The 223,659-nt window shown below is 69.4% G+C and carries 213 protein-coding genes, 3 tRNA genes, 1 pseudogene and 1 CRISPR repeat array (2 of these 218 cut by a window edge); of the genes and pseudogenes, 146 read left to right on the forward strand and 71 right to left on the reverse strand.

Annotation, left to right across the window (positions count from 1 at the left end; translation table 11 throughout):
- The 6 genes in view from GGR16_RS02205 to GGR16_RS02230 are tightly spaced (at most 22 nt apart) and all read left to right on the forward strand, a layout consistent with a single transcriptional unit that may run on beyond the window.
- Positions 1-523: the end of a DNA-packaging protein gene (locus GGR16_RS02205; protein WP_053193783.1), read on the forward strand. Its footprint begins 800 nt before the window's first position; only the last 523 of its 1,323 coding nucleotides appear in the window; its start codon lies beyond the left edge, outside the window; it ends in the stop codon at positions 521-523.
- 22 nt (positions 524-545) lie between these two features.
- Positions 546-1,757: a phage portal protein gene (locus tag GGR16_RS02210; RefSeq protein ID WP_183315587.1), complete on the forward strand. Its 1,212-nt coding sequence runs from the start codon at positions 546-548 to the stop codon at positions 1,755-1,757.
- A gap of 8 nt (positions 1,758-1,765) precedes the next feature.
- Positions 1,766-1,957 (forward strand): hypothetical protein, encoded by a 192-nt coding sequence (locus tag GGR16_RS02215; protein ID WP_055459110.1) that lies wholly within the window; start codon positions 1,766-1,768, stop codon positions 1,955-1,957.
- Positions 1,954-2,133: a hypothetical protein gene (locus GGR16_RS02220; protein WP_183315588.1), complete on the forward strand. Its 180-nt coding sequence runs from the start codon at positions 1,954-1,956 to the stop codon at positions 2,131-2,133. The genes GGR16_RS02215 and GGR16_RS02220 overlap by 4 nt, the downstream gene beginning before the upstream one ends.
- Positions 2,130-2,690, forward strand: a complete 561-nt coding sequence (locus GGR16_RS02225; RefSeq protein ID WP_343059496.1) for an HK97 family phage prohead protease — start codon at positions 2,130-2,132, stop codon at positions 2,688-2,690. The genes GGR16_RS02220 and GGR16_RS02225 overlap by 4 nt, the downstream gene beginning before the upstream one ends.
- Positions 2,687-3,925 (forward strand): phage major capsid protein, encoded by a 1,239-nt coding sequence (locus GGR16_RS02230; RefSeq protein ID WP_183315589.1) that lies wholly within the window; start codon positions 2,687-2,689, stop codon positions 3,923-3,925. Before GGR16_RS02225 ends, GGR16_RS02230 begins: the two co-directional genes overlap by 4 nt.
- Positions 3,926-3,932: 7 nt before the next feature.
- On the opposite strand, the gene GGR16_RS02235 is transcribed toward GGR16_RS02230, so the two are convergent.
- A complete protein-coding gene (locus GGR16_RS02235; RefSeq protein ID WP_246372777.1) occupies positions 3,933-4,733 on the reverse strand; it encodes a S1 family peptidase in 801 nt (266 codons plus the stop codon).
- A 66-nt stretch (positions 4,734-4,799) separates the two neighbouring features.
- Between GGR16_RS02235 and GGR16_RS02240 the strand changes: the two genes are divergently transcribed.
- From GGR16_RS02240 to GGR16_RS02355, 24 genes are all read left to right on the forward strand, one after another.
- Positions 4,800-5,354 carry a head-tail connector protein gene (locus GGR16_RS02240; protein ID WP_183315590.1) on the forward strand — a complete coding sequence of 185 codons (555 nt, stop codon included), beginning with the start codon at positions 4,800-4,802 and terminating at the stop codon, positions 5,352-5,354.
- Position 5,355: 1 nt separating this feature from the next.
- Complete coding sequence (locus GGR16_RS02245; RefSeq protein ID WP_183315591.1) at positions 5,356-5,691, forward strand: phage head closure protein; 336 nt, start codon at positions 5,356-5,358, stop codon at positions 5,689-5,691.
- Positions 5,688-6,104: a DUF3168 domain-containing protein gene (locus GGR16_RS02250; protein ID WP_019401024.1), complete on the forward strand. Its 417-nt coding sequence runs from the start codon at positions 5,688-5,690 to the stop codon at positions 6,102-6,104. Before GGR16_RS02245 ends, GGR16_RS02250 begins: the two co-directional genes overlap by 4 nt.
- Positions 6,105-6,139: 35 nt before the next feature.
- On the forward strand, positions 6,140-6,547 hold the full coding sequence (locus GGR16_RS02255) for a phage major tail protein, TP901-1 family (RefSeq protein WP_063187544.1): 408 nt from the start codon (positions 6,140-6,142) through the stop codon (positions 6,545-6,547).
- A 7-nt stretch (positions 6,548-6,554) separates the two neighbouring features.
- Complete coding sequence (locus GGR16_RS02260) at positions 6,555-6,887, forward strand: gene transfer agent family protein (protein WP_183315592.1); 333 nt, start codon at positions 6,555-6,557, stop codon at positions 6,885-6,887.
- Positions 6,884-7,132: a rcc01693 family protein gene (locus tag GGR16_RS02265; RefSeq protein WP_183315593.1), complete on the forward strand. Its 249-nt coding sequence runs from the start codon at positions 6,884-6,886 to the stop codon at positions 7,130-7,132. Before GGR16_RS02260 ends, GGR16_RS02265 begins: the two co-directional genes overlap by 4 nt.
- A complete protein-coding gene (locus GGR16_RS02270) occupies positions 7,129-7,701 on the forward strand; it encodes a phage tail tape measure protein (RefSeq protein ID WP_019401028.1) in 573 nt (190 codons plus the stop codon). The genes GGR16_RS02265 and GGR16_RS02270 overlap by 4 nt, the downstream gene beginning before the upstream one ends.
- A gap of 10 nt (positions 7,702-7,711) precedes the next feature.
- The gene (locus GGR16_RS02275; RefSeq protein WP_019401029.1) at positions 7,712-8,353 is read left to right on the forward strand and encodes a DUF2460 domain-containing protein; all 642 of its coding nucleotides are present in this window, start codon (positions 7,712-7,714) and stop codon (positions 8,351-8,353) included.
- 22 nt (positions 8,354-8,375) lie between these two features.
- Positions 8,376-9,269 carry a DUF2163 domain-containing protein gene (locus GGR16_RS02280; RefSeq protein ID WP_183315594.1) on the forward strand — a complete coding sequence of 298 codons (894 nt, stop codon included), beginning with the start codon at positions 8,376-8,378 and terminating at the stop codon, positions 9,267-9,269.
- Complete coding sequence (locus GGR16_RS02285) at positions 9,266-9,709, forward strand: NlpC/P60 family protein (protein ID WP_019401031.1); 444 nt, start codon at positions 9,266-9,268, stop codon at positions 9,707-9,709. Before GGR16_RS02280 ends, GGR16_RS02285 begins: the two co-directional genes overlap by 4 nt.
- The gene (locus tag GGR16_RS02290) at positions 9,709-13,638 is read left to right on the forward strand and encodes a baseplate multidomain protein megatron (protein WP_183315595.1); all 3,930 of its coding nucleotides are present in this window, start codon (positions 9,709-9,711) and stop codon (positions 13,636-13,638) included. Before GGR16_RS02285 ends, GGR16_RS02290 begins: the two co-directional genes overlap by 1 nt.
- 33 nt (positions 13,639-13,671) lie before the next feature.
- Entirely contained in the window at positions 13,672-14,451 is a 780-nt protein-coding gene (locus GGR16_RS02295; RefSeq protein WP_183315596.1) for a glycoside hydrolase family 108 protein, read from the forward strand.
- A gap of 51 nt (positions 14,452-14,502) precedes the next feature.
- Positions 14,503-14,847 carry a PepSY domain-containing protein gene (locus GGR16_RS02300; RefSeq protein WP_183315597.1) on the forward strand — a complete coding sequence of 115 codons (345 nt, stop codon included), beginning with the start codon at positions 14,503-14,505 and terminating at the stop codon, positions 14,845-14,847.
- Positions 14,848-14,879: 32 nt separating this feature from the next.
- A complete protein-coding gene (locus tag GGR16_RS02305) occupies positions 14,880-15,545 on the forward strand; it encodes a response regulator transcription factor (protein WP_019401373.1) in 666 nt (221 codons plus the stop codon).
- Positions 15,545-16,936, forward strand: coding sequence for an ATP-binding protein (locus GGR16_RS02310; protein ID WP_183315598.1), 1,392 nt, complete (start codon positions 15,545-15,547; stop codon positions 16,934-16,936). The genes GGR16_RS02305 and GGR16_RS02310 overlap by 1 nt, the downstream gene beginning before the upstream one ends.
- Positions 16,937-17,023: 87 nt before the next feature.
- A complete protein-coding gene (gene ccmI, locus GGR16_RS02315; protein ID WP_183315599.1) occupies positions 17,024-18,130 on the forward strand; it encodes a c-type cytochrome biogenesis protein CcmI in 1,107 nt (368 codons plus the stop codon).
- Entirely contained in the window at positions 18,127-18,606 is a 480-nt protein-coding gene (ccmE, locus tag GGR16_RS02320) for a cytochrome c maturation protein CcmE (RefSeq protein WP_026015313.1), read from the forward strand. The genes ccmI and ccmE overlap by 4 nt, the downstream gene beginning before the upstream one ends.
- A gap of 6 nt (positions 18,607-18,612) precedes the next feature.
- The gene (locus tag GGR16_RS02325) at positions 18,613-20,586 is read left to right on the forward strand and encodes a heme lyase CcmF/NrfE family subunit (protein WP_019403222.1); all 1,974 of its coding nucleotides are present in this window, start codon (positions 18,613-18,615) and stop codon (positions 20,584-20,586) included.
- 4 nt (positions 20,587-20,590) lie between these two features.
- Positions 20,591-21,064: a cytochrome c-type biogenesis protein gene (locus GGR16_RS02330; protein ID WP_183315600.1), complete on the forward strand. Its 474-nt coding sequence runs from the start codon at positions 20,591-20,593 to the stop codon at positions 21,062-21,064.
- A 157-nt stretch (positions 21,065-21,221) separates the two neighbouring features.
- The gene (locus GGR16_RS02335) at positions 21,222-22,394 is read left to right on the forward strand and encodes a M20 family metallopeptidase (RefSeq protein WP_183315601.1); all 1,173 of its coding nucleotides are present in this window, start codon (positions 21,222-21,224) and stop codon (positions 22,392-22,394) included.
- 112 nt (positions 22,395-22,506) lie between these two features.
- A complete protein-coding gene (locus tag GGR16_RS02340) occupies positions 22,507-24,042 on the forward strand; it encodes a Do family serine endopeptidase (RefSeq protein ID WP_183315602.1) in 1,536 nt (511 codons plus the stop codon).
- Positions 24,043-24,167: 125 nt separating this feature from the next.
- Positions 24,168-24,851, forward strand: a complete 684-nt coding sequence (locus GGR16_RS02345; protein ID WP_026015311.1) for a response regulator transcription factor — start codon at positions 24,168-24,170, stop codon at positions 24,849-24,851.
- Positions 24,835-26,226 (forward strand): ATP-binding protein, encoded by a 1,392-nt coding sequence (locus GGR16_RS02350; protein WP_183315603.1) that lies wholly within the window; start codon positions 24,835-24,837, stop codon positions 26,224-26,226. The genes GGR16_RS02345 and GGR16_RS02350 overlap by 17 nt, the downstream gene beginning before the upstream one ends.
- 242 nt (positions 26,227-26,468) lie before the next feature.
- Positions 26,469-29,444 (forward strand): bifunctional [glutamine synthetase] adenylyltransferase/[glutamine synthetase]-adenylyl-L-tyrosine phosphorylase, encoded by a 2,976-nt coding sequence (locus GGR16_RS02355; RefSeq protein WP_425486551.1) that lies wholly within the window; start codon positions 26,469-26,471, stop codon positions 29,442-29,444.
- A 177-nt stretch (positions 29,445-29,621) separates the two neighbouring features.
- On the opposite strand, the gene GGR16_RS02360 is transcribed toward GGR16_RS02355, so the two are convergent.
- The 4 genes from GGR16_RS02360 to GGR16_RS02375 all read right to left on the reverse strand — a co-directional run bounded on the left by GGR16_RS02360 (position 29,622) and on the right by GGR16_RS02375 (position 37,232).
- Positions 29,622-29,909, reverse strand: a complete 288-nt coding sequence (locus GGR16_RS02360; RefSeq protein WP_019403214.1) for a GIY-YIG nuclease family protein — start codon at positions 29,907-29,909, stop codon at positions 29,622-29,624.
- A gap of 711 nt (positions 29,910-30,620) precedes the next feature.
- Positions 30,621-32,924: a PAS domain-containing sensor histidine kinase gene (locus GGR16_RS02365; protein WP_183315604.1), complete on the reverse strand. Its 2,304-nt coding sequence runs from the start codon at positions 32,922-32,924 to the stop codon at positions 30,621-30,623.
- 196 nt (positions 32,925-33,120) lie between these two features.
- The gene (pepN, locus tag GGR16_RS02370) at positions 33,121-35,757 is read right to left on the reverse strand and encodes an aminopeptidase N (protein ID WP_183315605.1); all 2,637 of its coding nucleotides are present in this window, start codon (positions 35,755-35,757) and stop codon (positions 33,121-33,123) included.
- A 23-nt stretch (positions 35,758-35,780) separates the two neighbouring features.
- Positions 35,781-37,232, reverse strand: a complete 1,452-nt coding sequence (locus GGR16_RS02375) for a cation diffusion facilitator family transporter (protein WP_183315606.1) — start codon at positions 37,230-37,232, stop codon at positions 35,781-35,783.
- 76 nt (positions 37,233-37,308) lie between these two features.
- On the opposite strand from GGR16_RS02375, the gene GGR16_RS02380 reads away from it, so the two are divergent.
- Positions 37,309-37,749: a VOC family protein gene (locus tag GGR16_RS02380; RefSeq protein WP_183315607.1), complete on the forward strand. Its 441-nt coding sequence runs from the start codon at positions 37,309-37,311 to the stop codon at positions 37,747-37,749.
- A 256-nt stretch (positions 37,750-38,005) separates the two neighbouring features.
- Here the strand turns inward: GGR16_RS02380 and GGR16_RS02385 are convergent, their stop codons facing one another.
- The gene (locus GGR16_RS02385; protein WP_156332756.1) at positions 38,006-38,161 is read right to left on the reverse strand and encodes a hypothetical protein; all 156 of its coding nucleotides are present in this window, start codon (positions 38,159-38,161) and stop codon (positions 38,006-38,008) included.
- Between the two features lie 191 nt (positions 38,162-38,352).
- On the opposite strand from GGR16_RS02385, the gene GGR16_RS02390 reads away from it, so the two are divergent.
- The 7 genes from GGR16_RS02390 to GGR16_RS02420 all read left to right on the forward strand — a co-directional run bounded on the left by GGR16_RS02390 (position 38,353) and on the right by GGR16_RS02420 (position 46,995).
- Positions 38,353-39,408, forward strand: a complete 1,056-nt coding sequence (locus tag GGR16_RS02390; protein WP_183315608.1) for an aldose epimerase family protein — start codon at positions 38,353-38,355, stop codon at positions 39,406-39,408.
- Positions 39,409-39,758: 350 nt separating this feature from the next.
- A complete protein-coding gene (gene xdhA, locus GGR16_RS02395) occupies positions 39,759-41,234 on the forward strand; it encodes a xanthine dehydrogenase small subunit (RefSeq protein WP_183315609.1) in 1,476 nt (491 codons plus the stop codon).
- Between the two features lie 190 nt (positions 41,235-41,424).
- Positions 41,425-43,728, forward strand: coding sequence for a xanthine dehydrogenase molybdopterin binding subunit (xdhB, locus tag GGR16_RS02400; RefSeq protein ID WP_183315610.1), 2,304 nt, complete (start codon positions 41,425-41,427; stop codon positions 43,726-43,728).
- A gap of 6 nt (positions 43,729-43,734) precedes the next feature.
- Positions 43,735-44,652: a xanthine dehydrogenase accessory protein XdhC gene (xdhC, locus tag GGR16_RS02405; RefSeq protein ID WP_183315611.1), complete on the forward strand. Its 918-nt coding sequence runs from the start codon at positions 43,735-43,737 to the stop codon at positions 44,650-44,652.
- A gap of 69 nt (positions 44,653-44,721) precedes the next feature.
- Positions 44,722-45,645, forward strand: coding sequence for a sugar kinase (locus tag GGR16_RS02410; protein ID WP_183315612.1), 924 nt, complete (start codon positions 44,722-44,724; stop codon positions 45,643-45,645).
- 81 nt (positions 45,646-45,726) lie between these two features.
- The gene (locus GGR16_RS02415) at positions 45,727-46,122 is read left to right on the forward strand and encodes a c-type cytochrome (RefSeq protein ID WP_183315613.1); all 396 of its coding nucleotides are present in this window, start codon (positions 45,727-45,729) and stop codon (positions 46,120-46,122) included.
- An 84-nt stretch (positions 46,123-46,206) separates the two neighbouring features.
- Positions 46,207-46,995: an enoyl-CoA hydratase-related protein gene (locus GGR16_RS02420; RefSeq protein ID WP_183315614.1), complete on the forward strand. Its 789-nt coding sequence runs from the start codon at positions 46,207-46,209 to the stop codon at positions 46,993-46,995.
- A 1-nt stretch (position 46,996) separates the two neighbouring features.
- Here GGR16_RS02420 and GGR16_RS02425 read toward each other — a convergent pair whose 3' ends face one another.
- Positions 46,997-47,317: a c-type cytochrome gene (locus tag GGR16_RS02425; protein WP_183315615.1), complete on the reverse strand. Its 321-nt coding sequence runs from the start codon at positions 47,315-47,317 to the stop codon at positions 46,997-46,999.
- A 234-nt stretch (positions 47,318-47,551) separates the two neighbouring features.
- Here GGR16_RS02425 and GGR16_RS02430 point away from each other — a divergent pair, with 234 nt between their 5' ends.
- Positions 47,552-48,394: an IclR family transcriptional regulator gene (locus GGR16_RS02430; protein ID WP_183315616.1), complete on the forward strand. Its 843-nt coding sequence runs from the start codon at positions 47,552-47,554 to the stop codon at positions 48,392-48,394.
- Between the two features lie 7 nt (positions 48,395-48,401).
- On the opposite strand, the gene otnC is transcribed toward GGR16_RS02430, so the two are convergent.
- Genes otnC through GGR16_RS02445 form a run of 3 tightly spaced genes read right to left on the reverse strand, consistent with a single transcriptional unit; the run spans position 48,402 to position 51,457 of the window.
- Positions 48,402-49,079 (reverse strand): 3-oxo-tetronate 4-phosphate decarboxylase, encoded by a 678-nt coding sequence (gene otnC / locus GGR16_RS02435; protein WP_183315617.1) that lies wholly within the window; start codon positions 49,077-49,079, stop codon positions 48,402-48,404.
- Positions 49,076-50,380 carry a 3-oxo-tetronate kinase gene (otnK, locus tag GGR16_RS02440; RefSeq protein ID WP_183315618.1) on the reverse strand — a complete coding sequence of 435 codons (1,305 nt, stop codon included), beginning with the start codon at positions 50,378-50,380 and terminating at the stop codon, positions 49,076-49,078. Before otnK ends, otnC begins: the two co-directional genes overlap by 4 nt.
- A gap of 33 nt (positions 50,381-50,413) precedes the next feature.
- Positions 50,414-51,457, reverse strand: coding sequence for a LacI family DNA-binding transcriptional regulator (locus tag GGR16_RS02445; protein WP_183315619.1), 1,044 nt, complete (start codon positions 51,455-51,457; stop codon positions 50,414-50,416).
- 125 nt (positions 51,458-51,582) lie between these two features.
- Between GGR16_RS02445 and ltnD the strand changes: the two genes are divergently transcribed.
- Positions 51,583-52,503: an L-threonate dehydrogenase gene (gene ltnD / locus GGR16_RS02450; protein WP_019401537.1), complete on the forward strand. Its 921-nt coding sequence runs from the start codon at positions 51,583-51,585 to the stop codon at positions 52,501-52,503.
- A 30-nt stretch (positions 52,504-52,533) separates the two neighbouring features.
- Entirely contained in the window at positions 52,534-53,316 is a 783-nt protein-coding gene (otnI, locus tag GGR16_RS02455) for a 2-oxo-tetronate isomerase (RefSeq protein ID WP_183315620.1), read from the forward strand.
- A gap of 247 nt (positions 53,317-53,563) precedes the next feature.
- Here the strand turns inward: otnI and GGR16_RS02460 are convergent, their stop codons facing one another.
- Positions 53,564-54,016 carry a MarR family winged helix-turn-helix transcriptional regulator gene (locus GGR16_RS02460; RefSeq protein WP_019401535.1) on the reverse strand — a complete coding sequence of 151 codons (453 nt, stop codon included), beginning with the start codon at positions 54,014-54,016 and terminating at the stop codon, positions 53,564-53,566.
- Positions 54,017-54,178: 162 nt separating this feature from the next.
- On the opposite strand from GGR16_RS02460, the gene GGR16_RS02465 reads away from it, so the two are divergent.
- On the forward strand, positions 54,179-54,613 hold the full coding sequence (locus GGR16_RS02465) for a VOC family protein (RefSeq protein ID WP_183315621.1): 435 nt from the start codon (positions 54,179-54,181) through the stop codon (positions 54,611-54,613).
- Positions 54,614-54,851: 238 nt separating this feature from the next.
- Here GGR16_RS02465 and GGR16_RS02470 read toward each other — a convergent pair whose 3' ends face one another.
- A complete protein-coding gene (locus GGR16_RS02470) occupies positions 54,852-55,895 on the reverse strand; it encodes a LacI family DNA-binding transcriptional regulator (RefSeq protein ID WP_019400565.1) in 1,044 nt (347 codons plus the stop codon).
- Between the two features lie 185 nt (positions 55,896-56,080).
- Between GGR16_RS02470 and GGR16_RS02475 the strand changes: the two genes are divergently transcribed.
- Genes GGR16_RS02475 through GGR16_RS02495 form a run of 5 tightly spaced genes read left to right on the forward strand, consistent with a single transcriptional unit; the run spans position 56,081 to position 61,875 of the window.
- On the forward strand, positions 56,081-57,139 hold the full coding sequence (locus GGR16_RS02475) for a sugar phosphate isomerase/epimerase family protein (RefSeq protein WP_019400566.1): 1,059 nt from the start codon (positions 56,081-56,083) through the stop codon (positions 57,137-57,139).
- Between the two features lie 3 nt (positions 57,140-57,142).
- On the forward strand, positions 57,143-58,312 hold the full coding sequence (locus tag GGR16_RS02480; RefSeq protein WP_183315622.1) for a Gfo/Idh/MocA family protein: 1,170 nt from the start codon (positions 57,143-57,145) through the stop codon (positions 58,310-58,312).
- A 4-nt stretch (positions 58,313-58,316) separates the two neighbouring features.
- The gene (locus GGR16_RS02485; RefSeq protein WP_019400568.1) at positions 58,317-59,867 is read left to right on the forward strand and encodes a sugar ABC transporter ATP-binding protein; all 1,551 of its coding nucleotides are present in this window, start codon (positions 58,317-58,319) and stop codon (positions 59,865-59,867) included.
- Positions 59,860-60,867, forward strand: a complete 1,008-nt coding sequence (locus tag GGR16_RS02490; protein ID WP_183315623.1) for an ABC transporter permease — start codon at positions 59,860-59,862, stop codon at positions 60,865-60,867. The genes GGR16_RS02485 and GGR16_RS02490 overlap by 8 nt, the downstream gene beginning before the upstream one ends.
- Positions 60,868-60,921: 54 nt before the next feature.
- Positions 60,922-61,875, forward strand: coding sequence for an ABC transporter substrate-binding protein (locus tag GGR16_RS02495; RefSeq protein WP_082312519.1), 954 nt, complete (start codon positions 60,922-60,924; stop codon positions 61,873-61,875).
- A gap of 45 nt (positions 61,876-61,920) precedes the next feature.
- Here GGR16_RS02495 and GGR16_RS02500 read toward each other — a convergent pair whose 3' ends face one another.
- Entirely contained in the window at positions 61,921-62,844 is a 924-nt protein-coding gene (locus tag GGR16_RS02500) for a LysR substrate-binding domain-containing protein (RefSeq protein WP_183315624.1), read from the reverse strand.
- Positions 62,845-62,975: 131 nt separating this feature from the next.
- On the opposite strand from GGR16_RS02500, the gene GGR16_RS02505 reads away from it, so the two are divergent.
- Positions 62,976-63,689 (forward strand): FMN-dependent NADH-azoreductase, encoded by a 714-nt coding sequence (locus GGR16_RS02505; protein ID WP_019400572.1) that lies wholly within the window; start codon positions 62,976-62,978, stop codon positions 63,687-63,689.
- 18 nt (positions 63,690-63,707) lie between these two features.
- On the opposite strand, the gene GGR16_RS02510 is transcribed toward GGR16_RS02505, so the two are convergent.
- Positions 63,708-64,676 (reverse strand): LysR family transcriptional regulator, encoded by a 969-nt coding sequence (locus GGR16_RS02510; protein WP_183315625.1) that lies wholly within the window; start codon positions 64,674-64,676, stop codon positions 63,708-63,710.
- Between the two features lie 111 nt (positions 64,677-64,787).
- Here GGR16_RS02510 and GGR16_RS02515 point away from each other — a divergent pair, with 111 nt between their 5' ends.
- The gene (locus tag GGR16_RS02515; protein WP_026014844.1) at positions 64,788-65,408 is read left to right on the forward strand and encodes an FMN-dependent NADH-azoreductase; all 621 of its coding nucleotides are present in this window, start codon (positions 64,788-64,790) and stop codon (positions 65,406-65,408) included.
- 101 nt (positions 65,409-65,509) lie between these two features.
- A complete protein-coding gene (locus tag GGR16_RS02520) occupies positions 65,510-66,337 on the forward strand; it encodes a deaminated glutathione amidase (RefSeq protein ID WP_040403506.1) in 828 nt (275 codons plus the stop codon).
- Between the two features lie 395 nt (positions 66,338-66,732).
- Here the strand turns inward: GGR16_RS02520 and GGR16_RS02525 are convergent, their stop codons facing one another.
- The 4 genes from GGR16_RS02525 to GGR16_RS02540 all read right to left on the reverse strand — a co-directional run bounded on the left by GGR16_RS02525 (position 66,733) and on the right by GGR16_RS02540 (position 68,301).
- Positions 66,733-67,098 carry a hypothetical protein gene (locus tag GGR16_RS02525; protein ID WP_019400577.1) on the reverse strand — a complete coding sequence of 122 codons (366 nt, stop codon included), beginning with the start codon at positions 67,096-67,098 and terminating at the stop codon, positions 66,733-66,735.
- Positions 67,099-67,115: 17 nt separating this feature from the next.
- Complete coding sequence (locus tag GGR16_RS02530) at positions 67,116-67,427, reverse strand: I78 family peptidase inhibitor (protein WP_246372782.1); 312 nt, start codon at positions 67,425-67,427, stop codon at positions 67,116-67,118.
- 81 nt (positions 67,428-67,508) lie between these two features.
- On the reverse strand, positions 67,509-67,781 hold the full coding sequence (locus tag GGR16_RS02535) for a hypothetical protein (RefSeq protein WP_183315626.1): 273 nt from the start codon (positions 67,779-67,781) through the stop codon (positions 67,509-67,511).
- Positions 67,782-67,971: 190 nt separating this feature from the next.
- Complete coding sequence (locus GGR16_RS02540; protein ID WP_019400579.1) at positions 67,972-68,301, reverse strand: hypothetical protein; 330 nt, start codon at positions 68,299-68,301, stop codon at positions 67,972-67,974.
- A 262-nt stretch (positions 68,302-68,563) separates the two neighbouring features.
- Between GGR16_RS02540 and dusA the strand changes: the two genes are divergently transcribed.
- The 3 genes from dusA (at position 68,564) to GGR16_RS02555 (ending at position 71,085) form a co-directional block, all read left to right on the forward strand.
- Entirely contained in the window at positions 68,564-69,604 is a 1,041-nt protein-coding gene (dusA, locus tag GGR16_RS02545) for a tRNA dihydrouridine(20/20a) synthase DusA (protein WP_183315627.1), read from the forward strand.
- A 90-nt stretch (positions 69,605-69,694) separates the two neighbouring features.
- The gene (locus GGR16_RS02550) at positions 69,695-70,144 is read left to right on the forward strand and encodes a PaaI family thioesterase (RefSeq protein ID WP_019400581.1); all 450 of its coding nucleotides are present in this window, start codon (positions 69,695-69,697) and stop codon (positions 70,142-70,144) included.
- Between the two features lie 86 nt (positions 70,145-70,230).
- Entirely contained in the window at positions 70,231-71,085 is an 855-nt protein-coding gene (locus GGR16_RS02555) for a sulfite exporter TauE/SafE family protein (protein ID WP_183315628.1), read from the forward strand.
- Positions 71,086-71,102: 17 nt separating this feature from the next.
- Here the strand turns inward: GGR16_RS02555 and GGR16_RS02560 are convergent, their stop codons facing one another.
- Both GGR16_RS02560 and GGR16_RS02565 read right to left on the reverse strand, forming a co-directional pair.
- The gene (locus GGR16_RS02560; protein WP_183315629.1) at positions 71,103-71,801 is read right to left on the reverse strand and encodes a retropepsin-like aspartic protease family protein; all 699 of its coding nucleotides are present in this window, start codon (positions 71,799-71,801) and stop codon (positions 71,103-71,105) included.
- 10 nt (positions 71,802-71,811) lie between these two features.
- A complete protein-coding gene (locus tag GGR16_RS02565; RefSeq protein ID WP_343059502.1) occupies positions 71,812-72,672 on the reverse strand; it encodes an adenosylcobinamide-GDP ribazoletransferase in 861 nt (286 codons plus the stop codon).
- An 87-nt stretch (positions 72,673-72,759) separates the two neighbouring features.
- On the opposite strand from GGR16_RS02565, the gene cobT reads away from it, so the two are divergent.
- A complete protein-coding gene (cobT, locus tag GGR16_RS02570; protein ID WP_183315630.1) occupies positions 72,760-73,812 on the forward strand; it encodes a nicotinate-nucleotide--dimethylbenzimidazole phosphoribosyltransferase in 1,053 nt (350 codons plus the stop codon).
- 16 nt (positions 73,813-73,828) lie between these two features.
- On the opposite strand, the gene GGR16_RS02575 is transcribed toward cobT, so the two are convergent.
- A complete protein-coding gene (locus GGR16_RS02575) occupies positions 73,829-74,767 on the reverse strand; it encodes a LysR family transcriptional regulator (RefSeq protein WP_246372784.1) in 939 nt (312 codons plus the stop codon).
- 391 nt (positions 74,768-75,158) lie between these two features.
- Here GGR16_RS02575 and GGR16_RS02580 point away from each other — a divergent pair, with 391 nt between their 5' ends.
- The 3 genes from GGR16_RS02580 (at position 75,159) to GGR16_RS02590 (ending at position 77,330) form a co-directional block, all read left to right on the forward strand.
- Positions 75,159-75,692: a thermonuclease family protein gene (locus tag GGR16_RS02580; RefSeq protein ID WP_082312520.1), complete on the forward strand. Its 534-nt coding sequence runs from the start codon at positions 75,159-75,161 to the stop codon at positions 75,690-75,692.
- A 317-nt stretch (positions 75,693-76,009) separates the two neighbouring features.
- Positions 76,010-76,753, forward strand: a complete 744-nt coding sequence (locus tag GGR16_RS02585; RefSeq protein ID WP_183315631.1) for an MBL fold metallo-hydrolase — start codon at positions 76,010-76,012, stop codon at positions 76,751-76,753.
- 196 nt (positions 76,754-76,949) lie between these two features.
- On the forward strand, positions 76,950-77,330 hold the full coding sequence (locus GGR16_RS02590; RefSeq protein WP_246372786.1) for a Panacea domain-containing protein: 381 nt from the start codon (positions 76,950-76,952) through the stop codon (positions 77,328-77,330).
- A gap of 608 nt (positions 77,331-77,938) precedes the next feature.
- Here GGR16_RS02590 and GGR16_RS02595 read toward each other — a convergent pair.
- The 4 genes and pseudogenes from GGR16_RS02595 to GGR16_RS02610 all read right to left on the reverse strand — a co-directional run.
- Positions 77,939-78,826: pseudogene (locus GGR16_RS02595) on the reverse strand (NAD(P)-dependent oxidoreductase); the annotation flags it as partial.
- A 34-nt stretch (positions 78,827-78,860) separates the two neighbouring features.
- Positions 78,861-79,571: an ABC transporter permease gene (locus tag GGR16_RS02600; RefSeq protein ID WP_019400554.1), complete on the reverse strand. Its 711-nt coding sequence runs from the start codon at positions 79,569-79,571 to the stop codon at positions 78,861-78,863.
- Positions 79,568-80,287: an ABC transporter permease gene (locus tag GGR16_RS02605; RefSeq protein WP_019400553.1), complete on the reverse strand. Its 720-nt coding sequence runs from the start codon at positions 80,285-80,287 to the stop codon at positions 79,568-79,570. Before GGR16_RS02605 ends, GGR16_RS02600 begins: the two co-directional genes overlap by 4 nt.
- Positions 80,288-80,523: 236 nt before the next feature.
- Entirely contained in the window at positions 80,524-81,300 is a 777-nt protein-coding gene (locus GGR16_RS02610) for an ABC transporter substrate-binding protein (protein WP_019400552.1), read from the reverse strand.
- A 215-nt stretch (positions 81,301-81,515) separates the two neighbouring features.
- Between GGR16_RS02610 and apbC the strand changes: the two genes are divergently transcribed.
- From apbC to GGR16_RS02630, 4 genes are all read left to right on the forward strand, one after another.
- A complete protein-coding gene (gene apbC / locus GGR16_RS02615; protein WP_019400551.1) occupies positions 81,516-82,634 on the forward strand; it encodes an iron-sulfur cluster carrier protein ApbC in 1,119 nt (372 codons plus the stop codon).
- Between the two features lie 160 nt (positions 82,635-82,794).
- Positions 82,795-83,883 (forward strand): TRAP transporter substrate-binding protein, encoded by a 1,089-nt coding sequence (locus GGR16_RS02620; RefSeq protein WP_019400550.1) that lies wholly within the window; start codon positions 82,795-82,797, stop codon positions 83,881-83,883.
- A 256-nt stretch (positions 83,884-84,139) separates the two neighbouring features.
- Positions 84,140-85,228, forward strand: a complete 1,089-nt coding sequence (locus GGR16_RS02625; protein ID WP_026014838.1) for a TRAP transporter substrate-binding protein — start codon at positions 84,140-84,142, stop codon at positions 85,226-85,228.
- 185 nt (positions 85,229-85,413) lie between these two features.
- Positions 85,414-86,502: a TRAP transporter substrate-binding protein gene (locus GGR16_RS02630; RefSeq protein WP_019400548.1), complete on the forward strand. Its 1,089-nt coding sequence runs from the start codon at positions 85,414-85,416 to the stop codon at positions 86,500-86,502.
- 70 nt (positions 86,503-86,572) lie between these two features.
- Here the strand turns inward: GGR16_RS02630 and GGR16_RS02635 are convergent, their stop codons facing one another.
- The 6 genes from GGR16_RS02635 to moaA form a co-directional block, all read right to left on the reverse strand.
- Positions 86,573-88,240, reverse strand: a complete 1,668-nt coding sequence (locus tag GGR16_RS02635; protein WP_019400547.1) for a TRAP transporter large permease — start codon at positions 88,238-88,240, stop codon at positions 86,573-86,575.
- 29 nt (positions 88,241-88,269) lie between these two features.
- The gene (locus GGR16_RS02640) at positions 88,270-88,872 is read right to left on the reverse strand and encodes a TRAP transporter small permease subunit (protein ID WP_019400546.1); all 603 of its coding nucleotides are present in this window, start codon (positions 88,870-88,872) and stop codon (positions 88,270-88,272) included.
- Positions 88,873-89,058: 186 nt separating this feature from the next.
- Positions 89,059-90,264, reverse strand: a complete 1,206-nt coding sequence (locus GGR16_RS02645; protein WP_183315634.1) for a Bcr/CflA family efflux MFS transporter — start codon at positions 90,262-90,264, stop codon at positions 89,059-89,061.
- Positions 90,261-91,193, reverse strand: a complete 933-nt coding sequence (locus GGR16_RS02650) for a DMT family transporter (RefSeq protein WP_183315635.1) — start codon at positions 91,191-91,193, stop codon at positions 90,261-90,263. The genes GGR16_RS02645 and GGR16_RS02650 overlap by 4 nt, the downstream gene beginning before the upstream one ends.
- Positions 91,194-91,223: 30 nt before the next feature.
- Entirely contained in the window at positions 91,224-92,369 is a 1,146-nt protein-coding gene (solA, locus tag GGR16_RS02655; protein ID WP_183315636.1) for an N-methyl-L-tryptophan oxidase, read from the reverse strand.
- A gap of 73 nt (positions 92,370-92,442) precedes the next feature.
- Positions 92,443-93,483, reverse strand: coding sequence for a GTP 3',8-cyclase MoaA (gene moaA, locus GGR16_RS02660; RefSeq protein WP_019400542.1), 1,041 nt, complete (start codon positions 93,481-93,483; stop codon positions 92,443-92,445).
- Between the two features lie 143 nt (positions 93,484-93,626).
- Between moaA and GGR16_RS02665 the strand changes: the two genes are divergently transcribed.
- From GGR16_RS02665 to GGR16_RS02685, 5 genes are all read left to right on the forward strand, one after another.
- Positions 93,627-94,004, forward strand: coding sequence for a gamma-butyrobetaine hydroxylase family protein (locus GGR16_RS02665; RefSeq protein WP_183315637.1), 378 nt, complete (start codon positions 93,627-93,629; stop codon positions 94,002-94,004).
- Between the two features lie 97 nt (positions 94,005-94,101).
- Complete coding sequence (locus tag GGR16_RS02670; RefSeq protein ID WP_026014837.1) at positions 94,102-95,346, forward strand: PQQ-dependent sugar dehydrogenase; 1,245 nt, start codon at positions 94,102-94,104, stop codon at positions 95,344-95,346.
- A 55-nt stretch (positions 95,347-95,401) separates the two neighbouring features.
- Positions 95,402-95,731 (forward strand): c-type cytochrome, encoded by a 330-nt coding sequence (locus GGR16_RS02675; RefSeq protein ID WP_019400539.1) that lies wholly within the window; start codon positions 95,402-95,404, stop codon positions 95,729-95,731.
- Between the two features lie 123 nt (positions 95,732-95,854).
- Positions 95,855-96,778, forward strand: coding sequence for an alpha/beta fold hydrolase (locus GGR16_RS02680; RefSeq protein WP_183315638.1), 924 nt, complete (start codon positions 95,855-95,857; stop codon positions 96,776-96,778).
- Positions 96,775-97,146 carry an antibiotic biosynthesis monooxygenase family protein gene (locus GGR16_RS02685; protein WP_019400537.1) on the forward strand — a complete coding sequence of 124 codons (372 nt, stop codon included), beginning with the start codon at positions 96,775-96,777 and terminating at the stop codon, positions 97,144-97,146. The genes GGR16_RS02680 and GGR16_RS02685 overlap by 4 nt, the downstream gene beginning before the upstream one ends.
- Before the next feature lie 40 nt (positions 97,147-97,186).
- On the opposite strand, the gene GGR16_RS02690 is transcribed toward GGR16_RS02685, so the two are convergent.
- Complete coding sequence (locus GGR16_RS02690; RefSeq protein WP_019400536.1) at positions 97,187-97,756, reverse strand: L,D-transpeptidase; 570 nt, start codon at positions 97,754-97,756, stop codon at positions 97,187-97,189.
- 283 nt (positions 97,757-98,039) lie between these two features.
- Between GGR16_RS02690 and GGR16_RS02695 the strand changes: the two genes are divergently transcribed.
- Complete coding sequence (locus GGR16_RS02695) at positions 98,040-98,489, forward strand: hypothetical protein (protein ID WP_183315639.1); 450 nt, start codon at positions 98,040-98,042, stop codon at positions 98,487-98,489.
- A 337-nt stretch (positions 98,490-98,826) separates the two neighbouring features.
- On the opposite strand, the gene GGR16_RS02700 is transcribed toward GGR16_RS02695, so the two are convergent.
- Positions 98,827-98,901: transfer RNA gene (locus tag GGR16_RS02700), tRNA-Val, on the reverse strand.
- 150 nt (positions 98,902-99,051) lie between these two features.
- On the opposite strand from GGR16_RS02700, the gene GGR16_RS02705 reads away from it, so the two are divergent.
- The 3 genes from GGR16_RS02705 (at position 99,052) to GGR16_RS02715 (ending at position 100,709) form a co-directional block, all read left to right on the forward strand.
- Complete coding sequence (locus GGR16_RS02705) at positions 99,052-99,432, forward strand: DUF2946 family protein (protein ID WP_183315640.1); 381 nt, start codon at positions 99,052-99,054, stop codon at positions 99,430-99,432.
- Positions 99,433-99,528: 96 nt separating this feature from the next.
- Positions 99,529-100,092, forward strand: a complete 564-nt coding sequence (locus tag GGR16_RS02710; RefSeq protein ID WP_183315641.1) for a copper chaperone PCu(A)C — start codon at positions 99,529-99,531, stop codon at positions 100,090-100,092.
- A gap of 11 nt (positions 100,093-100,103) precedes the next feature.
- Positions 100,104-100,709 carry an SCO family protein gene (locus tag GGR16_RS02715; RefSeq protein ID WP_183315642.1) on the forward strand — a complete coding sequence of 202 codons (606 nt, stop codon included), beginning with the start codon at positions 100,104-100,106 and terminating at the stop codon, positions 100,707-100,709.
- A gap of 6 nt (positions 100,710-100,715) precedes the next feature.
- Here GGR16_RS02715 and gph read toward each other — a convergent pair whose 3' ends face one another.
- Complete coding sequence (gph, locus tag GGR16_RS02720) at positions 100,716-101,411, reverse strand: phosphoglycolate phosphatase (RefSeq protein ID WP_183315643.1); 696 nt, start codon at positions 101,409-101,411, stop codon at positions 100,716-100,718.
- A 127-nt stretch (positions 101,412-101,538) separates the two neighbouring features.
- On the opposite strand from gph, the gene GGR16_RS02725 reads away from it, so the two are divergent.
- The 3 genes from GGR16_RS02725 (at position 101,539) to GGR16_RS02735 (ending at position 103,413) form a co-directional block, all read left to right on the forward strand.
- Positions 101,539-101,982, forward strand: coding sequence for a hypothetical protein (locus tag GGR16_RS02725; RefSeq protein ID WP_246372788.1), 444 nt, complete (start codon positions 101,539-101,541; stop codon positions 101,980-101,982).
- 124 nt (positions 101,983-102,106) lie between these two features.
- Positions 102,107-102,808, forward strand: a complete 702-nt coding sequence (gene rpiA, locus GGR16_RS02730) for a ribose-5-phosphate isomerase RpiA (protein ID WP_183315645.1) — start codon at positions 102,107-102,109, stop codon at positions 102,806-102,808.
- A gap of 104 nt (positions 102,809-102,912) precedes the next feature.
- Positions 102,913-103,413 carry a DUF2059 domain-containing protein gene (locus GGR16_RS02735; RefSeq protein WP_183315646.1) on the forward strand — a complete coding sequence of 167 codons (501 nt, stop codon included), beginning with the start codon at positions 102,913-102,915 and terminating at the stop codon, positions 103,411-103,413.
- Positions 103,414-103,490: 77 nt separating this feature from the next.
- On the opposite strand, the gene GGR16_RS02740 is transcribed toward GGR16_RS02735, so the two are convergent.
- The 3 genes from GGR16_RS02740 to GGR16_RS02750 all read right to left on the reverse strand — a co-directional run bounded on the left by GGR16_RS02740 (position 103,491) and on the right by GGR16_RS02750 (position 106,665).
- Positions 103,491-104,993, reverse strand: a complete 1,503-nt coding sequence (locus GGR16_RS02740; protein ID WP_183315647.1) for a tripartite tricarboxylate transporter permease — start codon at positions 104,991-104,993, stop codon at positions 103,491-103,493.
- Positions 104,994-105,004: 11 nt separating this feature from the next.
- Positions 105,005-105,496, reverse strand: a complete 492-nt coding sequence (locus tag GGR16_RS02745; protein WP_019400732.1) for a tripartite tricarboxylate transporter TctB family protein — start codon at positions 105,494-105,496, stop codon at positions 105,005-105,007.
- A gap of 200 nt (positions 105,497-105,696) precedes the next feature.
- Positions 105,697-106,665 (reverse strand): Bug family tripartite tricarboxylate transporter substrate binding protein, encoded by a 969-nt coding sequence (locus GGR16_RS02750; protein ID WP_019400731.1) that lies wholly within the window; start codon positions 106,663-106,665, stop codon positions 105,697-105,699.
- A gap of 197 nt (positions 106,666-106,862) precedes the next feature.
- Between GGR16_RS02750 and GGR16_RS02755 the strand changes: the two genes are divergently transcribed.
- The 3 genes from GGR16_RS02755 to GGR16_RS02765 all read left to right on the forward strand — a co-directional run bounded on the left by GGR16_RS02755 (position 106,863) and on the right by GGR16_RS02765 (position 110,688).
- Entirely contained in the window at positions 106,863-108,119 is a 1,257-nt protein-coding gene (locus GGR16_RS02755) for an O-antigen ligase family protein (protein WP_183315648.1), read from the forward strand.
- Complete coding sequence (gene gor, locus GGR16_RS02760) at positions 108,112-109,473, forward strand: glutathione-disulfide reductase (RefSeq protein WP_183315649.1); 1,362 nt, start codon at positions 108,112-108,114, stop codon at positions 109,471-109,473. Before GGR16_RS02755 ends, gor begins: the two co-directional genes overlap by 8 nt.
- Positions 109,474-109,749: 276 nt before the next feature.
- Positions 109,750-110,688 carry a hypothetical protein gene (locus GGR16_RS02765; RefSeq protein WP_183315650.1) on the forward strand — a complete coding sequence of 313 codons (939 nt, stop codon included), beginning with the start codon at positions 109,750-109,752 and terminating at the stop codon, positions 110,686-110,688.
- Between the two features lie 66 nt (positions 110,689-110,754).
- Here GGR16_RS02765 and GGR16_RS02770 read toward each other — a convergent pair whose 3' ends face one another.
- Positions 110,755-111,957, reverse strand: a complete 1,203-nt coding sequence (locus GGR16_RS02770) for an MFS transporter (protein ID WP_019400727.1) — start codon at positions 111,955-111,957, stop codon at positions 110,755-110,757.
- A 144-nt stretch (positions 111,958-112,101) separates the two neighbouring features.
- Here GGR16_RS02770 and GGR16_RS02775 point away from each other — a divergent pair, with 144 nt between their 5' ends.
- From GGR16_RS02775 to GGR16_RS02785, 3 genes are all read left to right on the forward strand, one after another.
- Positions 112,102-112,314, forward strand: coding sequence for a hypothetical protein (locus GGR16_RS02775; protein WP_157672211.1), 213 nt, complete (start codon positions 112,102-112,104; stop codon positions 112,312-112,314).
- Entirely contained in the window at positions 112,311-113,282 is a 972-nt protein-coding gene (locus GGR16_RS02780) for a DMT family transporter (protein WP_019400726.1), read from the forward strand. The genes GGR16_RS02775 and GGR16_RS02780 overlap by 4 nt, the downstream gene beginning before the upstream one ends.
- Before the next feature lie 69 nt (positions 113,283-113,351).
- A complete protein-coding gene (locus tag GGR16_RS02785; RefSeq protein ID WP_183315651.1) occupies positions 113,352-114,737 on the forward strand; it encodes a class II 3-deoxy-7-phosphoheptulonate synthase in 1,386 nt (461 codons plus the stop codon).
- A gap of 51 nt (positions 114,738-114,788) precedes the next feature.
- On the opposite strand, the gene GGR16_RS02790 is transcribed toward GGR16_RS02785, so the two are convergent.
- Positions 114,789-115,805: a zinc-binding alcohol dehydrogenase family protein gene (locus tag GGR16_RS02790; protein WP_183315652.1), complete on the reverse strand. Its 1,017-nt coding sequence runs from the start codon at positions 115,803-115,805 to the stop codon at positions 114,789-114,791.
- Between the two features lie 147 nt (positions 115,806-115,952).
- Between GGR16_RS02790 and GGR16_RS02795 the strand changes: the two genes are divergently transcribed.
- From GGR16_RS02795 to gltX, 5 genes are all read left to right on the forward strand, one after another.
- The gene (locus GGR16_RS02795) at positions 115,953-116,306 is read left to right on the forward strand and encodes a winged helix-turn-helix transcriptional regulator (RefSeq protein ID WP_183315653.1); all 354 of its coding nucleotides are present in this window, start codon (positions 115,953-115,955) and stop codon (positions 116,304-116,306) included.
- 71 nt (positions 116,307-116,377) lie between these two features.
- Entirely contained in the window at positions 116,378-116,722 is a 345-nt protein-coding gene (locus tag GGR16_RS02800) for a diacylglycerol kinase (RefSeq protein ID WP_026014874.1), read from the forward strand.
- A gap of 242 nt (positions 116,723-116,964) precedes the next feature.
- The gene (locus GGR16_RS02805; protein ID WP_246372790.1) at positions 116,965-117,759 is read left to right on the forward strand and encodes a DODA-type extradiol aromatic ring-opening family dioxygenase; all 795 of its coding nucleotides are present in this window, start codon (positions 116,965-116,967) and stop codon (positions 117,757-117,759) included.
- Positions 117,760-117,858: 99 nt separating this feature from the next.
- On the forward strand, positions 117,859-119,601 hold the full coding sequence (locus GGR16_RS02810) for an NAD+ synthase (protein WP_183315655.1): 1,743 nt from the start codon (positions 117,859-117,861) through the stop codon (positions 119,599-119,601).
- Between the two features lie 283 nt (positions 119,602-119,884).
- Positions 119,885-121,225, forward strand: a complete 1,341-nt coding sequence (gene gltX / locus GGR16_RS02815; protein ID WP_425486552.1) for a glutamate--tRNA ligase — start codon at positions 119,885-119,887, stop codon at positions 121,223-121,225.
- Between the two features lie 9 nt (positions 121,226-121,234).
- Here gltX and GGR16_RS02820 read toward each other — a convergent pair whose 3' ends face one another.
- The 4 genes from GGR16_RS02820 to GGR16_RS02835 all read right to left on the reverse strand — a co-directional run bounded on the left by GGR16_RS02820 (position 121,235) and on the right by GGR16_RS02835 (position 124,745).
- Positions 121,235-121,768, reverse strand: a complete 534-nt coding sequence (locus GGR16_RS02820) for an SRPBCC family protein (RefSeq protein ID WP_183315656.1) — start codon at positions 121,766-121,768, stop codon at positions 121,235-121,237.
- Positions 121,765-122,130 (reverse strand): ArsR/SmtB family transcription factor, encoded by a 366-nt coding sequence (locus GGR16_RS02825; protein WP_183315657.1) that lies wholly within the window; start codon positions 122,128-122,130, stop codon positions 121,765-121,767. The genes GGR16_RS02820 and GGR16_RS02825 overlap by 4 nt, the downstream gene beginning before the upstream one ends.
- Before the next feature lie 806 nt (positions 122,131-122,936).
- Positions 122,937-124,091 (reverse strand): DUF2865 domain-containing protein, encoded by a 1,155-nt coding sequence (locus GGR16_RS02830; protein WP_053193806.1) that lies wholly within the window; start codon positions 124,089-124,091, stop codon positions 122,937-122,939.
- 141 nt (positions 124,092-124,232) lie between these two features.
- Positions 124,233-124,745, reverse strand: a complete 513-nt coding sequence (locus GGR16_RS02835; RefSeq protein ID WP_183315658.1) for a MarR family winged helix-turn-helix transcriptional regulator — start codon at positions 124,743-124,745, stop codon at positions 124,233-124,235.
- Positions 124,746-125,002: 257 nt separating this feature from the next.
- On the opposite strand from GGR16_RS02835, the gene GGR16_RS02840 reads away from it, so the two are divergent.
- The 3 genes from GGR16_RS02840 (at position 125,003) to GGR16_RS02850 (ending at position 127,518) form a co-directional block, all read left to right on the forward strand.
- Complete coding sequence (locus GGR16_RS02840; protein ID WP_183315659.1) at positions 125,003-126,013, forward strand: fumarylacetoacetate hydrolase family protein; 1,011 nt, start codon at positions 125,003-125,005, stop codon at positions 126,011-126,013.
- A gap of 200 nt (positions 126,014-126,213) precedes the next feature.
- On the forward strand, positions 126,214-126,606 hold the full coding sequence (locus tag GGR16_RS02845) for a VOC family protein (protein WP_183315660.1): 393 nt from the start codon (positions 126,214-126,216) through the stop codon (positions 126,604-126,606).
- A 390-nt stretch (positions 126,607-126,996) separates the two neighbouring features.
- Positions 126,997-127,518 (forward strand): CreA family protein, encoded by a 522-nt coding sequence (locus GGR16_RS02850; protein ID WP_040403285.1) that lies wholly within the window; start codon positions 126,997-126,999, stop codon positions 127,516-127,518.
- Positions 127,519-127,554: 36 nt separating this feature from the next.
- On the opposite strand, the gene GGR16_RS02855 is transcribed toward GGR16_RS02850, so the two are convergent.
- Positions 127,555-127,887: a hypothetical protein gene (locus GGR16_RS02855; protein ID WP_183315661.1), complete on the reverse strand. Its 333-nt coding sequence runs from the start codon at positions 127,885-127,887 to the stop codon at positions 127,555-127,557.
- A 315-nt stretch (positions 127,888-128,202) separates the two neighbouring features.
- Between GGR16_RS02855 and cysS the strand changes: the two genes are divergently transcribed.
- The 3 genes from cysS to cimA are packed head-to-tail and all read left to right on the forward strand — an operon-like array spanning position 128,203 to position 131,827.
- The gene (cysS, locus tag GGR16_RS02860) at positions 128,203-129,720 is read left to right on the forward strand and encodes a cysteine--tRNA ligase (RefSeq protein ID WP_183315662.1); all 1,518 of its coding nucleotides are present in this window, start codon (positions 128,203-128,205) and stop codon (positions 129,718-129,720) included.
- Positions 129,717-130,229, forward strand: coding sequence for a GNAT family N-acetyltransferase (locus tag GGR16_RS02865; protein ID WP_183315663.1), 513 nt, complete (start codon positions 129,717-129,719; stop codon positions 130,227-130,229). Before cysS ends, GGR16_RS02865 begins: the two co-directional genes overlap by 4 nt.
- Complete coding sequence (gene cimA / locus GGR16_RS02870; RefSeq protein WP_019400053.1) at positions 130,226-131,827, forward strand: citramalate synthase; 1,602 nt, start codon at positions 130,226-130,228, stop codon at positions 131,825-131,827. The genes GGR16_RS02865 and cimA overlap by 4 nt, the downstream gene beginning before the upstream one ends.
- A 148-nt stretch (positions 131,828-131,975) precedes the next feature.
- Here cimA and GGR16_RS02875 read toward each other — a convergent pair whose 3' ends face one another.
- Complete coding sequence (locus GGR16_RS02875) at positions 131,976-132,581, reverse strand: LOG family protein (protein ID WP_026014759.1); 606 nt, start codon at positions 132,579-132,581, stop codon at positions 131,976-131,978.
- Between the two features lie 210 nt (positions 132,582-132,791).
- Here GGR16_RS02875 and GGR16_RS02880 point away from each other — a divergent pair, with 210 nt between their 5' ends.
- From GGR16_RS02880 to GGR16_RS02915, 8 genes are all read left to right on the forward strand, one after another.
- Complete coding sequence (locus GGR16_RS02880) at positions 132,792-134,222, forward strand: LysM peptidoglycan-binding domain-containing protein (protein WP_183315664.1); 1,431 nt, start codon at positions 132,792-132,794, stop codon at positions 134,220-134,222.
- Between the two features lie 123 nt (positions 134,223-134,345).
- Complete coding sequence (locus GGR16_RS02885; RefSeq protein ID WP_281380521.1) at positions 134,346-136,271, forward strand: ABCB family ABC transporter ATP-binding protein/permease; 1,926 nt, start codon at positions 134,346-134,348, stop codon at positions 136,269-136,271.
- Positions 136,272-136,460: 189 nt separating this feature from the next.
- Positions 136,461-137,174: a phosphatidylserine decarboxylase gene (locus tag GGR16_RS02890; RefSeq protein WP_256374251.1), complete on the forward strand. Its 714-nt coding sequence runs from the start codon at positions 136,461-136,463 to the stop codon at positions 137,172-137,174.
- 39 nt (positions 137,175-137,213) lie between these two features.
- A complete protein-coding gene (gene pssA, locus GGR16_RS02895) occupies positions 137,214-138,092 on the forward strand; it encodes a CDP-diacylglycerol--serine O-phosphatidyltransferase (protein WP_183315665.1) in 879 nt (292 codons plus the stop codon).
- A gap of 81 nt (positions 138,093-138,173) precedes the next feature.
- A complete protein-coding gene (infA, locus tag GGR16_RS02900) occupies positions 138,174-138,392 on the forward strand; it encodes a translation initiation factor IF-1 (RefSeq protein WP_026014757.1) in 219 nt (72 codons plus the stop codon).
- Between the two features lie 55 nt (positions 138,393-138,447).
- On the forward strand, positions 138,448-139,089 hold the full coding sequence (locus GGR16_RS02905; protein WP_183316313.1) for a Maf-like protein: 642 nt from the start codon (positions 138,448-138,450) through the stop codon (positions 139,087-139,089).
- Between the two features lie 10 nt (positions 139,090-139,099).
- The gene (gene yacG / locus GGR16_RS02910; protein ID WP_019400045.1) at positions 139,100-139,354 is read left to right on the forward strand and encodes a DNA gyrase inhibitor YacG; all 255 of its coding nucleotides are present in this window, start codon (positions 139,100-139,102) and stop codon (positions 139,352-139,354) included.
- Between the two features lie 269 nt (positions 139,355-139,623).
- Positions 139,624-139,699: transfer RNA gene (locus GGR16_RS02915), tRNA-Phe, on the forward strand.
- 371 nt (positions 139,700-140,070) lie between these two features.
- On the opposite strand, the gene GGR16_RS02920 is transcribed toward GGR16_RS02915, so the two are convergent.
- From GGR16_RS02920 to GGR16_RS02935, 4 genes are all read right to left on the reverse strand, one after another.
- On the reverse strand, positions 140,071-140,736 hold the full coding sequence (locus tag GGR16_RS02920) for a hypothetical protein (RefSeq protein ID WP_183315666.1): 666 nt from the start codon (positions 140,734-140,736) through the stop codon (positions 140,071-140,073).
- 326 nt (positions 140,737-141,062) lie between these two features.
- Positions 141,063-141,329: a hypothetical protein gene (locus tag GGR16_RS02925; protein ID WP_019400043.1), complete on the reverse strand. Its 267-nt coding sequence runs from the start codon at positions 141,327-141,329 to the stop codon at positions 141,063-141,065.
- Between the two features lie 176 nt (positions 141,330-141,505).
- Positions 141,506-142,129, reverse strand: a complete 624-nt coding sequence (locus GGR16_RS02930) for a LysE family translocator (protein ID WP_183315667.1) — start codon at positions 142,127-142,129, stop codon at positions 141,506-141,508.
- Positions 142,126-142,773, reverse strand: a complete 648-nt coding sequence (locus tag GGR16_RS02935) for an FMN-binding negative transcriptional regulator (RefSeq protein WP_019400041.1) — start codon at positions 142,771-142,773, stop codon at positions 142,126-142,128. Before GGR16_RS02935 ends, GGR16_RS02930 begins: the two co-directional genes overlap by 4 nt.
- Before the next feature lie 188 nt (positions 142,774-142,961).
- Between GGR16_RS02935 and GGR16_RS02940 the strand changes: the two genes are divergently transcribed.
- From GGR16_RS02940 to GGR16_RS02990, 11 genes are all read left to right on the forward strand, one after another.
- A complete protein-coding gene (locus GGR16_RS02940; RefSeq protein ID WP_019400040.1) occupies positions 142,962-143,564 on the forward strand; it encodes an ANTAR domain-containing response regulator in 603 nt (200 codons plus the stop codon).
- Positions 143,561-144,799: a CmpA/NrtA family ABC transporter substrate-binding protein gene (locus GGR16_RS02945; protein ID WP_183315668.1), complete on the forward strand. Its 1,239-nt coding sequence runs from the start codon at positions 143,561-143,563 to the stop codon at positions 144,797-144,799. Before GGR16_RS02940 ends, GGR16_RS02945 begins: the two co-directional genes overlap by 4 nt.
- A gap of 493 nt (positions 144,800-145,292) precedes the next feature.
- Entirely contained in the window at positions 145,293-146,603 is a 1,311-nt protein-coding gene (locus GGR16_RS02950; protein WP_246372792.1) for a CmpA/NrtA family ABC transporter substrate-binding protein, read from the forward strand.
- Between the two features lie 53 nt (positions 146,604-146,656).
- On the forward strand, positions 146,657-147,553 hold the full coding sequence (gene ntrB, locus GGR16_RS02955) for a nitrate ABC transporter permease (protein WP_183315669.1): 897 nt from the start codon (positions 146,657-146,659) through the stop codon (positions 147,551-147,553).
- A gap of 12 nt (positions 147,554-147,565) precedes the next feature.
- Positions 147,566-148,363 carry an ABC transporter ATP-binding protein gene (locus tag GGR16_RS02960; RefSeq protein ID WP_183315670.1) on the forward strand — a complete coding sequence of 266 codons (798 nt, stop codon included), beginning with the start codon at positions 147,566-147,568 and terminating at the stop codon, positions 148,361-148,363.
- A gap of 501 nt (positions 148,364-148,864) precedes the next feature.
- Positions 148,865-150,154, forward strand: coding sequence for an MFS transporter (locus GGR16_RS02965; RefSeq protein ID WP_026015064.1), 1,290 nt, complete (start codon positions 148,865-148,867; stop codon positions 150,152-150,154).
- 17 nt (positions 150,155-150,171) lie between these two features.
- Positions 150,172-152,619 carry a nitrite reductase large subunit NirB gene (gene nirB / locus GGR16_RS02970; protein WP_053194068.1) on the forward strand — a complete coding sequence of 816 codons (2,448 nt, stop codon included), beginning with the start codon at positions 150,172-150,174 and terminating at the stop codon, positions 152,617-152,619.
- Positions 152,620-152,624: 5 nt separating this feature from the next.
- Complete coding sequence (gene nirD, locus GGR16_RS02975; RefSeq protein ID WP_026015066.1) at positions 152,625-152,975, forward strand: nitrite reductase small subunit NirD; 351 nt, start codon at positions 152,625-152,627, stop codon at positions 152,973-152,975.
- Between the two features lie 11 nt (positions 152,976-152,986).
- The gene (locus GGR16_RS02980; RefSeq protein ID WP_183315671.1) at positions 152,987-155,662 is read left to right on the forward strand and encodes a nitrate reductase; all 2,676 of its coding nucleotides are present in this window, start codon (positions 152,987-152,989) and stop codon (positions 155,660-155,662) included.
- Positions 155,634-157,142: a siroheme synthase CysG gene (gene cysG / locus GGR16_RS02985; RefSeq protein ID WP_183315672.1), complete on the forward strand. Its 1,509-nt coding sequence runs from the start codon at positions 155,634-155,636 to the stop codon at positions 157,140-157,142. The genes GGR16_RS02980 and cysG overlap by 29 nt, the downstream gene beginning before the upstream one ends.
- A 308-nt stretch (positions 157,143-157,450) precedes the next feature.
- Positions 157,451-158,896 (forward strand): MATE family efflux transporter, encoded by a 1,446-nt coding sequence (locus GGR16_RS02990; protein WP_019400985.1) that lies wholly within the window; start codon positions 157,451-157,453, stop codon positions 158,894-158,896.
- A gap of 245 nt (positions 158,897-159,141) precedes the next feature.
- Here the strand turns inward: GGR16_RS02990 and GGR16_RS02995 are convergent, their stop codons facing one another.
- Positions 159,142-159,876, reverse strand: coding sequence for an SIMPL domain-containing protein (locus tag GGR16_RS02995; RefSeq protein ID WP_019400984.1), 735 nt, complete (start codon positions 159,874-159,876; stop codon positions 159,142-159,144).
- 166 nt (positions 159,877-160,042) lie between these two features.
- Between GGR16_RS02995 and GGR16_RS03000 the strand changes: the two genes are divergently transcribed.
- From GGR16_RS03000 to GGR16_RS26375, 4 genes are all read left to right on the forward strand, one after another.
- Positions 160,043-160,600 carry a DUF2478 domain-containing protein gene (locus tag GGR16_RS03000; RefSeq protein WP_183315673.1) on the forward strand — a complete coding sequence of 186 codons (558 nt, stop codon included), beginning with the start codon at positions 160,043-160,045 and terminating at the stop codon, positions 160,598-160,600.
- A 17-nt stretch (positions 160,601-160,617) separates the two neighbouring features.
- Positions 160,618-161,547, forward strand: a complete 930-nt coding sequence (locus GGR16_RS03005; RefSeq protein ID WP_183316315.1) for a formate dehydrogenase accessory sulfurtransferase FdhD — start codon at positions 160,618-160,620, stop codon at positions 161,545-161,547.
- Complete coding sequence (mobA, locus tag GGR16_RS03010; protein ID WP_183315674.1) at positions 161,540-162,172, forward strand: molybdenum cofactor guanylyltransferase MobA; 633 nt, start codon at positions 161,540-161,542, stop codon at positions 162,170-162,172. Before GGR16_RS03005 ends, mobA begins: the two co-directional genes overlap by 8 nt.
- 80 nt (positions 162,173-162,252) lie before the next feature.
- Positions 162,253-162,387 (forward strand): hypothetical protein, encoded by a 135-nt coding sequence (locus tag GGR16_RS26375; RefSeq protein ID WP_019400980.1) that lies wholly within the window; start codon positions 162,253-162,255, stop codon positions 162,385-162,387.
- A 14-nt stretch (positions 162,388-162,401) separates the two neighbouring features.
- Here GGR16_RS26375 and GGR16_RS03015 read toward each other — a convergent pair whose 3' ends face one another.
- Positions 162,402-162,653, reverse strand: a complete 252-nt coding sequence (locus GGR16_RS03015; RefSeq protein ID WP_183315675.1) for a sulfurtransferase TusA family protein — start codon at positions 162,651-162,653, stop codon at positions 162,402-162,404.
- A 17-nt stretch (positions 162,654-162,670) separates the two neighbouring features.
- Here GGR16_RS03015 and GGR16_RS03020 point away from each other — a divergent pair, with 17 nt between their 5' ends.
- Positions 162,671-163,990 carry a c-type cytochrome gene (locus GGR16_RS03020; RefSeq protein WP_246372793.1) on the forward strand — a complete coding sequence of 440 codons (1,320 nt, stop codon included), beginning with the start codon at positions 162,671-162,673 and terminating at the stop codon, positions 163,988-163,990.
- Between the two features lie 198 nt (positions 163,991-164,188).
- A complete protein-coding gene (locus GGR16_RS03025; RefSeq protein ID WP_183315676.1) occupies positions 164,189-165,178 on the forward strand; it encodes an LLM class flavin-dependent oxidoreductase in 990 nt (329 codons plus the stop codon).
- A gap of 6 nt (positions 165,179-165,184) precedes the next feature.
- On the opposite strand, the gene GGR16_RS03030 is transcribed toward GGR16_RS03025, so the two are convergent.
- On the reverse strand, positions 165,185-167,263 hold the full coding sequence (locus GGR16_RS03030; protein ID WP_246372795.1) for a 4Fe-4S dicluster domain-containing protein: 2,079 nt from the start codon (positions 167,261-167,263) through the stop codon (positions 165,185-165,187).
- A 71-nt stretch (positions 167,264-167,334) separates the two neighbouring features.
- On the opposite strand from GGR16_RS03030, the gene GGR16_RS03035 reads away from it, so the two are divergent.
- From GGR16_RS03035 to GGR16_RS03090, 12 genes are all read left to right on the forward strand, one after another.
- Positions 167,335-168,114, forward strand: coding sequence for a biotin/lipoate--protein ligase family protein (locus GGR16_RS03035; protein ID WP_245258849.1), 780 nt, complete (start codon positions 167,335-167,337; stop codon positions 168,112-168,114).
- Entirely contained in the window at positions 168,111-168,641 is a 531-nt protein-coding gene (locus GGR16_RS03040) for a DUF6505 family protein (RefSeq protein WP_019400974.1), read from the forward strand. Before GGR16_RS03035 ends, GGR16_RS03040 begins: the two co-directional genes overlap by 4 nt.
- Positions 168,638-169,660 (forward strand): DUF6352 family protein, encoded by a 1,023-nt coding sequence (locus GGR16_RS03045; RefSeq protein WP_183315677.1) that lies wholly within the window; start codon positions 168,638-168,640, stop codon positions 169,658-169,660. Before GGR16_RS03040 ends, GGR16_RS03045 begins: the two co-directional genes overlap by 4 nt.
- A 12-nt stretch (positions 169,661-169,672) precedes the next feature.
- Entirely contained in the window at positions 169,673-170,182 is a 510-nt protein-coding gene (locus tag GGR16_RS03050; RefSeq protein ID WP_019400972.1) for a DUF3305 domain-containing protein, read from the forward strand.
- Positions 170,179-170,862 (forward strand): DUF3306 domain-containing protein, encoded by a 684-nt coding sequence (locus GGR16_RS03055; protein ID WP_019400971.1) that lies wholly within the window; start codon positions 170,179-170,181, stop codon positions 170,860-170,862. Before GGR16_RS03050 ends, GGR16_RS03055 begins: the two co-directional genes overlap by 4 nt.
- Before the next feature lie 179 nt (positions 170,863-171,041).
- Positions 171,042-171,824 (forward strand): molecular chaperone TorD family protein, encoded by a 783-nt coding sequence (locus tag GGR16_RS03060; RefSeq protein WP_183315678.1) that lies wholly within the window; start codon positions 171,042-171,044, stop codon positions 171,822-171,824.
- A gap of 26 nt (positions 171,825-171,850) precedes the next feature.
- Entirely contained in the window at positions 171,851-172,048 is a 198-nt protein-coding gene (locus GGR16_RS03065; protein ID WP_019400969.1) for a twin-arginine translocation signal domain-containing protein, read from the forward strand.
- Positions 172,049-172,061: 13 nt separating this feature from the next.
- Positions 172,062-174,968, forward strand: coding sequence for a formate dehydrogenase subunit alpha (locus tag GGR16_RS03070; RefSeq protein ID WP_053193812.1), 2,907 nt, complete (start codon positions 172,062-172,064; stop codon positions 174,966-174,968).
- 11 nt (positions 174,969-174,979) lie between these two features.
- Positions 174,980-175,576 (forward strand): formate dehydrogenase FDH3 subunit beta, encoded by a 597-nt coding sequence (gene fdh3B / locus GGR16_RS03075; RefSeq protein ID WP_019400967.1) that lies wholly within the window; start codon positions 174,980-174,982, stop codon positions 175,574-175,576.
- A gap of 37 nt (positions 175,577-175,613) precedes the next feature.
- Complete coding sequence (locus GGR16_RS03080; RefSeq protein WP_053193815.1) at positions 175,614-176,645, forward strand: formate dehydrogenase subunit gamma; 1,032 nt, start codon at positions 175,614-175,616, stop codon at positions 176,643-176,645.
- Positions 176,646-176,942: 297 nt separating this feature from the next.
- Positions 176,943-177,482, forward strand: a complete 540-nt coding sequence (gene mobB / locus GGR16_RS03085) for a molybdopterin-guanine dinucleotide biosynthesis protein B (RefSeq protein ID WP_183315679.1) — start codon at positions 176,943-176,945, stop codon at positions 177,480-177,482.
- Positions 177,466-178,716 carry a molybdopterin molybdotransferase MoeA gene (locus tag GGR16_RS03090; protein ID WP_183315680.1) on the forward strand — a complete coding sequence of 417 codons (1,251 nt, stop codon included), beginning with the start codon at positions 177,466-177,468 and terminating at the stop codon, positions 178,714-178,716. Before mobB ends, GGR16_RS03090 begins: the two co-directional genes overlap by 17 nt.
- Here the strand turns inward: GGR16_RS03090 and GGR16_RS03095 are convergent.
- Genes GGR16_RS03095 through osmF form a run of 4 tightly spaced genes read right to left on the reverse strand, consistent with a single transcriptional unit; the run spans position 178,698 to position 182,540 of the window.
- Positions 178,698-179,450 (reverse strand): ABC transporter permease subunit, encoded by a 753-nt coding sequence (locus GGR16_RS03095; RefSeq protein ID WP_183315681.1) that lies wholly within the window; start codon positions 179,448-179,450, stop codon positions 178,698-178,700. The genes GGR16_RS03090 and GGR16_RS03095 overlap by 19 nt on opposite strands.
- A complete protein-coding gene (locus GGR16_RS03100; RefSeq protein ID WP_183315682.1) occupies positions 179,447-180,433 on the reverse strand; it encodes an ABC transporter ATP-binding protein in 987 nt (328 codons plus the stop codon). Before GGR16_RS03100 ends, GGR16_RS03095 begins: the two co-directional genes overlap by 4 nt.
- Positions 180,430-181,593 (reverse strand): ABC transporter permease, encoded by a 1,164-nt coding sequence (locus tag GGR16_RS03105; RefSeq protein WP_343059514.1) that lies wholly within the window; start codon positions 181,591-181,593, stop codon positions 180,430-180,432. The genes GGR16_RS03100 and GGR16_RS03105 overlap by 4 nt, the downstream gene beginning before the upstream one ends.
- Positions 181,594-181,634: 41 nt before the next feature.
- Positions 181,635-182,540, reverse strand: coding sequence for a glycine betaine ABC transporter substrate-binding protein OsmF (gene osmF, locus GGR16_RS03110; RefSeq protein WP_183315684.1), 906 nt, complete (start codon positions 182,538-182,540; stop codon positions 181,635-181,637).
- A gap of 272 nt (positions 182,541-182,812) precedes the next feature.
- On the opposite strand from osmF, the gene GGR16_RS03115 reads away from it, so the two are divergent.
- The 5 genes from GGR16_RS03115 (at position 182,813) to GGR16_RS03135 (ending at position 186,275) form a co-directional block, all read left to right on the forward strand.
- Positions 182,813-183,445 carry an exopolysaccharide biosynthesis protein gene (locus GGR16_RS03115; protein WP_183315685.1) on the forward strand — a complete coding sequence of 211 codons (633 nt, stop codon included), beginning with the start codon at positions 182,813-182,815 and terminating at the stop codon, positions 183,443-183,445.
- Positions 183,446-183,553: 108 nt separating this feature from the next.
- On the forward strand, positions 183,554-184,060 hold the full coding sequence (locus GGR16_RS03120; RefSeq protein ID WP_019404672.1) for a hypothetical protein: 507 nt from the start codon (positions 183,554-183,556) through the stop codon (positions 184,058-184,060).
- Between the two features lie 44 nt (positions 184,061-184,104).
- A complete protein-coding gene (locus GGR16_RS03125) occupies positions 184,105-184,731 on the forward strand; it encodes a L,D-transpeptidase (protein ID WP_425486553.1) in 627 nt (208 codons plus the stop codon).
- Positions 184,732-184,755: 24 nt separating this feature from the next.
- A complete protein-coding gene (locus GGR16_RS03130) occupies positions 184,756-185,778 on the forward strand; it encodes an amino acid ABC transporter substrate-binding protein (RefSeq protein WP_183315686.1) in 1,023 nt (340 codons plus the stop codon).
- A gap of 164 nt (positions 185,779-185,942) precedes the next feature.
- The gene (locus GGR16_RS03135; protein WP_026015575.1) at positions 185,943-186,275 is read left to right on the forward strand and encodes a hypothetical protein; all 333 of its coding nucleotides are present in this window, start codon (positions 185,943-185,945) and stop codon (positions 186,273-186,275) included.
- 394 nt (positions 186,276-186,669) lie between these two features.
- Positions 186,670-189,298: a CRISPR direct-repeat array (repeat unit 32 nt; unit sequence GTCGCTCCCCATGCGGGGGCGTGGGTTGAAAC).
- 623 nt (positions 189,299-189,921) lie between these two features.
- Here the strand turns inward: GGR16_RS03135 and GGR16_RS03140 are convergent.
- A tRNA-Ser gene (locus GGR16_RS03140) sits at positions 189,922-190,010 on the reverse strand.
- 250 nt (positions 190,011-190,260) lie between these two features.
- Between GGR16_RS03140 and pyc the strand changes: the two genes are divergently transcribed.
- The 4 genes from pyc (at position 190,261) to GGR16_RS03160 (ending at position 196,837) form a co-directional block, all read left to right on the forward strand.
- Entirely contained in the window at positions 190,261-193,704 is a 3,444-nt protein-coding gene (pyc, locus tag GGR16_RS03145; RefSeq protein WP_183315687.1) for a pyruvate carboxylase, read from the forward strand.
- Positions 193,705-194,112: 408 nt separating this feature from the next.
- Positions 194,113-194,601 (forward strand): cold shock domain-containing protein, encoded by a 489-nt coding sequence (locus tag GGR16_RS26380; protein ID WP_019404666.1) that lies wholly within the window; start codon positions 194,113-194,115, stop codon positions 194,599-194,601.
- A 248-nt stretch (positions 194,602-194,849) separates the two neighbouring features.
- Positions 194,850-196,019 carry a patatin-like phospholipase family protein gene (locus GGR16_RS03155; protein ID WP_019404665.1) on the forward strand — a complete coding sequence of 390 codons (1,170 nt, stop codon included), beginning with the start codon at positions 194,850-194,852 and terminating at the stop codon, positions 196,017-196,019.
- Between the two features lie 80 nt (positions 196,020-196,099).
- The gene (locus tag GGR16_RS03160; protein WP_019404664.1) at positions 196,100-196,837 is read left to right on the forward strand and encodes an acetoacetate decarboxylase; all 738 of its coding nucleotides are present in this window, start codon (positions 196,100-196,102) and stop codon (positions 196,835-196,837) included.
- 4 nt (positions 196,838-196,841) lie between these two features.
- Here GGR16_RS03160 and phnF read toward each other — a convergent pair whose 3' ends face one another.
- A complete protein-coding gene (phnF, locus tag GGR16_RS03165; RefSeq protein WP_183315688.1) occupies positions 196,842-197,567 on the reverse strand; it encodes a phosphonate metabolism transcriptional regulator PhnF in 726 nt (241 codons plus the stop codon).
- Between the two features lie 235 nt (positions 197,568-197,802).
- Here phnF and GGR16_RS03170 point away from each other — a divergent pair, with 235 nt between their 5' ends.
- Positions 197,803-198,693: a PfkB family carbohydrate kinase gene (locus GGR16_RS03170; RefSeq protein WP_183315689.1), complete on the forward strand. Its 891-nt coding sequence runs from the start codon at positions 197,803-197,805 to the stop codon at positions 198,691-198,693.
- Between the two features lie 79 nt (positions 198,694-198,772).
- Positions 198,773-199,810, forward strand: a complete 1,038-nt coding sequence (locus GGR16_RS03175; RefSeq protein WP_183315690.1) for a LacI family DNA-binding transcriptional regulator — start codon at positions 198,773-198,775, stop codon at positions 199,808-199,810.
- Positions 199,811-200,154: 344 nt separating this feature from the next.
- Here GGR16_RS03175 and GGR16_RS03180 read toward each other — a convergent pair whose 3' ends face one another.
- The 6 genes from GGR16_RS03180 to GGR16_RS03205 form a co-directional block, all read right to left on the reverse strand.
- On the reverse strand, positions 200,155-200,931 hold the full coding sequence (locus tag GGR16_RS03180) for an ATP-binding cassette domain-containing protein (RefSeq protein WP_019404660.1): 777 nt from the start codon (positions 200,929-200,931) through the stop codon (positions 200,155-200,157).
- A complete protein-coding gene (locus GGR16_RS03185; RefSeq protein WP_183315691.1) occupies positions 200,928-203,231 on the reverse strand; it encodes an ABC transporter permease in 2,304 nt (767 codons plus the stop codon). Before GGR16_RS03185 ends, GGR16_RS03180 begins: the two co-directional genes overlap by 4 nt.
- Positions 203,232-203,327: 96 nt before the next feature.
- Complete coding sequence (locus tag GGR16_RS03190; protein WP_019404658.1) at positions 203,328-204,410, reverse strand: substrate-binding domain-containing protein; 1,083 nt, start codon at positions 204,408-204,410, stop codon at positions 203,328-203,330.
- 72 nt (positions 204,411-204,482) lie between these two features.
- Positions 204,483-205,418, reverse strand: a complete 936-nt coding sequence (locus GGR16_RS03195; protein ID WP_019401533.1) for a sugar-binding protein — start codon at positions 205,416-205,418, stop codon at positions 204,483-204,485.
- Between the two features lie 172 nt (positions 205,419-205,590).
- The gene (locus GGR16_RS03200) at positions 205,591-206,646 is read right to left on the reverse strand and encodes an ABC transporter permease (protein ID WP_183315692.1); all 1,056 of its coding nucleotides are present in this window, start codon (positions 206,644-206,646) and stop codon (positions 205,591-205,593) included.
- Entirely contained in the window at positions 206,646-207,386 is a 741-nt protein-coding gene (locus GGR16_RS03205; protein ID WP_183315693.1) for an ATP-binding cassette domain-containing protein, read from the reverse strand. The genes GGR16_RS03200 and GGR16_RS03205 overlap by 1 nt, the downstream gene beginning before the upstream one ends.
- Positions 207,387-207,654: 268 nt before the next feature.
- Between GGR16_RS03205 and GGR16_RS03210 the strand changes: the two genes are divergently transcribed.
- The 4 genes from GGR16_RS03210 to GGR16_RS03225 all read left to right on the forward strand — a co-directional run bounded on the left by GGR16_RS03210 (position 207,655) and on the right by GGR16_RS03225 (position 212,257).
- A complete protein-coding gene (locus GGR16_RS03210) occupies positions 207,655-208,413 on the forward strand; it encodes an SDR family NAD(P)-dependent oxidoreductase (RefSeq protein ID WP_183315694.1) in 759 nt (252 codons plus the stop codon).
- A 653-nt stretch (positions 208,414-209,066) separates the two neighbouring features.
- Positions 209,067-210,590 (forward strand): porin, encoded by a 1,524-nt coding sequence (locus GGR16_RS03215; RefSeq protein WP_246372797.1) that lies wholly within the window; start codon positions 209,067-209,069, stop codon positions 210,588-210,590.
- Between the two features lie 378 nt (positions 210,591-210,968).
- Positions 210,969-211,250 (forward strand): porin, encoded by a 282-nt coding sequence (locus tag GGR16_RS26385; protein ID WP_183315695.1) that lies wholly within the window; start codon positions 210,969-210,971, stop codon positions 211,248-211,250.
- Positions 211,187-212,257: a porin gene (locus tag GGR16_RS03225; protein WP_183315696.1), complete on the forward strand. Its 1,071-nt coding sequence runs from the start codon at positions 211,187-211,189 to the stop codon at positions 212,255-212,257. Before GGR16_RS26385 ends, GGR16_RS03225 begins: the two co-directional genes overlap by 64 nt.
- Before the next feature lie 77 nt (positions 212,258-212,334).
- Here the strand turns inward: GGR16_RS03225 and GGR16_RS03230 are convergent, their stop codons facing one another.
- Together GGR16_RS03230 and GGR16_RS03235 are read right to left on the reverse strand one after the other, a co-directional pair.
- Entirely contained in the window at positions 212,335-213,225 is an 891-nt protein-coding gene (locus tag GGR16_RS03230) for an alpha/beta fold hydrolase (RefSeq protein WP_183315697.1), read from the reverse strand.
- A gap of 64 nt (positions 213,226-213,289) precedes the next feature.
- Positions 213,290-215,383, reverse strand: coding sequence for a lytic transglycosylase domain-containing protein (locus GGR16_RS03235; RefSeq protein WP_183315698.1), 2,094 nt, complete (start codon positions 215,381-215,383; stop codon positions 213,290-213,292).
- A gap of 218 nt (positions 215,384-215,601) precedes the next feature.
- On the opposite strand from GGR16_RS03235, the gene dapA reads away from it, so the two are divergent.
- The 3 genes from dapA to GGR16_RS03250 are packed head-to-tail and all read left to right on the forward strand — an operon-like array spanning position 215,602 to position 217,445.
- The gene (gene dapA / locus GGR16_RS03240; RefSeq protein ID WP_183315699.1) at positions 215,602-216,495 is read left to right on the forward strand and encodes a 4-hydroxy-tetrahydrodipicolinate synthase; all 894 of its coding nucleotides are present in this window, start codon (positions 215,602-215,604) and stop codon (positions 216,493-216,495) included.
- A gap of 49 nt (positions 216,496-216,544) precedes the next feature.
- On the forward strand, positions 216,545-217,033 hold the full coding sequence (smpB, locus tag GGR16_RS03245) for an SsrA-binding protein SmpB (RefSeq protein ID WP_019401525.1): 489 nt from the start codon (positions 216,545-216,547) through the stop codon (positions 217,031-217,033).
- A 28-nt stretch (positions 217,034-217,061) separates the two neighbouring features.
- On the forward strand, positions 217,062-217,445 hold the full coding sequence (locus GGR16_RS03250; protein WP_183315700.1) for a VOC family protein: 384 nt from the start codon (positions 217,062-217,064) through the stop codon (positions 217,443-217,445).
- A gap of 9 nt (positions 217,446-217,454) precedes the next feature.
- Here the strand turns inward: GGR16_RS03250 and GGR16_RS03255 are convergent, their stop codons facing one another.
- Positions 217,455-218,456: a bile acid:sodium symporter family protein gene (locus GGR16_RS03255; protein WP_183315701.1), complete on the reverse strand. Its 1,002-nt coding sequence runs from the start codon at positions 218,454-218,456 to the stop codon at positions 217,455-217,457.
- Positions 218,457-218,558: 102 nt separating this feature from the next.
- On the opposite strand from GGR16_RS03255, the gene GGR16_RS03260 reads away from it, so the two are divergent.
- On the forward strand, positions 218,559-219,413 hold the full coding sequence (locus GGR16_RS03260) for a LysR substrate-binding domain-containing protein (protein ID WP_019401522.1): 855 nt from the start codon (positions 218,559-218,561) through the stop codon (positions 219,411-219,413).
- 6 nt (positions 219,414-219,419) lie between these two features.
- Here the strand turns inward: GGR16_RS03260 and GGR16_RS03265 are convergent, their stop codons facing one another.
- The 4 genes from GGR16_RS03265 to rpoZ form a co-directional block, all read right to left on the reverse strand.
- Complete coding sequence (locus GGR16_RS03265) at positions 219,420-220,052, reverse strand: uracil-DNA glycosylase (RefSeq protein ID WP_183315702.1); 633 nt, start codon at positions 220,050-220,052, stop codon at positions 219,420-219,422.
- Positions 220,053-220,066: 14 nt separating this feature from the next.
- Positions 220,067-220,714, reverse strand: coding sequence for a LabA-like NYN domain-containing protein (locus GGR16_RS03270; protein ID WP_019401520.1), 648 nt, complete (start codon positions 220,712-220,714; stop codon positions 220,067-220,069).
- Between the two features lie 477 nt (positions 220,715-221,191).
- Positions 221,192-223,399, reverse strand: coding sequence for a RelA/SpoT family protein (locus tag GGR16_RS03275; RefSeq protein WP_019401519.1), 2,208 nt, complete (start codon positions 223,397-223,399; stop codon positions 221,192-221,194).
- Positions 223,400-223,568: 169 nt separating this feature from the next.
- Positions 223,569-223,659 carry the 3' end of a DNA-directed RNA polymerase subunit omega gene (gene rpoZ, locus GGR16_RS03280; protein ID WP_019401518.1) on the reverse strand. Its footprint extends 293 nt past the window's final position, so only the last 91 of its 384 coding nucleotides appear in the window; its start codon lies off the right edge, out of view; the stop codon is at positions 223,569-223,571.

Here is a 223,659-nt window from a genome sequence, read left to right on the forward strand (position 1 = left end):
CGACGAGACGCCGCCTCTGGAGCGGGTCGTCGTCGCCGTCGATCCGCCGGCCTCCTCGGGCCGGCGGGCCGACGCCTGCGGCATCGTTGCCGCCGGCTGTGACGGTGCGCGGACGATCTACGTGCTGGAGGATGCGACGCTGCCGCGCGCCAGGCCGCTCGCCTGGGCGGAAGCCGCCATCGCGGCCTATCATCGGCACGAGGCCGACGCCCTCGTCGTCGAGGTCAACCAGGGCGGCGAGATGGCCGCCGCCGTGCTGCGCGACGTCGATCCCACTGTTCCGGTCACCAGCGTCAGGGCAACGCGCGGCAAATACCTGCGGGCCGAGCCCATCGCCGCCTTGTCGGCGCAGGGGCGGCTGAAATTCCGTGGCGCCTTTCCGGCGCTCGAGGACGAGATGACCGATTTCGGGCCGGGCGGCCTGACGAGCGGGCGCTCGCCCGACCGGCTCGACGCGATGGTCTGGGCGGCGACCGCCCTCATCGGCGCCAGCGGCTCGGGGCCGCGCGTGCGCCGCATCTGACTGTTACCCGACGAGAGACGACATGATGGCAGCCTGGATCGACCGCTGGACGCGGCGGCGCGCCCCCGCGCGCCTTGCCGACGCCGTCCCGGAGACGAAAGCCTCGCGCGTTGCGCCCCTTCTCGCGATCTACGGCGTCGGCCGGCCGGTCTGGACGTCGCGCGAGTTCGAGGCGCTCGCCCGCGAGGGCTTTTCGCGCAATCCCGTCGTGCACCGCTGCGTGAAGCTGGTGGCGGAGGCCGCCGCCTCGGTGCCGTGGGTCCTGCACGACGGCGCCACGGAACCCGAGCGGCACCCGCTGCTCGATCTCGTCCGGCGGCCGAACCCGCGCGAGGACGGCGGCTCGTTCCTGGAGAGCCTGTTCAGCCACCTGCTCGTCGCCGGCAATGCCTATGCGGAGGCGGTGTGCATCGGTGAGGCGCCGCGGGAGCTCTACGTGCTGCGGCCCGACCGCATGCGCGTCGTGCCCGGCGGCGACGGCTGGCCCGCGGCCTATGACTATACGGTGGGCGGACGCACGGTGCGCCTGGCGCGCCGCGAGGGCAGCCCCGTCGAACCCGTGCTGCACCTGCGCCTGTTCAATCCCGTCGACGACCACTACGGCCTTTCGCCGATGGAGGCGGCGGCCGGGGCCGTCGACATCCACAATGCCGCAAGCGCCTGGAACAAGGCGCTCCTCGACAACGCCGCCCGTCCCTCGGGCGCGCTCGTCTACAAGGGGCCGGACGGTGTCGGCCTCACCGATGCGCAGTTCGAGCGCCTGAAGGGCGAGCTCGAGCAGCAGTTCCAGGGGCGGGACAATGCCGGCCGGCCATTGCTGCTCGACGGCGGGCTCGACTGGCGGCCGCTGTCGCTGTCGCCGAAGGACATGGACTTCGTGGAGGCCAAGGCCGCGGCGGCGCGGGAGATCGCGCTCGCCTTCGGCGTGCCGCCGATGCTGCTCGGCCTGCCGGGCGACAACACCTACGCGAATTTCGCCGAGGCCAACCGCTCCTTCTGGCGCCAGACGGTCATCCCGCTCGCCCAGCGCGCGGCGGCGAGCGTCGCGCATTGGCTCGCGCCGGCTTTCGGCGGCGAACTGCGCTTCGAGGTCGACCTCGACCGCATCGACGCCCTGGCGGGCGAGCGCGAGGCCCTGTGGCGGCGCATCTCCTCCGCCGATTTCCTGAGCGAGGACGAGAAGCGCGAGGCCGTCGGCTACGGGCGGCGCGAGCGCCTTCCCCAGAACGAATGAGGCCTGCGATGGACGCCGTGACGGACAGCATCATCGCGCGCGGCGACCTCGCCCATCTGGCGCTGTTCCTGTGGGCGAGCGGCGCCTCCGCCATGCTCGCCATCGTGCTGCGCGAGCTCGCGGCGGCGAACCGGCGCTTCGACCATTTCGTGCGCGAGCTCGCGCGCTTCAACAGACGCTATTCGGGAGACGATCCATGAGCCGCAAGCGATCGAACGGCCCGGCGCGCCCGCGCGCCGAGCCGCGGGTGACGGCGCGCGCCGGGGAGACGCGCTTCAAGGAGACGATCGCCGGCTTCGTCCGCACGCTCGAGAGGCTCGACGGCGAGCGCCGCCGCGGCGCGGCGCCTCCCGCTCAACCGGGACCGGCCACGTGAGCGCCGGCGCGATCGTGCCGGGCCCCTCCCGGCCGGACGACGATCCTCTGGTCTTCGAGGGCTATGCGAGCCGCTTCGGCGTGCCGGATCTCGGCCGGGACGTCGTCGAGCGCGGTGCCTTCGCGGCGAGCCTCGCCCGTCGCGGTGCCGGCGGCATCCGCATGCTCTTCCAGCACGATGCCGCCCAGCCCATCGGCACATGGCTGGCCCTGCGCGAGGACGTGCACGGCCTCTTCGTGCGCGGACGGCTCAACGCCGGTGTCGCCCGCGCCCGCGAGATCGCGAGCCTGATCGCGGAGGGCGGCCTCGACGGCCTCTCCATCGGCTTCCGCGCACGGCGGGCGGTCAACGATGCGGCCGGCCGGGTGCGTCGCATCCTCGAGCTCGACCTGTGGGAGATCTCGCTCGTCACCTTCCCCATGCAGCCGGGGGCGCGGGTCATCGCGCGCCCCAGCTACCACAAGGCCGCGGCGCAGGGCGCCGATGCCGGCGGCCTCGCGCGCCTCATCCGGGACGCCGCGCGCCGCATCAATCCAAGCGAAAGGACCCTTGCATGAACGACGCTCCGGAGACGAAGGCGCTCGGCACCGATGTCGGCGCGGCCTTCGAGGATTTCTCGCGTGCCTTCGAGGCTTTCAAGGAGACCAACGATCAGCGCCTCGGCGCGCTGGAAACCCGGCGCCCGGTCGACGTCCTCGTCGAGGAGAAGCTCGCCCGTATCGATGCGGCGCTCGACGAGGCCAGGAGCCGGCTCGACCGGCTGGCCCTCGATGCGCGCCGGCCGCCGCTCGGCGGCGCGAGCGAGCCGGCGGCGCCGCTGGTCGGCGAGCACAAGAGCGCCTTCGACGCCTATGTCCGCACCGGCGAGGCCGGCGGCCTCAAGGCACTGGAGGAAAAGGCGCTCAGCGCCGGCTCCGGTCCCGACGGCGGCTACCTGGTGCCGGCGCAGGTGGAAAGCGAGGTGCTGCGCCGCCTCGCCGCCGTCTCCCCCATCCGCGCCATCGCCTCGGTGCGCGTGATCTCGACCGGCACCTACAAGCGCGCCGTTGCCACGGCGGGGCCGGCTACCGGCTGGGTCGGCGAAGAGGCGCCCCGGCCGCAGACGAGCGGCCCGACGCTCGCCGAGCAGTCCTTCCCGGCCATGGAGCTCTACGCCATGCCGGCCGCGACGCAGACGCTGCTCGACGATGCGGTGGTCGACATCGACGCCTGGCTCGCCGAGGAGGTGGAGACGGCCTTCGCCGAGCAGGAGGGAGCGGCCTTCGTCAACGGCGACGGCATCAACAAGCCCAAGGGCTTCCTCGCCTACGACCGCGTCGCCAACCAGAGCTGGAGCTGGGGCCATATCGGCACCATCGCGACCGGGGTTGCCGGCGCCTTTTGGGAGGAGGCTCCGGCCGACGTGCTCATCGACCTCGTCCACGCGCTCAAGGCGGGCTACCGCCAGAACGCCTCCTTCGTGCTCAACCGCAAGACGCAGAGCGTCATCCGCAGGATGAAGGACGAGGAGGGCCGGTATCTCTGGCAGCCGCCGGCCGGTGCAGGCCAGCAGGCGTCGCTCATGTCCTTCCCCGTCGTCGAGGCCGAGGACATGCCGGACATCGCGGCCGATGCCGCGGCGGTCGCCTTCGGCGACTTCCGGCGCGGCTACCTCGTCGTCGACCGTGCCGGCGTGCGCGTACTGCGCGATCCCTATTCCGCCAAGCCTTACGTGCTCTTCTACACGACGAAGCGCGTCGGCGGCGGCGTGCAGGATTTCGACGCCATCAAGCTGCTGACCTTCTCCGCGTAGGCGGGCGTCACTCGGCCCAGTTGGCCTCGCGTCCCCAGCGCCTGAGCGTGCCGTCGATGAAGGCGCGCTCGGGCGCGACGAGCGTGCCCTGCGTCATCAGCCCGCAACGGTCGCGGCCCTCGCCGCGGGCAAAGCCCGTCACGGCGACGACGAGGCCGGCGGCATCGGCGATGGGGCCGCCGGAATCGCCGTCGCAGGCACCGCCGCGGCGCTTCGGCCCGTTGGCGAGCCAGACGAGGATCCGTCCCGGCCCGTAGGGTTCGACGACGGACATATCGAGCGCGCGGAAGGTGCCGGTGCTGCGGTGGTCGCCCTCGGCGGCGACGCCCCAGCCGCCGAGCGTCATCGGGGCGCCCTCGCGTGGCGCCGCCGCGCGCGACAGGGTCGCCGCCGCGAACGTGGGCGGCAGCGGCTCCGGCAGCCGCACGAGGGCGAGATCGACCGATTGCCGCCGGGCCTTGATGGCGTCACGGTCGTAGCGCGGGTGGATGATGACCTCCCGCGGCACGATCAGCACCGGCTCGCCGGCCCCGTCGCGGAAGTGCACGCGATAGGCGTCCGCCCCCGTCACGCAATGGGCCGCGGTCAGCACCGCATCGGGCGCGAGCACGATGCCGCTGCACACGCCGCCGCGCGCGTTCAGCACCATGACGCTCGCCTCAGCGAGCGGCCCCGCATCCTCCCGCCCGCCGATGACGGCTTCGGCCGGCACCAGTGCGGAGGCCAGAAGGCCGGCGAACACGCAGGTCATCCGGGTGAGCCGCCGGGCGGCGCGGGGCAGGAGCCGTTTCACGAGCAGTCCTTTCATTGGCCGCGCCAGCCTTAGCGGCGGCTCCGGCCGGCGCAAGGGGGTGCGCTCAGTTTCGAGGTTTCCATGACACCCATTCTGCTGGAGCCGCCGGCCGAGGAGCCGGTGCCGCTCGACGAGGCAAAGGCCTTCCTGCGCCTCGACGACACGGCTGAGGACGGGCTCCTCGCGGCGCTCGTCACCTCGGCGCGGCTGACGGTCGAGGCCGTGAGCGGGCTCGCGCTCGTCTCCCAGACCTGGCGCTTCGTGCTCGGTGCCTGGCCCGGGATCGGCGTGCTGCGCCTGCCGATGGCCCCGGTCGATGCCGTGCTGGCCGTGCACGGTCGCGACGCGATCGGTGCCCCGCTCGCCTTGCCGGACGGCATCGTTGCACCCGCCGCCACCGTCGAGCGCGACGCCCTTCTTTTCGGTCGGCTCGCAGCTTCGCCCGCCGCCGTCGAGGTCGATGTGCGGCTCGGCTACGGCGGTGCCGACGACGTGCCCGGGCCGCTGCGCCAGGCCGTGCGCCTGCTGACCGCGCACTGGTTCGAGAACCGGGGCGATGCGCCGGTGGCGGGCAAGCCGCCCTTGCCGCCGGATGTCGTCGCCCTTCTCGCCCCCTGGCGCCGGATGAGGCTGTGACATGGCCGACCTTCCCCTCGGCCGCCTGCGCCACCGTGCGGCGCTGCTGCGGCCGCACGAGACGCCGGACGGCACCGGCGGCGTCGTTCGCGCTTTCGAGCCGGCCGGTCATCTGTGGTGCTCGCTCGACGGCGTGACGGCGGGCAGCGACGAGCGGGAGCACGCCGACCGGCGCGATCTCGCCGCCCGCTTCCGGGCCGAGATGCGCTGGCGCGGCGATGTCGACGGCACCTGCCGCTTCGCCATCGGCGGGCGGTCCTTCGCCGTGCTGTCGGCCGTCGATCCCGACGGGCGCCGGCGCCGGCTCGTATGCACGCTGCAGGAGGTGATGCCGTGAAGCCGTCCCACATCGCGCTGCGCGAGACGATCGTCTCGCGCCTCACTGGCGACGCCGATCTCGTCGCCCGCCTCGGCGGGGCGCGCATCTTCGACGAGACGCCGCGGGGGCTCGACGGCCTCTACTGCGTCATCGGCCCGTGGAAGGCGCGCGACTGGTCGACCGGCACCGATCGAGGTGAGGAGCACGACATCACGCTCACCGTCTGGGCTCGTGCCGGCGGCGCCCGCAGCGCCCTCGAAAGCGCCGGGCGCATCGACGCGCTGCTCAGCGAAGCGTCGCTGCCGCTCGACGGCCACCGGCTCGTGAACCTGCGCACCGTCGAGACCGAGGCGCGCCGCGACGAGCGCGCCGACCGCTCGCGCGTGACGCTGCGCCTCAGGGCGGTGACGGAGCGCCTGCCGGCGCCGTGACGCCGGTGCCATCGACCAATCGGAGACGACACGACATGGGTGCCCAGAAAGGCAAGGACCTGCTGCTGAAGCTCGACATCGGCGGCACTTTCGTCACGGTCGCGGGCCTCAGGGCCCGGCAGATCGCCTTCAACGCCGAGACGGTGGACGTCACGCACGCGGAATCGGCAGGCCGCTGGCGCGAATTGCTCGCCGGTGCCGGCGTGCGCCGGGCCGGCATCAGCGGCTCCGGCATCTTCAAGGACGAGGCGTCCGACGCCTATGTCCGCGAGCTCTTCTTCGACGACGACATCCGCCCCTGGCAGGTCGTGGTGCCGGATTTCGGCACGATCGAGGGGCCTTTCCAGGTCACCGCGCTCGAATACCGCGGCGACCACGCCGGCGAGGTCACCTTCGAGCTCGCGCTCGAATCCGCCGGCGCGCTCGCCTTCTCAACCCTGTGAGGCGGCCATGGCCAATCTGAGACGCGGCGAAATCACGGCCGAGATCGGCGGTGAGACCTTCGTGCTGTGCCTGACGCTCGGGGCGCTGGCCGAGCTGGAGGACGCCTTCGGGGTCGAGGATCTCGCCGGGCTCGGCGAGCGCTTCGCGCGCGGGCGCCTGTCGGCCGGCGACATGATCCGCCTCATCGGCGCCGCCATCCGCGGCGGCGGCCGGGCGATGAGCGACCGGGAGGTCGCGGCTCTGCCGATCGGGCAGGGGCTCGAGAACCTCGCTGCCATCATCGCCCGGTTGCTCGCCGTCACCTTCGGCCCCGGGGAGGCCCTACCGCAAAACCCTTGACCGCCGCAGAGCGCCCTGAAGCCACGGCCGACACGCCCTTTCCGTGGGACGAGGTGCAGGCCTTCGGCTTCGGCGCTCTGCGGCTCGGTCCGGACGCCTTCTGGCGCCTGACGCCACGCGAGATCGCGGCGACGGCGCGTGCCCTCGGCCTCGGCCGCAGCGCCACACCGGCGCGTCGGGATCTCGCCGCGCTGATGCGCGCCTTTCCCGACACGGCCGCCTCAACGGGAGCCATAACGCCATGACGAGTGATCCGCAGGACCTGCGCGTCGACCTCGACGAATTGCGCGAGGCCAACCGGCTGGCGACGAGCTTCGGCGCGGCGCTCGTCAAGGCCTTCTCGTCGAGCGTCGTCGAGGGCCGGCGCTTCGAGGACGTGCTGCGCAGCATCGGCCAGCGCCTCATCGACATTGCCCTCAAAGCCGCCACGAAACCGCTGGAAAGCGCGCTGGGCAGCGGCCTCGAATCCCTGTTCTCGGGCCTGTCGAGCGCCTTGCCCTTTGCCAAGGGCGGCGTGATCTCGCGCGGTCTCGTGCAGCCCTTCGCCCAGGGCGGCGTCGTCGCCGCACCGACCTATTTCCCGCTCGCCGGCGGGCTCGGCCTCATGGGCGAGCGCGGCGCCGAGGCGATCATGCCGCTGGCGCGCGGACCGGACGGCCGGCTCGGCGTGCGCGCCGCCGGTTCGCAGGGCGGACCCGTGGCGCAGGTCACCGTCAACATCAGCACCAACGATGCCGAGAGCTTCCGGCGCTCGGAAGCGCAGGTGTCCGCGGCGCTCGCCCGTGCCGTCGCGCGCGGCCAGCGTGCGCTGTGAGGGAGAGGCGATGAGCTCGTTCCACGAAGTCAGGTTCCCCGTCGACATCTCGCTCGCGAGCAGCGGCGGCCCGGAGCGGCGCACCGACATCGTCCTCCTCGGTTCCGGGCGCGAGAGCCGCAATGCGCGCTGGCACCACGCGCGCCGGCGCTACGAGGCCGGCTACGGCATCAAGACGCTCGACGCCTTGGCGGCGGCCGTGGCCTTCTTCGAGGAGCGGCGCGGCCGGCTCTACGGCTTCCGCTGGCGCGACCGGCTCGACTTCAAGTCGTGCCTGCCGTCGCAGGAGCCTGCGCCGACCGACCAGGCGATCGGGACCGGGGACGGGGAGAGGGCGAGCTTCCAGCTCGTCAAGCAATACGGCGGCGCCCATGCGCCCTATGTGCGCCCCATCACCAAGCCCGTCGACGGCAGCGTCCGCATTGCCGTCGACGGACAGGAACTGACGGCCGGCCTCGATTTCACCTGCAACGCAGTGACCGGCCTCGTCACCTTCGCCGAGGGGCGCATTCCCGCGCCGGATACGGCCGTGACGGCCGGCTATCTGTTCGACGTTCCGGTCCGCTTCGATACCGACCGGCTCGAGGTGGATTTCGCCGCCTTCTCCGCCGGCGCCATCCCGCAGCTGCCGGTGATCGAGATCGTCCCCTGATAGCGTCTTTAAGGACATTGCCATGCGCGATATCGATCCCGCGTTCGCCGAGCATCTTGCGGCGAGCGCGACGACGCTCTGCCATTGCTGGAAGCTGCTGCGCCGCGACGGGGCCGTCTTCGGCTTCACGGATCACGACCGCGATCTCGCCTTCGCCGGTGTCACCTTCGCGGCGCGCAGCGGGCTCGAGCCGTCCGAGGTCTCGGCAGAGCTCGGCTTCGCCGTCGCGACGAGCGAGGTTGCCGGCGCGCTGAGTGCGGTGGCGCTGACCGAGGCCGATATCGTCGGCGGGCTCTATGACGACGCCACCGTCGAGACCTGGCTCGTCAACTGGGCCGATCCGGAGGGGCAGCGCCTCCTCGTCGACGTCGCCTCGATCGGCGAGATCAAGCGCACCGACCATGCCTTTCTCGCCGAACTGCGCGGCATCATGCATCGCCTCGATCAGCCCCAGGGGCGGCTCTATTCGCTCGCCTGCGCCGCCGATCTCGGCGATGTCCGCTGCGGCGTCGACCTGACCCTGCCGGCCTTCCGGGCCGAAGGCGCCGTAACGGCGACGGACGGGCGCCTCGTGGTGCAGGCGCGCGACCTCGGCGACCATGCCGACGGCTGGTTCACCGGCGGGCGGCTGACCTGGACGGGCGGCGCCAACGCCGGTGCCGCCGTGGAGGTCAAGCACCATCGCCGTGACCAAGGGGTGCATCTCCTGACGCTCTGGCACGCGGCGCCGGCGACCATCGGCGAGGGCGACGCCTTCACTGTCACGGCGGGCTGCGACAAGCGCCATGCTACCTGTCGGGACCGCTTCTCCAACACCGTCAACTTCCGGGGTTTCCCCCACATGCCGGGCAACGACTTCGTCGTCACCTACCCGCGCGAAGGCGAGGGGCACGACGGCGGGAGCTTCTTTCGATGAGCGGGGGCGTCGCACGGGCCGCCATCGTTGCCGCGGCGCGCGGCTGGATCGGCACGCCCTACCGCCACCAGGCATCGCTCAAGGGCATCGGCTGCGATTGCCTCGGCCTCGTGCGCGGCGTGTGGCGCGAGGTGGTGGGGCGGGAGCCCGAGGCGGTGCCGCCCTATGCGCCCGACTGGGCCGAGGCCGGCCTGCGCGAGATGATGGCGGAGGCTGGCGAGCGCCATTTCATCCGCATCGCCCCCGCGGATGCCGGCGCCGGCGATGTCCTCCTCTTCCGCTGGCGCGCGCATCTGCCGGCCAAGCATGCGGCCATCATGACGGATGCTGCGGGCATGGTGCATGCCCATGACGGCGCCACCGTCGCCGAGGTGCCGTTGAGCGGCTGGTGGCGGCGCCACCTCGCCTTCGCCTTCCGTTTTCCCGGAGTGACAGACTGATGGCCACCATCGTCCTGCAGGTTGCCGGCGCCGCCCTGGGCGGGCTCGTCGGCGGGCCCGTCGGCGCCATCGTCGGACGGGCGCTCGGCGGCCTCGCCGGGGCCGCCATCGACGGCGCGCTCCTCTCGCGCACCGGAGGCGGCACGCGGCGTGTCGTCGAAGGGCCGCGCCTTCAGGACGTCGACGGCATCACCTCGACGGAAGGCGCGCCCATTCCCCGCGTCTACGGCCGGGCCCGCGTCGGCGGGCAGCTCATCTGGGCGACGCGCCTGAAGGAGGAGGCCGTCACCACCGTGACGCGCACCCCTTCGTCCGGCGGCAAGGGCTCGCCCCCGAAGACGACGACGATCGAGACGACCTACAGCTACTACGCCAACATCGCCATCGGCCTGTGCGAGGGGCCCATCGCCTACATCCGCCGCGCCTGGGCGGACGGCAAGGAGATCGACCTCACGCGCGTCAACATGCGCGTCCACCGCGGCAGCGAGAGCCAGACGCCCGATCCGCTCATCATCGCCAAGGAAGGCGCGGCGAACGCGCCCGCCTACCGCGGCCTCGCCTATGTCGTCTTCGACCACCTGCCGCTCGCGGCCTACGGCAACCGCATTCCGCAATTCTCCTTCGAGGTGGTGCGGCCGGTCGAGGGGCTCGGCAGCGCCATCCGGGCGGTCAACCTCATTCCGGGGGCGAGCGAGTTCGGCTACATGCCCGGCCATGTCACGCAGGTGCTCGGCTTCGGCGCCTCGCGCTCGGAGAACCGCCACCAGCTGATGAACAGCGTGGATGTCGTCGCCTCGCTCGACATGCTGATGGCGCTGTGCCCCAACCTCGAACGCGTCGCGCTCGTCGTCAGCTGGTTCGGCGACGACCTGCGCGTCGGCTCCTGCACCATTGCGCCGCGCGTCGAGACGGCGGCCAAGGCGACCGAGGACGGGCGCGGCCAGCTCCCGTGGCGGGTCTCGTCCCTCACGCGCGAGACGGCGCGCCTCGTCAGCCAGGTGAACGGGCGGCCGGCCTATGGCGGCACGCCGTCGGACGACAGCGTGATCGCGCTCATCCGGCACCTGAAGGCGCGCGGCCTCGGGGTCGTGCTCTATCCGTTCATCATGATGGACGTGCCGGCCGGCAACGGCCTGCCCGATCCCTGGACGGGCGCCGCCGGGCAACCGGCCTATCCCTGGCGCGGGCGCCTCACTTGCCACCCGGCCCCGGGCCGGCCGGGATCGCCGGACGGCGGCCCCGCCGTCGCGGCACAGGTTCAGGCCTTCTTCGGCCATGCCCAGCCGCAGCATTTCACCCGTTCGGGAGACGTCATCTCCTACCAGGGGCCGCCGCAGTGGTCCCTGCGCCGGCAGATCCTGCATTATGCCCATCTCGCGGTGGCGGCGGGCGGCGTCCACGGCTTCGTCATCGGCTCGGAACTCGTGAGCCTGACGCGCCTGCGCGCCGCCTCGGGCCACTATCCGGCGACATCCGCGCTGATCGCACTGGCCGAAGCGGTGCGCGCGGTCGTCGGCCCGGGCACGGCCATCACCTATGCGGCCGACTGGACGGAATACGGCGCCCATGTGCGCGACGACGGCAGGGAGGTGCGCTTCCCGCTCGATCCGCTCTGGGCCTCGCCCGCCATCGACGCGGTGGGCATCGATTTTTACCCGCCGCTGAGCGACTGGCGCGACGGCACCGACCATGCCGATGCGGGAGAGGCGCGTGCCATCTATGACCGCGACTACCTGCGCGGCCGGCTCACCGCCGGCGAGGCCTACGACTGGTATTACGCGAGCGAGGCGGATCGCATCTCCCAGCGCCGCAGCCCCATCACGGACGGCGCCTACGGCAAGCCGTGGCTGTTCCGGCAGAAGGATCTGGCCGGCTGGTGGGCGAATGAACACGTCGAGCGCGTCAATGGCGTCGAGACCGGCCGCACCGCCTGGCAGCCGGGCGCCAAGCCCGTCTGGCTGACGGAGCTCGGCGTCCCCGCCGTCGACAAGGGCACCAATGCGCCGAATGTCTTTCCCGATCCGAAGTCCATCGACGGCGGGCGCCCGCCGTTCTCCTCGGGCGGGCGCGACGACCTCATCCAGGTCCGCGGGGTCGAGGCGATGCTCGCCGTCTATGGCGCGCCGGGAGAGGCCAATCCGCTCTCGCCGGTCTATGGCGGCACCATGGTCGCGCCCGGCCATGCCTTCGTCTGGGCCTGGGACGCGCGGCCTTTCCCCGCCTTTCCCGAACTCACCGGCGTCTGGTCCGACGGGCACAACTGGCAGACCGGCCATTGGCTGACGGGACGGCTGGAGAGCGTGCCGCTCGACCGGCTCGTCGCTGCCGTTTTGCGCGACTTCTCCGTCGACCTGCCGCAGCGGCTCGACATCGACGGCATGGTCGACGGCTATGTCGTCGACCGGACGATGGCGGTCCGGCAGGTGCTGGAGCCGCTGGCGCAGGCCTTCGGCTTCGATGCGCTGGCGAGCGGCGGAGTGCTGCGTTTCGCCATGCATGCGCGCCGCGTCGCGGCGACCCTCGGCGAGGACGATCTGGTGCCGGACGAGAACGGCGCCCTCATCGCCCTGCGCCGCCAGCAGGAGACGGAGCTGCCGCGCGAGGTGCGCATCGGCTACAGCGACAGCGAGCGCGACTTCCGCCGCGCCGCCGCCCGGTCCCGGCGGCTCGCGGGGGAAAGTGAGCGCGAGGCGAGCGCGGACCTTGCGCTGGTCACGCGCGCAAGCGAAGCGGGGCGCCTCGCCGAAATCTGGCTGCAGGACCTGTGGGTGGGGCGCGAGAGCGCGGAGTTCTCGCTCTCGCCGCGGCTCGCCGGCCTCGAAGTCGGTGATATCGTCGCCCTGCCGACGGCGCCGGCGCCACGCAGCTACCAGATCACCCAGCTCACCGATGGCACGGCCCGGCGCGCGGCGGCCCGCAGGCTGGAGCCTTCCGTCTTCTCCTTGCCGGCCGTTTTCCAGCCCTTGCCGGGAAAACCGCCGCCGGTGCTGCCCGGCCGACCGCATGTCGTGGTGCTCGACCTGCCGGCCGCCCTGCAGGACCCGCCGGTTCTGCAATATCTCGCCGCGATCGCCGATCCCTGGCCGGGGCAGGTGGCCGTCTGGCGGTCGAACGACGGAGCGAGCTTTGCCCCGCTCGCCGCGGCGGATCTTCCCGCCGTCATCGGCGAGACGCTCGACCCGTTGCCGCCGGGGCCGGTCTGGCGCTGGGACCGGCAGAACCGGCTGACCATGCGGCTCGGCGGCGGCGTCCTCACCAGCGTCGGCGAAGGCGCGGCCCTGTCCGGTGCGAACCTCATGGCCGTGCGCGGCCCGGACGGCGCTTGGGAGATCATCGCCGCGGCCGATGTCGAGCTCATCGATGCCGACGTCTACCGCGTCGGCCGTCTCCTGCGCGGGCTCGCCGGCTCGGATGCCCTGGCCGCACGGCTCGTGCCCGCCGGCGCGACCGTCGTGCTCCTCGATCGCGCCCTCGTGCCGCTGACGAGCCGGCTCGACGACATCGGCCGCTTTGCCTATTTCCGCGCCGGCCCGGCGACGCTCGACCACGGCGACCCCGCCTATGCCGCCTTCGGCACGGGGGCGACCGATCTCGCGCTGCGGCCTTTCGCGCCGGTGCATCTGAAGGCGCGCCGCATGGCCGAGGGCATCGAGATCTCCTTCATCCGGCGCACGCGCACCAACGGCGACGGGTGGGAACTCGTCGAGGTGCCGCTCGGCGAGGATGTCGAGGCCTACGAGATCGACGTGTTCCGGGATGGCGAGCCCGTGCGCCGCCTGCACGCGGCCGAGCAGCGCGTCCTCTACGCGGCGGAGCAGGAGCTGGCGGATTTCGGCGGCTCCCAGCTCCGCCTCGACATCGCCGTCACGCAGCTCAGCGCCATCGTCGGCCGCGGCTTTGCCCGGCGCGGCGAGATCGAGGTGCGCTGAGCTTTCCCGGTCCGCTCTTTGCGAGATACGCCCATGGCCATCGCGAGTTTCGACGAAGCCCTCGAGGCCGTCCTCGGCTTCGAGGGCGGCTATGTCAACCATCCGCTCGATCCCGGCGGCGCCACCAAGTTCGGCATCACGCGGGCGACGCTGAAGCGTGCGCGCGGCCGCGATGTCGCCATTGCCGAGGTGATGGCGCTGACCCGGCACGAGGCAGCGGTGATCTACCGCGAGCACTACTGGCACGCCGTGCGCGCTGACGAACTGCCCGCCGGCGTCGATCTCGCCGTCTTCGATACCGCCGTCAACTCGGGCCCCGCCCGCGCCATCCGCCTGCTGCAGCAGGCGGCGGGCGTCACGGTCGACGGTCGCATCGGGCCGGTGACGCTCGCGGCGGTCGAGGCGCAGGCGCCGCATCTTCTCATCGAGCGCTACTGCGCGGCACGCCTCGGCTTCCTGGAGCGGCTGCGCCATTTCCACGTCTTCGGCCGCGGCTGGCGCCGGCGGGTGGAGCGCGTCGAGGAGCGGGCGAAGCGGCTTGCGACACACGCGACCGCCGGATCCGGCATGGCCCCCGGTGATTCAGCAGGGAAGGGAAAAAACATGTCCGACACGAAGTCGATCTTCACGAGCCGTACGGTGTGGGCGAATGCCGTGGGCATGGCTGCGGTCCTTCTGTCGCTCTTCGGCGTCAGGACGGATGGCGTCGATACAGGTGCGCTGACCGACGCACTCCTTCAGATTGTCGCCGGCGTCAGTTTCGTCGTGTCCACCGTGTTCCGCGTGATAGCCACCAATCGCCTGCAGCGATGAGGCGGATGCGGCGCTGCCGGTCCGATGGCCGTGCCGCCATGCATTCAGGGAATGTTCAGGCCTTGGTCGCCATATTTCGGCGCCATGTGGGGAGCTAGGACCATCTTTGCCACGATCGCGCTGCTTGCCGGCCTCGCCTCGTTCGAAGCGGCGGCCCAGGGGGTGTGCCTTTCGCCGGATGAGACGCGCGCCGCCGTGGCCCAGGGAGGCGTGGTCGCGCCGCAGCAGGCCGTGTCAGCCGCGCGCGATGCCGCTTCGGGCGGCGAGGTGGTCCGGGCGGAGCTCTGCCGGCAGGGTGGGGGCTATGTTTACCGCATCTCGGTTCTGCGCCGCGACGGCCGCGTCATGCGCATCGTCGTCGACGGCGGCAGCGGCAGGGTTCTCGAAGGGCGCTGAGCGCCGGCGGGCTTTTGGACGGGAGGGCGCGCGTGCGGCTCTTGGTTGTCGAGGACGATAGGGATATCAACCGGCAGCTCGCCGATGCGCTCGTGCAGGCGGGCTATGCGGTCGACCGGGCCTATGACGGCGAGGAGGGGCTCTTTCTCGGCGAGACGGAGCCCTATGACGCCATCATCCTCGACATGGGCCTGCCGAAGCTCGACGGCCAGTCGGTACTGACGAAATGGCGGCGGGCCGGTCGCGACATGCCCGTTCTGATCCTGACCGCCCGCGACCGCTGGAGCGACAAGGTCCAGGGCTTCGATGCCGGCGCCGACGATTACGTGACGAAGCCCTTCCACATGGAGGAGGTGCTCGCCCGCGTCCGGGCTCTCCTGCGCCGCGCCGCGGGCCATTCCTCGAGCGAGATCGTCTGCGGGCCCGTGTGCCTCGACACGCGGGCGAGCCGGGTGACGGTCGACGGCGAACTCGTCAAGCTGACCTCGCACGAATATCGCCTTCTCGCCTATCTCATGCACCACACGGGGCGCGTGGTCTCGCGCACCGAGCTGGTCGAACATCTCTACGACCAGGATTTCGACCGTGATTCCAACACGATCGAGGTCTTCATCGGCCGCCTCAGGCGCAAGCTCGGCGTCGACGTCATCCAGACGGTGAGGGGGCTCGGCTACCGGCTCGAGCCGCCGGCGGAGTAGTGGCCCCCGTGTCGGCAGGCTTCTTCGAACGCCGCTCCATCGCCGCGCGCCTGCTGATCTTCGGTGCGCTGTGGACGGTGCTCGTCCTGCTCCTCGGCGGCCTGGCGCTGTCGCAGGTCTATCGCCGCACCAGCGAACGCGCCTTCGACGAGCGGCTGCAGGTCTATCTCACCGACATCGTCGCCGACCTCGCCGGACCCGAGCCGCTCGACGACAAGGCGCTCGGCACGCTCGGCGAGCCGCGCTTCGACCTGCCGCTCTCCGGCTGGTACTGGCAGGTGACGCGCGTCGATCCGGAGGGCAAGGGGGAGATGCGCGCCTCCAAGTCCCTTTTCGGCAGCAGGCTGCCGCCGCTCGCCGAACTCGGGGCCCCCGCGCGCGAGGGCGGTGCCCGCGAGGCCTATTACGACGGCGTGGACGGACGCCGGCTGCGGGCGGTCGAGCGCGTCATCGATCTCGGCGAGGGCGAGCGCTACCTCGTCGCGGTGGCGGCGCCGGCCGATGCCATCGAGGCCGATATCCGCAGCTTCGAATTCGTCGTGGCCGCGACCTTCCTCACCCTCGCGCTCGTGCTCGGGCTCACGACGCTGCTCCAGGTGCGCTACGGCCTGCGCCCGCTCGTGCGGCTGCGCCGCGCCGTCGGCGCCGTCCGCCTCGGCGAGGCCGAGCGCATCGCGGGCACCTTCCCGCACGACATCGCGCCGCTTGCGGGGGAGCTCAATCTCCTCATCGACAGCAACCGCGAGATCCTGGAGCGGGCGCGCACCCAGGTGGGCAACCTCGCCCACGCCCTGAAGACGCCGCTCAGCGTCATCCTCAACGAGGCCGACGTCCGGGACGACGCGCTCGCCGCCAAGGTGCGCGAGCAGGCCCTCGTGATGCGCGACCAGGTCAATTACTACCTCGAGCGTGCCCGTGCGGCGGCGCTCGCCGGCACGCTCGGCACGGTGACGGAAGTCGAGCCGGCGGTTGCCGGCCTCGTGCGGGCATTGGAGCGCATCTACGAACGGCGCGGCCTGTCTCTCGCGCTCGACGTCGAGCCGGGCCTGCGCTTCCGCGGCGAGCGGCAGGACCTCGAGGACATGGTCGGCAATCTTGCCGACAACGCCTGCAAATGGGCGGCCGGACGGGTCCGGATCGGTGCGAGCGCGGTACCGGACAGCGAGCCGCCGGTGATGCTGATCGTCGTCGACGACGACGGCCCGGGCCTCGGCGAGGCCGAGCGGCAGGCCGCCGTGCAGCGCGGCCGCCGGCTCGACGAGAGCAAGCCGGGGTCCGGCCTCGGCCTCGCCATCGTCAGCGAGCTGGCGGGGCTCTACGGCGGTGCGCTGGAGCTGGGCGTGGCGTCGGAGGGCGGCCTGCGGGCCAGCCTGCGGCTCCCGCGCGTTTGAGGCCGATCAATGCCGCGCCAGCCGCGTGACCTTATGTCGCCGTATCGTGACATGAGCGGGCCCCGGGCCTTGCGCTAAACAATGCCCATGTTGATCTGGCTGATCTTTGCCCTGATGACCGGCGCGGCCGTGCTTGCGGTGCTGTGGCCCCTGTCGCGCGCCGAGACGGCCGTCGCGGCCGAGACCGGCGATGCCGCCTTCTTCCGCCAGCAGATGGCGGACCTCGAGCGCGACCGCGAGGCGGGCCTCGTCTCGGAGCGCGAAGCCGAGGCGCTGCGCGCCGAGATCGGCCGGCGCCTGCTGCGGGCGGCGCGCGGCGAGGGCCGCAGAGGCCCGGAGGGCGAACCCGCCCTGCGCCGGCGCCGCGCCGCCTCGGCCATCGCCTTGTCGACGATCCCGCTTCTCGCGCTCGCCATCTATGGGGCCATGGGCTCGCCGCACCTGCCTCAGGCGCCACGCGCTGCGCGGATGGACGGCGGCCAGCTCGATGTCGGTGCGGCGGTTGCGAAGATCGAGGCGCATCTTGCACAGAACCCGGGCGACGGCCGCGGCTGGGAGGTGCTGGCGCCGGTCTATCTGCGGGCCGGGCGCTTCGGCGACGCCGCGCGCGCCTATCAGTCCGCCCTCGACATCCTGGGGGAAACCCCGGCGCGCCTCACCGACCTCGGCGAGGCCGTGACGGCCGAGGCCGGCGGTATCGTCGACGCACGGGCGCGCGCAGCCTTCGAGCGGGCCCTAGCGCTCGATCCGGCCAATGCCAAGGCACGATACTATCTCGCCGTCGCCACGGGCCAGGACGGCGACAACGCCAAGGCCATGGATATGTTGCAGAAGCTCCTGGCCGACGCGCCGGCCGACGCGTCCTGGCGCGGCGCCGTCGAGCAGCGGCTCGCGGCCCTGTCGATGAGCGAGGGCGCGAGCGCCATCACGTCGCTTCCGCAGGGCGAGCAGGCGCTCGCCATCCGCGGCATGGTGGAGGGGCTCGCCGCGCGCCTCGATGCCGACGGATCGGACGCCGCCGGCTGGGCGCGGCTCGTGCGCTCCTATGTCGTTCTCGGCGAGGAGGAGAAGGCCCGCGAGGCGCTTGCCAAGGCGCGCAGCCAGCTTGCGGCCGACCCTGCCTCGCTCGATATGTTAGCGGCGCTCGCGCGCCAGCTGTCACTTGAAACCGACGCGACCGGAGCACCGCAGTGACTCGCAAGCAACGACGGCTCACGCTTATCGCAGCGGCCCTCGCCGTGCTTGGGGTGGCGCTCGGGCTCGTGCTGTTCGCCATGCGCGACAACATCGTGTTCTTCTATTCGCCGACGGATCTCGAGGCCAAGGCGGTGACGCCGGGCACGCGCCTGCGTCTCGGCGGCCTCGTCGCCGAGGGCTCGGTCGAGAAGGGCGAGGGCCAGAACGTGACCTTCGCCGTCACCGACACGAACCGCAGCATCACCGTGCGCTACACGGGGCTGCTGCCGGATCTCTTCCGCGAGGGGCAGGGCGTCGTGACGGAGGGCGTGCTCGAGAGCGCGGGCCTGTTCCGGGCCGACAGCGTGCTCGCCAAGCACGACGAGAACTACATGCCGCGCGAGGTCGCCGACAGCCTGAAGGCGCAGGGCCTGTGGCAGCACGGCGGCAAGACGGATGCGCAAGATGGCGGTGCGACCGCAGCGAGTGAGTGAGGGCCAATGTTCGTCGAAGCCGGGCATTATGCGCTGACCCTCGCCCTCGGGCTCTCGCTCGTGCAGTTCCTCATGCCGTTGTGGGCGGCCACGGTGCGGGACGAGGCCCTCGCGGCCATCGCCGTGCCGGCGGCGCTCGGCGCCTTCGCCTGCGTGACGCTGGCCTTCGCCGCGCTCACCCATGCCTATGCGACGTCGGATTTCTCGCTCGTCAATGTCGTCGAGAACTCGCACTCGCTGAAGCCGTTCATCTACAAGCTCACGGGCGTGTGGGGCAACCACGAGGGCTCCATGCTGCTCTGGGTGCTGATCCTCACCCTCTTCGGCGCCATGGTCGCCTTGTCGCGCCGGGCCGTGCCGTCACGCCTGCGCCACCTGACGCTCGCCGTGCAGGGGGCGGTGGCCTTCGCCTTCCTCGCCTTCGTCGAGTTCACCTCCAATCCCTTCCTGCGGCTGAACCCGGCTCCGTTCGAGGGGCAGGACCTCAACCCCATCCTGCAGGACCTTGGCCTCGCCATTCACCCGCCGCTGCTCTACATCGGCTATGTCGGCTTCTCCATCTCCTTCGCCTTCGCGCTCGCGGCGCTCATCGAGGGGCGGATCGACGCCGTCTGGGCGCGTGCCGTGCGGCCGTGGACGCTCACGGCCTGGGTGTTCCTCACGCTCGGCATCGCCATGGGCTCCTACTGGGCCTATTACGAGCTCGGCTGGGGCGGCTGGTGGTTCTGGGATCCGGTCGAGAACGCGTCGCTGATGCCGTGGCTCGCCGGCACGGCGCTCCTCCATTCCACGATCGTGATGGAAAAGCGCGATGCGCTGAAGGTCTGGACGATCCTCCTCGCCATCCTCACGTTCTCGCTGTCGCTGCTCGGCACCTTCCTCGTGCGCTCGGGCGTGCTGACCTCGGTGCATTCCTTCGCCACGGACCCGACGCGCGGCGCCTTCATCCTCGCCATCCTCGTCGTCTTCATCGGCGGGGGTTTCGCCCTCTTCGCCTGGCGCGCGCCGCTCCTGCGCCAAGGGGGGCTGTTTGCGCCGATCTCGCGTGAAGGCGCGCTCGTCGCCAACAACCTCCTCCTCGTCACCGCCTGCGCCACCGTGTTCATCGGCACGCTGTATCCGCTGGCGCTCGAGGCGCTGACGGGCGCCAAGATCTCGGTCGGCGAGCCCTTCTTCAACGCGACCTTCCTGCCGATTGCGATGCCGCTCCTCGCGCTCATCCCGATCGGCCAGACGATCGCCTGGAAGCGGGGGGACCTGCTCGGCACGGTGCAGCGGTTGTGGGCCGCCTATGCCGCCGGCCTTGCCGGGGCGCTCATCGTCTTCGCGCTCGTCCGCGGCGGACCGGTGCTCGCTCTCCTCGGCATCGGGCTCGGTGTCTATCTCCTGGCCGGCTCGGCGGTCGACATCTTCCACCGCGCCGGCGGCGGCCGGGTCGCGCCCGGCGTCATGCTGCGCCGTGCCGCCGGCCTGCCGCGCTCGGCCTGGGGCACCGCCATCGCCCATGCCGGCGTCGGCATCACCGTGCTCGGCATCGCCGCCCAGGCCTGGAGCACCGAGACGCTGGCCGTGGTCAATCGCGGCGATCTCGTCAACGCCGGCGCCTATACCCTGCGGCTCGACGCCATCTTCCCGCGCACCGCCCACAACTACCGCGAGGACGTGGCGCGCTTCACGGTTCTCAGGGACGGGCGCATCATCGGCACGCTCGAGGGCTCGAAGCGCATCTACGTGACGCGCGGCATGCCGACCACCGAGGCCGGCATCATGACGCTCGGGCCGAGCCAGCTCTATGTCAGCCTCGGCGAGCCGCAGCCTTCGGGCGGCATGGGCGTGCGCATCTACTGGAAGCCCTATGTCATCTTCGTCTGGCTCGGCTCCGTGATCATGGCCCTTGGCGGGCTTCTGTCCCTGACCGACCGGCGCCTGCGCGTCGCCGCGCCCGTTGCCGCGCGCGGCCGGCTCGTTCCGGCGGAGTAGGGCGATGCGGCGCCTCCTGCCTGCCTTCGTCGTCGCTCTCGCCCTGTCGCTGCCCGCGCTCGCGGTGCAGCCGGACGAGGTGCTGCGCGATCCGGCGCTCGAGACGCGGGCGCGGGCGATCTCCGCCGAGCTGCGCTGCCTCGTCTGCCAGAACCAGTCGATCGACGATTCCGATGCGCCGCTCGCGCGTGACCTGCGCATCCTCGTGCGCGAGCGCCTCACCGCCGGCGACAGCGATCGCGAGGTGCGCGACTTCGTCGTGGCGCGCTACGGCGACTTCGTGCTGCTGCGCCCGCCGGTCAACTGGCAGACCGCTTTGCTGTGGGGCGGGCCGTTCCTCGTGCTCCTCGCCGGCATCGTGGCGATCGCCATCGCGGCGCGCCGCCGGCGCGCGGAGGTCTCGGCGACCGCTCCGCTCAGCGACGAGGAAAAGGCCCGGCTCGCCGCTCTCCTCGAGGGGCGCGACAAGGACCTGTGACCGCGGACGCGGAGCCCTGCGCTCATCCTCTCCCGAATGGCCCCGGCCCTCGCCATGCGCTGCCGGCAGATGCGCCGGCGGGCGCGATGGCGCATGCTGCCGCCCCTGACCGGCTGCGCGATTCACCTCGCGCGGCACCGCTGACGGGAGTGGAGCGATGACGCGAGGCGCCGAGGCCGAGGAGGCCGTCTGCCGCTGGCTGGCGGAGCGGGAGGGCGAGATGCTCGCCCTCCTCGAAGAGGTGGTGAACATCGACAGCGGCAGCTACGACAAGGCCGGCGTCGATGCGGTCGGCGAGCGCTTCGCCCGCTTCTTCGCGGATCATGGCATCCCGACGTCCTGGCGGCGCGGCGACACCTATGGCGACGCCCTGCGCGCCGAGCTCGCCAGCCCCGGCAGCAATCTCAAGCCCGTCCTGCTCATGGGGCACCGCGACACGGTCTTCCCGAAGGGCGAGGCGGGGCGCCGGCCGTTCAAGATCGTCGACGGCCGGGCCTATGGTCCGGGTGTCGCCGACATGAAGGGCGGGCTCGTCGTCAATGCCTTCGTCCTCGCCGCGCTTGCGGCGCAGGACGCTGCCCCCGGCCCGGTGGTGGCGCTGATGACGGGTGACGAGGAGATCGGCTCGCCCTTCTCGCGTTCCATCATCGAGGAGGAGGCGGCCGCCGCGCGCGCCGCCTTCAACGGCGAGCCGGGCCGCGCCTCCGGCAACATCGTCAGCGGCCGCAAGGGCGGCATCTTCCTGCTTCTCGAAGTCTTCGGGAAGGCGGCCCATTCGGGCGCCAATTTCGCCGACGGTGCGAGCGCCATCGGCGAGCTCGCCCACAAGATCGTTGCGCTGCATGCGCTGACGGAGCTCGAGGCCGGCATCACCGTCAACGTGGGCACCGTGCGCGGCGGCCAATCGGTCAACACGACGGCGCCTTTTGCCGAGGCCGAGGTCGACCTGCGCTATGTGACGCCGCAGCAGCGCGCCGCGCTCGTTGCGGCGGTCGAGCGGATCGTGGCGACCTCCACCGTTCCCGGCACCCACGCGCGTTTCGCGACGCGCGGCGACTTCCTGCCGCTCGTCGCCTCGCCCGAGAGCGAGCGGATGATGGCGACCTACAAGGCGGCGGCGGCGGATTCGGGCCTTGCCGTCGACGGCGAGTTCACCGGCGGCTGCTCCGACGCCGGCTTCTCGGCCGCGGTCGGCACGCCGACGCTGTGCGGTCTCGGTCCCGTGGGCGGCAAGGCCCATTCCCCGGAAGAATACATGGAGGTCGCCTCGCTCGTGCCGCGTGCCCAGGCGCTGGCGCGTGCGGTGCTGCGCTGCGAGGCGGGGCGCTGAGGATCTCCCGCCTCCATTACGAAGTTTTCATGCGCTCGTGAGGCTGTCGTAAGGCGCGGCGAGCCATCGTCGGCGGCGATAACGGGTTCGGCCCGAGAGTTCGCCAACGGAGATGGCCATGCACGAGAAAGACCACAGCGAAGCCTTGAAGGCCCGCATCAAGTCGCCGAAGCGCGCCAGCCGGCGCGTGTCGATGCTGCTGGGCGCCGTCGCGCTCGGCGCCTTGTCGACCGGCGCGCTGCTGCAGAGCACCTTCGACGTCGGCCCGGCGCCGGCCTATGCGCAGAACCTGTCGGCCCAGGTGCCGACCGCCAATCCTGCCGGCTTCGCCGACGTCGTCGACCATGTGAAGCCGGCCGTCGTGTCGGTGCGCGTCAAGGTCGCGGTCGAGGGCGCGAGCGCCGAAGGGCTCGACCTGCGGCAGTTCGGCCTGCCCGAGGGCAGCCCCTTCGAGCGCTTCTTCCGCCGCTTCGGCGAGGAGGGCCAGCGCGGCCAGCGTCCGGCCCCGCGCCGCTTCGGCGAGGCTCAGGGGTCCGGCTTCTTCATCTCGGCCGACGGCTATGTCGTCACCAACAACCACGTGGTCGAGAAGGCCCGCGAGGTCGAGATCCAGACCGACGACGGCAAGACCTTTTCCGCCAAGGTCATCGGCACCGATCCGAAGACCGATCTTGCCCTGCTCAAGGTCGACGAGGGCGGCAAGTTCCCCTACGTCAGCTTCGCCAGCGGTACGCCGCGCGTGGGGGACTGGGTGCTCGCCGTCGGCAATCCCTTCGGCCTCGGCGGCACCGTGACGGCGGGCATCGTCTCGGCCCGTGGGCGCGATATCGGCGCCGGCCCCTATGACGACTTCCTGCAGGTCGACGCGGCCGTGAACCGCGGCAATTCCGGCGGGCCGACCTTCAACACCTCCGGCGAGGTCGTCGGCGTCAACACGGCCATCGCTTCGCCGTCGGGCGGCAACGTCGGCATCGCCTTCGCCATCCCGGCCGAGACGGTGCAGAAGGTCGTCGCCGAGATCAAGGACCACGGCACGGTGCGCCGCGGCTACCTCGGCGTGCAGATCCAGCCGATCAACGAGGGCATCGCCGAAGGGCTCGGCCTCGAGGAGGCCAAGGGCGCCATCGTCGCCCGAGTCGAGGACGGCAGCCCCGCCGCAAAGGCCGGCATCAAGTCGGGCGACGCCATCCTCGCCGTCGACGGGCAGGAGGTGAAGAACGCCCGCGAGCTCTCCCGCGACATCGCCGGCTTCGCGCCGGGGCGGACCGTCGACGTCACCGTCTGGCGCGGCGGCAAGAAGAGCGACATCTCCGTCACGCTGGCGACGATGCCCGGCGAGAAGACCGCGAGCGCCGAGAGCGGCGAGGAGCAGGCCGGCAAGCTCGGCCTTTCGCTGGCACCTTCGGGCTCGGTCGACGGCGTCGACAAGGACGGCGTCGTCGTCGTCGGGGTCGAGCCGGGCAGCCCGGCCGAGGAGCGCGGCCTGCGCTCCGGCGACGTCATCGTCACCGTCGGCGGCAAGAAGGTCGAGACGCCGCAGGACGTGCGCCAGGCGGTCACGGAGCTGCGCAAGGAAGGCCGCAAGGCCGTGCTGATGCAGGTGGAGACCGCGAGCGGCGCCCGCTTCGTCGCGCTGCCTCTCGCCTGAGTTCGGGGAGGGGCGGCGGGCCGCCTGTCGCCACGGGCTCGTCGCTCCTCCTCGCATGGCGGCAGGTCGGACACCCCCCGCGTCCGGCCTGCCGTTTGCGTTGCGGAGTTGCTACCATGAGCGCCATGAAGATTCTCGTCATCGAAGATGATCAGGAGGCCGGCGCCTACATGGTCAAGGCCTTTCGGGAGGCCGGCCACGTGGCGGACCATGCGGCCGACGGCCTCGATGGTTATGCCATGGCGCGCGAAGGCGGCTATGACGTCCTCGTCGTCGACCGCATGTTGCCGAAGCTCGACGGGCTGTCGCTCATCCGCTCCCTGCGCGAGCAGAAGGTGGATACGCCCGTGCTCATCCTCTCCGCCCTCGGGCAGGTGGACGACCGGGTCAAGGGCCTGCGCGCCGGCGGCGACGACTACCTGCCGAAGCCCTACGCCTTCTCCGAGCTGCTGGCGCGCGCCGAAGTGCTCGCCCGCCGCAGCAAGGGGGCGAACGGCGAGCCGACCAGCTACCAGATCGGCGACCTCGAGCTCGACCGCCTGTCGCATCGGGTGACCCGCGCCGGGCAGGAGATCGTGCTGCAGCCGCGCGAGTTCCGCCTGCTCGAATATCTCATGAAGCACGCCGGGCAGGTGGTGACGCGCACCATGCTGCTCGAGAACGTGTGGGACTACCACTTCGACCCGCAGACGAACGTCATCGACGTGCACGTCTCGCGCCTGCGCGCGAAGATCGACAAGGGACAGGACGTGCCGCTGATCCAGACGGTGCGCGGAGCGGGATACATGATCCGTGACGGGGCTCGGTAAGCTCTTCCGCACGACGGCCTTCAAGCTGTCGGCGGCCTATCTCCTCGTCTTCGTCCTCTTCGCCGGCTTCATCCTCGGCTATGTCGCCTGGAACGCCCGGCGCGTGCTCGACGACCAGATCCAGGGCACCATCGACGCCGAGCTGCAGGGCCTCGCCGAGCAGTACCGCATCGGCGGCATCCGCCGGCTCGTCAACATCATCGACCGGCGCTCGCGCGCGCCGAGCGCCTCCCTCTATCTCGTCACGACCATGGCCGGCGAGCGGCTGGCGGGCAACGTGGTCGAAGTGCCCTTCGGCATTCTCGACGAGCCGGGCTCGCGCGAGATCGCCTATCGGCGCAGCGACGAGACGGGAGACAGGGAGTTCCGGGCCCTCGTGCGCGTCTATGTGCTGCCCGGCGGCTTCCGCCTGCTCGTCGGCCGCGACCTCGAGGAGCGGCTGCAGTTGCAGGCCGTCATCCGCCGCGCGCTCATCCTCTCCATCGGCCTCGTCACCGTGCTCGCCTGCCTCGGCGGCTGGTTCATCACGCGGCGCGTGCTCAAGCGCGTCGATGCGATGACGGAGACGACGCGCACCATCATGGAGGGCGACCTCGACGGGCGCCTCACCGTGACCGGCACCGGCGACGAGCTCGACCGCCTGGCGCAGAACCTCAACGACATGCTCGGCCGCATCGGCGAATTGATGGCCGGCATGCGCGAGGTGTCGGACAACATCGCCCACGACCTCAAGACGCCGCTGACGCGCCTGCGCAACCGAGCCGAGGAGGCGCTGCGCACGGCGCGGTCACCGGACGAATATGCCATCGCGCTCGAAGGCATCATCGACGAATCCGACAATCTCATCCGCATCTTCAACGCGCTCCTGATGATCGCGCGGCTTGAGGCGGGCAATGCCAATGCCGCCATGGACGGTTTCGATGCGGCCGAGATCGCCGGCGGCCTCGCGGAGCTCTACGAGCCGCTCGCCGAGGAGGCGGGCATGCCGCTCGTCGCCGAGATCGAGCCGGACCTGCCGGTGCATGGCAACCGCGAGCTCATCAGCCAGTCGCTCGCCAATCTGATGGACAATGCCCTCAAATACGGCACAAGCTGCGAGACGACGCCGGAGGTGAGGATCACCGCCCGGCGCAGCGGCGGCATGGTGGAGATCGCGGTGAGCGACCGGGGCCCGGGCATTCCGGAAGGGGAGCGGGAACGGGTGCTGGAGCGCTTCGCGCGTCTCGAAAGCGCGCGCTCCAAGCCGGGCTTCGGCCTCGGCCTCAGCCTCGCCTCGGCCGTCGCGCGCCTGCACACGGGCGCGCTGCGGCTCGAGGGCAACGGGCCCGGCCTGCGGGCCGTCCTCGCGCTGCCGCTGGCGAAGAACGAGGGATGACGGCACGCCCATCCTCGGCCGGGATGGCCATGCTTTTCGTCCGGCGACATGGTGTGGGAATGTTTGTCGCATTCGGCTCAAGGGCGGGAAGATGAGGGTGGCCCCATCTTGCCATCGTCATGCCCGCGCCTGTCGCGGGCATCCACGCCCTGGAAGGCTGGGCAACATGAAAGTCGTGGATGGCCGGGGCAAGCCCGGCCATGACGGGACCGAAGAGCTGTTCTCGAGACCATCGGCATGAAATGGGCAAGAAACAAAACGTGACAGGGCAGGAAGCAACGCCTCTCGCAGCCATGGTCGACTGCCTGCCGGCGCCGCCCGGCAAGCCGGCTGTCGCGCGCCTCGCCGCCGATCTCCTCGACGGGGACGAGACCTCCACCGCCCTCCGGCGTCTCCTCGATGCGCATCCGCGGCTGGCGAACCTCACCGCCGCCTTCGCCGATTATTCGCCCTTCCTGTGGCGGCTCGCGACGACGAAGCCCGAGCGGTTCCTGGCCCTGATCGACGGCGCCCCGGACGCGATCCGCGCGCGCATCCTCGCCGACGTGCAGCGCGCCGGGGAGGAGGCGGAGGAGGTCGCGGACATCATGCGCCGCCTCAGGCGCCTCAGGGCGGAGTTCGCGCTCTTCGTCGCCTTGTGCGATTGCGGCGGCCTGTGGAGCCTGCCGGAGGTCACGCGCGCGCTCAGCGATTTCGCCGACGCCTGCGTCGCGGCGGCGGTCGCCTTCCTCCTGCGCGAGGCGCGGGAGGCCGGACGCCTTACGGCAGCGGACGGGGAGGGGCCGGGCTTCGTCGTGCTGGCGCTCGGCAAGCACGGGGCGCGGGAACTCAACTATTCGAGCGACATCGACCTCGTCGTCTTCTTCGATCCCGAGGCGCCGCTGCGCGAAGGACTGGAGCCGGCCCCCTTCTTCGTGCGCCTGACGCAGGGGCTGGTGAAGATCCTGCAGGAGCGCACCGGCGACGGCTATGTCTTCCGCGTCGACCTGCGCCTCAGGCCCGATCCCGGCTCCACGGCCGTCGCCGTGTCGCTTCCGGCCGCCTTCTCCTATTACGAGAGCGTCGGCCAGAACTGGGAGCGCGCCGCCTTCATCAAGGCGCGCCCGGTCGCGGGCGACATCGCGCTCGCCGAGCGCTTCCTCGCCGACCTGCGCCCCTTCGTCTGGCGCAAGTACTTCGATTTCGCCACCATCGCCGACATCCATGCGATGAAGCGGCAGATCCATGCCGTGCGCGGCCACGAGGCCATCGCGGTGGCCGGCCACGACATCAAGCTCGGCCGCGGCGGCATCCGCGAGATCGAGTTCTTCGTGCAGACGCAGCAGCTCGTCTTCGGCGGGCGCCGCCCCTCGCTGCGCGGGCGGCGCACGCTCGAGGTGCTCGATGCGCTCGTCGAGGAGAAGTGGATCACGCCCCAGGCGCGCGACGACATGGCGGCCGCGTATATTTTCCTGCGCACCGTCGAGCACCGGCTGCAGATGGTGGCCGACGAGCAGACGCAGCGCCTGCCGGACGACGCCGAGGCGCTGGCGCGCGTCGCCCGCTTCTGCGGCTTTGCGACCGTGGAAGCTTTCGGCGAGGCGCTGACGGCCCATGCGCGCAAGGTGCAGGGCCACTACGCCATGCTGTTCGAGGAGGGGCCGGAACTTGCCGCGGAGGCCGGCAGCCTCGTCTTCACCGGCACGAGCGACGACCCCGAGACGCTCGAGACCCTGCGGCGGCTCGGCTTCTCCGACCCGCCGCGCGTCGCGGAGACCGTGCGCGGCTGGCATTTCGGCCGCCGCTCGGCAGTCACCAGCGCCCGCGCCCGCGAGGTGCTGACGGAGCTGACGCCGGCGCTCCTGACCGCGCTCGGCCAAACGGCGGCTCCAGATGCGGCGCTCGCGGCGCTCGACGAGGCCTTCGGCCGCATGCCGGCCGCCGTCGAGCTTCTCTCCATGCTGCGTTCCAACGAGCGGCTGCTGCGCCTCTTTGCCGATCTTCTCGGCGGCGCCCCGCGGCTCGCCGAGGTCGTCTCCGCCAGCCCGCACGTGCTCGACGCCGTCATCGACCCGACCTTCCTCGACCCGACGAGCGACGAGGCGGCGATCGAGGCGCGCTTGCGCGGCCTCGTCGGCAAGCCGGCGAGCTACGAGGATTTTCTCGACCGGCTGCGCGAGGCGGTGCGGCAGGAGAATTTCCTCGTCGGCGCGCGCTTCCTCTCCGACATCCTGTCGCCGCCGCGCGCCGGGGAGGCCTTCGCGGCCGTGGCGCAGGCCACCGTGCGCCTCAGCCTCGAGGCCGCGCAAGCCGCCTTCGAGGAGGAGCATGGCAGGGTGCCCGGCGGGCGCGCGGTCGTCGTCGGCCTCGGACGCCTCGGCGCGCACGAGATGACGGCGGCCTCCGACCTCGACCTCGTCGTCATCTACGACTTCGATCCCGACAACCGGGAGAGCGACGGCCGCCGGCCCCTCGACGCCGTCGTCTACTACAGCCGCCTGACCCAGCGCCTCGTCAGCGCGCTCACCGTGCCGACGCGGCGCGGCGGGCTCTACGAGGTCGACATGCGCCTGCGCCCCTCGGGCCGCAAGGGGCCGGTCGCGACGCAGTTCGACGGCTTCCTCGCCTACCAGAAGACCGAGGCCGAGACCTGGGAGCACATGGCGCTGACGCGCGCCCGCGTCATCGCCGGCGACGCCTCCCTCGCTGCCGACGTGGAGGACGCGATCACGGCGGTGCTGCGCGAGACGCGCGACCGGGAGAAGCTCGCCGCCGACATCCGCGACATGCGCGCCCTCATCGCCGAGGAGAAGGGGGAGGACGACCCCGGTGACCTCAAGCTCGCCGCGGGCGGGCTGGTGGACATCGAGTTCATGGCCCAGTTCCTGATGCTGGCCCATGCGGCGGCCGAGCCGGCCCTGATCGTGCCCGGCACGGCCCACGTCCTCGCCCGCGCGGCCGAGAAGGGCCTTGTCGCGCCGGACCATGCCGACGTGCTGCGCCCCGCCTACGACCTCCTGTCGAGCGTCTTCCACTGGCAGCGCCTGACGGTGGAGGGCCGCTTCGACCCCAAGGCCGTCGCCCCGGCGATCCAGAAGCGCATCGCCACGGCCGTTGGCCTGCCCGACCAGAAGGTGCTGGCCCGGACGCTCGACGACACGCGCCGCCAGGTGCGCGCCACCTTCAACGAACTTTTGGGCGTCGGCGGCAAGGCGAAGTCCCGCAAGGCCAAGGGGTAGCACGCTCCCCCTTGGCGGACCGGGCGAGCCGCTGCACGGCCGTGAAGCGCCACCTCTCCCCGCGTCATGGCCGGGTTCGTCCCGGCCATCCACGCCGTTTGCCTTCGTGCATTGGTCCTGGCGTCGATGCCCGCGACAAGCGCGGGCATGACGACAGGGAAGCGTTGCGCTTCTCCTTCAGGCGAGCGTCTCGTAGAGATCCCGCCACTGCGGGTTCATTTCGAGGATGAGCCGTATCTTCCAACGGCGCGGCCAGTGCTTCATGTTGCTCTCGCGTTGGATGGCGCTGCGAATATCCTCGTAAGCTTCGTAATAGACGAGCTGCTTCAAGCCATAGCGTTTGGTGAAGCCGTCGATCATGCTTTCGCGGTGCTCCCATGCGCGACGCGCGAGGTTGCTCGTCACGCCGATATAGAGCGTGCCGTTCGGCCTGTTGGTCATGATGTCAACCCAGCCGCCCCGCATGTTCCTAGAAGAGCAGGCATGCACATCGGCGACAAGCGCGGCTCTTCGGGATTGCCGGGATGCCCCGCCGGGGAATCTTGGCGCCACCTCCCCCCGCGTCATGCCCGCGCTTGTCGCGGGCATCCACGCCGGGACGATTGCGCCAGGCCAGAAGGCGTGGATGGCCGGGACAAGCCCGGCCATGACGTGGAGAGGTTGTGCGGTGGCTCCCCGTTCGTTCCCGCCAACGGACGGCTATGCCATTAGGCCATGGGCATGGCGGCAGGGGAATATCCACCGCGGCGCCATCTCTCCCCGCGTCATGCCCGCGCTTGTCGCGGGCATGACGCGGGGACGATTGCACCAGGCCAGAAGGCGTGGATGGCCGGCCATGACGTGGAGAGTTTGCGCGGTGGCTCCCCGTTCGTTCCCGCCAACGGACGGCTATGCGATTAGGCACGGGCATGACGGCAGGGGAATATCCACCGCGGCGCCACCTCCCCCCGCGTCATGCCCCCGCTTGTCGCGGGCATCCACGCCGGGACGACTGTACCAGGCCAAAAGGCGTAGGATGGCCGGGACGAGCCCGGCCATGACGCGGAGAGGTTGCGCGTTGCGATTTTCCGTTCGGCTTCCCCGCTCCGTTTCCACCTTCCGTGTCCGTCAGCGGACAGGCGCCTGACAGGCAGGGCGAGACGGCGCGGGCCCCGGGCCGAGCGACCTTCCCCCGCCTCACGCAGCCTTGCGCTGCTCCGCCTGAGGCAGGTGCACCATGACGATGGTGCCGGAGCCGGGGGTCGAGCGGATGCGCAGGGCGCCCCCGTGCAGCTCTGTCAGCGAGCGGGCGATGGCGAGGCCGAGGCCCGAGCCCTTGTAGGTCTTGCTGTATTCGGTCTCGACCTGGGTGAAGGGCTGGCCGAGCTTGCCGATGGCCTCGCTCGGGATGCCGATGCCGTTGTCCTCGACATAGATGTTGACGGCCTCCGCCGCGCCGCGCGCCCGCAGCGCCACCCGGCCGCCCTCCGGCGTGAACTTGACCGCGTTGCGCAGCAGGTTGACGAGGATCTGCCGCAGCGCCCTCGGGTCGGCATCGAGCGTCTGGGCCGGCAGCGTCTCGAGGTCGAGCACGATGTTCTTCGCCTCTGCGGCCTCCGCCACCGTGCGCACGGCCTCCGTCATCACCTTGTCGAGCGCGATGCGCTCCTTCTCCAGCTTGTGGCGGCCGGCCTCGATGCGCGACATGTCGAGGATGTCGTTGATGACGGCGAGCAGATATTGCCCGCTCTGGCGGATGTCGTGGCAGTATTCGGTGTATTTCTCGTTGCCGAGAGCGCCGAAGATGCCGCTTTCCATGATCTCGGAGAAGCCGATGATGGCGTTGAGCGGCGTGCGCAGCTCGTGGCTCATGTTGGCGAGGAACTCGGACTTGGCGCGGTTGGCGCCCTCCGCATGGGCCTTCTGCTCGAGGTAGCGCTCGGCGAGGTCGGCGAGCTGCTGGGCCTGCACCTCGAGCTTCTGGCGCGAGCGCTTGAGGTCCATCACCGTCGCGATGAGCCGCTTCTCGGAATCGAGCAGCTTCTCCTCGTGGCGCTTCAGGGCCGTGATGTCGGTGCCGACCGAGACATAGCCGCCGTCCTTCGTGCGGCGCTCGTTGATCTGCAGCCAGCGCCCGTCGGCGAGGCGCGCCTCGAAGCTGCGCGCGCCGATATTGGCCTGCTCGCCCGTCAGGGCCTGGGTCGTGACGACGGGCGGGCGGCTCGCATCCATGATCTCGGCATAGCTGCGCCCGGCGGCCGCGGCGTCCGCCGGCAGGCCGTGCAGCTTCTGGAACTTGGAGTTGCACATCACCAGCCGGTTGTCGGCATCCCACAGCACGAAGGCCTCGGAGATGGTCTCGATGGCGTCGCGCAGGCGCATGTCGGCGGTCGCGGTGCGCTCGGCGAGGCGGCGCTGCTCGGTGATGTCGACGGCGATGCCGACGAGATGGGGGCCCTCGATCGGGTCGCCGTCGACGATCTCGGCGCGGGCGTTGATCCACACCCATTCGCCGTTCGCGGCGCGGATGCGGAAGTCGTGGTCGATGGCGGTGGTGCGCGAGGCCGCCAGCATGTCGGCGAGGCCGTAGAGGTCCGTGTCGTCCGGATGGACGAGGCCGTTGACCTCGCCGAAGGACAGGAACTCGTCGCGCCGGCGGTAGCCGAGGATGGCGTACATGGAATCGGACCAGTAGATGCGTCCGCGCGCGATGTCCCAGTCCCACAGGCCACAGCGGCCGCGGTTGAGGGCGGCGTCCACCCGCTCCTTCACCTTGTCGCAGATCTCGTCGGCGGCCTTGGCCCGGCCGGCCTGCATGAAATAGGCGGCCGAGATGGCGAGCAGCACGAAGGCCGCGGCGGCGATCAGCGTCATCTGGCCCCAGGTCTGCGCCCGCCAGGGGGCGAGCGCGCCCGAGACGGGCTGCACCACGGCGAGCTGGCCGCCGCCGGCACCGAGATTGCGCACGGTGGCGAGCGCATCGGTGTCGCCGGCAAGCGTCAGGCGCAGCACGCCCGCCCGATCGGCGAAGGTCGTGAGGGGCTGGGATGAGCCGAGAACGTCGACCAGCGGCTGGCCGGTGGCGAGCTGGGCCGGGATGGCTCCAATCAGGGTTCCCGTCGCGTCGGTGAGAAGAAGGCTGCGTCCATTCTCGATCATGGCCGCCGGGATCTGCCGCTCGAAGGCGGCGACAAGGTCCCGCGCCGCGGCGGGGCCGTCGCCGCGGGCGATCTCCGCATCGAGTACGCGCGCGGCAAGCGAGGCAAGGGTGTCGATCTCGGCGGCGGCATCGTTGAGCGCCTCGTTGCGCGCGTCGACGGCCTGCAGCGAGGCTCCCGTGACGAGCGAGACGAGAAAGACGACGAGCAGCGCCGGAACGGCGAGGCGCAGCCAGGGTTCCGCCAGAACGAGCCGTCTGTAGGCGGGATGTGCTATAGAGCGCGCTATCCCGAGAATCGTGCCCGCGCGCGCGGGCACGTACGTCGCGTCGACGCCCGCCATTGAATGCCCCCTTCGGAGTCCAAACGTCTCATCGGGAAGACGTGCCGCATCTCACCGAATCACTTACATCTGAATCCTGAAGGGGCCGTTTGTCCAGAGTCTTTATGATTGGTTGACGCGACACGGTAAATGCTTGTTGTGCAGCTGCATTTCCGTCGATGCGTCGTCTGGACTACTTTCAACTACATTTAGTGTGTCAGGATAGTGACCGGCCCGATATGTCGGCGACGTCGGGCGAGAGCCCGGGCGTGTCGGCGACACGGCGCAGCGCCTTCTCCGCCTCAGCCCTGCGTGCGGGCTCGAGCATCTTCCACGTGCGGAAGGCGGTCAGCAGCCGGGCTGCGACCTGTGGATTGCGCGCATCGAGCGCAATGACGGTGTCGGCGAGAAAGTCGTAGCCGGCGCCGTCGGGCCGGTTGAACTGGGTGAGATTGGCCATCGCGAAGCTGCCGATGAGCGAGCGCACGCGGTTGGGATTGCCCATCGAGAAGGCGGGATGGCGCATCAGGCCGCGCACCCGCTCCAGCGTCTCGGGCTCGGGGATCATGGCCTGCAGCGAGAACCACTTGTCGAGGACGAGGGCATTGCCGCGGAAACGCTCCGCGAATTCGCCGAGCGCGGTCTCGCGGGCCGTGCCGGGCAGGTGCGACAGGACGCCGAGCGCGGCGAAGCGGTCCGTCATGTTGTCGGCGCCGCGGAACTGGCGCATGGCGAGCTCTTCGCCCTCGGCCGGCAGGCCGGCCGCGAAGAGATCGAGGCAGGCATTGCGCAGGGCCCGCCGGCCCGCGCCGGCGGCATCGGGGGCATAGGGCTCCTGGGTGCTCAGCTTGCCGTAGAGCTCCGCCAGCTCCGCGGCGAGGGCCGCGCCGATCTCCACCTTCACCAGCCGCCGCGCCCGGTGGACGGCATCGGGATCGACGTCGTGGCCGATCTCGCGGGCGATGTCGGCCTCCGTCGGCAGGGCGAGCACCTGGGCGGCGAAGGCAGGATCACTGCCGGCGCGCATGGCGAGGAAGTGGCGCAGCGCATCCGCCATGCGGCGGTCGGGCACGGGCGGCGTCCCGGCGCCGACGGCGCGCAGGATCGCCCGCGTCGCGACCGTCTGGGCCGATTGCCACTGGTTGAAGGGATCGCTGTCATGGCGGAAGAGAACGAGGAGATCGTCCTCCTCGAGGTCGATCTCCAGCCGGACCGGGGCGGAGAAGCCGCGTAGCAGCGACGGCACCGGCCGCTCCGGCACATGGGTGAAGGTGAGTGTGGCCGACGGGCCGTCGAGCACGAAGACGCCCGGCATGTGGCCGGCCGTGGCCGCGGGTGACAGCGCGATCTCCGCGCCGCTCTGGCCGACGAGCCCGAGGCTGATCGGGATGAGCTGCGGCGATTTCTCCGGCTGGCCCGGCGTCGGCGGCGTCGCCTGGGTCAGCGCCAGGCGATAGGTCTTCGCCTCTGCGTCATAGTGGCCGCGGGCGTTCACGGTCGGGGTGCCGGCCTGCTCGTACCATTGGGCGAAGTGGCCGAGATCGCGCCCGCTCGCCTCGGCGAAACAGGCGAGGAATTCCTCGATCGTCGCCGCCGTGCCGTCGTAGCGGTCGAAATAGAGGTCCATGCCGCGGCGGAACGCGTCGTCGCCGATCAGCGTCTTGAGCATGCGGATGACCTCCGCACCCTTCTCGTAGACCGTCGCCGTGTAGAAGTTGTTGATCTCGCGGTACTGGCGCGGCCGCACGGGATGGGCGAGGGGGCCCGAATCCTCGGCGAACTGCTGCGCCCGGAGCACGCGCACGTCGGCGATGCGCTTGACGGCGCGCGAGCGCTCGTCGGCGGAGAACTCCTGGTCGCGGAAGACGGTGAGCCCTTCCTTCAGGCAGAGCTGGAACCAGTCCCGGCAGGTGATGCGGTTGCCCGTCCAGTTGTGGAAGTATTCGTGGGCAATGATCGCCTCGATATTGGCATAGTCGGCGTCCGTCGCCGTCTCGGGGCTGGCGAGGACGTATTTGTCGTTGAAGATGTTGAGGCCCTTGTTCTCCATCGCCCCCATGTTGAAGTCCGACACGGCGACGACATTGAACACGTCGAGATCGTATTCGCGGCCGAAGACGCGTTCGTCCCAGGCCATGGAGCGCTTCAGCGCATCGAGGGCATAGGTCGCATCCTCCGCCTTGCCGGGCTCGACATAGACGGCGACCTCGACCGCGCGCCCCGACATGGTCGTGAACCGGTCGGCCACCTTGTCGAGGCGCCCGCCGACGATGGCGAAGAGATAGCACGGCTTGGGGAAGGGATCGTGCCAGATGGCGAAATGGCGGCCGCCGCCCGCGTCGCCCGCCGCGACCGGGTTGCCGTTGCCGAGCAGCACCGGCGCCTCATCCCGGTCCGCCTCGATGCGCGTCGTGAAGACGGAGAGGACATCGGGCCGGTCGAGGAAATAGGTGATGCGGCGGAAGCCCTCGGCCTCGCACTGCGTGCAATAGGCGCTGCCCGAGCGATAGAGCCCCATCAGCTTGGTATTGGCCGTGGGGTTGATCTCCGTCTCGATGGTCAGCGTGAACGGCTGCGCCGGCGGGGCATGGATCACGAGGCGCTCGGGCGAGGCCTCGAAGGCCTCCGGCGCGGCCGGCACGTCGTCGATGGCGAGCGAGACGAGCCGCAGCTCGTCCCCGTCGAGGACGAGGGGCGCGGCCGGCCGGCCCGCCGGGTTGGCGCGCAGATGGAGCTTCGCAAGGATGCGGGTGGCGTGACGGGCGAGCCGGATGTCGAGTTCTGCGCGGTCGATCAGGTAGTCCGTCGGCCTGTAGTCCTCCAGCCGGATGACGGCCCCGCTCTCGTCACGCATCGACGCTCTCCCCGTGTCCTGTCTCAACGATAGCTGGTTGTGCCACCCGCCGCGATGTCTCTTCCGGCTGTCTCCGGTCGCGGCTCGGCATGGCCGACGATGCGGCCGATTTCGGGATGGTCGGTGCGCATCCGCCGGTCGAGTTCGTCGACCATACCGTGCACGGTCGCGATGTCGAGGCCGGGATCGAGCCTGCAGTGGTAGTTGACGACGAAGCCCGCCGGCGTCTCGCGCACGCGCACGCTGTGCACGCCCGTGATGCCGTTGCATTCGCGCGCGTGGTTGGCGAGCGACAAAGCGATGCCGGCGACGGTCTCGGCATCCGCCTCGCGCCCGTCGAGATGCTGCACGACGAGCGGCTCGATGTGGCTCTCCACCTCCACCTGCGGCCCGAGCTCCTCGACGAGCGCCGTCTCCAGCCGGCTCGCCACCTCGTGCGCCTGGGCGAGGGTGAGGCGGGCGTCGACCTCGATGTCGAAGCTCACCGACAGGCGGCTCGCGAGGTTCTGCACGGTGACATGGTGCACGGGCACGCGCAGGCGCGCGGCGATGAGCATCACGCGTTCCAGCACCGTCTCGTCGTCGATCTGCACCGGCGTCGTCGAGATGGTGAACTCGCTGTCCGGCAGATCCGCGTCGATGGCCTTGCGCACCCGCTCCTTGATCTGGGTGACGCGGTCGAGCGGCAGGGTGCGCGAGACGCGGATGCCTACCTCGCCCATGACCTGCGAGCCGGAGGAGCGCACGCGCACGCGCTCCACGCCGACGACGCCGGGCACCTTCTCGGCGAGCCCCGTCACGCGCTCGGCGAGGCCCTTGGGCGCCGTGTCGAGCAAGGTGTCGATGGTGCGCCGGGCAAGGCGAAAGCCGGCGAAGGCGATGAAGAACGATACGCCGATGGCGATGAGCGCATCCGCCTGCGGATAGCCGAAATGGGCGGCGGCGAAGGCGACGAGCACGAAGACGGAATTGACGAGATCCGAGGAGAAATGCAGCGCATCGGCCGCCAGCGCCTCGCTGCCCGTCTCGCGCGCCACGCGCGTCAGCCCCCACCAGCGCCAGGCGTCGACGAAAATCGAGCCGACGACCACGCCGACGGCCGGCCAGGAGAGGAGGATCTCCGTCTCGCCGCTCGACAGCCGCCGCACGCCCTCGACGGCGATGACGCCCGAGAGGAGGAAGAGGAAGGCCGTCTGCACCAGCGCGGAAAGCGATTCGAACTTGCCGTGGCCGTACTGGTGCTGCGCGTCGGCCGGCTTGTGCGCAGCGCGCACGGCGAGCCACGTCATGGTCGTCGCCGCGACGTCGAGCAGGCTGTTGGCCGCGTCCGAGATGAGGGCGAGCGAGCCCGTGGCGAAGCCGGCCGCCCCCTTGCCGAGGGTGAGCCCGGCGCTCGCCAGGATCGAGACGAAGGCGGCGCGCTCCTTGCGCCGTTCGTTGCGCTGCCGCTCCGGCGAGATGGACGGTGGGCTCATGGCACCTATTCCGCTTGCGGGTTTGACTTGCCCGCGGCATCGACGATCCTCTCCCGCATCAGACGGGAGGTGATCCATGCGATATCTGCACACGATGGTGCGTGTCTCGAATCTCGAGGACTCGCTGGACTTTTATTGCAACAAGCTCGGCCTCGTCGAGGTGCGGCGGGTGGAGAACGAGAAGGGGCGCTACACCCTTGTCTTCCTCGCCGCGCCGAAGGACAGGGAGGCCGCCGCGGCGAGCCAGGCCCCGCTCATCGAGCTGACCTACAACTGGGACCCCGAGGACTACAAGGGCGGTCGCAACTTCGGCCATCTCGCCTATCGCGTCGACGACATCTACGACCTGTGCGACCGGCTGATGAAGGCGGGCGTCACCATCAACCGCCCGCCGCGCGACGGGCACATGGCGTTCATCCGCTCGCCGGACGGCATCTCCATCGAGCTCCTGCAGGAGGGCCAGCCCAAGCCCCCGGCCGAACCCTGGGCCTCGATGCAGAACACCGGGACGTGGTGAGGCCATCGGCGGTCGTATGAGCGCCCTCGTACCCCGGATGCACCGCAGCATGAAACGATGCGGTGCTGAGCCGGGGCCGGCCATTCGGCGCCTTCGGCCGGTTCATGCGCTGGTTCCCGGGTCGCATTCCGCTTGCGCTGCATGCGCCCGGGAAACGGGGTTGCGCTTGAGCGCGATGGTGCGAGATCAGCCCGACTGCCGACTGCCGACTGCCGACTGCCGACTGCCGACTGCCGACTGCCGACTGCCGACTGCCTCATTCCACGGCGTAAGGGTCGTTCTCGGCGTCGATCAGCTGGCCCGGCGCCGGATGCGGCATATAGGCCTGGGCCGGCTGGGTGCGCGTGCCGGACGAGGAGCTGCAGGCGGCGAGCACGAGGCCGAGGAGCGCGGCGACGACGATGATGCGCATGGACATCCCCTTGTGATGCGTTGCGTTTCGCTCTTCCGCGAGGCGACGTGCCCCAGACGGGCGGCGAGGTCAAGGCGCGAGGCCGGACATCGGGATACGACCCGGAATTTGGCAAGATCGTGGCCGCGGGAGTAATGCTGTTAACTGGCCGGAACGAAGCGACGACTGGCCGCACGAGAAACGGAGCGTCGATGAGCGTCAGAGATTTCGGTGTGGCCGAGGGCCAGCCCGTCCGCGAGATCACCATTCGCGCCCCCAGGGGCAAGGCGCAGGCCAAGGTGCTGACATGGGGCGCCGTGCTCAGGGACATGCAGGTGCCCCTGCCGTCGGGCGAATTGCAGCGCGTCGTCCTCGGCTTCGACAGCCTCGACAACTATATCGCCCATTCCCCGCATATGGGCGCCATCGCCGGCCGGGTCGCCAACCGCATCGGCCACGGCCGCTTCTCCATCGACGGCACCGTCTACGAGGTCGACCGCAACCAGGGCGGCCGGCACATGCTGCACGGGGGCGCGAAAGGCTTCGGCAAGCGCCCGTGGCAGCTCGCCCACCACGATGATTCGAGCGTCACGCTGACGCTCCTCTCGCCCGATGGCGACCACGGCTTTCCGGGCAACGTGACGGTCACCTGCGTCTACCGCCTGCTCGAGCCGGCGACGCTGCGCATCGAGCTCTCGGCGACGAGCGACCGGCCGACGCCGGTCAATCTCGCCCACCATTCCTATTTCAACCTCGACGGCTCGCCCTCGGTGCTCGACCACCGCATGCGCGTCGAGGCGGATTTCATCACCGGGACGGATGCCGACCTCATCGCCACCGGCGAGATCGGCTCGGTCGAGGGCACGCCCTACGATTTCCGCGGCAACCGCTCCATCCGCTTTCCCGACGCCGAGACGGGCGCGCCGGTGCACTACGACATCAACTTCGTCCTGCGGCGCAACCGGCTGGAGCCGTCGGGCATTCCCGGCCTGCCGCTCGCCCATGCCGCGCTCGTCGCCTCGCTGCGCAACAACCTCGCCCTCGACGTGTGGACGACGGCGCCCGGCCTCCAGGTCTACGACGGGCGCAAGATCGACCTTTCCGGCATTCCCGGCCTCGACGGCGCGGCCTACGGCTCCAACGCGGGCCTCGCCCTCGAGCCGCAGCATTTCCCCAACAGCATCAACGTGCCGCACTTCCCCTCGACGCTCCTCACCCCCGGCGACGTCTACCGGCAGGTGAGCGAATTCCGCTTCCACGTGGGCTGACGGGATCGCCGGGGTCTTACGGCGCCTTCGGCGAGTCCGTGCGCTGGTTCCCGGGTCGCATTCCGCTTGCGCTGCATGCGCCCGGGAAACGAGGTTGTGCAGTGCGGCGCGCGTGCACCTCGAAAGGCGGCCCGCTGCCACAGAACGCCCTCGTGCCCCGGACGCGCCGCAGCATGAAATGATGCGGCGCTGAGCCGGGGCCCATTCCCGGGACGCTCCCTCCTCGCAGCAGCGTGGAATCCACCTTGCGTCCGCCTGCCTGCGCAACCCTCCGGGCTGCCCTCGTTTTCCCCTGTTGCGCGGCCCCCCGAATGGGGCACACTCGGGCAAACAGAGGGACGAACCAGAAAATGCGCCGAGCAATCCGTTTCCTGAGACGGAACGAAACGGTCGAGGCCAGGAATTTCGAACCGCGCACCACGCTTCTCGACTGGCTGCGCCTGACCGAAAGGTCCACCGGCACCAAGGAAGGCTGCGGCGAGGGCGATTGCGGGGCCTGCACGGTCGTGCTGCGCCGCCTCGTCGACGGCCGGCTCGTGTCGAATCCGGTCAATGCCTGCATCCTCCTCCTCGGCCAGGTGGACGGCGCCGAGGTGCTGACGGTCGAGGACCTCGCCGCCGACGGGCGCCTGCATCCCGTGCAGCAGGCGATGGTGGAGCGCCACGGCTCCCAATGCGGCTTCTGCACGCCCGGCATCGTCATGAGCCTCCTCGCGCTCTACGAGACGGGCGAGACGCCGGACCGGCAGGGGGTGACGGATGCGCTCGCCGGCAATCTCTGCCGCTGCACCGGCTATCGGCCGATCGTCGAGGCGGCGTTCGATGCGCTGGGCCGGATCGAGGCCGATCCTTTCGCGCAGCGGCGGCTGGAAGTGGCCGAGGCGCTGGCGGCCCTCAGGGACGAGGCGGACGTCCTCGTCGGCGACGAGCGCTCCTTCTTCGCCGCCCCGGCGAGCATGGAGGCCCTGGCCCGGCTTTATCTCGACCATCCGGATGCGACGCTCGTCGCCGGCGCCACCGATGTCGGCCTGTGGGTGACCAAGGCCCTCACCGACCTGCCGAAGATCATCTGGCTCGGCCGCGTCGCCGGGCTCGATGCGGTGATGGAGGAGGAGGCGACGCTGACGCTCGGCGCAACAGCGACGCTGGTGCGGGCGCGCGAGGCGCTCGGCGCGCTCGATCCAGACCTCGACGAGCTGATGCGCCGCTTCGGCTCGCAGCAGGTGCGGGCCTCCGGCACGGTCGGTGGCAATATCGCCAACGGCTCGCCCATCGGCGACCTCGCGCCCGCCCTCATCGCCCTCGGCGCGACCCTGCACCTGCGCCGCGGCGACGCAAGCCGCAGGCTGCCGCTCGAAGGCTTCTTCCTCGATTATCGCAAGCAGGACCGGCAGCCGGGCGAGTTCGTCACGGGAGTGACGGTGAGGAAGCCCGCCGGCCGGCAAGTCCGCGCCTTCAAGGTGACCAAGCGCTTCGATGAGGACATCTCCGCCGTCATGGGCGCCTTCTGCTTCGACATGGCCGACGACGGGACGGTGCGCGAGGCACGCATCGCCTATGGCGGCATGGCCGGCATCCCGAAGCGGGCGCGGGCGGCCGAGGCGGTGCTCACCGGCGCGGCCATCGACGATCGCGCCGCAGCCGAGCGGGCGGTCGCCGCTCTCGACACCGACTTCGCCCCCCTGACCGACCATCGCGCCTCCGCCGCCTATCGCCGCCGCGTCGCCGGCAATCTCCTCATGAAGGCGCTGATGGAGATCGCCACGGGCGACGATGCCGCAACGCGCCTCATCGCCCACAGGGAGGTCCGTCATGCGGCAGAATGAAGGATCGGGCGATCTCCGGGTGCCTGGAAGCAGGTTGGGCGCATCTGATCCCTCCCCTTCAGGGGAGGGTGGATCGCGCCGCAGGCGCGAGACGGGTGGGGCGCTCCCAGCCGCGGTCGCGCAGGCCCCCTCCGTCGGCCTGCGGCCGCCACCTCCCCCTGCGGGGGAGGATCATGCGGCACTCTCCGGGATGAACGGCGCTCCCGATGGACCGGCACTCCGCCACGTCCATCGGCCCCTGCCGCACGATTCCGGCATCCGCCACGTTGCGGGCGCGGCGCTCTATATCGACGATATCCGCGAGCCGGACGGCACCCTGCACGTCGCGCTCGGCCTCAGCCCGGCCGCGCGCGGGCGGCTCGCGGGCCTCGATCTGGCCGCCGTGCGTGCCGCCCCCGGCGTGGTCGCCGTCCTGACGGCCGCCGACGTGCCGGGCCGCAACGACATCTCGCCGGCCAATGCCGATGAGCCGGTCTTCGCCGAGGGGGAGGTTCTCTTCCACGGCCAGCCGGTCTTTGCCGTGGTGGCGACGACCCGCGACGCGGCGCGGCGGGCCGCGCGGCTCGCCGCCTTCGACATCGCCGAGGAGGCGCCGAGCCTCACGGTGGAGGATGCGCTGGCGCGCGGCGAGACGGTGCTGCCGGACTATGCCTTCGGCCGCGGCGACGTGGAGGCGGCGCTCGCCGGCGCCACCCATCGCCTCGAGGGCGTGCTGCGCATCGGCGGGCAGGAGCATTTCTATCTCGAGGGCCAGGCCGCGCTCGCCGTGCCGGGGGAGGGCGGCGACATGCTCGTCCATTCCTCCACCCAGCATCCAAGCGAGGTGCAGCACATCGTGGCGCGCGCGCTCGCCATCCCCGATGCCTTCGTCACCTGCGAGGTCAGGCGCATGGGCGGCGGCTTCGGCGGCAAGGAGACGCAGGCGACGCAATGGGCGGTGATCGCCGCGCTCGCCGCCCGCGCCACCGGCCGCCCGTGCAAGCTGCGGCTCGACCGCGACGACGACATGGCAGTGACCGGCAAGCGCCACGACATGCGGGCCGACTGGCGCGTCGGCTTCGACGACGACGGGCGCATCGCGGCCTACGACGTGATGTTCAACGCCCGCTGCGGCTGCTCGGCCGACCTCAGCCAGGGCGTCGTCGACCGCACCATGTTCCATGCCGACAACGCCTATTTCCTGCCGGCGGCGCGCATCGCCACGCGGCGGCTGAAGACCAACACGGTCTCCAACACCGCCTTCCGCGGCTTCGGCGGCCCGCAGGGCATGCTCGCGGCCGAGCGCGCCATGGACGAGATCGCCGCGCGCCTCGGGCGCGACCCGCTCGACGTGCGCAAGGCCAACTTCTACGCACCCGGCCGCGACGAGACGCCCTACGGCCAGAGCGTCGAGGACACGGACGTGCTCGCCGCCCTCGTCGAGCAGCTGGAGGCCGACTGCGATTACCGCGCCCGCCGCGAGGCGATCGCGGCCTTCAACGCCCGTTCGCCGGTGCTGAAGAAGGGCCTGGCGCTGACGCCGGTGAAGTTCGGCATCAGCTTCACGCTCACCCATCTCAACCAGGCCGGCGCGCTCGTGCACGTCTATCAGGACGGCTCGATCCATCTGAACCACGGCGGCACCGAGATGGGGCAGGGGCTCTTCATCAAGGTGGCGCAGGTGGTGGCGGAGGAGTTCGGCGTCGGCATCGAGCGGGTGCGCATCACGGCGACGACGACGGCCAAGGTGCCCAATACCTCGCCGACGGCCGCCTCCTCGGGCTCCGACCTCAACGGCATGGCGGCCCGCATCGCCGCCGGCACCATCCGCCAGCGCCTCGTCGATTTCCTCTGCGAGACCTTCGATGTCGCCGAGGGTGAGATCGAATTCCGTGACGACCGCGTCTTCTTCGGCAACGAGAGCCTCGCCTTCGCGGAACTGGTGAAGAAGGCCTATCAGGCCCGCGTCCAGCTCTCCGCCACCGGCTTCTACCGCACGCCCAAGATCCACTGGGACCGGGCGGCGGGGCGGGGACAGCCGTTCTTCTACTTCGCCTATGGCGCCGCCTGTGCCGAAGTGACGATCGACACCATGACCGGCGAGTACAGGCTCGACCGCGTGGACATCCTCCATGACGTCGGCCGTTCCCTGAACCCGGCCATCGACATCGGCCAGATCGAGGGCGGCTTCGTCCAGGGCATGGGCTGGCTGACCACCGAGGAGCTGGTGTTCGACGCCAAGGGCCGCCTCGCCACCCATGCGCCGTCCACCTATAAGATCCCCGTCGCCTCGGACGTGCCGGCGGATTTCCGCGTGACGCTCTTCCCCAGTGCCAACCGCCAGGCGACCATCTACCGCTCCAAGGCGGTGGGCGAGCCGCCGCTGATGCTGGCAAATTCCGTTTTCTGCGCCATATCCGATGCAGTGCGCGCCGCGCGCGGCGACGGCCTCGCGCCCCTCGACGCGCCGGCGACGCCGGAGGCCGTGTTGCGTGCCATCGTCGGCGCGCTGTGAGGCGAGATGCCCATCTGGCGGACATTGCGGGATTTCGTGAGCGACCACGGCGGCGGCGCGCTCGTCACCCTTGCCGAAGTGAAGGGCTCTGCCCCGCGCGAGGCCGGTGCCCGCATGGTCATGCGGCCGGACGGCGCCTTTCACGGCACGATCGGGGGCGGACGGCTCGAATGGGAGGCGCTCGCCGAGGCGCGCCGGGCGATGGCGGCCGGCCGGCGGGCGCTGACGCGGCTCGACATGGCGCTCGGTCCGGATCTCGGCCAGTGCTGCGGCGGGCGGGTCGCCGTTCATGTCGAGGTGTTCGGGCGCGAGGATGCGGATGAACTCGCGGCCCTGGCCGCCGCGGAGACGGAGGGGCCGTTCACGGTCTCGGCCGCCCGCGATGCCTCGGGACGCGTCGCGCGGCGCATCGGCGAGGCCGCGCCGGCCGGCGGCTGGCGCGAGCGTTACGATGAGGAGGCGACGCCGCTCCTCCTCTTCGGCGCCGGCCATGTCGGGCGCGCGCTCGTCCTGGCGCTGGCGCCGCTGCCGTTCACCGTCCGCTGGCTCGACGCGCGCCCCGATGCCTTCCCGGCCCACATCCCGGCCAATGCGGCGCCCGCCGTCTTCTCGGATCCTGCCGAAGAGCTCGCCGCCGCGCCGGCCGGCGCCTTCGTCCTCGTCATGACGCACGACCATGCGCTCGACCTCGCCGTCGTGGCTGCGGCCCTGCGGCGCCCGGACATCGCTTACGTCGGCCTCATCGGCAGTGCGACCAAGAAGGCGCGTTTCGTCAGCCAGCTCGCCCAGGCCGGGCTCGATGACGCCGCCATCGCCCGCCTCGTCTGCCCCATCGGCATTCCCGGCATCGCGGGCAAGACGCCGGCCGTCATCGCCGCGGCAACGGCGGCGGACCTTCTGATCCGGCGCGAGGCCCTGCGCTGAGGCGAAAACCGCTTACACTTTCGGGCGCCATGGTCTAGACAGCCGGCGACGAGCAACCGGAGACCCCTGATGGCCGCCTTCGACATTCTGGCATTCGGCGAACCCCTGATGGAATTCGCCCAGCTCGACGATTCGCGGCGGCACTACCTGCCCGGTTTCGGCGGCGACACCTCGAATGTCGCCATTGCGGCGGCCCGGCTCGGGGCGAAGACCGCGGTCTTCACGGCTGTCGGGGACGACGCCTTCGGGCGCGACTTCCTGAAGCTGTGGGACAAGGAGGGGGTCGATCGCTCCTCCGTCATCACCATGGCCGGCGAGCGCACCGGCATCTATTTCATCAGCTACGGCCCGGACGGGCACGAGTTCAGCTATTACCGCGCCGGATCCGCCGCGAGCCTCGTCGGCCCTTCTCTTTTGCCACTCGATCTAATCGGTTCAAGCCGCATCCTGCACATTTCCGGCATCAGCCAGGCGATCTCGGTGGAGGCGTGCGACGCCTGTTTCGCGGCGGTGCGCCATGCCCGCGAGAAGGGCGTGGCGGTCAGCTACGACACCAACCTGCGCCTGCGCCTGTGGCCGCTCGACAGGGCGCGCGCCGTGATCAATGCAACGGCGGAGCTCGCCGACATCGTCCTGCCGGGTCTCGACGATGCGCGCCAGCTCACCGGGCTCGACCGGCCGGAAGACATCTGCGACTTCTACCTGAAGGGCGGCGCGCGCATCGTCGGGCTCACGCTCGGCAAGGACGGCACCATGGTCGCCGTGCCGGGCGAGCGGCGGATGATCGCAGGCCGGCCGGTCAAAGCGGTAGACGCGACGGGGGCGGGCGACACCTTCGACGGCGGCTTCCTCGCCGAGTGGCTGCGCTCGGGGGATCCCTTCGCCGCTGCCGCCTACGGCAATGCCGCCGCGGCGCTCTCCACCCTCGGCCACGGCGCCGTCGCCCCGATGCCGCGGGCGGCCGACGTCGCCGCCTTCCTGGCCGAGGGCTGAGCCCCGCGACGAAGAGTCGTCGCCTCCTTCTGCGGCATTCGGGCCATAACGGCGCCCGTTTGCCGATGGAAGGGGAGTTCGATGATTCTGAAGTCGCTGCTCGCAATCGCCATTCTCGCCGCCACCTTGTCGCCGGCCGCCGCCGCGGGCGCCGCCAAGGCCGGCGAGCGCGTCTTCCTCAAGTGCCGGGCCTGCCATCAGGTCGGCGAGAAGGCGAAGAACGTCGTCGGGCCGGAATTGAACGGGCTCTTCGGCCGCACCGCGGGCACGGCGCCCGGCTACAGCTATTCCGAGGCCACCAAGGCGTCCGGCATCGTCTGGGACGAAGCCAATTTCCGCGAATACATCGCCGATCCGCGGGCCAGAATCCCGGGGACGAAGATGGTCTTCGCCGGCCTCAAGAAGGAGCAGGAGGTCGACGACCTCGTCGCCTATCTCAAGACCTTCAACGCCGACGGCACACGCGTGGCCGAATAGGCCCGTCGGGGTCTCGCGCCACGGGGCGATTGCGCCCGCGCCCGCCAGCCGCCATTCTGCCGCGAACGATCCGGGAGGACCTGCGTGGACGACAGCCCCATCATCTTCGCGCGGGCGGAGGGCATCGCCTCCATCCGCTTCAACAGGCCGCAGGTGCTCAACGCGCTCGACGAGGCCATGGTCGCCGCCCTGCGCGCGGCGGTGGAGACGGCCGCCCGCGACGAGCGCGTGCGGGTCGTCGTCATCTCCGGCGAGGGCCGCGGCTTCATGGCCGGCGGCGATGTCGGCCGCTTCCATGCCGCGGGGCCGGAGGCGCCGGCGCTGGTGCAGCGGCTGATCGAACCGTTCCACGAGGCCGTGGCGCGCCTCGCCGAGATGCCCAAGCCCGTCATCGCCAGCCTGCACGGCCCGGTGGCCGGGGCCGGGCTCAGCATCGCGCTGCTGGCCGATCTCGCCATCGCCGCCGACGACGCGCAGTTCACGCTCGCCTATGCCCGCATCGGCACGAGCCCGGACGGCTCGGCCACCTGGTCGCTGCCGCGCGTCGTCGGGCTGCGCAAGGCGCTTGAACTGGCGCTGCTCGCCGACACGATCGACGCCGCCGAGGCGCTGCGGCTCAACCTCGTCAACCGCGTCGTGCCGCGCGAGCGGCTCGAGGCGGAGACCGAGGCGCTCGCCGCCCGCCTCGCGGCCGGGCCGGCGCTCGCCTACGGCAAGATCAAGCGGCTGATGCGCACCTCGCTCGACAGGGACCTGCCCGCGCAGCTCGCCGAGGAGGCCTCCGCCTTTACGACCTGCGCCGCGAGCGCGGATTTCGCCGAAGGCGTCAGCGCCTTCGTCGCCAAGCGGGCGCCTCGCTTCACCGGCCGCTAGGCTATTTCTCCAGCGTCTTCAGATAGGCGATGAAGTCGTCGATGTCGTCGGGCGCGAAGGTGATCTCGGGCATGTCGGGATGCAGGGTCACCATGCCCTCGGCGAGCGCCTCCTCCAGGCCCTCGACCGGATAGCGCTCGTGCAGCGTGCGGAAGGGCGGCGCCTCGGGCTTGGGGCTCTTGCCCACCTTGTCGAGGGCGTGGCACGCGCCGCAGTGCTTCTGCGCCAGGGCATGGCCCGCCGCCCCATCGCCGGGGCGGGCTATGGCCGCCGTGCCGAACATCGCCGCGGCAAGGCCGAGCATCAACCAGCGGGCATCCATCGCGCTTCGCTCCCATCCCAGGCCGCGATTCGCACGATGGTAGCCCAGTTTGGCCCCGATGCGTCGCGGCGAAGCGATGCGCCGGGTGTGGATATTCGGGCCGCGCGTGGTGGCGCGGTCCGATATGTGAACCCCAGGCATCGCACTTCGAGCATGCTCGGTTGTCTCGCGCGCAATAGGCGCTAATCTCATCGCCTTTTGGAGGCGAGGCGGGAGTTCAGGATGATCCGCAGTATGGATCATGCTTCGAATGGCAGGATCGAAGGGGGCAGGGCCGAGGGCGCGCAGAGCGTCGACCGGGCGCTCGCGCTGCTCATGATGGTCGGCGCCCGCCGCCGGGAGGGAGCGCGCCTGGCCGATCTCGTGGCCGAGAGCGGGCTCAACAAGCCGACCGTCCGCCGCCTGCTGCTCTCGCTCATGCGTGCCGGCCTCGTCGAACAGGAAGAAACCGGCGGGCGCTATCACCTCGGGCCCGAGAGCTACGTGCTCGGCACCCTGGCGGAGGAGCGCTTCGGCCTGCATCGCCTGTCGCTCGAAGGCGTGGCGCGGCTCGCCGCCCGCACGGAGGACACGGCCTTCGTCTCCATCCGCCGCGAGAACTACGCCATCTGCCTGCACCGGGAGGAGGGGGCCTTCCCCATCCGCACGCATGTGCTGATGCCGGGGGACCGGCACCCGCTCGGCGTCGGCTCCGGCTCGCTCGCCATCCTGGCGGCGCTGCCGGACGAGGATGTCGAGGCGGTGATCGCCGCCAACAGCGCGGTCATGGCCGAGCGCTATCCGCGCTTCACGCCGGAGATGCTGCGCGCGAGCGTGGCCGAGACGCGGGCCGCCGGCTATGCGCTCAATCCCGGCCTGCTGATGCAGGGCTCTTGGGGCATGGGCGTCGCCGTGCGCGATGCCGCGGGCCATCCCGTCGGCGCGCTGAGCGTCGCGGCCATCGAGAGCCGCCTCGGCGAGGCCCGGCGGGCCGAGGTCGCGGCGCTCCTTCAGGAGGAGGCGCGCCGCCTCGAGATGAAGCTCGCCGATTTCGGCCGCGGCCGCGAGGCGAAGGCGCGCACGGCCCGCAGGGCGTGACGGCGCGTCAGTGGTCGTGGTCGTGCCCGTGCTCGTCCTCGGGCCATGGCTCCAGCTTGAAATGCGCGACGAGATCCCGGACCTGCGCCGGTGAGAGCAGGCGCGGGTTGAGGCCGCGCGTCAGGAGGTGGAGCTTTGCCGTCTCCTCCAGCTCCTCCGTGGCGTAGACGGCCGCTTCCAGTGTGTCGCCCGCCACCACCGGCCCGTGGTTGGCGAGCAGCACCGCGCTGTAGCGGCCGGCAAGGCCGCGGATGGCGTCCGCCACCGCCGGATCGCCGGGGCGGTAGTAGGGCACCAGCGCCGTGCGGCCGACGCGCATCACCGAATAGGCGGTGAGCGGCGGCAGCACGTTCCTGGCGTCGATCTCCGGCAGCATGGACACGGCGACGGAATGGGTCGAGTGCAGGTGCACGATGGCGCGGGCGCTGCCGCGCGTCTCGTAGAGTGCCGCGTGCAGCGGGATCTCCTTGGTCGGCGCATCGCCGCCGACGAGGCGCCCCTCCGCGTCGAGGCGCGAGATGCGGGCGGGATCGAGGAAGCCGAGGGAGGCATTGGTCGGCGTCACCAGCCAGCCGCCGTCATCGAGCCTCACCGAGATGTTGCCGGAGGAGCCAGGGGTGAGCCCGCGCTCGAAGAGCGAGCGGGCGAAGCGGACGATCTCCTCGCGCAGTTTCGCCTCGCTCATGCTGCACCTCCCGCGCTCTTGTCTTCTGTGCCCATACCTCCCACGCCCTTGCCGGCGAGTACGGCCGCCGCCTTGTCGAAGAAGTCCGGCGCGCCGAAGTTGCCGGACTTGAGCGCCAGCGCCAGCGGCCCGTTGCGCGTGCCCGACAGGGCCGGCACGCCGGGGTCGATCTCCGGGCCGATGTCGAGCCGGTCGATCTCGAGCGCGCTGACGACGCCGCCCGAGGTCTCGCCTCCGGCGACGATGATGCGGTTGACGCCGCGGTTGTTGAGGGTGACGGCGAGTTCCCCGAAGAAGCTCTCGATCGCCTCGGCCACCGCCTCGCGGCCGTAGCGGTCCTGCATTTCCTTCACCTCCTCGGGCGTGGCCGTGGAATAGCAGATCGGCGTGAGGCGGATGCGCTCCATCAGGAAGAAGACGGCCTGGTCCGGCGTCAGCGTGCCGCTCATGATCTTGTCGATCTCGAGCGCGAGGCCGGGGTGCTTCGCGGCATGGAGCCTCACCTGCTCGCGTGTAGCGCCCGAGCAGCTGCCCGCCAGCACCACGGCCGGCCCGTCGACGGGGGTGAAGGCCGAGCCTTCGCCGGAGAGGAGGCCGGCCTTGCGGAAGTTTTCGGGCAGGCCGAGCGCGATCCCCGAGCCGCCGGTGACGAGCGGCGCCTCGGCGAGCGCCGCGCCGATGGTGAAGAGGTCGGCATCGCTGATCGCATCGACGATGACGAGGGTCTCGCCACGCCCCGCCGCCTCCTTCAAGGCCGTCTTGACCGCGTCAGGGCCGGCATCGACGGTCGTCCACGGCACGTGGCCGACCGGCGTCTTCGTCTGCAGGGCGAGGAAGCGCCTGAGATCCGGGTCCGTCATCGGGGTGAGCGGGTGCTTCTCCATGCCGGATTCGGACAGGAGCCGGTCCTTCACGAACAGGTGCCCCTGGTAGATCGTGCGCCCAGTGGTCGGAAAGGCTGGGCAGGCGACGGCGCCCCTGGTGCCGAGCGCCTCGGCGAGTGCTTCGCCAACCGGGCCGATATTGCCCTGGGGCGTGGAATCGAAGGTCGAGCAATATTTGAAGAGGAATTGCCGGCAGCCCTGCTGCTGCAGCCATTTGAGCGCAGCGAGCGACTGCGCCACGGCCGCGGCGGCGGGGATGGAGCGGCTCTTCAGCGCCACGACGCCGGCCTCGCAGTCGGCCGCCGCCGGTTCCGCCGGCACGCCGATGAACTGCGTCGTGCGCATGCCGCCTTTGGCGAGCGTGTTGGCGAGGTCGCTCGCGCCGGTGAAATCGTCGGCGATGCAGCCGAGAAGCATGGGACTTTCCTCTCTTGTCGTGGCCGGTGGGGCTTACGCCGTCTCCCCGGCGATGAGCTCGAAACCGACATCGATGGTCGCGGGTTTCGCCATGTCCTCCGCCGCCTCCTGCCGCGTCAGGATCTGCTCGGCCGCCAGCTGGCCGATGCGGTAGCGCGGCGAGCGCACGGTGGTGAGCCGCCGGGGCAGCTCCTGGCCGATGTCGAGGCCGTTGAAGCCGGCGATGGCAAGGTCGCCTGGCATGCGGATGCCGTTGGCCTCGCAGTGGAAATAGCCGCCGACCGCCATGTCGTCGTTGGAGAAATAGACGGCGTCGAGGTCGCGATGGGCGGCAAGGAGCGCGGCGAGCCCGGCCCGGCCGGCGGCCACGGAGGAGGGGCCGGCCACCATCTCCTCGGCGACGAGCACGGCCCCGCGCCGCGCGAGCTCCGCGGCAAAGCCGTCGAGGCGCTTGCGCGCGCGAATGTCGCGCGAGATGTCGTGGCCGACATAGCCGAAGCGCCGATGGCCGCGGGCCACGAGATGCGCCGCCATGGCCGCGCCCGCCGCCCCGTGCGAGAGGCCGACGCGCCGGTCGAGCGCCGGCTCGGCGCCGTCGATGTCCATCATCTCGACGACGGCCGTGCCGTTGGCGGCGAGGAGATCGCGCAGGCGCGGCGTGTGGTCGATCCCGGCCATGACGATGCCGCGCGGCCGCCATGCGAGCAGCGCCGAGACGATGCGCTCCTCGCGCGCGAGATCGTAGCCCGTGACGCCGATGACGGCCTGCAGCCCCGCCTCCTCCAGCCTTTCGGTGACGCCGCGCAGCACCTCGGCGAAGACGATGTTGTCGAGCGAGGGCACGACGACGCCGACGAGGGCGCTGCCCGTCGAGGCCAGTGCCCCGGCGAGGCGGTTGGGGACATAGCCGAGTTCCTCGGCGGCCTTCAGCACGGCGACACGCGTTGCCTCCGCGATCGGCCCGATGTTGCGCAGCACGCGCGAGACGGTGCTTTCGCTGACCCCGGCCCGCGCCGCCACCTCGGCGAGGCGCAAGGGGGCGGCGGGCATCGGCGCGGTCTCGTGGCGGATGGTCATGGCAGGCCCCGGCGCAGGTGGAGTGGCGCAAGATAGCATCTATGCAAGCGCTGTCATCCATTATAGTGCTTCGTTGACAGCGCTTGCACAAGTCGGGTGCTGCAAGCCGTATCGGGAGGCATCTCATGACGCTGGAGGAAACGAAGAAGGGGCGCGTCGGCGTGGTCGGCCTCGGCGCCATGGGCTTCGGCATGGCCGCATCGCTCGTCCGCGCTGGCTTCGAGGTCGCCGGCTTCGACCTGTCAGCGGAGGCCGTGGAGCGGCTCGTCGCCGCCGGCGGGCGCGCCGCTGCGACCCCGGCCGCCGCGGCGGAAGGGGCGGATGCGCTCTTCTCGGTCGTCGTCAATGCCGCCCAGACCGAGGACGTGCTCTTCGGCGCGGAAGGCGCCGCCGCCGCCCTGCCGGAAGGCGCGGTGTTCGTGTCCTGCGCCACCATGGCGCCGGAGGCGGCGCGCGCCCTCGCGGCCCGCGTCGCCGCGATGCGGCGTCACTATCTCGATGCGCCGATCAGCGGCGGGGCGAAGAAGGCCGCGGAAGGAGCCCTGACGGTGCTCGCCTCCGGCACGCCCGCGGCCATGACGAGGGCCCGTCCGGCGCTCGCGGCGGTGGCGGCGACCGTGCACGAGCTCGGCGACGAGGCCGGCACGGCGGCCGCCTTCAAGATGGTCAACCAGCTGCTCGCCGGCGTGCATATCGCCGCCGCCTGCGAGGCCATCACCTTCGCGGCCAGGCTCGGCCTCGACATCCGCAAGGTCTATGAGGTGATCACGGGCGCGGCGGGCAATTCCTGGATGTTCGAGAACCGGGTGCCGCACATCCTCGAGGGCGACTACACGCCGCTCTCGGCCGTCAACATCTTCACCAAGGACCTCGGCATCGTCATGGACATGAGTCGGGCCAGCAATTTCCCGGTGCCCGTCGCGGCCACGGCCCTGCAGCTCTTCACCATGACCTCGGCCGCCGGCATGGGCCGCGACGACGATTCCTCCGTCGCCCGCTTTTATGCGCAGACCGCGGGCGTGACGCTGCCTGCCAAGAAGTCCTGACCTTCCGACCTGCGAACCCACGAGGCCGCCATGCCGCGCTTTGCCGCCAATCTCTCCATGATGTTCAACGAATGGTCGTTCCTCGACCGCTTCAAGGCGGCGGCCGATGCGGGCTTCGATGCCGTCGAATATCTGTTTCCCTATGAGCACGCGCCGGAGGATGTCGCGCGGGCGCTCACCGACAACGGCCTGACGCAGGCCCTGTTCAACTGCCCGCCCGGCGACTGGGGCAAGGGCGAGCGGGGCATCGCGGCCTTGGCGGGCCGGGAGGAGGAGTTCCGCGCCTCGATCGGCACCGCCCTGCGCTATGCCGCGGCGACGGGCGTGAAGCGCCTGCATCTCATGAGCGGCCTCGCCGATGCCGCCGATCCTGCCGCCGCGGCGCGTTATCGCGATGCCGTCGCCTTCGCCGCCGACCGGCTCGGCGAGCAGGGCATCGCCCTCATGCTCGAGCCCATCAACGGCCGCGACATGCCCGGCTATTTCCTCAACGACTTCGGCCGCGCCGTCGCCCTCATCGAGGGGCTCGGGCGGCCCAACCTGAAGCTGCAGTTCGACATCTACCACCGCCAGATCATGCACGGCGACGTCACCATGGCGCTGCGCGCGCTCCTGCCGGTGACGGGGCACATCCAGATCGCCAGCGTGCCCTCGCGCAACGAGCCGGACGGGGAGGAGCTGAACTATCCCTTCCTCTTCGCCGAGCTCGACCGCCTCGGCTATGCCGGCTTCGTCGGCTGCGAGTACCGCCCGCGCGCCGGGACCGTGGACGGCCTCGGTTGGTTCGAGGTCTATCGGGGCAATCGGGAGTAGGGGAGTAGGCAGTCGGCAGTCGGAAGAGGGCTATCGGAAGAGGTGGCACTCGCAGGCACGCCCTCGTGCCCCGGATGCACTGCAGCATGCAATGCTGCGGTGCTGAGCCGGGGCGGCCATTCGGCGCCTTCGGCGAGTCCTTGCGCTGGTTCCCGGCTCGCATTCCGCTTCGCTGCATGCGTCCGGGAAACGAGGTTGCTCTCGGTTGCAGCGGCCTGCAATCCGCCCGACTGCCGACTGCCAATCCTTATGACAGCGCCTGCAGGTCCGCCAGCAGCCGCGCCGCCTCGTCGCCGGAGACGCGGCTGGCGAGCTTCTTCTGGCACTCCTGCCAGTAGGGATAGGCGGCGGCCAGCGCACGCCGGCCCTCGTCGGTGAGGCTCAGGCGGCGGCTGCGCTTGTCGTCGGGGTCGACGCTCACGGTGAGGAACCCGCGCCGCTCCAGCGGCTTGAGGTTCGCCGTCAGCGTGGTGCGGTCCATGGCGAGCAGGGAGGAGACCTGGCCGATCTTCGGCGGCTCGGGCCTATTGAGGGACATCAGCAGCGAGAATTGCCCGCTCGTCAGCCCCACGGGGCGAAGAGCGTCGTCGAAGCGCCGTGCCAGCGCGCGCGCTGCGCGCTGCACGTGCAGGCACAGGCAGTTGTCGCGCACGTGCAGGGTGACCTCGAAAGGCAGTATCGTTTCGGCCGGCACATCCATCTTTGACATGACTTATTAATGTTGATATCAACGTAAAAAGCAATGGGCAAGATCGCCGCAGGCCTGCCCAAATGCGATTGAAGCGGCTCATAGCCGCCGGGCCGGGGGTCGGCAAGACGGCCGCGGCGCGACATAAAGACCGGATGGAGGGAGAAGAAGAGGATGGACCGGCAGCAGAAACTCGTTCCGCATCTCGTCGTCGATGGCGCCGCCGCGGCGATCGACTTCTACCGCCGCGCCTTCGGCGCCGAGGAGGTGATGCGCATGCCGGCCGAGGACGGCAGGCGCCTCATGCATGCGGAGCTCCTCGTGCACGGCACCAAGCTCTATCTCTGCGACTATTTTCCGGAGTTCTGCGGCGAGGCGAGCGGCGAGGAAAAGGTCGCCCCGCCGCCCGTTATCGGCGGCACGGCCGTGACGCTGCATCTCGACGTGCCCAATTGCGACGAGGCGGTGGCCAAGGCGCAGGCGGCCGGGGCAACGGTCACCATGCCGCCGGAGGATGCCTTCTGGGGCGACCGTTACGCCCGCATCCGCGATCCCTTCGGCCATTCCTGGAGCATGGCGCATCGCCTGCCGGGCGCGCAGACGGGTTGAAGCTTTACCGACATCCAGGACGCGTGGCGCCACTGCCATCCCCTCCCACGAAGTGGTGGGGAGGGTCAGGGTGGGGGGCGGTGCCGCTCGGCGGGGCGGCCGGAGTTTTCAGCAACGACAACGGGTTTCGCCGATCATGTGGAGGCTTCCCCCACCCCTAGCCCCTCCCCGCCGCAAGCGGGGGGAGAGGGACGGGTCGCTCATCGCTCGTCGGTTGCTGCCCTCACTCTCGTCCGGCTCAATCCACGGCCCGGGTGCTTTCCCTGACCACGAGCTCGACCGGCAGCAGCCGCCGCTCGTCCGTCTTCACCGTCACCGCGGCCTCGTCGTCCTTCGCCATCAGGGCAAGCAGCATGCGCGCCGCCGTGGTGCCGATGCCGCCGCGCGGCTGGTGCACGGTGGTCAGCGCCGGGACGTAGCGGGATGCGGTCTCGATGTCGTCGAAGCCGACGACGGAGACGTCCTGCGGCACGGAAAGGCCCTTGCGGTGCAGCTCCGAGATGAAGCCGAAGGCCATCTCGTCACTCTGGCAGAAGACGCCCGTCGGCCGCTCGTCGCAGGCGAGCCAGCGGTGCGCGGCGGCCGCACCGCTCTCCATGGTGAAGTCGCCGGGCAGGAACCATTCGTCGCGGGCCGGGATGCCGGCCTGCGCCAGCCCCTCCAGCGTCCCGCGGCGGCGCTCGATGGTGAGCACGTTCGTCGGCGGCCCCATGATGTGCGCGATGCGCCGGTGCCCCAGTTCGGCGAGATGCCGGATGGCGAGGCGCGCCCCTTCGGCGTTGTCGATGACCACCGACGGGGTGGCGAGCCCCTCGATCCATTCGCAGGCGAAGACGAGCGGCGGCAGAGAACCAGAGCCGCCGATGTCCTGCCGCAGCTCGTCGGGCAGGTGGCCGTCGAGCAGGATGAGCCCGTCGGCGCGGTTGTTGCTGAGATAGCCCAGCATGCGCTCGTCGTCGCGCTCCTGCCCCTGCGGGGCCGTGTCGGCGACGAGCACGTTGTAGCCGATCGGCGCGATTTCGGCGGCGATGGCCGAGAGGATCTTGGAGAAGAACGGGTTGGCGAGGTTCGGCACCAGCACGACGATGGCGCCCGTGCGCCGGCGCCGGAGGTTCCGCGCCGCCTGGTTGATCGTGTAGCCGGTGGCGTCGATGGCGGCGAGGACGCGCTCGCGCGTCTCCCGGGAGACCTGCTCGGGGTGCGACAGCGCGCGGCTGACGGTGGCGGTGGAGACGCCGGCGGCCAGGGCAACGTCCCGGATGCGCGGCAGGGGCTTGTTCATGGGTTCGCTTCAACTCCTGGCTGCCTTTTGTCCGCCTTTTCCGGGGAAGGCAAACACATTCTCGGCCGCCGGCGCATGTGCTTGTAAACGATTACAGGCTAGCGTATGACTGGTTACAACCGATTACAACAGAATGGGCGGCAGCGACCGCCCGCCGGGCCAACGAGCCCTCGGGAGGACAATCGATGAAGACGATCAAGGGCCCCGCGCTCTTCCTCGCCCAATTCGCCGGTGATGCCGCGCCGTTCAACTCCTGGGATTCCATCACGCGCTGGGCGGCCGACTGCGGCTATCTCGGCGTCCAGGTACCGAGCTGGGATGCGCGCCTGTTCGATCTCGACAAGGCCGCGGCCTCGCGCGACTACTGCGACGAATTCGCCGGCAAGGCGCTGGAGAACGGCGTCGCCGTCACCGATCTGTCGACCCACCTGCAGGGCCAGCTCGTCGCCGTCCACCCCGCCTATGACGAGGCCTTTGACGGTTTCGCCGTGCCGGCCGTGCGCGGCAATCCGAAGGCCCGGCAGGAATGGGCGGTCGAGCAGGTGAAGAAGGCGATCACCGCCTCGCGCAACCTCGGTCTCACGACGCTCGCCTCCTTCTCCGGCGCGCTCGCCTGGCCCTTCGTCTATCCCTGGCCGCAGCGTCCGGCGGGGCTGATCGAGGCCGCCTTCGACGAACTCGCCCGCCGCTGGCGTCCCATCCTCGACCATGCCGAGGATAACGGCATCGACGTCTGCTACGAGATCCACCCGGGGGAGGATCTGCACGACGGCATCACCTTCGAGATGTTCCTGGAGCGCGTCGGCGGCCACCAGCGCGCCAACATGCTCTACGATCCCTCGCACTACGTGCTGCAGTGCCTCGACTATCTCGAGAACATCGACATCTACCGCGACCGCATCAAGATGTTCCACGTCAAGGATGCGGAGTTCAACCCGACCGGCAGGCAGGGCGTCTATTCCGGCTACCAGAACTGGGTGGACCGGGCCGGGCGCTTCCGCTCCCCCGGTGACGGGCAGGTCGATTTCGGGGCCATCTTCTCCAAGATGGCGGCCAACGACTTCGACGGCTGGGCCGTCGTCGAATGGGAATGCGCCCTGAAACACCCGGAGGACGGGGCGCGCGAGGGCGCGGAATTCGTCCGCCACCACATCATCCGGGTGACGGAGAAGGCCTTCGACGATTTCGCCGGCGCCGGCACGGACGATGCCGCCAATCGCCGCATGCTCGGGCTGGAGAGGTGAGCGATGGCGATCGAAGCCTCCCGTGAGAGCGCGCCCGCGCGCATCCGTCTCGGCATGGTCGGCGGCGGCAAGGATGCCTTCATCGGCGCCGTGCACCGCATCGCCGCACGGCTCGATGGTGAGTTCGAGCTGGTCGCCGGCGCGCTGTCCTCGACCCCGGCCAAGGCGCGCGAATCCGGTCGGGTCCTCGGCCTCGCCGAGGACCGCATCTACGACAGCTTCCGCGAGATGGCGGCGCGCGAGAAGCGCCTCAGGAACGGCATCGAGGCGGTTGCCATCGTCACGCCCAACCACGTGCATTACGAGGCGGCGCGCGAGTTCCTCAAGCGCGGCATTCACGTCATCTGCGACAAGCCGCTGACGGCGACGCTCGCGGATGCCAGGCGCCTCGCCGCGCTCGCCGAGAAGTCGGACGCGCTGTTCATCCTGACCCACAACTACACCGGCTACCCCATGGTGCGGCAGGCGCGCGAAATGATCGCGGCCGGGGAATTGGGCGACCTGCGCCTCGTGCAGGTGGAATATGTGCAGGACTGGCTGACCGAGCCGCTCGAGCGCACCGGCGCCAAGCAGGCGGAATGGCGCACCGATCCGGCCCGCTCCGGCGCCGGCGGCGCCGTCGGCGACATCGGCACCCACGCCTTCAACCTCGCCACCTTCGTCACCGGCCTGACGCTCACGAGCCTGAGCGCCGATCTCGACAGCTTCGTCGAGGGCCGGCGGCTCGACGACAACGTCCACGTGCTGATGCGCTTTGCCGGCGGCGCCAAGGGCATGCTGTGGGCGAGCCAGGTGGCGCCCGGCAACGAGAACGGCCTCAAGCTGCGCGTCTACGGCACACGCGGCGGCCTCGAATGGTGCCAGGAGGAGCCGAACCGCCTGTGGTTCACCCCCTTCGGCAAGCCGAAGACGCTGCTGACGCGCGGCGGGGCCGGCGCGGGCGCCGCGGCCCAGCGCATGACGCGCACCCCGGCCGGCCATCCGGAAGGCTATCTCGAGGGCTTCGCCAACATCTATGCCGAGGCGGCGCGCGCCATCCTCGCCCGCCGCGAGGGCCGCCCGGTCCCGCCGGATGTCGTCTATCCCACGGTCGCGGACGGCGTCGCCGGGGTTGCCTTCGTCGAGGCCTGCGTGCGCTCGTCGAAACGCAACGCCGCCTGGGTCACGCTCTGAGGCGATGGCCGTGGCTGCGCCCGCCGCCTCGGCTGCTCCCACCCCGGCCACCGCGCCGGTGCTGGCGCTCGCCGGCGTCGGCCGCGCCTTCGGGCCGGTCGAGGTGCTGTTCGACATCGACTTCGACCTGAAGCCCGGCGAGGTGCACGCCCTCATCGGCGAGAACGGCGCCGGCAAGTCGACCATGATGAAGATCATGGCCGGCTATCTCGCGCCGACGAAGGGCAGGGTGCTGCTCGACGGCGCCCCGGTCGCCTTCTCCTCGAGCGAGGAGGCGGAGGAGCGCGGCGTCGTGCTCATCCACCAGGAGTTCAACCTCGCCCGGCAGCTCTCCGTCGAGCAGAACATCTTCCTCGGCCGCGAATTGAAGCGCGGCCCCTTCCTCGACCATCGCGCCATGCGCGAGAAGACGCTGGCGCTGCTCGCCGAGCTCGAGACGCCGGTCGACCCGGCGGCGATCGTCGCCGGCATCTCGGTGCCCGAGAAGCAGATGGTCGAGATCGCCAAGGCGCTGTCGCGCAAGGCCCGCGTCATCATCATGGACGAGCCGACGGCGGTCCTGACGCGCAAGGAGGCGGAGGTGCTCTTCCGCCAGATCGAGCGCCTCAGGGCCGCCGGCACGGCGATCCTCTACACCTCGCACAAGCTCGACGAGGTGGCGCGGCTCGCCGACCGGGTGACCGTGCTGCGCGACGGCCGCCATGTGGTGACGGCGCCGCGCGGCGCCCTCAGCGAGGACGCCATGGCCGAGGCCATGGTGGGGCGCGAGCTCTCCAACCTCTTTCCGGCGAAGGCCGAGCCGGCCTCCGCCGCGCCGGTGCTGACGGTCGAGAATTTCAGCGTCGCCGGCTTTGCCGAGGACGTGTCCTTCTCGCTCCGGCGCGGCGAGGTGCTGGGCTTCGCCGGCCTCGTCGGCTCCGGGCGGACGGAGCTGATGGAGGGGCTCGTCGGCCTCAGGCCGGCGCACGGAGCGGTGACGCTCGCCGGCCGCCCGATGCGCATCCGCTCCGTCGAGGAAGCGCGCCGCGCCGGCATCGCTTACCTCACGGAGGACCGCAAGGAGCGCGGCCTCCTGCTCAATCAGCCCATGCGGCCGAACCTCACCTTGCTCGCGCTCTCGCGTTTCGGCCGTTTCCTCATCGACCGCAAGGCGGAGGATCGGGCGCTCGACAAGGCCATCGCCGAGTTCGACATCCGCGCCCCGGTGCGTGAGATCCCGGTCGGCAACCTCTCCGGCGGCAACCAGCAGAAGCTGCTGCTCGCCAAGACCATGCTGGCGGAACCCGACATCGTCATCATCGACGAGCCGACGCGCGGCATCGACATCGGTACCAAGCAGCAGATCTACGGCTTCGTGCAGCGCCTCGCCGCGGCCGGCAAGAGCATCATTCTCATCTCGTCCGAGATGGCCGAGATCATCGGGCTCGCAACCCGCGTCTGCGTCATGCGCGCCGGGCGCCTCGCGGGTATCCTGAGCGGCGCCGACATCAACGAGGACGCCATCGTGCGCCTCGCCATGGGCCTCGAGGCAAGGAGGGCGAACGGCAATGGCTGACGCGACGACCACCCGGCAGGAGCTGCGGAAGGCGCGCCGCCCGGCCGTCAACCTGCATGTCGTCGGTCCGCTCGTCGCGCTCGCCGTCCTCATCCTCGTCGGCGTGCTGCTGAACCCGAATTTCCTCAGCTACGGCAACGTCACCAACGTGCTCGCCCGCTCGGCCTTCATCGGCATCATCGCGGTGGGCATGACCTTCGTCATCACCTCCGGCGGGCTCGACCTCTCGGTCGGCTCCATGGCGGCCTTCATCGCCGGGCTGATGATCCTCGTCATGAATGCGCTGGTGCCGACGCTCGGCGCCGGCTGGCCGGTCATCCTCATCGGCATGGCGGCGGCGCTCTTCTTCGGCTTCCTCGCCGGGCTCGGCAACGGCCTGCTCATCACCAGGGCGCGCATCGAGGCCTTCATCGTCACGCTCGGCAGCATGGGCATCTTCCGCTCGCTCATCACCTGGCTCGCCGACGGCGGCACGCTGTCGCTGAACTTCCAGGTGCGGGACGTCTACCGCCCGGTCTATTACGACGGCATCCTCGGCGTCTCCTGGCCGATCATCGTCTTCCTCGTCGTGGCCATCGCCGGCGAGATCGTGATGCGGCACACCGCCTTCGGCCGCCATTGCGCCGCCATCGGCTCCAACGAGCAGGTGGCGCGCTATTCGGCCGTGCATGTGGAGCGCGTGCGGCTCGCCACCTATGTCATCCTCGGCATGCTGGTCGGCCTCGCCACCATCATGTATGTGCCGCGCCTCGGCTCCGCCTCCTCGGCGACGGGCGTCCTGTGGGAGCTCGAGGCGATCGCAGCCGTCATCATCGGCGGCACGGTGCTGAAGGGCGGCTTCGGCCGCGCCTGGGGCACGGTGGTGGGCGTGCTCATCCTCAACCTGATCCAGAACATCCTCAATCTGACGGACCTGGTGAGCCCCTATCTCAACGGGGCCATCCAGGGCGTGATCATCGTTCTGGCCGTCGTTCTGCAGCGTCAGAAGAAGGCGCTCTGAAGAGGCGGCGCAAATGCCCGGCAACAGGGCTGGATGAAGAGAGGGAGAAGGACGATGGGAGTGGTCAAGGCTTTCAAGGCGCTGGCCCTGGCGGCGGTGCTCGCTGCGCCGGCCGCGGCACAGGCGCAGGATAATAAGGTCATCGGCGTATCCATCCCGGCGGCGACGCACGGCTGGGCCGGTGGCATGAACTATCATGCGCAGGAGGCGGTGAAGCGCCTCGAGAAGACCTATCCGCAGCTGAAGTTCGTCCTCGCGACGGCGGGCGATCCCGGCAAGCAGGTCAGCGACATCGAGGACATGATGGCGACGCGCAACATCGATGCGCTCGTCGTGCTGCCCTTCGAATCGACGCCGCTCACCGGCCCGGTCAAGCGCGTGGCCGAGGCGGGCAAGTGGGTCACGGTCGTCGACCGCGGCCTCGCCGAAGAGGGCATCGAGGACCTCTACGTCGCCGGCGACAACCCGGGCTTCGGCCGCGTCGCGGGCGAGTTCTTCCGCGAGCGGATGCCGAGCGGCGGCAAGATCGTCGTCCTGCGCGGCATCCCGACCACCATCGACAACGAGCGCGTCGAGGCCTTCCAGAAGGCCATCGAGGGCAGCGGCATCGAGATCATCGGCATGGAGCACGGCAACTGGAACCGTGACAGCGCCTTCACCGTGATGCAGGACTTCCTCTCCAAGCACCCGAAGATCGACGCCGTCTGGGCCTCGGACGACGACATGGCCGTCGGCGTGCTCGAAGCCGTCAACCAGGCCGGCCGGCAGGACGAGATGTGGGTGCTCGGCGGCGCCGGCATGAAGGAGATGATCAAGCGCGTCATGGACGGCGACAAGCGCGTGCCGGCCAATGTCACCTATCCGCCGGCGATGATCGCCACCGCGATCGAGATCACGGCGCTGCGCTTCGTCTCCAACGCGCCGGTGTCCGGCCGCTTCGTCATCGGCTCCGAGCTGATCACGCAGGAGAACGCCAAGAACTTCCACTTCCCCGACAGCCCCTTCTGATCGGGAGCGGCGGGTTTTCGAGCGGCCCCGCAAGGGGCCGCTTTTTCATGTCCGCCCGGCCAGGCCAAGGCCGCCGGCCGCCTCCTGCCGGATCCAGCTGCGCAGGGCCGCGATTCGTTCGGGATGCGGCGGATCGGCCGGGTAGACGAGGCGATAGTCATAGCCGCGCAGCCGCGGCCCGAAGGGCACGACAAGGCGGCCGGCCGCGATCTCGTCCGCCACCAGCACGAGCCCGGCGAGAGCGACGCCCTGGCCGGCGACCAGCGCCTGCACGGCCTGGCTTTCGTCGCTCAGCGTCAGCTCCGCCCGCGGCACCAGCCCCGGAAGACCCGCCTCGGCGAGCCAGCGCTCCCAGACGGGATTGTCCCGGTGCGGGCGCCGCCATTCGAAATGGATCAATGTGTGTTCAGCGAGCTCGCGCGGATGGTTGAGGCCGAGCGCGGGGCTGCACACCGGCGCGAACATGTCCTCGAACAGGAGGTCGCCGACGAGGCCGGCAGGCACGGCCCGGCCGTAGCGCACGGCGGCATCGGCGGTGCCGGCAAGGAGATCCACCGGGTCGTCGGAAGCGTGCAGCCTGAGGTCGAGCCCGGGATTGGCCGCGTGGAAGGCCGCGACTCGCGGCACGAGCCAGCGCGCCGTGAAGGCGACCGTCGCCGACAGCGTGACGACCGGTTTGAGGCGCTGGCGGCGCAATCGCGCGATGGCCTCCGCGAAGGCGTCGAAGCCGTCGCGCAGCACGGGGTAGAGCATGCGCCCCTCCGGCGTCAGCGCAACGCGCCGGGGGCGGCGCACGAACAGCCTGAGGCCGAGCGCATCCTCCAGCTGCCGCACATGATGGCTGACGGCCGTCGGCGTCACCGCCAGTTCCTCGGCGGCCGCCTTGAAGCTGAGGTGTCGCGCCGCGGCCTCGAAGGCCCTGAGGGCGGGCAGGGGAGGCAGACGGCGGCTGGAACGTCGGTCGGTCATGGTGGAGCGGTTGCGTCTCTATGGATGAGTTTCACTCATCTATAAGCTGAGAACTATGCGTTTGTCATCGTCCCGCAAGAGAAGGAACCTGCGCGACACGAACCCTCCCTGAAGATGAGGACATGTCACTCATGGCGACCATTCTGCATATCGATGCCAGCGCCCGCCCGGCCGGTTCCGACCTCGCGACCTTCGGCTCCCATTCCCGCCGTCTCAGCAAGCGCTTCGTCGCCCGCTGGCGCAACCAGCGGCCCAAGGACACGGTGCTCTACCGGGACGTCGGCCTGACGCCGCCGGCGCCGGTCTCCGCCGCCTGGATCCACGCGGCCTTCACGCCCAAGGAGCGTCGCGCGCCCTGGATGGATGGCGTGCTGCGGGAAAGCGACATGCTGATCGACGAACTGATCGGTGCCGATGTCATCGTCGCCGGGGTGCCGATGTACAACTTCGGCGTTCCGGCCCCGTTCAAGGCCTATATTGACAACATCGTGCGCGTGGGGCGCACCTTCGGCTTCGATCGCGCCCGGCCGGGCGAACCCTACTGGCCGCTGCTCGCCGGCATGGGCAAGCGGCTCGTCATCCTCTCCTCGCGCGGCGATTTCGGCTATGGCGAGGGCGAGCGCATCGCCCACATGAACCATGTCGAGCCGAGCATCCGCACCGCCTTCGGCTATATCGGCATCACCGATGTCGCGTCCGTCGCGGTCGAATACGACGAATTCGCCGACGAGCGGCTCGCGGCCTCGATCGCCGCGGCCGAACGCGCCGTCGACGAACTGGCCGAGCGCCTGGCGGCGGCCGTGGGCGAGGAGGAGCGGGAGGCTGCCAGCGAGGCGGCCGCCTGAACCTGCCCCGGCTCCCGCTTACTCCGCCGAAACGCTGTCGTCGGCGGCCTGCGCGGGGGCACGTTTCTGCCGCAGCCGGTGCATGAGGCAGGCGTCCCAATAGGGCTCGCCGCCGAAATGGGCGACGAGCGTGTCGGTGAGCAGCCGGACCTTGGCCGGCACATAGGCGCCCGGCGGCCGCACCACATAGATGCCGGCCTCCGGCATCTCGTAGTCGAGCAGCAGGGGGATGAGCGTGCCCCGTTCGATATCCTCGGCGGCGAGGAAGGTCGGCGCCACCACGATGCCGAGCCCCGTGCGGGCCCATTGCAGGAGGGCGTCGCCGTTATCGGCCAGGAGCCGCCCGCGCGGCCGCACGTTCGTCCAGCGCGTGCCACGGCGAAAGTGCAGGTCCTGATCGCTGACAGCGGAATAGATGAGACATTCGTGGCGCGTCAGGTCGTCCGGCGTCTCCGGCCGGCCGTGCCGGGCGACATAGTCCGGGCTCGCCACGACGACCACGTAGACGGGCGCGATCTTGCGGGCGATGAGGCTCGAATCGCGCAGGTAGCCGATGCGGATGGCGGCATCGAAGCGCTCCGCCATCAGATCGACGACGCGGTCGCTGTAGGCGACGTCGATGCCGAGCCGCGGATGCGCGGCCGCCATCTCGGCGAGGATGGGCGTCACATACTTGACCCCGAAGGACAACGGCGCCGACAGGCGCAGCGTGCCCACGATACCGCCGCCGTGCTGCGCCACGGCGTCCTGCGCCTCGGCAAGGTCGGCGAGGATGCGCTCGCTGCGGGTCTTGAACTCGAGCCCCGCCTCGGTCGCGCTGATGCCGCGCGTCGTGCGGGTGAGGAGGCGCGTGCCGAGCTCCGCCTCGAGCCGCGCGATGCGGCGGCTGACGATGGACTTGGCGATGCCCAGCCGCTTGGCGGCACGGCCGAAGCCGCCGCTGTCCACCACCTCGATGAAGCTCTTCAGATCGTCGAAGTCCGGCATCCGCGTTCCTCGTCCAGCAACGGCTTGGTGCAAATAAAGAGGATACCGGTGCGGCGAAAGAACCACCAGCTTTCCGGCATGCCTTTGTCATTCGTTTCGGAGAAGCTGAATATGACCACGGTTCTCGCCATTACCAGCAGCGCCTCGGGCGCCGAATCCGTTTCCAACCGCCTCGTTGCGGATGCGCTCGAAGCCCTGAAGGCGAGCGGCGGTGCCGATCGCGTCATCACGCGCGATGTCGGCAGCGAGCCGATCCCGCATCTGACGGCCGAGACGACGGCCGCCCTGCGCAAGGGCGAGACGGCGACCGAGGCCCAGCGCGCGGCGGTCGCCCTGTCGGACCGGCTGGTCGGTGAGCTGCGCGAGGCGGACGTGATCGTCATCGGTGCGCCGATGTACAACTTCGGCATTCCCTCCACCCTGAAGGCGTGGTTCGACTACGTGCTGCGCGCCGGTGTCACCTTCAGCTACAGCGAGAAGGGGCCGGAAGGACTCATCAAGGGCAAGCGCGCCATCGTCATCGAGAGCCGCGGCGGGCTCTACAGCGAGGGCCCGGCCCAGGCCATGGATTCGCAGGAGCCGCACCTGCGCACGATGCTCGGCTTCATCGGCATCACCGACGTGACCTTCGTGCGCGCCGAGAAGCAGGGCTTCGGCCCGGAGGTGAGCGCAGAGGCCGTGGCGGCCGCGCGCGGCGAACTTTCGCGCCTCGGCGAGCGTCTCGCCGCTTGACGCCGGCGCCTGCATGGTCGCTGATTTCGCCGGCGGGCCACGCTGCCGGGCGCCACGCGCGCCCGGCGCCCCGCGCCGAAACGACCTGCAGGGAGCCCGGCATGAACCCTCCATCGTCCACGCGCCCGGTCGTCAGGGTGGCGCTCGGGCAGTTCGCCGTCGGACGTGAGTGGCAGGACAATGCCGCGACGGTCGTGCGGCTGATGCGCGAGGCCGGCGCCGCCGGCGCCAAGCTGCTCGTCCTGCCCGAGGGCATCCTCGCCCGCGACATCGCCGATCCCGACATCGTGCTGAAGACGGCCCAGCCGCTCGACGGGCCGTTCATGCAGGAGGTGCTCGCCGCGAGCCGCGGCAGCGACCTCGCGGTGATGGGCTGCATCCACGTGCCGGCCGGCAACGGCCGGGTCTTCAACACGCTGGTCACCGTGCGCGACGGCGCCATCATCGGCGCCTACCGCAAGCTGCACCTCTACGATGCCTTCCGCGTCAAGGAATCGACCAATGTCGCGCCCGGCGACGAGATCCCGCCGCTGATCGAGGTGGCGGGGCTGAAGGTCGGCACCATGACCTGCTACGACCTGCGCTTTCCGGAGATGGCGCGGCGCCTCGCCCTCGATGGCGCCGATGTCATCACTGCTCCCTCGGCCTGGGTGCGCGGCCTCGGCAAGGAGGCGCATTGGGAGGTGCTCGTCACCGCCCGCGCGCTCGAGAACACCTGCTACGTCGTGGCGACCGGCGAGTGCGGCGAGCGCAACATCGGCGCGAGCATGGTGGTGGATCCGCTCGGCGTCGCCATCGCCCGCGCCGCCGAGGCGCCGGCCCTCGTCTTCGCCGACATCGATCCGGCCCGCATCGCCCATGCGAGGAGCGTGCTGCCGGTCCTCGCCAACCGCCGGTTCACGGCGCCGGAGCTTACCCGCGGCGAATGAGCGTGCTGAGGCAATGGACGGCCGTGATGGTCAGGGCCGGACCTCGTCGCCGGCACCGTCCGGCGGGCGAGGATCAGCCATCGAAGCCAATGGCTGCGGGCCATGCGCCAGGTGCGCGATCGAGCGTGGCCCGCCGCCGGCGCAGTGGCTGAGAAATTCACTGATGAGGCGCTGGGCCTCCGCGATATGGCGGATGGCGCTGTGCAACCGCTGCTGCACCACCGCGTGCGCTCCGGAACCGCCCCCCTGCATCGGCCTGCCCCCTTCGCGTCCGATTGCTCAGGCTTGAGCCCCATGGCGGGCTGCCAGTTTATATTTCTTCCAGCATAGCAGGAGTTCACCCGAACCGGACATGGTTTTTCCGGTCCGGTTTGGTACGCGGGTGCTGAAGAATGCTACTGGGGCGCGGCGCAGGCGATTTTCATGGTCGCGTATTCCTGCACGGTGTCGAAATACTCACGGGTGTCGGGGTCGCATTGCCATCTGACGAACAGCATCTTGCGGCTGCCGGGGGCGGGATCGCCGCACAGGTCGTTGTTGACCTTGATCTCGCAGGAACGCTGGCCGCCGCAGAGGTTGGAGACGGGCCAGTAGGCCGAGCACGTCTTGCCGCCGCCGCCCGGCAGGCCATACTGAGCCTGCCGCACGATGATGCAGGGCTGGTTGGCTTCGCAGCTCGTGGCGTGCGCCGGCGCGGCCGGGCCGACGAGCCCGCTGGCGGCCGCCAGGACGATTGCGGCCGTCGAAGTGATCGATCTCATGCAGGACCTCCGGCTGCCTATCCGCAGAACGCGCGCACGACGCGGCCCGTGCGGGGATCCGTCTCGACCGTCACCCGCGCGGGTGAGTAATCCATCGTGACGGGCTGGCCCGGCGCGATCTGCCGTACGACGGTCGCGCCGGTGCGCTGTCGCGCCTCGTCATCGGTCAGCCGCGGCTGGCCGGCAAGCCCGCTTGCCGCCTCGGGGCGGCAGGGGCCCGGGTCCGCCACCGCGGCTCCTGGCGTGGGCGAGGGCGTGCAGGCGGACAGCATGAATCCAAGGCCGGCCGCGGCAATGACCGGGAGCAGGCATTCCTTGTCCATCGACATGTCTCCGGGATTTCCTCCGGTGCCGTCCGAAGGCGAGGGCAGGGCGGGCGGACCGGCCGGTTCTCGCACCGCGGCGCGGGGTCAGTCCGGCGGAGCCGCGCCACGGCGGTCCGCTTCCTGGCCGATGAAGGTTCCGCTCGTCGCGTCGGTGATGATGATGTCGATCGTGGCGCCGCTCGTCATTCTCAGGCGCGCGCCGCCCGTGCGCCAGGCGCGAAAGATGACGTCCCGCGGGGCGCCCAGCCTGCCGCGGTATTGTCTCGCCCGGTCGCTCGAAATCGTCCCGTCTATCGAGACGTCGACGTCGTCGACGCGCTGCTCGCCGAAGATGAGATCACCCCGTTCCGATCGCATGGTCATCTCCCCTTCTGATGGCCATGGGGCCGAGCGCCGAGTATGCGTGCGGGCCGTGGAACGGGCAACCGACAGTTGGTGCCGGTTGGCTCGAACACGGCAAATTGATGGGCGGAGCCCCGGCCGTTCCCCCGCTATCCACAGCCCGTCACGCGCAGGGCGCGCGCGGCGGCATTGCGCCGGCCGGCCGCTAGTGGGTGACAGCGGATCGGGCGGCTGCAGCGGTGAGGCGCACGCCCGCGCCCTCGGCGATCGTCGCCAGCGACTGATCGATGATGACACGGCTCGTCTCGGCGATCCGGGCCTTGATCGTCGCGTCCAGTTCTCCAAGGACGATCAGGGCACGCTCCTGCGCCGCGGAGGCAAAAGTCTCGAATGCAGCCTGCCTGTCTGATTCGAAGTCGCTTGAAATCGCCTGGATGAAAGCGTGAGAATAGGCTTCGACGACCTGATGAACCACAAGTTTCAGCATGGCTTCCTTGACGTCCGGTGCCATGTGTCTCGGCTCATCGATGGTCATGTGTGTTCCCCAGCATTGTTTATCGTAATTCAAGTTGCTGCAATGATCATGGCGGAATTGCGATCACGAGAATTTTATCGAATATGGCTTGCGGGAGGGTGGTGTGCGGGGCAGTCACGGCGCATCCCGTGGCTTTCGGCCTCGACCCGCGCTAGATAGTGCGCCGGGTCATCCTTACGTTGCACGCGGGTGACGCGGAAGTCAGGCCCGACGCGATACGGCGCGCCGGAGTTGCGATCGCGCGCACGCACCCATGCTGACAATGACGCTGGACGCAGAAAAGGTGAGTGATTTCAAACCGCACAGGTTCTCCGTCGCGCCGATGATGGATTGGACGGATAGGGACTGCCGCGTCTTCCACAGGCTGATGACGCGCCATGCCCTGCTCTACACCGAGATGGTGACGACCGGCGCGGTCATCCACGGCGACCGGGAGCGTCTCATCGGCTTCGATGCGGCGGAGCAGCCGCTCGCCGTGCAGCTCGGCGGCAGCGAGCCGGGCGAGCTGGCAGAGGCCGCGCGTATCTGCGCCGGCTTCGGTTATCGCGAGGTCAATCTCAATGTCGGCTGCCCGTCGGACAGGGTGCAGAGCGGGCGCTTCGGCGCCTGCCTCATGCGCGAGCCGGAGCTCGTCGCCGCCTGCGTCGCGGCGATGAAGGACGCGGTCGACGTGCCCGTCACCGTCAAGTGCCGCATCGGCGTCGACGAGCAGGACCCCGAGGAGGCGCTCGATCAGCTGGCCGACGCCGTTGTCGCCGCCGGGGTGGACATGCTCGTCGTCCACGCCCGCAAGGCCTGGCTCAACGGCCTCTCGCCCAAGGACAACCGGGAGATCCCGCCGCTCGACTATGGCCGCGTGCATCGTCTCAAGGCGCGCCTGCCCGAGGTGCCGATCCTCCTCAACGGCGGCCTCCGGACGCTCGAGGAGGCCCATGCGGCCATGCATCCGGCGGGCGGGCCGGCGCTCGACGGTGTCATGCTCGGCCGCGCGGCCTATCAGAACCCGGAGATCCTCCTCGGCGTCGATCCGCTGTTCTTCGGCGCCGCCGCGCCGCTCGCCGACGCCTTCGCCGTCGTCGAGGCCTATCTGCCCTATGTCGAGCGCCGGCTCGGTGAGGGCGTGCGCCTCAACCAGCTCACCCGCCACATCCTCGGCCTCTTCCCCGGGCGGCCGGGCGCGCGCCAGTTCCGCCGCCACCTCGCGACGGAGGCCTGCAAGCCCGGCGCCGGGCCGGAGGTCATCGTCGAGGCGGTCGCCCATGTGCGGCGGGAGGCGGCGCGCCGCGAGGTCGAGGCCGCCTGAGGCGTGCGCAACGGCCAAGAGCGTTTTGCGCGCCTGTGTCTTGCCGCTTTTCTTCCTCTTCCCTGAAATGCAGGCGGGGAGGAGGGCGCGATGCACAAGCCGCAGGACCCGGATTTCGAGGCGCGCGTGCGCCGCAGCTTCGGCAAGCAGAGTGTGATGGAGACGATCGGCGCGCGCATGACCGAGGTCGCGCCGGGCGAGACCACGATCGCGCTTCTGGTCGCGCCGCACATCTGCCAGCAGCACGGCTTCGTCCACGCCGGCATCGTCTCCACCATCGCGGATTCGGCCTGCGGCTATGCCGCCCTGTCGCTGATGCCGGCCGGGGCCGGCGTTCTCACTGCCGAGTTCAAGATCAACCTGCTCGCCCCCGCCGCCGGCGACAGGCTCGAGGCGCACGGACGCGTGGTGCGGGCAGGGCGCATGCTCACCGTGGCGCAGGCCGAGGTCGAGGCCATCGACGGCGAGCGGCGCAAGACCGTGGCCGTGATGACCGCGACGCTCGTCACGCTCGAGGGGCGCGAGGGCATCGCCGACTGAGCACGGCGCCGGGCGGCCATGTCGCCGCAGCGCTTGCCTTGGCCGCCGCAATCGCGCACGAGAGGGCTCCTGCCGCGGGAGCCGTCATGTTCGCTGCCATTCCCACATCCGAACTCGTCATGCTGGCCGGGGCGCTGCTCGCGGCCGGCGCCGTCACCGGCATCCTCGCCGGCGTCTTCGGCGTGGGCGGCGGCGCCGTCGTCGTCCCGGTGCTCTACGAGCTCTTCCGGGTCGTGGGCGTGCCGGAGGAGGTGCGCATGCCGCTGTGCGTCGGCACCTCGCTCGCCGTGATCATCCCCACCTCGATCCGCTCCTTCAACGCCCATCGCGCGCGCGGCAAGGTCGACATGTCCATCGTGCGCATCTGGGCGGTGCCCGTCATCCTCGGCGTGGGGCTCGGCAGCTTCATCGCCCGCTATGCCCCGGCGGACCTGTTCAAGGCGGTCTTCGTCGTCGTCGCGGGCATCTCGGCCGTGCGGCTCCTCTTCGGCAAGGACAGCTGGCGCCTCGGCACGGAGGTGCCCGGCAAGATCGTCATGAGCATCTACGGCGTCGTCATCGGCGTCCTGTCGTCGCTGATGGGCATCGGCGGCGGGCAATTGTCGAGCCTGTTCATGACCTTCTACGGCCGGCCGATCCACCAGGCGGTGGCGACCTCCTCGGGACTCGGCGTCCTCATCTCCATTCCCGGCGCCATCGGCTATATCTACGCCGGCTGGCCGCGCGCCGCCGAATATCCGGATGTCGCGGCCCTGCAGTTCCCCATGGCGCTGGGCTATGTCTCGCTCATCGGCTTTGCGCTCTTCGTGCCGACGAGCATCTTCACGGCTCCCCTGGGCGCGAGCCTCGCCCACGCCCTGTCGAAGCGGCGCCTGGAGATCGCCTTCGGCCTCTTCCTCCTCGCCGTCTGCGCCCGCTTCGCATGGAGCCTCCTGACGTGAGCCTGGTGAGCTGAGCCTCACCCGCCGCGCCCGCGCAGGATCAGCCTGTCGCCGCGCACCTCGAAGGAGGCGAGGCGCTCGAGGAAGGTCATGCCGAGCAGGTTCTGCGACAGGCTGCCTTCGCGGGCGACGAGGGCCGGCACCCGCCGCTCGGTGATGTTGCCGACGGTGAGCTCGCCGAGCGTGGTGGAAGCCGCCATCGTGCGGCCGTTCGCCGTCATCACCGGCTGGGTATAGAAGAGCGTCGCCGGGTCGATGCCGGCGCGGGCGGCGGCCTCGCTCGTCAGCACCACCGCCGAGGCGCCGGTGTCGAGGATGAAGCGCGTCGGCACGCCGTCGACGGCGCCGTCGATGACGAAGCTGCCGCCGGCATGGCGCGCGACCTGCACTTCGCCGCCGGCGAGCGTCACCGTGTAGCCCGGCGCCACCTCTCCGAGCAGCCGGTTGGCGAAGCCCTGCAGCTCGAAGCGATAGCTGTAGACCGCCACCAGCATGACGATCATCGCCATCCAGAAGGCGATGGCCTCGAGGGCGCGGGTCCACTGGCCGCGGAAATGCTGCACCACCCAGCCGAAGGCGAGGATGCCGACGGCTCCGAGCCAGGCGAGCGAGGCGATGAGGTCCGGCCGCAGCCCGAGGATGGTCTCGTTGCCGCCGAAGAGGACGAGCACCGCGATGGCGGCGATGATGACGGCGAGGGCGACGAAACCGCGCATGGCTCTTCCTTCACGAGGCGCCGGCGAGCGGCGCAAGGGCGAGGAGCCCGGCGAGGAAGGCGATCTCGCCCGCCTGCTGGGCCGCCCCGGCGATGTCTCCCGTATGCCCGCCGATCTTCGCCCGGGCAATGCGGGAGAGGCCCGCTCCCGCGCTCGCCGCGAGGGCAAGGGCGAGCACGATCGCGAGGAAGCCGAAGCCTGCCGGCAGCAGCAGGAGGAAGGCAATGACGGCCGAGCCCGCGGCCGCCGTGGCGAAGGCGGCCTGCGTGGGCTGGCCCGCCGCGTGCGCGGCGCCGTCGCTGCGGGCCGGCTTAAGCAGCAGGAAGGGCAGGAGCCCCACCGTGCGCGAGGCCGCCGCGGCCGCGACGAGCGCCAGGGCTGTGGCCAGCGCCGGCATGCGCCCGGCGAGCGCGGCGATCAGCCCGACGCGGATCATGAGATCGAGCGTGAGCGCCGCCGCGCCGTAGGAGCCGACGCGGCTGTCGCGCATGATGGTCAGGCGCCGCTCGGGCGTCGCGCCGCCCCACAGCCCGTCGGCGGTGTCGGCCAGGCCATCCTCGTGGAAGACGCCCGTCGCGACGAGGAGCGCGGCGACGGCGGCGCAGGCGGCGAGATACGTCCCGAAGCCGAGGCCCGTCGCGAGGAGGAAGGCGAGCGCGCCGACGAGGCCGATGGCGGCGCCGGCGAGCGGCAGCGCCCTGACGGCGCGGGAGAAATCCGGCATGGCATGCGGCACCGCCTCGAAGGGCAGGGCGGGCACCGGCAGGCGCGAGTAGAAGCGCAGGCACGCCGCCGCATCGGCGAGGAAGGCGAGCGCCGGGCCCGGCCCGGGGCCGGCCTTGGCCTGCGGCATCTCGTTGTCCTGCGTCATCTTCACCTCGGCGCGCGGCATGCTATTAGCACCGGGCCCGACAGCCGCGACCATGGGCCGGCCATAACGACATAGTGGAGAATTGCGATGGATGCGACGGCAACCGGCCTACCGTTCGACGACGTGCGGCGGCTTTTCGCCATGCTGCCGGACGTGGACGAGGCGGCCATCGCCGCCGTGCGCCGCCGCGACGCGGAGCTGACGAAGCCGCCGGGCTCCCTCGGCCGCCTGGAGGAGATCGCTGCCTGGGTCGCCGGCTGGCAGGGCAAGGGGCGGCCGAGCGTCGCGCGCCCGCTCGTCTGCGTCTTCGCCGGCAACCACGGCGTGGTGCGCCATGGCGTCTCGCCCTATCCGCAGAGCGTCACCCGCCAGATGCTGGAGAACTTCGCCGCGGGCGGCGCCGCCATCAACCAGATCTGCGCCGCCTACGACCTCGGGTTCAAGGTCTTCGACCTCGCGCTCGACCTGCCGACCGGCGACATCGCCACCGAGGCGGCCTTCGACGAGAAGGCCTGCGTCGCCACCCTGGCCTTCGGCATGGAGGCGATCGCCGGCGGCACCGACCTCCTGTGCCTCGGCGAGATGGGCATCGGCAACACCACCATCGCCGCCGCCATCTACGCCGCGCTCTATGGGGGGCCGGTGGCGCGCTGGGTCGGCCGCGGCACCGGCCTCGACGACGCCGGCCTCGCCCGCAAGGCGGCCGTCGTGGAGCAGGCGCTCGCCACCCATGCCGGCCACCTCGCCGATCCGCTCGAGGTGCTGCGCCGGCTTGGCGGGCGCGAGGTTGCCGCCGTCGCCGGTGCCATCCTCGCGGCGCGGCTCGAGCGCATTCCCGTCATCCTCGACGGCTATGTCGTCACGGCCGCGGCCGCCATCCTGCACGCCATCGATCCACGCTCCATCGCCCATTGCCTCGCCGGCCACCGCTCCGCCGAGGGCGCGCACGGCGAGGTGCTCGACCGGCTCGGCCTCGCCCCGGTGCTCGACCTCGACATGCGCCTCGGCGAGGCGACCGGCGCGGCGCTCGCCGCCGGCATCGTCAAGGCCGCGGTCGCCTGCCACAACGACATGGCGACCTTCGCCCAGGCAGGGGTCGACACCGCCGACGACGGCGAGCGGCCCGAGCGCCTGCAGTGAGGCGAGGGGAGCGGCCTCAGGCGACATTGCGCTGCTGCTGCGGCTCCGCCTGCCAGCGGTCCCATGCCGGCTCGCCGGCGAAATGGCTGACGAGCCGGTCGACGAAGAGCCGCACCTTCAGCGGCAGGTAGCGCGCCTGCGGATAGACGGCGTAGATGCCGGCCTCGGTGGGCGTGTAGTCGGGCATCAGCGGCACGAGCGTGCCGCTCGCGATCTCCGGCCCGACGACGAAGGTCGGCGACAGGATGACGCCGAGGCCGCGCAGCGCCGCCTCCCGCAGCATCAGGCTGTTGTTGACGATGATGCGCGGCTGCACGCGCACGCTCTCTTCCCCCTCGGGCCCCTGGAAGGTCCAGTTCGACTGGCTCTGCCGGTAGGCGTAGTCGAGGCAGGCGTGCTGCGCGAGGTCGGCCGGCCGCCCGGGCGCCTCGTTCGCCGCAAGATAGGCGGGGGCGGCGCACAGGGCGAAGCGGCATGGCGCGAGCCGGCGCGCGATGAGCGAGGAATCCTTGAGGCGCCCGATGCGGATGGCGAGGTCGACGCCCTCCTCGATGATGTCGACGATCATCTCGTTGAGCGTGAGGTCGACCTGCACCTCCGGATGGTCCCTGAGGAAGCTGTCGATCACCGGCATCAGATAGGTGACGCCGAAGGTCATCGGCGCGTTGATGCGCAAGGTGCCCTTGGCCTGATCCTGGATCGAGCTGACGCCGTGACGCAGGTCGTTGACCTCCTCGAGGATCGGCACGCAGCGCGCATAGAACTCTGCCCCGGCCTCGGTCAGGTTGACGCGCCGCGTGGTGCGGTTGAGCAGCCGCGCCCCCAGCCACTCCTCCAGCATCTGCACGTGTTTGGTGGCCGCCGCCGGTGAAATGCGAAAATGCCGTGCAGCTTCTGCAAAGCTGCCATTGGAGGCGACGCGGGCAAATACCGCCATCATCATAAGTCTGTCCATGAAACCCTCACTTCAATCAACATAGCAAAGTAACAATTTTCCTTATGGCGTATATTATTCGACGATCCATTATATGTTTCCTTAGATGGCATAAAATCGGCATTTAGTAAAATTTTACGGATATATTTCTTTCAGGTAGCGCGTGAATTATTATTTGAGGCCAAAAACTATCTTCCTTTATTTGCGTGTGCTCGCATTGACCGACGGTGGCAGCTTTGAAAGCCTCCGCGGGGTGGATTTCGCGCCGGTCTCGTCGCGATTGCTGATCGTGCTGCAGGCGATGCAGCCGCCCCCGCGTGGTTTCCGCCCGGTTTCGCCGCGATCAATCCTTTTCGGCGTGGTGGCCCCTGCCGTTAAGGTCCTCATCAGACAGCTCCGCTAGAAAGCGGCCATGCGAAGGGGCAGGCTTGCGACAGGGCGGGGTGGGCAGCGCCATGTGGAGCGGCGGCTGCGCGACCTCGCGCGCGCGTCGGCTATCCTTACGGGGCTGCTGGTCGCGCTCGGACTGCTGCTGTGGCGCGAGGAGACGCGCGTCGCCGGGTCCGTCGATGTCGTCGATGGCGACACGCTGCGGCTCGCAGACGGGCGGCCGCTGCGCCTCGAGGGCATCGACGCGCCCGAGATCGACCAGCTCTGCGACAAGCCGTCCGGACCTTACCCCTGCGGCCGGGCCGCGCGCAGCGCCCTCGTCCGCCTCGTCGCCGGCGCCGATGTCACCTGCATCCTCGACGGCAAGGACCGTTACGGCCGCCTGCTCGGGCGCTGCAGCGTCGGCGAGGAGGACGTCAACGCCAGCCTCGTCGCGACCGGCTGGGCGGTGGCGAGCGGCAGGTACCATGCCGAGGAGGCGGCGGCGCGCGAAGGGCGCCTCGGCCTATGGCAGGGCCGTTTCGAGCGGCCGGCGGACTGGCGCGCGCGGCGTTAAGGATCGATTAACCCCGTCTTTCACGAAACCGCCGCCCATGTGTTCTGGCGCACATCGGGAACAAAGGTGGAGGGCTACAGTTATCGACATCAAGGACCTCCCTCCCTGACCCCTCCTCGGGCGCGGCTCAACACCGCGCCCTTCTTTTTTGTGGAGCCGGCCGCCGGCCGGGCGGCCGCGATTGACGGGCGCCGGCGGCGATGGTCGACTTGCCCGAAACGGGCGAAGCGACCCCGCCGCAGGAGGAAACGATGATGCGCGAAGGCGTTGTGCGGGAGGCGATTCGTCCGGGCTCAGCCGGTCCGGAGGCCTGAGCCATGCGCCTGACGTTCATCGGCAGCGGCGATGCCTTCGGTTCGGGCGGGCGGTTCAACACCTGCCTCCTGGTGGAGGCCGGCCGCACCACCATGGCGGTCGATTTCGGCGCCACCTCGCTGGTCGCCCTGAAGCAGCGCGGCATCTCGCCGAACAGCATCGACACGGTCGTTCTCACGCATCTGCACGGCGATCATTTCGGCGGCCTGCCGTTTCTCCTCCTCGATGCGCAGTTCGCCTCGAGCCGCAAGACGCCGCTCACCATCGCCGGCCCGCCGGGCACGCGCGAGCGGCTGGAGGCGGCGCTCGAGGTGTTCTATCCCGGCGCCGTCGGCAACGACTGGCGCTTCCCGCTCAAGGTCATCGACATGCCCCTGCGCACGCCCTGGGCCTTCGGCGAGGCGAGGGTGGAGAGCCATGAGGTCGTCCATGCCTCGGGCGCGCCGTCGACCGGCGTGCGCGTCACGGCCGGCGGGCGCGTGCTCGCCTATTCCGGCGACACGACCTGGACCGATGCGCTCGTCGACATCACCCGCGACGCTGACCTCTTCGTCGTCGAGTGCTACCGCCCGGCCGGGCGCACGTCGAACCACCTCGATCTCAGGACGCTCATCGCCAACCGCGACCGGTTGACGGCCCGTGCCATCATGCTGACCCACATGAGCGAGGCCATGCTGGCCGCGCAGCATGAGGCCGCCGCGGCGGGCTTCCTTCTCGCCGAGGACGGCCTGACGCGGGAGGTCTGAGTTGGTTATTATGCTGCTGGCATAGTTCTTATGTAAGCCAAACTGTTTTTCGCTGAGAACGGTAAGTAGATGTCAAATCGCTTGATTTTAATAGGTTCAATGAGTATATATTACAAATAGGCACGAGGAGGTGGCGATGCCTACGGCCCGTGATGTGGCTCAGTACATTTTAGAGTGTCGTGGTCCTATGACAACCATGAAGCTCCAGAAGCTGGTCTATTATAGCCAAGTATGGTCCATAGTGTGGGACGACGATACGCTGTTCAACGAGCCCATTGAGGCATGGAAGAACGGTCCGGTCGTCCGCGATCTTTGGGAAAGTGCACGCGGACGCTTCCGTATCTCTGAGATTGCGGCGGGAAGCTCGGCGGGCCTGAGCGAAGCTCAAAAGGAAACCATTGATCTCGTACTTGAATTTTATGGCGATAAGGATGCCCAGTGGCTCAGCGATTTGACGCACATGGAGTATCCTTGGAAAGAGGCGTACGGGCGCGGTCAGAATTCCATTGTCGACCTTGCGGTCGTCGCTGATTATTATTCGTCGCTTTCTCCGGATGACGCGGTTACGGCGCCGTGAAGCCCGAGTCGAGCGGGCGATTCAGAAGAAGCTGAGGGCTGCTGGTAAGGCGGCCCGATTGCTTTCTCAGCCTCCAAGCGGAAAGCAGGTCCGAGCAGGGGCGGATCCTGGTTCAATTTTTGCGATGCCGGTCAGTTGGAGCGACGAAACGGCAGACCGCGACGGTGCATGGTCGTGGGGCGTTGGTCGGCAATGGTCCGCTGTTGATTGGAGTGTCGTAATTAGCCCCAAGCTGCAAGAGTGGGCTAAGTTAACGTGGGGCGAAATCGATAAGTTCACAACGGGAAATGGGCACAAGTCGCACCATAACATGGATACCGAGTCTGTATGCGACGAGGCACAACTCCGCCTGATAGAAATTGATCGTTTTGGGGATACGATCTTTCGCTTTCGCCTTGGAAACAAAAGGCGGCTATGGGGCTTCCGGATTGTCTCGAAATTCGAGATTCTTTGGTACGATCCAACCCATCAGATTTATCCGACAGAGCCTGATTAATAGAGGCAGCCAGCGAGCCGGCTGCGCCAAGAAATGGCGACGGTTGCATCCACTTGGGCGCTCCCAGCATGCCGGAAGAAGCGCCGGGCGGCGTCCCGCCCGGCAAGGAAGGTCAGCGGTCGAGGCGTGCGATGAGGGACGAGGTGTCCCACCGGTTGCCGCCGAGGCGCTGCACCTCGGAATAGAACTGGTCGACGAGCGCGGTGACGGGCAGATGGGCGCCGTTGTGACGCGCCTCGGCCAGGCAGATGCCCAGGTCCTTGCGCATCCAGTCGACGGCGAAGCCGAAGTCGAACTTATCCTCGTTCATGGTCTTCCAGCGGTTCTCCATCTGCCAGGACTGCGCAGCGCCCTTGGAGATGACGGAGATCACCGCCTCGACATCGAGCCCCGCCTTCTTGGCGAAATGGACGCCTTCCGAGAGCGCCTGCACGAGGCCGGCGATGCAGATCTGGTTGACCATCTTGGTGAGCTGGCCGGCACCGGAGGGGCCGAGCAGCCGGCAGGCGCGGGCAAAGCTCGCGATGACCGGCTCGGCCTTGGCGTAGTCGGCCGCATCGCCGCCGCACATCACGGTCAGCACGCCGTTCTCGGCGCCGGCCTGCCCGCCGGAGACCGGTGCGTCGACGAAGCCGAGCCCCATCTCCTTCGCCTTCGCATGGAGCTCGCGCGCCACTTCCGCCGAGGCGGTCGTGTGGTCGACGAAGATGGCGCCGGGCTTCATGCCGGCGAAGGCGCCGTCCGGGCCGATGGTGACGGCGCGCAGGTCGTCGTCGTTGCCGACGCAGGAAAAGACGATGTCCTGGCCCTCGGCCGCGGCCCTCGGCGTGGCGGCCGCGCGCCCGCCGTTCTCGGCCACCCACTTCTCGGCCTTGGCGGCCGTGCGGTTGTAGACGGTGACCTCGTGGCCCTTGTCCTTGAGGTGGCGCGCCATGGGATAGCCCATGACGCCGAGCCCGAGAAAGGCAACCTTCATGTGTTCCGCTCCCGATGATTGGCGGGCCGATGGCGCGCACCGGGCCCGCGCCGGTTGATCATGCCGGCTTCAGATGCCGCGTCAGCCGCCGCTCGGCGACCGCCCACAGACGACGTACCCCCTCGACGAGGATGAGGTAAAGGGCCGCCGCCCACAAATAGACCTGGAAATCGAAGCTGCGCGAGAAGGCGAGCCGCGTCACGCCCATGACGTCGTAGATGGTGATGAGCGAGACGATGGCGCTCGCCTTGATCATCAGGATCAGCTCGTTGCCAAGCGGGCGCAGCGCGGTGACGAGCGCCTGCGGCAGCACCACCTTCACGAAGGCGAGCCAGCGCGGCAGGCCGAGGGCGAAGGCGGCCTCGTTCTGGCCGCCGGGGACAGCCTGGATGCCGCCGCGCAGGATTTCCGCCTGGTAGGCCGCGGTATTGAGCGTGAAGGTCAGCAGCGCGCAGAACCACGCGTCGCGGAAGAACGTCCACAGCCCCACCGCCTCGAAGGCGTCGCGCAATTGCCCGGCGCCGTAATAGACGAGGAAGACCTGGGCGAGCAGCGGCGTGCCGCGGAAGAAGTACACATAGGAATAGGCGAGGGTGCGCAGCACACTGCTCTTCGACAGGCGCGCGAGCGCCACCGGCACGGCGAGCAGGCCGCCGAGGATGAAGGAAATCCCCACGAGCTGCAGCGTGACGAGGACGCCGTCGAGAAAGCGCGGGCCGTAACGCGCCATGAGATCGAGGTTGATGAGGCCGCCGAGAAAGTCGCTCATGCGGGCCTCCGCACCTGGCCGCGGCTCGTCCGCGCCTCGAGCCAGCCGAGCGCCCCGCCCGACAGCATGGAGAAGAAGAGATAGACGAGGCACGCGACGAAATAGAAGAACAGCGGCTCCTTCGTGCTGCCCACGGCGATGTTGGTCTGGCGCATCAGGTCGGCGAGGGCGATGGTCGAGACGAGCGACGTGTCCTTCAGCAGCACCAGCCAGTTGTTGCCGAGGCCGGGCAGCGCGACGCGGACGAGCTGCGGCAGGACGACGAGGCGAAAGCTGAGGCGGGCGGAGAGGCCGAGCGCGCGTGCCGCCTCGCGCTGCCCGTTCGGGATGGCGTTGAGGGCCCCCACCCACACCTCGCTGGAGAAGGCGGCAAGCACCAGCCCGAGGGCGACGAAGCCGGCGAGGAAGGAATTGACCTGGATCTGCGCCGTGTAGCCGACGGCGGATGCCAGCTTCTGCAGCAGGAGCTGGCCGCCGTAATAGACGATGAAAAGCGTCAGCAGTTCGGGCAGGCCGCGGAAGACGGTGGTGAAGACGACCGCGACATTGCGGGCGATGCGGCTGCCGGAGCGCTGGCCGAGGGCGACGAAAAGGCCGAGCATGAGCCCGAAGGGCAGGGTGAGCACCGCAAGCGCGATGGTGATGAGCGCGCCCTGCGCGAGTTCGTCCCCCCAGCCGTCGGGCCCGAAGGAGAGAAGGTCGAGATAATAGGTCATCCATTCACCGCCGGTGCCGCAGGCGGACCTCGGCGAGCCCTGCATCTGCGGTGGCTGTCGGAGCTGCCGTCAGCAACAGTGGGGACGAGAGCGCCCGCCCCCTCTTCCCGCCCGCAGGGAGGGGACGGCAGCCATGGGCGCCATGCCTGGCTTCGAATCATGAGGCTGGCCCCCGCCCCCGGATCCCTCTCCCGGCAAGGAGAAGGATCGCTTGCGCCCCGCATGAGGCATTCGGCTCAATAGATCTCGAAGTCGAAGTACTTCTTCGCGATCGTGTCGTAGGTGCCGTCGGCGCGGATATCGGCGATGGCCTTGTTCAGAAGCTCCTTGAGGTCCTGGTCGCCCTTGCGGACGGCAAGGCCGATGCCCTCGCCGAAATACTGCGCGTACTGCTTATCGTCGACGTCGCCGAGGACCTTGCAGCAATCGGCTCCATCCTTCTTCAGCCAGTCGAGCAGCACGATCTTGTCGGCGAAGACGGTGTCGACGCGGCCCGACTTGAGGTCGGCGTTCGCCTCGTCGAGCGTGGGATAGAGCTTCACCGTGACGCCCTCGGGCCCGTAGACGTCCTCGAGCATCGTCGCGTGGGTGGTGGAGGACTGGGCGCCGACGATCTTGCCCTTGAGGTCGGCCGGGGCAACGCCGGTCAGCTTCGTGTCCTTGGGCGCGACGAAGGACACCGGCGCGCTGGCGTAGCGCTCCGTGAAATCCACCTGCTGCTTGCGTTCCTCGGTGATCGACATCGAGGCGGCGATGGCGTCGTACTTGTTGGCGATGAGGGCCGGGATGAGGCCGTCCCAGTCCTGCGCCACGACGGTGCATTTGGCCCCCACCTTGTCGCAGAGCGCCTTGGCGATGTCGACGTCGAAGCCCTGCAGTTCACCGTTGGAACCGACGAAGTTGAACGGGGGATAGGCGCCTTCCGTGGCGATGCGGATTTCCTTCCATTCCTTGGCGGAGGCCGCGCCCGTCAGGGCGAGAAGCGTGGCGGCAACGGCAATGGTCAAGCGCATGATGAACCCCTGGATCGGCTATTCTTCTGTTGTCCTGGCGGCTTTCGGCCGGCCGGGCGCTGGCGTGATGTTTCCACGATCGCCACATTTCGGGCAAGGCATGTGGATGATTTGCCGCAAGGTGATGCGCCGGCCCGCCCTCAGGGTGCGACCCTCTCGGTGTTGACCGGGTCTGCCGCCCGTCCCAATGTGCGCCCGTTCTAAGGAGGAACGAGATGGTGACGCGGGAGACGATTCTGGAGCGGCTGGCGAGCGTGGCGGGGCCCGACGGCAAGACGCCCCTGCCGCAATCGGGGGCGCTGTCCGAAGTCGTCGTCCAGGATGGCAAGGTCTATTTCTCCATCGCCATCGATCCTGCCCGTTCCATGGAGCTCGAGGCGATGCGCCGGGCGGCCGAGGAGGCGGCGGCCTCCGTGCCGGGCATCGACCAGGCCATCGTCACCCTGACGTCCGACCGGCCGGCGGGGTCAGGGCCTTCCGCCCCGCCCCAGCGCCAGCCCGGGCCGCGCGCGGCGGCGGCGCAGGCCAAGGCGGCCGTGGCCGGCGTGCGCCACATCATCGCCGTGGCGAGCGGCAAGGGCGGCGTCGGCAAGTCGACCACCGCCTGCAACCTCGCGCTGGCGCTCGCCCGCACCGGCCTCTCCGTCGGCGTGCTCGACGCCGACATCTACGGCCCCTCGATGCCGCGCCTCTTCGCCCTCAAGGGCCGGCCGCAGGTCGTCTCCGGCCGCACGCTGAAGCCGCTCGAGGGCTACGGCCTCAAGGTCATGTCCATCGGCTTCCTCGTGGAGGAGGAGGCGGCCATGATCTGGCGCGGGCCGATGGTGATGTCCGCCATCCAGCAGATGCTGCGCGAGGTGGCCTGGGGCGATCTCGACGTGCTCGTCGTCGACATGCCGCCGGGCACCGGCGATGCCCAGCTCACCATGGCCCAGGCCGTGCCGCTCGCCGGCGCCGTCATCGTCTCGACGCCGCAGGATCTCGCGCTCATCGATGCGCGCCGGGGCGTCGCCATGTTCCGCCGGGTCGACGTGCCCATCCTCGGCGTCGTCGAGAACATGAGCACCTTCATCTGCCCCCATTGCGGCAACGCCTCCGACATCTTCGGCCACGGCGGCGCGCGCCACGAGGCGGAGCGCCTCGGCGTGCCCTTCCTCGGCGAGGTGCCGCTGCACATGACGATCCGCGAAAAGTCCGACGCGGGCCTGCCCGTTGTCGTCAGCGAGCCCGACGGCCCCCACGCCAGGGCCTATCTCGACATCGCCCGCAAGATCGCGGCCGGGCTCGCCGGCGGGACCGCCGGCCGTGCCGCTCCGCGCATCGTGATCGAGTGAGGCGATCGACACCCGCTCGCGTCGTGCGAAAAATCCAGGGGCCCAGCACGAGATTCCGTCTTGAATCGCTGCGCGGACTGCCTTCATGTGCACGCCACAGAGGGAGTGCGGCAACGAACCGCCAAGGCCAAACGGGAGAGCTCAGAGGAGACGAACGGATATGAAGCGTCGCCAGTTTTTGACCGCGGCAGGCACGGGCCTCGCCGCCGGCGCGGTTGCCATGCCCGCCATTGCCCAGTCCATGCCGGAAGTGAAGTGGCGTCTGACGTCGAGCTTCCCGAAGTCGCTCGACACCATCTTCGGCGCCGCCGAGCTGTTCGCGAAGGCCGTGTCCGAGGCGACGGACGGCAAGTTCCAGATCCAGGTCTTTGCGGCCGGCGAACTGGTGCCCGGCCTGCAGGCGCTCGACGCGGTGCAGAACAGCACCGTCGAGATGTGCCATTCCGCGTCCTACTACTACGTGGGCAAGGACCCGACCTACGCGCTCGGCACCGCCGTGCCCTTCGGCCTCAACGCCCGCATGATGAACGCCTGGTTCTTGCACGGCGGCGGCCTCGAGGTGCTGAACGAGTTCTACAAGAAGTCGGGCCTCTACATGCTGCCGGGCGGCAACACCGGCACCCAGATGGGCGGCTGGTTCCGCAAGGAGATCAAGTCGGTCGACGATCTCAAGGGCCTCAAGATGCGCATCGCCGGCATCGCCGGCCAGGTGCTCGCCAAGCTCGGCACCGTGCCGCAGCAGATCGCCGGCGGCGACATCTACCCGGCGCTCGAGAAGGGCACCATCGACGCGGCCGAGTGGGTCGGCCCCTATGACGACGAGAAGCTCGGCTTCCAGAAGGTCGCGCAGTACTACTACTACCCCGGCTTCTGGGAAGGCTGCGCGGCGCTCAACTTCTTCTTCAACGAGGCGAAGTGGAACGAGCTGCCGGAGATCTACCGCTCCGTCGTGACGACGGCGGCGGCGCGCGCCAATGCCGACATGCAGGCGAGCTACGACGCCAAGAACCCGGGCGCGGTCAAGCGCCTCGTGGCGAGCGGCGCCCAGCTGCGCCCCTTCCCGCAGGAGGTCATGGAGGCCTGCTACAAGTCGGCCAACGAGATTTACGAGGAAACCTCGGCCAAGAACGCCGATTTCAAGAAGATCTACGACCACATGCGCGCGTTCCGCAACGACGAGTACCTGTGGTTCCAGGTGGCGGAATACACCTACGACAACTTCATGATCCGCGCCCGCGCGCGCGGCTGAGGTTCGCCTTTTCCGACGAGGCTCGTCCTCGCCAGCGAAGCGCCCGGCGGCTGTCCGCCGGGCGCTTTTGCGTTCGGCTTCCTTTCCTCTCCTGCCCGGCGTGCCGCCCCCGCGCCATGCCGTCGAAGGAACCTCGCTGCACCCAACTTTCTTCCCAGTTGTGCTCGGGCCGCGAATATGCCTCAGTCGCGAGTGGTCGCGGCGCGCGAAAAAACAGAGGGGCGCCCGGGATCAGTGCAACCTTGGGAGGAAATGTATGAAGCGTCGTCAATTTCTGGGTGCCGCGAGCGCTGGGCTCGCGGCAGGCGCTCTCGCTCGGCCTGCGATCGCGCAGTCGATGCCGGAGATCAAGTGGCGCCTGACCTCGAGCTTCCCGAAATCGCTCGACACGATCTTCGGCGCGGCCGAGGTCTTTGCGAAGGCCGTGTCCGAGGCGAGCGACGGCAAGTTCCAGATCCAGGTGTTCTCGGCAGGCGAGATCGTGCCCGGCCTGCAGGCGCTCGACGCCGTGCAGAACGGCACCGTCGAGATGTGCCACACCGCGCCCTATTACTACGTCGGCAAGGACCCGACCTTCGCCTTCGCCACGGCCGTTCCCTTCGGTCTCAATGCCCGCCAGCAGAATGCCTGGTTCTATCACGGCGGCGGCATGGACCTGCTCAACGCGTTCTTCGCCAAGTACAACGCCTTTGCGCTGCCTGGCGGCAATACCGGCTGTCAGATGGGTGGCTGGTTCCGCAAGGAGATCAAGACGACCGATGATCTCAAGGGCCTCAAGATGCGCATCGGCGGCTTCGCCGGCCAGGTGCTCGCCAAGCTCGACGCCGTGCCGCAGCAGATCGCCGGCGGTGACATCTACCCGGCGCTCGAGAAGGGCACGATTGACGCGGCGGAATGGGTCGGCCCCTACGACGACGAGAAGCTCGGCTTCCAGAAGGTCGCGAAGTACTACTACTATCCCGGCTGGTGGGAGGGCGGCGCCGCCCTCCACTTCATGATCAACAAGGCGAAGTGGGACGAGCTGCCGGCCGCCTACAAGGCGCTGTTCCACGCCGCGGCCGGCATCGCCAATGTCGACATGCTGGCGAAATACGACGCCAAGAACCCGGCCGCTCTCAAGCGCCTCGTGGCCGGCGGTGCCCAGCTGCGGCCCTTCCCGCAGCCGGTGCTCGACGCCTGCCTCGAGGCCTCCGCCGAGCTCTACAGCGAGACCTCGGCCAAGAACGCCGAGTTCAAGAAGATCTACGACAGCATGATGGCGTTCCGGAACGAGGAATATCTGTGGTGGCAGGTGGCCGAGTACACCTACGACAACTTCATGATCCGCGCCCGCGCCCGCGGGTGAGATGAACCGCCGGAAGCCCGGCACGGAAGGCCCCGCTCCGGCGGGGCCTTTTGTTTGGAACGCTCGAAAGGCATTGTTTCACCCTTGCTCTTTTGCCGGCCGGGCAGCACAGATAGCGCACCAAACGGGGAGCGGGCGGCAATGATCCGCCCTCAAGGGAGAAACGACCTTAAGGAGTTGAGAGGATGAAGCGTCGTCAGTTCCTGCAGACGGCCGGCGTCGGCCTTGCAGCCGGCACGATTGCCGCGCCCGCCGTCGCCCAGTCGGCCCCCGAGATCAAGTGGCGCCTGACGTCGAGCTATCCGAAGTCCCTCGACACGATCTACGGCGGCGGCGAAGTGCTGGCCAAGGCCGTCTCGGAGGCCACGGACGGCAAGTTCCAGATCCAGGTCTTCGCGGCGGGCGAGATCGTGCCCGGCCTGCAGGCGCTCGACGCGGTCGAGAACGGCACGGTCGAGATGTGCCATTCGGCGCCGTATTTCTACGTCGGCAAGGATCCGACCTTCGCCTTCGGCACCGCCGTGCCCTTCGGCCTCAACACGCGCCAGCAGAATGCCTGGTTCAACCACTCCGACGGCATGACGCTGCTCAACGAGCTCTACGGCAAGTTCGGCACCTACGGGCTTCCGGGCGGCAACACGACGGCCCAGATGGGCGGCTGGTTCCGCAAGGAGATCAAGACGATCGACGATCTCAAGGGCCTCAAGATGCGCATCGGCGGCCTCGGCGGCCAGGTGCTCGCGAAGCTCGGCGTGGTGCCGCAGCAGATCGCCGGCGGCGACATCTATCCGGCGCTGGAGAAGGGCTCTCTCGATGCGGCCGAGTGGGCCGGCCCCTACGACGACGAGAAGCTCGGCTTCCAGAAGGTCGCGCCCTATTACTATTATCCCGGCTTCTGGGAGGGCGGCGCCTCCATCCACTTCTTCATCAACAAGGCGAAGTGGGAAGGGCTGCCGAAGAACTACCAGGCGATCCTGCGCCAGGCGGCGGCCTTCACCAATGCCGACATGATCGAGAAGTACGATGCCGGCAACCCGGCGGCGCTGAAGCGCCTCGTTGCCTCCGGCGCGCAGCTGCGCCCCTTCTCGCAGGAGATCCTGGAAGCCTCGCTCAAGGCCACCAACGAGATCTTCGACGAGATCGCCGCCAAGAACGAGCTGTTCAAGCGCACCTACGATTCGATGAGGAGCTTCCGCAACGACGAATATCTGTGGTGGCAGGTGTGCGAGTACACCTACGACAACTTCATGATCCGCAACCGCAACCGCGGGTGACGCGGGCTCGTCGACAGCCAACAGCGAAAGGGCCCCGGCATCGCCGGGGCCCTTTTCATTTCTTCGTCGATCAGTCGAACTTCGGCGGGCCGAGGTCCATCGGCGGGGCGAACTGGTCGAGCCCCGGCGCGAGGTTCTGCAGCTGCTCCTCGAGCTGCTGCTCGTCGAGCTCCACGTGGCCCGACTTGTAGTGCAGCACCATCTGCGGGAACAGCATGACGAGCGCCACCATGAGGATCTGGATGAAGATGAAGGGCAGGGCGCCCCAGTAGATCTGGCTCGTCAGGATCGGCGCCGTGGTCTTGCCGGTCAGCCGGTCGCGGTAGGCCTGCCGCGGCGCGACGGAGCGCAGGTAGAACAGAGCGAAGCCGAACGGCGGCGTCAGGAAGCTCGTCTGCAGGTTGATGGCGAGGATGACGCCGAACCAGATGAGGTCGATCCCCAGCCGCTCCACCGCCGGCACCAGGAGGGGAATGATGATGAAGGCGATCTCGAAGAAGTCGAGGAAGCAGCCGAGCACGAAGACGAGGATGTTGACGAAGAGCAGGAAGCCGATCTCGCCGCCCGGCAGGGCGACCAGCAGTTCCTCCACCCACTTGTGCCCGTCGACCCCGTAGAAGGTGAGCGCGAAGACGCGCGCGCCGAGGAGGATGAAGAGCACGAAGGCGGACAGTTTCGCCGTCGAGAACGTCGCCTGGCGCAGGAGGTCGAAGGTGAGCCGGCGCTTGAACAGCGCCAGCAGCACGGCCCCCGTCGCCCCCATCGCGCCGCCCTCGGTCGGCGTGGCGACGCCGATGAAGATGGTGCCGAGCACGAGGAAGACGAGCGCCAGCGGCGGCACCATGACGAAGATGACCTCCTCCGCCATGCGCGACAGCAGCTTGAGCCGCAGGAGCTTGTTGATGAGGGCGAGCGCGAAGGCGATGGCCACCGCGAGCGTCAAGGTGAGCACGACGAGGTCCGCCAGGTTGCGCACGTTGCTGCGCTGCATGACGAGATAGGCGGCCGTGCCGGCGATCACCGTCACGACGAGCAGCGACAGGCGCCGCGCGCGGCCGTCGGGATCGTTGAGCGTCTGCGCTTCCGGCGGCAGGCCGGGGGCCATCTTCGGGCTCGCCATGCTGGCCACGAAGACGTAGCCCGCATAGAGCAGCGTCAGCACCACGCCGGGGATGAAGGCGCCCTGGTACATGTCGCCCACCGAGCGGCCGAGCTGGTCGGCCATGACGATCAGCACGAGCGAGGGCGGGATGATCTGCGCCAGCGTGCCCGAGGCGGCGATGATGCCGGTAGCGAGGCGCCGGTCATAGCCGTAGCGCAGCATGATCGGCAGCGAGATGAGGCCCATGGAGATGACCGAGGCCGCGACGACGCCGGTGGTCGCCGCGAGCAGCGCGCCGACGAAGACCACCGCATAGGCGACGCCGCCCCGCACCGTGCCGAACAGCTGCCCGATGGTGTCGAGCAGGTCCTCCGCCATGCCCGATCGCTCCAGGATGAGCCCCATGAAGGTGAAGAAGGGGATGGCCAGGAGCACGTCGTTGTTCATCGTGCCGTAGACGCGCTCCGGCAGGGCCTGCAGGAAGTCGGGCACGAACAGGCCGAGCTCGATGCCGATGAGGCCGAAGATGAGCCCGTTGGCCGCCAGCGCGAAGGCCACCGGATAGCCGAGCAGAAGGAAGAGGACGAGCGCCGCGAACATGATCGGCGCCATGTTGTGGATGAAGAACTCCACCATGGAGAGGCTCCTGAAGCGTTCGCGGATTGTCAGGGCCGGCTGGAGCCGGCACCGGGCCCGAGGTTGTGGATCATCTGCTCCGCTTCGGCCACCTCTGGCGGAAGTTCAGCATCGGCGTGGGGGTCGTCGATGTCGCCGCGCAGCACCGCGATACGCTTGATGAGCTCCGAAACCGCCTGCACCAGCAGCAGGGCAAAGCCGAGCGGCACCAGCATCTTGGCCGGCCATTGCGGCAGGCCACCCGCATTGAGCGACTGCTCGTTGATGGCGTAGGAGCGCTCGGCGAAGGGGATCGACGTGAGCAGCATCACGACGCACAGCGGCATGAGGAAGAAGACCGTGCCGAAGAGCTCGATCCAGTTCCGCACGCGGGCCGAGAGGCGGGCGTGCACCACGTCGATGCGGATATGCTCGTTGACGATCAGGGTCCACGGCGCGCACATCAGGAACACCGCGCCGAACAGGACCCACTGCAGCTCCAGCCAGGCGTTCGACGACATGTCGAACGCCTTGCGGATGATGGCATTTACGGCTGAAACGGCGATCGCGACCACGATCAGCCAGGCAACCCAGCGGCCGATGCGCGCATTGACCGCGTCAATGGCCCTCGAAATCGCAAGTAGAATCGACACGTAGCATCCCTTCCCGGACCGTCCGCTACCTCTCGTCTGGAGGTTTTTCCCCTGGAGGGCGGCCATTGACCGGGTCTGACGCCCACCGCCCGGCACGGGTGGTAGCGCATCGTTCAGTCGCATACAAGAAGGGCGCATCCGCCTTCCTGCACCGATGACGGGCTTGTTAGACGATGGTCTAAAATCCTAACGGCTGCGCCCGGCGCGGCCGTAGCGATGGGCGGCGAAGCTCGCGACGATGCAGATCGCCATCACGGCGATGAGCGCCGTCGGCGCCGCCACCACCGCCGCCCCCGTGATGAAGGAGACGAGCGCCCCGAGCCCGAGCTGCAGCGCGCCGGCGACGCCCGCGGCCGTGCCGGCGGCTTCCGGCCGGGCGGACAGCGCCCCGGCGGTCGCGCCGGGCATGGTGAGGCCGTTGCCCACGGCATTGACGACGAGGGGCAGGAACAGCGTCACCGGCGTCCACGGCATCATGGCGATGAGCACGACCTCGGCGCCGATGGCGGCGAGCGAGAGCACGGTACCGATCGTCACCATGAGGTCGGTGCCCATGCGCAGGGCATAGCGGCCGGAGACGAAGTTGCCGACCATGTAGCCGAGGGCCGTCAGCGCGAAGAAGGCGCCGTAGACATCGGCTGAGCGCCCCATGCTCTCCACCACGACGAAGGGCGCGCCGGCGATGAAGGCGAAGAAGGCCGCGCTCGTGAAGGACAGGGCGAGCGCATAGCCGAGGAAGCCCCGGTCGCCGAGCAGGAGCGGGAAGGCGCGCAGCATGTCGCCGACGCTGGTGAGATGCGTCTTCGGCGCCGTCTCGCCGAGCACGGCAAGGGCATAGGCCAGCACCGCGACGCCGAAGAGCGCCTTCGCGCCGAAGATGGCGCGCCAGCCGAGGTGCAGGTCGATGACGCCGCCGACGAAGGGCGCCACCATCGGCGCCACCACCATGACCATGGTGAGATAGCCGATGCGGCTCGCCGCCTCGTCCCTTTCCAACGTGTCGCGCACGACGGCGCGCGCCAGCGCGAAGGCGGTGCCGCCACCGGCCGCCTGCACCACGCGGGCGGCGAGCAGCGTCACCGTGTCGACGGCAAAGGCCCCCGCGAAGGAGCCGATGGTGAACAGCGCGACACCGCCGATGATGCAGGGCCGGCGGCCGAAGCGGTCGGAAATGGGGCCGATCACCACCTGCGTGACGGCGACGGCGAGCAGATAGAGCCCGAGAGTGAGCTGGATGGTGGCGTAGTCGGTGGCGAAGGTGCGCGCGAGTGCCGGCGTCGCCGGCGCGAGCACGTTGAGCGCGAACGGCTGCAGGGCCGAGACCGCCACGAGGACGGCGAGGCTCGGCCGCGGCGGCGCCGTGACCGCCCGGGGGGCGAAGGGCCGGTTCACGGCTGCCCCGCCGCCACAGGCCGGGCCTGCGGCTGCTGCGCCGTTGCCCCGGCGCGGGCCTCGCGCATGCGCACGCGCTCGCGGTGGATCGTATAGACGCCGGCGGCGACGATGAGGCCCGTGCCGGCCATAGCGAGGGCGTCGGGCAGCTCGCCCCAGACGAGGAACCCGAGCAGGATGGCCCAGACGACCACGCTGTAGCGGAAGGACGAGACGATCGACACGTCCGTGCCGCGGCAGGCGACGATGAGGCAGTAGTTGCCGAGCGAGACGAGCACGGCCGCCCCGGCGAGGAAGCCCGTGGCCCGGGCGTCGATCGGCTGCCACTCCTGCGTCGGTGCCAGGGCGAGGCCGACGAGCGGCACGGCGGCGGCGCTGGCGATGGTGACGAGGCCGGTCGACACCTCCGCCCGGATCTGGCGGGTGACGAGATCGCGCATGGCGGCGAGGGCGGCGGCGCTGAGCGCGATGAGCGCCCAGGCGTCGAAGCCGGCCATGTCCGGCTTGACGATGAGCAGCACGCCGCAGAAGCCGACGAAGACGGCGCACCAGCGCCGCCAGCCGACGGTTTCGAGACCGATGACGGCGGCGATCATGGTCATCAGGATGGGCGTCGCCTGCAGGATGGCGGTGATGTTGCCGAGCGGGATGTGGGCGAGCGCGGTGATGAAGGTGAAGGCGACCGCCGCCTCGAGGAAGGCGCGCAGGAGGAGCATGGGATTGCGGAGGCCGCGCCAGCTGCCGACCTGGCCGAGGGCGAAGGCGAGCACTGTCGCCGCGACGACGGCGAAGAGGCCGCGCACCGCGAGGATCTGGCTCGCCGGATAGGCGCTCGTGGCGAGCTTCACCAGCGTGTCGTTGCAGCAGAAGAGCGCCATGGCGCCCAGCATCGCAACGATGCCGCGCCGGTTGTCGGCAGCCGTGGCCAAGATGAACTCCTCGAGCGAAACAGCCGATGATTACGCCGCTTTGCCCAGCCGGTCGAGCTTGAACAGGCCGAGATCGAATGCAGGACGCGCACCGCTGGCCAGATCTGCGAGTATATCTCCGATCGCGCTGGCGAATTTGAAGCCGTGGCCGGAGCAGGGCGAGGCCACGATGACGCGCGGGTCGTCCGGCAGCGTGTCGATGACGAAATGCTCGTCCGGCGTGTTGGTGAAGAGGCAGCCGCGCAGCGACATCACCGGCCCGTCCGCGGCCGGGAAATAATGGCGGATGCCGGCGCGCAGCGCCTCCTCGTCGCGCGCGTTCGCCTCGCGCGGCAGGTCGTCCGCCGTCCCCGTCTCGTTGAGATGGTGGTAGAGGCCGATCTTGAAGCCGGGCATGCCCCATTGCGGGAAGACGTAGAAGTGCCCGTGCTCGGTGAGGAGATTGCCGACAGGGAAGCGGTCGAGGGCGAACAGGGCCGGGTCCTTCGGCCAGAACCAGCCGATCACCTGCCGCTCCGGCACGGCCTTGCCGGCGAGCGCCGGCACCATCTCGCCCATCCAGGCGCCGGCGGACATGACGAGCCGCTCGGCATGATAGGTGCCCTGCGGCGTGCGCACCGAGACGCCGTCGCCGGTCGACGACCAGGCGAGCACCGGCTCGCGCGCCCGGATCTCGGCGCCATGCCCGAGCGCCAGCCAGACATGGGCGAGGATGGCGCGCTCGCTGGCGACGAAGCCGCCCTCCGGCTGGTAGACGGCGGCATAGCCGTCCGGCAGTTGCCAGCCGGGAAAGCGCTCGGCGAGCTCCCGCGCCGTCAGCTCCTCATGGTCGAGCCCGTGCTCGATGCACGAGGCGAGCGAGCCCGCCGCCACGCGGCTGCCGCGCGGCCCCGCGTCGATGGAACCCGTGATGAAGAGCAGCTGCTCGCCATAGGCCTGCTCCGTCTCGCGCCATAGGCGATAGGCGTGGCGCAGCAGCGGCACGTAGTCGGGGTGCTCGAAATAGGCGAGGCGGATGATGCGGTTGACGCCGTGCGACGAGCCCATGCCATGGCCGATGTCGAAGCGCTCGAGCCCGAGCACGCGCTTGCCGCGCCGCGCGAGATGATATGCCGCGGCGCTGCCCATGCCGCCCATGCCGACGACGATGACGTCGTAACGCTCACCCGCACCCATGGGCGCCTCCGCAAATCAGATGGCCGCCGCAGATCGGCAGCTCGGGGATAGATCGCGAAGAAGGGACTGTGCGTCAACCGCCGGTGACGCTCATGTGCCGGCCGACGGCGGGCTGGCGGCGGCGCCGGTCGATGACGAAGTCGTGGCCGCGCGGCTTGCGGGCGATGGCGCGCTCGATGGCCTCTTCCACCGGCCCGTCGCTCATCGAGGCGCGCAGCGGCGTGCGCAGGTCCGCCGCGTCCTCCTGGCCGAGGCACATGTAGAGCGTGCCCGTGCAGGTCAGGCGCACACGGTTGCAGCTCTCGCAGAAGTTATGGGTCATCGGCGTGATGAAGCCGAGGCGCCCACCCGTCTCCCGCACGCGGACGTAGCGCGCGGGGCCGCCGGTGCGGTAGTCGAGCTCGTCGAGCGTATAGCGCTCCGTGAGCCGCGCCTTGACGAGGGAGAGCGGCAGGAACTGGTCGACCCGCGCCGGCTCGATCTCTCCGAGCGGCATCACCTCGATGAGCGTGAGGTCCATGCCGCGCCCGTGCGCCCATTCCATCAGCGCGGGGATCTCGTCCTCGTTGACGCCCTTGAGCGCCACGGCGTTGATCTTGACGGCGAGGCCCGCCTCCTGCGCCGCATCGATGCCGGCGAGCACCTTGTCGAGGTCGCCCCAGCGCGTCAGCGTGCGGAAGGTGGCGGGCGACAGCGTGTCGAGCGAGACGTTGATGCGCCGGATGCCGCAGGCGGCGAGGTCCCGCGCGTGGCGGGCGAGCTGCGTGCCGTTGGTGGTCAGCGTCAGCTCCTCCAACGCGCCGCTGTCGAGGTGGCGCGAGAGGGAGCCGAACAGGCGCATGATGTCGCGCCGCACCAGCGGCTCGCCGCCCGTGATGCGCAGCTTGCGCACGCCGCGGCGGATGAACACGCTGCACAGCCGGTCCAGCTCCTCCAGCGTCAGCAGGTCGCGCTTCGGCAGGAAGTGCATGTCCTCGGCCATGCAATAGACGCAGCGCAGGTCGCACCGGTCTGTCACCGACACGCGCAGATAGGTGATGGCGCGCGCGAACGGGTCGACGAGCGGCAAGGTCGGCCGGGCTTCGCCCCGGTCGAGAACGGTCGTGTCGGCCAATGCCGGTCCCTCCCTCCAGCGGCGCTGCCGCTCTGGCGTCTTTCACCGTACCAATTTAAGTGTCATCGCCAAGGCATCAATCCCGGATCGGCGCATCTCGCATGAAAGCCGATCACGGTCCCGCGCGTGGGAGCACCCGATCCATGGAAAGCATCCACTGGCCGAGCGAGGTCCGCCTGGCGAAGGATCGCCGCCAGCTCCTCGTCACCTTCGAGGACGGGCGTCAGTTCGCGCTCGCGGCCGAATACCTGCGCGTGTCGAGCCCCTCCGCCGAGGTGCGCGGCCACGGGCCGGGCGACCGCAAGACGGTATCGGGCAAGAAGAACGTCGAGATCATCGGCGTCGAGCCCATCGGCCGCTACGCCGTCAAGCTCGTCTTCGACGACCTGCACGACACGGGAATCTACACCTGGGACTACCTCTACGAGCTCGGCGCCGATGTCGAGGCGAAGTGGCAGGCCTATCTCGCGGAGCTCGAGGACAAGGGGCTGTCGCGGGAGCCCGCGGCAAGGAAGAGGTGAGGGAGGGGCCGGGGCGTTTCCATGTCCGTCGCGAAATCCGACTCAGGGCCGCTCGCATAGGATGGTATTCTGGCCGCGCTGTCTGAGGGAGGACATCATGCGGAACAGGACAGTGCTCTTGGCTGCGCTCCTGGCCGGCGCAAGTTTCTCGGCCTACGCCCAGGATAATCTCGAAAAGCTGTCGAAATTCCAGACGACGGGGGTGGCCACGTTCACGACAGTGGACCAGGGCGGCAAGAAAGCCGAAGCCATCCAGGCGATCCTGCAGAAGATCAAGCTGCCGGAAGGATTCAAGATCAGCCTGTACGCCATCGTGCCCGATGCGCGTCACATCGCCGTCGGCCCACAGGGGATCGTCACCTTCGTCGGCACCCGCAAGACGAAGGTCTGGGCGGTGACCGATCGCGACAAGGACCGCGTCGCCGACGAGGTCAAGGATTTCGCGCCGTCCATCGGCTTCACCATCCCGAACGGCCCCTGCTTCTCGCCGGACGGCATTCTCTATCTCGTCGAGCGCAACCGGGTGCTCTCGTTCCCGGCGGCCGAGTTCTTCTACGAAAGCCCCGATGTCGCCGCCTTCAACGTCGTCAAGCAGGGCGAGCTGATCCCGACCGAAGAGGAGAGCTACAACCATACCGCCCGCGTCTGCCGCGTCGGGCCCGACGGCAAGCTCTACATCGCGCTCGGCCAGCCCTTCAACGTGCCGCCGCCGGAAAAGAGCGATCTCTACCGGGAGCAGGGAATAGGCGGCATCATTCGTCTCGGCCAGGACGGAACCGGCCGGGAGGTCTACACCTATGGCATCCGCAATTCCGTCGGCATCGACTTCAACCCCGCCAATGGCGAGCTGTGGTTCACGGACAATCAGGTCGACGGCATGGGAGACGACATCCCGCCCGGCGAACTGAACCGGCAGACGGCCGCGGGGCAGCATTTCGGCTTCCCGTGGTACGGCGGCGGCTCCGTCCGCACCAACGAGTACAAGGATTCCGATCCGCCGCCCGACACGGTCATGCCGGTCGTGGAGACGAGCGCCCACGCCGCTGATCTCGGCATGACGTTCTACACGGGCCGCCAGTTTCCCGAGAAGTACCGCGGGGGCATCTTCCTGGCGCAGCACGGCTCATGGAACCGCACGGAACCCGTCGGCGCCCGCGTGATGTTCGCCCCGGTCAATCCCGACGGCAGCGCCGGGACGGCGGAGGTTTTTGCCGAAGGCTGGCTGGCCGAAAGCGGCGAATATCTCGGCCGCCCGGTCGACGTCGCCCAGCTGCGCGACGGTTCGATCCTCGTATCCGACGATCTTGTCGGCGCGCTCTACCGCATCTCCTACGGCGATTAGACGATCGCTGCGCCGGTGGCCGTCCCGCCGGCGCAGCGCCCTTGCAGGAAGAGCCATGACGATGCGTTCAATCGCAATCCTTGCCGCTGTGCTTGCGGCCGTGCCGGTGCTCGCCCAGGCTGCCGACGTAAAGGCCGGACGGGGGCTGGCTGTGGCGAAGTGCCAGACCTGCCACGGCCTCAACGGCATCGCCACCATTGCCGAGGCGCCGCATCTTGCGGGCGAGAGCGAAATCTACCTCGAGACCCAGCTCAGGGCCTTCCGCTCCGGAAAGCGGCAGCAGGAAATGATGTCGATCGTCGCGAAAGATCTGACGGACGAGGAGATCGCAAACCTCGCCGCATGGTACGCGGCGATCAGGATCGAGGCGACGATGCCGGAATGAGCTGCCGCCGGGCGAGCCGGCGGTCCGACGACAAAGCCGTTCGCATGGAGCCCTGCGCATGATCTTTCGTGGAGCATAATCGCTGGTTGCGAGTTCCGCGCGAAAGGATCCGCGGGAGACTCGATGATGAACGACACGCGATCGCTGGCGCACCCGACGACGAGCGTCGACCGCGCCGTCAGGCACCGTCATATCGAAATCGACGGCATCGGCATCTTCTATCGTGAAGCCGGCCGCAAGGGGGCGCCGGCGGTGCTCCTGCCGCACGGCTATCCCTGCTCGTCCTATCAGTTTCGCAATCTCATGCCGGCGCTCGCCGACCGCTGGTATCTGGTGGCGCCGGATTTTCCGGGCTTCGGCTACAGCGACACGCCGGAGGACTTTTCCTATGACTTCGACGGCTATGCCGATCTGCTCGCAAAGTTCGCGCAGGCGCTCGGCCTTGGCCGCTTTGCGATCTACCTGCACGACTATGGTTCGCAGATCGGGCTCAGGCTGGCGAGCCGGGCGCCGGAGAACATCGCGGCGCTGATCATCCAGAACGGCGACATCTACGAGGACGAGCTCGGACCGAAATATGCGGATCTCAAGGCGTATTTCGCCCGTCCCACCCCCGAAGGCCGCGGCCGGCTCGTGGAGGCGGTGAGCGAGGAGGGCTTTCGCGACGAATTCCTCAACGACGTCCGGGACGCGCTTGCCGCGCGCATCCCGCCGGACCTCTGGAAGCTCAACTGGCCGCTGCTGGCGACGCCCGAACGGCGCGAGATCTGCGTCGGGCTGATGGAGGGGCTCAAGGAGAATCTCGGCTGGTTCCCGAAATACCAGACCTATCTGCGGGAGCATCGGCCGCCGACGCTCATCGTCTGGGGCCCGCAGGACGGCTACATGCCGGAAGGGGCGGCGCGCGCCTATCTGCGGGACCTGCCGGAGGCCGAGTTGCATCTGCTCGACGGCGGCCACTGGGCCCTGGAGACGAATCTCGACGAGATCGTCGCCCTGATGCGCGATTTCCTGGGCCGGGTTCACAGCGAAGGAGGAGCGCGGTGAGCGGTGAAGCGAAGCACCCTTCCATCGCCCGCATCTGGCGCGGCCGCACGCGGCGCGCTGTGGCGGACGAATACGAACGCTACAATTACGAGGCCGGGATAAGGCCTCTGATCGAGAAGGCCATGGGCGTCCAGACCTTCCGCGAGGACCGCGAGGACGAGACGGAGTTCGTGACGATCTCCTATTGGGAGAGCGTGGAGGCGATGTCCCGCTTCACGGGGGATGACCCGACCCGCATCCACCATCTCGAGCGGGATCGCGAGTATCTGATCGAGCTGCCGCAGCGCGTGCAGATCCTGAAGCTGCGTGCCCGGCACGGCAATGTCGGCGCCGAACAGGCCCTGCCCAGTGAAAAAGCCGGCCGCTGAGCGGCCGGCTTCCCGTGACGAACGGCAGTGAGCCTGCCGCTCACCGCATCACGACGACCTTCGTGCCGACGCGCACGCGCTCGTAGAGGTCGACGACGTCCTCGTTCATCATGCGGATGCAGCCGGAGGACACCGCCTGGCCGATGGTGTCCGGCTCGTTGGAGCCGTGGATGCGGTAGAGCGAGGAGCCGAGATAGAGGGCGCGCGCGCCGAGCGGGTTGTCCGGGCCGCCGGGCATGTAGCGCGGCAGGTCGGGACGGCGCTTCAGCATCTGCGGCGGCGGGCGCCAGTCGGGCCACTCGCGCTTCATCGATACGGTCTTCACGCCGCCCCAGGTGAAGCCGGGGCGGCCGACGCCGATGCCGTAGCGGACGGCGCGGCCGTTGCCGAGCACGTAGTAGAGCCGCCGCTCCGACGTGGAAACCACGATGGTGCCAGGGGCATGGCGGCCGTTGTAGGCCACCGTCTCGCGCGTAATGCCGCTCGCCTGGGGCTGGTACTGCTCGGCCTGGTAGAGCGGTTGTCGCGTGAGCGGGTCTATCTGATAGGCGCCGGCCGGGGTGGCCGCGAGCGCCACAAGGCCGGTTATGGCAATGAGGATGCCGCGCATCGGTTGCCTCGATGAGTGGTGCGGGATGATCTTAAGAATGGCAAAAGGCTGTCGAAGGTTCCGCCTCGTCCGGCCAATGTGTCCAAACATCGGCCTTCGCGCAACGACAGTGTGGCGCTCCTGCGGCCAAAACATCGTGATCGCCCCGCGGCGTGGCGGCCTTGCCACACCCGTCGCGTCGGGTTGCTGGCGCGGCGTAAATGAATACTCAACACTCGATGCCGTATTTTAGTCGTATGTGATTAAAATGGGTTCAAACGTCATGGCGGATTCGGCGAATTCAATGCATGGCGCGCAGGCTGACGCGGCCGGAGCGCGCATTCGCACGCTTGCGGCCAATCTCGCCGTCGTGGGCCTCGACAGCGCTCTCGTCTGCGCCGAGACGGGCGGGCAGGGGCGCGGCACGGCGGAGGCGGCGCGTCGTCTCGCCAGGCTGGCGGCCCGCATGGAAAGGGCGGCCCGGCCGCTGGGCGTGCCGCAGCGCGCGGATCAGGAAGGGGACGGCTGGCAGGCCGCGATCGAGGTGGCGGAGGAGGCCTCGGCGGTCGCCGGCAGGCTGCTCGCCGCCGCGGTCAAGGCGCGACGGGCAGCCGATGGTGAAGGCGAGGCGGATGCATCGTCCGCGCCGGTCGGCGCCACGCCCCGCGCCGTGGCGGCGGGCCGGCGCCTCGAGGCCCGCTCCGGCGACGCGCGCCGCATCGCCGCCTGGCTGCGCGCGAACAAGGTGCGTTGACGGAAGAGGAGAGGGAGCGCGCCGTCGGCGCGTGCCCGACCGATCGGCCTGCATACGCCACCGCCGTCATGCCCGCGCTCGTCGCGGGCATCCACGCCGCGAAGTTCGGCAACTGCAAGCAGTCGTTGGCCGGGGCAAGCCGGTCAGGCCTGTCATGTCAAGGGCGTGCAGGCGCGGCGCTCAACGCCGGCCACGGCTCCATCCCGCTGACGATCGCCCCGAACGGTGGGCGTCAATCGACGCATGAGTGCGCAAAAAAGTGCGCAAACCGCGTTGTCGGGCAGTGGCCCACGCGTCAGGAATGGCGCTAACGTATTGATTTTGCTGCGGAAAATGATGGTGGGCGTGACAGGGATTGAACCTGTGACCCCTCCCGTGTGAAGGGAGTGCTCTCCCGCTGAGCTACACGCCCGAGCCATAGCATCGCCTGCCGTTGCAGGGCTCGTAGGGCGCCTTCTATGGGCAGCGCGCGTCGGCGTCAAGCGAGGAAGCGCACAATGTCGCGTTGCCCCTGTGCAAAGGCCGCGCTACTGCTCATTTCATGTGCGATCGAGAGGGATGAATGCGGCTGCCGCGCCTCCTCGCTGTCCTGGCGCTCGCCTATGCGCTCGCCCTGCAGGCCCTGCTTGCGGGGGCGGTGGGCGTCATGCCCGCCACGGCGGCGGATGGTTCCGGCGCCACGCTCGAACTCGCCTGGTGCATGCCGGGGGGCGGCGATCACGCGAGCGGGGACGAGGCGCCCGGCGGGCACCACGACCTGCGCTGCATCCTGGCCTGCGGCCAGCTCACGCCCTCGCCGGCGCTCGTCCCGGCGGCCGTGCCGTCTGCGGCGCCCGTTGCACGCGCTCTTCTCGACGGACCGGCGCCCCTCGCGGCCGAGCCCCTGTCGCGGCGGGATCTCTCCCGCCTCAAGCCGGCGCCGCGTGCGCCGCCGATGATCTGATCCCGATCAAGCGCTTTCAGGCATTCACGGCGTATGTGGGAGCCATTGACGGACATGGGAGCCGTCGCCCGCCCGCCGCCATCGGAGATCAGGTTCATGACATCGCTGTCCCGCGCCGGCCTCGCCGCGCATCCCACCCCATCCCGCCGCCGCTTCCTCGTCGGCGCGGCGGTCCTCGCCGTCGGCCTCGCGGCGCTCCCAAGCTTCTTCTCGGGCCCCGTCTCGGCGCACGGCTACAAGGCCGGCGCCCTCAAGATCGGCCATCCCTGGTCGCGCGCGACGCCGGCCAATGCCCCGGTCGCCGGCGGCTTCATGACCATCGAGAACACCGGCGACATGGACGACCGGCTCGTTGCCGTCAGCGCCGAGATCTCCCCGCGCGGCGAGATCCACGAAATGAAGATGGAGGGGGACGTCATGAAGATGAGCCAGCTCCCCGACGGGCTCGTCATCAAGGCGGGCGAGACGGTGAAGCTCGCGCCCGGCGGCTACCATCTCATGTTCATGCCCTTGCAGCGGCAGCTGAAGGAGGGCGAGGCCTTCAAGGGCGAGCTCGTCTTCGAGAAGGCCGGCAAGGTCGCGGTCGAGTTCAAGGTGGAGGGCATCGGCGCCCGCGGCGACGGCAAGGCCGACGCGCACAAGAGCCACACCACCCATTGAGGAGCAGCGCCATGAGCCGTTTGCGCATCATCCTGTGGAGCCTCGTCGCCGTCATCGCGCTGGTCGCGGGCGCCCTGTGGATCGTCGGCGATCGTCTCGTGGCGCCCCAGGGGGGCGTCCGGACGAGCGGCGTCGCCAATATCGGCGGACCGTTCACCCTGACGACACACGACGGCAAGAAGCTGTCGTCGGCCGAACTGGCCGGGCGCCCCTTCGCCGTCTTCTTCGGCTTCACCCATTGCCCGGACGTGTGCCCGACGACGCTCTTCGAGATGTCGGAGAACCTGAAGGCGCTCGGGCCGGACGGGGACAAGCTCACCGTCCTGTTCATCTCGGTCGATCCCGAGCGCGACACGCGTGAATTGATGGCGACTTACCTCGAGTCGTTCGACCCCCGCATCGTCGGCCTCACCGGCACCCAGGAGGAGATCGACGCGGTGGTGAAGGCCTATCGCGCCACCTACCAGCGCGTGCCGACCGAGGGGGACGGCTACACCGTCAACCACACCGCCTCGGTCTATCTTATGGATCGGCAGGGGCATTTCGCCGGCACGCTCGACTATCACGAGCAGCAGGACACGCAGATGCGCAAGCTGCGCCGGCTCGTCGAGGGCTGACGCTGCTCAGGAACGGGCGAGGGAGCTGCGGCGGGACAGTGCCGCCGCGGCATCCCACAGGGCGTCGAAATGCTCGATGATGATGTCGGGGCCGAGCTCGCTCACCGGCGTCATGGTGTAGCCGAAGGGCACGGCGATGACCGGGATGCCGGCGGCCTTTGCGGTCGCGATGTCGGTCTGCGAATCGCCCACCATCAGGGCCGCCTCCGGCACGCCGCCGGCGGCCGCGACCGTCATCGTCAGGTGGCGCGGGTCGGGCTTCGAGAACGGGAAGGTGTCACGCCCGCAGATGGCGTGGAAGTGCCCCGCGATGCCGAGCGCCTCGAGCAGCATGACGGAATGGTGCTCGAACTTGTTGGTGCAGACGGCGAGCCGCCAGCCGGCGGCGCGGAACCGCTCGAGGGCCGCCGCGACACCGGGAAAGAGCCGCGTCTCGACCGCGATGCGTCCCGCATAGATGACGAGGAAGCGCTCGAAGAGCGCATCGAGATGCGCGGGCGCGACGCTGCGGCCGTTCGCCGCGATGCCTCGTTCGAGCAGCGCCCGGGCGCCTGCGCCGATGAGGTCCCGCGCCTCGCTGAGGGGCAGCTCCTCGAGCCCCTCTTCGGCGAGGATCAGGTTCAGCGTCGCGATGAGGTCGGGCGCGGTGTCGGCCAGGGTGCCGTCGAGGTCGAAGACGATGGTCGCGATGGTGTCGGACATGGCAGAGCGCTAGCCGATGCCGCCGGCGCGGGCAAGCCCGGCGAGCCGTCGGGGCTGTGGGCGGCCCCGTTCCCCGGGGCGGCGCGATGGTAGAATGCCGGCGCGATTCGCCCGCATCGGAGTTGTCATGTCGCCCATCGTGAAGTTTCCCGCCGCCGCTGCGCTGCTCGCCGCCCTCGTCCTGCCCGCGCAGGCCAACCAGTTCGAGTTCAAGGCCGCCCCGCAGACCGACCTCAACCGCATCTACCGCATCGATCGCGTCACGGGCGAGGTCGGCGCCTGCCAGTACGGCCTCAAGGAAGGCACCATCGGCGTCACCTTCTGCTATCCCGCCGGCGAGGGGGCCGGTCCGCAGAAGCCGGGGGAATACGGTCTCGTCGCCTCGCACCACCAGAAGGAGGCGGGCGTCTTCCGCGTCAATTACCGCAGCGGGGAGATGAGCGTCTGCTACGTCTTCAACGATCAGGTCGTGTGCACGCCGCAGGCCACCAGCGCCGCCCCGGCTAGCGGGGAGGGCGGCGAGCAGCCGGCCGGGGGCGAGAGCGGCCAGCGCGGCTCCGGCGCACGGTGAGCCCGCTGCCTTTCCGCTGCCCGAAGCGCATGGTAAAGCGGCTCAGGACAAGCGGACCGGCACGGGCGGCGGCCGACAGGGCATGCGGCGCACCGGCCGGCGGATTCGGGGCGGATTGTTTGGGATGAATGCCGAAGAGATGAAGCGCGCCGCGGCGGCGCGCGCAGCCGAACTGGTGCGGGACGGCATGCGCCTTGGCCTCGGCACGGGGTCGACCGCCCGCCATTTCGTCGCCATCGTCGGCGAGAAGGTGCGGGCCGGGCTCAAGGTCGTCTGCGTGCCGACCTCGGAGGCGACGCGCCTGCAGGCCGAGGCGGAGGGCATTCCCCTCACGACGCTCGACGAGACGCCCGCGCTCGACCTCACCGTCGACGGGGCCGACGAGCTCGACGACAGTCTGCGCCTCATCAAGGGCGGCGGCGGCGCGCTCCTGCGCGAGAAGATCGTCGCGGCGGCGAGCCGGCGCATGGTCGTCATCGCCGATGGCTCCAAGCATGTCGACGTCCTCGGGCGCTTTCCGCTGCCCATCGAGGTCAATCCCTTCGGGCTGCGCGCGACGCAAGAGGCGATCGTGCAGGTCCTCGCGCGGCGCTGGCCCTCGGCCCCGCTGACGCTGCGGCGGGGGACGGACGGCAATCCCTACGTCACCGACGGCGGCCATTTCATCCTCGACGCCGCGCTTCAGCGCATCGACGAGCCGGAGGCGCTGGCAAACGACCTCGTCGCCATTCCGGGCGTCGTCGAGCACGGGCTCTTCCTCGGCCTCGCGTCCGGGGCCGTCATCGCGACGGACGGGGGACTCGTGGAGCTCGGCCAGCTCGGCTGAGACCCCGCAAGATATTGACTTCGATCACGGTTCCGTCGTTCTGATCGCAGCGATCCGCACGACATGCGCATGAAGCGCGCGAGGCGCCAGGGAGATACCGATCAATGAAGCGTACAGCCATTCACGTTGCGGCCGCCGTCGTCGCCTTCACCCTCGCCGGCCCGGCATTCGCCCAGGACACGGGCAGCATCACCCCGGCCAAGGTCGAGGCCGCGCGCCAGATCGTGACGGGCTCGGGCATGGACCGCTCCTTCGAGGCCCTGGTGCCGACCTTCGCCCAGCGCATCAAGCAGACCTACGTCACCCGCCCCGAGGTCACGAAGGACCTCGACGAGGTGCTGGCGCAGGTGCAGCCCTCCATCGAGAGCAAGAAGGATGACCTGGTCGACACGGCCTCCAAGATCCTTGCGAGCCGCATGACCGAGGCCGACCTCAAGGCTGCCGCCGCCTTCTTCGGCTCCGACGCGGGCAAGGCCTATGTCGCCGCGCAGCCGGCGGTCCTCGACGACCTCTACCTCGCCATGCAGGACTGGACCGGGCGCGTCTTCGAGGAGACGATGACCCAGGTGCGCGCCGAGATGGCCAAGCGCGGCCACCAGCTCTGAACCTTCCGCGCGGGAGCGCAGAAAGAAACCGGCGGCCGCCGCGGTCGCCGGTTTTTCTTTGGCCGCCTCCGGCGCCTTCAGTCCTCTTCGGCCTTGAAGCGCGACAGGCCCCTGAAGAGGACGGGAGCCACCAGCGCCAGCGCCGCGATGGCGAGCAGCGTGGCCGCGAGGGGGCTCTCGATCAGCGCCATCGGGTCGCCGAGGCTGATCTGCAGCGCGCGCCGCAGCTGTGTCTCGGCCATCGGTCCGAGGATGAGCCCGACCACCATCGGCGCGATCGGGTAGTCGTAGCGCCGCATGACGAAGCCGAGGAGGCCGAAGACCGCGAGCATGACGAGCTCGACGGGCGAGGGGTTGGCGGCGATCGTCCCCATGGCCGCGAAGACGAGGATGCCCGCATAGAGCCAGGGCTGCGGAATGGCGAGCAGCCGCACCCACAGGCCGATGAGCGGCAGGTTGAGGATCACCAGCATCACATTGGCGATGAACAGGCTGGCGATGAGGCCCCAGACGAGGTCGGGCCGCTCGGCAAAGAGCAGCGGGCCGGGATTGAGGCCGTACTGCTGAAAGCCGGCGAGCATGATGGCCGCCGTCGCCGAGGTCGGCAGCCCGAGGGTGAGGAGCGGCATCAGGGTGCCCGCGGCGGAGGCGTTGTTGGCCGCCTCGGGACCCGCGACGCCCTCGATGGCGCCCTTGCCGAATTCCTCCGGGTGCTTCGTCAGCCTCTTCTCGATGGTATAGGAGAGGAAGGTCGGGATCTCGGCGCCGCCGGCGGGCAGCGAGCCGATGGGAAAGCCGAGCGCCGTGCCGCGCAGCCACGGCTTCCACGAACGCTTCCAGTCCTCCCTCGTCATCCACAAAGAGCCGCGCACCGGCTCGATCGTCTCGGGCGCGTGCTTCATGCGCGAGGCGACGAAGAGCGCTTCGCCCACGGCGAAGAGCCCGACGGCCAGCGTCGTCACCTCGATGCCGTCGAGCAGCTCCGGCACGCCGAAGGTCAGCCGCGCCTGGCCGCTCAGCGCATCGATGCCGACGAGGCCGAGCATGAGGCCGATGAAGAGGCTGGTGAGGCCGCGCAGCGGTGAATCGCCGAAGGTCGCCGATACGGTGACGAAGGCCACGATCATCAGGGCGAAATAATCGGCCGGTCCGAACTGGATGGCGATCTCGACCAGCCACGGGGCGAACAGCGCAAGGCCGATGGTGGCGATGAGCCCGGCGACGAAGGAACCGACGGCGGAGGTGGCGAGCGCGGGCCCGCCCCGCCCGGCCTTGGCCATCTTGTTGCCCTCGAGCGCCGTGATCATCGAGGCGCTCTCGCCGGGCGTGTTGATGAGGATCGACGTGGTCGATCCGCCGTACATGCCGCCGTAGTAGATGCCGGCGAACATGATGAGCGAGCCCGTCGGGTCGAGCTTGAAGGTGACGGGCAGGAGGAGCGCCACGGTGAGCGCCGGGCCGATGCCCGGCAGGACGCCGACGGCGGTGCCGAGGAAGACGCCGATGAGGGCGAAGAGCAGCTTCGTCGGCTCGAAGGCGACGGAAAAGCCCTGCGCCAGCGCGAAGACGGAATCGAGCACCGGAGGACCTTTCAGAAAAGCCGCTCGATCGGCCCCTGCGGCAGCGACAGGGCGAGAAGCTTGGTGAAGCCGAGATAGACGAGCAGGCCGAGCACGACCCCGATGCCGAGATCGGTGGCGAGCGCCCGCCGGCCGAAGCCGCGCGCCGTCAGGCCGAAGAGCAGCGCCATGGCGGGAATGAAGCCGCCGCCGGCGGTGATGGTCGCGATCATGGCGGCGATGCCGGCGAGGATGGTGAGGACGGCGGCGTTGTCGCTCTGTTCCGGCACCGGGATCTTGCCGCGCACCGCGGCGACGATCGTACCGGCGGCGAGCGCGGCAAGGCCGGCGGCGACGGCCCAGGAGGCGGCGCTCGGGCCGATGCCGGCATAGCTCGACACCGCCCCCATGCCCATGGCGTCCCGGGCGACGGCTCCCGCGAGCGCCAGCAGCCCGGCGGCGATGGCGAAGCCGACGGGATCACGCTTGCGGCCGTCGTTCCGGCCATCTTCCTCTTGCGTCATGACAGGCTTCCTTCCGGAGGGCTCCCGCGGCGTGGCTGCGTCATCGGCTGCCGATCGGGCGCGGCAACGCGTGAAGGCCGGGCGGCGGGACCGGAGATGCGAGGACGGTGCGGGAGCGCGGGCGGGGCGCTCCGCAGATGGGGCGAGGGCGGCGGCGAACCCATCCGCCGCCCTTCGGGAATGACGCGCGGTTCGCGCGGTCAGTTCACGAGGCCGATCGACTTCAGCACCTCGCCGACGCGCACCTGCTCGTTCTTGAGGTAGGCCGCGAAGTCGTCGCCGGCGAGATAGGCGTCGTCCCAGCCCTTGGCCTTGAGCGTCTCCTGCCACTGGTTCGACTTGACCATCTTGTCGATGGCCTCGAGCAGCGCCTTCTTCTGCTCGTCGCTGAGGCCCGGAGGGGCGACGACCGAGCGCCAGTTGACGATGGCGAGGTCGATGCCCTCGGACTTCAGGGTCGGGGCGTCGATGCCCTGCACCGGCTCCTCGGCCGCGATGGCGATGAGGCGCAGCTTGCCGGCCTTCACCTGGCCCTCGAACTCGCCGTAGCCCGACACGCCGGCCGTCACCTTGCCGCCGAGAATGGCCGCCAGGGCCTCGCCGCCGCCGGAGAAGGGCACGTAGTTGATCTTGGTGGGATCGACGCCGATGGCCTTGGCGAAGAGCCCGACCATGATGTGGTCGGTGCCGCCGGCCGAGCCGCCGGCCCAGGTCACCTTGGCGGGATCGGCCTTCAGCGCCTCGGCGAGGTCCTTCGCGCTCTTGATCGGCGAATCGGCCGGCACGACGATCGCCTGGTTCTCGGCCGTGAGCCGCGCGATCGGCGTGACCTGCTCGAGGGTCACGGGCGACTTGTTGGTGAGGATGGCGCCCACCATGACGAAGCCGTTGACCATGAGCTGCGAGCCGTCGCCCTTGGCATTGACGAATTGCGCGAGCCCGACGGTGCCGCCGGCGCCCGGCACGTTGACCACCTGCGCGCTCTTCACGGCGCCGCTTTCGGTCAGGGCCGCCTGCATGGCGCGCGCCGTCTGGTCCCAGCCGCCGCCCGGCGCGGCCGGCGCCATGATCTTCAGTTCGAGGCTCTGGCCGAGCGCGCCCGTGGACAGGCCCGCGGCCACGACGAGCGCGGCGACGGCCCCGGCGACCGATTTGTACGAACGGAACATGTGCTTCCTCCCATTTTACGGACTATTCTTGCTGATAGGACGCGGACGGTATCGGCGGCTTCTTCCCCCATCAAGCGAACTTCACGCCACAATATATCGCAACAATAGCGCCGTCGCGGGCCTTTGCGGCTTCCCCTTTCGCAGGGCTTCTTCTAAAGCCGGGACCGTCGCATCTTCGAATCCAGCGAGCGCCCTTCTTGCCTCTCGCCATGCCCGCCCTCAGCGCCGCGCCCTCCGTTCATGCCCGCCGGCTGGAGCTGGCGTCTCTCGTCATGCTGGCGCTGCTGCCGCTGGCGATGGCGCTCGCCAACCGCTCCGCGCCGCTCGTGGTCGGTGTCGCGGCGGTGCTCGCGCTCCTTGCCGCGCTCGCGGAGCCGCAGGGCCGGATGCGCCTTTTCCTCGCCTCGCGCGCGATGGCGCGTGCGCCGGCGTTCCTCGCCGTCTCCGCCTTCGTGGCCTATGCGGCGGCGAGCATGGCCTGGAGCGTCCTTCCCCGCGCCTCGCTCTTCACCTTTGGCGAGGCGCTGCTGCCCGCCTTCGCCGCAGCGGTGGCGGCCATCCTCCTGCCGCGCCGCGTGCCGGGCGCCGTCACGGCGCTGGCGGCCGCGGCCTTCGTGGTGGCCTGCCTGCTCGTCGTCGGCGATCTCGCCACCGGCCTTGCCGTGCGCCAGGAGCTCGGCCTGCGCGCCACGGGAGGCTTCGTCTTCAACCGCAGCATCATCACGCTGCTGATGCTCGCCTGGCCGCTCGGCCTCCTCTGGTGCGAGGGCGGGCGCCGGCTTTTCGCGGGCGCCGCTCTGGCCGCCCTGCTCCTCGTGCTGGCCGTCGGCGAATCGGGGGCGGCGCTGATGGGCGCCCTGTGCGGGGCGGGGGTCTTCGCCGTCGCGCTCCTCAGCCGGCGGGTCGCCATCGCCCTCGTCACGGCCGGGCTCCTGGCCTGTCTCGTCGTCGCTCCCTTCAAGGGCTCGCTCACGATGCAGCTGCCGGCCTCCTTCGTCGCGGTGGTGCAGCAGCGCGGCCACGCCGTCGAGCGCATCGCGCTGTGGCGCAGCTTCGAGGAGGTGGTCTGGCGCCGGCCGCTTCTCGGCACCGGCTTCGGCGCGAGCCCGCGCCTTGCCGACGATGCGGTCGCGCAGGAGGTGCCGGAAGACCTGCGCGAGATGCTGGCGATCGGGCATCCGCACGACGCCTTCCTGCAGATATGGGTCGAGCTCGGCGCCGTCGGTGCCGCGCTGGCTGCGCTCGTGATTGCGACCATGATGCGTGCGCTGGCGCACTTGCAGGGGCTGCGGCTGGCTGCTTCGCTCGCGCTCGTGGCCTCCGCCGCCGGCGTCATGCTCGTCGGGCACGGGGCCTGGCAGGGCTGGTGGATCGCGGCCGTGGGCGCCGCGGTCGTCTGGTTCCGGCGCCGTCCGGACAGGGCGGTGCCTTCCAAGGGGGTGGATCATGAGTGATTTCGACGTCGATCTCTTCGTGATCGGTGGGGGCTCCGGTGGCGTGCGCGCCGCGCGCATCGCCGCCGGCCACGGCGCCCGCGTCATGCTCGCCGAGGAAGACCGGATGGGCGGCACCTGCGTCATCCGCGGCTGCGTGCCCAAGAAGCTCCTCGTCTACGCCAGCCGCTTCGCTGCCGATTTCGAGGACGCGGCCGGCTATGGCTGGAGCGTGCCGAAGGCGGCGTTCGACTGGCCGACCCTGATCAAGAACAAGGATGCGGAGATCGCCCGGCTCGAGGGCATCTACCGCACCAATCTCACCAGGGCCGGCGTCGAGATCGTCGACAGCCGCGCCGTGATCGAGGATGCCCACACGGTGCGCGTCCTGAAGACCGGCGCGCGCATCCGCGCCCGCGTCATCCTCGTCGCCACCGGCGGGCGGGTGGTGAAGGTGCCGGCGGTGCCCGGCATCGAGCACGCGATCACCTCCAACGAGGCCTTCCATCTCGAGCGGCTGCCGGAGCGCATCGCCGTCGTCGGCGGCGGCTACATCGCCGTCGAGTTCGCGGGGATCTTCGCCGGCCTCGGCGTCGAGACCACCCAGATCCACCGCGGCGAGAAGCTGCTGCGCGGCTTCGACGAGGATCTGCGCGACGCGCTGGGCGAAGCCTATGCGCGGCGCGGCATCAGGCTCTGCCTCGAATGCGGCCTGACGAGCATCGAGAAGGTGGGCGGCGAGCTGCTCATCACCCTGACGGACGGGCGCGAGCTGCGCGTCGACCAGGTCATGATCGCGACCGGCCGCATGCCCAACACCGAGAGGCTCGGCCTCGAGGAGGCGGGCGTGGCGCTCGCCTCCAACGGCGCCATCGTGGTCGACGCCATGTCGCGCACCAACGTGCCGAGCATCTACGCCGTCGGCGACGTGACGGACCGGGTGAATCTCACCCCCGTCGCCATCCGCGAGGGCCACGCCTTCGCCGACACCGTCTTCGGCAACAGCCCGGGGAGCGTGGACCACAACGTCATCCCGACCGCCGTCTTCTCCACGCCCGAGATCGGCACCGTCGGCCTCGGCGAAGCCGACGCGCGCCAGCGCTACGGCAACGTCAGGATCTTCCGGTCCAGCTTCCGCGCCATGAAGGCGACCCTGTCCGGGCGCGAGGACCGGGTGCTGATGAAGATCGTCGTCGACGGCGACACCGACCGGGTGCTCGGCGTCCACATCCTGGGCGACGGCGCCGGCGAGATGATCCAGCTCGTCGGCATCGCCGTCACCATGGGCGCCACCAAGGCCGACTTCGACCGCACCATGGCCGTCCACCCGACGGCGGCGGAGGAACTCGTGACCATGCGCACGCCGGTGGCCTGAACGGAAGCCGTAAGCTCGATTCGCCTTCACCTGCGGGAAACGACACCCGCGCCTCGCCCGGCGACCGCAACGGGAAGGCGCTGGGCTGGGCTCTCCTGTTGCCGCGCGGAGATCCCTGCCTGAAGCTTTGTTGGCTCGCGTTCATGTACAATGCCATCAAGCGATATATTTCTGATAGTTATTGCCATGTCGATTTGAGTGACTATGATCCGGTGTTGCTGTTAAGCGATAATTGCGCAGTGCATATATTTTGTTTATTGGAATGGATTGGCTGACATGAATAACCGTATTGCTGGCATGGATGCCGCGGCAGCGAAGCGCCTCGGCAATGTCGTGGCGGAGTTCTCGGATCATGTGCGGCGAAGCGGCGGCGCGCCGGTTTTGCCGAGCGTCGTCCGGCAGCGCGTGCGCGAGGCCAGGGGGAGCCAGAATGGCCCGGTGCCTATGCGCCGGCCCGCAACCCCGGATCCGAGTGCCGGACAGGCGGAAACCTTGCTGGCTCCGGTGCAGCGAGCGGTGGAGCGCGGTCGCGACGCCCTCGGGCGTGCCGGCCCGGTCGTTGCGCCAGCGCTCGAACTGGCGGCCGCAAGCGCCTCTCATTGGGCGACGTCAGCCGAGGGAAATGTGAGCCTCGGTCGAGATTTCCTGAGCAACGAGCTGTGGCGCGGCTCCATCCGGCTGCCCGAAGCCCCTCAGAGCGAAGAGGCCGGCGCTTCCGGGCGTCTCGGCGAGTTGGCCGGTCGGGGTACCTACGCTGCCACGACAGCGGGGCGCGCAAAGCTGCTCTTCACATTGCTCGGCAATACGCCACTGTCCTCGGCAGCCGGCTATGCCTATGCGGTCGGCTGGGGCGTCAATGCGTTGTCCGGCGCGGCGAAGGCATGCGTGGATGTTTCGCAGGACCTGTCCCAGCGGGGTCTGCGGGGCGGGCTGCTGCTCACGCGTGACGCCTTCGCCCTGCTGTCCGCGGGTCTCAATCTGGCGGCGGCGGTCGAGAGTGGATATGCGCAGCGGGCTGCGGATGCCGGGGATGACGCAGGGGCCGTCGGGCATGCGCGCACGTCGGCCTTCCTGTGGGGCGGAGGTTCCCTGAGCGGCATCGCTTCGGGCGGGGCTCAGCTCCTGGCTGATTACATCGCGCCTGCACGACCGGCGCCGCGTGAAGCAGCTTCCACGGCGCCGGATGTCGAGGCGCAGCGGTTGCTCCCCACCTGAGCCGATCGGCGTAGGAGGGGACGTCCCGGCCTCTGGCCGGGGCGCCCCGCCGGTCGTCCAGGATCTTTACGGCACCGGATGATGCGCCGCCGTGCCGGGCGGTGCGTCCAGCGCCAGCTGCGCATCGGAGGGCGGGCGCTGCATCATGCGCCAGGCGACGAAGCCGGCGAGCATGGCGTGGATGGCGGCGTTGTGCACGAAGAGCATGACGTCGCCGACGAGCGTCATCAGCGTCGAGGCGACGATGGGCCCGACGATGCCGCCGACGCAATAGAGGAACAGGAGGGTGCTGGACAGGTGCACGGCCCCCTCCTGCGAGCGCCGGTCGTTGGCGTGGGCCGAGATCAGCGGGTAGATGACGGACGTGGTCAGGCCGAGCGCGAAGGCGAGCGCGTAGAGCACCGCCGTCTCGCCGCGCCCGACGATGACGAGCGCCACCTCGACGATGCAGGCGACGGCCGAGACGCCGAGGATGACGCCGCGCCGGTCGACGATGTCCGACAGCTTGCCGACGGGATAGGGCGCGGTGGCCGAGCCGAGGATCATGGCGGTCATGAAGCTGGCGACGACGCTGGCGCCGAGGTCGAGCCGCTCCACATAGGCGGGGGCGAGCGACCAGAAGCTGCCGTTGGCGAGGCCGACGAGCAGGATGCCGACGGCGCCGATCGGCGTCGTGCGGAAGAGCTCCAGGATGCGCAGCCGCCCCTTGGCCGGCAGCGGCGGGGCCTCGGCCCGCGTCATGGCGAGCGGCACGAGCGCCAGCATGAGGAAGGCGGAGGCGCCGGAGAACAGGCTGAAGGAGCGCGCGCTGTCGAGGCGCAGCAGCTGCTGGCCCGCGGCGGAGCCGGCAAAGTTGACGATGTTGTAGAGGCCGAGCATGCGGCCGCGGTTGCGGTCGTGCGCCTTGGCGTTGATCCAGGCCTCGACGATGGCGTAGAGCCCGGCGAAGCAGAAGCCGACGAGCCCGCGCAGCACCATCCAGACGAGCGGCGAGATGAAGATCGCGAAGCCGAGGCACGCCGCCGCCGCCACCGCGGCGAAGGCCGCGAAGGCGCGGATGTGCCCGGCCCGCCGCACGATGGCCGGCGTCACCCAGGTGCCGGCGAGCATGCCGCCGAAATAGACGGAGCCGATGACGCCGACCTCCGTCGGGGAGAAGCCCTCGAGCACCCCGCGCAGCGGCACCAGCGTGGTCAGAAGGCCGTTGCCGGCGATGAGGATGAAAACGGCGAGGAGAACCGGGGACAGGGCAACGATGGCGGTCGGCACGATCGGGTCCGGTGTTCGGGCGGGGCGCGTCGGCGCGCATCTCCAACCTTCGCCAAGAGAGGCGGGAAAGGAAAGTGCTTCGTCGGCGCTGCAGTCATTCAACCAGGGCAGGGCGTCCCGGGCCTTGCGGACCGTGACGGGCGGATGATCATCCTGCGCGAATGTGGCAGCGGACGGGCGACGATTGCCGCTGTCGCGCCGCATATCCTGCTGCGGACGGGCGCCGATTTTGCGCAAAATGCTTCGCCGATGCGCGATTCTCCCGCCCTGACGGCACGGAGGGTCGACGGGCGGGCCTGCCTTGGGCAGGCGGCCGCGACGCCGCGCCGGAGCGCAGAAAGCAATATCGCACCATGATCATCGGACTTCTGGCCGGGCTCGCCGCCGGCGCCGTGTGGGGGCTCGTCTTCGTCGGTCCGGCGGCGGTGATGCCCTATACCAGCCTCGACCTCACGGTCGCGCGCTATCTCGCCTTCGGCATCGGCTCGCTCCTCCTGATGCTGACGGTGCCGCGCTGCCGGGCGGGCATCGTGCCGCGGCGGGATGCCGGCGCCGGGCTCGTGCTCGGCCTCACCGGCTATGTCGTCTACTACCTTCTGGCCGCCGGCGCGGTGCAGCTTGCCGGGCCGGCCATCCCGCCGCTCGTCATCGGCTCGCTGCCGGTGGTGCTGGCGCTCGTCGGCAACTGGCGGGAGCGGACGGTGCGCTGGCGGGCGCTTGCGATGCCGCTCGGGCTGATCCTCGCCGGCCTTGCGCTCGTCAATGTCGCGACGCTCGCCGGGGCGGACAGCGCCGCCTCGCGCGCCGACGTCGTCCTCGGCTGCCTGTGCGCCCTCGGCGCCGTCGCCGTGTGGACGGTCTACGCCCTCGTCAACGCCCGCACCTCGCGGGCGCTCGCGGGGGACGGCGTCTATGCCTGGACGAGCCTGCAGGGCGTCGGCTCGCTCGTCGGCGTGCTGCCGCTCGTGCCGCTCCTCGCCATCGACGGCTGGTCGAGCGTGCCGCAGCTCGGCCTCCTCAATGCCGACGGCCTGCGTCTCGTCCTCTGGGCGGTCCTGCTCGGGCTGGTCAGCTCCTGGGTCGGCACGGTGCTCTGGATCATCGCGGCGCGGCGCCTGCCGGTGGCGCTCGCCGGGCAGCTCATCGTTTCCGAGACGGTCTTCGCCCTCGTCTACGGCTTCCTCTTCGAGGGCCGCTGGCCGACGCCCGGAGAGGTGGGCGGCGCCGGCCTCCTCATGCTCGGCGTCTTCGCGGCGGCGAGCGCCTTCCGCCGGGCGGAGGAGGGCAGCAAAGACGCTCGCCTTGTCGCGGACTGTCAGCTATAAGCGCCACCTCTGCTGTGGCACGATGGAGGGAGCCTGACGGCTTTCCCTGTACTGTTGGGAGTTGGTGAGATGACCGAGCGGTGGACGCCCGCGAGCTGGAGGAAGATGCCCATCCAGCAGGTGCCTGTCTATCCGGATGCCGATGCTCTTACGAGCGTCGAGCAGCAGCTTGCCGGTTTTCCGCCGCTCGTTTTTGCAGGTGAGGCCCGCCGGTTGAAGCGCGACCTCGCCAAGGTCGCGGCCGGCGAAGCCTTCCTCCTGCAGGGAGGCGACTGCGCCGAGAGCTTCGCCGAGCATTCCGCCGACAACATCCGCGATTTCTTCCGCCTGTTCCTGCAGATGGCGGTGGTGCTCACCTTCGCCGGCGCCTCGCCGGTGGTGAAGGTCGGCCGTGTCGCCGGCCAGTTCGCCAAGCCGCGCTCGGCGCCGACCGAGAAGGTGGGCGACACCGAGCTGCCGAGCTACCGCGGCGACATCATCAACGGCATCGAGTTCACGGAAGAAACCCGCACGCCGGACGCGCGCCGCCAGCTCATGGTCTACCGCCAGTCGGCGGCGACGCTGAACCTCCTGCGCGCCTTCGCCGGCGGCGGCTATGCCAACCTGCAGAACGCCCACCGCTGGATGCTCGGCTTCGTGAAGGACAGCCCCTCGTCGGGCCGCTACCAGGAGCTCGCCGGGCGCATCACCGAGGCGCTCGACTTCATGCGCGCCTGCGGCATCGACCCGGAGTCGCATCCCGAGATGCGCTCGACCGACTTCTACACCAGCCACGAGGCCCTGCTGCTCGGCTACGAGGAGGCGCTGACCCGCGTCGATTCCACCTCGGGCGACTGGTACGCCACCTCGGGCCATATGGTGTGGATCGGCGACCGCACGCGCCAGCCCGACCACGCGCATGTCGAATACTGCCGCGGCATCAGAAACCCGATCGGCCTCAAGTGCGGCCCCTCGCTGAAGGCCGACGAGCTGCTGCACCTCATCGACACGCTCAACCCCGACAACGAGGCGGGCCGCCTGACGCTGATCTGCCGCTTCGGCGCCGACAAGGTGCTGGAGCACCTGCCGGCCCTCGTCCGGGCGGTGAAGGAGAGCGGGCGCTCGGTCGTGTGGTCGTGCGACCCCATGCACGGCAACACGGTCAAGGCCGGCAACGGCTACAAGACCCGGCCCTTCGACCTCATCATGCGCGAGATCAAGGGCTTCTTCGACGTGCACCAGGCCGAGGGCACGCACGCCGGCGGCATTCACCTTGAGATGACGGGCAAGAACGTCACCGAATGCACCGGCGGCGCCCGCGCCCTGACGGACGAGGACCTGCACGACCGCTACCACACCCATTGCGACCCGCGCCTCAATGCGGAGCAGGCGCTCGAGGTGGCCTTCCTCGTCGCCGAGCGGCTGAAGCGCGAGCGCGCCGCGCGCATCGTGCCGCATGTCGAGGCGGCCGAGTAAGCTTCCCTTCGGGGAATGGAAAGGGCGGCCCTTGGGGCCGCCCTTCTCGTTTCAGGGCTGTTCCAGGACGATCTTGCCGATCGCGCGGCCGGATTCGATGAGCGCATGGGCCGCCCTCAGGTTGTCCGCCGTCAGCGGGCCGAAGCGCTCGCGCAGGGTGGTGGTGAGGAGACCCGCATCGACGAGTTCGGCGACTTCGTCGAGGAGGCGGTGCTGCGCTTCCATGTCGGGCGTGCGGAACATGGAGCGCGTGAACATCATCTCCCACAGGAAGGCGAGGCTCTTGCCCTTGAGGGCCATGATGTCGAGCGGCTTGGCGGGATCGTCGATGGCGCAGATGCGCCCCTGCGGGCGCAGGGCGGCGACGATCTCCGCCCAATGGTCATCCGTATTGGTCAGCGAGAAGACGTAATCGACCTCGCCGATGCCGATGCGCTTCAGCTCCTCGGACAGGGGCTGGCGATGGTCGATGACGTGATGCGCGCCGGCCTGCCGCACCCAGTCCTGCGTCTCGGTCCGCGAGGCGGTGCCGATGACGGTCAGCGACGTCAGCCGCCGCGCGAGCTGGACGGCGATGGAGCCGACGCCGCCGGCGGCGCCCACGATGAGCAGCGAACCTGCGCCCGGTGCCTTGCCGACCGGCACGGCGAGGCGGTCGAACAGCGCCTCCCAGGCGGTGATGGACGTGAGCGGCAGGGCCGCCGCCTCGGCGAAGGACAGGCTCTTCGGCTTGTGCCCGACGATGCGCTCGTCTACCGCCTGCAGTTCCGCATTGCTGCCCGGTCGGGTGATGTCGCCGGCATAGAACACCTCGTCGCCGGGCTTGAAGAGGCTGGCCTCGGGGCCGACCTTCTCCACGATGCCCGCCGCATCCCAGCCGAGGATCACCGGCGCCTCCGGCTTGCCCTGCCGGCGCATGCGGACTTTGGTGTCGACCGGGTTGACGGAAACCGCCTTCACCCGCACGAGGAGGTCGCGCGGGCCGATGGCCGGTTCCGGCGCCTCGAATGTGAACAGGGCCCTCGCGTCGTCGGCGGGCAGGGAGTCGACATAACCGATCGCCTTCATGATGATCTCCGGGTCAGGATTGCAGGCGGTGCCGGTGCGGCATCGCCGTCGCCGGAAATGTGGTTCTGTTCGAAGTCAAGGCCAAGAAGGCACAAGGTTGTCTCCTGGTATCAGGATTGATACCAGGCTATTCGCGGAGTGAAGGGAATGGCCAAGCGCCACGAGACATATGATTGCGCGCCCTCGTGTCCTGTCGAGGCGGCGCTTGAAATCATCGGCGCGAAGTGGAAGGGCGGCATCCTCTACAATCTCTGCGAGGGTGAAATCCGTTTCGGCGAGCTTCGCCGGCGGATGCCGAACGTCACCCAGCGCATCCTCTCGAAGGCGCTGCGCGAGCTCGAGGCCGACGGGGTGGTGCTGCGCACGGTCTATCCGACCAACCCGCCGCAGGTCGGCTACCGCTTCACGGCACGCGGCGAGGAGCTGCGCCCGATCGTCGAGGCTCTGGCCGTCTGGGGCAGCCCGCTCGCCTCGCCCGGCCAGGTGGACGCGGCCGCCTGAAGAGGCTCCCCATCGGGAACAGCCGGTTGCGGGCCGGCGTTGACGCCACGGGGGAATGCGGAGGCGATGCCGTGGCGTTCAAAAATTCCTGGAGCGGCCTCAAGGTCGCCTTCCGCAACGACCGCAACGTGCGCATTCTCGTCGCGGCGCTGCTGGCGGCGGTGCCGCTCTCCTTCGTCGTCGGCTTCTCGCCGCTCGTTTCCGCGGCGCTCATCTGCGTCGTCGTGCTGGCGCTCGCCGTCGAGCTCCTCAACACCTCGATCGAGGAGCTCGCCGACCACGTCACGCCTGAGCACAATCCCGACATCAAGCGCACCAAGGACTTCGCCTCGGCTGCCGTGTTCCTCACGCGACTGCTCGCCGCCTTCGTCTGGGGCGCGACGCTCGTCGAGCGTGCCGTCTTCGGCATCTGGTAGGCCAGCTCGCAAACCATGTCTTGCGCCGCTGCAACGGCGGCCGGCGGCCGGCGGGGCTATATTCAATCCCGACGGTCGGGGTTTCACCGCCGTCATGGCCGGGCTTGTCCCGGCCATCCACGCCTTGGACGTTGCTTAGTTAATCAAGGCGTGGATGCCCGCGACGAGCGCGGGCATGACGAGAGAGGAATGTCGTTCTCCGAGGCCGTCAGCAAAGAACAAAGATGCCCAAGGAGCCGCCGATGCCGGATGCCACCCTGATGCCGACGCTCTTCCTGTCGCACGGCGCGCCCAACCTCGTGCTGCACAACACCGAGGCGCACCGTTTCCTCAAGGCCTTCGGCGCCGCGCTGCCGCGCCCGCGCGCCATCCTGGTCGCGACGGCGCATTTCATGACATCCGCCCCGGCCCTGACGGCCGATGCCCGGCCCGAGACGATCTACGATTTCGGCAATTTCGAGCCGGAGCTGTTCCGGATGACCTACCCCGCGCCGGGCGACCCGGCGCTCGCGGCGCGGGCCGCGGCGCTCCTCGGCGAGGTGGGCCTCGCAGCTGGCACCGTGGAGGGCAGGGGCTTCGACCACGGCACCTGGGTGCCGCTCAAGCTGCTCTATCCCACGGCCGACATCCCCGTCGTGCAATTGTCCGTCCAGCCGCGCTCCGGGCCGGCCCATCACCTCGCCATGGGGCGCGCGCTCGCGCCGCTGCGCCGGGAGGGCGTGCTCATCGTCGGCTCCGGCGCGCTGACGCACAACCTGCACGAGCTGTTCGGGCGCGGCTATGCGCTCGATGCCCCGGCGCCCGACTGGGTCTCGTCCTTCGGCGAATGGATGCGTGCGGCGATCGAGGAGGGGCGCACCGATGATCTCGTCGACTATCGCCGCAAGGCCCCGTTCGGCCCCGAGAACCACCCGACGGAAGAACATCTCCTGCCGCTCTTCGTCGCCTTGGGGGCGGCCGGCGAGGCACGCGGAGAGCGCGTGCATGCGAGCGCGCAATACGGCGTCCTCATGATGGATGCCTATCGGTTCGGCTGAAGGACGGGTTCCGGAGGGGCGGCCCCGGTGCGTGCCGCGCATTCCCGGTTCCGCTTTGCCGCCGTTGCCGGGCGGGCCCGCCCGCGCTAAATCGAAGGCATGACGACACCGATCGACCGCTTCCGTCTCGCGCTCGCCCAGTTGAACCCCATCATGGGCGACATCGCGGCCAATCTCGCCATGGCGCGCAAGGCGCGCGCCGAGGCCGCCGCCCTCGGGGCGGATGTCGTGATGTTCACCGAGCTGTTCCTCGCCGGCTATCCGGCGGAGGATCTCGTGCTGCGCCCTGCCTTTCAGGACGCCTGCCGGCGGGCCTGCGAGGACCTGGCCCGCGACACCGCCGATGGCGGCCCCGCCGTCCTCATCGGCCTGCCGTGGAACGAGGACGGCAAGGTCTACAACGCCTATGCCGTGCTCGATGCCGGGGCTGTCGCCGCCGTGCGCTTCAAGGTGGACCTGCCCAACTACGGCGTCTTCGACGAGAAGCGCGTCTTCGCCGCAGGGCCCCTGCCGGGGCCGGTCAGCCTGCGCGGCCTGCGCCTCGGCCTGCCCATCTGCGAGGACATCTGGAGCGAGGAGGTGGTCGAGTGCCTGGCCGAGACGGGCAGCGAGATCCTGCTCGTGCCCAACGGCTCGCCCTATTGGCACGACAAGATGCTGGAGCGCTACAACATCGCCGCCGCCCGCGTCACCGAGACGGGCCTGCCGATGGCCTATCTCAACCAGGTCGGCGGCCAGGACGAACTCGTCTTCGACGGCGCCTCCTTCATCCTTAACGGCGATGCGAGCCTTGCCGGCCAGTTCAGGGCCTTTGCCGAGACGGTCGAGTTGACCGAGTGGCGGCGCGAGCCGCAGGGCTGGCGCTGCGTCGCCGCCCCGCGCGAGGTGGTGGAGGAGGGCGAGCAGGCCGATTATGCCGCCTGCGTGCTCGGCCTGCGCGACTATGTGGAGAAGAACGGCTTTCCCGGCGTCGTGCTCGGCCTGTCGGGCGGCATCGATTCCGCGCTCTGCGCCGCGATGGCGGTCGACGCGCTCGGCTCCGAGCGCGTCCACTGCATCATGCTGCCCTACCGCTACACCTCGAGCGAGAGCCTCGACGACGCGGCCGCCTGCGCCAAGGCGCTCAACGTGCGCTACGACATCCTGCCCATCGCCAGCGCGGTGGAGGGGCTGGAGGCGGCGCTCGCGCCGCTCTTCGTCGGCACGCCGCGCGGCGTGACCGAGGAGAACCTGCAGAGCCGGGCCCGCGGCACCATGCTCATGTCCATCTCCAACAAGTTCGGCGCCATGGTGGTGACGACGGGCAACAAGTCGGAGATGTCGACGGGCTATGCCACGCTCTACGGCGACATGAACGGCGGCTACAACCCGATCAAGGATCTCTACAAGACCGAGGTCTATCGCCTGTCCGCCCTGCGCAACGGCTGGAAGCCGAAGGGCGCGCTGGGGCCGGACGGCGAGGTGGTGCCCGCCAACATCCTCGTCAAGGCGCCGACGGCGGAGCTGCGCGAGGGGCAGAAGGATCAGGATTCGCTGCCGCCCTACGACGTTCTCGACGATATCCTGATCGGGCTCGTCGAGGAGGAGCTGCGCGTCGCCGAGATCGTGGCGCGCGGGCACGACGAGGCGACGGTGAAGAAGGTGGAGCGCCTGCTCTACCTCGCCGAATACAAGCGCCGGCAATCGGCCCCGGGCGTCAAGGTGACGCGCCGCAACTTCGGCCGCGACCGGCGCTACCCGATCGTCAACCGCTTCCGCGACACCGGCGCGCCGGCACACGTGCCGGAAGCGGGCATGGACCGGGCGAGGGGCGCCGCCCGCGCCGACGCCATCGATTTTTGAGGGGTAGGGACGGTCCGCGCCGGCAGCAGCATGGCCTCGGATCGTCATGGCCGGGCTCGTCATCGCAAGTCGGGCTCGCCCGACTTGCGAGATCCTAAAGGAGACGCAACGCGCCTGCGCGTTGCTGTTGCCATCCACGCTTCCCACGTCGCGCATCGTGTCAAGGCGTGGATGCCCGCGACGAGCGCGGGCATGACGATGGCGAAGGCCAATATTTGATATAAGCCACTTGTCCTGCCGTTCGCTTCGAGCATTGCGGCGGCAAGCCTATAAGGTCCATCTGATGCCCGCTCCCGTCGTCCGCTTCGCCCCTTCGCCCACCGGTCGCCTGCACATCGGCAACGCGCGCACGGCGCTGCTCAACTATCTCCTGGCGCGGCGCGAGGGGGGACGCTTCGTCCTGCGCCTCGACGACACCGATCTCGCGCGCTCGACGCGGGAATTCGCCGACGGCATCGTCGAGGACCTCGCCTGGCTCGGCATCGTGCCGGACCTCACCGTGCGCCAGTCGGAGCGCACGGCGCTCTACGACGCGGCGGTGGACAGGCTCATCGCCATGGGCCGCCTCTATCCCTGCTACGAGACGCCGGAGGAGCTTGAGCGGCGCCGCAAGCGCCAGCTCGGCCGCGGCCTGCCGCCGGTCTACGACCGGGCCGCGCTGCAGCTGACGGCGCAGGAGAAGGCGAAGCTGGAGGCCGAGGGGCGGCGGCCGCACTGGCGCTTCCTGCTCGAGCACCGCGTCGTCCGCTGGCACGACCTCGTGCGCGGCGACAGCCATGTCGACTGCGCCTCCCTGTCCGACCCCGTGCTGCGCCGCGAGGACGGCACCTATCTCTACACTTTGCCGTCCGTCGTCGATGATCTCGACCTCGGCATCACGCATGTGGTGCGCGGCGAGGACCATGTGACCAACACGGCGGTGCAGATCGAGATCATCGAGGCGCTCGGCGGCACCGTGCCGGCCTTCGGCCACCACAACCTGCTCACCACGGCGAGCGGGGAGGGGCTGTCGAAGCGCCTCGGCCATCTCTCGCTCAAGGGCCTGCGCGACGGCGGCCTCGAGCCGATGGCGATCGCGAGCCTTGCCGTGCTCGTCGGCTCCGCCGAGGCGGTCAGGCCCGTCGCCTCTCTCGACGATCTCGCGGGCCTTGCCGATCTCGGCCGCCTGTCGCATGCGCCGGCGAAGTTCGACGAGGCGGAGCTCGACGGCCTCAATGCCAGGCTGCTGCACGCGATGCCCTACGAAGACGCGCAGGCGCGGCTCGCGGCGCTCGGCGTCGGTGGCGGTGCGGCTTTCTGGGAGGCGGTGCGCGGCAACCTCGCCCGCCTGGCGGATGTCGCGACGTGGTGGGAGGTGGTCGCCGGCGAGATCGCGCCCGTCGTGACGGATGAGGCGCTCGTCGCCAAAGCGCGCGCGCTCCTGCCGGACGAGCCGTGGGACGGGGCGACCTGGAAGGGCTGGACGGATCAGGTGAAGGCCGAGACCGGCGCCAGGGGCCGGGCGCTTTTCATGCCCCTCAGGCAGGCGCTCACCGGTCTCGACCACGGGCCGGAACTCGCGGCGCTGCTGCCGCTCATCGGCCGGGACAAGGCGGCCGCGCGGCTCGAGGGCCGCACGGCCTGAGCGCGGCCCTCAGTCGGGCATCCGGCGATCGTAGTCCTGCTGCAGGCTCTGCCAGCGGTCCCAGAAGGGCTCCGGCTCCTCGCCCGAGGCGCGGGCGACCAGGATGTCGAGGTGCATGTGCCAGCCGGCGCTGACCTGGAGCAGGGTCGAGCGATCGGGCAGCCGGCGATGGGTCACGGTGAGCAGTACCGCCTCGTGCCGCGGCTCGAGCTCGAAGGTGACGTCGCCGGTGCCGTTCCAGGTGAAGGAGAGCCGGCGGGGCGGGTCGACCTCCGTGAGGCGGCTCTGCATCCGGTGCTCGTCCGAATAGCCGGACGGCCGCTGGCCTGGGGGATCCGTGAGTTCATCGTGGCGCCAGATGAACTCGAAGGGCGCGCCGACCTTCATCTCCATGTCTCCGGCCGCGAGCCAGCGGCGCCGCAGATCGCTCTCCGTGAGATAGGCCCAGATGCGTTCCACCGGGCCCGGCAGAAGGCGCTGGATCCTGAGCGTGGCGGATTCGGTCAGCACGCCATAGGCGTCGAGGGTGGCTTGCTCGGTCATTGTTCCTCTCCTTCGGGTGTGGGAGATCGGCTGGCGTCCTCCGCGCGCAGGAGCGCCTCGAGCACATCGAGACGTCCTGTCCAGAAGCGCTCGTAGAAGCTCAGCCAGTGATAGGCGCTGGCGAGCGGCCCCGGATCGAGGCGGCATACGTGCGTGCGGCCCCTGATCTCGCGCCGGATGAGCCCGGCAGTCTCCAGCGCCTTGATGTGTTTCGAGGCCGCTGCGAGCGAGATGGCGAAAGGCTCGGCAAGCTGGCCCACCGTGCGCTCGCCGCTGGCAAGCTCGCGCAGCATGTGCCGGCGCGTAGCATCGCCGAGGGCGTGGAAGACGGTGTCGAGCTGGGGCGTGTTTAATTCAACCATAAGGTTTAATATAGGGCGTGCGGATTAATTGTCAACCGACAGGTTGAATGACCTCGCGTGGCCGTCGAGCCGCTGGAGCATGCCTGCCCCCTTATTGGTATGTGTGCCTTGAAAAGTCGCGCAAATTCAAAGGCGTGGATGGCCGGGACGAGCCCGGCCAAGACGCTCCCGGCCAAGACGCTCCCGGCCAAGACACTCCGGCCAAGACACTCCCGGCCAAGATGCTCCGGCCAAGACGCTCCGGCCAAGACGCTCCGGCCGAGACGCTCCCGGCGCAACACCCCCGCCGTCATGGCCGCGCTCGTCGCGGCCATCCACGACTGCCCGCCCAAGCGCCAGCGTTGCGGCGTGGATGCCCGCGACGAGCGCGGGCATGACGGGGGAGCCGGTGGGAAGACAACGGCAATGCCGTACATTCGGTCCCGCCGCCCGAAAGCTGGCGGCATCCTCTCACGCATGCGGACAGCGCCCTTCAAGAACGGCGCAGGAGGTCACCCGGTCGGCAGAATAGGGCACGTGACCTTCGGTGTTGCCGGAGGGCGGCACATGCGGCTCCACGAGCGCACAGGCGCTGGAAGAGGCGTGCCCCCCCTTCTCGCCGTCATGGCCGCGCTTGTCGCGGCAATCCACGACTGTCCGCCCGGCGCCGGCGTTGCGGCGTGGATGCCCGCGACGAGCGCGGGCATGACGGACTGCCCCAAGACCGGACTGCCCCAAGACCGGACTGCGCCAAGACCGGACTGCCCCAAGACCGGGCAAGCCCCAAGGCCATACATGCCCCAAGGGCAGGGGCAGGGCAGGCCGCGCTACCTGTTCGGCGCCGGACCTTCGACCTTGGGCACGGCGACGACGTTCGGGGCGACGATGCGTACGCGGGTGCGCACGCCGTCCGGACGCGTGACGTCCTGGGTCGGGCCCTCGTGCTGGTCCACGGTCGGGCCGGCGTCCTCGATGGCGCCGGCGTCGATGCCCGAGGATTCGCTCGAGCCCGTGGGCAGGGCGCTCGCCGATTCGCCGACTTCCTCTTCCGCATCCGCCGGCTTCTTGGCGTCCTGCGCACGGCTGCGCTGCGGAGCCTCCTGCTTGGGCCGCGACAGTTCCTCGGCCTTCTCGGCCGTGACGATGAGGTCGCCCTTGCGGCCCTCGATCATCTGCTCGGCCCGCTGCAGCACCTGCGCCCAGGTCTCGTTCTGGCTCTTGCAGCTGCAGGCCGGGTCGAAGGTCTTCTTGTAGCGGCCGGCGTTGGGCATCGCCGTATAGGGCTGGCCGGACCAGCTCGCCGCCTGCTCGATGGCGCCGCCCTGCGGCATGAAATAGAGGTCCGTCGCCGCGCCGGGGCACATCGCCTGGCACATGCTGCGCCCGCCCTCACGCCCGCCGGGGCTCGCTCCGAGGGGGAAGAAATAGCCGTCGCAGGTGCGCACGCAGACGGCGCGCGAGCCGCCGAAGCGCTGGCCCTCGTCGAGGGGCACCTCGGTCATCTCGGGCACCGGCTCGTCCGGCGGCGGGCCGCCGCCGAACAGGCTTTCGAAGAAGCCGCGCGGGCGCCCGCCCGGCTGGCATTCACGGGCGTACATCGCCTGCAGCTGCCGGCGGCGCTGCTCGACGCCCGGCCCGCCGCCGAGGCGGTCGGCGGTGGCCAGCAGCTGCTCCAGGTTGCTCTCCATCTGCCGGATGCGGCCGGCGAGGCCGTTGCATTCCGGCGGCGGCGCATCGCCGAAGAACAGGAAGCGGCCGCGGCTGCAGCCGAGCTGGTCGAAATAGGCGCGCGTGCGGTCGAGCTCCTGCCGCTGGCGCCGTGCCGCCGTCTCATACTGGCGGGCGCGCGGATCGGGCCCCGCCTGCAGGGAGGCGAGCTCGGCCCGATAGCGGTCGCAGACCGGCGACTGCGCAAGCGCGGAGGAGGCGGCGACGACGAGGGCGACGGTCGCAAAGGCGAACTTCAGAGAGCGAGCAACCATCGATCCTTCTCGGGGCGGCAGGATAGCGGACGTGAGACCGGCGAATTAGGACAACGAGACATCGACCAAAGTGTGTCGCCGCGCCGTCTCGACCCATGCGGACGGCGGCGGGCACTCGTCAATGGCTTAGCCGAGCACGCCTCACTGATCAATCGCCGGCGGCTCCTCGTGCAGGGCGGCGCAGCGCTGCATGAGGTGCTCGATGACGCGGCCGAAGGCGGCGAGGTCCTCCTGCGGCACGCCGTCGGTCAGCCGCTCCGCGAAGCCGAGCGCGATCGGCACGATGGCGGCGTAGGTCTCGCGGCCCTCGCGCGACAGCGAGACGAAGGCCTCGCGCCGGTCCTCCTCGTTGGAGCGCCGGTCGATGAGGCCGCGCTCGTCGAGCGCGCTGATGGCGCGTGACACCTTCGTCTTGTGCATGCGGCTCTGGCGGCCGATGTCGCGCGCCGTCATCTCGTCGTATTCGCCGAGGGTGGCGATGACGCGCCATTCGGGAATGCCGAGCCCGAAGGTCTCGGCATAGCTCTCGGCCAGCGCCTCGGCCACCAGCTGGGCCACGACGTTGAGCCGGTAGGGCAGGAAGGTGGAGAGCGCGAGCCTGGCCTGCCTCGCAGGGGAGGCGGCGGCCGCCGGATCCGTCGATATCGGTTTCATGTGCTACAGGTCGTTGCCTCTTGCCGGTCGCCCGTCCGATGGACACCCGCGCAGGATACAGCGTTCGCCCGCTGCCTCTTTGCGCAGCCCGAAAGATCTAATGGATTTGATCGAATACCCGAGATGGCGTTGCCTGCAAAGATCGGCAATGCCCATGCAGGGCGAGAGATACGGCGCGCGCGGCGCCGAACCGGGTTAAGCTGCCCGTCCGAAAGGCCGTGCCGGCGACGGTTCTCGCCGGGGAGGAAACGAACCAGATGAAACTCGCTTCGCTCAAGCACGGCCGCGACGGCCGCCTCGTCGTGGTCTCGAAGGACCTCACCCGCGCCACCGATGCCTTCTTCATCGCGCCGACCCTGCAGGCGGCGCTCGACGACTGGGAGCGCCTCGCGCCGCGCCTCGCGGATCTCGCCGAGCAGCTCGAGCACGGGTCGGTGCCCGCCTTCCGCTTCCACGAGCATGATTGCGCCGCGCCGCTGCCGCGCGCCTTCCAGTGGGCGGACGGCTCGGCCTACGTCAATCACGTCGCGCTGGTGCGCCAGGCGCGCGGCGCCGAGATGCCGGCGTCGTTCTGGGAGGACCCGCTGATGTACCAGGGCGGCTCCGATGCGCTGCTCGGCCCGCGCGAGGCCATCGTGGCGGCCGACGAGGCTTCGGGCATCGATTTCGAGGCGGAGGTCGCCGTCGTCACGGGCGACGTGCCGATGGGCAGCGATGCGGCGGCGGCGCGCGGGCTCATCCGGCTCGTCATGCTCGCCAACGACGTCTCCCTGCGCGCCCTGGTGCCCGGGGAACTCGCCAAGGGCTTCGGCTTCTTCCAGTCGAAGCCCTCGTCCGCCTTCTCGCCGGTGGCCGTGACGCCGGACGAGCTCGGCCCGGCGTGGGACGGGGCGCGGCTGCATCTTGCCCTGTCCTCCTACGTCAACGGCAAGGCCTTCGGCAGCCCCGACGCCGGCGAGGACATGACCTTCGATTTTCCGACCCTGATCGCCCACGCCGCGAAGACGCGCCGCCTTGGCGCCGGCACCATCATCGGCTCGGGCACGGTCTCGAACCGGGACGCCGACGGCGGGCCGGGGCGCCCCGTCGCGGACGGCGGGCGCGGCTATTCCTGCATCGCCGAGCAGCGCATGGTGGAAACGATCCTCCGCGGCGAGGCGCATACGCCCTTCCTGCGCTTCGGCGATACCGTCCGCATCGAGATGCGCGACGCCGCCGGCCATTCGATCTTCGGGGCGATCGAGCAGGAGGTCCGCGCGCCGGATTGATCGCCCGGGGCACGATGCCACGCGCGCTCTTGGGGGGCTGCTCTCGGTTGTATCGGCGAAAGGGCGCGAGACCGTCGGCGGCGGACGCTCGTCTGCCGCCCGCGCCCGTGGCCGAGGCAAATCCGCAACCACGATCAAGCCGGGTGCGCTAGAACCTCCAGGCCGCCGGCGGCCAGCCGGACAACATGCGAGGAGGCGACATGCTGAGCCACGTCACGCTGGGGACATCCGACATCGAGCGCGCCAAGGGCTTCTATGACGCCGTGCTGGCGGTGCTCGACCTCGCGTGCCAGTTCGACGAGCGCGAGCACGGCTGGCTCGGCTATGCCGCCGGCCCGGAGAGCGTGCCGCAGTTCTGGATAGGACGGCCGATCGACGGCCAGGCGCCGAGCGTCGGCAACGGCGTCACGGTGGCCTTCGTCGCGCCCTCGCGCGCGGTGGTGGACACCTTCCACCACGCGGCGCTCGCGGCGGGCGCCCGCGACGAAGGGGCGCCCGGCCTCAGGCCGCACTATCATGCCGATTACTATGGGGCCTATATCCGCGACCTGGATGGCCACAAGATCTGTTGCGTCTGCCACGCACCGGCCTGAGGGGGAAAGAGCCTGAGCCGTGGCTGGGCGGGAAAGACGGTCGGCAGCGGCCGCGTCACCGCCAGCTGCTGGCCGGCGGAGCGCTGGTGCGGCACGAGCGCGAGGCCTGCGGCTGCAACGACGCTGGCGGCAAGGCAGAGCGCCCATTCCGTCCGCGCAACGCGTCGCGGCGCTATGACCTGAAACGTTCCCGTCATGCATGGCTCCCTGGTCGCTCGTATGCCGTGCAGCCCGTCCCCCACGCGCAGGGCTACCGTCATCGAGGCGCAAAATCAAATGAAATCAATAATTTAGATTTTTTCCGATGTGATGCTGCGATTGCGCCGGTGGAGGCTGGTGCGGGGCGGATGCGCTGCCCATATGATCCTGCAGTTCTCCAGGAGGGCATGCATGGCGTTTCGTCGGTTTCTCATGGCAGTCGCGGCGGGTGCGGCGGTGATCGTCGCGGCCGCGGTGCCGGCGCGCGCGGAAGGCCCCGACCTCATCTTCAAGAAATCGACCGTGTGGAAGATGCTGACGCCGGACGACAAGCTCGCCGTCTACGGCATCGACGACCCCGTGGCCGACGGTGTCGCCTGCCACTACACCTTGCCCGAGCGCGGCGGCGTCAAGGGCATGTTCGGCGTCGCCGAGGAGGTGTCGGACATCTCCCTGTCGTGCCGGCAGGTGGGGCCGATCAGCTTCAAGGGCAAGTTCGAGCAGGGCGAGGTCGTCTTCAGCGAGCGCCGCTCGCTCGTGTTCAAGCGCATGCAGATCGTGCGCGGCTGCGACGTCAAGCGCAACGTGCTCGTCTATCTCGTCTATTCCGACAGGATCATCGAGGGCTCGCCGAAGAACTCCACCTCGAGCGTGCCCATCATGCCCTGGGGCGACAGCGAGGCGCCGCGCTGCGCCGACTGGCTGAAGAGCTGAGGCCGGCCCGAAGTCTCGGGACGGCCGGCGTCGCGCTCAGGGCATGACCGAGCAGGTGATGGACACGGACGGGGCGCCGCGGCGGCTCGTCACGGCCACCTCTTCCTTCAGCGAGCCGGTCGCTTCCCTGCGGTCGATGAGGCCGAAATGCGTCGCCTTGGCATAGCCCTGCGCCGTGCACCAGGCCTGCGCCACGCCGGCCGCGCAGTCGTCGCCCGTCGCGAGGCATTCCGCGACGCCGTAGCCGTCGCTCGCCGGGATGATGAAGGTCGCCTCGTCCGCCGGCGACGCCGTCACGGCGGCGGGCAGGAGGAGGGCGAGCGCGATGAGGTGGGCGGCAAGACCGGTCAGGACGAAGGCGCGGCGCATGGGGGACGTGTCTGTTTCGGCGACGGTGGGTTGGGACGAGGCCCGAAGGCACTCTCCATGATGAAGCTGAACAAAGCCTGAAAGTTCCGTGGGGCGAGGTGCGCTGCCGCACATCGGGGTGCGGGCCGCGCATTCACGGCGGAGGTCTCTTGACGGATTCTCGCCGAAAAGGCAAACATCACGGTCATGACGACGGCCACCGCGATCATTCGCCCGATCATTATTTGCAGCTAGCGTTTCCGCTGGCTGGAGCCGTCCTGTTCTCTCGCAAAGATCGGATTGCCCTCCCTGCCGGCGGCTAGGAGATCATCATCCATGTCTCAAGAGACGTTGCGGCTCCACAACACGCTGACGCGCACCAAGGAAGACTTCCGCCCCATCGATCCGGCGAACGTGCGCATGTACGTGTGCGGGCCGACGGTCTACGACTACGCCCATATCGGCAATGCGCGGCCCGTCATCGTCTTCGACGTGCTGTTCCGCCTGCTGCGGCACATTTATGGGGAAAACCACGTCACCTACGTCCGCAACATCACGGACGTGGACGACAAGATCAACGCCCGCGCCGCCCGCGATTATCCCGACCTGCCGCTCAACGAGGCCATCGCGAAGGTCACGGAGAAGACCGAGGCGCAGTTCCACGCCGACATCGCCGCCTTCGGCGTCCTTCCGCCGAGCGCGGAGCCGCGCGCCACGGGCCACATCGAGGAGATGAAGGCCATCATCGAGCGGCTCGTCGCCCGCGGCGTCGCCTATGTGGCCGAGGACCACGTGCTCTTCTCCCCGGGCGCCATGGACGCGCGCGGCAAGGCGCCGAAATACGGCACGCTCGCCCGCCGCTCGCTCGACGAGATGCTGGCGGGGGCACGGGTCGACGTCGCGCCCTACAAGCGCGATCCGATGGATTTCGTCCTGTGGAAACCCTCGAAGGAGGGCGAGCCCGGCTGGGCGAGCCCCTGCGGCATCGCGGTGAAGGGCCGGCCCGGCTGGCACATCGAGTGCTCGGCCATGGCCATGGCGAAGCTCCTCGAGCCCTTCGGCGGCGGCCTCGCCTGCGAAGACCCGGCGAAGAACGTCTTCGACATCCACGGCGGCGGCATCGATCTCGTCTTCCCGCACCACGAGAACGAGATCGCCCAGAGCTGCTGCGCCTTCGACACCGGCCGCATGGCCAACTTCTGGCTGCACAACGGCTTCCTCATGGTCGAGGGCGAGAAGATGTCGAAGTCGCTCGGCAACTTCGTCACCATTCACGAATTGCTCGCGACAGATAGCTTCGGCGGCCGCTCCTGGCCGGGTGAGGTGCTGCGCCTCGCCATGCTGCGCACGCACTACCGCCAGCCGATCGACTGGACGGTAAAGGCGCTGGAGGAGGCGGAGAAGACGCTGCGCGGGTGGGCAGCTGTGCTGGAGCAGCAGGAGGCCGCGCTGTCGGGTGCCGAGACGCCCGGGCACGGCCTCGTTGCGGCCCTGCTCGACGATCTCAACAGCGCCCAGGCCATCGCGGACCTGCATGGCCTCGCCGCGGACGCGCGCGGCGGCGATATCGAAGCGGCGCGCCAACTCGCCGGCGGGCTCGGGCTCCTCGGCTTCGAGCCGGGTCGGCTGGTCGCAACCTTCGGCGAGAGCGCCCTGCGCGAAGCCATGGTCGGAACCATGGACGGCGAGTGGGTCGACACCCTCATCGCCGCCCGCCTCGCCGCCCGCAAGGCGAAGAACTGGGCCGAATCCGATCGCATCCGCGACGAGCTTGCCGCCATGGGCATCCAGCTGAAGGACGGCAAGGATCCCGCGACGGGCGAGCCCGTCACCACCTGGGAGGTGAAGCGATGAGCGCCCAGGCGCTGCCCGCTCCCGCGCTCCGGCCCTTCCTGCCCGCCGACGTGCCGGAGCTCGCCGGCATCTTCCGCGAGAGCATCGCGGAGCTGACGGGCGAGGACTACAGCGAGGCGCAGCAGGAAGCCTGGATGATGCTCGCCGACGACGAACAGGCCTTCGGTGCCATGCTCGCCGGCATGCTGACCATCGTCGCCACCATCGGCGGCATGCCGGTGGGCTTCGCCGCGCTCAAGGGCGCCGATCACATCGACATGATCTACGTGCATCCGGAATTCGCCCGCCGGGGTGTCGGCAGTGCCCTGTGCGACGCGCTGGAGAAGCTCGCCGGCGCCCGCGCGGCAAAGCGCCTGACGACGGATGCGAGCGATACGGCGCGGCCTTTCTTCGAACGGCGCGGCTATCTCGCGCAGCACCGCAACACGGTCATGCGCGGCGAGGAATGGCTCGGCAGCACCCGCATGGAAAAAGCCCTGCCGGCGGCAGGGGAAGGACCAGCCTCATGACAACGCGAGAGCGCGTCTATCTCTACGACACCACCCTGCGCGACGGCGCCCAGACCACGGGCGTCGACTTCTCGCTGGAGGACAAGCGCCTCATCGCGGGCCTGCTCGACAAGCTGGGCATCGACTATGTGGAAGGCGGCTATCCCGGCGCCAACCCGCTCGATACCGAGTTCTTCGCGGCGAGGCGCACGGAACGCGCGAAGTTCGCCGCCTTCGGCATGACGAAGCGCGCCGGCCGCTCCGTCGCCAACGATCCGGGCGTGGCGGCGCTGCTGGAGGCGAAGGCCGACACCATCTGCTTCGTCGCCAAGTCCTGGGACTACCAGGTCACCGTGGCGCTGGAGACGAGCCTCGAGGAGAACCTCGCCGGCATCCGCGAGAGCGTCGCCGCGGCGAAGGCCGCCGGGCGCGAGGTGATGCTCGACTGCGAGCATTTCTTCGACGGCTACAAGGCCAACCGCGACTATGCGCTCGCCTGCGCCAAGGCTGCCTATGAGGCCGGCGCGCGCTGGGTGGTGCTGTGCGACACCAACGGCGGCACCTTGCCGGAGGAAGTCGCCGCCATCGTCGCCGACGTGGCGCGCCACGTGCCGGGCGACCATCTCGGCATCCACGCCCACGACGACACGGGCTGCGCCGTCGCCAATTCGCTCGCCGCGGTGAAGGCCGGGGCGCGGCAGGTGCAGGGCACGCTCAACGGTCTCGGCGAGCGCTGCGGCAATGCCAATCTCGTCAGTCTCATCCCGACGCTGAAGCTGAAGGACGGCTTCGCCGACCGCTTCGAGATCGGCGTCGACGAGGAGGCGCTCGCGGGCATCACCCAGCTCTCGCGCGCGCTCGACGAGATCCTCAACCGCGCGCCCAACCGGCACGCGCCCTACGTCGGCGCGAGCGCCTTCGCCACCAAGGCCGGCATCCACGCTTCGGCCGTGCTGAAGGACCCGCGCACCTACGAGCACGTGGCGCCGGAGAGTGTCGGCAACGTCCGGCAGGTGCTCGTCTCCGATCAGGCCGGCCGGTCCAACCTGCTCGCCGGGCTGGAGCGCGTGGGGCTCCACGTCGACCGCGCCGACCCGCGCATCTCCCGCCTGCTCGAGGCGGTGAAGGAGAAGGAGGCCCAGGGCTATGCCTACGAGGGGGCCGACGCCTCCTTCTTCCTGCTCGCCAAGCGCGTCCTCGGCGAGGTGCCGGAGTTCTTCATGGTGGAGCGCTTCAGCGTCAACGTGGAGCGACGCTACAATGCCATCGGCGAGCTCGTCACCGTGGCCGAGGCCATCGTCAAGGTGAAGGTGGGGGACGAGATCCTCATCTCCGCCGCCGAGGGCAACGGCCCCGTCAACGCCCTCGACCTCGCCCTGCGCAAGGACCTCGGCAAGTACCAGCGCTTCATCGAGGGCCTGGAACTCGTCGACTACAAGGTGCGCATCTTCCAGGGCGGCTCGGACGCCGTGACGCGCGTGCTCATCGAATCCGGCGACGAGACCGGCGAGCGCTGGTGCACCGTCGGCGTCTCGGCCAACATCATCGATGCCTCCTTCCAGGCCCTGACGGATTCGGTCGTCTACAAGCTCGTCAGGAGCGGCGCGGGAAGGGAGTGAGGGCACGCCCCGCCGTCATGCCCGCGCTTGTCGCGGGCATCCGTGCCTCTGGAACCTTGATGCTATCAGTGATTTGGATGGCCGGGACGAGCCCGGCCATGACGAGGCCGGCCATGACGAAGCCGGCCATGACGCGTGGAGTGGATCATCAGAACCGCTCGCCGAGCGGCACCTTGGCTTCCCGCTCCTCGTCGCTGACGCGGGCGGCCGCCTGCTCGATCATCGGTATCACGTCGCCCACCTTCTCGGCGACGAGATAGGATACCTCGAAGCCGGGGCGGATGAAGCCTTCGTTGCGCATGTGGGCGAAGAGCTGCAGCAGCGGACGCCAGAAGTCCTGCGTGTTGAGCAGCAGGACCGGCTTCCGGTGCTGGCCGAGCTGGGCCCAGGTGAGCTGCTCGACGAGCTCCTCCAGGGTGCCGATGCCGCCGGGCATGGCGACGAAGGCGTCCGCCCGTTCGTACATCATGCGCTTGCGCGTATGCATGTCCGGGACGACGATCGTCTCCTGGGCGTCCGTCAGCATCACCTCGCGCTTCTTGAGGAACTCGGGGATGATGCCCGTCACGCGCCCGCCCGCATCCAGCACGGCGCGCGCCACGGTGCCCATGAGGCCGATGTTGCCGCCGCCGTAGACGAGGCCGATGCCCTTCTCGGCCATGGCGGCGCCGAGTGTTTTTGCCGCAGCCGCGTGGGCAGCCTCGTCCCCGGCGGCCGAGCCGCAGTAGACGCAAATGGATCGAATCTTGCTCATGACTTAGCGGTTTGCTCGGCCCGGCGCCTCCGGTCAAGTCACGAAGCGTGAGATGTTCCGGAACGGCACAGGCAAGGTTGGTGTGGGACGATCGATATGGCAAGGCTTGCCGCCGGCAAGCGTAAATGTGCCGCCGGCTCAGAAGGATATGGCGAGCGCAGGCCAACGCCGCTAGCTTGGGCAATCGGATAATCGGGGGTTAGTCGCATTATGGTCCTGTCCCGCAACTCGCAAATTGCCATTGCGGTCGCAGGGGTTATCGCCCTGGGGCTCATCATCTATCTTTTCGGCATTCCGCGAGAGGCCGGGCAGGAAACACAGCGCGAGGTGCCCGTTGCCGCGACCGATGCGCCGGCCCGGGAGACGCCCGCGGTGCCGCCGGCGGCAGCCGGCGACAAGCCGTCGGTCGACCAGCCTTCGGCTGAGGCGGCGAAGCGTGGGGAAGCGGGGGCGCAACAGCAGGCGGGGGCCGTACCCGCCGCGCCGCAGGCGCCGGCCGATGCGCCGGCAGCGCCGCAGCCCGTCGTGCCGTCCTTCGACATCGTACGCGTCGAGCCGAGCGGGGAGGCCGTCATCGCCGGCCGCGCCGCGCCCAACGGCAAGGTCGTGCTCCTGCGCAACGGCGAGCCTTTCGCCGAGGCGTCGACCGATGCCGCGGGCCAGTTCGCCATGACGCCGCCGGCCCTCCCGGCCGGCACGTTCGAACTGACCCTGCGCCTGACCGATGCCGAGGGGCGCACGCAGAATTCCGGCCAGTCGGTCACGGTGGTGGTCGCCGACGACAAGAAGCAGCAGCCCATGGTCGCCCTCGCCACGCCGAACGCACCGACGCAGGTGCTGTCGCGCCCCGAGACGACCGTCGCCCAGGGAACTCCGGTCGCGCCGCAGGACGCTCAACAGGGCGCTCAGGAAACGCCGCCCGCCCAGCCTGCCGAGGACGGTGCCGCCCAGGCGCAGCCGCCCGCAGATGCGGCGCCTGCGGTGCCCGGCACCGGTGCCCCCGCGGCGGCGGATTCGCCGGCGGCGGGGCAGGCGACCGAGCGGGTCGGCGTCGCCATCGATGCGGTCGACGTCGAGGGCGGGGGCAGGCTGTTCGTGTCGGGCCGCGGGGCCCCCGGCGCGACGGTGCGGCTCTATCTCAACGAGAGCTATCTGGCCGCCGGCAACGTGCCGGCCGACGGGCGCCTGTCCTTCTCCGTCGAGCGCGGGGTGGCGCCGGGCGACTACCGCGTGCGCCTCGACGATGTCGACCCGGGCACCGGGGCCGTGCTGTCACGCGCCGAGGTGCCCTTCACCATGCCCGGGCCGGAAGCGGCGGCGGGCGCCCCGGCCGCACAGGGAACCGTGGCGCCGACCGGGCCGGTCTCGCCCGAGGTCTCCGGCGTCCCGGCCGGGCAGGGCGAGGCGGCGCCGGCCGAAGCTGCCCGCCCGTCCGGCGGCGAGGGTGTCGTCGTGGTGCCCGAGGTGCGCACCGCGAAGGTTTCCCGCGGCGACAGCCTGTGGCGGATCAGCCGGCGCATCTACGGCCACGGCATGCGCTACACGGTGATCTACGACGCCAACCAGCAGCAGATCCGCAACCCGGACCTGATCTATCCCGGCCAGGTCTTCGTGCTGCCCAACGGCGGCGCGCAACAGTGACCGGCAGCGCGGCGCCTCCTGTCGAAGCGCCGCGCTTCGCCACCGCACGCCTGTCACCGGCAGGGTGCACAAACGGTCGGGCGGGCCTATATCAGGGGTTCGTTCTGTCTGGAATCATTCTGAATGGCTGACCAAGCAACCGGCCTCGCCGCGCCGGAAACGGCCGCGCAGGGGCCTGCCGCAGCGCCGCACCGGCCGGGCATCGCAGGCACCATGGTGCGGCTGTGGCCCTACCTGTGGCCGCACGACCGGGCGGACCTGCGCCTGCGCATCTACATCGCCTTCGCCCTGCTCCTGGCGGCGAAGATCGTCACCGTCCTGATGCCCTACAGTTTCAAATGGGCGACGGACGCGCTGACGGGCGAGCTCGGGGGTGCCGGCGCGCAGGCGACGGCGCCGCTATGGGCCGGGGCGGTGGCGCTCACGGTGCTCTACGGCCTCACCCGCATGCTCATGGCCGGGCTCACGCAATTGCGCGACGGCGTCTTCGCCTCGGTGGCCATGAATGCCGTGCGGCGCCTGGCGCTCAAGACCTTCGAGCACATGCACCAGCTGTCCCTGCGCTTCCATCTGGAGCGCAAGACGGGCGGGCTGACGCGCGTCCTCGAACGCGGTCGCACCGGCATCGAGGAGCTGGTGCGCCTTGCGGTGCTGCAACTCGTGCCGACGATCATCGAGTTCGTGCTGGTGATGGCCATCCTGTGGCTGCAGTTCGACTGGCGCTACGCCGCCGTCGTCTTCGCCATGGTCGTCGTCTATCTCGCCTACACCTACCAGGCGACGGAGTGGCGCATCGGCATCCGCCGGCGCATGAACGAATCCGACACCGACGCCAATACCAAGGCCGTCGATTCGCTGCTCAACTACGAGACGGTGAAATATTTCGGCGCCGAGGAGCGCGAGATCCGCCGCTACGACCGCTCCGTCGAGCGCTACGAGCGCGCCAGCGTCGAGACCTACACCTCGCTCGCCGTGCTCAACGCCGGCCAGGCCATCATCTTCACGCTCGGCCTGACGGCGGCCATGGTGATGGCGGTGTTCGACGTGCGGGCCGGCCGCACCACGGTCGGCGGCTTCGTCATGGTCAACGCCATGCTGATCCAGCTCTACATCCCGCTCAACTTCATGGGCATGCTGTATCGCGAGATCAAGCAGGCGCTCATCGACATCGACGACATGTTCTCGATCCTCGCCCGCCACCCGGAGGTGAGCGACAGGCCGGGCGCCGCGCCGCTCGTCGTCGGCGAAGGCACGGTGCGCTTCGAGGACGTGCGCTTCTCCTACGTGCCGGAGCGCGAGATCCTCAAGGGCATCTCCTTCGAGGTGCCGGCCGGGCGCACGGTCGCCATCGTCGGCCCCTCGGGCGCCGGCAAGTCGACCATCTCGCGCCTGCTGTTCCGCTTCTACGAGCCGAGCGGCGGCCGCATCCTCATCGACGGGCAGGATATCGCCGCCGTGCAGCAGGCGAGCCTGCGCGAGAAGATCGGCATGGTCCCGCAGGACACGGTGCTGTTCAACGACACCATCGGCTACAACATCCGCTACGGCCGCTGGGAAGCGGCGGAGGAGGACGTGGCCGAGGCTGCGCGCCTCGCGCAGATCGACACCTTCATCCGCTCCCTGCCGGAGGGCTACGACACGCCGGTGGGCGAGCGCGGCCTCAAGCTCTCGGGCGGCGAGAAGCAGCGGGTGGCGATCGCCCGCACCATCCTCAAGGGCCCGCCCATCCTGGTGCTCGACGAGGCGACCTCGGCCCTCGACAGCTTCACCGAGAAGGAGATCCAGGACGCGCTGGACCGGGTGTCGCGCGGCCGAACGACGCTGGTCATCGCCCACCGCCTCTCCACCGTCGTCGGCGCCGACGAGATCATCGTGCTCGACAAGGGCGTGATCGCCGAGCGCGGCACGCACGACGCGCTTCTGGCGGCCGGCGGCCTCTACGCCGCCATGTGGAACCGCCAGCGCGAGGCCGACGAGGCCCGCGAGAAGTTGAAGCGCGCCGCCGAGGAGGAGGGCGAAAGCCTGCGCATGAGCCTGACGGCGGGTTGACGGGCGCGCCAAGGCCTGCCATCCCACTGCGCCACGCGGGTCCCGTATGGGGCGCGGGTTGCGAGCAGCGCCGCTGCCGCAACGGCGCGCATCCGCAGGGTTTGCGGTTTCATGACGGAACCGGCTTCCACCGGCCGGATGACGATTTCCGCCAAGGGGACGGCGTCCGGTCCCGGCGGCACAGTGCCGATGCGAGAGCAAGAGATGTCCATCTACGAATCGATCCGCAAGACGCTGACGCCGATCCACAAGGAGGGCTATCCCTTCATCGCCATCGCGGCGGTGGCCTCGCTCGTCCTCGGGCACCTGTGGGCGCCCTTCGGCTGGGTCGGCCTCATCATCACGCTCTGGATCTGCTACTTCTTCCGCGATCCCGAGCGCGTGACGCCGACGCGTGACGGCCTCGTCATCGCTCCGGCGGACGGGCGCGTCAGCGGCATCGCCACCGTGGTGCCGCCGCCGGAACTCGCGCTCAGCGAGGAGCCGCACACGCGCGTCTCCATCTTCATGAACGTCTTCGACTGCCACGTGAACCGCGCCCCGGTTCCGGGCCGCATCGCGCGCATCGTCTACACGCCCGGCCTGTTCATCAACGCCGAGCTCGACAAGGCGAGCGAGAACAACGAGCGCAACGGTCTCGTCATCGAATCCGGCCCCCACCGCATCGGCGTGGTGCAGATCGCCGGCCTCGTCGCCCGGCGCATCGTCAGCTTCGTGCACGAGGGCGACACGCTCGTCACGGGCGAGCGCTTCGGCCTCATCCGCTTCGGCTCGCGCGTCGACGTCTACCTGCCGGCGGGCATCCAGCCGCTCGTGGCGCTCGGCCAGCTCACCATCGCCGGCGAGACGGTGATCGCCGACCTGAGGTCCGAGGAGGGGCCGCGCGCCTTCCGCAGCGCCTGAGGTTGTGCCGGCGGCGCCTTTGCCCGAGAATGATCCGCGATGACTGACCTTTTCCCGCCCTTCGCGCCGGATCCGGAGGAAGCGCGCCGCCGGCGCTTCACGCCCATTCCGCTGCGCGTGCTGGTGCCGAACGTCATCACCCTGCTTGCGCTCTGCCTTGGCCTCACCGCCATCCGCCTCGCCATCGAGGAGCGGCTCGAGCTCGCGATGATCGCCATCGTCATCGCCGCCATCCTCGACGGCATCGACGGGCGCGTGGCGCGCCTGCTCAAGGGCACCTCGCGTTTCGGCGCGGAGCTCGACTCGCTGGCGGACTTCGTCAATTTCGGCGTCGCGCCGGCGCTCATCCTCTACAGCTTCGTGCTGCACGAGCTGAGGTCGATCGGCTGGATCGCGGCGCTCGTCTTCGCCATCGCGGCGGCGCTGCGCCTCGCGCGCTTCAACGTCATGATCGACGACCCGGCCCGGCCGGAGTGGCAGAAGAACTACTTCGTGGGCATGGCCGCGCCCGCAGGCGCCATCTGCGCCCTCCTGCCGATCTATCTGCACATGCTCGGCCTGCCGGTCGACGGCATCGCGGCGCCCTTCGTCGCCGCCTATCTCGTCGGCATCGCCTTCCTCATGGTCAGCCGCATCCCGACCTATGCGGGCAAGACGCTGGGCAGCCGCGTGCCGCGCGAGAAGGTGCTGCCGCTCTTTGCCATCGTCGTCCTTTTCGCGGCGCTGCTCGTCAGCTTCACCTTCCAGGTTCTCGCCATTGGCGTGATCGTCTATCTCGCGCTCATTCCGGTGGGCGTCATGCGCTACCGCCGCATGGCGCGCGCGGAGGCCGCCCGCCCGAGGGCGGCTGAAGCCGCCGCTGCCGTGCCGGCCGAAAACGCGGGCGAGACGCCGCGCAGCGGGCCGGCCGACATGTGAAATCCTTCCAATGGCCCAGTTCACAAGACTTCGTCTTTCGATTACGTTCCGCGCCGTTTCGCTGTCAGATCTGGTCAGAGCATGTCGAAAGAAGAGCTGCTCGAGTTTCCTGGGGTCGTCACCGAATTGCTTCCCAACGCGATGTTTCGTGTGAAGCTGGAGAACGATCACGAAATCATCGCCCATACGGCGGGCAAGATGCGCAAGAACCGCATCCGCGTCCTCGCCGGTGACCGTGTCCTCGTCGAGATGACGCCCTACGACCTGACCAAGGGGCGCATCACGTACCGCTTCAAGTGATGCAGCCGCGGCGCGCGCGGCCCGCCCCACGTTCGATGCGGAGAAAGGTTTGTCCTTGAAGCCCAACCCGGCCGGTGGCTGGCGCCCCAGGCTCATACTGGCATCAGGCTCGCCCCGGCGGCTCGCGCTCCTGCAGCAGGCGGGGCTCGAGCCCGACGCCGTCCTGCCGGCCGATCTCGACGAGACGCCCCGGCGGGGCGAGAAGCCGCGCGACTACGCCCGGCGCCTTGCGCGCGAGAAGGCGGAAGCCGCGCTCGCCGTGGCGCGCGGGCGCGAGGAGCTGGCCGAGGCCTTCCTCGTCTCCGCCGACACGGTGGTTTCCGTCGGCCGGCGCATCCTGCCCAAGGCGGAGGTGGTGGACGAGGCGGCACAGTGCCTGCGCCTGCTCTCCGGCCGCGTGCATCGCGTCCACACCGGGATCTGTGTCGCGACGCCCGCCGGCAAGCTGCGCGAGCGGGTGGTGGAGACGCGCGTGCGCTTCAAGAACCTGTCGCGCGACGAGCTCGAGAGCTATCTCGCCTCCGGCGAATGGCGCGGCAAGGCCGGCGGCTACGCCATCCAGGGCCTGGCCGGTTGCTTCGTCGTCAAGCTCGTCGGCTCCTACACGGCCGTGGTGGGCTTGCCCCTGCAGGAGACGGTCGCCATCTTGGAGGGCGAAGGCTACCCCGTGCGCCTCAGCTGGCTCAATGCCGTCTGACGGGACGCCGATGCCTCAGGGAGTTCGAACCATCAAGGATTTCGAGACGAAGCCGGCCAACGACGAGGCAAGGGCCCCGGGTTGCCCCATCTGCGGCAAGCCGCGTGTCGAGCGCTGGCGCCCCTTCTGCTCCTCGCGCTGCGCCGATGTCGACCTCAACCGCTGGCTGAGCGGCAGCTACGCCATCCCCGCCGCCGAGGACGACGACCTGCCCGACGACGGCGGGGCGGGCGAGGGCGCCCGGCGCCGCGGCGGCGAGGACTGACCGCGACCGCGGCGACGACCGCCCTTTCAGTCTTGTCACGGATTGCGTCATGGCCGGGCTTGTCCCGGCCATCCACGCCTTTGAGCATGTCGCGGGCTTCCCCGGGACCGGCGGCCCGGGACCGGCCCGGCATGAGGGCAGGGACAGTGCTGCCGGCAGCGACGGACCGACGGGCCTGTGGATGCAACCATCACCCGACTGGACAGGCGCTGTCGCACTCTCTATAAGCGCATCGTCCGCAGCGGCGCCGCAAGGCGCGGCGAGCGTGGGCCCAGATAGCTCAGTTGGTAGAGCATGCGACTGAAAATCGCAGTGTCGCTGGTTCGATTCCAGCTCTGGGCACCATTTCCCTCTTTCCCTTCGATCGCAGTCCTGACAGAAGCCCACTGAACCGGGTGCTTTTGCCTGTTGTTTCCCGTGCTGAAGCGTGCGCTCGCGCGTGGGCAGTCCCAAAAATTATATTGGTACATTCTCGGCCTGATACCAACAGGGGCGAGGAGCTGTCGGGACGCTCGGAAACCGGGCCTAACGCGGCGAAAAGGATCCGATAGCGCGGTCTGCATCTGATCGCTTCCACGGGCGCGGGGGGAGCTCTGATGGTGAAGCCAAGCTGGCTCGCGAAGGATGTGCCGAAGCAACCATCAGCAAGGTGATGCCGCGTTGACCTGTTCAGTGATGGCCAATTCCTCGGCGCCTCGACTTCGCCCGTTGGCTCGTCATTCTCGCAGAAGCATCTTCAGACATTCGACAAAATTATTGAGTTGCTTGTCCGAGCGGCTTCTACCGCCATCGGGGTCGGTCGCCACAATGTCAAAGTCGACTGACATAACTAGGTCCCGCTCTGCGCTATTCTGATCGAAACCGATTTTCAACCGTTTCTCCTTCGCCCCTTCGGCGAGGATTCTCAAGAAGGTGTTGGCGTGGAAGACACCGAAAAGGCTACCGGCCTCCGGGTTAGGTACTGTCCGGACCAACTCGTCGAGGTTCGAGCCGAGAGTGTCGCTTGTCAGATAGATGCGCGTTGGCGGCGACGGGGTTGCATGCGCTTCGAGTTGAGCGTCCCAGTCGAGCTTGGAGGGTGACACCTTCAACAGGCCGGCGAACTTGCGTGCGTCATGAGTGGGGATCGACAACACGCCAACGGAACCAGCCACCTTCAGCAAATCTCCGCTTCCATAGAGATGATCGCGAAGGAATACGTTGTACTCGAGAGCGCAGCCGGTTCTTGCGCCATTTTCCATGATAGGCTCACTAAGAACGAACTGGGTGCCGACGAGTGCGTCAATGGCGGCCTGCAATTCGTTGCTGTAGGCGCTCACGGGTTGGCTGACAAAGGCGCAGGCGAACGCTATTTTAGGTAGTTTCAGCTGCGACAAGTTCATTCGCCCGATCATGGCCAATACCCGATTACCCTCCGGCAAGTTCTGCACGAGGCCGCAGCGTCTCGCAAGATGCGAACCGCTATCCGTTTCCTCCACCTGGATCGAACCGACAGGAAGACTTGACCTAGGAGGGTGGGAGACTCCCGCGGAGCTTGGGTAGTAGGGGTTGAGGAGAATGTGTGGCCTGCATTGGGCACCATTTCTCTTGCGAATTTTCTGCCCCTGATCTGTTTATCGGATTGGGGCCGATCTGCTTGCGGCCATGACGGCGTTCTTCGCGGAATGGGGCAGGTCGCGGCGTCGAACCAAGGCGGTCCTGCTGCGTGTCACTCATACTCGGCGTCGTGGACGGCGGCGCCGGGGCGCTGCTCATCGAGGCTTTGCCGGTAGCGGATGCAGCCGCGCAGGAACTTGGGCCATGGGGGGACGGCAATGTCCGGATCCAGCCGCTCCGGCAGCAATTGCCAGAGCTGCGGATGATGCCAGCACAAGGCATGGCCGGTGGCGTCCCGATGGGCGCGGATACCGGCCCTGAGGCGGCGCACCTCTTCCTCCAGCCGTTCGCGGCTCATGCCCTTGAGATCGTCGTCCATCTTGCAATGCGCAGCTTCACAGGTCCGGCACGAATGTCGCCCCGGAAACGGTCCGGCGGTTGTCCCGCGAGGCCGCCGCCAGCGGCATTTCGCCGAGCCTTGACACCACCGCAACATTAGCACGATGCACAGGCTGAGGCAGTCCGCCGGGGCTGTGTGTCGGTAGCCCCTCTCGTTCACCGCTCCAGCAGCAGCCGCATGCCGAAGGCGGCGAGGAGGGCGCCGAGGATCCGCTCGCCGATCCTGCGGCAGCGCTCATAGACGCGGCGCACTTGCGGCTGCGAGAGGACGAGCGTCACCGCCCCGTACCACGCGACCTCGATGGCATAGGCGCCCGCCAGGATGGCCAGCTTCGCCGCCAGCGAGGTCTCGGGCGGGACGGCGGCAGCGTAGAGGCCGACGAAGAAGGCGATCGCTTTCGGGTTCGACAGGCACATGACGAAGCCGCGCCTGAAGCCGGGCATGAAGCGCGACTCGTCCGCTCCGTCTGCCGCGGCGAGCGGGCGGGCGGCGCTGCGCCATCCCTCGATGCCGAGCCAGATGAGATAGAGGCCGCCGGCGATCTGGACGGCACGCGCCAGCCAGCCGATCTCGGCAAGGATGACGGAGAGCCCCGCCATGGTGAGCACCGCATAGATGGTCGCGGCGCTTGCGAGGCCGAAGGTGGCGCCGTAGGCGGCGCGCCGCTCGCCGGCGGCGGCCATGCGCGAGACGAGCGCGAAGCTCGGCCCCGGGCTGACCACGATGGCGGCATAGATCGTCAGGGTGGCCGCGATGGTGGCGATGTCGGCCGCGGTCATGGGTTTGACACCCCGCCGTAATCCCGCACCAGCCGCTCCATCCGCGCGGCCTGCGGGTCGGTCTCGGCGGCGAGGCCTTCGGCGACGCCGATGCGGTCGGGGGCGGGGCGGTTCTGGCTCACCTTCCACTTGCCGTCGATGGCCTCGATCGTCATCTCGATGCCGACGATGCCCTTGAGCTGCGCCGCCACGAAGTCTTCCGGCGCGTCCGTCACGGCCCAGGGCTCCATGCGGCCGCCCTCGTGCTGCGCGGTCAGCGCCGTGATCTGGCGCCGCAGCCACTCCTTGTCCTCGATGACGCGCACGGGGCCGCGCACCTGCACGATGGCGTAGTTCCAGGTCGGCACGACCTTGCCGGTTTCCTTCTTCGTCTCGTACCAGGAAGGCGTGACATAGGTGTCGACGCCCTGGAAGACGGCGAGGGCGGGCTCACCGGCCGCGAGCGCCTGCCATTGCCGGTTGGCGCGGGCCAGATGCGCCCTGAGCACACCCTTGGGCGCCGCTTCCGCATCGAGCAGGAACGGCACCGGGTTGGCGAGGGGGCCGTCCTCGCCCGAGGTGATCATAAGGCCGAGCGGATGGGCGCGGATCAGCGCGTGCTGGACCTCGAGCCTCTCCTCGCGGAAATGCGGCGGCTGGTACATCGAATTCCTCCATCGGCCCCGCGGCCGCGGTCGCGCGCGCGCCTCAGGCCTATTCTTAAGCGTCTTCGCGTTGCTGTGCCACGGGCGCGGTTGCGTCCTGGCGAGCGGCTATGCGAGTGGCAGGCCGTGCCCGATCTTTTTGCAACATGCCGCGTTGCACAAAACGGCGGCATGAGCATGATGCGGGCATGCCCCGTGCGTCGCTCGCCATTCTCGTGATCGATGAAAACCGCATCCGCGCCTCCATCATCGAGGCGGGGCTGCGCGAGGCCGGCCATGACAACGTCGCCCTGGTGCACGACGTGACGGGCATCGCCCGCCGCATCGCCGAGATCAACCCCGACGTCATCGTCATCGACCTCGAGAACCCCAACCGCGACATGTTGGAGAACATGTTCCAGCTCTCGCGGGCCGTGAAGCGCCCCATCGCCATGTTCGTCGACCGCTCCGACCAGGCCTCCATCGAGGCGGCGGTCGAGGCCGGCGTGTCGGCCTATGTCGTCGACGGGCTGAAGCAGGAGCGGGTCAAGCCCATCCTCGACATGGCCATCAGCCGCTTCAACGCCTTCGCCCGCCTGGCGCGGGAGCTGGAGGAAGCGCGCAGCGAGCTCGCCGACCGAAAGCTGGTCGAGCGCGCCAAGGGCATCCTCATGAAGTCGCGCGGCATGACGGAGGAGGCGGCCTATGCCCTGCTGCGCAAGACCGCGATGAACCAGAACCGCAAGATCGCCGAGATCGCCCAGAGCCTCGTGACCGCCGCGGGGCTGCTCGAACCGGGAGACGACGCATGAGCGAGGCGCCTTACGAGATCGCCGCCGGCTTCATGCCGCTGCTCGACAGCGCGCTCGTCGTGGCGGCGCACGAGAAGGGCTTCGCCGAGGCCGAGGGCGTCGCGCTCAAGCTGGTGCGCGAGACCTCCTGGGCCAATATCCGCGACAGGCTCGCGGTCGGCCATTTCCAGGTCGCGCACGTGCTGGCGCCGATGCCGATCGCCTGCAACCTCGGCCTGACGCCGCTCGCGGCGCGCTCGGTGGTGCCGATGGCGCTCGGCCTCGGCGGCAATGCCGTCACGGTCGCCAACGCCCTGTGGCAGGCGATGGCCGGGCACGGCGCCGTGCCGGACCTCGGCCCGCGCGCGGCGGGGGAGGCGCTGCGCGCCGTGGTGAGGGAGCGTGGCCGGCAGGGCCTGCCGCCGCTGCGCTTCGCCGTCGTCCACCCGCACTCCGGCCACAACTACGACCTGCGCTACTGGCTCGCCGCCTGCGGCATCGATCCCGACCGGGCGGTGGAGATCGTCATCCTGCCGCCGCCTTTGATGGCGGATGCGCTCGGCTCCGGCGTCGTCGACGGCTATTGCGTCGGCGAGCCGTGGAACACGGCGGCCGTGATGCTGGGCACGGGCCGCATCGCGACCGTGAAGGCGAAGATCTGGCGCTCCAGCCCCGAGAAGGTGCTCGCCGCCGACGCCCGCTGGGCCGAGGCTGCGCCCGAGGCGCTGGCGGCCCTGCTGCGCGCGCTCTATCGCTCGGCCGAGTGGTGCGCCGATCCGGCCAACCGGCAGGAGCTCGCCGCCATCCTGTCCGCGTCCGCCTATGTCGGCCGGCCGGCCGAATGGCTGATGCCGGCGCTCACGGGCCGCCTCGCCATCGGGCCCGATGCGGCGATGGCGGTCGAGGACTTCTTCGTGCCGCAGGCGCGGGGCGCCACCTTCCCGTGGAAGAGCCACGCGCTCTGGTTCTACAGCCAGATGGCGCGCTGGGGGCAGGTGCTCCACACGCCGGCGAATGCGGCCGTCGCGCGTGAGACCTACCGGCCCGATCTCTACCGCGCCGCGCTGAAGCCGCTCGGCGTCGCGCTGCCCGGCGCCAATGCCAAGGTGGAGGGCGCGCTGACGCGGCCGACCCCCGTCGGCTCGGCCGGCGCCAGCCTGATCCTCGGCCCCGACGGCTTCTTCGACGGCAGCCTGTTCGATCCGGACGATCTTGACGCCTATATCGCCGCGCAGGGGGCGGCCGAGGCGGTGTGAGGGGCGGCTATGATACCAGTTGCCCTGATCACGACCGTCATGCCCGCGCTTGTCGCGGGCATCCACGCCTTGCACGGTGAGCAAGATCAAAGGCGTGGATGGCCGGGACGAGCCCGGCCATGACGGATTGGATGCGTCGGAAGGCAAGCTGACTGCATTTTCAGCATCCTTGTGCGCTGCACAATAAAGGTGCGGTGTGCCGCCGCGATCTGACCAAGCCTTGGTCGCTTGTCCACAGGCCTCTGTTCGCGTTCCCGAGAATTAGTCCATTGTGAAACCACACAATTCCGGCGCGTGGCGGACTTGGCACGCTTCCTGCGTTGCCCTTCCGTGAGGCCATAGGGCCGACATAGGGCGTCCAGCGTCGGGCGCTGCTGGCAAAGCTGCCGATCAGGGAAAGCGCGTCCGGGAGGAGGGCGCCTGTTCCTGGCCGGCGGCTTTTTTGTTGCGCAGCACACCGATCGCGGATGCCGCCTGCTCCAGAGGGGACGACATGAAACGGACGCAGACGACCACCCTTTCCATGGCTCCCGGGCGCCGTGCCTTCCTGAAGGGGGCTGGCGCCACCGCGACCTTCCTCGCCGCCAAGGCGCTGCTGCCGGCCGGCGCCCATGCCGCCGGCTCGGGCCCCGAGGTCACCGGCGCGCGCCTCGGCTACATCGCGCTCACCGATTCCGCCCCGCTGATCATCGCCAAGGAGAAGGGCTTCTTCGCCAAATACGAGGTGCCGGACGTCGCCATCGAGAAACAGGCGTCCTGGGGTGCGACGCGTGACAACATGGCGCTCGGCGGCGGCGCCGGCGGCATCGACGGCGGCCACATCCTGAGGCCGAAGGTCCACCTCTATTCCTCCGGCGCCGTGATGCAGAACGGCCAGAAGCTGCCGATGTACACGCTCCTCAACCTCAACGAGGACTGTCAGGGCATCTCCGTCGCGCAGGAATATGCCGAGACGGGCGTGAAGCTCGATTCCGGTGCCTTGAAGGAGGCTTTCGCCAGGAAGAAGGCGTCCGGCAAGGACGTGACGGCCGCCATGACCTTCCCCGGCGGCACGCACGACCTGTGGATCCGCTACTGGCTTGCCGCCGGCGGCATCGACCCGGACAAGGACCTCAACCTCATCGTCGTGCCGCCGCCGCAGATGGTGGCCAACATGAAGGTGGGCAACATGGACTGCTTCTGCGTCGGCGAGCCGTGGAACGAGCAGCTCGTCAACCAGAAGATCGGCTTCACCGCGACGACCACGGGGGAGATCTGGTTCCGCCATCCGGAGAAGGTGCTCGGCATGCGCGCCGACTGGGTGGACAAGAACCCGAAGGCGACCCTCGCCATCCTGATGGCGGTGATGGAAGCCCAGCAGTGGTGCGAGAAACAGGAGAACAAGCAGGAGATGGCCGAGATCATCGGCCGGCGCCAATGGTACAACGTGCCGGTCAAGGACATCATCGGCCGCATCAAGGGCGACATCAACTACGGCAACGGCCGCACCGTCGCCGGCTCCGACCTGCTCATGAAGTTCTGGGGCGAGAAGGGCGAGACGTCCTATCCGTGGAAGAGCCTCGACACCTGGTTCATGATCGAGAACATCCGCTGGGGCAAGTTCCCCGCGTCGGTCGACGTCAAGGCCATGGTCGACGCCACCAACCGCTCGGACCTGTGGCTCGCGGCCGCCAAGGGCCTCGGCCTTGCCGACTTGCCGGCCGGTGACAGCCGCGGCGTGGAAAAGTTCTTCGACGGCAAGACCTTCGATCCCGAGAACCCCTCCGCCTATCTCGACAGCCTCGCCATCAAGGCCGTCTCGTGAAAGCCGGCCGGCGGCCTGCGCCGGCCCCTTCCGCCAAAACGAGGGCAAGCCCCATGACATTGCCGTCCATCAAGGGCGATGCGATCGCCGCATTCCCCGCCGAGCGCCAGAAGGCGACGGTGGTGACGCTTCCGCCCGCCGTGTCCCGCAGATTCGATATCACCGCTCTTGCCACGCGGCTCGCACAATCCATCGTCCCGCCGCTCGTCGTCCTCCTCGTCCTCCTCGCCGTGTGGCAGGTGGCCTTCTCCGGGCCCGGCTCGTCGCTGCCGCCGCCGAGCGAGATCTGGAACGAGAGCAGCGACCTCATCCTCGACCCGTTCTTCGTCAACGGCACGCAGGACATCGGCCTCGGCTGGCGCGTCATCGTCTCGCTGGAGCGGGTCGCCATCGGCTTCGGCCTCGCCGCTGTGGCGGGCGTGCTGCTCGGCGCGCTCGTCGGCCAGTCGGTGTGGATGATGCGCGGGCTCGATCCGATCTTCCAGGTTCTGCGCACGGTGCCGCCGCTCGCCTGGCTGCCGATCTCGCTCGCCGCCTTCATGGATTCCCGGCCGTCGGCGATCTTCGTCATCTTCATCACGGCCATCTGGCCGGTGATCATCAACACCGCCGCCGGCGTGCGCAACATCCCTGAGGACTACCGCAACGTCGCCCGCGTGCTGCGCCTCAACCAGGTGGAGTTCTTCTTCAAGATCATGGTGCCCGCGGCGGCGCCCTACATCTTCTCGGGGCTCAGGATCGGCGCCGGCCTCTCCTGGCTCGCCATCGTCGCGGCCGAGATGCTGACGGGCGGCGTCGGCATCGGCTTCTTCATCTGGGATGCGTGGAACTCCTCGCGCCTCACCGACATCATCGTGGCGCTCGTCTACATCGGCCTCGTCGGCTTCCTGCTCGACCGGCTGGTCGGCTTCGTCGGCGTCATCGTCACCCGCGGCGCCGCGGCCAGCTGAGGGAGAAGACCCATGAGCGCCTATCTCAAGCTCGACTACATCGGCAAGAGTTTCTCGCGCGGCGGCAAGGTGAGCGAGGTCCTGCGCGACATCCGCCTCACCATCGACGAGGGCGAGTTCGTCTCCATCATCGGCCATTCCGGCTGCGGCAAGTCGACCCTGCTCAACCTCGTCGCCGGCCTGACGCCGGTCTCCTCCGGCGCCGTGCTCCTGGAGAACAGGGAGGTCAATGCGCCGGGGCCGGACCGCGCCGTCGTCTTCCAGAACCACTCGCTGCTGCCGTGGCTCAGCGTCTACGACAACGTGGCGCTCGCCGTCACCAAGGTCTTCCGCGGCCGGAAAAGCAAGGCCGAGCGGCACGCGTGGATCATGGAGAACCTCGACCTCGTGCAGATGGCCCACGCGGCCGACAAGCGGCCGGGCGAGATCTCCGGCGGCATGAAGCAGCGCGTCGGCATCGCCCGGGCGCTCGCCATGGAGCCGAAGATCCTGCTGCTCGACGAGCCCTTCGGCGCCCTCGACGCGCTGACCCGCGCCCATCTGCAGGACCAGATGATGGATATCCACGCGCGGCTCGGCAACACGATGATCATGATCACGCATGACGTCGACGAGGCCGTGCTCCTCTCCGACCGCATCGTGATGATGACCAACGGGCCGGCCGCCACCATCGGCGAGGTGCTGGAGGTGCCGCTGCCCCGCCCGCGCGAGCGCCTGGCGCTCGCCTCCGACCGCACCTACCTGCGCTGTCGCGAGGCGGTGCTGAAGTTCCTCTACGAGCGCCACCGCTTCGTGGAGGCCGCGGCGTAGGAGCAGCGCGAGGTCTCCAATCCCCTCCCCCTTGCGGGGAGGGGTAGGGGTCTGGGTGGTCAGCATGCAGGAGGCCGTGTCCTTGCGTCCTGCCCCCCACCCCCAACCCCTCCCCGCAAGGGGGAGGGGAGCAGTCGCGCTCCTTGCAGCAAGGCACGCGTCGAGCCCGACGCGTTGTGCGCTGCACAAGAAATGGGCGGATTGCTGCGCCGCTCAGCAATTCGGCAGGGCAGGGCAGAGGCTGCCAAACCGCCGGCAAAGCGCTCCAACGTATTGTAACAACTAAAAATTCGCCTCCTTCCTTTGAGTTGGCACGCCTCGTGCAAGAAAGAGGGCGAAGGCCGTCAGGGCCGACATATGGCGTCCAAGGGCGGGCGCCGCAGGCAAAGCTGCCGATCGGGTGAACCCGCGCTTCCGCCGGAGGAGGTGCGTGCGGCCCGGCCGGCGGCTTTTTTGTTTTGCTTTTCCAATCGCGGCCGCGGGCCGCCAACGGAGCCGATGATGACCGCACCCCACCAAGCTGCGCCCGGCAAGGACGAAGCGACGCGGGCTCTCGCCATGTCCACCATCGCCTTCACCATCTGCTTTGCGGTGTGGACGATCTTTTCCATCATCGCCGTGCGCATCAAGGACGAGCTCGGCCTCACCGAGACCGAGTTCGGCCTCCTCGTCGGCACGCCCATCCTCACCGGCTCGCTCGTGCGCGTGGCGCTCGGCGTGTGGACGGACCGCTACGGCGGCCGCCTCGTCTACACCGCCACCATGCTGGCGGCGGCCATCGCCACCTTCCTCCTCGCCTTCGCCCAGACCTATCAGCAGATGCTGGCCGCCGCGCTGGGCGTCGGCCTCGCCGGCGGGGCCTTCGCGGTCGGTGTCGCCTATGTGGCGCGCTTCTACCCAGCGGAGCGGCAGGGCACGGCGCTCGGCATCTTCGGCGTCGGCAATGTCGGCGCCGCGGTCACCAAGTTCGTCGCGCCCTTCATCCTCATCGCCTGGGGCTGGCAGGCGGTGGCGCTCATCTGGGCGGCGGTGCTCGTCGTCATGGCGCTCGTCTTCTGGTTCACCACCGAGGACGACCCCGTCATCAAGGCGCGCCGCGCCGGCCTCGCTCCCGCCCCGAAGGGCTTCTGGTCGGAGTTCGCGCCGCTGAAGAACGTGCAGGTGTGGCGCTTCGCCCTCTACTACTTCTTCGTCTTCGGCGCCTTCGTCGCGCTCGCCCTCTGGCTGCCGCGCTACCTCATCGGCGTCTACGGCTTCGACATCAAGACGGCCGGCATCGTCGGCGCCGCCTATTCGATCCCCGCCAGCATCTTCCGCGCCTATGGCGGCGCCCTGTCCGACCGCATCGGCGCCCGCGCCGTCATGTACCGCACCTTCGCCGTCTCGGCGCTCGCCACGCTCGTCCTGTCGCTGCCGACGGGCGACTATGTGCTGCGCGGCATCAACGGACCGGTCGCGCTCCATGTCGAGGTCGGGCCCGTGCTCTTCATCGCCGTCGCCTTCGTCCTCGGCTTCGTCATGAGCCTCGGCAAGGCGGCGGTCTACAAGCACATCCCGGTCTATTACCCGCAGAACGTCGGCGCCGTCGGCGGCCTCGTCGGCATGATCGGCGGGCTCGGCGGTTTCGTCCTGCCGATCGCCTTCGGCGCGCTCAACGACCTCACCGGCCTGTGGTCGAGCTGCTTCATGCTGCTCTTCGCCATCGTCGCCGTCTCCTTCGTGTGGATGCACGTCGCCATCCGCCGCATGGAGCGCCGCGCCGCCGGCGGCCTCAGCTACGCCGCCCAATGAACAACGGATTGACGGACATGACCCAGAAACTCGTCGTCGTCGGCGCCGGCATGGCCTCGGGCCGCGCGCTGGAACATCTCTTCGAAGCCGCCCCCGGAGCCTTCGAGGTCACGCTGTTCGGCGCGGAGCCGCGCGGCAACTACAACCGCATCATGCTCTCCCCGGTTCTGGCGGGGGAGAAGAGCTACGGCGACATCGTCACCCACGACGCCGCCTGGTATGCCGAGAACGGCGTCGCCTGCCGCTTCGGCGAGACGGTCACCAAGATCGACCGCAAGCGCAAGGTCGTCGTCTCCAAGGGGAGCGAGACGCCCTACGACAAGCTCCTCATCGCCACCGGCTCGGCGCCCTTCATCATTCCCGTGGCCGGCAAGGACCTGCCGGGCGTCATGGCCTTCCGTGACCTCGACGACGTCAACGCCATGGTGGAAGCCGCGCGCAAGCCCGGCGCCAAGGCTGTCGTCATCGGCGGCGGCCTGCTCGGCCTCGAGGCCGCGGCGGCGCTCAAGCTGCGCGGCATGGACGTGACGGTGCTGCACCTCATGGGCCACCTCATGGAGCGCCAGCTCGACCCCGCCGCCGGCTATCTCCTGAAGAAGGAGCTGGAGGGCCGTGGCATCAAGGTCCACGTCAAGGCGCAGACCAAGGCGATCCTCGGCGACGGCCGCGTGGAGGCCGTGGCGCTGGAGGACGGCACCATCTACCCCGCCGACATCGTGGTCATGGCCGTCGGCATCCGACCCGAGACGCGCATCGCCGTCGACGCCGGCCTCTATGTGGAACGCGGCATCGTCGTCAGCGACCAGATGGTCACCTCGGATCCGGACATCCTCGCCGTCGGCGAGTGCGTCGAGCACGAGAACGTCTGCTACGGCCTCGTCGCGCCCCTCTATGACATGGCCCGCGTCGCGGCCAAGACGCTTATCAAGGAGGATGCCGCCTTCCGCCCCGTCGAGACGGCGACGCAGCTCAAGGTCACCGGCATCAACCTCTATTCCGCCGGCGACTTTGCCGACGGCGACGACCGCGAGGAGATCGTGCTGCGCGACGCCTCGGCCGGCGTCTACAAGCGCCTCGTCCTCAAGCAGAACCGCATCGTCGGCGCGGTGATGTATGGCGAGACCTCGGACGGAGCATGGTTCTTCGACATGCTCCGCAAGGGGACGGACATCGCGGAGATGCGCGAGACGCTCATCTTCGGCCAGGCCTACCAGGGAGGGTCCCCGCTGGACCCTACGGCGGCCGTTGCAGCCTTGCCGGATGATGCGGAGATCTGCGGCTGCAACGGCGTGTGCAAGGGCAAGATCGTCTCGGCGATCACGAGCAAGGGCCTGACGTCGCTCGATGACGTCCGCGCCCATACCAAGGCCTCCGCCTCCTGCGGCTCCTGCACCGGCCTCGTCGAGCAGGTGATGAAGCTGACGCTCGGCGACAGCTACAACCCGGCCGCCGTGCAGCCCATGTGCACCTGCACCGACCTCGGCCACGACGACGTGCGCCGCCTCATCAAGGCCAAGGGGCTCAAGACCATCCCCGCCGTGATGCAGGAGCTGGAGTGGAAGACCTCCTGCGGCTGCGCCAAGTGCCGGCCGGCGCTCAACTACTATCTCGTCTGCGACTGGCCCGACGAATATGCCGACGACTACCAGTCGCGCTTCATCAACGAGCGCGTGCACGCCAACATCCAGAAGGACGGCACCTATTCGGTCGTGCCGCGCATGTGGGGCGGCGTGACCAATGCCGCCGAGCTCAGGGCCATCGCCGATGTGGTGGACAAGTTCAACATCCCGGCCGTGAAGGTCACCGGCGGCCAGCGCATCGACATGCTGGGCGTGAAGAAGGAGGACCTGCCGGAGGTCTGGGCCGATCTCGGCAAGGCCGGCTTCGTCTCCGGCCACGCCTATGCCAAGGGCCTGAGGACGGTGAAGACCTGCGTCGGCTCCGACTGGTGCCGCTTCGGCACGCAGGATTCGACCGGCCTCGGCATCCGCATCGAGAAGTTCATGTGGGGCTCGTGGACGCCGGCCAAGGTCAAGATGGCCGTCTCCGGCTGCCCGAGGAATTGCGCCGAGGCGACCTGCAAGGACGTCGGCGTCATCTGCGTCGACTCGGGCTTCGAGATCCACTTCGCCGGCGCGGCGGGGCTCGACATCAAGGGCACCGAGAAGCTCGGCCTCGTCGCGAGCGAGGAAGAGGCGCTCGAGGTCATCGTGGCGCTCACCCAGATGTACCGCGAGCAGGCGCGCTATCTCGAGCGCATCTACAAGTGGGCCAAGCGCATCGGCTACGACGAGATCCGCCGCCAGATCCTCGACGACAAGGACAGGCGCAAGGCCTATTTCGACCGCTTCGTCTTCTCCCAGAAGTTCGCCCAGGTCGACCCTTGGTCGGAGCGCGTCTCCGGCAAGGACAAGCACGAGTTCAAGCCGATGGCGAGCGTCGGCTTTGCTGAAGCGGCGGAGTGAAGGCGATGAGCGACTGGGTTGAAATCGGCCGGCTGTCCGACATTCCGCAACGCGGCGCGCGCTGCGTCGACACGCCCATCGGCCGCATCGCGGTCTTCCGCACGGCGGCGGACGAGGTCTATGCCATCGAGGACCGCTGCCCGCACAAGGGCGGCCCCTTGAGCCAGGGCATCGTCCACGGGGCGCAGGTCACCTGTCCGCTGCACAACTGGGTGTTCTCGTTGGAGACGGGCTTCGCCCAGGGCGCCGACGAGGGCGCCGTGCGGACCTTTGCGCTGAAGCGCGACGGCGAGCGCATCCTGATGGACGCCTCGGCCATCCTGGCGGCGGCCGCCGCACGCATCGCGGCCGAATAGGGCAGGCGGCGATGGAGGAAACCGCCCCGACGATCACGAAGACGACCTGCCCCTATTGCGGGGTGGGCTGCGGCGTCCTCGCCACGGTCGCCGCGGACGGCAGCGTCGCCGTCCGCGGAGATCCCGACCATCCCGCCAATTTCGGCCGGCTGTGCTCCAAGGGCTCGGCGCTGGCCGAGACCATCGACCTCGACGGCCGCCTGCTCCATCCCGAGATCGACGGCCGCAGGGCCGGCTGGGACGAGGCGCTCGACCGTGTCGCCGAGACCTTCTCGCGCACCATCGCGGAGCACGGGCCGGGTTCCGTCGCCTTCTACGTTTCCGGCCAGCTCCTCAACGAGGATTACTACGTCGCCAACAAGCTGATGAAGGGCTTCATCGGCACGGCCAACATCGACACCAACTCGCGCCTGTGCATGGCCTCCTCGGTCGCCGGCCACCGTCGCGCCTTCGGCGCCGACACGGTGCCGGGCAGCTACCGGGACCTCGAGCTTGCCGACCTCGTCGTCCTCGTCGGCTCCAACCTCGCCTGGTGCCATCCGGTGCTGTACCAGCGCCTCGCCGCCGCCAAGGCCGAGCGGCCTGAGATGAAGGTCATCGTCGTCGACCCGCGCCGCACCATGACGGCCGATATCGCCGACCAGCACCTCGCCATTGCGCCCGATGGCGATGTCGCGCTCTTCAACGGCCTCCTCGCCCATCTCGCCGAGGCGGGCGCGCTCGACGAGAACTACATCGCCGAACACACGACCGGCTTCGCCGAAGCGCTGGCCGCCGCCTGGCGCCTCGACATGGACGGCACCGCCGCCGAGACCGGCCTCGACCGGGCGAGCATCGCGGAATTCTACCGGCTCTTCGCCACGACCGAAAAGGTCGTCACCGTCTACAGCCAGGGCGTCAACCAGTCGTCGGTCGGCACCGACAAGGTGAGCGCCATCATCAACTGCCATCTCGCCACCGGCCGCATCGGCCGGCCCGGCATGGGGCCCTTCTCCGTGACCGGCCAGCCCAACGCCATGGGCGGGCGCGAGGTCGGCGGGCTCGCCAACATGCTGGCGGCCCACATGGACATCGACAATGCGGCCCATCGCGAGCGGGTGCAGCGCTTCTGGGGCTCGCCGGTCATCGCCTCCGCGCAGGGCCTCAAGGCCGTCGACATGTTCCGCGCCGTCGCCGACGGACGCATCAAGGCGCTGTGGATCATGGCCACCAACCCGGTCGATTCCATGCCGGACGGCGACATGGTCGAAACCGCGATCCGCGCCTGCCCCTTCGTCGTCGTCTCCGATGTCCTCGGCGCCACCGACACGGTCCGCCACGCCCATGTGAAGCTGCCGGCCGCCGCCTGGGGCGAGAAGGACGGCACGGTGACCAATTCCGAGCGCCGCATGTCGCGCCAGCGCCCCTTCCTGCCCCTGCCGGGGGAGGCGAAGCCCGACTGGTGGATCGTCACGGAAGTGGCGCGCCGCATGGGTTTTGCCGAGGCCTTTCCCTATGCCTCGCCGGCCGAGATCTTCGCCGAGCACGCGGCGCTCTCCGCCTTCGAGAACGACGGCACGCGCGATTTCGACATCGGCACCCATGCCGGCATCGATGCCGCCGGGTTCGATGCGCTCGCGCCGTTCCAGTGGCCGGCGCGTCGGGCCGGCGAGACGTCGGCGGACGACATCCGCTTCTTCGCCGAGGGCGGCTTCTTCACGCCGGACCGCAAGGCCCGGCTCGTGCCCGTCACCACGACGGCGCCCGCGCGGGTGGGCGAAGGCTTCCCCCTCGTGCTCAACACCGGCCGCGTGCGCGACCAGTGGCACACGATGACGCGCACCGGAAAGAGCCGGCGCCTGTCGCAGCATCTCGCCGAGCCCTTCGTCGAGATCCACCCCGCCGATGCGGCAAAATACGGCATCGCCGATGCCGATCTCGTGCGCGTCACCTCCGCCCGCGGCGCCGTCGTGGTCAGGGCGCTGCTGACGAGCCGCCAGCGGGAGGGCTCGGTCTTCGTGCCCATGCACTGGACCGACCAGTTCGCCGCCGACGGCCGTGTCGACCGCCTCGTGCCGCCGCTGACCGACCCGACCTCCGGCCAGCCGGCGCTGAAGCACGTCGCCGTGCGCATCGCGCGCTTCGCCGCCGCGGCCTACGGCTTCGCCGTGCTCACCGAGAAGCCCGAACGCATCGCCGCGGACTACTGGGCCATAGCCCGCTGCGCAGGGGGTTGGCGCGTCGAGCTCGCCTTCGCCGCCTCCGTGGCGGACTGGCCGGGCGTGGCGGACGCCATACTGCCTGCGGCTGCCGGCACCGAGACCCTGTCCTTCCAGGATGCGGTCGCCGCCCGTCGGCGTTTCGCCCGTTTCTCCGGCGAGCGCCTGCTCGGCGCGCTCTATCTCGCGGCCGAGCCGGTCGCGGTGCCGCGCGACTGGGCCGTCGAGCAGCTCTCGCAAGCCCATGCCGACCGGCGGGCGCGCCTCGCCATCCTCGCCGGCCGGCCAGGCAAGGGCGGCGAGGACAAGGGCGCCATCGTCTGCTCGTGCTTCGGCGTCGGCGCCCGGCAGATCGCGGGTGCGGTCGTCGCCGGCTGTCACACGGTCGAGGCCGTCGGCGAGGCCCTGCGGGCGGGCACCAATTGCGGCTCTTGCCGCGCGGAGATCAGGAGCATCATCCATGCACATCGTCTCCAGGCAGCCGAGTGAGCGTGCACCAAGTGAGCGCGCACCGAGTGAGCGTGCTCACGCGCGGATCGAGCCGCTCAGCGTCGTCCCGGTCTTCCTCGACCTCGCCGGCAAGCGCGCCGTCGTCGCCGGCGGCGGTGATGCCGCGGCCTGGAAGGCGGAGCTGCTGGTCGCCGCCGGCGCCGAGGTGCACGTCTACGCCCCGCGCGAAGAGCTGAGCGGGGAGTTCTCCCGCCTCTTCGCCACCGCGGACCTGCCCGGACGGCTCGTCCACCACGACGCCCATTGGGATGCGGCGGCCTTCTCCGGCGCCACCGTGGCCATCGCCGAGGCGGAGGAGGACGCGGAGGCCGCCGCCTTCCGCGCTGCATCGCTCGGCGCCGGCGTGCCGTGCAATGTCATCGACAAGCCGGCCTTCTGCTCCTTCCAGTTCGGCACCATCGTCAACCGCTCGCCGCTCGTCGTCGGCATCTCGACGAGCGGCGCCGCCCCCGTGCTCGGTCAGGCCGTGCGCCGGCGCATCGAGGCGCTGCTCCCCGCCTGGCTCGCCGACTGGGCGCGCCTTGCCGCGGACATGCGCGAGCGCGTGATGGCGCGCCTCGGCCCCGGCGCCCGCCGCCGCGCCTTCTGGGAGGCCTTCGTCGACCGCGCCTTCCGCGCGGCACCCGGAGGCGACGACGCCGGCGCGCTGGAGGCCGAGGCAGGCCGCATCGCGCGGGGCGAGCGCCACGACCGCGGCCGCGTCACCTTCGTCGGCGCGGGGCCCGGCGATGCCGAGCTTCTGACCATCAAGGCCGTGCGCGCCCTGCAGGCGGCCGACGTCATCCTCTTCGACGATCTCGTCTCCGAGGACGTGCTGGAACTCGCCCGCCGCGAGGCCAAGCGCATCCTCGTCGGCAAGCGCGGCGGCCGGCCGAGCTGCAAGCAGGACGAGATCAACGCCATGATGCTGACGCTCGCCCGCGCCGGAAAGCACGTGGTGCGCCTCAAGTCCGGCGACCCGATGATCTTCGGCCGGGCCGGGGAGGAGATCGACAGCTTGCGCCGGGAAGGCATCGCCTTCGACGTTGTGCCCGGCATCACCGCCGGCATCGCCATGGCCGCAACGCTCGGCGTGTCGCTGACCCACCGCGACCAGGCGAAGTCCGTCCGCTTCGTCACCGGCCATTCGCGCCACGGTGGCCTGCCGGAGGACGTCGACTGGCGCGCCATCGCCGATCCCTCCGCCACCACCGTCTTCTACATGGGCGGCCGCACGGCTGCCGAGATCGCGGCCCGGCTCATGGACTATCGGATGGCGGCGGATACGCCCGTGGCGCTCGCCGAGGCGCTCGGCCGCCCGGAGGAGGCGCTCACCCGCTGCCGCCTCGCCGACCTGCCGGCGCGCATTGCCGAACGTGACGAGCGCCAGCCGCTCGTCATCGGGATTGGCGCGGTCTTCGCCGAGGCGAGGGCGGCCGGCATGGGCGAGGACCGGCCGGCGCTGGCTTCAGCAGGTTGAGAATACGCGAACGCGCGAGAACGTGGTGGAGCGTCATTCCCCTCCCTCCGCTTGCGGTGGGGAGGGGCTAGGGGTGGGGGGCGGTGCCGCTGGCCAGATGCGTCCAGTCGCAGTCGCCAAAGACGATCGAACCGCCGGCCGGCGGCACTGCCCCCCATCCCAGCCCCGCCACTTCGTCGGGGAGGGAGAGGGCGGCGCGCGCCGCTCGGATCTTCCCCGCACGACGAAAGCCATCCCCCACATTTTCGCTGCCTACTTTTGCGGCAGCAGCATGGGCGAACGGGCATTTTACCTATAGATTGCCCGCCATGACGCAGAACGACACCGCGGAGGACGCCGCGCCGAGCGCGTGGGCGAAGGAGTGGCGCGCCACCTTGGCGCTGGCCTGGCCGCTCGTGCTCACCAATCTCGCCCAGACCGCCATGGGCACGACGGACGTGATCATGCTCGGCTGGCTGGGGGCCGAGTCGCTCGCGGCCGGGGCGCTCGGCTTCAACCTCTATTTCGCGATGCTCATCTTCGCCATCGGCATCGTCACGGCGACGGCGCCGATGATCGCGCGCGAGATCGGCCGACGTTCCTACGAGGTGCGACAGGTGCGCCGCACCGTGCGGCAGGGGCTGTGGGTGTCGGCCGCCATCGCCCTGCCGATCTGGCTCTTCCTCTGGCAGGGGGAGGCCATCCTCCTCGCCATGGGGCAGAAGCCGGACCTCGCGGCGGCCGCGGGCACCTATCTGCACGCCCTGCAATGGGCGGTGCTGCCGTTCTGCGGCTATGTCGTGTTGCGCTCGTTCCTCTCGGCGCTGCAGCGGCCCATGTGGGCGCTCGCGGTCAGCATCGCGGCCAATCTCTTCAACATCCTCGCCAACTGGTGCCTCATCTTCGGCAATCTCGGCTTCCCGGCTCTGGGGCTGACGGGCGCCGGCGTGGCGACGACGACGTCGAGCATTTTTCTCTTTGCCGGGCTCGTCGTCGCCATCGTGCTCGACCGCCGGCTGAAGCGCTATGCCCTCTTCGGCCGATTCTGGCGGCCGGACTGGTCGCGCTTCATGGAGATCTGGCGCATCGGCCTGCCGATCGGCGCCACCTTCGCCTTCGAGGTCACCATCTTCAACGCCGCCGTGTTCCTCATGGGGCTCATCGGCACGGCCTCGCTCGCCGCCCATTCCATCGCCATCCAGATCGCCTCGCTCACCTTCATGGTGCCGCTCGGCATCGGGCAGGCGGTGACGGTCAGGGTCGGCCGCGCCTTCGGCGCCGAGGACAGAGAGGGCGTGCGCGTCGCCGGCTGGACGGGCTTCGTCATGGCCATCGCCTTCATGGCGACCATGGCCTTCTTCATGCTGGTGACGCCGCGCCTGCTCGTCAGCGCCTTCCTCGATGTCCGGGCGCCGGAGAACGCCGAGGTCGTCGCGCTCGCCGTCTCGTTCCTGGCCTTTGCCGGCCTGTTCCAGATCTTCGACGGGGCGCAGGCCGTCGGCGCGGGCATGCTGCGCGGCCTGCAGGACACCCGCGTGCCCATGGTCTATGCGGCGCTCGGCTACTGGGGCATCGGCCTGCCGCTCGGCGCCGCGCTCGCCTTCCGTGGCGGCCTCGACGGCGTCGGCATCTGGATCGGCCTCGCCGCCGGCCTCGCCGTCGTCGCCGTGCTCATGCTGGTGCGCTGGCTGCGGCGGGAGAGGCTGGGGCTCCTCGCCTTCGACGCCGGCCGGCCTGCAGCGCCGCCAGCCGATTGCGTACCCGGCAGCGTATGAAAAAAGCGGCCGGACGGACCGGCCGCTTTTTCATGCATGGGCTCTGGGCCTCTTGGCCTTTGGGAACGTCCTTGCCATCGTCATGGCCCGGCTCGGCAAACGCAACTCGGGCTCGCCCGATTTGCGACGCTTCGAAAAGACGCAACGCGCATGCGCGTTGCTGGTGCCATCCAGGTCTTTGGCGGCGTTTCCAAGGCGTGGATACCCGTGACAGGCGCGGACATGACGGCTGGAAAGCGGGCCGTTTACTGCGCCAGTTCCCAGATGAGCTGCACCTGCGCGCGCAGCGTCTGCTCGCCGGTTTCCACCGGCACGGCCTTGGCCTCGGCAAAGTCCATGGACCTTGCCATCATCATCGGCCGGGGCGGCATCTGCATGCTCGTCTCGTTGATCTCGACGAGGCGGCCGAGCTTGGCGCCGGCGGCCTGCACGTAGAGCTCGGCCTTGCGCTTGGCGTCCTCCACGGCGGCGGAGCGCGCCTTGTCGAGCAGGGTCGCCGGTTCGGCGACGTCGAAGGACAGGCCGCCCATCTGGTTGGCGCCGGTGGTGACGGCCGCATCGAGCACGGTGCCGAGCTTGGCGAGCTCGCGCACGCGCACGATCACCTGGTTGCGCACCTCGTAGCCGTCGATGCGCGGCGGCTGGCTCGAGCCGTCCTTCGGCTCGGGATAGACGTAGCGCGGCTGCACCGAGAAGCCGTCGGTCATGATGTCCTTGGCGGCGATGCCGGCCTTCTTGAAGGCCTCGATGACGCGGGCCATGGCCTCGGTATTGGCGTCGAGCGCCTCACGCGCGGTCGACGCCGACGTGACGACGCCCGACGTGAGCGTCGCCATGTTGGGGACCGCGTTGACGGTTCCTTCGCCGACGATGGTGATGCGTCCAGGCGCGCGCTCGGCGGCCGTCTCGGCCGCGAGGGCCGAGGTGGCGGCGGTCGCGACAAGGGCGGCGACGAGGACGGTACGACGAAGATCGATCATTTTCAGTTGGTTCCTGCAATCAATCGGCGCAGCTGCTTCACCATGCAACTGTGACCGAGATGAGACCGCGCCGGCGGGCCGGCGCGGGCAGCCTTTTCTCACCCCGCCCGACTGCATAGATTGTCGGGGGCAGGCGGCACAATAGACTGGTGCCGGGGAGAGTGCCATGCAATCGGCCATCGGCGTCGTCGTCTATCAATCGCAGCATCTCGTCGACGGGCTGCTCGTCGCGCTGAGCCGGCGCCTCAGGGAACGCGACCTGCGCCTCGCCGGCCTCGTGCAGCACAACGAGGACGATGCCTGCACCGCCTGCGGGGACATGGCGCTGGAGGACCTCGCCACCGGCCGCCTCGTCCCCATCAGCGAACAGCGCGGACCGGGCGCAAGCGGCTGCCGGCTCGATGCGCAGGGCCTTGCGACCTCGGCCGGCCTCGCCGCGGCGGCCATCGGGGCGGACGGCGTCGACCTCGTCATCCTCAACAAGTTCGGCAAGGCGGAAGCCGAGGGCAGGGGCCTGCGCGACGAATTCGCGCTCGCGGTCGGCCGCGGCCTGCCGACGCTTACTGCGGTCGGCGAGGCGCTGCTGCCGGCCTGGCGCTCCTTCGCCGGGGAGGACTGGCAGGTGCTCGAGCCGTCGCTCGAGGCGCTCGAATCGTGGTGCCTCGCGCAGGTGGCGGGTGACGCCCGCGCCGGCGAGAGGGTCGCCGAGGGGATCACGTCGTGAACGGTCATCCGGGCAGCCTGGCGCCGCCGGCAGGCGCCGCCGAGAGCGAGGACCTCGCCTTCCTCGCCGACTACCTCGTGCGGCCCGATCCGCTCGACCCGCGCCTCGGCATCACGGTCGCCGGCGTCGACCAGGGCGGCGCCCCGGTCGAGACCCGCGTCGTCACCGAGCGGGCCCTGACGCTCTATCTCAACGCGCAGGAGATCGTCACCATGATGACGATCGGCGACCACCCGGAGCATCTTGCCGTCGGCTACCTGCTCAACCAGAACATGCTGAAGCTGGACGACGTGGTCACCGATGTCGATTACGACGCCGAGCTCGACGTGGTCGTGGTGCGCACCGAGCGCAAGACCAACTACGAGGACAAGCTGCGCAAGCGCACCCTGACCTCCGGCTGCGCCCAGGGCACCGCCTTCGGCGACCTGATGGACGTGATCGACGAGGCCCGCCTGCCGCATGCGGAGCTGCGCACGTCCTGGCTCTACGCGCTCACCCACAAGATCAACCGCACGCCCTCGCTCTATCTCGAAGCGGGTGCCATCCACGGCTGCGTCCTGTGCGCGCGCGACCGGCCGCTCGTCTATATGGAGGACGTCGGCCGCCACAATGCGGTGGACAAGGTGGCCGGCTACATGCACCAGCACGGTATCGATCCGGCCGACAAGATCTTCTACACGACGGGGCGCCTCACCTCCGAGATGGTCATCAAGACGGTGCGCATGGGCATTCCCGTCCTCGTCTCGCGCTCCGGCTTCACCGCCTGGGGCGTCGAGCTGGCCCGCAAGGCGGGGCTGACGCTCGTCGGCCGCGCCCGCGGCAAGCGTTTCATCGCTCTGTCGGGCGCCGAGCGTATCGTCTTCGACCAGGATCTCGCCTATGTGGCGGAGGAATCGGCGAAGCACCGGCGCAAAGGGGCGAGCGACAAGGGAGGCGGAGATGATTGAAACCTGCCCGCCGACCATCGGCGCGCTGCTCGCCGGCGGGCTCGCCCGGCGCATGGGCGGCGGCGACAAGCCGCTGCGCCGCGTCGGCGGCCGGCCCATCCTCGACCATGTCGTCGAGCGCATGGCGCCGCAATGCGCCGGCCTCGTCATCAACGCCAATGGCGATCCGGCGCGCTTTGCGCCCTATGGCCTGCCGGTGGTTCCCGACGACGTGCCCGGCTTCGCCGGCCCGCTCGCCGGCATCCTGGCCGTGCTCGACTATGTGGCGGTGCGCCGGCGCGACGTGGAATGGATCGTCAGCGTCGCCGCGGACACGCCGTTCCTGCCGCCGGATCTCGTCGTGCGCCTCCACGCCGCGCGCCGGGAAGAGGGGGCGATGCTCGCCTGCGCCGCCTCGGGCGGGCGCACCCATCCGGTCATCGGGCTGTGGCCGGTGGGCATCCGCGAGGACCTGCGCCGGACGCTCGTCGGCGAGGGCGAGCGCAAGATCGACCGCTTCACGGCCCGCTTTCCGCTCGCCGTCGCCGAATGGCCGACGGAGCCGTTCGACGTCTTCTTCAACGCCAACGCGCCGGCGGACCTCGAAGCGGCCGAGGCGATCCTCGTTCACGCACGCCTGAGTTGACGGGGCGCGATTTCGCACGCACCCTCCTCAGGCGATGCAGGGGGCAAGAAGACCCGGCGGAGATATTGGGGGAGGGAGCAATGCGCGCATTCATCATTGCCGTCGTCGTCGCCATCGTCGTCGCAGTGGGTGCCGATTTCGTCCTGTCCGACCTGCAGGAGCCGGTGGACGTGGCCTTCACGACGAGCGGCGTGCGCCTCGGCGACATCAACTGAGCAGGAGCGCTCCTTCAGGCCTTGCGGATGGAGAAGAGGAGGCTGTCGTCGCGCTTTTCCTGCGCCTCGAGCACGTCTCCCGTCTCGCGCACCAGGTTCGGGATGTCGATGGCGGCCATCGGATCCGTGCATTCGACGACGAGGAGCATGCCCGCCTTGAGGCCGCGCAGGGCCTTGCGGGTGTGAAGGGCGGGCAGGGGGCATTTGAGGCCGCGCAGGTCGAGCGTTCGCCCGGCGGTCGCATCGTGGCTGGTCTCGTCGCTCATGGGGAGGCGTCCCTTCGATGATTCGCCCGGATCATGCACCGCGCCGCTTCGCCCGGGCAATGCGGGGCCTCGCCGCGCTGTTCCTCACGCTCTCCCTGACCGGTGCCCCCGAGGCGCAGGAACTGCGCGGCCACGGCGGCCCCGTGCGTGCCGTCGCCGTCGACCCCGGCGGCGAGGTGGCGCTGACCGGCAGCTTCGATACCTCGGCCATCCGCTGGCGGCTGGCCGCCGGCGTGGCGGAAGCGGTGCTGCGCGCCCATGACGGCTCGGTCAACGCGGCCGTGGCGCTTGGAGAGGGACGCTTCGCCACGGGCGGCGAGGACGGGCGCATCGCGATCTGGCCGGCTGCAGGCCGGACGCCCGAGCGCGTGATCGTGGCACACGATGCGCCGATCGTCGCGCTCACGGCCGGTCCGGACGGCACCTTCGCGTCGGCGGCCTGGGACGGCACGGCGGCGCTCTGGTCGCCGCAGGGCGAGGAGCGGCGGCGCCTCCATGGCCATCAGGGCAACGTCAACGGCGTCGCCTTCATGCCCGCGGGCGGGCTCGTCACCTCCGGCTATGACGCGACGCTGCGCCTGTGGCCGCAGGATCCCGCGCGGCCGCCCGTCGTCGTGACCTTGCCGACGCCGCTCAACGGCGTCGTCGTCGCCCCCGATGGCGAGATCGTCGTCGCGGGGGCCGACGGCAAGCTGCATTTCGTCTCGGCGACGGGGGAGGTGCTCGGCGAGCGCGAGGTGGGCCCGACGCCCCTCATCGCCCTCGCCTTGTCGCCGGACGGTAAGCGCGTCGCCGCCGGCGGCATCCGCGGTGACGTCGCCATCGTCGAGCGCAGCACCCGCGCGGTGGTCGCGACGCTCGTCGGGCCGGGCCTGCCGGTGTGGTCGCTCGCCTTCTCGCCCGACGGCGACGAGATCTTTTCGGGCGGCGGCGACCGGATGGTCCGCCGCTGGGACGCGCGCACGGGCGAGCATATCGGTGCCGTCATTCCGCAGGCGGGTGAGGATCCCCTCGCGGCCTTTTCCGGCGAGCGCGGCGCCGAGGTCTTCCGCGCCTGCGCCGCCTGCCACACGCTGACCCCGGACGGCGGCAACCGCGCCGGCCCGACGCTCTACGGCATCTTCGGCCGCCGCATCGCCTCCGCACCCGGCTACGACTATTCGCCGGCACTCAGGGCCATGAGCATCGTCTGGTCGGGCCAGACGATCGCCCGCCTCTTCGAGATCGGCCCCAACGCCTACCTGCCCGGCACCAAGATGCCCGAGCAGCGGGTGACGAGCGAGGCCGACCGGCAGGCGCTGGTGGAGTTTTTGAGGAAGGCCACGGCGCCGCGGTGAGCGCGTATCGATCCGCGCTGTGGCGCTCCTGCCCGGAAAGGTGCACCGGGCGCATGGCTCGGCGGCCGGGCAGGCGCCTCTGGCGGTTCCGCGTCCTGCGCGGGCTCCCCATTTAGCTCGAACTGGGGTCGGCTGCGTCGGTGCCTTGCGCATCGGGTGGACAGCGTCGCCGCACAACGGCTCGACGGGGATGACGACATGGTTGCACTTTCGATTCTCGATCTCGTCCGCATCACGGAGGAGACGGACGCGCGCGGCGCGCTCGACAACGCCCGCGACCTTGCGCGCCATGCGGAGGGCCTGGGCTACCGCCGCATCTGGGTGGCCGAGCATCACAACATGCCGGGCATCGCGAGCGCGGCGACCTCGGTCGTCATCGCCCATATCGCCGCCGGCACGAGCACCATTCGCGTCGGTGCGGGCGGCATCATGCTGCCCAACCATTCGCCGCTCGTCATCGCCGAGCAGTTCGGCACGCTGGAGGCCCTGTTCCCCGGCCGCATCGACCTCGGCGTCGGCCGCGCCCCCGGCACCGACCAGCGCACCCTGCGCGCCTTGCGCCGTTCCCCGGCCAGCGCCGATACCTTCCCGCAGGATGTCGTGGAACTGCAGGCACTCCTCGGCCCGCCCGCGCCGGACCAGGTGATCCGCGCCGTCCCGGGGGCGGGATCGAACGTGCCGATCTGGATCCTCGGCTCCAGCATGTTCGGCGCGATGCTCGCTGCCGAGCTCGGCCTGCCCTATGCCTTCGCCTCGCATTTCGCGCCCGAGATGCTGCTGCCGGCGCTCGAGGCCTATCGCTCCCGCTTCAGGCCCTCCGCCCAGCTCGCGCGGCCCCATGCCATGGTGGGCGTCAACATCATCGCCGCGCCGAGCGATGCGGAGGCCCGCCGCCTCGCCACCACCCAGCAGATGTCCTTCGCCAACATCTTCCGCGGCGCGCGCGGGCTGAGCCGCCCGCCGATCGACGACATCGAGACCTACTGGACGCCGATGGAGAAGGCGCAGGCCATGCGCATGCTGGCCCGCTCGATCGTCGGCTCGCCGCAGGCCGTCCGCGAGGGCATTGCGGCGCTCGTCGCCGAGACCGCCGCCGACGAACTGATCGTCGTCTCCGACGTCTACGACCATGCGGCGCGGCTCAGGTCCTTCGAGCTCATCGCCGCCGCGGCGCAGGACGCGCGCTGACGCCGGTCAGAGCTGCTTCTTCTCCCGCTCGCGCAGGTAGTCCTCGCTCGTGCGCGGCGCCGGGCGGGCGGGGGCGTCGTGCGGGTCGAAGCTCTCGTTGACCACGGCCTCGACGCGGCAGTCCTCGCACATCTTGATGACGGCGATGCGCCGGGCATGCTCGCCCGAGAACATCCAGTGCCGGCCCTCGAGCCGCGAGACGATCCGCTCGATGGTGGAGCGGGTGCCGAAGGGCTTGCCGCAGGCGATGCAGTGGAAGGGCTCCTCCTCCTTCTTCGTCACCGGCGGGGCGGCCCAGGCGGCGAAGTCGATGCGCGGCTCGAGCGTGATGACCTTCTCCGGGCAGGTGGCGGCGCACAGCCCGCACTGCACGCAGCGGTCCTCGGCAAAGGTCAGCATCGGCTTGTCGGGATTATCGCCGAGCGCGCCCGTCGGGCAGGCGGCGACGCAGGCATGGCACAGCGTGCAGCCCTCCGCGTCGACGTGGGCGGTGCCGAAGGGGGCGCGCTCGGGCAGGGGCAGGACGTCGACGGCAAGCGGCGCGACATTGCGCAGTTCCTTGAGCGCCATGACGGTGAGTTCGCGCCCCTGGCCGAGCGGCAGGAACTTCGCCGTCTGCCGCTCCGGCACGCCCGCCACCGGCACACCGGCGAGCGCCGCCGCGAGCTGGTCGGGGTCGTCCGTCTCGATCGTCGCCACGCTGCCTTCGCCGAAGCCGAGCGGCGCCGCAACGGCGTCCATATAGGCGAGGTTGCGCATGAGGCCGCCGGTGTCGTGCTTCGGCCTGGCCCGCATCAGAACGCGGATCGCCGCCGCGCCATAGGCGAGGGCCGCGGCGAAGGCATCGAGCCCGAGCTGCGTCGCCTCGTTGACCGCGACCGGCAGGACATGGGCCGGCAGGCCCTCGCCATGGCGGGCGAGAGCATCGATCAGCTCCGCGCCATGGTCTTCGTCGTGGAAGAGCACCACCGCCCGCTCGCCGCCAGCCTCGGCATAGGTGTGGAGCAGGGCGCGCAGCCGCGCCATCAGGGTGTCGCTCGCCGGCAGGGCATAGGTTGCCGCGCCGGTCGGGCAGACGGCGGCGCAGGCGCCGCAGCCGGCGCAGATCTCGGCCGAGATGGCGACGTGGTCGCCGTCCGGCGTGATCGCGCCGGTGGGGCACAGGTCGAGGCAGCGCGTGCAGCCGGTCTTCTTCGAGCGCGAATGGGCGCACAGCGCCGCATCGAAGGTGACGTAGCGCGGCTTGTCGAATTCGCCGACGAGCTGCGATGCCTCGAAGGCAAGGCGCGCCACGGCCGCCGGGTCGCCGGGATCCGCACGCAGGTAGCCGGCGCGCAGTTCCCCCGCCGGGAAGAGCGGCACGCCGCCGCTGACGTCGAGAACGATGTCGCAGCGCGACAGGGCGCCGTCACGCGGCGCGCCGAAGGCGAGCCTGGCGCGCGACGACGGGGCCGGATGCGCGAAGTCGTTGACCGTGAGCGAAAAGGCGCCGAGCCAGCCGGTGGCCTGGGCGATGGTGCCCTTGAGCACGGGAAAGTCGCTCCGGCGCGGCGCCGGCACGTCGACCGGGCGCGTCAGCAGCACGGTGACGTCGAGCACGTCCTTGAGTCGCTCGGCGAGGGCGATCGCCGTCTCGTCGCGGCCGTAGACGAGGGCGACGCCCTCGCTCTTCAGCGGCACGAGCGGCGCCTCGGACGGCGCGATCCGCGCCGCGGCGATCAGCGCCGCCATCTTGGGGCCTGCCGCCTCCGCCTCGGCCGACCAGCCGGCGTTCTCGCGCAGGTTGACGAAAGTGAGATTCGCCTCCGGGGCGTTCTCGCCCGCCACCTCCTCGAAAAGCGGCGCCTCCTGGGTGCAGCCGACGAGGATGTCCGCCTCCGGGCCGAGCGCGGCCTTGAGCCGCTCCAGCTCGCGCCGGCACAGCTGATCCGCGAGGCGCACGTCGTGGCTCGGGCAGGCCCGCGTCAGCAGCTTCTCGTCGAGCGGCATCGTGCCCTCGCAGGAGCAGACGAAGGCGACGGGCTTTGCCTCGACAATCGGGCCGTTGGCGATGGGGCGCTTGCCGCGACCGGGGCCTTCAGCCATTGCGTTCACCTCCGCGATATCGATACCGACAGCGCTTGCATTCGCGCCATTTCGCGTCAGCTTATATCGAATTGGATGAATTCCAATCGAATGGCGAAGGGGAGGAGGCCATTCCGGTCAAGATCACGTCAATCGGCCGGCGCGAGCTCGTGCTGCCGCCCCCGTTCACGCTCGTCACCCTGCGCGAGGCGGGGGATGCCTTTGCCCACGCCCGGGCGATCGCGGGCGAGGCGGGGGCGGGCACGCTCGTCTGGGCGCGCCGGTTCGATCTCGTCGACTGCGCCGTGGTGCTCGAGCCGGCCGAGCCGCTCGCCCTCGCGCGCCTTGCCTTCTATCCGGCCATGAACGCGCTCGCCGATGCCGTCGCGGCCCATTGCGCGCCGGAGCATCCGCTGACCTTCGACTGGCCGGGCGGCATCCGCCTCGACGGCGTCCTCGTCGGCGACGGGCATCTCGCCTGGCCGGAGGACGCGCGCGATGCGGCGGTGCCGGACTGGCTCGTCTTCGGCGCGCGCCTACGCATCGCGACGCTCGACGGGCCCGAAGCGGCCGGCGGGGAACTCGGCATCGATGCGGTCGGCGGGCTCGAGGGGGATGCCGAAAGCCTCGTCGAGAGCTTCGCGCGCCATCTCATGGCGAACCTGCACGGCTTCTCGGAGGACCGCGGCGCTTCTCAGGTTTCACATTATGTTGAGCGTCTGGCGCCAAGCGATTCCGGCGACTCGTCTTTTGCCATCGACGTGAACGGCGATCTGCTCGTCACGACGGGCCGTGGCCGCCGCCGGCGTCTCTTCGTCGAGGCGCTCGCGCGCCATGGTGAGCGCGACGCCGAGGGGAGGCTTCCTGCATGAAGCTGCCGCGCACTATCCGGCTCGACGCCTCGGACAGCTTCGTCTTCGCCCATGCCGCCGCGCCGGGCGAATGGGCGGTGACCGGTGCCTTCCTCTTCGTCGATGCCGACGTCGCCTCGCTGCCGACCAAGGAACGCGTCGCCTTCCGCTCCGGCTTCCTCGGCATCGACAGTTTCGGCTTCTCCACCCTCGCCGTGGTCAGCGAGGCGGGCGACGAGGTCGAGGCGGCCACGGAGCTCCTGGCGCGGCGCTTCGTCGAGCGGCTCGGCGCCCCCGACGTCGCCACCGCCCTGCCGGCGGCGCGGGAGGAAATCGCCTTCGCCGCCTCGCTCTGCGACCATCCCGTCGGCACGCTCCTCGCCCTGCAGCGCGTGATGGAGAACGGCGAGATCCGCGAGCGCTACCGCACGCTCACCCCGCGTGGCGACCGGCCGCGCGACGGCTTCCGCGCCTTCGATTTCTTCGAGACCGACGACGAGCCCGCCGAGGAGGTCGATCTCCTCGCCCTGATGAAGGACAAGCCATGACCGATGCCGCCAACCGCGACTTCTGGCTGTCGAGCGGCCATGTGCTGCTCGACCGGCGCGAGGACGGCGGCCTCGTCGCGACCGACGCCTTCCTGAAGGCCTATCTCGCCCGGCCGGAGCTCATGCCGCCCGAGGAGGCCTGCCCCGCCGAGCGGGCCCTCCACGCCCGGCTGATGGACGATCCCTTCGCCGCGGTCTCACCGGTGACGCTGGCGCAGCTTGCCGATGCCGATGCGCGCGACAACTGGCGGGCGTTTCTCTCCTTCCGCGACCGGCTTCTGGCCGCGCCGACGCTGCAGGCGGCCTATGTGCGCATGATCAGGGACGGCGTCGGCGGCATTCCGCCGCTCTTCCTCAACCAGCTCGTCCATGTGCTGATGCGCGCCGCGCTCGACGGCTGCGAGGATGCCGAGGTCCTGCGCGCGGGGGAGATCTTCTTCCGCCCGCAGAAGGTGACCGTGCACGAGGGCCATCTCCTCCTCGCCGATGCCGAGACCATCGCGATGCACGAGGAGAACCGGCAGGCTTCGCCGCTGCTCGCCATGCTCGGCGGTCCGGCGGTGAGCGAGCTCGACGTGCTGCAGCCGGGCGAGACGGGCTACCAGGAGCGCAGCGATGCCTTCGACATGGTGCTTGACCTGGGTGGCGAGGCGGGTGGCCGCGCGGCCATCGCCCGCTGCGTCGAGGCCTTCCTGCGCGAGACGCTGGGGCACGCGGTGGCGGTCGAGCCTGTGCCACGCATCGAGGATAGCGACTGGCGCTGGTTCATCGGGCTCGATGCCGAGGCCACCGCCATCGGTAACGCCCTGTGGCGGGACGAGGAGGTGGACGGGGAGGCTTCTTCGCGCGTCCTCGCCCTCTTCCGCCTGACGCTCGACCCGTCCGTGCCGGTGCGGCCGGAGGTGCGCGGCCATCCCGTCTATCTCATCATGGCGATGGACCGGGGCAATCTGCTACGCTTCAAGCCGCAGAACCTCATTGCCGGCCTGCCGCTCGCGGCGGACCAGCCGGTGCATTGAGGAGGCCGGATCATGGCACATGAGAGGTTCAACGTCGGCGTCGTCGTCGAACGCCGCCCGTTGAAGAGCCGCTGGGTGGATCATGCCTGGCTGCCGGTCGCCGTCATCGCCGGCGTGCCGGAGGCGGCCCCGTGGACCTTGCTCGGCGAGGAGGCCGGCGTGCAGCGCTTCTACGCCGGCGCCTTCGACGTCGACCTCTACCGGGCCGAGACGGCCGGCTACCGCGACAATCTCGAAAGCGGGGCGCCGAAACTGTGGATCGCCGCCCATGCCACGGGAGTCACGCCGCCGCTCGACATTCTCGTCGTCACGGCCGATCCCAACGAGGGCGCGGCCTATACGGAAGCGGGCGACAATATCGTCGAGGCGGTGCCGATGCCGGACGAGGTCGCCGGCGTCGTCGCCCGCTTCGTCGCCGAGCACCACGTGGAGCGCGCCTTCATCAAGCGTCGCCGCGACCGGGCCGATCCCGACGCCCTGGCGCTGCGGCCGGGGCGGGACAAGGAGGGAGGCGAGCCGTGAGCGGCGACGAAGGCTTCCTCACCCGCTGGTCGCGCCGCAAGGAGGCCGCGCGGCGGAGCGAAGACGCGCCGGTGGCCGTGAATGTGCCCGCCGAGGCGCCGGAAGAGATTGCCGCACCGGTGGCCGAGGCAGAGGCGCAGGTCGCGGCTTCCCCTGAAGACGATGCGCCTGTCCCGCTCGAGGAACTGCCGCCGATCGAGAGCATCGGCCCGGAGACGGACCTGACGCCGTGGCTGAAGCGCAACGTGCCGCCGGCCTGGCGCCAGGCGGCGCTGCGCCGCCTGTGGGTGAGCGACCCCGGCATCCGCGATTTCGTCGGTCTCGCCGACTACGACTGGGACTGGAACACTCCCGGCGGCATGCCGGGCTACGGGCCGCTCGAGATCGGCGAGGCCGTGCGCAAGCGCCTCCTCGCCGCCGTCGAGGGGGCTCCGCCGCCCGCCGGCGAAGAGAGGGTGCAGCAGGACCGCGCCTCGGCCGATCCTCCGGCCGACGAGCAGGCGCCCGGCCCGTCGCCGGAGCCGGAAGAGGCGCCGGATGCCGTCCGGTTGCCCGCCGAACCTTCGGCGGCACGGCCAGCAGTTGCGCAGGCGAGCGAAGATCACGCAGATTTGAATAGAGATTTAGGGAACTCGCCACCCTCTCCCCGCCGCCGTTCGGGCTCGGCGACGCCGGTCTGAGCGAGGCCGCACAAGGGTTTCACGGGCTCGGGGGCGGATGGCGGCAGGGGCTGCCGCATGCCTGCCGGTACAGCCATAGCGGGTGCAGTGCAGCATTTCATTGGAATAGTTGCAATGTGAAAAAGGGGTGATAGGCTCGCCCTATTGCCGTTTCAGACACGGGAGGCAACGGGTCGGGAATGCGCGAAGTGGGGCTCAGGCAGGCCATTGAAGCAGCGGGCGGCGTGCGTGCGCTCGCCCGGCAACTCGGGGTGTCGCAGCCGACGATTTCCGGCTGGCGCCGCGTGCCGGCCGACCGTGTCCTGACCGTCGAATCGCTCACCGGCGTCGACCGTGCCGTGCTCCGTCCGGACATCTATCCGCCGCAGGATGCCGCCGCCGCAGCCGATGTCGACCCCATCGATCTTGCCCGTGCCGAGGAATACGCACTGCTCGCGGTGCTGCTCTGGCGTGCGCCGGGGCAGGACCTGCTCGACCGGCTGGCGCAGCTGCGGGGCGACGCGAGCGAGATCGGCATGGCGCATCTGGCGCTCGCCGATGCCGCCGTCGGCACGGACGCCGAAGCCGTGAGCCGCGAGTTCTTCGACCTCTTCATCGGCCTCGGCCGCGGCGAGCTCCTGCCCTATGCCTCCTATTACCTCACCGGCTTCCTGCACGAGCGTCCGCTCGCCGTGCTGCGCGGCGACCTCGCGCGGCTCGGCATCGAGCGTGCCGAGCGGGTGGCCGAGCCGGAGGACCACATCGCCATCCTCTGCGAGACGATGGCCGGGCTCATCCGCTGCGACTTCGGGGTCGCCGGCCTCGGCGAGCGGGAGTTCTTCGCCCGCCACGTGGAGCCGTGGGCGGGGCGATTCTTTGCGGATCTCGAGACCTCGCGCGCCGGCCGGTTCTACCGGGCCGTCGGCACGCTCGGGCGCGTCATGATGGAGATCGAGGCGGAAGCCTTCGCGCTGCCCGCCTGACAATGAAGGAACGAGGGGAGGAAGCCATGCAGGACGAGAAGAAGAAAAAGGTCCTCGATCGACGCAGCTTCCTCGGCGCTGCCGGTGCGGGCGCCGCCATGACGGCGCTCGCACCGGTCGTCGCCGACAAGGCTGAAGCCATGGCCGAGCCTCCCGGCAACGACCAGACGCGCTATCGCGAGACCGAACACGTCCAGGACTTCTACCGGGTCAACCGGTACTGAGGGGGAGGCCGCCATGCTCATCAAGCGCAAGTCCACTGCGGCCGCGCAGGGACGGCTGCAGGCCGTCGCCGCCGGCTTCGGGGGCGCATCCCTGGTCGACCGGCGCGCCTTCCTGAAGCGTGCCGGCTTCACGGCCGGTGCGCTCGCCGCGGTCGGGACGATCCAGGTGGGAGCCGTGCGCCGCGCGGAAGCGGGGCCCACCGACTTCCAGCAGCCCATCGAGCGCAAGAAGAACATCTGCACCCACTGCTCCGTCGGCTGCACGGTGACCGCCGAGGTGCAGAACGGCGTGTGGGTAGGCCAGGAGCCGTCGTGGTTCAGCCCGATCAACCGGGGCTCCCACTGCGCCAAGGGCGCGGCCATCCGCGAGCTGGTCCACGGCGACCGGCGCCTGAAATATCCGATGAAGCTGGTGAACGGCGCCTGGCAGCGCATCTCCTGGGACGACGCCATCAACGAGATCGGCGACAAGCTCATGGAGATCCGCAACGCGTCGGGTCCTGAATCCGTCTACTGGCTCGGCTCGGCCAAGTATTCCAACGAAGGCGCCTATCTCCTGCGCAAGTTCGCCGCCTTCTGGGGCACCAACTCGGTCGATCACCAGGCGCGTATCTGCCATTCCACCACGGTCGCGGGCGTCGCGAACACGTGGGGCTATGGCGCCATGACCAACAGCTACAACGACATCCGCAACTCGAAGACCATCGTCTTCATGGGCTCCAACGCGGCCGAAGCCCACCCGGTGTCGCTGCAGCACATCCTCACCGGCAAGGAGATCAACCGCGCCAACGTCTTCGTCGTCGATCCGCGCTTCACCCGCACGGCGGCGCATTCGACGGAATACGTGCGCATCCGCTCCGGCACCGACATCGCCGTGATCTGGGGCATGCTGTGGCACATCTTCGAGAACGGCTGGGAGGACAAGCAGTTCATCGCTCAGCGCGTCTATGGCATGGATGAGATCCGCGCCGAGGTGCGGAAGTGGGATCCCGCCACCGTCGAGGACGTGACGGGCGTGCCCGGCGAGCAGCTGAAGCGCGTCGCCGAGACCTTCGCCAAGGAGCGGCCGTCCACCTTCATCTGGTGCATGGGCGGCACGCAGCACTCGGTGGGCACGGCCAACGTGCGCGCCTATTGCAACCTGCTGCTCGCCACCGGCAACGTCGGCGGCTTCGGCAACGGCGCCAACATCTTCCGCGGCCACTGCAACGTGCAGGGGGCGACCGACCTCGGCCTCGATATCACGTCCCTGCCGCTCTATTACGGCCTCACCGAGGGCGCCTGGAAGCACTGGTGCCGGGTGTGGGAGGTCGATTACGACTGGATGCTCTCGCGCTTCGAAGACAAGAAGATGATGGAGGCGCCCGGCATCCCCTCGACGCGGTGGTTCGACGCCGTGCTCCTGCCCAAGGACCAGGTGGACCAGCCGGACAATGTCCGCGCCATGATGGTCTTCGGCCACGGCGGCAACACCATCCCGCGCATGCCGGAGATGGTGAAGGGCCTCGAGAAGCTCGACCTCCTCGTCGTCGGCGACCCGCATCCGACGACCTTCGCCGCGATCTCGCAGCGCAAGGACGGCACCTACCTCCTGCCCATCTGCACGCAGCTCGAGACCTCGGGCTCGCGCACGGCCTCCAACCGCTCGCTCCAGTGGGGCGAGCAGATCGTCAAGCCGATCTTCGAATCGAAGGACGATTACGAGGTCATGTATCTCCTCGCGACGAAGCTCGGCTTCGCCAACGAGATGTTCAAGAACATCAAGGTCGAGAACAGCCGGCCGGAAGCGGAGGACATCCTGCGCGAGATCAACCGCGGCGGCTGGTCCACCGGCTATTGCGGCCAGTCGCCCGAGCGCCTCAAGGCGCATATGGCGAACCAGGACAAGTTCGACATCGTGACCCTGCGCGCGGCCAAGGACGTGCCGGAGGTCGGCGGCGACTACTACGGCCTGCCGTGGCCGTGCTGGGGCACGCCGGAATTCCGGCATCCCGGCACGCACACGCTCTACAACACCAACATCCACGTGAAGGACGGCGGCGGCACCTTCCGCGCCCGTTTCGGCGTGGAGCGCGAGGGCGTGACGCTGCTGTCGGAAGGCTCCTACTCGCAGGGCTCCGAGATCACGGACGGCTATCCCGAGTTCACCTACGGCGTCCTGAAGAAGCTCGGCTGGGATGCCGACCTCACGGAGGCGGAACGCGCCACCATCGAAGGCATCGGCGGCAACAATCCCGACGCCGTCTCCTGGTCGATCGACCTGTCCGGCGGCATCCAGCGCGTGGCGCTGGAACACGGCTGCATCCCCTACGGCAACGGCAAGGCCCGCGCGGTGGCGTGGAACCTGCCCGACCCGGTGCCGGTGCACCGCGAGCCGATCTATTCGCCGCGCGCCGACCTCGTGGCGAAATACCCGACGCGGGAGGACTTCAAGAGCTTCCGCGTGCCCAACATCGGCTTCACCGTCCAGAAGGCGGCGGTCGACAAGGGCATCGCGAGGGACTTCCCGATCATCCTGACATCCGGGCGCCTCGTCGAATACGAGGGCGGCGGCGAGGAGACGCGCTCCAACAAGTGGCTCGCCGAGCTGCAGCAGGACATGTTCGTCGAGATCAACCCGGCGGACGCGGCCGAGCGCGGCATCAGTGACGGCGGCTGGGTGTGGGTGACGGGGCCGGAGAACCAGTCCAAGGCCCGCGTCAAGGCGCTCGTGACGGAGCGTGTCGGCAAGGGCGTCGCCTTCATGCCCTTCCACTTCTCCGGCTGGTTCATGGGCGAGGACCAGCGCAAGAACTACCCGCCGGGCGCGGATCCCATCGTCCTCGGCGAAAGCGTCAACACCATCACCACCTACGGCTATGACCCGGTGACGGGCATGCACGAGGGCAAGGTGACGCTGTGCCAGATCAGGGCGGCCTGAGGGAGGATGACATGGCCCGTTTGAAATTCCTCTGCGACGCCGACCGTTGCATCGAGTGCAATGCCTGCGTCACCGCCTGCAAGAACGAGAACGAGGTGCCCTGGGGCATCAACCGCCGGCGCGTCGTCACCATCAACGACGGCAAGCCGGGCGAGAGGTCGATCTCCATGGCCTGCATGCATTGCACGGACGCGCCCTGCAAGGCCGTCTGTCCGGTCGACTGCTTCTACAACACCGCCGACGGCATCGTGCTGCATTCGAAGGACCTGTGCATCGGCTGCGGCTACTGCTTCTACGCCTGCCCGTTCGGGGCGCCGCAATATCCGCGCGTCGGCAATTTCGGCTCGCGCGGCAAGATGGACAAGTGCACCTACTGCGCCGGCGGTCCCGAGCCGGACCTGACCGCCGCCGAGTACCAGAAATACGGCGCGAACCGCATCGCCGAAGGCAAGCTGCCGCTCTGCGCCGAGATGTGCTCGACGAAGTCGCTGCTCGCCGGCGACGGCGAGATCATCGCCGCCATCTACAAGGAACGCGTGCTCAAGCGCGGCTACGGCTCCGGTGCGTGGGGCTGGAAGACGGCCTATCGCGAGACGATCGACGTTTGATCGGGCCGAGCGGCCGACGGGAGGGGAGGAACGAGCCATGACCCGCACAGGACACGATCGGCGCTGGTCGGCCCGCGGCATCGCCGCCGCACTGACGATGCTGCTGGCGCTGCTCCTTGCGCTGCCCGCGGCGACGGGCTCCGCTTTCGCCCAGGTCAATCCGACGACCGAGGCGGTGAGGGAAGAGCAGCTCATGCAGGCACTCGACCGGGTCACCGGCCGCGTGTCGATCCCCGACCGGAAGGCGGCGACGCTGATCCAGGTCGAAGGGCAGGAATGGCGGGCCTATCACGAGCGCACGCTGGCCTGGATCGGCGGCATCGCCATCCTCGGCATGCTCGCGGTGCTCGCGGTCTTCTTTCTGGTGCGCGGGCGCATCCGCACGGAGGCCGGGCCGTCGGGCCGCACCATCGTGCGCTTCAGGTGGTTCGAGCGCTTCGTGCACTGGCTGACGGCGAGCTGCTTCGTCATCCTCGCGCTGTCCGGCCTCAACGTCGCCTTCGGCAAGTCGCTGCTGCTGCCGCTCATCGGGCCGGAGGCCTTCTCCACCTTCTCGATGGCCGCGAAATACGCCCACAACTATCTCAGCTTCCCCTTCACGCTGGGGCTGGTGCTGATGTTCTTCATCTGGGCGCTGCGCAACATCCCGAGCCGCGTCGACGTGACGTGGTTCGCGCAGGGCGGCGGCATCGTCGGCAAGGCGCATCCGCCGGCCGGCAAGTTCAACGCCGGCCAGAAGATGCTGTTCTGGCTCGTCATCCTCGTCGGCGCCGCCATCGCGGTCAGCGGCTATATCCTGCTGTTCCCGTTCTACGGCACGACGATCGCCGGCATGCAGACGGCGCAGGTGGTGCACGGCCTTCTGGGCGTGCTCCTCACCGCCGTGATCCTCGGCCACATCTATATCGGCACGCTCGGCATGGAGGGCGCCTTCGACGCCATGGGCAACGGCGAGGTCGACCTCAACTGGGCGCGCCAGCACCACAGCCTCTGGGTCGCCGAGGAGGAGCGCAAGGCGACGGTCGAAGGCAAGCGCAGCGTGCCGCCGACGGCCGTGCCGGCGGAGTAGGGCTACCGACGGAGGTCTCTCTCCCTTCCCCCCACGAAGTGGTGGGGAGGGTGGGGGTGGTTCAGCAGGCAGGCGGTTCGTGTTCTGGGCAAGAGGTTGGTATGTGGTGCCTGACGGCGCCGCACCTCCCTAGCCCCTCCTCGCCGCAAGCGGGGGGAGGGGGAGTGCTTCACCGGTCGGCGCCGGTCCGGGCTCGGTTTGGAAGAAGGGCTCGACGCGCCCCGTCGCCTTGTGCACAGTCGGGCCGGGTGCTTCGAAAGGGGCATCCGGCTTTCTCGTGTCCGGATCGACTTTTCAATGCGTGTCATTGGCCTCGCCGGCTGGAGCGGCTCCGGCAAGACGACCCTTCTCACCCGCCTCATCCCGGTCCTCGTCGCCCGCGGGCTCAGCGTCTCGACCATCAAGCACGCGCATCACGCCTTCGATGTCGACAGGCCGGGCAAGGATTCCTTCCAGCACCGGCAGGCCGGCGCGCGCGAGGTGCTGGTGGCCTCGCGCCGGCGCTGGGCGCTGATGCGCGAATTGAGGGACGAGCGCGAGCCGCGGCTCGCCGAGCTCGTGGCGCTGATCGACGATTGCGATATCCTCCTCGTCGAGGGCTTCAAGCGCGAGGAGCACGTCAAGGTGGAGGTCTACCGCAAGGCCAACGGCAAGCCGCCGCTCCATCCCGACGACGGCCGCATCGTCGCCGTGGCGAGCGACGTCGCCCTGCCCGATGCCGGGCGCCCGGTCATCGACATCGACGACATCGAAACGATCGCCGATGTCGTCATGGCCCATGCCGAGCCCGTGGAGCGGCTGATGGAGAGGCTTTCCGCGCATGGCCCAGCTGAGTGACGACTGCTTCGCCTTCGGCGGGCCGCTGATGTCCGTCGAGGAGGCGCTGGCGCTGATCGGCGAGCGCATCGCGCCCATCGACGGCGTCGAGGACGTGCTGGTGCGCAGCGCCGAGGGCCGCGTGCTGGGACGCGACGTGCCGGCGCTCGTCGATCTGCCGCCCTTCGACAATTCCGCCGTCGACGGCTGGGCGGTGCGCCATGGCGACCTTGCGCGCGAGGGCGAGACGCGCCTGCCGGCCGCCGGGCGGGTGATCGCCGGCAGCGCTGCGGCCGCCATGCCCCCCGGCCATGCCGTGCGCATCTTCACCGGCGCGCCGATGCCCGCCGGGGCCGACACCGTCTTCATGCAGGAGGACGTGACGCTCGATGGCGGGACGGTCGTCCTGCCGCCGGGGCTGAAGCGCGGCGCCAATTGCCGCAAGGCGGGCGAGGACATTGCGCGCGGGGCGGTGGCGCTGCCGGCCGGCCGGCTCCTCAGGCCGCAGGACCTCGCGCTCGCGGCCGCCGTCGGCCATGCGAGCCTGCCGGTGCGCCGGCCGCTGCGGGTCGCCGTCTTCTCCACGGGCAACGAGCTCGTCGAGCCCGGCGAGCCGCTGCCCGCGGCCGGCATCTACGATTCCAACCGCTTCGCCCTCATCGCCTTGCTCGGCCGGCTGGGCGTCGCGGTGTCGGACCTCGGCGTGCTGCGCGACGAGCCGGAGCGCCTGCGCGAAGCGCTCATGGCCGCGAGCGGGGAGCATGACCTCATCCTCACCTCGGGCGGCGTCTCGACGGGGGAGGAGGACCATGTCCGCGCGGCGGTGGAGGCGGCGGGCCGTCTCGTCTTCTGGCGCCTCGCCATCAAGCCGGGCCGGCCGGTCGCCATGGGCGTCATCGCCGGCACGCCCTTCGTCGGCCTGCCGGGCAATCCCGTCGCGGTCTATGTCACCTTCACCTTCGTGGTGCGCCCGCTTCTCGCCCGGCTGATGGGCGCGGAGCTACCGCGCCCGCTCGCCATCCCGGCACGGGCCGCCTTCGCCTATCGCAAGAAGGCCGGGCGGCGCGAATTCGTGCGCGTCAGCCTGCGGCGCGGCGCGGACAGCGCGTACGAGGCGGTGAAATACCCGCGCGACGGTGCCGGCGTGCTGACCTCGCTCACCGAGACGGACGGCCTCGCGGTACTGCCCGAGGACATGACGGGCCTCGCCGAGGGCGACAGGGTCGACGTCTATCCCTACGCGCTCCTCGGCTGACGCGCCCGCCGCTCGAGGAAGCCGAGGCCGAGGTCGACGAGGATGGCGAGCATGGCGACGAGCACGCCGCCCTGCAGCACATAGGCGAGGTTGTCCGCCTGCAGCCCAGCGATGATGATCTCGCCGAGGCCCTTGGCACCGACCGTCGAGCCGATGGTCGCCGTCCCGATGCTGACGATGATCGAGACGCGAAAGCCCGCGATGATCACCGGCAGCGCCAGCGGCAGCTCGATCTCCCTGAGGATGCGCCGGCCCGTCATGCCCATGCCGCGCGCCGCCTCGACCACCTGCGGCGAGACGCCCTTCAGCCCGGCGATGGTGTTCTCGAAGATCGGCAGCAGCCCGTAGGCGAAGAGGGCGACGAGCGTCGGCCGCGCGCCGAAGCCGGTGAGCGGCACGGCGACGGCGAGCATGGCGATGGGCGGGAAGGTCTGGCCGAGATTGGCGACGGCGCGGGCGAGCGGCAGATATTGCGCGCCGGCCGGGCGCGTCACGAAGATGCCGATGGCGAGGGCGATGACGAGCGCCGCAAGGCTCGCCGCGGCGACGATGCCCATGTGGGAGAGGGTCAGCGCCAGGATGCTGTCGCGGTCGTAGATCGCCGGCTGGCCGAATTTCGTCAGCGCCGCGAGCGGCCGCTCGAAGGCCTCAGGGGCGAGCACCATCACGGCAAAGAGCGCAACAGCGATCCCGGCTGCCCCGATCCGCAGGAGGCGGCGGCGCTGCGCTATCACCGGCCGCCCCCGCCGAAGGCGATGATCCGCTCCATGGCGATTGCGCCGACCATCGCTCCGGCCTCGTCGACGACGGGCAGCTCGTCGACGCCGGCGAAGACGAGGCGCGACGCCGCCTCGCGCAGGCTCGCCGAAGCGGAGAGGGGGGCGAGGGACGCGTCTGCACCGGCCTTGCGGAAGGTGCCGTCGGCTTCTGCCGTCCAGCCCGTTGCCGGCTGCATCAATGCGGTGACGCCGGCGAGGGAGAGCAGCTTCAGCCCGCGGTCCTCGCTGCCGACCAGGGATTCGACGAAGGCGCTCGCCGGGTGGCGCAGGAGGGCCTCGGGCGTATCGAGCTGCACGATGCGGCCCTTCTCCATCACCGCCAGCCTGTCGGCCAGCTTGAAGGCCTCGTCCATGTCGTGCGTGACGATGAGCACGGTCGTGCCCATGCGCCGGCGGATGGCGAGGAACTCGTCCTGCAGGCGCGTGCGGGTGATGGGATCGAGCGCGCCGAAGGGCTCGTCCATCAGGAGCACGGCGGGCTTGCCCGCCATGGCGCGCGCCACGCCCACGCGCTGCTGCTGGCCGCCGGACAGTTCGTGCGGATATTTGCGCGCGAAGACGGCGGGCGGCAGGCCGAAGAGCTCGAGCAGCTCCTCGATGCGGGCCGCGATGCGCGCGCGCGGCCAGCCGAGCAGGCGCGGCACGGTGGCGATGTTCTGGGCGACGGTGCGATGCGGGAAGAGGCCGATGCCCTGGATGGCATAGCCCATGCGCAGCCTGAGCGTCGCCGGCGGGATGCTCGTCGTGTCGACGCCATCGATCAGGACGCGCCCGGCGCTCGGCTCGATGAGGCGATTGATCATGCGCAGCGTCGTCGACTTGCCGCAGCCCGAGGGGCCGATGAGCGCCAGCGCCTCGCCCTCGGCGAGTTCGAAGGAGATGCCGTCGACCGCCCGGACCGGGCCGAAGGTCTTCGTCAGTGCCTCGACCGTGATCATGCCGGCCTCCCCCTCGCGCGGCCCGCGACCGCATCGAGCACGACGGCGGCGAGAAAGGCGAGGATGACGATGGGCACGGCGCCGAGCAGCACGAGGTCCATGGCGGTCTGCCCCATGCCGCGGAAGACGAAAGTGCCGAAGCCGCCTGCGCCGATCAGCGCCGCAACGGCCGCAAGGCCGATGTTCTGCACCAGCACGATGCGCACGCCCGTGACGATGACGGGGAAGGCGAGCGGCCATTCGACGCTGGCGAGACGCCGCAGCGGACCCATGCCCATGCCGCGCGCCGCCTCCACCACCGCCGGCGGCACGGCCGCGAAGCCCGCCACCGTATTGGCGACGACCGGCAGCAGCGAATAGAGGAACAGCGCAACGAGGGCGGGCGTCAGGCCGATGCCGCGGATGCCGGCGGCGCCGAGCGCGGGATAGGCGGCCGCCAGCGCGGCGAGCGGGGCCATCATCAGGCCGAACATGGCGATGCTCGGCACGGTCTGGATGACCGACAGCACCGCGAGCACTGCTCCCCGCGCCGCGGCCTGGCGGTGGCAGAGATAGCCGAGCGGGATGCCGAGCAGCAGCGCCGGCGCGAGGCTGCCGCCGACGAGGACGAGATGGCGCGCCCCCTGCTGCCAGAAGCTGTCGCGGTTGGCGGCGTATTCGCGCATGATCGACAGGTCGTTCCACAGCCCCGCCGCCAGCACCACGAGCACCGCCCCGACGGCGGCGAAGGCGAACGTGATGCGTGCCAGCGGCCCGCCGCGCAGCTTGACGAGCGCATCGGCGAGGATGAGCCCGAAGGCGCCGATAATGAGCCAGAAGCCGGAGCCCAGCGAGACGCGCGCCAGCGTCGCGCCGGCAGGCAGCAGCGCCGTCGCCGCAAGGCCGGCGCCGAGGAGGGCCGCGAGCGCGCCGGCCGCCCCGGCCAGGGCCTGCACGGCGGCATGATGCGCGAGCGCCGCGACGACGGCGCAGGCCGCGAGGACGGCGGCAAGCGGCAGGCCGAGCCAGGCGGCCGGCAGCGCGGGCAGGGCGAAGCCCTCGCCCGAGACGATGCGGTTGGGCTGCAGTGCGAGGAAGGGCGCGAAACCGACGGCGAGAAGCGCAGCGACGGCGCACAGCCGCGCAAGGCCGCGTCCCTCCGCGGCGGCTCCCTCCGGCACGGGGCGCGCTGTCGGCTCTTCCGTCACGCGAGGGCGGCCCGCTACTTCAGAAGGCCCTTGCTCGTCAGGTAGTCCTTCGCCACGGCACCGGCGTTCTCGCCGCCGACGGCGATGCGCCCGTTGAGCTTCTGCAGCGTCTCGAGGTCGAGCGAGGCGAACACCGGTTCGAGCAGCTCCTCGATCTGCGGATATTGCTTCAGCACCGCCTCGCGGATGATCGGCGCCGGCTGGTAGACCGGCTGCACGCCCTTGTCGTCCGTCATGACGACGAGGCCGACCTCGGCGATGGCGCCGTCCGTGCCGTAGACCATGGCGGCATTGGTGCCGTCCGTCTCTTCGGCCGCCGCCTTGATCGTGGCGGCCGTGTCGCCGCCGGCGAGGGTCAGCAGCTGGTCGGACTTCAGGGTAAAGCCGTAGGCCTTCTGGAAGGCGGGCAGGGCCGCGGCCGAATTGACGAACTCGGCCGAGGCGGCGAGCTTCACCTTGCCGCCCTTCGCCACATAGGCGCCGAAGTCCGACATCGTCGCGAGCTTTTCCGCCGTCGCGAGGTCGCCGCGTACGGCGATCGCCCAGGTGTTATTGGCCGGGGCCGGCGTCAGCCAGACGATCTTCTCGGCGTCGTAGTCGCGCTGCTTCGCCTCGGCATAGCCCTTGGCCGCGTCCTTCCAGACGTCGCTGTCGGCCATGTTGTAGAAGAAGCCGGCGTTGCCGGTGTACTCCGGATAGATGTCGATCTCGCCTGCCCTGATCGCGGCGCGCACCACGGGCGTCGCCCCGAGCGAGACCCGGTCGACGACCGGGATGCCGTTGTCCTGCAGCACGAGGCGGATCATGGCGCCGAGCAGGCTGCCCTCGGTATCGATCTTCGATGCGACGACGACGTCGGCGCGAGCCGCGCCCGTTGCCATGGCGATGGCCGCGACGGCGGCCAGGACCGTCTTCTTCATGGAAGCGTCCCCCTTCCCAATGCGCGAGCCGTGACGCGCCTCATGGTCGACAGCATAGGGCGAGCCGTGCCGATGCATCAATGTCCCGGCGCGTGCGTGGCGCAACGTGCAGCCGCGGGCCGCACGATACGCACCCTGTCATGATTCGTCCTTGATGTTCGTCCAGATGTGGCGTGCCGTTGTCATTGACGACGTGGACCCCATCTTTCCCTCGTAGCGCCCGCATGCCGGGCCTCGTTGCCGGAATTCGCATGCTGGACGATACGAATCGTATGCCGGTTGTGTTCGGAGCGGCGCGCCCGCGCCGCCGTTTCTCGGAGGTTCTGCGGGAGCTTGCCGCTTTCCCGTCCGAGCGGGTGCGCGTCGCCGACATCCTCGATGCCTTCGGCGACCGGGCTTTCGGCGCATTGATGCTCATCTTCGCGGTGCCGAACGTGCTGCCGCTGCCGCCCGGCACCTCGTCCGTGCTCGGCGCGCCGCTCCTGTTCATCGCCGCGCAGCTCATGCTCGGCCGGCCGGTGCTGTGGCTGCCGCAGCTCATCACGGAGCGCTCGCTGTCGCGCGGCGACTTCGCCGCCATGGCCGACAAGCTGCTGCCGCATCTGACGCGGTTCGAGCGCATGCTGCAGCCGCGCCTGACCGGCCTCTTCAACCCGATGCACGACCGCATCATCGGCGGCGCCTGCCTCATCCTCGCGATCATCCTGTTCCTGCCGATCCCCTTCGGCAACATGCTGCCGGCCTTCGCCATCTCGGCCTTCGCCATCGGGCTCATGGAGCGCGACGGCATCGCGGTCGCCGTCGGCTGGCTGGGCAAGCTCGCGAGCCTTGCCGTGCTGGCCGCCATCTCGACGGCGCTCGTTGCCGCCGCGGTCGCCTTCTTCACGCATCTCTGGCCGTTCTGATCCGCCCCTTGCACGCAAAGCGGCTTGACCCACCGCCCTTTCGTCGTGATGCTCTTGCCGCCGCCGGCTCGGCCCGCGGCTGCGCAGCCTGGCAAAGGGGGGAATGCCATGGGTTTTGCGATCGTGCGTCGGGCGTATCTGCCAACTGCATTCTGGCTCGCCGGCGCGGCGCTGCTTGCCGGCTGCGCGGGCGATGACGTCGTCTCGCCCGCCGTGACCACGCCGGCCCTGCCGCCGGTGACGGCGGAGCAGCTGGTGGGCCGCTGGGGCCTCGGCTCCTATCACCGCGACACCGACCGCGACCGCACGGTCAAGGAAGCGCGCGCCCAGTGCCGCAATCCCTACGTCATCAAGGCGGGGGCCGACGGCGGCGTGATCATGAACCTCGCCGACGAGAAGGAGCCGCGCGAGCTCCTCGTCAAGCCGACGCGCGAGGGCCGCACCTTCATCGGCCCGGGCGAGCGGCCGGCCGGCGACCTGACGGACATGGAAATCATCGCCGTCGACGACACGAGCTTCACCGTGCAGTGGGTCGATCCGGACGTCTCGTCCCGCTACGGCACGATGGTCTATGTCAATTGTGCGCCGCGGAGCGCAAGAACGGCGGCGGGGTGAGAGCAACGGCGCCGCGGCAGCGCGCGCCACGAACGAGCGAGGTGATGGCGATGCCGGAAAAGGGCGTTCTCCTCCAGCGGCTGTTTGGGGTGCTCGCGGGACTTGTCCTGGCGGTGATGGTCGCGGTGCCGGCGGTGGCGCAGGTGCAGCGGGGCGTCATGGAGATCGAGGACCAGCCCGGCTTCGTGCCCGACGAGGCCGACGAGGTCCTCGCCGGGCCCTTCGAGCGCCAGCTCGTCTTCTTCCGCACGACGGAGGCGCCCGGCACCATCATCATCCACACGTCGGAGCGTTTCCTCTATCTCGTAGAGGGCAACAACCGGGCCATGCGCTACGGCATCGGCGTCGGCCGCGAGGGCTTCCAGTGGTCGGGCCTGCTGCAGATCTCGCGCAAGCAGGAATGGCCGGACTGGCGCCCGCCGCCGGAGATGATCCAGCGCCAGCCCTATCTGCCGCGCTTCATGGCCGGCGGCCCCGGCAATCCCATGGGGGCCCGGGCGCTCTATCTGGGCACGACGATCTATCGTATCCACGGCACCAACCAGCCGCAGACGATCGGCCACGCCGTGTCCTCCGGCTGCTTCCGTCTCGTCAACAACGACGTCGTCGATCTTTACGAACGGGTGCCGGTGGGCACCAAGGTCATCGTCCGCCACGCCGCGAAGCTGTGACGGGGCAGGGCAGGGGGGAAGGGAATGCGCGTCATCGGAAATGCGGCCGCGGCCGCCGGTTTTGTGGCGGCAGCAGCGCTCGCGGCACCGGCGGCAGCCGGTACGCTCGACACCGTCAAGCAGCGTGACAAGCTCGTCTGCGGTGTCAGCCAGGGGCTCGCGGGCTTCTCGGCGGCGGATGCGAGCGGGCAGTGGAGCGGCTTCGACGTCGATTTCTGCCGCGCCATCGCAGCCGCCATCCTCGACGATCCGGCCAAGGTGGAGTTCGTCCCCCTGTCGGCGGCGGAGCGCTTCGAGGCGCTGAAGAGCGGCAAGGTCGACGTTCTCTCGCGCAATTCCACCTGGACGCTGGGGCGCGAGGTGGACCACGGCATCGTCTTCACCGCCGTGAACTATTATGACGGCCAGGGTTTCCTCGTGCCCAAGGCGCGCGCCATCGGCTCGGCGCTGGAAATGGACGGCACGAAGGTCTGCGTGCAGGCCGGCACCACGAGCGAGGCCAACCTGCGCGATTTCTTCGACGCCAACGGCATGACGCTGGAGACCGTGGTCGTCTCCTCGCCCGAGGAGGCCGTGAAGACCTACGGCGAGGGGGGCTGCACGGCCATCTCGAGCGACGTGTCGCAGCTCCACGCCGAGCGCCTGGCGCTCGAGAACCCCTCCGACCATTCCGTCCTGCCGGACATCATCTCCAAGGAGCCGCTCGCGCCCGCCGTGCGCAGCGACGACATGGCGTGGTTCACCATCGTGAAATGGGTGAGCTTCGCCATGCTCAACGCCGAGGAGCTCGGCGTGTCGTCGACGCGCATCGACGAGGCGCTCGGTTCGAACAAGCCCGACGTGCGCCGCCTCGTCGGCACGGAAGGCGGCTTCGGCGAGAAGCTGGGCCTCACCAACGACTGGGTGGTGCGCATCGTCCGCGCCGTGGGCAACTACGGCGAGGTCTACGAGCGCAACGTCGGCGTCGGCTCGAAGCTCGGCATCCCGCGCGGCATCAACCAGCTCTGGAGCCTGGGCGGCATCCAGTACGCGCCGCCGTTGCGATAGGCGAGGCGGCAAGTTCACCCGCGATGCACCTCCCCCGTTTGGGGGGAGGGTTTTTCATTTCGATTGTTTCGACCAGTTCATTGCCGTTGCACCGTTTGGATTGCCCCAGGTTGGATAGCCCCAAGTCGGATTGCTCATGTTGGATTGCTCAAGTTGGATTGCTCATGTCCGTTCTTCTCACCGCCCTGGCAGCAGGTGGCGGCCTGCTGACCGGTATTCTGACCCGTGCCCCCGCCTGGATCATCACGAGCGGCCTTCTCGGCCTTGCCGCCCTCGCGGCCTGGCTCGCCTCCGCTGTCCCGGCGGGCGAAGCCCTGACGCTGTACCTTGCCTTCTGTGCGGGACTGTCAAGCGCCCTCTGCCTCTCCCTCGCGCGGCGCGCGAGGGAGAGGAGAACGCAACGGACAGGACGGCAGGGCGCCGCTGCGGATCGTTTACAGGAGCACGGGGCGAGGACCGTGCCGAGCCTGTGCGACGGTGGCGGCGCACAGCAATAGGCTCGATGTCCATCGGCGAGATGCGATGCGGCTCCGACTCGGCCGGCCGTTGAAAAGCGCCCCGACGACGCAAGCGCCTCCGGAGCATGGCTATCTGCGCCAGCATCATCGCAGCCTGCCGGCCGCGGAGAGCGACCAGAGCGAGGTCAGCGAAGGCTCCGGCCCTCCAGCCCGGGACCTGCGCTCGGGGCCCAAGGCACAGTCAACCCACCGAGGCGCGAACCGCAAGCGTGCCGGAAAAGCCCGCCCTGTTCGCACACGGCCCAGCTCCTTGATATCGTTGGGCTAATCGCCGCCGCCCGCGACGATCCTCCGCCGGCGCGCCGGCGGAAGAGCCCGCTTCGCGATCCGAACCCCGTTTTGCTCGTTGCCGCAATCAGGTAAGAGCAAGGGCGTCGCTCCCCATGCGGGGGCGTGGGTTGAAACGGCTTCGTCGTCAGCCAGACGTCGCATGTCGAGGTCGTCGCTCCCCATGCGGGGGCGTGGGTTGAAACACATCGAGGCCGCCGCGCATATGGAAGGGGACGGGTCGCTCCCCATGCGGGGGCGTGGGTTGAAACAAGATCGTCATCGATCGCGCCGACCTCTTGAAGGTCGCTCCCCATGCGGGGGCGTGGGTTGAACCCCCCCCTATAGTCCCCCCCAAGGGGGACGAGAGAGTCGCTCCCCATGCGGGGGCGTGGGTTGAAACCTCATCCTGCAGGTTGCGGACGATGGAGAGCGAGCCGGTCGCTCCCCATGCGGGGGCGTGGGTTGAAACCTCCACCATGCGGCGCATCTCGGCATCCACGATGGTCGCTCCCCATGCGGGGGCGTGGGTTGAAACATCTCCGCACCTTTGGCTTGGTGACAATCGCGTAGGTCGCTCCCCATGCGGGGGCGTGGGTTGAAACCAGGCCATCGAGCTGCGCCCGGTGGACGCCGGCATCCTGGGTCGCTCCCCATGCGGGGGCGTGGGTTGAAACGTCAGGGCGCCGTTGAGCGCCCGCGTCGTTCCCTCGTCGCTCCCCATGCGGGGGCGTGGGTTGAAACCTTAAGCCACCACGCCGCCCAACCCTTGGCCGAGGTCGCTCCCCATGCGGGGGCGTGGGTTGAAACGGTACCACCTCCTCCGGCTCAATGCTGATGTCGAGTCGCTCCCCATGCGGGGGCGTGGGTTGAAACTGGAAGACGGCCGGCTCGTGTGGGGCTGGGGCGGGGTCGCTCCCCATGCGGGGGCGTGGGTTGAAACCGTGCTGGCGTTCGGGTCCGGCGCTGCGGCGGCCGTCGCTCCCCATGCGGGGGCGTGGGTTGAAACTGCACGTGCCACGCCAGAAGCATCTGCTTGAAGGTCGCTCCCCATGCGGGGGCGTGGGTTGAAACATGAGGATGGCCCGCTGCACCACGTTGGTGGCGTGTCGCTCCCCATGCGGGGGCGTGGGTTGAAACTTCACCTGCCGGATGGAGGTGCGGGCTCCGGGGGTGTCGCTCCCCATGCGGGGGCGTGGGTTGAAACTCAGAGAACCGGCGAACGGTGATGTCGGGGAACTGTCGCTCCCCATGCGGGGGCGTGGGTTGAAACGCCGCCGGCAAAGCCGCCCAGGCCGCCAAGCAGGAGTCGCTCCCCATGCGGGGGCGTGGGTTGAAACGCGCCAAAGCCGTCGATCCCGATGCGCACAGTGGTCGTCGCTCCCCATGCGGGGGCGTGGGTTGAAACGGCTACTTGTCGCCGTGCTACTGGATCAAAGACCGTCGCTCCCCATGCGGGGGCGTGGGTTGAAACAGCGTGATCGCCGGCCGCTCGCCCGTATCCGGCTGTCGCTCCCCATGCGGGGGCGTGGGTTGAAACTCCCGCAAGCCGCTGGCCCAGATCCTCGCCGAGGTGTCGCTCCCCATGCGGGGGCGTGGGTTGAAACCCAAGCCGGCCGGTGTCGTCTCGTGCTGATGTGGTCGCTCCCCATGCGGGGGCGTGGGTTGAAACATCTTGCTACCCTCCCTCACGCCGCTGCCACGCTGGTCGCTCCCCATGCGGGGGCGTGGGTTGAAACGGGTTGTCCTTCGAGAACACGAAGGCGTAGACCTGGTCGCTCCCCATGCGGGGGCGTGGGTTGAAACTGGCCCAGGATGGCCAAGGGAGCGTACATCGTCGTCGCTCCCCATGCGGGGGCGTGGGTTGAAACCCTACGATGGTGGAGACGGGCTCGCGCATGTCGTGTCGCTCCCCATGCGGGGGCGTGGGTTGAAACCCGTCTTGAATAAATGCCCTAATATTCCCCGACCCGGTCGCTCCCCATGCGGGGGCGTGGGTTGAAACCCCGGCGATCCGGCGAAGGCGCTCAGGGCCTGCGGTCGCTCCCCATGCGGGGGCGTGGGTTGAAACGCCCTCGGACTCGCTCCGGAGCAGGTGCTTGAGGGTCGCTCCCCATGCGGGGGCGTGGGTTGAAACTGCTCGGTGAGCATGTAGCGCTCGCCGATGACGAAGTCGCTCCCCATGCGGGGGCGTGGGTTGAAACCCGAAAGTGGGCCAACCCCTGAGGCCCTTGAGGAAGTCGCTCCCCATGCGGGGGCGTGGGTTGAAACCGGCGCCCTGCAGGATGACACGCTGAAGTCCCACGTCGCTCCCCATGCGGGGGCGTGGGTTGAAACTCAAGCGCGTCGCGCTCCTCAAGCCAGCCTTCGGGTCGCTCCCCATGCGGGGGCGTGGGTTGAAACTCCTCCTCGCCGCTCTTCTCGCGGCCCTCTCCGCAGTCGCTCCCCATGCGGGGGCGTGGGTTGAAACTTAAGAAGCGGCTAGAGGCGGTCCTGCTGCGCCGGTCGCTCCCCATGCGGGGGCGTGGGTTGAAACAACCAGGCCACCGACGAGAAGACGGAATGGGTGAGTCGCTCCCCATGCGGGGGCGTGGGTTGAAACTTGATGCCGGCGGCCTTGTCGGCCATCTCAAGCTGTCGCTCCCCATGCGGGGGCGTGGGTTGAAACGAGGCGAGCGGAGCCGGCCCGCCTGCGATGGCCCGGTCGCTCCCCATGCGGGGGCGTGGGTTGAAACTTCCAGGACCGCCTCGCCATGGGTGGCTTCGCGGCGGTCGCTCCCCATGCGGGGGGCGTGGGTTGAAACAGGAAGCACCTCCCCAAGGTCGAGAAGCCGAACGTCGTCGCTCCCCATGCGGGGGGCGTGGGTTGAAACTCCAGCTTGGCGCGCCGGCGCTCGTCGATCGGATGGTCGCTCCCCATGCGGGGGCGTGGATTGAAACCTGATGGACGAATACGTGAAGGTCGACCGTGCCCGTCTCTCCCCATTGCGGGAACGCGGATCGAAATTTGGGCCGGTCTGCGGAGCATCCGCAGGCCGGCTGCACTCCCGCGTGGGCGTATGCCGTCATCCAGACGAGGAGCTTGGACAGGCGGCTCGGGGTCGTCCCGAACTTGCCAGCTTCATGAAAAACGGGCTTCGATGCCGGAAAGTCGCTTCAAAGCCTGCTTTGATGTGGCGCGCCGCTATGCAAGCCGGCTTTCATAGCGAGGATCGGGCGCCCGGAGCGGGAAGGGAGCGCCGCTGTGCCGGCATCCGTGCCGACGAGTGGTGCCTCGTCTTCCCTGTTCGTTCGCGACCTGCGCGAGCGAACGGGCTCCGCAGGCGGACATCAAAGCGTTGATTTTCTTGGATTTCCGCGGAGACGAGGGGATTCGAACCCCTGATACGTGTTACCACGTATAACGGTTTAGCAAACCGCCGCCTTCAGCCACTCGGCCACGTCTCCTGCGGCGGCCAAGCCCTAACCTTTTCGCGGATTCCGGTCAACATGCCAGTTGGGTCATGCACCGCCACTTTGGGCCGCGGCCGGCCTGCTTTTTCGGCGCGGGGCGGGGAGTGCGCGTGGCCGAAGGGATGCTGCAGCGCAGCGGCATGCATGGGCGCGGAGCCAAATGACATGATGATTCCGTTGTTTGCGCCTTGCTGCATTGCGTGTATGGCAAAAGAGCTTTGCGCTATTTGAGAGGGGGCTCTGCATGAAGATCAAGCGCCTGTTGGTTGCCAACCGCTCCGAGATCGCCATTCGGGTGTTTCGGGCGGCGACGGAACTCGGCATCCAGACGGTGGCGATCTATGCGGAGGAGGACAAACTCTCGCTGCACCGCTTCAAGGCGGACGAGGCCTATCAGGTCGGCAAGGGCAGGGGGCCGCTCGAGGCCTATCTCTCCATCGACGAGGTGATCCGCGTCGCCAGGGAGGCACGGGTCGACGCCATCCACCCCGGCTATGGCTTCCTGTCCGAGAGCCCGGAATTTGCGGAAGCCTGCGCCGCCGCCGGCATCATCTTCATCGGGCCGAAGCCCGAAACGATGCGCACGCTCGGCAACAAGGTGGCGGCGCGCAACCTCGCCATTTCCGTCGGCGTGCCGGTGATGCCGGCGACCGACCCGCTGCCGGAGGATCCCGCCGAGATCAGACGCCTTGCCGCCGAGGTCGGCTATCCGGTCATGCTCAAGGCCTCCTGGGGCGGCGGCGGGCGCGGCATGCGCCCCATCGAGAGCGAGGACAAGCTCATCGACGCCGTCCTGAGCGCGAGGCGCGAGGCGAAGGCCGCCTTCGGCAAGGACGAGGTCTATCTCGAAAAGCTCGTGCGCCGCGCCCGCCATGTCGAGGTGCAGCTCCTCGGCGACAGGCACGGCAACCTCGTCCACCTCTTCGAGCGCGACTGCTCCATTCAGCGCCGCAACCAGAAGGTGATTGAGCGCGCGCCGGCGCCCTATCTCGACGCGGCGACCCGCGCCGCCCTGTGCGAGGCGGGTCTCAAGATCGGCCGGGCGACGGATTATGTCGGCGCCGGCACGGTCGAGTTCCTCATGGATGCCGACACGGGCGCCTTCTACTTCATCGAGGTCAACCCGCGCATCCAGGTGGAGCACACGGTGACAGAGGTCGTCACCGGGCTCGACATCGTCAAGGCGCAGATCCGGGTCGCCGAGGGCGGGCGGCTCGGCATCGCGGCCGAGACAGGCATTCCGCCGCAGTCGGAAATCGTGCTCGACGGCCACGCCCTGCAGTGCCGCATCACCACGGAGAACCCGGAGAACAACTTCATCCCGGACTACGGCCGCATCACCGCCTATCGCGGCGCCTTCGGCTTCGGCATCCGCGTCGACGGCGGCACGGCCTATTCCGGGGCCGTCGTCACCCGTTTCTACGACCCGATGCTGGAGAAGGTGACGGCCTGGGCGCCGACGCCGGGCGAGGCCATCGCCCGCATGGACCGGGCGCTGCGCGAATACCGCATCCGCGGCGTCGCCACCAACCTCTTCTTCCTCGAGGCGGTGCTGTCGCATCCGAAGTTCCGCGGCAACGACTACACCACCCGCTTCATCGACGAGACGCCGGAGCTGTTCAGCGCGCCGCGGCGGCGCGACCGGGCGACCAAGCTGCTCACCTATATCGCCGACGTCACGGTGAACGGCCATCCGGAGGTGAAGGGCCGCGCCCGCCCGCCCGCCGAGGCCCGCCCGCCGCATGCGCCCGTCTTTCCGGCGCCGTCCGGCGTGGAAGGCACGCGCCGAGTGCTCGACCGCCTGGGGCCGAAGGGCTTTGCCGACTGGATGCGCGCCGAGCGCCGGGCGCTCGTCACGGACACCACGATGCGCGACGCGCACCAGTCGCTCCTTGCCACGCGCATGCGCACCTTCGACATCGCCGGCGCGGCGGAGGCCTATGCCAACGGCCTGCCGCAGCTCTTCTCGCTCGAATGCTGGGGCGGCGCCACCTTCGACGTCGCCATGCGCTTCCTCACCGAGGACCCGTGGGAGCGGCTGGCGCTGCTGCGCGAGAAGGTGCCGAACGTGCTCCTGCAGATGCTGCTGCGCGGGGCGAACGGCGTCGGCTACACCAATTATCCCGACAATGTCGTGCGCCATTTCGTCCGCCAGGCGGCGGATGCGGGCATGGACCTCTTCCGCGTGTTCGACTGCCTCAACTGGGTCGAGAACATGCGCGTCGCCATCGACGCCGTCGGTGAGGCGGGCAAGCTGGCGGAAGGGGCCATCTGCTACACCGGCGACATCCTCGACCCCGCCCGCGCCAAGTACTCGCTCGGCTATTACGTCGGTCTTGCGAAGGACCTGGAGAAGGCCGGCTGCCACATCCTCGGCATCAAGGACATGGCGGGGCTGCTGAAGCCCGCGGCGGCCAGGGTGCTGGTCAAGGCGCTGCGCGAGGAGGTCGGCCTGCCGATCCACCTTCACACGCACGACACCTCCGGCATCGCGGCGGCGAGCGTGCTGGCGGCGGTCGCCGCCGGGGTGGACGCCTTCGATGCGGCGATGGACGCCATGTCCGGCGCGACGTCGCAGCCCTGCCTCGGCTCGCTGGTCGAGGCCCTGCGCCATACGGACGAGGACACCGGGCTCGATCCGGAGGCCATCCGCCAGCTCAGCTTCTACTGGGAGGCGGTGCGCACCCAATACGCGGCCTTCGAGAGCGACCTAAAGTCCGGCGCCTCCGAGGTCTATCTCCACGAGATGCCGGGCGGCCAGTTCACCAATCTCAAGGAGCAGGCGCGTTCGCTCGGCCTCGAGACGCGCTGGCATGAGGTGGCCAAGGCCTACCGGGCGGCCAACGACCTCTTCGGCGACATCGTCAAGGTCACGCCCTCGTCCAAGGTCGTCGGCGACATGGCGCTGATGATGGTGGCGCAGGGGCTCACCCCGGCGGACGTGCTCGACGAGAAGCGCGACATCGCCTTCCCGGGCTCGGTCGTCGAGATGCTGCGCGGCGACCTCGGCCAGCCGCCGGGCGGCTGGCCCGAGGCCCTGCAGCGGAAGGTGCTGAAGGGCGAGGCGCCGTCCACCGCCCGGCCGGGGTCCTTGCTGCCGCCGGCCGATCTCGCCGCAGCGCGCGCGGAAGCCGAGAAGCGTTGCGGCCGCGCGGTCAGCGAGCGGGAGCTGTCCTCCTTCCTGATGTATCCGAAGGTCTTCGCCGAGTTCTGCGGCGCGAGCCGCAAGTATGGGCCCGTGTCGTCCCTGCCGACGCCGGTCTTCTTCTACGGCATGCAGGTGGGCGACGACATCGCCGTCACCATCGAGAAGGGCAAGACCCTCGTCATCCGCCTGCAGGCCGTGGGCGACACCGACGAGGAGGGGCAGGTGCGCGTCTTCTTCGAGCTCAACGGCCAGCCGCGCATCATCAAGGTGCCGAACCGCGCCGCCGCGGCGAGCCGGCCGGTGCGGCGCAAGGCCGACGAGGCGAACGAGAAGCACGTCGCCGCCCCCATGCCCGGCGCCGTCGCCACCGTCGCCGTCAAGGCGGGGCAGGAGGTCCGGGCCGGCGACATCCTCCTCACCATCGAGGCCATGAAGATGGAGACCGCCATCCACGCCGCGCGCGACGGGCGCGTCGCCGAGGTCGTCGTGGCGCCGGCCACGCCTGTCGAAGCCAAGGATTTGCTTGTCATTTTCGAATAGACGGCCATCCTGCGAAAAGGCAGTCGCGCAAAGCCGGAATCGAGGCTATGATTAGTCTGTCGCCGCAAGCACGCTTACGGACGAGACCGCTCGGCCTGCCGCATGGCGTGGCCATGTATTTTCGGGTATGATGAAAACTCTCCCAGTTGGATATCCTGTATGAACCGATACGATGATAACCGTGACGCCCGCCGCAGGGGTGGTGGCCGTCGCGACAGCTTTGACTCCCGTGACGGCGGTTTCGGGGGGCGCGATGGTGGCTTCGGCGGTCGTGACGGAGGCTTCGGCGGCCGTGATGGCGGCTTCGGGGGCCGTGACGGCGGTTTCGGTGGCCGCGAGGGTGGTTTCGGCGGTCGTCCGTCGCGCGATGCGTTTGCGGCGCCGGCCGGCCCGCCGACCGACGCGACGGTGAAGTGGTTCAACCCCGAGAAGGGCTTCGGCTTCGTTGCCTGCGAGGATGGGTCGGGCGATGCCTTCCTGTCCATGCGCTCGCTCGAGGCTGCCGGCTTCAACGGGGCCGAGCCGGGTGCGCGCATCGTCGTGCGCCTGCGCGAGGGACCGAAGGGCAACCAGGTCGCCGAGGTGCTCGAGCTCGAGGACCTGCCGCCGCAGCCGCGCGCTCCGCGTGGTCCGCGCGCCGGTGGCGGCGGCGGCGGCTTCGCTCCGCGGGTTCCGGAAGGACCGGCCGAGGAGATGGCGGGCACCGTCAAGTGGTACAATCGTGACAAGGGCTTCGGCTTCGTGCAGCCCGACGACGGTGGCCGCGACGTGTTCGTCCACGCTTCGACGCTGCAGCGCGGTGGCATCGCCGACCTCGCCGAGGGCCAGCGGGTCAACATGAGCGTCGTCGCCGGCGCCAAGGGCCGTGAAGCCTCGATGATTTCCTACGCCGACTGACCGGCGGCGCAAGCCTCGCCGATCTTCGGACGTCCGAGATGAAGAAGCCGCGGGCGGCTGCGCCCGCGGCTTTTTGCTGCGTTGCGGCAACTTTTTGCGTTCGCTGCAAGGTCGTTGCAAGATCTGTCCTGGCAAGATCTGCCCTGGCAAGATCTGCTCTGGCAAGATCTGCTCTGGCAGGATCCGCCGTGCCGTATGCCGTCCTGTCATATGGCTGTGCGACAAGGGCGATCATGAGGGGAGGGCGGATGGCGAAGGCAGCAGGATCCGGCGCGTCGCGTGACGGCGAGCGTCTTCCCTTCGAGTGCATCGCCCTTGTCCTCCAGGGGGGCGGGGCGCTCGGCGCCTATCAGGCCGGCGTCTACGAGGCGCTGGCCGAGGCCGGCATCCATCCCGACTGGGTGGCGGGGATCTCCATCGGCGCCATCAATTCGGCCATCATCGCCGGCAACGCGCCCACCGAGCGCGTCGACAAGCTCAGGGCCTTCTGGGAGCGCATCACCGCGCGCCCGACGTGGGAGCTGGCCGGCGCCTGGTTCGACACCATACCGCACGGGGACTTCGCCCGCAGCGTCATCAACCAGATCAGTGCCGAGATCGCGCTTTTCGAGGGGGCGAGCGACTTCTTCTCGCCGCGTTTTCCGCCGCCCTTCTTCCAGGCGGCCGGCAGCCTCGCCGCCACCAGCTTCTACGACACCCGGGCGCTGCGCAGCACCCTGGAGGAACTGGTCGACTTCGACCGCATCAACGCCGGCGAAACGCGCCTGAGCGTCGGGGCGGTCAATGTCACGAGCGGCAACTTCACCTATTTCGACACGACGAAGCATCGCCTCGCGCCCGAGCACGTGATGGCGAGCGGCGCCCTGCCGCCGGGCTTTCCCGCGGTCGAGATCGACGGCGAGTTCTATTGGGACGGCGGTCTCATCTCCAACACGCCGCTGCAATGGGTGGTGATGCAGAGCGGGACGCGTGCCGACACCCTGGCCTTTCAGGTCGACCTGTGGAGCGCCGGCGGACGCTTTCCCGCCACGCTGACGGATGTGTCGACACGGCAGAAGGAGATCCAGTTCTCCAGCCGCACGCGCGCCAATACGGACCAGTTCAAGCAGATGCAGGAGCTGCGCCACGCCCTCGCGCATCTCCTCGACAAACTGCCGCCGGACCTCAGCCGCAGCGAGGAGGCCCGCCTCCTCGGGCGCGCGGCGGATTTCAAGGTCTACAACCTCGTCCATCTCATCTATCGCTCGCGCGCCTATGAGGGGGATTCGAAGGACTACGAATTCTCCCGGCGCAGCATGCGGGACCACTGGCAGTCGGGCTACGAGGATGCGGCGCGCGCCCTGGCGCACCCGCAGATCTTCACGCGGCCGCAGAACCACGCCGGACTGCAGGTCTTCGATTTCGCCGACGAAGAGTGACGGCTTGGTCGCGCGGGCAACCGCCGGCCGGAGGGATCATCACGGCTTGCAGGCCGACCGAGGGACGAGGAGCGCACATCATGAAGCTTGAAGACGTCGTGAGAAATGCCTTCGCCATGCCCCTGACCAGCCCGGCCTATCCGCCCGGGCCCTATCGCTTCATCGACCGCGAGTTCCTGATCATCACCTACCGTACGGACCCGGAGAAGCTGCGCGCCCTGGTGCCGGAGCCGCTCGAGATCGACGAGCCGCTCGTCAAGTACGAGTTCATCCGCATGCCGGATTCGACCGGCTTCGGCGACTATACGGAAACCGGCCAGGTGATCCCGGTGCGCTTCGAGGGCCGCAAGGGCGGCTACACCCACTGCATGTTCCTCAACGACCATCCGCCGATCGCCGGCGGGCGCGAGTTGTGGGGCTTCCCCAAGAAGCTTGCGAGCCCGAGCCTCAAGGCCGAGATCGACACGCTCGTCGGCACGCTCGATTACGGTCCCGTGCGCGTGGCGACCGGCACGATGGGCTACAAGCATCGCAGCGCGGATCTCGATGCCGTGCGGACCGCGCTGATGCAGCCGAACTTCCTGCTCAAGATCATCCCGCATGTCGACGGCACGCCGCGCATCTGCGAGCTGGTCGAATATTATCTCGAGGACGTCACCGTCAAAGGGGCATGGACCGGGCCGGCCGCCCTGTCGCTCAACCCGCATGCCCTGGCGCCCGTGGCGGAGCTGCCGGTGCTCGAGGTCGTCTCCGCCCTGCACCTCGTCGCCGATCTGACGCTCGGGCTCGGGCGCGTCGCCCACGACTATCTGGCGTGAGGGCTCAGGCCGTTTCCACCCGCACACGCACGGCGCCGCCGCGCAGCACCGTGTTGCCGAACAGGACCGGACGGCCTTCCCCGTCCGTGTCCACATAGCTCAACACGATCACCGGCTCGTCGAGGTCGATGCCGAGTGCCGCGGCCTCGACCTTGCGGGGCATGCGCGTGTCGATCCAGGTGGCGCGGCGCAGGAGCCTGCGGCAGTCGAACTCCGCGAGGGTAGCCGACAGGCTGCGCAGGCGGGCGAAGGTGGCATCGATGCCGGCGAAACGCGCAGCATCGAAATAGTGATAGCCGTAGGACAGCAACCGCGAGCCGGCCTGGCGCAGCGTCTCCAGCACCAGCAGCTCGCCGCCCCTGTCGATCTGCAGCAGGCCGGCGAGATAGTGCGACGTGGGGCGACGGTAGGAGGCGATGAGCTCGCCGGTCGCCGCGTCGTTCATGGCCTGCTCGAGCTCGGTCGAGCTCGGCTGGCGGGCGATCCGGTATTCCGGCTGCTCGTCGGTGACGAAGACGCCCGCCCCCTGCCGCGAGACGACGAGGCCCTTGTCCGCCAGCTTGAGCAGCGCCATGCGGACCGTGTGGCGATTGACCCCGGAGCGCCGCGACAATTCCAGCTCGGACGGAAGCTTTTGCCCTGAGGCGACGAGCCCCCCGCGAATCTCGAACTCGATGTCGCTCAGGATCTGCCGCCAGACGGGTACGGACGCCGATCGATCAAGAGGCAAGCCATCCGGGAAGGAGAAGCAATCATTCATAGCGAGCCTGTTCGCCTCTGTACGGAAAAATAAAGTAAAATTCTAACGGTTCAAATTAATGCATCCCGTTGATGTAAAAAACCACCCATGTGTCCTAGGGGCTGAAATTGCGCCGGATCCGCGGCAGCATCTTGACGTGCGCCCGTCGGGCTGGCATCGCCGCTTGTCCAGTCTCGCACGCGTGCGGCCGCATATCGAGCCCTGAATGCAATCCGTCCTCTGCATCGGCATCGCCACCCTCGATTATGTCTACAAGCTCGACGCCCTGCCGACGCGGGCGGAGAAATATCGCGCCCGCGATGTGGCGGTGACGACGGGCGGCTGTGCCGGCAATGCAGCCGTCGCCATCGCACGCCTCGGCGGCAGGGCCCGGCTCGTCGCCCGCCTCGGGGACGATCGCGTCGGCGACGACATCGTGGGCTCGCTCACCGACGAGGGCGTCGACTGCAGCGGTGTCGTGCGCATCGGCGGCCAGCGTTCGCCGGTGTCGGCGATCCTGGTCGATGCGGCCGGCGAGCGCACCGTGATCAGCTATTCCGATCCGCGCTATCCCGCCGCCGTGGAGAGCCTTCCCGCGGCGCTGCCGCCGGGAACCGGCGCCGTGCTCGGCGACACGCGCTGGCAGGAGGGGGCGGCGCGGATCTTCACGCTGGCCCGCGCGGCCGGCGTGCCCGCTGTGTTCGATGTCGACCGCGCCCCAGACCATCCCGGCGTCCTCGAAGCCGCGAGCCACATTGCCTTCAGCGCGCAGGCGCTGCGGGAGCGCACGGGGCTCGACGATCCGCGGGAAGGGCTCGGCCGTCTCGCCGTGGGGCTTCGCGACAGCTGGCTGGCCGTGACGACGGGAGAGGGGGGCGTCTTCTTCATCGAGGACGGCAAGGTCGCGCACGAGCCGGCTTTCACGGTCGACGTGGTCGACACCCTCGGAGCCGGCGATGTCTGGCACGGCGCGCTCGCCCTGGCGCTGGCGGAGGGCATGGCGCCGCGCCCTGCCGTGCGCTTCGCAAATGCGACCGCGGCCATCAAATGCACCCGCTTCGGCGGCGGTCGCGGCGCCCCGAGCCGCGCCGAGGTGGAGCGCCTGTTGCAGAGCTAGGCCGGCTTTCGCGTTTTTTGCCCTGGCCGGGTGATCTTGCGTTGCGCACCTCAGAAAATGAGGGCAACATGCCTCTGTCATGAGCATGATCGCCGAACGGATAACGCTGGAGGATGTCGCGCGGGAGGCGGGCGTATCGCTCGCGACCGTGGACCGTGTACTCAACCGGCGCCCCGGCGTGCGCGAGAAGACCGCCGCCAAGGTGCAGGCGGCCATCGCCAAGCTCGGCTACCGGCCCGATCCCGTCGCCGCGCGGCTGGCGCGCAAGGAGACCTTCCGCTTCTGCTTCATCCTGCCGACGGGCACCAACACCTTCATGAGCAACCTCGAGGAGCAGGTGGGCGCGACGGCCGAGTGGCTCGTCACCCAGCGGGCCTTCGTCGACATGGTGCATGTCGATGTCTTCGATCCCGACGTCCTCGCCACGGCGCTCGAGCGGCTCGAAGGCCGCTATCACGGCGTTGCGGTCATCGCGCTCGATCATCCGCGCGTCAGGGCCGCCATCGACGATCTCGTCGCGCGCGGCTCGGCCGTGGTGACCCTGGTGTCGGACGCGCCGACCTCGCGCAGGCTGCGCTATGTCGGCATCGACAACACGGCCGCCGGGCGCACGGCCGGCACGCTGATGGGGCGCTTCTCCGGCGGGCGCGAGGGACCCGTCGCGCTCATCGCCGGTTCGCTCGCCCTGCGCGACCATGCCGAGCGGCAGTTCGGCTTCATGCAGGTGGTGAACGGCGAGTTCGCCAACCTGAGAACCCTGCCGCTGCGCGAGGGGCGCGACGATTCAGAGCTGACCCGCAAGGTGACGGAGGACATCCTCGCCGCCCATCCCGATCTCGTCGGCATCTACAACGTCGGGGCCGGCAACCGCGGCATCGCCGCGGCCCTCGAGGCCGCGGGGCGGGAGCGGGACGTCGTCTTCATCGGCCACGACCTCACTGCCTACACGCGGCGCTTCCTCGTGCGCGGCATCATGGACGCGGTCATCAACCAGGACGCCGGCCACGAGGCCCGCTCGGCCGCGCGCGTGCTCCTCGCCCATTGCACGGGCGAGCCCATCCTGCCCGAGCAGGAGCGCATCCGCATCGACATCTTCCTGCGGGACAATATTCCGTAGCGGGCTCGGCAGTCGGCGGTCGGCAGTCGGCAGTCGGCAGTCGCTTGGTCCGCGCGCCTGCCAACCTCGCACTACGATCTTCCCCGGACGCATGCAGCGAAGCGGAATGCGAGCCGGGGTCCAGCGCAAGAATCTGCCGAAGGCGCCCTATGATCCAGCGCCGATCCGCATCGCGCTACGCGTCCCGGTGTGGCGCGCGGGGCATGAAAGGCATGCCACGCGACCACGGCACCTTCGGCGAGTCATGGCGCTGGATCCGGGATCGCGTTCCGCTTCGCTGCACGCGTCCGGGAAACGAGATTGCTTTCGGTTGGGAAGCGGCGCTCCTGCCGACTTCCGATCCCTCAGGCCGCCTGTTTCAGTGCCTCGTCGGCCGTCAGCGCCGTGTCCGGCGTGCCGGAGACGATGAGCTCCAGCACCTCCTTCTCGCTGGTGTGGGCGATATAGCGGTCGCCGACATTCTCGCCGCGCTTCAGCACCATGATGCGGTCGCCGACCTCGAAGATGTCGGTGAGGCGATGCGAGATGATGACCTGCGCCACGCCCTGGCGCTTCAGTTCCGCCATCGTCTCCAGCAGCCGCTCGGTCGCCATCACCGAGAGATTGGCGGTCGGCTCGTCGAAGATGATGACCTTGGGCTCGAAGGAGATGGCGCGGGCGATGGCGACGGACTGCTGGCGTCCGCCCGACAGGCTCTCCACCTTCTGGAACACCGAATTGACGTCCACCTTGAGGCGGCCCAGCACCTGCCGCGCCTCCTCGTACATCTTCGGCCGGTCGACGAAGAGGCCGAAGCGCCGCGGCCAGCGGCCGAGGAAGATGTTCTGGCCGACGTCCATGTTCCCGCACAGGGCGAAGTCCTGGTAGATCATCTCGATGCCGCGGTCGCGGCTCTCGTGCGGGCTCCTGAAGTGGGTTTCCTCGCCGTTGACGAGCACCTCGCCCGCATCGCGCTGGTAGGCGCCGGTCATCACCTTCATCAGCGTCGACTTGCCGGCGGAATTGTCGCCGACGAGGCCGAGGATCTCGCCCGGCATGAGGTGGAAGTTGACGTTGTTGAGCGCCTGCACCGCGCCGAAGCGCTTCATGATGCCGCGCATCTCGATGATCGGCGTCGTCATGCGCCTTTACTCCCTGCTTGCAGTCTCAGCTTCTCGGCGGCCGCGAGCTGCCGGCGGCGACGCCATTCGCCGAAGATGTTGTTCTGGCGGAACCAGATGTCGCCGATCACGGCGACGAGCAGGATGAGACCGATGAACACGTTCATCCAGTGCTGCGGCAGCACGAAGGAGGCGCCGTTGGCGAGGATCACCTGCAGCGACAGCAGCGAGCGGATGAGCGTGATGACGGCCGCCCCCGCAAGCGAGCCGATGATGGTGCCGTAGCCGCCGAAGATCGAGCCGCCGCCGATGATCACCGAGGCGATGGCGTCGAGCTCGCGCAGCAGGCCGGCGGACGGGTTGAAGCTGCGGTAGAAAGCGACGTAGATGACGCCCGCCGCTGCCGCGCACAGCCCCGAGAAGACGAGCGACAGGAAGCGCACGCGCTTCGTGTCGACGCCCGCATAGCTCGCCGCCCGCTCGTTGCCGCCGGTGGCATAGACCTTCTGCCCGAAGGGCGTCGCCCCGAGGACGATGCCGGCGACAATCGCGACGAGGAGGAGGAACAGCGTCTGCACGCTGACGGCGCGCGTCACCTCCAGCCACAATCCCGCCTGCGGCGGCATGCCGAAATAGGACAGCACCTCGTAGAGATTGCGGCCGATGAGGTTGAAGCGCTCGGGGAAGCCCGAGAGCTGGCGGCCGGAGACGATCCAGGCCGCCAGGCCGCGGGCGATGTAGAACATGCCGAGCGTGGCGACGAAGGAGGGCAGGTTGAAGCGCGTCGTCAGCCAGCCGTTGACGGCGCCGCACAGGGCCCCGGCGGCGAGCGCGAGCGAGATGGCGAGGAGCGGATCGCCGCCCATCTCCTTCATCACATAGGCGGCCACGGCCCCCGACAGGGCCAGCACCGAGCCGACCGACAGGTCGATGTCGCCGTTGGCGATCACGTAGGTGAGGCCGAGTGACAGGAGCGCCACCTCGGAGAAGGCGAGCAGCAGGTTGAAGGAATTGTTGAGCGAGCCCCAGAAATCCGGCCGCAGCCACATGCCGACGAGCCACAGCACGACGACGAGGATGATGGCCGCCGCGTCGCGCCGGTGCAGGAAGGCCCTGAGCCCGCGGGCGCCGACGCCGCGCGCATCGCTCGCCGTGCCGAAGGTCTTGACGCCGACGATGGCCGCACCGCCGGGATCGAGGCTCGGCGGCGGCTCGGAGCCGGTAAGCCAGGCCTTGAGGCGGCCGAAGACATTGCCGCGCACCACCCAGGGCTCGATCAGCACGGCCGCGAGCAGGATGAAGCCGAGGAAGGCCGGCACGGCGCCGGGCGGCAGCTGGGCCAGCGCCTGCACCTCCATCTCGACGCCGCCCACCGTGATGGTGCGCGTGACGGGAATGCCCTCGCGCAGCACCTTGTCGATGAGCACGACGAGGGCCGCGCCGAGGCATGCGCCGATGACGCGCCCGCGCCCGCCGGCGATCGCGGCCCCGCCGACGATGACGGCGGCGATGACGATGAGTTCCGCCCCCTGGCCGTATTGCGAGGTGACGCCCTTGTCCTGCGTGGCGTTCATCAGCCCGGCGACCGCGGCGCAGAAGGACGAGATCATGAAGCCGCGGATGCGCACGGCCTTCGTCGCGATGCCGGCATATTGCGCCGCCTGCTCGTTGCCGCCCACCGCATAGGTCTCGTAGCCGATGCGCGTCTTGGCGAGGACGAAGGCGCCGACGACGGCGAAGACCAGGAAGATGAGGATCTGGTTGTTGAAGCCGAGCGCATTGGTCTCGCCCATGGCGAAGAGCCAGTAGCCCTGCGCCTTGAGGTCGAAGCCGATGGTCTTGCCGCCGGTGAGGCCGAGCACGAGGCCGCGGCCGATGAAGAGCATCGTCAGCGTGGCGATGAACGGCGGCACGCGCAGGATGGCGACGAGCACGCCGTTGACGAGGCCGATGGCGAGGCCGAGCCCGAGGCAGAGGAGGGCGGCGGGCACCGCGTCCATGCCGTAATGCGTCGGCGAGAAGAAGATCGAGAAGGCGACGGCGGTCAGCCCGAGCGTCGAGCCCACGGACAGGTCGAGATCGCGGTTGACGATGACGAAGGTCATGCCGACCGCCATCACGCCATAGCGGGCCGTATCCCGCAGCACGGCTGAAATGGCGTCGGTCGAGCCGAAGAAGGTCGGGTTGAGAAGGACCCCGACGAGATAGAGCAGGGCCATGAAGGCAAGGAGGCCCGCTTCCCAGCCGCCGACGAGCTGCATCGGAAGGTGCTGGGGCGAGCGAGGGGTGTCCGGCCGGCCGGCTGCCGCCGCAATTGCCATCCCGATGTTCCTTATGTCGTCCCTCTGCGCGGCTTCGCGCCGCGTCGCTTTGGCCTGCCCGCCGGCGCCCCTTGGCGGCGCCGGCGGGCAAACGGTTCAGTTCTCGAAGCGCTTGCCGACCGTGTCGATGCTGTCCTTCGTCACGAGCTGGGCGCGCGTGTCGAGGTTGGCCCCCGCGATGCCGCGGTCGATCTGCAGATAGAGCTGCGCCACGGGCCAGAAGCCCTGCAGGAACGGTTGCTGGCCGAGCGAGCCGGTGAGCGCGCCGGTGCGGATCTGCTCCTGCTGCTTGGGGCCGAGGTCGAAGCCGAAGGCGCAGACCTTGTCGTTGAGCTTCAGCTGGCTGATGGCGTCGCCCAGCGCCGGGGTCACGAAGCCGTTGGCGGCGAAGGCGCCCACCACGTCCTTGCGGCTCTCGATGAGCGTCACCACCGAGCCGACGATGTTGTTGGCGTCGACGTCGATGCCGATGTTCTCGGGCCCGGCGTCGACCTTGAAGTCCTTCAGCTTGCCGGCGTCGTTGAGGGCTTTGACGGTGGCCTCGAAGGCGGACTTGATGCGGTTGTTCACCTCCACGTTGCCGAGCGTCGTGGTGGAGGGGAAGATGATGGAGCCGCCCGTCACGCCCTTGTCGACGAGGCACTTGACGAGGGCCTCGCCGCCGATGGCGGCCGCCGAGGCGTCCTGCCCCGTGTGCGAGATCTGCGAGCGGTTGAGGAGGTTGGGGTCGTGCGAGTTGGTCGTCGCGACGGGGATGCCGCGCTCCATGAGCTTCTTGACGATGTCGTCATAGGCGCCCGATTGCGGCGTCGTCATGATGACGCCGTCGATGGTCGGGTCGTTGATGATCTGGTTGAGGATCTGGATCTCGCGCGGGATGTCGTCGACCGGCGCTTCCGAGCCGAGCATCAGTAGGTTGATGCCGAAGGCATTGGCCGCCACCTTGGCGCCGACATAGGTCGGGTCGAAGAAGCCGTTGCCCGCCGTGTGGGTGACGATGGCGAAGGTGAGCTTGCCGTCCTTGGAGTTGAAGTCCTTCGTTTCCGGCGCCTCCTTGGCGGCATCGTCGAAGGAATAGCCGCCCACCGCCCGTTCGAGCGCGCCCGACTGGGCATGCGCGGCGACCGACAGCAGCGATACGCCCGCGGCAAGGGCGGCGACGGTGAGATAACGCTTCATGGAAACCTCCCAGCTCGGTTCTTGACGGTGTCGGCGCCGGCGGCATTCACCCGCCGGCGCCGCCCGATCGGTTCACTTCTTCAGCATCGCGTCGACGTTGTCCGGCGTGACGGTGTCGAGCCCGGTGTAGATGATCTCCTCGACCTTCTCGCCCTTCTTGAGCGCCAGCAGCGCGTCCATCGACTTCTCGCCCATCTCGAAGGGCCGCTGGCCGATCAGCGCGTTGGCATAGCCCTCCTTCAGGAGCTCGAGCTGCACCGGAAGCGTGTCGGCGACCACCAGCGAGAACTGGCCGGCGTCGATGTCCTTCTTGAATTTCGAGGCGAAGCTCCGGAAGCCCTCGCGCGCGAACATCGGCCAGCCGCCGACCGGCACGATGGCGGCAAGGTCGGGATTGCCGGTCTTGAGATCCTGCATCTGCTGTACGGCGAGCGCGATGTCGTCGTTGCAGAAGGTCGGCGAGCCGGAGATCTCCTCCCACTTCGAGCCCTTCAGCGCCTCGCGCACGCCCTCCACGCGCTCCTGCAGGTTCTTGGCCGCCGGGCCGCCGGAAACCATGGCGAACTTGCCGCCTTCGGGGCGCAGCTCCTTCAGCTTGGTGCCGAGGGCCAGGCCGAACTCCTTGTTGTTGGTGCCGATATAGGCCGTGCGGGCCGAGCCCGGCGCGTCGGCGTCGAAGGTGATGACGGGGATGCCCGCATCGACCGCGGCCTTGATGGAGCGCGTGGCGGCGGCGACGTCCGACACCGAAATGGCGAGGCCGTCGACCTTCTGGGCGATGAGATCCTGGATGATCTGCGCCTGGCTCGCCGGCTCGTGCTCCACCGGGCCCTTGTAGATGCACTCGACGTTGCCGAGCTCCTTGGCGCGCTTGACGCAGCCGTCGCGGGCGAGGTCGAAGAACGGGTTGTTCATGGCCTTCGGCACGACCGCGAAGCGGTAGTTCTCGGCCATGGCGGGCAGGGTGAGCGCGGCGAGTGCCACAGCCGCCAGAAGCATCTTTCGCATGGGTTCCTCCTCCTCGGTGATGGGCGCCCCTCGTTCACGAAGGGTGATGCCTGTCGTGTCTGTTCGAGCTTCAGCTTGTGCTTCTTGGCCCGGCAGCCGGGCAGTACGGGGAGCGGGGGAAAAGCCCCCGCGCCGAATGACAGATCGCCCCGGATGTCCTCCGGGGCGTTCCTCAGGCCGCGCGGCCGCTGCGCAGGCGGTCCACCAGCACGGCGAGGATGATGATCATGCCGACGAGCACGATCTGCCAGTAGGCATTGATGCCCGCGAGCACGAGGCCGTTGCGGATGACCTCGATGAGCAGCGCGCCGATGACGGCGCCCGCCGGCCCGCCGATGCCGCCGGCGAGATTCGCCCCGCCGATGACCGCCGCCGCGATGATGGTGAGCTCGTAGCCCGTCGCGAGATTGGCCGGGGCCGAGCCGAGCCAGCCCGTCATCAGGATGCCGGCGAAGCCGGCCGACAGCGAGCACAGCACATAGACCGAGACCTTGACCCGCTCGACCGAGATGCCCGTGAGCGCCGCCGCCTTCTCGTTGCCGCCGAGCGCGAAGACGTGCCGGCCGAAGGCCGTGTGGTGCAGCACGACGCCGAGGATCGCGGCGAGGCCGAGGAGATAGATGACCGCCATCGGCACGCCGAGGATGGTCCCGTCCGTGAAGGCATAGAAGGCGTCGAGGTCCGGCCCGGCCGGCGTCTGGCCGCGCCCCTCCGTCACCGCATAGGCGAGGCCCCGCGCGATCGACAGCATGCCGAGCGTCGTCACGAAGGGCGACAGCCCGACGCGCGCCACCAGGAGCCCGTTGGCGAGCCCGACGAGGACGGCGACGCCGAGCCCGGCGGCGATCGCGAGCGTCATGGTGGCGAACGGCACGCCGGCGAGGCCGGTGCTCGCGAGGGCCTGCATCGCCATGGCGCAGGCGATCGCCGACAGCGCCATGACGGAGCCGACCGACAGGTCGATGCCGCCGGTGACGATGACGAGCGTCATGCCGAGCGTCACGATGCCGATGAAGGAGAAGTTCTTGGCGACATTGGCGACGTTGCCGGCCGAGAGAAAGGCCGGGCTCATCAGGGCCATGACGATGACGATGGCGATGAGGGCCGCCGCCACATAGGCGGTCTGGCTCGCGAAGAAGCCGCGCTGCCACCAGGCGGCGCGCCCCACATTGGCGAAGTCGCCCGTCTTGAGGGCGCCCGCCGGCGCCGATGAGGTCTCGCTCGCCATCATGCGGCCTCCTTGGCGCCGGTGATCAGGGCCGTGACTTCCTCGGGGCTCGAGCGGGCGATGGCCTTGTCGGCCACCTTGCGGCCGCGCCGCAGCACGACCACCCGGTCGCAGACGCTGAAGACGTCCGGCATGCGGTGGGAGATGAGGATGACGGCGACGCCGTGGTCCTTGAGGCGGCGGATGAGGTCCAGCACCTCCGCCACCTGGCGCACGGAGATCGCGGCCGTCGGCTCGTCCATCAGCACGAGCTTGGCGTCGGACAGGCGCGTGCGGGCGATGGCCACCGCCTGGCGCTGGCCGCCCGACATGGCGCGCACCACGTCGCTGGCGCGCGTCTCCGACTTGAGCTCCGCGAAGAGCTCGCCCGCCCGCCGGTTCATCGCCCCGTGGTCGAGGAAGCTGAAGGGGCCGACGCGGCGCCGGAGCTCCCGGCCCAGGAACACGTTGGCGGCGGCGGTCAGGTTGTCGGCGAGCGCAAGGTCCTGGTAGACGACCTCGATGCCGACGTCGCGCGCATCCACCGGCCGCGTGAAATGCACCGGCTGCCCGTCGAAGGCGATGCTGCCGTTGGTCGGCGCGAAATTGCCGGCGATGATCTTGACGAGGGTGGACTTGCCGGCGCCGTTGTCCCCCATCAGGCCGACGGCTTCGCCGGGCTCGATGGCAAGATCGACGTCGCCCAGCGCCCGGATGGCGCCGAACTCCTTGCCCACTCCCCTCAGTTCGAGAAGCGCCAAATGTCTTTCCTCCCCTGGTCGTGGCCGGCTGCGCGTCGCCCGGCCGGGCCGCTCTTCATGGCGGCTCCCGTGGGGCTGACGATGCCCAATCGCATGACGGCGCGCAACTCATTTTTGCGGTGCACCTCAAAAATTCTGAGGTGCGCATGTCAATCTCGTTGAACATTCGTCGTATGGCGCTAGTGTGCGGGCATCAAAGGCGTGGCGGCCGCGGCCCCGACCGGGCGTGGCGGCCGCTTCCAGGCGCTCAGCTCAGGGAGACATGGTCATGGGGGCGATCTATCCGGATCTTGCCGGCAAGGTGGTGCTGGTCACCGGCGGCGGCTCGGGCATCGGCGAGGCGATCGTGCGGCGTTTCGCGGAGCAGAAGGCGAAGATCGGCTTCATCGACATCAAGGGCGATGAATCGCGCGCCCTTGCCGCCGAGCTCGCGCGCTCGGGCGCGCAGGTGCATTTCGAGGAGGCAGACCTGACCGACATCGCCGCCCTGCGCGCGGCCGTCGCGCGCATCCGCGCGGCGCTCGGCCCCATCGGCGTGCTCGTCAACAATGCGGCGCACGACGAGCGCCACCCGACGGAGGAGGTGACGCCGGAGTACTGGGACGATCGAATCGCGGTGAACCTCAAGCACCAGTTCTTCGCCGCCCAGGCCGTGCTGCCGGACATGAAGGCGGGCGGCGGCGGCGCCATCATCAACTTCGGCTCGGTGTCCTGGATGGTCGGGCAGGGCGGCATGGCCGCCTATACGGCCGCCAAATCGGCCGTGCTCGGCCTCACACGCTCCCTCGCGCGCGACTATGGACCGGACAACATCCGCGTGAACGCCATCGCCCCGGGCTGGATCATGACGCAGCGGCAGATCGAGAAATGGCTGACGCCCGAGGGCGAGGCGGAGCTGATGCAGCGCCAGTGCCTGAAGCGCAAGCTGGTGCCCGACGACGTCGCCCGCGTCACCGTCTTCTTCGCCTCCGAGGAGGCCTCCGCCTGCACCAACCAGCATTACGTCGTCGACGGCGGCTGGGTGTAAAGGCGGGCAGTCGGCAATAGGCAGTGGGGCAATAGGCAATAGGCAATAGGCAGTAGGCAACAGGCAGTAGGGCGGTAGGCGGTGGGCAGTAGGGCGGCAAGGCGCCAGCCGCAGGCCGTCGAACCGGGAGCCCGCACGCGGTCCGCCTCAACCTCGTTTCCCGGGCGCATGCAGCGAAGCGGAATGCGACCCGGGAACCAGCACAAGGACTTGCCGAAGGCACCGTATAAGGTGCTCGCCCGGCGCCTCTGGCGGTCCTGCTCCAGCGCGTTTTCGTGCTTCAACGCCGGCTGGCGCGCTTGCATCGACCCCTCCGGCCCGCTCCGGAGATTCGCCCGAAGGCGTGATTCCCCGGCCCGGGTCTCCTCCTCGCCAAAGCGCGCTGAGCGCATGTTGCCGGGCATTGCGGGCAGGCCCTGGCTCGCTCCGCCGGCTCACGAGCGCCCCAAAAGGGTGCCGCCCCGCGCTCCTCAAGTCGTTAAAATTGTGTAAACAGAACGACTTGCAGGGTGGGGCCCAGGAAAGTGGCGTTTCTGCAACAGCGCCTCGAAAACGCCACAACCGGCCCTCGTTTAGGTTGATCCAAAAGAGGCTGTCGGACATGTTGGCTCTGCGTTCGGGGGCGACCCGGCCGCAGATTCGAGCCTGGCGCTATGCTCAGCCGCAATGCCGAGGATGACGGCAGGCTCGACAGGTTGGGGGAAAAGGGGACTTTCCAAGGAGCGGCGTTGCCGGCTGAGGAAAAAGAACCGCTCCCGAAGGGTCTCGAAACTTTGGAGGTCACTATGAAGCTCGCTAAGAGCCTTCTCCTCGGAACGGTTGCCGGCCTCGCCGCGGCCGCTGGGGCTCAGGCCGCCGATCTTCCCATGCGGAAGGCTGCGCCTGTCGAGTACGTTCGTGTTTGCTCGGTGCACGGCGCCGGCTTCTTCTACATCCCTGGCTCGGACACCTGCATCAAGATCGGTGGTCGTGTCCGCGCTGAGTACCGTTACCTCGAGCCGACCTCGTCGTACTCGCTCTCTGCTACGAGCACGGGCGTGGGCTCCATTAACGTGGCTCCCGGCGTCTGGTTCAACCCGGGCCGCCGTTCCGACGCCACCGGCTTCCGCGCTCGCGGCCGTATCAACGTCGATGCCCGTACCGCCACCGAGTGGGGCACGCTGCGCACCTTCGTGCAGGTCGACGTGACCGCCAACACCGGCAACTACCTGGGCGCCGGCCGCAATGGCTTCGGTCCGGGTGTTGATACGACGGACGTCGCCCTCGACAAGGCTTACATCCAGTGGGCCGGCATCACGGCTGGTCGTATCAGCTCGTTCTTCGACTTCTACGCCGCGGCCATCAACTTCGGCTCGGGCTACATGGCGTCGCTGGGCTCGGATAACGGCTCGGTCAACACCCTTGCCTACACCGCGACCTTCGGCAACGGCTTCTCCGCGACCCTCGCCCTTGAGGATCGTAGCGCGGTCGTCCGTAACGTTGCGAGCACGGCCAACGTTCTCGGTGGGACCAACAACATTCTCGGCGGCCAGCGCATGCCGAGCATCGTCGGTAACCTCCGCGTCGACCAGGGCTGGGGTTCGGCTCAGCTGTCGGGTGTTGTGCAGCAGCTCAACGCCTCGACGCTTGATCCGCTGGGCGGCCGTATCGACAGCGAGTACGGCTACGCGATCCAGGCTGGCGTGAAGGTCAACCTGCCCATGCTCGCCGCCGGCGACGCCCTGTGGCTGCAGGCTGCTTACGCTGACGGCGCCCTCGGCCGCCTCGGCCTCGGCAACCTGACCACCTTCGGCACCCTTTACGGTGTGGCCGTCGATGGTGTTGAGCTCAACGGCAGCATCAAGCGCACGAAGGGCTGGGGTGTGACGGCTGCGTTCCTGCACTACTGGACGCCGTCGATCCGTCAGGCCGTGTTCGGTAACTACACGGCTGTCGACTACTCGGGTTCTGCCATCGCCGCCTACTCGACGGTTGACGGCTTCGCCACCATCAACGACTTCAAGGTCTGGACGGTTGGCACGAACGTGATCTGGTCGCCGGTCAAGGCCTTCGACATCGGCGTCGAGGTGCTCTACCAGAAGCTCGACCCGAAGGGCCGCTTCATCTTCCCGAACGGCTCGTCCAAGGCCGACGTGGACGTGTGGGAAGCTCGCCTTCGCTTCCAGCGCGACTTCTGATCTCATCCCGCAAGGGTGATATCGAGACCCCGGCGCGTCAGCGCCGGGGTTTTTCTTTTGGGATCACGCGGGCTGGGAATCAGCCTGTCGGGCGGCAGCGTCAGCTCCGGATGGAGCGCATGATGCAAGTGGCGCGTGCACCTGGGCTGCACAGGATGCGCGCAGGTCTCATCCCATTCCTTATGCAGTCTGCCCGCTTAGTGTTCATTTTCTTTATTCCGCATTTATTCGATGTTGTTGCCATGCAACAACGTCCCTGAATCCTTGTCTTTGGTCGCCGATCTCTGCGTTTTAACTTGAGCTCCCCGCTGTCGTCGTCAGACTGTCATCCATGGGTGCCGGCCATCGGTCAGGCCGCGTGGATGATGGAGAGGACGAATGCGTGTCGTATCGCAGCTGTTGTTGGGCGGCGTCGCAGGCCTTGCTCTTGCGGGCGGCGCCAAGGCCGCCGACCTGCCGATGACCAAGGCGGCGCCCGTCGAATACGTGCGCATCTGTTCCGTGCACGGGGCCGGCTTCTTCTACATCCCGGGGTCCGACACCTGCATCAAGATCGGCGGCCGCGTCCGCGCCGAGTACCGCTACCTCGAGCCGCTGTGGACACGCCGGGCGAGGGCCGCGAGAATGACGCCACCGGCTTCCGCGCCGTCGGCCGCATGAATGTCGATGCGCGCACGGCGACGGACTGGGGCACGCTCCGGACCTTCCTCCAGGTCGACGTCTTCGCCGATACCGGCAGCTACAATTCCCAGCCGGGTCCTGCCGGCGACACGACGGACGTTGTCCTCGACAAGGCCTATATCCAGTGGGCCGGCATCACGGCGGGCCGCACGTCCTCGTTCTTCGACTTCTACGCCAACGACCTCAACTTCGGCTCCGGCGCCCTCGGCAGCCTCGGTTCCGACCTCACGGTCAACCTCCTCGCCTATACCGCCACCTTCGGCAACGGCTTCTCGGCCACCATCGCGCTCGAGGATCGCAGCGCCCATACGCTCAACGGCATCACCTATGCCCAGGCCGGGCAGCGCATGCCCGACGTCGTCGCCAACCTGCGTGTCGATCAGGACTGGGGCTCGGCGCAGCTCGCGGGTGCGCTGCACCAGCTCAACTCGATCGATATCGGCGCCGGCCTCGGCGGCCTCGGCTTCGGCTCGGGCCCCCTGGGTAGCCGTGTCGGCACCGAATACGGCTACGCCATCCAGGCCGGCGTGCAGGTCAACCTGCCGATGCTCGCGCCGGGCGACACGCTGTGGCTGCAGGCGGCCTATGCCGACGGCGCCATCTCCTATCTCGGCGTCTATGACGACTTCAACATCGGCCCGGTCTCCGGTCCCGTCAGCGAGGCGGTCATCGTCAACGGCGATATCAAGAAGACCAAGGGCTGGGGCGCCACGGCCGCCTTGCTGCACTACTGGACGCCGTCCATCCGCCAGGCGTTGTTCGGCAACTACACGTCGATCGACTATTCGGCAGCGACCTTGCAGCAGGATTTCAAGGTCTGGACTGTCGGCAGCAACGTGATCTGGTCGCCCGTCTCCGCCTTCGACATCGGCCTCGAGGTCATCTATCAGAAGCTCGACGTCGACCGCGACCTCGCGGCGCCGGTCTTCGTCAAGCGCTCGGAGGACATCTGGGAGGCGCGCCTGCGGCTGCAGCGCGAGTTCTGATCGTCATCGGCAGGATGATCCGAAGCCCTCGCAGGCAGCTGCGAGGGCTTTTGGTTTTAGAGAGCCGCGCCGCAGCCTCAGCCGAGATGGCGGATGAAGGAGAGGATGGGCCGCCTGACGTCCTTGTGGCTCGTCAGCGGTGCATGGCCCTGGGCCGGGATTTCGACCGCCTCCAGCCGCTCGTGGGCGGCGCGCATGCGAGCCAGCGTGTCGGGGGAGAGGATGTCCGAATTGGCGCCGCGCAAGGCCAGCACCGGCACCCCGGCGAGGCCGCCGAACAGGGGCCACAGCTCGGGCAGCTTCGATTCGAGGTCGAGCGTCTCCAGCGTCTTGAGGAGAGCCGGGTCGTAATCGGGCAGGAGGCGTCCGTCGGCGTCCTGCCGCCAGGTCGCCGCCGCCATCTCGTGCCATTCCGCGTCGCTCAGCTCCGGGAACTGCGCGTCCTGCAGGCGCCGCAGGATGTCGACGGCCTCCTCGATGGTGCGCGGGCTCGGCAGCTTGCCGATATAGCCGCGGATGCGCATGAGCCCGCGCGCCTCGATGACCGGGCCGATGTCGTTGAGCACGGCGGCGGCGATGGCGGCGGGGCGGGCGGCGGCCATGGCCATGGTGATGAGGCCGCCGCGCGAGGTGCCGATGAAGATCGCGCGCTCCACGCCGAGGGCGGCGAGCGCCTGCATGAGATCGTCGAGCTCGACGCGCACGTCGTAGTTGCGCCAGTCGCGGTCGCGCTCGGAAGCGCCGCGCCCGCGATAGTCCACCGCGAGCACCCGGCGCGGGCGCTTTTCGTCGGCGACGAGGTCGAGCGCAAGCGCATGGAAATCCGCCGCCGTCCGGGCGAGCCCCGGCAGGCAGACCACGGGCAGGGCCCGGGCGGGGGCCTCGGGGACATAGTCGCGGACATTGAGGCGCAGGCCGTCGCGCGCAGTGACGAAGCGGCTCTCGTAGGTGTCGGTTCCGGCGGGCAAGGCGGCAGTCCGTGAAGATCGGCGGGGATCGGGCCGGCGCTCGGCCGGCCGCCCGCAAGCTGGTCTAGTTGGCGCCGCGGCGCAAGTCCTCGTCGATCAGGAGTGCCGTGCGGCCGTCCACGCGCTCGCGGTAGACCTGCAGGTTTTCCATCACGCGCTGCACATAGTTGCGCGTCTCGTTGAAGGGAATGCGCTCCACCCAGTCCACCGGGTCGACGCCCGGGCTGCGCGGGTCGCCATAGGCCGCGATCCAGCGGCGTACGTTGCCGGGCCCGGCGTTGTAGGCGGCGAAGGTCAGGATGTACGAGCCGCGCCAGTAGCCGACGAGCTCGCCGAGATGGGCGGTGCCGAGCGTGGCGTTGTAGGCCGGGTCCGCCGTCAGCCGGTTGAGGTCGAAGGCGAGGCCCGCGCGCTTCGCCGTCTCGCGCGCCGTCGCCGGCATGAGCTGCATCAGGCCGCGCGCGCCGGCGGGCGAGATGGCGCCTGGCTCGAATGCGCTCTCCTGCCGGGCGATGGCGAGCACCATGGCGCGCTCGACGGCGCCGGCATCGTCGACCGGCGGCACGCCGTCGGTCGGGAAGGCCTCGGCATGGAGGAGGTGCCCCGCATAGAGCGCCCGCTTGCCGACGAGGAGGCGCCCGCGCGCGTCATTGGCTTGGGCGGCGATTTCCGCAAGAACGGCGAAGGTCTCCGCATCGCGCGCCGTGCGTGCGGCCTGGGCCAGCAGCGGCACGCTGAGGCTCGCGTCGCCGAGGCGATAGGCGAGGCGCAGGGCACCGATGAGCGGCTCGGCCTCCGCCCGGGCCCGGGCGGCCGGGTCGGGCAGGGCCGCCGCGTGCGCCGGCACCTCGGCCTCCCCGAGCCTGTGCCGCGCCAGCTGGCCGTAATAGGCGGTGCCGTGCCGCGCCGCCTCCTGGTAGAAGCGCCGCGCCTCCTCGGCCCGTCCGGCCGCCTCGGCGGTGCGACCGCGCCAGTAGGCGACGCGGGAGACGGAGATGGGCAGGGTGGCGGCGGGCGCCGCCTCGGCGAAATGCGCCGCCGCGCGCTCCGGCTCGTTGAGGAAGCGCAGGGCGATGAAGCCGGCGAAGAAGGCATTCTCGATCTTCGCCGTCTCGCTCTCGGCCTCGTTGACCCGCGCCACGGCATAGGCGGCGCGCGCGTCGCCGGCGTCGAGCAGGCCGCGGGCGAGGATGCGCCGCTCCAGCGCCCAGCTGTCGCCGTCGGCGAGCGCGGCGACGACGCGCGGGGCATCCTCGAGCGCCTTGGCCGCTTCGGGGAGCTTGTCCTGCCGGCGCAGCATGCGGGCGCGCGCGAAGACATAGGCCGGCGTGCTGCGCAGGGCGGCGGGCACGGCGTCGAGCAGCTTGCCGGCACCGGCCGGGTTCTTCATGGCGGCGCCGAAGGCCTTGAGGAGCGCCTCGTGGCCGGGGCCCAGCGCCTTGGCCTCGGGCAGGGCCTCGACGAGCCGCTCGGCGAACAAGAGGCGCTCGAGCCGCCGTTCATGGTCGGAGCGCAGCAATTCAGAACCGAAGCGGGCATTGATCCGCTTCTCCAGGGCATCGCTCATCGCCTCGCGGCGCCAGACGCGCCGGGCGATCTCGGCGGCGTCGCTGTCATGGCCCTCGGCGGCCAGCATCTCGGCGAGGGCGATCTGCCCTTCGGGGCTCACGGGCTCGCGGGTCGCGAAGAAGCCGCGCACGACGCGGGCCGGCTTGGCCTCTTCGAGCAGGGCCTGTTCGGCCCTCTTCTGCAGGCCGTCCTCGCCCGGCCAGCCGGGATGCCGGTTGAGGAAGGTGTTGATCCGCTCGAAGGCGAGCGCACGGGCGTTGTGGCGCAGCGCCACCCATTCGGCGAGCGTGCGCGCGGCCGGCGTCTCGAGGGAGCGGGCCAGCGCATCGCCGTCGCCGATGCGGCCGGCGCGATAGAGCTTGATGGTCTCGTCGAGCGTCAGGAGCGGCGAGGGGGCGGGGCTTTGCGCCGCCTCGTTCTCGGGCCGGGCAGGGGGATCGGGCAGCGAGACGGGGGTGGCCGTGCTCTCCGGGCGCGGCGGCGGCAGCACGGCCGCGCGGCTCGGCCGCTGCACGGCCACGGTCAGGACGACGGCGCCGACGAGCCCGAGCGCCGTGCTCGCGGCGAGAAAACGTGTGAACGGCTTCATCGCGCCCTCGTCGCGAAGATGACGGCCTCGATCACGCAGGTATGGATTGTCCCAGCCCCCCGTTGAGGAAATGCTAACGTTGTTCGGACGCTGAAACGGAATGGCGCCCCTTTGCCTCCACCTCAATGAGCGGTATGACTGCGGCAGACGTATGGCCGTCCGACCATGCGCCATTCCCGCAAGGACAACGAACGCAGCTGCGTTTTGGAGCGACAGTAATGACGACGCATCGCCTCTTCACCGGTTCACTGACAGCGCTCGTGACGCCGTTCAGGGACGGGAAACTGGACGAGGCGGCCTTTCGCGGGCATGTCGCGTGGCAGATCGAGAACGGCACGCACGGCCTCGTGCCCGTGGGCACGACGGGCGAGAGCCCGACACTGACCCACGACGAGCACAAGCAGGTGGTGGCCTGGTGCATCGCGGAGGCGAGGGGCAAGGTGCCGGTCGTCGCCGGGGCCGGCTCGAACAACACGGCCGAGGCCATCGACCTCGCGCGCCACGCCGAGGAGGCCGGCGCCGACGGGCTGCTCGTCGTCACGCCCTACTACAACAAGCCGACCCAGGAAGGGCTCTACCAGCACTTCAAGGCCATCAACGATGCCGTCGGCATCCCGATCCTCATCTACAACATCCCCGGCCGGTCGGTGATCGACATGAGCGTCGACACCATGAAGCGCCTGTCGGAGCTGAAGAACATCACCGGCGTCAAGGACGCGACGGCCAATGTGGCGCGCGTCAGCCTGCAGCGCGAGGCGATGGGGCCGGAGTTCAACCAGCTCTCGGGTGAGGATGCGACGGCGCTCGGCTTCATGGCCCACGGCGGCCACGGCTGCATCTCGGTGACGGCGAACGTTGCCCCGAAGCTGTGCTCGGAGTTCCAGGAGGCGTGCCTCAGGGGCGACTACAAGGCGGCCCTCGCCATCCAGGACCGGCTGATGCCTCTGCACACGGCGCTCTTCGTCGAGACCAATCCGTCGCCGGCGAAGTACGGCCTGTCCATCCTCGGCCGCATGAGCGAGGAGACGCGCCTGCCGCTCGTGCCGGTGACGGAGGCGACCAAGCGCCAGATGCGTGCCGCCATGGTGCACGCGGGCTTGATCAACGCTTGAGAAATGACCATGTCCGCCGCGGCGGCGAGAGCCGCTGCGGCGAACGGGGATGGGTGACGTGTCAGCGAAGAACAACAAGACGCCCGGGCCGCGCGTGGTGGCGGACAACCGCAAGGCGCGGTTCAACTACGAGATCCTCGAGAACATCGAGGCCGGCATCGCGCTGACGGGCACGGAAGTGAAGTCGCTGCGCGAGGGCAAGGCCACGATCGGCGAGGCCTATGCCGGGCCGTCGGGCAACGAGTTCTTCCTGTTCAACGCCTATATCCCGGAATATCTGCAGGCCAACCGCTTCAACCACGAGACGCGGCGCCCGCGCCGGCTGCTGCTGCACCGCCGGCAGATCAACAAGCTGCTCGGTGCCACCCAACGCGAGGGCTTCACGGTCATTCCGCTGCGCGTCTATTTCAACGAGCGCGGCCGCGCCAAGGTGGAGCTCGGCCTCGCCCGCGGCAAGAAGCTGCACGACAAGCGCGAGACCGAGAAGCAGCGCACCTGGGAGCGCGAGAAGGCGCGCGTGCTGCGCGAGCGCGGCTGAGGTCCGGTCAGCGGCTGGGGAGGAGCCTTTGACGAAGCATATCTCGTTCGACCATTGCGTGATCCACGTGTCCGACTGGTCGGTGTCGCGCAAGTTCTATTGCGACGTGCTCGGCGCCGAGGCGGTGCCGGTGCGCAACGGCTTCGCCTTCCGCTTCGGCGCCATGCAGCTCAACTGCCATGGCCCCGGCCAGCTCGGCGAGCCGCGGGCGCGGCTGCCGGTGATGCCGGGCAACAGCGATCTGTGCTTCGAATGGCACGGCACGATCGAGGAGGCGCTCGCCCATCTCGCCGCCCATGACGTCGCCGTCGAGCTCGGCCCGGTGGAGCGCTTTGGCGCGCGCGGCCATGGCACCAGCGTCTATTTCCGCGACCCCGACGGCTCGCTGCTCGAGTTCATCGCCTACGCCTGAGGCGCGCCGTCAGGCTTGCGCCGGCAGCGCCTCCTCCTCCTCGTCTTCCATCTCCTTGAGCCGCCGGTCGGCATAGTGCCGCGCCAGCACCGCGCAGGCCATCAGCTGGATCTGGTGGAAGAGCATCAGCGGCAGCAGGATGATGCCGGTGTCCTGCCCGGCGAAGATGACCTTCGCCATCGGCACGCCGCTCGCGAGGCTCTTCTTGGAGCCGCAGAAGACGATGGTGATCTCGTCCTCGCGGCTGAAGCCGAGAAGCCGCGCGGACGCGGTCGTGACGGCGAGCACGAGGGCGAGCAGCACCACGTCGACGCCCACCATGACCGCGAGGTCGAGCGCCGATAGCTTGTGCCACAGCCCGTCCACCACCGCGTGGCTGAAGGCGATATAGACGACGAGCAGGATGGAGCCGCGGTCGACGAGGCCGAGGATGCGGCGGTTCTCGATCACCCACTTGCCGATCTTCGGCTGCAGGACCTGTCCGACGACGAAGGGCAGGAGCAGCTGCACGAGGATGCTGCCGACGGCCTCCAGCGACGGCCCGCTGCCGCGCGCGCTGAACAGCAGCCCGACGAGGAGCGGCGTCAGGAACATGCCGAGGATGTTGGAGGCGGAGGCCGAGCAGACGGCCGCCGAGACGTTGCCGTGCGCGATCGAGGTGAAGGCGATCGACGACTGGATCGTCGACGGCAGGACGCACAGGAAGAGGATGCCCGCATAGAGCGCCGGGCTGAGCAGCGTCGGCACGAGGAGACCGGCGGCGAGCCCGAGGAGCGGGAAGAGCACGAAGGTGGCGGCGAACACCATGAGATGGAGCCGCCAGTGCGTGAACCCCGCGATGACGGTCGCCCGCGACAGGCGCGCGCCCTGCAGGAAGAAGACGAGCGCGATGGCGATGTCGGTGGCGATGCTGAACGGCTCCACCAGCGCGCCGCGCACCGGCAGGACGCTCGACAGCGCGACGACGCCGAGGAGCGCGAGAAGAAACCTGTCCGCCAGGAGCCGCAACATGATGCCACCTCGGTTGAGAGCCTCGGCGGCACATCTAGCCTGCGGCTGGATTATTTGGAATTGTGCTGATGCGGATATCAGTCATCGCGGAATGAGATAGCCATGTACGATCCCGTGCTCCTGCGCACCTTCGCGGCCGTCGCCGAGGCGCGCAGCTTCACCGGCGCCGGGCGTCTCCTCGCCATCGGCCAGTCCACGGTGAGCCAGCATGTGCGCAGGCTGGAGGAGGCGGTCGGCCGGCGGCTCGTGGCGCGCGATACCCATTCCGTGACGCTGACGCCGGACGGGGAGGCGATGCTGGGCTTCGCGCGCAACATCCTGGAGATGAACCGCCGGGTCGAGCGCTATTTCGAGGGGGCGGAGCTGCGCGGCAAGCTGCGCTTCGGCGCCTCGGAGGATTTCGTCCTGTCGCGCCTCGCCGAGGTGCTCGGCGACTTCGCCCGGCGCAACCCTTCCGTCGATCTCGAGATCACGGTCGCGCTCAGCGGCATTCTCAACGAGATGCTGCAGGCGGGCGAGCTCGACCTCGTGCTCGCCAAGCGGCGCATCGGCCAGGAGCAGGGCACGCTCGTGCGCCGCGAGGCGCTGGTCTGGGCCGCGGCCAATCCGGCCCTCGTCGTCCCGGACCGGCCGGTGCCGCTCATCGCCTTTCCCCCGCCCAGCATCACGCGGGCGGTGGCCATCGAGGCGCTGGAGCGGGCGAACGTGCCGTGGCGGATCGTCTGCACCTCCGGCAGCCTGAGCGGCCTGCGTGCGGCCGCGGTGGCCGGCCTCGGCGTCCTCGTGCAGCCGCGCAGCATGCTGCCCGCCGGGCTGGTGGAGCTGCGCGCCGGGCGTCATCTGCCGGAGCTGGAGGAGGTGGAGTTCGTTTTGGCCGCGGCCGGCCGGGAATTCACCGGGCCGGCGCGGGAGCTCGCGGCGGACATCCTCGCCGGCAACGCCCGCCTGTCCATGTGAGGTGCCTCACCGGGCGTCGAGATAGGCCTTCATGTCGGTGAAGACGGCGCGGAACATGTCCCGCGTCAGGCGGCCGGTGTTCGTGTTGTAGCGGGAGCAGTGATAGCTGTCGAAGAGGCGAACGCGACCGATGTCGTGCGCCGCCTGATGCGCGAAGGGTACCTTGCCGGGCGAGGCGCCGAGCGCGCGCACCGTGCTTTCGTGGGCGATGCGGCCGAGCGCCAGGATGGCGCTGAGCTCCGGCAGCGAGGCTATGGTGGCGGCGAGATAGCTGCGGCAGGTCTTGATCTCGGGGCCGGTCGGCTTGTTCTCCGGCGGCACGCAGCGCACGGCGTTCGTCAGCAGCGCTCCCTTGAGCTGCAGGCCGTCGTCCGGCCGCGCGGCGAAGACGCCGGACGAGAAGCCGAAGTCCGACAGCGTCTCGTAGAGGAGATCGCCCGCATAATCGCCGGTGAACGGCCGGCCGGTGCGGTTGGCCCCGCGCAGGCCGGGCGCGAGGCCCACGATGAGGAGGCGCGCGCCCTTGTCCCCGAAGGAGGGGACGGGCGCGTTGTGCCAGAGGGGCTCACGCGCGCGCCACTCGTCGCGGAAGGCGACGAGCCGCGGGCATTGCGGGCAGTCGGACGAAGGCTCGATCATGCGGGGCAGGGGTATCAGCCCTCGTTGCCGCCGTCATCCCTCTCCGGCGGCGTCTGGCGGATGCCGTAGCGCCGCTCGAGCCCGCGGCCGCGCGGGCTGTCCTCGAAGCCGCCGTGCTGCATGCGCTGCATGCGCTCGGCCGGGTCACGGCCGATGCGGGGCTCGAGCTGCATGATCTCGACGAACTCGTCGGCCTGGCGGCGCAACTCGTCCGCGATCATCGGCGGCTGGGTCGAGATGGTGGAAACCACCGACACGCGCACGCCGCGCCGCTGCATGGCCTCGACGAGCGAACGGAAGTCGCCGTCGCCGGAGAACAGCACCATTTCGTCGATGAAGGGCGCGAGCTCGAGCGCGTCGATGGCGAGCTCGATGTCCATGTTGCCCTTGACCTTGCGACGCCCGGAGGAATCCACGAATTCCTTGGTCGGCTTCGTCACCACGCGATAGCCGTTGTAATCCAGCCAGTCGATCAGCGGTCGAATCGAAGAATATTCCTGATCCTCGATCATCGCCGTGTAATAGAAAGCCCTGACCAGGCGCCCCCTGTCCTGGAACTCTTTTAAGAGCCGTTTATAATCGATATCGAATCCAAGTGTCTTGGTCGTTGCGTAGAGATTGGCGCCGTCGATAAACAGTGCGATACGCTGCTTGCTGCTCATGGATTATACTCGGGGGTCTTTTGGTTTCAGGTGGGGCGCTGGCGTTTCTGGTCTACGTCTCGGCTCGTGCGGTCCATGGCGAATTATGGAACAATTGACGCTCATGGACATTCTGCGACCCCGTTGGCTTATCCAGCATTTGGGGGCAAGGTAGAGCGGCTAAACGTAACAGCATCGTAAATATTATTCTGTTATTTCTACCATTCCCGGCTTCTGGGTCAACAAAGGACGACTCTTCGCGAACGCTGCGCTGCAATAGAGCCCTGCCTTGCCGCATCCGGCTCGCCGGCGCGAGCAGGCCTGCGGAAGGTCTTCGTTCACGCCTGCCGAGCGCCCGCTGCTGCATCTCCCGGCGACTTCGGGCATGCTCCGTGCGAAGCCGGCCGCCCGTCACCCGTACATTTAAACTTGTCTATATCTACTAGACGAGTTGCGGGGGCTTGTCATGCGCTGCGTGCCACGCCGCGTGCAGAATTTTCAGCCCGTGACGCGAGTTACCTTGCTCACCACACGCTTTGCGCGAAGTTCGCCGATGATGGCGTTGAGGTGTTTCAAGTCCCACACGGACACATCGATCGTCAGATCGGTGAAATCCGGCGTCCTGCGGCGCATGATGACGTTGTCGATATTGCCGTCATGCTCGGCGATCACCTGCGCAACCGTAGCGAGCGTGCCCGGTTCGTTGATGGAGTTGAGCGCGATCCGCGCGGGAAAACGCTGCCGGTTGCTGTCCTCCACCGCCCAGCGCACGTCGAGCCAGCGGTCCGGCGCATCCTCGAAGGCGGCGAGGGAGGGGGACTGGATGGGGTAGATGGTGATGCCTTCGCCCGGCGTCAGGATGCCGACGATGCGGTCCCCCGGCACGGCGCCGCCCTCCGGCGCGAAGCGCACCGGCAGGTCGCCGTTGAGGCCGCGGATGGGGATGGCGCAGCTCGGGCCTTCCTCCCCGCCGGTGCCGGGCACCTTGAAGCGCAGGTTGTCCCCGCCCTTGATGTCGAACCAGCCGACGCCGTTGGCGCTGTCGCTGCTCGGCTTCCGGTCCTCCCGGTATTCCGGGTAGATGGCCTGCACCACATCGCCCGAGAACATCTCGCCGCGTCCGACGGCGGCGAGCACGTCGTCGATCGACTGCCGTGCGAGCCGCGGCAGCGCCGCCTTCAGCTTGTCGTCGGAGAAGGCCTTGCCGGCGCGCTCGAAGGCCCGGTCGAGGATCTGGCGGCCGAGGCCCGCATATTGCCGGCGCACGGCGCTGCGTGTGGCGCGGCGGATGGCGGCGCGCGCCTTGCCCGTGACGACGAGCGATTCCCAGGCCGCCGGCGGCACCTGTCCCTCCGCGCGCACGATCTCGACCTCGTCGCCGTTCTGCAGCTCCGACAGCAGCGGCGCGATTCGGCCGTTGATCTTGGCGCCGACCGCCGTGTTGCCGACGTCCGTGTGCACGGCATAGGCGAAGTCGATGGGTGTCGCGCCGCGGGGCAGGGCGATGAGCCGCCCCTTGGGCGTGAAGCAGAAGACCTGGTCGTGGAAGAGCTCGAGCTTGGTGTGCTCGAGGAACTCCTCCGGGCTGTCGCCCTCGGCGAGGAGGTCGACCGTGCGCCGCAGCCACTGATAGGCCCGGCTCTCGTTCATCAGCGTGCCGCCGGCGCCGGTGCGCCCGTCCTTGTAAAGGGCGTGTGCCGCGATGCCGTACTCGGCGATCTCGTGCATCTCGGCGGTGCGGATCTGCAGTTCGACGCGCTGGTGCCCGGGCCCGATCACCGTCGTGTGGATCGAGCGATAGTCGTTCTGCTTCGGCGTCGAGATGTAGTCCTTGTAGCGCCCGGGCACCATCGGCCAGGTGGTGTGCACCACGCCGAGCGCCCGGTAGCAGTCGTCGAGGCTGTCGACGAGGACGCGGAAGCCGAAGATGTCGGAGAGCTGCTCGAAGGCGACGGACTTGCGCTCCATCTTGCGCCAGATGGAATAGGGCCGCTTGCGCCGGCCGGTCACCTTCGCCGCGATGCCCCGTTCGGCGAGCCGGGCCATCAGGTCGCGCTCGATGGTGTCGATCAGCGGGCCGTTGCGCTGGGCCACTTCCTCGAGCCGGCGGGTGATCGTCTCGTAGGCCTCCGGCTTCAGGTAACGGAAGGAGAGATCCTCCAGTTCGTCGCGCATTTCCTGGATGCCCATGCGCCCGGCGAGCGGGGCATAGATCTCCAGCGTCTCCTCGGCGACGCGCAGGCGCTTTTCCGGCACCACGTAGTGCAGGGTGCGCATATTGTGCAGCCGGTCGGCCAGCTTGACGAGCAGCACGCGCACGTCGGCGGCGATGGCGAGCAGCAGCTTGCGGAAGTTCTCGCCCTGCTTGGCCTTCTTCGACACGAAGTCGAGCTTCTTGATCTTGGTGAGGCCGTCCACCAGCGCGCCGATCTCCTGACCGAACATGCGGTCGATCTCTTCGCGCGTGGCGTCGGTGTCCTCGATCGTGTCGTGCAGGACGGCGGCGACGATGGTTGAATCGTCGAGCCTGAGGTCCGTCAGGATGGCCGCGACCTCGAGGGGATGGGAAAAGAACAGGTCGCCCGAGGCGCGCTTCTGCTGGCCGTGCGCCCGCATGGCATAGACATAGGCCCGGTCGAGCAAGGCCTCGTCCGCATCCGGATGATAACGTTTGACACGCTCGACGAGCTCATACTGCCGCATCATGGGCCGGTGACCGGGATCAGTTCTCAATTTTTCAAAAGATATCATGAAGATAGGCCGGTGGCGCAAGGGCTTGCACAGCGCCTCGACGCCGCAGCTTGCGTCCGCCAACGAAAAAAGCCCGGCTGGGTGCCGGGCTTTCCAGCCAACCGCTGGCGTCGCAGCGTGCCGGTCAGTCGTCGTCGCCGCTGTCGGCCGGCGGGACGAGGCCCTCGAGGCCGCGCAGCAGGTCTTCCTCGCTCATCCGGTCGAACTGCACGTCG

Source organism: Chelatococcus caeni (assembly GCF_014196925.1).
Classification (GTDB): Bacteria; Pseudomonadota; Alphaproteobacteria; order Rhizobiales; family Beijerinckiaceae; genus Chelatococcus_A; species Chelatococcus_A caeni.

Excerpts from the sequence above, each read along its gene's own strand:
- GGR16_RS02210 (WP_183315587.1), top strand. The coding sequence starts at position 546 with ATGATGGCAGCCTGGATCGACCGCTGGACGCGGCGGCGCGCCCCCGCG.
- GGR16_RS02215 (WP_055459110.1), top strand. The coding sequence starts at position 1,766 with ATGGACGCCGTGACGGACAGCATCATCGCGCGCGGCGACCTCGCCCAT.
- GGR16_RS02220 (WP_183315588.1), top strand. The coding sequence starts at position 1,954 with ATGAGCCGCAAGCGATCGAACGGCCCGGCGCGCCCGCGCGCCGAGCCG.
- GGR16_RS02230 (WP_183315589.1), top strand. The coding sequence starts at position 2,687 with ATGAACGACGCTCCGGAGACGAAGGCGCTCGGCACCGATGTCGGCGCG.
- GGR16_RS02235 (WP_246372777.1), bottom strand. The coding sequence starts at position 4,733 with ATGAAAGGACTGCTCGTGAAACGGCTCCTGCCCCGCGCCGCCCGGCGG.
- GGR16_RS02240 (WP_183315590.1), top strand. The coding sequence starts at position 4,800 with ATGACACCCATTCTGCTGGAGCCGCCGGCCGAGGAGCCGGTGCCGCTC.
- GGR16_RS02245 (WP_183315591.1), top strand. The coding sequence starts at position 5,356 with ATGGCCGACCTTCCCCTCGGCCGCCTGCGCCACCGTGCGGCGCTGCTG.
- GGR16_RS02255 (WP_063187544.1), top strand. The coding sequence starts at position 6,140 with ATGGGTGCCCAGAAAGGCAAGGACCTGCTGCTGAAGCTCGACATCGGC.
- GGR16_RS02260 (WP_183315592.1), top strand. The coding sequence starts at position 6,555 with ATGGCCAATCTGAGACGCGGCGAAATCACGGCCGAGATCGGCGGTGAG.
- GGR16_RS02270 (WP_019401028.1), top strand. The coding sequence starts at position 7,129 with ATGACGAGTGATCCGCAGGACCTGCGCGTCGACCTCGACGAATTGCGC.
- GGR16_RS02275 (WP_019401029.1), top strand. The coding sequence starts at position 7,712 with ATGAGCTCGTTCCACGAAGTCAGGTTCCCCGTCGACATCTCGCTCGCG.
- GGR16_RS02280 (WP_183315594.1), top strand. The coding sequence starts at position 8,376 with ATGCGCGATATCGATCCCGCGTTCGCCGAGCATCTTGCGGCGAGCGCG.
- GGR16_RS02285 (WP_019401031.1), top strand. The coding sequence starts at position 9,266 with ATGAGCGGGGGCGTCGCACGGGCCGCCATCGTTGCCGCGGCGCGCGGC.
- GGR16_RS02290 (WP_183315595.1), top strand. The coding sequence starts at position 9,709 with ATGGCCACCATCGTCCTGCAGGTTGCCGGCGCCGCCCTGGGCGGGCTC.
- GGR16_RS02295 (WP_183315596.1), top strand. The coding sequence starts at position 13,672 with ATGGCCATCGCGAGTTTCGACGAAGCCCTCGAGGCCGTCCTCGGCTTC.
- GGR16_RS02300 (WP_183315597.1), top strand. The coding sequence starts at position 14,503 with ATGTTCAGGCCTTGGTCGCCATATTTCGGCGCCATGTGGGGAGCTAGG.
- ccmI (WP_183315599.1), top strand. The coding sequence starts at position 17,024 with ATGTTGATCTGGCTGATCTTTGCCCTGATGACCGGCGCGGCCGTGCTT.
- GGR16_RS02325 (WP_019403222.1), top strand. The coding sequence starts at position 18,613 with ATGTTCGTCGAAGCCGGGCATTATGCGCTGACCCTCGCCCTCGGGCTC.
- GGR16_RS02330 (WP_183315600.1), top strand. The coding sequence starts at position 20,591 with ATGCGGCGCCTCCTGCCTGCCTTCGTCGTCGCTCTCGCCCTGTCGCTG.
- GGR16_RS02335 (WP_183315601.1), top strand. The coding sequence starts at position 21,222 with ATGACGCGAGGCGCCGAGGCCGAGGAGGCCGTCTGCCGCTGGCTGGCG.
- GGR16_RS02340 (WP_183315602.1), top strand. The coding sequence starts at position 22,507 with ATGGCCATGCACGAGAAAGACCACAGCGAAGCCTTGAAGGCCCGCATC.
- GGR16_RS02345 (WP_026015311.1), top strand. The coding sequence starts at position 24,168 with ATGAAGATTCTCGTCATCGAAGATGATCAGGAGGCCGGCGCCTACATG.
- GGR16_RS02355 (WP_425486551.1), top strand. The coding sequence starts at position 26,469 with ATGGGCAAGAAACAAAACGTGACAGGGCAGGAAGCAACGCCTCTCGCA.
- GGR16_RS02360 (WP_019403214.1), bottom strand. The coding sequence starts at position 29,909 with ATGCGGGGCGGCTGGGTTGACATCATGACCAACAGGCCGAACGGCACG.
- GGR16_RS02365 (WP_183315604.1), bottom strand. The coding sequence starts at position 32,924 with ATGGCGGGCGTCGACGCGACGTACGTGCCCGCGCGCGCGGGCACGATT.
- pepN (WP_183315605.1), bottom strand. The coding sequence starts at position 35,757 with ATGCGTGACGAGAGCGGGGCCGTCATCCGGCTGGAGGACTACAGGCCG.
- GGR16_RS02375 (WP_183315606.1), bottom strand. The coding sequence starts at position 37,232 with ATGAGCCCACCGTCCATCTCGCCGGAGCGGCAGCGCAACGAACGGCGC.
- GGR16_RS02380 (WP_183315607.1), top strand. The coding sequence starts at position 37,309 with ATGCGATATCTGCACACGATGGTGCGTGTCTCGAATCTCGAGGACTCG.
- GGR16_RS02385 (WP_156332756.1), bottom strand. The coding sequence starts at position 38,161 with ATGCGCATCATCGTCGTCGCCGCGCTCCTCGGCCTCGTGCTCGCCGCC.
- GGR16_RS02390 (WP_183315608.1), top strand. The coding sequence starts at position 38,353 with ATGAGCGTCAGAGATTTCGGTGTGGCCGAGGGCCAGCCCGTCCGCGAG.
- xdhA (WP_183315609.1), top strand. The coding sequence starts at position 39,759 with ATGCGCCGAGCAATCCGTTTCCTGAGACGGAACGAAACGGTCGAGGCC.
- xdhB (WP_183315610.1), top strand. The coding sequence starts at position 41,425 with ATGAACGGCGCTCCCGATGGACCGGCACTCCGCCACGTCCATCGGCCC.
- xdhC (WP_183315611.1), top strand. The coding sequence starts at position 43,735 with ATGCCCATCTGGCGGACATTGCGGGATTTCGTGAGCGACCACGGCGGC.
- GGR16_RS02410 (WP_183315612.1), top strand. The coding sequence starts at position 44,722 with ATGGCCGCCTTCGACATTCTGGCATTCGGCGAACCCCTGATGGAATTC.
- GGR16_RS02415 (WP_183315613.1), top strand. The coding sequence starts at position 45,727 with ATGATTCTGAAGTCGCTGCTCGCAATCGCCATTCTCGCCGCCACCTTG.
- GGR16_RS02425 (WP_183315615.1), bottom strand. The coding sequence starts at position 47,317 with ATGGATGCCCGCTGGTTGATGCTCGGCCTTGCCGCGGCGATGTTCGGC.
- GGR16_RS02430 (WP_183315616.1), top strand. The coding sequence starts at position 47,552 with ATGGATCATGCTTCGAATGGCAGGATCGAAGGGGGCAGGGCCGAGGGC.
- otnC (WP_183315617.1), bottom strand. The coding sequence starts at position 49,079 with ATGAGCGAGGCGAAACTGCGCGAGGAGATCGTCCGCTTCGCCCGCTCG.
- otnK (WP_183315618.1), bottom strand. The coding sequence starts at position 50,380 with ATGCTTCTCGGCTGCATCGCCGACGATTTCACCGGCGCGAGCGACCTC.
- GGR16_RS02445 (WP_183315619.1), bottom strand. The coding sequence starts at position 51,457 with ATGACCATCCGCCACGAGACCGCGCCGATGCCCGCCGCCCCCTTGCGC.
- ltnD (WP_019401537.1), top strand. The coding sequence starts at position 51,583 with ATGACGCTGGAGGAAACGAAGAAGGGGCGCGTCGGCGTGGTCGGCCTC.
- otnI (WP_183315620.1), top strand. The coding sequence starts at position 52,534 with ATGCCGCGCTTTGCCGCCAATCTCTCCATGATGTTCAACGAATGGTCG.
- GGR16_RS02460 (WP_019401535.1), bottom strand. The coding sequence starts at position 54,016 with ATGGATGTGCCGGCCGAAACGATACTGCCTTTCGAGGTCACCCTGCAC.
- GGR16_RS02465 (WP_183315621.1), top strand. The coding sequence starts at position 54,179 with ATGGACCGGCAGCAGAAACTCGTTCCGCATCTCGTCGTCGATGGCGCC.
- GGR16_RS02470 (WP_019400565.1), bottom strand. The coding sequence starts at position 55,895 with ATGAACAAGCCCCTGCCGCGCATCCGGGACGTTGCCCTGGCCGCCGGC.
- GGR16_RS02475 (WP_019400566.1), top strand. The coding sequence starts at position 56,081 with ATGAAGACGATCAAGGGCCCCGCGCTCTTCCTCGCCCAATTCGCCGGT.
- GGR16_RS02480 (WP_183315622.1), top strand. The coding sequence starts at position 57,143 with ATGGCGATCGAAGCCTCCCGTGAGAGCGCGCCCGCGCGCATCCGTCTC.
- GGR16_RS02485 (WP_019400568.1), top strand. The coding sequence starts at position 58,317 with ATGGCCGTGGCTGCGCCCGCCGCCTCGGCTGCTCCCACCCCGGCCACC.
- GGR16_RS02490 (WP_183315623.1), top strand. The coding sequence starts at position 59,860 with ATGGCTGACGCGACGACCACCCGGCAGGAGCTGCGGAAGGCGCGCCGC.
- GGR16_RS02495 (WP_082312519.1), top strand. The coding sequence starts at position 60,922 with ATGGGAGTGGTCAAGGCTTTCAAGGCGCTGGCCCTGGCGGCGGTGCTC.
- GGR16_RS02500 (WP_183315624.1), bottom strand. The coding sequence starts at position 62,844 with ATGACCGACCGACGTTCCAGCCGCCGTCTGCCTCCCCTGCCCGCCCTC.
- GGR16_RS02505 (WP_019400572.1), top strand. The coding sequence starts at position 62,976 with ATGGCGACCATTCTGCATATCGATGCCAGCGCCCGCCCGGCCGGTTCC.
- GGR16_RS02510 (WP_183315625.1), bottom strand. The coding sequence starts at position 64,676 with ATGCCGGACTTCGACGATCTGAAGAGCTTCATCGAGGTGGTGGACAGC.
- GGR16_RS02515 (WP_026014844.1), top strand. The coding sequence starts at position 64,788 with ATGACCACGGTTCTCGCCATTACCAGCAGCGCCTCGGGCGCCGAATCC.
- GGR16_RS02520 (WP_040403506.1), top strand. The coding sequence starts at position 65,510 with ATGAACCCTCCATCGTCCACGCGCCCGGTCGTCAGGGTGGCGCTCGGG.
- GGR16_RS02525 (WP_019400577.1), bottom strand. The coding sequence starts at position 67,098 with ATGAGATCGATCACTTCGACGGCCGCAATCGTCCTGGCGGCCGCCAGC.
- GGR16_RS02530 (WP_246372782.1), bottom strand. The coding sequence starts at position 67,427 with ATGTCGATGGACAAGGAATGCCTGCTCCCGGTCATTGCCGCGGCCGGC.
- GGR16_RS02535 (WP_183315626.1), bottom strand. The coding sequence starts at position 67,781 with ATGCGATCGGAACGGGGTGATCTCATCTTCGGCGAGCAGCGCGTCGAC.
- GGR16_RS02540 (WP_019400579.1), bottom strand. The coding sequence starts at position 68,301 with ATGACCATCGATGAGCCGAGACACATGGCACCGGACGTCAAGGAAGCC.
- dusA (WP_183315627.1), top strand. The coding sequence starts at position 68,564 with ATGACGCTGGACGCAGAAAAGGTGAGTGATTTCAAACCGCACAGGTTC.
- GGR16_RS02550 (WP_019400581.1), top strand. The coding sequence starts at position 69,695 with ATGCACAAGCCGCAGGACCCGGATTTCGAGGCGCGCGTGCGCCGCAGC.
- GGR16_RS02555 (WP_183315628.1), top strand. The coding sequence starts at position 70,231 with ATGTTCGCTGCCATTCCCACATCCGAACTCGTCATGCTGGCCGGGGCG.
- GGR16_RS02560 (WP_183315629.1), bottom strand. The coding sequence starts at position 71,801 with ATGCGCGGTTTCGTCGCCCTCGCCGTCATCATCGCCGCCATCGCGGTG.
- GGR16_RS02565 (WP_343059502.1), bottom strand. The coding sequence starts at position 72,672 with ATGACGCAGGACAACGAGATGCCGCAGGCCAAGGCCGGCCCCGGGCCG.
- cobT (WP_183315630.1), top strand. The coding sequence starts at position 72,760 with ATGGATGCGACGGCAACCGGCCTACCGTTCGACGACGTGCGGCGGCTT.
- GGR16_RS02575 (WP_246372784.1), bottom strand. The coding sequence starts at position 74,767 with ATGGACAGACTTATGATGATGGCGGTATTTGCCCGCGTCGCCTCCAAT.
- GGR16_RS02580 (WP_082312520.1), top strand. The coding sequence starts at position 75,159 with ATGCGAAGGGGCAGGCTTGCGACAGGGCGGGGTGGGCAGCGCCATGTG.
- GGR16_RS02585 (WP_183315631.1), top strand. The coding sequence starts at position 76,010 with ATGCGCCTGACGTTCATCGGCAGCGGCGATGCCTTCGGTTCGGGCGGG.
- GGR16_RS02590 (WP_246372786.1), top strand. The coding sequence starts at position 76,950 with ATGAAGCTCCAGAAGCTGGTCTATTATAGCCAAGTATGGTCCATAGTG.
- GGR16_RS02600 (WP_019400554.1), bottom strand. The coding sequence starts at position 79,571 with ATGAGCGACTTTCTCGGCGGCCTCATCAACCTCGATCTCATGGCGCGT.
- GGR16_RS02605 (WP_019400553.1), bottom strand. The coding sequence starts at position 80,287 with ATGACCTATTATCTCGACCTTCTCTCCTTCGGGCCCGACGGCTGGGGG.
- GGR16_RS02610 (WP_019400552.1), bottom strand. The coding sequence starts at position 81,300 with ATGCGCTTGACCATTGCCGTTGCCGCCACGCTTCTCGCCCTGACGGGC.
- apbC (WP_019400551.1), top strand. The coding sequence starts at position 81,516 with ATGGTGACGCGGGAGACGATTCTGGAGCGGCTGGCGAGCGTGGCGGGG.
- GGR16_RS02620 (WP_019400550.1), top strand. The coding sequence starts at position 82,795 with ATGAAGCGTCGCCAGTTTTTGACCGCGGCAGGCACGGGCCTCGCCGCC.
- GGR16_RS02625 (WP_026014838.1), top strand. The coding sequence starts at position 84,140 with ATGAAGCGTCGTCAATTTCTGGGTGCCGCGAGCGCTGGGCTCGCGGCA.
- GGR16_RS02630 (WP_019400548.1), top strand. The coding sequence starts at position 85,414 with ATGAAGCGTCGTCAGTTCCTGCAGACGGCCGGCGTCGGCCTTGCAGCC.
- GGR16_RS02635 (WP_019400547.1), bottom strand. The coding sequence starts at position 88,240 with ATGGTGGAGTTCTTCATCCACAACATGGCGCCGATCATGTTCGCGGCG.
- solA (WP_183315636.1), bottom strand. The coding sequence starts at position 92,369 with ATGGGTGCGGGTGAGCGTTACGACGTCATCGTCGTCGGCATGGGCGGC.
- GGR16_RS02665 (WP_183315637.1), top strand. The coding sequence starts at position 93,627 with ATGGAAAGCATCCACTGGCCGAGCGAGGTCCGCCTGGCGAAGGATCGC.
- GGR16_RS02670 (WP_026014837.1), top strand. The coding sequence starts at position 94,102 with ATGCGGAACAGGACAGTGCTCTTGGCTGCGCTCCTGGCCGGCGCAAGT.
- GGR16_RS02675 (WP_019400539.1), top strand. The coding sequence starts at position 95,402 with ATGACGATGCGTTCAATCGCAATCCTTGCCGCTGTGCTTGCGGCCGTG.
- GGR16_RS02680 (WP_183315638.1), top strand. The coding sequence starts at position 95,855 with ATGATGAACGACACGCGATCGCTGGCGCACCCGACGACGAGCGTCGAC.
- GGR16_RS02690 (WP_019400536.1), bottom strand. The coding sequence starts at position 97,756 with ATGCGCGGCATCCTCATTGCCATAACCGGCCTTGTGGCGCTCGCGGCC.
- GGR16_RS02695 (WP_183315639.1), top strand. The coding sequence starts at position 98,040 with ATGCATGGCGCGCAGGCTGACGCGGCCGGAGCGCGCATTCGCACGCTT.
- GGR16_RS02705 (WP_183315640.1), top strand. The coding sequence starts at position 99,052 with ATGCGGCTGCCGCGCCTCCTCGCTGTCCTGGCGCTCGCCTATGCGCTC.
- GGR16_RS02710 (WP_183315641.1), top strand. The coding sequence starts at position 99,529 with ATGACATCGCTGTCCCGCGCCGGCCTCGCCGCGCATCCCACCCCATCC.
- GGR16_RS02715 (WP_183315642.1), top strand. The coding sequence starts at position 100,104 with ATGAGCCGTTTGCGCATCATCCTGTGGAGCCTCGTCGCCGTCATCGCG.
- gph (WP_183315643.1), bottom strand. The coding sequence starts at position 101,411 with ATGTCCGACACCATCGCGACCATCGTCTTCGACCTCGACGGCACCCTG.
- GGR16_RS02725 (WP_246372788.1), top strand. The coding sequence starts at position 101,539 with ATGTCGCCCATCGTGAAGTTTCCCGCCGCCGCTGCGCTGCTCGCCGCC.
- rpiA (WP_183315645.1), top strand. The coding sequence starts at position 102,107 with ATGAATGCCGAAGAGATGAAGCGCGCCGCGGCGGCGCGCGCAGCCGAA.
- GGR16_RS02735 (WP_183315646.1), top strand. The coding sequence starts at position 102,913 with ATGAAGCGTACAGCCATTCACGTTGCGGCCGCCGTCGTCGCCTTCACC.
- GGR16_RS02745 (WP_019400732.1), bottom strand. The coding sequence starts at position 105,496 with ATGACGCAAGAGGAAGATGGCCGGAACGACGGCCGCAAGCGTGATCCC.
- GGR16_RS02750 (WP_019400731.1), bottom strand. The coding sequence starts at position 106,665 with ATGTTCCGTTCGTACAAATCGGTCGCCGGGGCCGTCGCCGCGCTCGTC.
- gor (WP_183315649.1), top strand. The coding sequence starts at position 108,112 with ATGAGTGATTTCGACGTCGATCTCTTCGTGATCGGTGGGGGCTCCGGT.
- GGR16_RS02765 (WP_183315650.1), top strand. The coding sequence starts at position 109,750 with ATGAATAACCGTATTGCTGGCATGGATGCCGCGGCAGCGAAGCGCCTC.
- GGR16_RS02775 (WP_157672211.1), top strand. The coding sequence starts at position 112,102 with ATGATCATCCTGCGCGAATGTGGCAGCGGACGGGCGACGATTGCCGCT.
- GGR16_RS02780 (WP_019400726.1), top strand. The coding sequence starts at position 112,311 with ATGATCATCGGACTTCTGGCCGGGCTCGCCGCCGGCGCCGTGTGGGGG.
- GGR16_RS02785 (WP_183315651.1), top strand. The coding sequence starts at position 113,352 with ATGACCGAGCGGTGGACGCCCGCGAGCTGGAGGAAGATGCCCATCCAG.
- GGR16_RS02790 (WP_183315652.1), bottom strand. The coding sequence starts at position 115,805 with ATGAAGGCGATCGGTTATGTCGACTCCCTGCCCGCCGACGACGCGAGG.
- GGR16_RS02795 (WP_183315653.1), top strand. The coding sequence starts at position 115,953 with ATGGCCAAGCGCCACGAGACATATGATTGCGCGCCCTCGTGTCCTGTC.
- GGR16_RS02805 (WP_246372790.1), top strand. The coding sequence starts at position 116,965 with ATGCCGGATGCCACCCTGATGCCGACGCTCTTCCTGTCGCACGGCGCG.
- GGR16_RS02810 (WP_183315655.1), top strand. The coding sequence starts at position 117,859 with ATGACGACACCGATCGACCGCTTCCGTCTCGCGCTCGCCCAGTTGAAC.
- gltX (WP_425486552.1), top strand. The coding sequence starts at position 119,885 with ATGCCCGCTCCCGTCGTCCGCTTCGCCCCTTCGCCCACCGGTCGCCTG.
- GGR16_RS02820 (WP_183315656.1), bottom strand. The coding sequence starts at position 121,768 with ATGACCGAGCAAGCCACCCTCGACGCCTATGGCGTGCTGACCGAATCC.
- GGR16_RS02825 (WP_183315657.1), bottom strand. The coding sequence starts at position 122,130 with ATGGTTGAATTAAACACGCCCCAGCTCGACACCGTCTTCCACGCCCTC.
- GGR16_RS02830 (WP_053193806.1), bottom strand. The coding sequence starts at position 124,091 with ATGGTTGCTCGCTCTCTGAAGTTCGCCTTTGCGACCGTCGCCCTCGTC.
- GGR16_RS02835 (WP_183315658.1), bottom strand. The coding sequence starts at position 124,745 with ATGAAACCGATATCGACGGATCCGGCGGCCGCCGCCTCCCCTGCGAGG.
- GGR16_RS02840 (WP_183315659.1), top strand. The coding sequence starts at position 125,003 with ATGAAACTCGCTTCGCTCAAGCACGGCCGCGACGGCCGCCTCGTCGTG.
- GGR16_RS02845 (WP_183315660.1), top strand. The coding sequence starts at position 126,214 with ATGCTGAGCCACGTCACGCTGGGGACATCCGACATCGAGCGCGCCAAG.
- GGR16_RS02850 (WP_040403285.1), top strand. The coding sequence starts at position 126,997 with ATGGCGTTTCGTCGGTTTCTCATGGCAGTCGCGGCGGGTGCGGCGGTG.
- GGR16_RS02855 (WP_183315661.1), bottom strand. The coding sequence starts at position 127,887 with ATGCGCCGCGCCTTCGTCCTGACCGGTCTTGCCGCCCACCTCATCGCG.
- cysS (WP_183315662.1), top strand. The coding sequence starts at position 128,203 with ATGTCTCAAGAGACGTTGCGGCTCCACAACACGCTGACGCGCACCAAG.
- GGR16_RS02865 (WP_183315663.1), top strand. The coding sequence starts at position 129,717 with ATGAGCGCCCAGGCGCTGCCCGCTCCCGCGCTCCGGCCCTTCCTGCCC.
- cimA (WP_019400053.1), top strand. The coding sequence starts at position 130,226 with ATGACAACGCGAGAGCGCGTCTATCTCTACGACACCACCCTGCGCGAC.
- GGR16_RS02875 (WP_026014759.1), bottom strand. The coding sequence starts at position 132,581 with ATGAGCAAGATTCGATCCATTTGCGTCTACTGCGGCTCGGCCGCCGGG.
- GGR16_RS02880 (WP_183315664.1), top strand. The coding sequence starts at position 132,792 with ATGGTCCTGTCCCGCAACTCGCAAATTGCCATTGCGGTCGCAGGGGTT.
- GGR16_RS02885 (WP_281380521.1), top strand. The coding sequence starts at position 134,346 with ATGGCTGACCAAGCAACCGGCCTCGCCGCGCCGGAAACGGCCGCGCAG.
- GGR16_RS02890 (WP_256374251.1), top strand. The coding sequence starts at position 136,461 with ATGCGAGAGCAAGAGATGTCCATCTACGAATCGATCCGCAAGACGCTG.
- pssA (WP_183315665.1), top strand. The coding sequence starts at position 137,214 with ATGACTGACCTTTTCCCGCCCTTCGCGCCGGATCCGGAGGAAGCGCGC.
- infA (WP_026014757.1), top strand. The coding sequence starts at position 138,174 with ATGTCGAAAGAAGAGCTGCTCGAGTTTCCTGGGGTCGTCACCGAATTG.
- yacG (WP_019400045.1), top strand. The coding sequence starts at position 139,100 with ATGCCTCAGGGAGTTCGAACCATCAAGGATTTCGAGACGAAGCCGGCC.
- GGR16_RS02920 (WP_183315666.1), bottom strand. The coding sequence starts at position 140,736 with ATGAACTTGTCGCAGCTGAAACTACCTAAAATAGCGTTCGCCTGCGCC.
- GGR16_RS02925 (WP_019400043.1), bottom strand. The coding sequence starts at position 141,329 with ATGGACGACGATCTCAAGGGCATGAGCCGCGAACGGCTGGAGGAAGAG.
- GGR16_RS02930 (WP_183315667.1), bottom strand. The coding sequence starts at position 142,129 with ATGACCGCGGCCGACATCGCCACCATCGCGGCCACCCTGACGATCTAT.
- GGR16_RS02935 (WP_019400041.1), bottom strand. The coding sequence starts at position 142,773 with ATGTACCAGCCGCCGCATTTCCGCGAGGAGAGGCTCGAGGTCCAGCAC.
- GGR16_RS02940 (WP_019400040.1), top strand. The coding sequence starts at position 142,962 with ATGCCCCGTGCGTCGCTCGCCATTCTCGTGATCGATGAAAACCGCATC.
- GGR16_RS02945 (WP_183315668.1), top strand. The coding sequence starts at position 143,561 with ATGAGCGAGGCGCCTTACGAGATCGCCGCCGGCTTCATGCCGCTGCTC.
- GGR16_RS02950 (WP_246372792.1), top strand. The coding sequence starts at position 145,293 with ATGAAACGGACGCAGACGACCACCCTTTCCATGGCTCCCGGGCGCCGT.
- ntrB (WP_183315669.1), top strand. The coding sequence starts at position 146,657 with ATGACATTGCCGTCCATCAAGGGCGATGCGATCGCCGCATTCCCCGCC.
- GGR16_RS02960 (WP_183315670.1), top strand. The coding sequence starts at position 147,566 with ATGAGCGCCTATCTCAAGCTCGACTACATCGGCAAGAGTTTCTCGCGC.
- GGR16_RS02965 (WP_026015064.1), top strand. The coding sequence starts at position 148,865 with ATGACCGCACCCCACCAAGCTGCGCCCGGCAAGGACGAAGCGACGCGG.
- nirB (WP_053194068.1), top strand. The coding sequence starts at position 150,172 with ATGACCCAGAAACTCGTCGTCGTCGGCGCCGGCATGGCCTCGGGCCGC.
- nirD (WP_026015066.1), top strand. The coding sequence starts at position 152,625 with ATGAGCGACTGGGTTGAAATCGGCCGGCTGTCCGACATTCCGCAACGC.
- GGR16_RS02980 (WP_183315671.1), top strand. The coding sequence starts at position 152,987 with ATGGAGGAAACCGCCCCGACGATCACGAAGACGACCTGCCCCTATTGC.
- cysG (WP_183315672.1), top strand. The coding sequence starts at position 155,634 with ATGCACATCGTCTCCAGGCAGCCGAGTGAGCGTGCACCAAGTGAGCGC.
- GGR16_RS02990 (WP_019400985.1), top strand. The coding sequence starts at position 157,451 with ATGACGCAGAACGACACCGCGGAGGACGCCGCGCCGAGCGCGTGGGCG.
- GGR16_RS02995 (WP_019400984.1), bottom strand. The coding sequence starts at position 159,876 with ATGATCGATCTTCGTCGTACCGTCCTCGTCGCCGCCCTTGTCGCGACC.
- GGR16_RS03000 (WP_183315673.1), top strand. The coding sequence starts at position 160,043 with ATGCAATCGGCCATCGGCGTCGTCGTCTATCAATCGCAGCATCTCGTC.
- mobA (WP_183315674.1), top strand. The coding sequence starts at position 161,540 with ATGATTGAAACCTGCCCGCCGACCATCGGCGCGCTGCTCGCCGGCGGG.
- GGR16_RS26375 (WP_019400980.1), top strand. The coding sequence starts at position 162,253 with ATGCGCGCATTCATCATTGCCGTCGTCGTCGCCATCGTCGTCGCAGTG.
- GGR16_RS03015 (WP_183315675.1), bottom strand. The coding sequence starts at position 162,653 with ATGAGCGACGAGACCAGCCACGATGCGACCGCCGGGCGAACGCTCGAC.
- GGR16_RS03020 (WP_246372793.1), top strand. The coding sequence starts at position 162,671 with ATGATTCGCCCGGATCATGCACCGCGCCGCTTCGCCCGGGCAATGCGG.
- GGR16_RS03025 (WP_183315676.1), top strand. The coding sequence starts at position 164,189 with ATGGTTGCACTTTCGATTCTCGATCTCGTCCGCATCACGGAGGAGACG.
- GGR16_RS03030 (WP_246372795.1), bottom strand. The coding sequence starts at position 167,263 with ATGGCTGAAGGCCCCGGTCGCGGCAAGCGCCCCATCGCCAACGGCCCG.
- GGR16_RS03040 (WP_019400974.1), top strand. The coding sequence starts at position 168,111 with ATGAAGCTGCCGCGCACTATCCGGCTCGACGCCTCGGACAGCTTCGTC.
- GGR16_RS03045 (WP_183315677.1), top strand. The coding sequence starts at position 168,638 with ATGACCGATGCCGCCAACCGCGACTTCTGGCTGTCGAGCGGCCATGTG.
- GGR16_RS03050 (WP_019400972.1), top strand. The coding sequence starts at position 169,673 with ATGGCACATGAGAGGTTCAACGTCGGCGTCGTCGTCGAACGCCGCCCG.
- GGR16_RS03060 (WP_183315678.1), top strand. The coding sequence starts at position 171,042 with ATGCGCGAAGTGGGGCTCAGGCAGGCCATTGAAGCAGCGGGCGGCGTG.
- GGR16_RS03065 (WP_019400969.1), top strand. The coding sequence starts at position 171,851 with ATGCAGGACGAGAAGAAGAAAAAGGTCCTCGATCGACGCAGCTTCCTC.
- GGR16_RS03070 (WP_053193812.1), top strand. The coding sequence starts at position 172,062 with ATGCTCATCAAGCGCAAGTCCACTGCGGCCGCGCAGGGACGGCTGCAG.
- fdh3B (WP_019400967.1), top strand. The coding sequence starts at position 174,980 with ATGGCCCGTTTGAAATTCCTCTGCGACGCCGACCGTTGCATCGAGTGC.
- GGR16_RS03080 (WP_053193815.1), top strand. The coding sequence starts at position 175,614 with ATGACCCGCACAGGACACGATCGGCGCTGGTCGGCCCGCGGCATCGCC.
- mobB (WP_183315679.1), top strand. The coding sequence starts at position 176,943 with ATGCGTGTCATTGGCCTCGCCGGCTGGAGCGGCTCCGGCAAGACGACC.
- GGR16_RS03090 (WP_183315680.1), top strand. The coding sequence starts at position 177,466 with ATGGCCCAGCTGAGTGACGACTGCTTCGCCTTCGGCGGGCCGCTGATG.
- GGR16_RS03100 (WP_183315682.1), bottom strand. The coding sequence starts at position 180,433 with ATGATCACGGTCGAGGCACTGACGAAGACCTTCGGCCCGGTCCGGGCG.
- osmF (WP_183315684.1), bottom strand. The coding sequence starts at position 182,540 with ATGAAGAAGACGGTCCTGGCCGCCGTCGCGGCCATCGCCATGGCAACG.
- GGR16_RS03115 (WP_183315685.1), top strand. The coding sequence starts at position 182,813 with ATGCCGGTTGTGTTCGGAGCGGCGCGCCCGCGCCGCCGTTTCTCGGAG.
- GGR16_RS03120 (WP_019404672.1), top strand. The coding sequence starts at position 183,554 with ATGGGTTTTGCGATCGTGCGTCGGGCGTATCTGCCAACTGCATTCTGG.
- GGR16_RS03125 (WP_425486553.1), top strand. The coding sequence starts at position 184,105 with ATGGCGATGCCGGAAAAGGGCGTTCTCCTCCAGCGGCTGTTTGGGGTG.
- GGR16_RS03130 (WP_183315686.1), top strand. The coding sequence starts at position 184,756 with ATGCGCGTCATCGGAAATGCGGCCGCGGCCGCCGGTTTTGTGGCGGCA.
- GGR16_RS03135 (WP_026015575.1), top strand. The coding sequence starts at position 185,943 with ATGTCCGTTCTTCTCACCGCCCTGGCAGCAGGTGGCGGCCTGCTGACC.
- pyc (WP_183315687.1), top strand. The coding sequence starts at position 190,261 with ATGAAGATCAAGCGCCTGTTGGTTGCCAACCGCTCCGAGATCGCCATT.
- GGR16_RS03155 (WP_019404665.1), top strand. The coding sequence starts at position 194,850 with ATGGCGAAGGCAGCAGGATCCGGCGCGTCGCGTGACGGCGAGCGTCTT.
- GGR16_RS03160 (WP_019404664.1), top strand. The coding sequence starts at position 196,100 with ATGAAGCTTGAAGACGTCGTGAGAAATGCCTTCGCCATGCCCCTGACC.
- GGR16_RS03170 (WP_183315689.1), top strand. The coding sequence starts at position 197,803 with ATGCAATCCGTCCTCTGCATCGGCATCGCCACCCTCGATTATGTCTAC.
- GGR16_RS03175 (WP_183315690.1), top strand. The coding sequence starts at position 198,773 with ATGAGCATGATCGCCGAACGGATAACGCTGGAGGATGTCGCGCGGGAG.
- GGR16_RS03180 (WP_019404660.1), bottom strand. The coding sequence starts at position 200,931 with ATGACGACGCCGATCATCGAGATGCGCGGCATCATGAAGCGCTTCGGC.
- GGR16_RS03185 (WP_183315691.1), bottom strand. The coding sequence starts at position 203,231 with ATGGCAATTGCGGCGGCAGCCGGCCGGCCGGACACCCCTCGCTCGCCC.
- GGR16_RS03190 (WP_019404658.1), bottom strand. The coding sequence starts at position 204,410 with ATGAAGCGTTATCTCACCGTCGCCGCCCTTGCCGCGGGCGTATCGCTG.
- GGR16_RS03195 (WP_019401533.1), bottom strand. The coding sequence starts at position 205,418 with ATGCGAAAGATGCTTCTGGCGGCTGTGGCACTCGCCGCGCTCACCCTG.
- GGR16_RS03200 (WP_183315692.1), bottom strand. The coding sequence starts at position 206,646 with ATGGCGAGCGAGACCTCATCGGCGCCGGCGGGCGCCCTCAAGACGGGC.
- GGR16_RS03210 (WP_183315694.1), top strand. The coding sequence starts at position 207,655 with ATGGGGGCGATCTATCCGGATCTTGCCGGCAAGGTGGTGCTGGTCACC.
- GGR16_RS03215 (WP_246372797.1), top strand. The coding sequence starts at position 209,067 with ATGCTCAGCCGCAATGCCGAGGATGACGGCAGGCTCGACAGGTTGGGG.
- GGR16_RS26385 (WP_183315695.1), top strand. The coding sequence starts at position 210,969 with ATGCGTGTCGTATCGCAGCTGTTGTTGGGCGGCGTCGCAGGCCTTGCT.
- GGR16_RS03235 (WP_183315698.1), bottom strand. The coding sequence starts at position 215,383 with ATGAAGCCGTTCACACGTTTTCTCGCCGCGAGCACGGCGCTCGGGCTC.
- dapA (WP_183315699.1), top strand. The coding sequence starts at position 215,602 with ATGACGACGCATCGCCTCTTCACCGGTTCACTGACAGCGCTCGTGACG.
- smpB (WP_019401525.1), top strand. The coding sequence starts at position 216,545 with ATGGGTGACGTGTCAGCGAAGAACAACAAGACGCCCGGGCCGCGCGTG.
- GGR16_RS03255 (WP_183315701.1), bottom strand. The coding sequence starts at position 218,456 with ATGTTGCGGCTCCTGGCGGACAGGTTTCTTCTCGCGCTCCTCGGCGTC.
- GGR16_RS03260 (WP_019401522.1), top strand. The coding sequence starts at position 218,559 with ATGTACGATCCCGTGCTCCTGCGCACCTTCGCGGCCGTCGCCGAGGCG.
- GGR16_RS03265 (WP_183315702.1), bottom strand. The coding sequence starts at position 220,052 with ATGATCGAGCCTTCGTCCGACTGCCCGCAATGCCCGCGGCTCGTCGCC.
- GGR16_RS03270 (WP_019401520.1), bottom strand. The coding sequence starts at position 220,714 with ATGAGCAGCAAGCAGCGTATCGCACTGTTTATCGACGGCGCCAATCTC.
- GGR16_RS03275 (WP_019401519.1), bottom strand. The coding sequence starts at position 223,399 with ATGATGCGGCAGTATGAGCTCGTCGAGCGTGTCAAACGTTATCATCCG.